The organism is Aeromonas dhakensis (assembly GCF_002285935.1).
GTDB lineage: Bacteria > Pseudomonadota > Gammaproteobacteria > Enterobacterales > Aeromonadaceae > Aeromonas > Aeromonas dhakensis.
In genome coordinates this window covers 1671930-1902615 of record NZ_CP023141.1, presented here as the reverse complement: position 1 = coordinate 1902615, position 230686 = coordinate 1671930, and the positions used below count along the sequence as shown (strand labels likewise).

Sequence of the window (230686 nt, the reverse complement as noted above, 5' to 3'; positions counted from 1 at the left end):
CCACCAGCTCGGAGACCCGCAGCCCGGTGGCGTAGAGCAGCTCGAGCATCGCCTTGTCGCGCAGCTCCAGCGGGTCGTCCACCAGCGGCGCTTGCAGCAGCGCCTCCACCTCGGCTTCGCTGAGATCCGATGGCAGCTTCTTGGGCAGTTTGGGCCCCTCCAGCAGCACGGTGGGATCGTCGCTGCGCAGCTTCTCGCGGTTGAGATACTGGTAGAAGCGGCGCAGGGCCGACAGGAAGCGGGCCGTGCTGCTGGCCGCGAACTGGTGGTCCACCCGCCAGGCGAGGTAGTGCTGGATGTCGTCCAGCCCCGCCAGCAGCAGGGAGCCCCCCTGCTCGTCGAGCCAGAGGGAGAATTTTTCCAGATCGGTGCGATAGGAGCTGACCGTGTTGTCGGAGAGGCCCCGCTCCAGCCAGAGGGCGTCGAGAAACGGCTCGATCAGGGGATGGGATTCAGCTTTGCTCATGGTACGCCGCGCTCAGGGAAACAGGCCCCCATTGTAACGTGTCGACCCACCCGGCCCGCAAGGCAGGCTTGTCCGTGGCCCGGCAAGAAGTGAAGCGCGCCGGGCAATCTGCTAGACTGGCGCCCACCCTGGGCGCCGCTGTGCCGGTCACGCCCCTTGCCTACTGCGATCAAGAGAAGAGCGATGAAGATTGGTTTGTTTTACGGCTCTACCACCTGCTACACCGAGATGGCCGCCGAGAAGATCCGCACCCTCATTGGCCCGGAGCTGGTCGATCTCCACAACATCAAGGACGTGCCCCTCATCCGCATGCAGGAGTACGACATCTTGATCCTGGGCATCTCCACCTGGGACTTCGGCGAACTGCAGGAGGACTGGGAATCCCGCTGGGAAGACATTGCCGACCTGCATCTGGAGGGGCGCATCATCGCCCTGTTTGGCCTCGGCGATCAGCTGGGCTATGGCGAATGGTTCCAGGATGCCCTCGGCATGCTGCACGATCAGCTGGTGCCCAAGGGGGTCAAGCTGGTGGGCTACTGGCCCAACGAGGGGTACGAGTTCGACGCCTCCAAGGCGCTCATCGACGATGGTCGTCACTTCGTCGGCCTGGCCCTCGACGACGCCAATCAGTACGACCAGACCGAATCGCGCATCGAGCAGTGGGTCGACCAGATTTTGAGCGAGATCCACGAACTGCTGTGACGCCGGGTTTTCTGACAGCAGTGGCGATGGCCCCCTGCCATCGCCCGCTTCCCACACGGCATGTCGAAAAAGGCCTTGTGACAGACCCCTTGAACAGACGTCAGCTGCGACGCTTCCCCGCCTGCCGCCCCAGGTTTCGGACCACCGGGCGCATAAATCACACCGATTTTCTCAATCGGTATCATCGCATGACGCTATAGCGACTTTTTTATGCTGGTCTGCAACAATGGAAGCGACACCCCATAACAATCACAGCCGGGTGTCGGAAGCAAACGGACAGACCAGAAAAGGACATTCTATGACCCCATTCTCCCTGTTGGCCCCCGCCATCGCCCGCGACGTGCTCGATCACGCGCTGGCGCTGGGTGCCGACTTCGCCGAGCTGTTTGTGGAGCGCAAGCGCCGCAGCCAGCTCAGCCTGCTCTCAAGCCAGATAGAAAATATCAGCGGTGGCCTCGATTTCGGCATCGGCGTGCGCCTGTGCTACGGCCACAAGGTGCTCTACGGCTACACCAACCTGGCCGATCGCAACGAGCTCTTGCGCATCGTCACCCTGCTGGCGGCCAAGGACAGGCGTGACCCCGTGGTCACCGCCACCGCCTTCGATTTCACCCGCCTGAACGATCGCAACCCGATCGCCCTGCCCCTGTCGGCCGACAAGCTGCTGGAGCAGAAGATCGCCTACCTGCACGCCATGGATGCCGCGGCCCGCGCCGAGAGCGACAAGGTGAGCCAGTTTGCCGGCAACGTGCTGGGCTGGGAGCAGGAGGTGGAGATCTTCAACAGCGAAGGGGTGCAGGTGAGCGATCGCCGCCACTACAACCGCATCATGGCCCAGACCATCGCCGCCCTTGGCAGCGAGCAGAGCGTCGGTTACGAAGCCCCCGGCGCCATGATGGGCTGGGAGCACGCCGCCAGTATCGATCCCCGCGAGCTGGCCCTCACCGCCACCCGCCAGGCGCTGGTGAAGCTGGGGGCCGCCCCCTGCCCGAGCGGCAAGCTGCCGGTCATCATGGAAAGCGGCTTTGGCGGCGTCATCTTCCACGAGGCGTGCGGCCACCTGCTGGAAACCACCTCGGTGGCCAAGAAGGCCTCGGTGTTCCACGACAAGATGGGCCAGCTCATCGCCAATCCGGCGGTCAGCGCGGTGGACGAAGGCTTGCAGGGCAACGCCTGGGGCTCCATCAACGTCGATGACGAGGGGATGGCGACCCAGCACACCCAGCTCATCAAGGATGGCGTGCTCACCGGCTTCCTGGTGGACCGAATGGGGGCCCTTCGCACCGGCTACGCCCGTACCGGCTCCGGACGCCGCGAATCCTACAAGTTCGCGCCGGCCTCGCGCATGCGCAACACCTACATAGAGCCGGGCAATCACAGTCTGGACGAGATGCTGGCGACGGTGGAGCACGGCATCTATGCCAAGCGGATGGGGGGAGGCTCGGTGCAACCCGGCACCGGCGAGTTCAACTTCAACGTGCAGGAGGCCTACCTCATCGAGCACGGCAAGATCACCCGGCCCCTCAAGTCGGCCACCCTGATCGGCACAGGCCCGCAGGTATTGAAGGAGATCTCCATGGTGGGGCGCGATCTCGCCCTCTCCGCCGGCATGTGCGGCTCGGTCTCCGGATCCATTCCCGCCTCGGTCGGCCAGCCGCCACTCAAGGTCGACAACATCCTGGTCGGAGGGAACGCCTGATGAGCCAACTCGACATGAACCAACTGCTGACCCGCCTGCTGGAGCAGGTCGCCGATCTCGGTGCCGAGGCGGACATCATCGCCAACCAGGACAAGGCCTTCTCCCTCAAGGCCGACAAGGGCGAGCTCAGCGAATACAAGGTCACCAGCAGCCAGCAGATCGGCATTCGGCTGATAAAAGAGGGCCGGGTCGGCATCGCCTATTCGGAGTCTCTCGACGAGTCGGCGCTGGCCGCCATGGTGCAGGATGCGCTCGATGCCAGCCGCTTCGCCAAGGTGGACCCGGATCAGACCATCGCCGTGCAGCAGAGCCGGCTCACCACCGACTGCGCCGAGATCAATCAGCCCGACACCACCCCAGTGGAGGAGAAGATTGCCCTGGCCCTGCGCCTCGAATCGGAGATGCTGGCGCTGCCGGACGTGACCGGCGCCCCCTACAACAGCTTCTTCGAGGGAGAGGGTCGGCTGTGGCTCGCCAACAGCCAAGGCAGCCTCTGCCAGCATCAGGCGTTCAGCGTCGGCTGCTACAGCTCCGCCCTCATCGAGCGCGACGGCCGTCAGTCCATGTTCTCCCAGGGGCAGTATGAGCGCCGCTTCGATGCGCTGGACAGCCAGACCCTCATCCAGCAGATCCACGCCGTGGCCGACGGCCTGCTGGCGGGGGACGCGGTGCCGAGCGGCCACTACAGCGCCATCTTCGACACCAATGCCCTGGCCAGCCTGTTCGGCTGCTTCCAGGCAGCGCTGTCAGGCAAGTGGGCCCAGCAGGGGATCAACCCCTGGCGGGGCAAGCTGGGCCAGTCGGTGGCTTCCCGCTGGCTCACCCTGGAGAGCCGGGCCTATATGCCGGGCGGCATGCACATCAAGGCCTTCGATGGCGAGGGGGCCCCCACCCGGGATCTGCTGCTGATCGGCGAAGGGGAGCTCAAGACCCTGCTGCACAACAGCGCCACCGCCCGCCACTTCGATGTGGCCAGCAACGGCTCGGCGGCCCGCAGTGCCCGCAGTGCGCTGGATGTCAGCCCGCGCCACCTGGTGTTCGGGCTCGGCCCCCACAGCGAGGCCGAGGCGCAAGCCGGCGAGTATCTGGAGCTGGTCAAGCTGGACGGCCTGCACTCCGGCGCCGATGCGGTGAGCGGCGACTTCTCGTTCGGCGCCTCCGGCTTCCTGTGCCGGGACGGCGTGCGGGTGGCCCCGGTACGCGGCATCACGGTGGCGGGCAACTTCTACCGCCTGCTGGGTGAGCTGGAAGCGGTCGGCAACCTGCTGCACCACGACGATGGCAAGAGCTTCTACGCGCCGCTTATCCGCTTCGGCGGGCTGAGCATCGCCGGCAAGTAACTGTATATCGAGGGAAAAAACCTCCAGTTCCCCACCCGAAAGCGGCGCCTGATGGCGCCGCTTTTTTAGCTATGGCGCCCCTCATGGGCCGCTCCTAACCTCTAAGAAGCTGTATACGACCTGCCGCGAGAGGCCGTCAGCAAGGAACAGAGCCGCCGGTCGCATCGGCCGGCACATGCAGGAGATCACCAAGATGGACAATACCCTGGTCTGGGCCGACATTCCGACACGGGATCTGGATCGCGCCATGGCCTTCTACTCGGCCCTGCTCGACGTGCCGGTCACGCCGATACAAGAGGAGATCCGCTTCGCCATGCTGCGCCACGACGGCAACAACGCGGCGGCCTGTCTCGGTCCCATGGACAAGTACCACCAGCCGGGGCACTCGGGCCCCCTCATCTACCTCGCCCTGGGCGATCGCCTGCAGGAGGCCGAGCAGCTGGTGCCCAGCATCGGCGGACGAGTGCTCGAGCCCCTGCACAGCATCGGCAGCGGCCATGGCTCCCGGGTCATCATCGAAGATACCGAGGGCAACTGGCTGGCCCTCTATGCCCCGCCGGCCGGCTGACGACGGCTGCACCCAGAAACAACAACGGCGACCTGATGGTCGCCGTTGTGCATGAACCAGTCTCTCGGGTCATCAGACCTGCGGGTTGAGACGGGTCGGCATGCCGGTACGCTGTTCCAGCACCTGCTTGACCACGTTGGAGTCGCTCTCCGCGTGGGCGATGAAACGGGTGGTAGCCGGGGTCATGGGCAGCGGCACGGAGGCGGTGGAGTTGAACTCCGCCTCGGTGCGCGACAGCGGCTCGTGTACTTCCATGTAGCGGCTGCCATCCGGCTCGACCGTGGTCTTGACCGGCTGGTTGACGAACTGGACGCGAGTACCGACCGGCACGTGGTCGAACAGATACTTGATGTCGTCGGCACGCAGGCGCACACAGCCGCTGCTCACCCGCAGGCCGATGCCGAAGGTGGCGTTGGTGCCGTGGATGGCGTACAGGTTGCCGATGTAGAGCGCATGCAGGCCCATGGGGTTGTCCGGGCCGGCCGGCCAGACCGCAGGCAGGGTCTTGCCCTGAGCGGCATAGCGGCGACGGATGTTCTCGGTCGGGGTCCAGGTCGGGTTGGCACGCTTGCGCTCAACCTTGGTGATCCAGTTCTCCGGGGTGTTGACCCCCAGCTGGCCGATGCCGATGGGCAGCACCTGCACCACGTTCTTGCCTTTCGGGTAGTAGTAGAGGCGCATCTCGGCTACGTTGATGACGATCCCTTCGCGGGGAGCGTTGGGCAGGATCAGCTGATGGGGAATGATCAGCTTGCTGCCAGCCTTGGGCAGGTAGGGGTCGACGCCCGGGTTGGCTTCCATAATGTTGGTCAGACCCAGCTGGAAGTCGGAGGCGATCTGCTCCAGCGGACGGTTGTCCGCGGGCACCACGTATTCCTGGTTCTCGCCGATCAGGCGGCTGTTGGCGGCGGGCAGCTGGTATTCAACGGCGGCAGCCTGCTGGCCGGCCAGTGCCAGCGTACATAAAAGAGCCGAAGCGGCAATGCGAAGGGGATTCATAAAATTCCTGTGTGGTTTCCTGTACCAAGTTGGCCGAAGGCCGTGTCATCCTCGGTTGCGCCGGGGCGCAAAGGTGGCGTCCGCGGTCGATTACCGAGCGCGCATTCTTTCCTGAGTCGGCCAAAATTTCAACGTCGAAAACGCTCTTTTTTGCATGAAAAAGCGCATCCGGCGCCACTGGCGCAGCCTGCTGTCATGATGGCCACGCTAGCAGCCACAAACTGAGCAGAAGCTGAACAAAAAGGGAGGCCGCCTGGCCTCCCCTTCATCACGGTATCAAGGTCGTCCGCCGAGCAGATCCGCCACGCTCGCGGCGATGGCGGCGCGGCCATCGAGCGCCGCCATCTCCTCGGCCAGCAGCCGCGCCCGGGCGCGGTAGCGCGGCTCGCCAACCACCTTGCGTACCGCCGTGGCCACCATGGCCGCCGTCGGCTCGTTGCAGTGCAGATTGATGCCGGCCCCGCTCCAGGCCACCCGGGTCGCCACCTCCGCCTTGTCCTCTCCGGTGCCCGCCACCACCAGCGGCACCCCGTGGGCCAGCGCGGACTGCACCGAGCCGTAGCCGCCATTGGTCACCAGGGCGGCGGCGCGAGGCAGCGCCAGCTCGAACGGCACGTGGTCGGTGACGATGGCATTGGCCGGGATGGCATCGCCCAGCAGCGCCGGATCCCGCCCGCCGGTGGTCAGCAGCAGTTGCAGCTCGTCGCCGGCCAGCCCCTGCATGGCCGGCAGCAGCAACTGCCCCAGATCCACGTTGGCCAGGGTGCCCTGGCTGACGATGACCAGCGGCCGCTCATCGAGCCTCTCCCACCAGGACGGCGGTGTCAGCTCAAGCCGGGGTGGCAGCAGCGGGCCGACATAACGGATCACCCCCTCCAGCTCCGCCCGCTCGTATTCAAAGCCGGCGCAGGAGAGCTGCAAAAAGGCATCGGGCGCCGTCACCATCACGTCGGTGAAGGGGGCCGTCAACGGCGGCGCCCCCGCCTCGGCCAGGGCGGCATCAAAGCGCTGTTGCACCTCCCTTTGCAGTTGCCGGGTCGGCTCATCGAGCCAGGGCAGCTCGCCAAGGGAGCGGCGCAGCTCGGGGGGAATGCGCGGGCCGTAGAAGATGGCGTCCGGACTCGAGAAAGAGACAGGGTTCACCCCCAGCATCAGGATCGGCACCGGCCGGCCATGGGGCTGCTGCAGCAAGGGCAGCACGCCGTAGAAGCCGTTCTCCACCAGCAGCAGATCCACCCCCTCCGCCGCGATCAGCGCCCGCAGCTGCCTGTCGTGCTGCGCCATGGGGGCGGCGAAGAAACGCTTGAGCGCCAGCGCCATCTGGGCGGTACCGCTCAGGCTGGCCCGCTCGGGAAAGTGCCGCTCCAGCGCCCGGTAGTCAAAGTCCACCTCGGGGGCGAAGGGCACGAACTCGGCGCCGGTGTCACGGATGTGCCGCTCGAACAGGGCGCCGCACAGCATCAGCACTCTATGCCCCTGCACCACCAGCAGGCGAGCCGCCGCCAGCATGGGATTGACGTGGCCCGGGGTGGCGGTGGCCGCCAGCAACAGGGTCGCCATCACGCCGCCCCTTGCGGCGCCAGCGCCGGGTTGAGGCAGACCGGGCTGGCCTGGATGTGGACCCGCTGGATGTGGCGCGCGGAGCGGGCGGTGAACCCCTCGCGGCCGTGCAGCAGACCGAGGTTGTCGGCGATCACCACGTCTCCCCCTTGCCACTGGTGGGCATAGAAGTAGCGCGGGTCATAGAGCCGCTCGTGCAGATCCTGCAGAAAAGCGGCCTGCTCGGCCGGCGCCACCCCCTCGATGTCGAGGGCATGCTGGTTGAGAAAACGCACTCCCTCGCGCGGCGGCTCGTTGTAGCGCAGCACCGTCTCGCCGCTCACCGGGTGGGGCACCAGCAGCGGCGAGCTCACCTGGCCGCCGTAGTGCACCACCTGCTTGATGCGATAGGTGATGTGCACCCGCTCCCAGCGGGCCAGCCGCTCGCCGTCCAGCTCGCTGAGCAATTGGCGGGTATTGATGAAGGTGGTGCGCCCCCCTTCGTCCGCCGCCGGCGCGTGCACGCAATGAAACAGCTGGAACTCGGGCAGGGTCGGCTTGTACATGCCGTCCCAGTGCAGCGGCACATAGCTGGAGTCGAAGATGTGGTCGGTGGCGTTCTCGTGCTCTTTCACGTCCAGCACGGCGCCGAAGGGCCACATCATGATCTCGCCCCACTCCTCGCCGTAGCGGGTCAGCCGCTCGGGATCGGTGAAGCCAGACTCGAACCCGCGCAGGATCAGCACGCCGTGGCGGCGGGCCAGCTCGCGCAGCGCCTCGATAGCCAGGCTCTGCACCGGCTGGGCGTTGCGGGCCGGTTCAATCAGCAGGCCGAACGGGGCCTGTGGCAGGATGCGGCAACGCTCGCCGCCGAGGGTAACGATGGATGCAGTCATGGGAAACTCCTCAGGCGGCGGCCTGCTTGCCGTTGATCAGGTAGTGGCTCGGACGGCCGTGGATATGGACCAGCTCATGCTCCATCGCCAGCACGTCGCGCCGCTTCATCAACACGAACTGACCATCCAGGTTGGCCGCCACCCCGTGCCAGGGGGTGAGCCAGTCATCCCGGGTCGGCAGCATGTGGATGCCCATCTTCAGGCTGTGGCTCGCCTGGGGGTGGATGGAGAGACGGATCGCCTCGGGGAAGCGCTCCGCCAGCAGGTTGCCCCAGGCGCGGCTGCGCTGGATCACCGCATGGGTGCGCACCTTGGCATCCCGCTGCAGCGCCGTGTTGGAGAGCGGGGTGTCCGGCAGCTGGCTGTCTTCATAGAGGAAGCGGGTCATGGCACGATAGAGGCGAATGCCCTCCTCGGTGCTTCTCACCTCCTGGGCAATCAGCTCCAGCGGCTCGGCGTAGCGCTCCACCAGCTGTTCGCGCAGGGTGTCGAAGTCGCGGCTGGCGCAAAACTCGGCCATACCCGCCACCATGCCCAGGTGGAAGACACCGAGATGGGTCGCCCCCAGCTCCAGGATCAGCTGCTCGATATGGGCCTGATAGGCATCGATGGCCGGATCGGGCACCCGGATGAGGTCACCGAACACGTGGCCATCCGAGCAGATGAGGATCCGCATGCCGGGCGCATAGTGCAGCTGGATGCGCTGGCAGAGGTGGTTGAGAAAACTGAGGGAGAGCCGCTCCGCCATGTCCGGCAGAGAGCCCAGCACCTTGTTAGGATTGGGCGACTTGGTGGGAAAGGCGGGCAACACGCAGAGGATGGTCTCGCCCCGCTCGATGAAGTCTTGCAGACGGGGGATCTGGATGGCGGCCACCTCTGCCTCCTCCTGCTGCCGATCCAGGATGGGATCGGGGAAGCGGCGGCGATAGGGCAACAGCTCTGCAAATATATTCTGGGCAATTTGATGGGAAGATAAACCACTCATTATTCCGGCTCCTTTGGCAGGATTAAAATCAATAAAGATGACTCTTTATCAATGCGTCCAGTCTCTGTTGTTATTATTTGCGTATCCGTTTGCTACCCAAACGAATCGAGAGGGGACAGTAGCCGAGATAAAGTCAGGCTATCAATTCGCCATTGATGTAAACAGCTTCAACTCTGCGCTAATAATCTTTACCGCATAAGCAATTCACATTTATCTATATGAATAAAAACAAAATAATGAATATTTAAGCGGTTACCAAAAACCCTTTTCCCAAAAAGTTCCCCAGCCATTATTTTATTTGGTCACAAGTTGACTCAGCCATTATTTAGCAGAGCTTAATAGTGATAGCGGCTCAACGGAATAATAGTGACTATTTCGCCGAAAATATCGCAAACAATTATTTATTCACATAATAAGCCGATGCGCCATGGCCGGGTTCAGAGATGGCGCAGACACAAAAAACCGGGTTGCCCCGGTTCTTTGCATCTCGTCCCAGCGACGCTGCCTATGGTCGACCGAATCTCCTCAGGCCGGCACCGGCTCCGCCGCCAGATAGTCGAGGGCCGCCTGCCAGCCCATCCGGTAACCCTGCTCCAGCCGCGCCCGGTCGGTGGTCATGCGGCCGACCCGAAAGTTCGCCGGCGGCACTATGACCCGGATGCGGCAATCGGCCGGTGGCTGGCGGATGAAGTCGATGGCATCGTTGTAGCTTTGATGGCGCGACAGGCTGGCGCGAGCCAGCGCCGGCGTCTCGCGCAGCAGGTAGCGATGCAGGGCGGGCAGGCGCGGCGCCCGCTTGCGATAGCCCAGCGGGCGGGAGAGCACCACTGTGATGTCGCGCGCCCCCTGCTCATAGGCGTGGCGCACCGGAATGGAGTCGGCCACCCCGCCGTCCGTCATGGCCTCCCCGTCGATGCGCACGAAATCCCGGTAGACCAGCGGCACCGAGCAGGAGGCCTTGATCTGCTGCTCCAGCTCGGCGGCATTGGCCTTGAGGTAGGCGGCCTGGCCGTCCGCTACCCGGGTGGTCACCACGGTCAGCGGCACCGGGTTGGCGGCAAAGCGCGCCAGATCGAGCCGGCACTCGCGAATGGTAATGGCCCACAGCCAGTCGAGATCGAGCCAGTGGCCGCCGCGCACGAACTTGGCCAGGTTGATGAACTCGGGGCGGCAGGAGTAGTCGGTGATGACGTTGTGGTTGCGCCCCTGCTGACCGGCCAGAAAGGCCGCCAGATTGACCGCCCCGGCCGACACCCCGATGCAGTGATCGAACGCCGTGCGCCCCTTGGCCAGAAACGCATCCAGCACCCCGGCGGCAAAAATGCCGCGCATGGCGCCCCCCTCGACCACCAGGGCCGTTTGTCGCCGACTCATCCCGCCTCCCCGTTTTGCTCTGTGAATGGTCTCACACTTTGGCCCATTCAGAGCCCGGCTGTCGACCGGGATCCCTATAATGGGCCCGCCTTCGCTCCCCATGAGCAAAGTATAACTTATTGATGCTACGGAATATTACAATGAAAAATATCAGCAAGTCCCTACTCGCGGCTGCCATTTCCCTCGGATTGATGGCAGGCTGTAACAGCCATAATGACTCCGAGACCCCGACCCCCATGGTTCGCTTCGCTACCTTCAACCTCTCCTTCGATCGCACCGCCGCCGGCATGCTCGCCGGTGAACTGGCCCTCAGCCGCACCGAGCAGGACGCCCTGCTGGCCCGCCTCGCCGACGGCACCTTGAGCGGCGCCGAGAAGACCAAGGCCCTCGACGTGCAGCAGATCCGCAACATCGCCGAGATAGTGCAGCGCACCCGCCCCGACGTCTTCCTGCTCAACGAATTCGACAATGACGGCAAGGGCAGCGACACCACGGACCTCAAGGCCTTCAACGACAACTACCTGGCCCACGCCCAGCACGACGAGGTGAAGGCCATCAGCTACCCGGTGCTGCAGAACTTCGCCACCAACACCGGCCTGATGAGCGGCCATGACCTCAACCTGGACGGCAAGGTCAACAACGGGCCGGACGACGCCTGGGGCTTTGGCAACTATCACGGCCAGTACGCCTTCGCCGTGATGTCCCAATACCCCATCGATACCAAACAGATCCGCACCTTCCAGAAATTCAAGTGGAAGGACATGCCGGGCGAAACGAACCCCGTCATCGACGACTGCAACAATGCCAAGGCGCCGATCCCGGCCAGCCGCCAGTGCGGCGATGCCTGGTATGACGACGCCGCCTGGCAGGCCTTCCCGCTCTCGTCCAAGAACCACGCCGACGTGCCGGTGCGCATCAAGCGCGGCAACAAGGAGGAGGTGATCCACTTCCTCATCTCCCACCCCACTCCGCCCATCTTCGGCAACGCGGCGCGCCACAACGTCAAGCACAACCGGGCCGAAGTCGCCTTCTGGCAGGACTACGTGGAGACCGCCAGCTACATGGTGGATGACGCCGGCAAAGCCGGTGGCCTGCCCGCGGGTGCCAAGTTCGTCATCGCCGGCGATCTCAACGCCGATCCCCAGATTGGTGATGGCGACCTGACCGCCATTCAGGATCTGCACAACCATGTGCTGGTCAATCAGGCCGTCACCAACGGCGCCCTGATCCCGGTCAGCCAGGGCGGCCCCGAGTGCCTCGCCAGCCAGCCGGATCAGTGCAAGCGCAACAACAACCGCCCCACCCCGGAGCGCATCACCAGCAGCAGCGGCCTGCAGCTCGACCACGTGCTGCCCTCCGCCAACCTGAACGCGGTCGCCTCCGGCGTGTTCTGGCCGGCCAGCTTCGAGCCGGGCTACCACCTGGTGTATGACGCCAAGCTCGGCATCGCCAAGGGAGTCAGCTCGGATCACCGTCTGGTGTGGGTCGACTTCAAACTCGACTGATCACGCCAGACAGACCAAGGGGGCCTGCGGGCCCCCTTGTGCTTTTGTGGCCGCCGACGAAATTCAAAGAGACCCCTGACCCCTGGATCTCCTCTGCTCTACAGCCTCATCGCGTCCATATGCCACCCGCTCGGCACCATGACCCCAGTCGCAGGCCCATCAGTGCCTGGCCTCTATTTGGTCAAAAAACGGTCTCATCAGGGTACATGGCGAGTCGATCACAGAACCCGGCGCCGGATCGGGCTAGAATGGGGGCTTCCGTCAGCCGGCCGGGGCCGGTGACCTCTTCGCGCTTTCACTTATCGAGGACACGCTTCATGGAACTGCTTCTTCTCAGCAACGGCAAAGCCACCGAATGCCCGGGTCTGCTCGGCTGGGCCCGGGATCGGGTGCAAACCCTGCTCGCCCGCAAACAGGTCAAGCGCATCCTGCTGATCCCCTACGCGGTGATCCGCAGCGACTGGGATGCCCGTGCCCTGGAGCTCAGCGAGAGCCTGGGAGTGGAGGCCATCAGCATCCACCAGTTCGACGATCCGGTGGACGCCATCCAGCAGGCGGAGGCCATCTTCATCAGCGGCGGCAACACCTGGCGCCTCAACCAGCTGCTGCACGAAAACGGCCTGGTGGTGCCCATCCAGCGCGCCGTGCGCGAGCGGGGCGTGCCCTATGTGGGCTGGAGCGCCGGTTGCAACGTGGCGACCCCGAGCATTCGCACCACCAATGACATGCCGGTCTGCAGCGCCGCCGTACTACCGGCACTGGGGCTGTTCCCGCTGCAGATCAACCCCCACTACCTGGACGCCAGCATCAGCGGCCACATGGGGGAGACCCGCGACGAGCGCCTGGCCGAGTTCTGCGCCATTAACCCGAGCGAACACGTGGTGGCCCTGCGCGAGGCGAGCCTGCTGCAGGTAAGTGGCGAGCAGATCGAGTACTGGAGCGCCCGCGGCGAAGGCTTCAAGATCTTCAAGCACGCCGAGACCACCCAGGAGTTCAGCACGGCGGCGCCGCTGGCCGAGCTGACGCCGTTTCGCCTGCGCGGCTGATTGGCACTGACCGGCGGATAATTCGACAGGGGCGCAGGATGTCGCCCCTTTTTCGCAATGAAGGGAGAACGAGATGAAGAGCAGGAGTGAACACGACAGCTTCGGCGAGATAGCCGTACCGGCCGACCGGCTGTGGGGAGCCCAGACCCAGCGCTCCCTGCAGCACTTCGATATCTCCGGCGAGCGCCAGCCGATGGCGCTGATCCACGCGCTGGCCCGCATCAAGTCGGCCTGTGCCAGGGTCAACCACGCCAAGGGGCTGCTGCCCGCCCGCACGGCGCAGGCCATCATGAGCGCCGCCGACGAGATCCTGTGCGGCCAGCATGATGAGGAGTTCCCGCTGCGGGTATGGCAGACCGGCTCCGGCACCCAGACCAACATGAACCTCAACGAGGTGCTGGCCAACCGGGCCAGCGAGCTGCTCGGCGGCCCCCGCGGCGAGGGGCGGCTGGTGCACCCCAACGACGAAGTGAACAAGAGCCAGTCCAGCAACGACGTCTTCCCGAGCGCCATGAACCTGGCCGCCGTCACCACCCTCACCCGGCAACTGCTGCCCGCCCTGGCCACCCTGAGCGCCACCCTGGCCGGCAAGGCGGCTGCCTTCGACGACATCGTCAAGATAGGCCGCACCCATCTGCAGGATGCCACCCCGCTCACCCTGGGGCAGGAGTTCTCTGGCTGGGTGGCCCAGCTCGAGCAGGGGGAGCGCCATATCCGGGCCGCCCTGCCCCATTTGTGCGAGCTGGCGCTGGGGGGTACCGCCGTCGGCACCGGCCTCAACACCCCGCCCGGCTTCGCCGAGGCGGTGGCCGCCACCCTGGCCGAGCAGACCGGCCTGCCGCTGGTGAGCGCCCCCAACAAGTTCGAGGCGCTGGCCGCCAGCGACGCCCTGGTCCATGGTCACGGCGCCCTCAAGACCCTCGCTGCGTCCCTCATGAAAATCGCCAACGACGTGCGCTGGCTGGCGAGCGGTCCCCGCAGCGGGCTCGGGGAGCTCATCATCCCGGAGAACGAGCCCGGCTCCTCCATCATGCCCGGCAAGGTCAACCCGACCCAGTGCGAGGCGCTCACCATGCTGTGCGCCCAGGTGATGGGCAACGACGTGGCCATCAACATCGGCGGCGCCAGCGGCAACTTCGAGCTCAACGTGTTCAGGCCGATGATCGCCCACAACTTCCTGCAGAGCGTGCGGCTGCTGGCGGACGGCATGCAGAGCTTCCACGATCACTGCGCGGTCGGCATCAGCCCGAACCGGCCCCGCATCGACGAGTTGCTGGCCCGCTCCCTGATGCTGGTGACGGCCCTCAACCCCCATATCGGCTATGACAAGGCGGCAGAGATCGCCAAGCGGGCCCACCATGAGGGGCTCAGCCTGCGGGAGGCGGCCATCGCCTGCGGTCACCTCACGGCGCAGCAGTTCGATGCCTGGGTGGTGCCGGCCGACATGGTGGGTCGGCACGGCAGCTGAAGCACCCTGGCGGAAGAGACGAGATAAAAAAGAAGCCGGACTGCGCCGGCTTCTTTTTATCGACAAATCAGGATTTGGTAAGCTTGCTGAGCGCGTCCAGCTCGCGCTGGGCGGCCAGCAATTTGGTCTGGGCCTCTTCCAGCTTGGCCTGCTTCATGGCGATCTTGTCGGGCTTGCCCGTCACCCGGGCGTTCTGCAGCTCGACCAACCGCTCGTTGACCTGCTCCTTGAGCTCGGCCACCCGCTGCTGCTGCTCCTTGAACAGGCCCGCATCGGTGCAATGGGTCTCGATATTGCGCAGGGCCCGCTCCAGCCCGGCCACCTGGTCCCCGTTGTCGTGCGCCTTGGCAATGGCCAGCTGCTCCTTGACGGCCTGCTGGCGCGCCTTGCAACCGACAGCCTCGCTGCCGTAGGCCTGACCGGCCAACAGCAGCATGCTCATTCCGATAACCTTCCACATAACGACCTCGTTCCCCTGTCATGTTTGATGGCCGCCTATCAGACCGTACTCGGCCGGCCGGGTCAAGGCGCGGGCAAACCGCTACGACAGAGTTTGTGCGACGTCACGCCAATGGTGGGCTGCTGGGTCTACAATGGCGACTTTCATGAAGGAGTCTGTTATGAATCAAGAGATTGTCATCATCGCCAACGGCGCCCCCTATGGCAGCGAATCCCTGTTCAATGCCCTGCGCCTGGCCATCGCCCTGGGCGAACAGGGCGGTACCAGCCTGAAACTGTTTCTGATGTCCGACGCGGTCAGCGCCGCCCTGGCGGGCCAGGCCCCGGCCGAGGGCTACAACCTGCGCCAGATGCTGGAGATCCTGCTGGCCCAGGGGGTCACCATCCGCCTTTGCAAGACCTGTACCGATGCCCGCGGCATCACGGCACTGCCGCTGATCGAGGGGATCGAGATCGGCACCCTGCCGCTGCTGGCCCAATGGACTCTGGCCGCCCACAAGGTGCTCACCTTCTAGCACAAGGCAAAAATGGGCGCAGAGTTGATCTGTCACAACACTGCGCCATTTGAAAACCTGCTCCCGGCTGTTAATGTCTACACTGTCAATTACATAACAATGTGTGCGCCTTCATTTTTGCTCGGGAAACTGTCATGAACCCAACCGAACAGACGCTGCTGGAACAGATGCGGATCACAGAGTTCGAAATCGCCCATCGCAAGGAGCTGCTGCTGCTGGACGAGCAGGATTTCCTCCTGCTCGCCAGCTATCGTCCCAAGATCGAGCCCCACATCGACGCCCTGGTCGACAAGTTCTACACCCTGCAGACCGGGATCACCGAGATTGCCCTGCTGATCGGCGACGCCGACACCCTGACCCGGCTGCGGGCGGCCCAGCGCCGCTACATTCTCGACCTGTTCAGCGGCCTGTATGACCTGGAGTACGTCAACAACCGGCTGCGCATCGGGCTGGTGCACAAGCGGATCGGGGTGGAACCCAAGCTCTACCTGGCCGCCATCAACACCCTGAAAGGGCTGCTCATCGAGGATATCTTCACCCAGATCCCCAGCGAGCAGGAGCGGGTCACCATGCTCACCGCCCTCGACAAGCTGTTCCTGTTCGACATCACCCTGGTGTTTGAGACCTATATCCGCAGCCTGGTGTCGGAAATAGAGTCCTCCAAGGAGAAATCCGAGCTTTACGCCAAGGCGCTGGAGGAGAAGGTACGCGAACGCACCCAACAGCTGGAGGAGATGAGCCGGACCGATGCCCTCACCGGCCTGCTCAGCGTGCGCCATCTGCAGGAGAACCTCACCCGCACCCTGCGCACCTGCCAGCGTCGCTCCGAGCCTGTGGTCATCGCCTACCTCGACATCAATGACTTCAAGCAGATCAACGACACCCAGGGCCATCAGCGGGGGGACGAGATCCTGCGCATCGTCGGCGACTGCATTCGCCAGGTGTCGCGGGTGGAAGATAGCTGCTTCCGCTACGGCGGGGACGAATTCTGCCTGATCCTGCCCAACTGCAACGAGGATCAGGCCAGGGACGTCTTCCTGCCCCGTCTCAACAAGACACTGGCCGAACGGACCGGTGACGTGACCCTCAGCATAGGGCTGGTGCAGACCGGGCCGGTGCAGTTCGACGAGGGCAACAGCCTGATCCGGCTGGCGGACGAGCGCATGTATGCCGCCAAGAAGGCGATGAAACAGGTCGCCCAGAAAGGTACTCACTGACCCGGGTTGGCCCGGGCCAGCTCGGGCCGCGGCATGCGGGCGCCCCACTCATAGAGCAGGAAGGTCAGCAGGCAGAGCAGCGCCATCAACGCATAGAGCAGCTGCCCGTTCCACTGGGCAAGGATCCAGCCTCCCAGCAGGGCGCCGATGGCGCCACCCAGCCCGGCCAGCGCGCCGGCCCCGAAGTAGCTCCCCTTCAGATGCGGGGGCGACATCTGATCGATCAGCACGTTGAGCAGCGGGAACAGTATGGTCTCCCCCACGCTCAATATCAGCACGGCTCCGATCCAGTGCGACCACTGCTGCGGATCCCCCAGCGCAAACAGCACCTGAGCCCCCAGAAACAGGGTGATGCCGACCTGCAGGCGCACCTTGCCCGGCCAGCGGGCCAGCAGATGCAGCAGGGGAAACTGCAACAGCACCACGGTCAGGGCATTGGTGGCCACCAGGATGGCGATGAGGCTCGCCACCTCCGGGGTCCCGGCCCGGGTCAGGTACTGCACCAGCGGTGAGTGGAACTGGGAATAGACCAGGTTCATCAGCAGGTTGGCCAGCACCAGCAGCAAGAAGCCCCGATCCCGCCACAGCACCTTGATGGCCACCCGCAAGCCCAGCTCGTTGCCACGGGTCACCGCAACCCTGCTTTGCGTAAATCCCCAGAGGAAGGCAGCCCCCAGCAGCAGATAGCTGCCGCTGAGCAGCAGGAAGGTCTGCTGCTGGGCATTGATGCCCAGGGTCACCCCCAGCAAGGGGCCGAGGGCCGCCCCCAGGTTGAGCAGAAAGTAACGCAGGTGCAGCGCCAGCTCGCGGGCCTTGGCCGAAGCCAGGCTGTCGGCCATCAACGCCTTGCCGGGCGCATCGATGAGACCGGAGGAGAGGCCGCTGCCGAGCACCCCGAGTCCGAGCCAGAACACAGAGTGGGAAAAGCCGAGCAGACCGTAGCAGAGCACGGAGACCAGGCAGCCCGCCAGCAGGATGTTGCGCCGCCCCAGCTTGTCGGAGAGCCAGCCGCCATAGAAGCTGACCAGAGTGGAGATGGCGGCGGTCGCCCCCAGCATGGCGCCGATGGCGGTCGCCGAGAGACCATACTCCCGATAGAGCAAGATGGAGAGAAACGGCCAGACCATGTAATAGCTGGTGCGCACCATGAAGGTGCCCAGGATCACGGTCCAGACCAGGGGAGGAAACTGCCTGAGGAGGGCCCACGACATCACACTGCTCCTTGTTGCCCGTCGCGCGAGAAGCCTTTCGTTATAACAAGGGGCCTCAAGAGAGACAACATCAGGCCACAAATATAAAAAAAGCCGACCCTGAGGTCGGCTTTTTCACGGCTCGGCGACTTATTCGGCAGCCGGCTCTTCGACGGCAACGGCAGCCGGAGCGGCGGCAGCTTCGGTCGGGGCGTTCGCTTCCTTGATGGAGAGACGTACGCGGCCCTGACGGTCCACTTCCAGTACCTTCACCTTCACCACGTCACCGATCTTCAGGTAGTCGGCCACGTTCTGCACGCGAGCATCGGTGATCTGGGAGATGTGTACCAGACCGTCCTTGCCCGGCAGGATGTTGACGAAGGCGCCGAAGTCGGCCAGACGGACGACCTTGCCTTCGTAGATGCGGTTCACTTCGATCTCGGCGGTGATGGCCTCGATGCGGCGGATCGCTTCCTTGGCGGCGTCACCGTCAACGGCGGCGATGCGGACGGTACCGTCATCATCCAGCTCGATGTTGGTGCCGGTCTCTTCGGTCAGGGCGCGGATCACGGAACCACCCTTGCCGATGACGTCCTTGATCTTCTCCGGGTTGATCTTGATGGTGTGGATGCGCGGGGCGAAATCGGAGATCTCGGCACGCGGAGCCTGGATGGCTTCGTCCATCACTTTCAGGATGTGCAGGCGAGCACCACGAGCTTGCTTCAGGGCAATCTCCATGATCTCTTTGGTGATGCCTTCGATCTTGATGTCCATCTGCAGGGCGGTCACACCTTCGGTGGTACCGGCAACCTTGAAGTCCATGTCGCCCAGGTGATCTTCGTCACCCAGGATGTCGGACAGCACGACGAAACCTTCTTCTTCCTTCACCAGACCCATGGCGATACCGGCAACGGAGGCCTTGATCGGCACACCGGCGTCCATCAGCGCCAGGGAGGAACCACAGACGGAGGCCATGGAGGAGGAGCCGTTGGATTCGGTGATTTCAGAGACCACGCGTACCACGTACGGGAACTCGTCGGCGCTCGGCATCACGGCAGCAACGCCGCGCTTGGCCAGACGACCGTGACCGATTTCACGGCGCTTCGGGCTACCCATCATGCCGGTCTCACCGACGCAGTATGGCGGGAAGTTGTAGTGCAGCATAAAGCGATCGGCGCGGTTGCCGGTCAGCTCGTCGATGTTCTGGGCGTCACGCTCGGTACCCAGGGTCGCAACGACCATGGCCTGGGTTTCACCGCGGGTGAACAGGGCGGAGCCGTGGGCACGGGGCAGTACGCCGGTGGCGACGGACAGGGCGCGGATCATTTCCGGATCGCGACCATCGATACGCGGCTCGCCACGAACGACGCGACCACGGACGATGCGGCTTTCCAGGCTGTGGAACTCTTCGCCGATCTTCTTGGCATCTTCTTCCACGCCGGAAGCGATGACTTGTTCAACCACGCGAGCCTTGATGGCACCGATGGTTTCGTAACGCACGGCCTTCTCGGTGATGCGGTAGGCTTCACCCAGCTCGGCAGTCGCCAGCTCGGCAACCTTGGCTTTCAGCGCTTCGTTGACGGCAGGCGCAGTCCAGTTCCACGGCTTGGTGCCGACGTCGGCAGCGAATTCGTTGATGGCGTTGATAACGGCCTGCATCTGCTCGTGACCAAAGACCACGGCACCCAGCATCACCTCTTCGGAGAGGATGGCCGCTTCGGATTCCACCATCAGCACGGCGTTGGCGGTACCGGCAACCACCAGATCCAGATCGCTCTGGGGCAGTTCGGTGGTAGTCGGGTTCAGCACGTACTGACCGTTCATGTAACCCACGCGGGCTGCACCGATCGGGCCGCCGAACGGGATACCGGAGATGGCCAGCGCCGCGGAGGCACCGATCATGGCAACGATGTCGGGAGAGACGGCCGGGTTCACGGACATGACGGTGGCAACCACCTGAACCTCATTGAGGAAGCCTTCCGGGAACAGCGGACGAATAGGACGGTCGATCAGACGGGAGATCAGGGTCTCGCCTTCGCTCGGGCGACCTTCACGACGGAAGAAACCACCCGGGATACGACCAGCAGCATAGGTACGCTCCTGGTAGTTGACGGTCAGCGGGAAGAAATCACGGCCGTGATCGGCCTCTTTCTTGCCAACGACGGTCACAAATACGCAGGTATCGTCCATGCTGACCATGACGGCCGCAGTGGCTTGACGGGCCATCACACCGGTTTCCAGAGTGACGGTGTGTTGACCGTACTGGAATGACTTTACAATAGGATTCACGTGAATTTCCTTTTTACAATTTGGCGCTTTAAATTCGCGTGCAAGTATACTTGATTCGATGCAAAAGGTAAGCAGTGACACAAATTCTGTGAGGGCGGCAACAGCCTGACGCGCAATAAAAAAGGGGAACCCGGAGGTTCCCCTTTTTCGCGAAATCTGATGGTCGATTAACGACGCAGACCCAGCTTGGCGATCAGAGCAGCGTAACGCTGAACGTCTTTACGCTTCAGGTAGTCCAGCAGCTTACGACGCTGGGAAACCATGCGCAGCAGACCGCGACGACCGTGGTGATCCTTGGAGTGCTCCTTGAAGTGACCTTGCAGATGGTTGATCTGGGCAGTCAGCAGGGCAACTTGCACTTCGGGGGAGCCAGTGTCGTTGGCGCAACGAGCGTTGTCAGCAACGATTTGAGCTTTGATCTCAGCATTTAGAGACATGGTAATACTCCAGTAGAGTGTTTAAAGGTTCACAGCCAATCTCTAATTCAGCCGTGAAATGAGGGCGGTATCATAATCGTCCCCGCCCCTTTTCGCAACGATAAAGACGCGCAACGGGCAAGCAACCTGATACCGCCGGAGGATCACTCCTCGTCGTGGTAGCGCACCAGACGCTTGGGCGCCACGCGTCCCTCGTCGTCGATCTCGCCAACCCCGATGAATTCGCGCTCCGGGCCGACCGTCATGCGGACCTGGCCGCTCTGCGGGCTGCCTGCCACCTGCACGGCCTGGCCCTGGTTCACATAGGCGGCCACGGCAGCCAGCATGTTCACCTCGGGCAGGGAAGCCACCGCGGTATCCATCGGCAGCAGCAGGGGATCCAGCTGCTCGCGCGGCGGAATGCTCTCGGCCTTGGCCTGCTCGAAGATGCACTCGAGCTGCTCCAGGGTCAGCATCCGCTCATAGGGGTAGCTGGCCACCTGGGTGCGGCGCAGCTGGGTGACGTGGGCGCCACAGCCCAGCACTTCCCCCAGATCGTCCACCAGGGAGCGAATGTAGGTACCCTTGCTGCAGTGCACCTCAAGTCGCACCTCATCTCCTTCAAAGCTCAGCAGTTTGAGCTCGAAGACGGTGATGGGACGGGCTTCCCGCTCGATCTCGATGCCTTCGCGGGCATATTCGTAGAGCGGGCGGCCGTTGTGCTTGAGGGCCGAATACATGGACGGCACCTGCATGATGGGGCCGCGGAACTGGTCCAGCACCTCGATCAGGGTACCCACGGCCACGTTCACCGGACGGGTGGAGACCACCTCGCCATCGGAGTCGCTGGTGTTGGTGCGCTCGCCCAGCTTGGCGGTCACCTCATAGCGCTTGTCCGCCTCCAGCAGATACTGGGAGAACTTGGTGGCCTCGCCGAGGCAGATCGGCAGCATGCCGGTTGCCAGCGGGTCCAGAGCACCGGTGTGACCGGCCTTGGCGGCGTTGTAAATCCGTTTGACCTTCTGCAACACATCGTTGGAGGTCAGGCCGGTCGGCTTGTCCAGCAGCAGGATACCGTGTACGTCACGGCCCTTGAAACGACGTCTACGAGACATCTCAGGCTTTATCCTCAGTAGTGTCATCCGGCGCGGCTTCGTCTTCTTCACGACCGGATTCGGCCATGCGACGCTTGTCTTCGCGGATGGTGTTGGTCACCAGGTTGGAGAGGCGCATCCCCTCAACCAGGGTCTGATCATAGAAGAAGCGCAACTCGGGCACCACGCGCAGGCGCATGGCGCTGCCCAGCAGGCTGCGGATGTAGCCGGCGGCTTCGGTCAGCGCCTTGAGCCCTTCCTTGATGCGCTCGGCATCATTTTCCAGCTGCAAGAAGGTGACATACACCTTGGCGTAATTGAGGTCACGGGACACTTCCACATCGGAAACGGTCACCATGCCGATGCGCGGGTCTTTTACCTCGCGCTGCAGAATGAGCGCGATTTCGCGCTGGATCTGCTGTCCGACCCGACGGGTCCGGCTAAATTCTCTGGCCATATTCTATCCTGCGATAAAAGGGGGCCGCGGCCCCCTATTTAATCTGACTCTTGGCTTACAGAGTCCGTTGGATTTCAACGGTCTCGTAAACTTCGATCTGGTCGCCTTCGCGTACGTCGTTGTAGTTCTTGACCGCGATACCACACTCGTAGCCGTTCTTGACTTCGTTGACGTCATCCTTGAAGCGACGCAGGGATTCCAGCTCGCCTTCATAGATAACCACGTTGTCGCGCAGAACGCGAATACGGTTGGAACGCTTGACCACACCTTCGGTAACCATACAGCCGGCAACGGCGCCGAACTTCGGCGACTTGAAGACGCTGCGCACTTCGGCCAGACCGATGATTTCCTGACGGTACTCGGGGGCCAGCATGCCGCTCATGGCCTGCTTCACTTCGTCGATCAGGTCATAGATGACGGAGTAGTAACGCAGATCCAGGCTCTCGGCATCGATGACCTTGCGAGCAGAAGCATCGGCACGGACGTTGAAGCCCACCAGGATGGCGCTGGACGCGGCCGCCAGAGTGGCGTCGGTCTCGGTGATACCACCCACGCCGGAACCGACGATCTTCACCTTCACTTCGTCGGTGGAGAGCTTGACCAGCGCATCGCAGATCGCTTCCACGGAACCCTGTACGTCGGCCTTGATCACCACGTTCACTTCGGACACTTCGCCTTCGGTCATGTTGGCGAACATGTTCTCCAGCTTGGCCTTCTGCTGGCGAGCCAGCTTGACTTCGCGGAACTTGCCCTGACGATAGAGCGCCACTTCACGGGCCTTCTTCTCGTCACGCACGACGGTGGCTTCGTCACCGGCAGAGGGAACGCCGGACAGGCCGAGGATTTCCACCGGCAGGGACGGACCCGCTTCCTTGATCTCACGACCCAGTTCGTCACGCATTGCACGGACACGGCCGTATTCGAGACCGCACAGTACGATGTCGCCCTGACGCAGGGTGCCTTCCTGTACCAGCACGGTGGCAACCGGACCACGGCCCTTGTCGAGGAAGGACTCGATCACGACGCCGTTGGCCATGCCGTCAACCACGGCTTTCAGCTCCAGTACTTCAGCCTGGATCAGAATGGCTTCCAGCAGGTCGTCGATGCCTTCACCAGACTTGGCGGAGACGTGCACGAACTGGCAGTCACCACCCCAGTCTTCGGACATGACGTTGTAGCGGGCCAGCTCGGTCTTGACGCGATCCGGATCCGCTTCCGGCTTGTCGATCTTGTTGACCGCAACAACCAGCGGCACACCGGCAGCCTTGGCGTGCTGGATGGCTTCGATGGTCTGCGGCATCACGCCGTCGTCTGCTGCAACGACCAGCACCACGATGTCGGTTGCCTTGGCACCACGAGCACGCATGGAGGTAAACGCCGCGTGACCCGGGGTATCCAGGAAGGTGATCATGCCGCTATCGGTCTGTACGTGGTACGCACCGATGTGCTGGGTAATGCCACCGGCTTCACCGGCAGCCACCTTGGCTTTACGGATGTAGTCCAGCAGCGAGGTCTTACCGTGGTCAACGTGACCCATGATGGTCACGACCGGCGCGCGCGGCTTGGCTTCGGAGGTTTCGTCACGATCGGACAGCACCGCCTCTTCCAGCTCGTTCTCACGACGCAGCACCACCTTGTGACCCATCTCCTCGGCGACCAGCTGAGCGGTCTCCTGGTCGATCACCTGGTTGATGGTGGCCATGGCACCCATCTTCATCATCACCTTGATGACTTCAACACCCTTGACGGCCATCTTGTTGGCGAGCTCAGCCACAGTGATGGTCTCGCCGATGATGACGTCACGGTTGACGGCGGCAGCCGGCTTGTTGAAGCCGTGCTTCATCGCATTCGGGGTAGCCACCTTGCCACGCTTGCCTTTACGGGCGCGCGGGTCACGGGAGTTGCGGTCGTTGCGATCGTCGTCGCGGCGACCGGCCTTCTTCGGCCCCTTGGCAGCAGCAGCGGTGCGGCGGCTGGTCTCTTCCTTGCGATCCAGTTCATCTTCAGCAGCCTGGGCGTGCTTGGAGGTGGTCACATGGTAATCGCTGCTCTCTTTGGCACGAGCGGCTTCTTCTTCAGCCCAGCGGGCTGCGTTCTGTTCCGCCATGACGCGAGCCTCTTCGGCTTTCTTGGCGGCGAGTTCTTCAGCCTTTTGCAAAGCTGTTTGTTCCTGTTGGCGCTTCAGTTCTTCTGCTTCGCGCTTGGCCATCTTTTCTGCCTCTTGCTGAGCTGTGCTACTGGCTGCTTTGGCGGGCTGTTGAGCCTGTCGAGCCTTTTGTTGTGCCTCGATCCGCGCCTTTTCCTCAGCTTCACGACGAGCCTGCTCAGCCTCACGGCGAGCCTTCTCTTCAGCATCGAGACGAGCCTTCTCTTCGGCTTCGCGACGAGCTTTTTCTTCTGCTTCCAAACGCGCTTTTTCCTCGGCTTCCGCCTGACGCTGTTCATCTTCCAGCGCCGAGCGTCTTACATAGGTGCGAGACTTGCGCACTTCTACCTGCACTTCCTTGTTCTTGCCGCCAGTCCCCTGAACACTGATGGTGCTCTTGGTCTTGCGTTGCAAGGTCATGCGGGCAGGTGCGGCGACCTCGTCACCTCCATGCTGTTTCTTCAGGTGAGTCAGCAGAGTCTGTTTCTCAGACTCGCTGACCATGTCGTCGGCCTTGCTCTTGCTGATACCGGCATCGACAAACTGCTGGAGAAGACGATCAACCGGTGTGTCGATGTCAGTGGCAAGTTGTTTGACTGATACTTCTGCCATTCATTTTCCTCCGTTTGATCTTAACTAGACTGCTCTTCTCCGAACCAACAGATATTGCGAGCAGCCATAATCAGCTCACCGGCCTTCTCGGCGGTCAGCCCTTCGATATCAGCAAGGTCATCGATGCCTTGCTCTGCCAAATCTTCCAGGGTACCGATGCCGCGAGCGGCCAGGGCGTACGCCATTTCACGGCCGAGGCCGTTCAGATTGAGCAGTTCTTCGGAAGGTTCAACACCTTCAAAGGATTCTTCTTTGGCCAGCGCCTTGGTGGTCAGGGCGTCTTTGGCACGCTTGCGCAGCTCTTCGACCATGTCTTCATCCAGACCGTCGATGGCCAGCAGCTCGTTGACCGGTACGAAGGCGATCTCTTCCAGGGTGGAGAAGCCCTCTTCCATCAGCAGGCCGGCGAAATCGTCATCGATGTCGAGAGTGCTGGTGAACAGGTTCATGATGCGGTCGTTTTCGGCCTGGTGCTTGGCACGCATGTCCTCGACGGTCATCACGTTCAGTTCCCAACCGGTCAGCTGGGAGGCCAGACGCACGTTCTGACCGTTGCGGCCGATGGCCTGAGCCAGGTTGGCGGCTTCCACGGCGATGTCCATGGTGTGGTTGTCTTCATCGACGATGATGGAGGCCACATCGGCCGGCGCCATGGCGTTGATCACGTACTGGGCCGGGTTGTCATCGTACAGCACAATGTCGGCGCGCTCGCCGCTCAGCTCGGCGGAGACCGCCTGAACACGGGCACCGCGCATGCCGATACAGGCACCGATCGGGTCGATGCGGCGATCGTTGGTCTTCACCGCGATCTTGGCGCGGGAACCCGGATCACGGGCGGCGCCCATGATTTCGATCATCTCTTCGCCGATTTCCGGCACTTCGATGCGGAACAGCTCTTTCAGGAAGTCCGGGCTGGAGCGGCTGACGAACAGCTGGGAACCACGGGCTTCCGGACGCACAGCGTAGAGCAGACCGCGGATGCGGTCGCCCGGACGGAAGGTCTCGCGCGGCAGCATGTCGTCGCGGAAGATCACGGCCTCGGCGTTGCTGCCCAGATCCAAGATCACGTTGTCGCGGTTGCTCTTCTTGACCACGCCACTGATGATGGTGCCTTCTTTGTCCTTGAACTGGTCAACGACTTGTGAACGCTCGGCTTCGCGCACTTTCTGCACGATGACCTGCTTGGCGGTCTGGGTGGTGATGCGGTCGAAGGTGACGGAGTCGATCTGATCTTCAACATATTCACCGATCTGGATGTCCGGCTGCTCGATCTGCGCCGCTTCCAGGGTGATCTCGGCGTAGGGGTTTTCCATGGCGGCCTGATCCGCGATGACGACCCAGCGGCGATAGGTGTCGTAGTCGCCGGTCTTGCGATCGATCTCTACCCGAACTTCGATCTCGCCTTCATATTTTTTCTTGGTCGCCGTCGCCAGTGCGGTTTCCAGAGCCTGGAAAATCTTCTCGCGGGGAACCGCCTTCTCGTTGGACACTGCGTCAACGACCAGCAAAATCTCTTTATTCATATCCGATAGCCTCGTTAACCAAAGTTCGGCACTATGTTCGCTTTTTGGATATTGGTGAAAGCCAACACTTCGTCCTTACCATCTACCGTCAGAGTGATCATGTCGCCCTGCACGGCTTTGATTACGCCTTTGAACTTGCGGCGGTTGTTTGTTGCCATCCGAAGCGAAACCGCCGCCTCTTGGCCAACGTATTTTTCGAACTGGGCAACCTTGAACAGGGGACGATCCAGACCCGGGGAGGACACCTCGAGGTAATACTCCTCGGTGATGGGATCCTCGACGTCCATGATGGCGCCAACCTGATGGCTGACTTCTGCACAGTTCTCGACGCTCACGCCATGCTCGCCGTCGATGTAGACGCGCAAGGTGGAGTGTTTACCCGCACGGATAAACTCGATACCCCACAGTTCAAAACCCAAGGCAACGACAGGAGCCTCGAGCAGATCGGTCAAACGTTGTTCCAACGTAGCCAAAGTCACCCTCCGAAAAACAAAAAAAGGGCATAAAGCCCAGATAGAAATAGATTCAGAGTAAATTGCACATAACAAAAAGCCCCGATGTCAAATCGGGGCTTGGCGCTTTACCCTGATTGTCGCCTCGCAGCGACCGCCTTCCTGAGCGTAGGAAATGCGTGAAATTTGGTTGCGGGGGCCGGATTTGAACCGACGACCTTCGGGTTATGAGCCCGACGAGCTACCATGCTGCTCCACCCCGCGTCCGAAATCGTGCGAGATTATAGCCACTTCACTCTCGTCACACAAGACTGACTGGCTATAACACACCTGGTCACCCAGGCTTACTGCTTAATTGGTGCCGTGGGCGGGACTCGAACCCGCACACCCTAGAGCACTACCCCCTCAAGATAGCGTGTCTACCAATTCCACCACCACGGCAAAACTCTTACTCGGGAACGTCAGTGTCTTTCTTTACTGGCGCTTTGCTCTGCTCAACCTGTTGGGTCTGTTGCAGATTTTCCCATTCACTACCCTGTTTGACCTTGTTGCTGGACATAGAGCCAAGCACCAGGCTAATCAAAAAGAACAGAGTAGCCAAAATCGCTGTTGTGCGGGTCAGGAAACTGCCTGAACCACCGGAGCCGAATACGGTATTCGATGCCCCTGCGCCGAAGGAGGCGCCCATGTCAGCCCCTTTACCTTGCTGAATCATCACCAGACCAATCAGAGCCAGTGATACCAGCAGATAAACGACCAAAAGAATCTCGTACATTTAACTTGCACCCTTTGCCGCTTCAACAATTCCTAAAAACGTCTGGTCATCGAGACTTGCTCCACCAATCAGGCCGCCGTCAACGTCGGGCTGGGCAAACAACTCTCTCGCATTGGCCGGTGTCACGCTCCCACCATAGATGATTCTGACTTTCTCACCTATGACCGGAGTATCCTCCGCCAAGCGACCACGTATAAAGGAATGAACCTCTTGTGCCTGCTCGGGTGTGGCGCATTTACCTGTACCTACAGCCCAAATCGGCTCGTAGGCGATGATAGCATTATCGAAAGCCATCGCGCCATTTTTCTCTATGACGATATCCAGCTCTTCGGCAATCACCTCGAAGGTTCTTCTTGCCTGCCTTGCCGCACCCGACTCGCCCAAACAGAGGATTGGAACAAGTCCTGCCGACCTGGCTGCCGCAAACTTCTCTGCGACGATAAAACTGGTCTCACCAAAGAGACGCCTGCGCTCGGAGTGCCCTACCAATACGTAGCGACACCCTGCCTCGACCAGCATCCGACACGAGACTTCACCCGTGTAAGCGCCCTGTCTGTGCTGGCTCACATTCTGAGCCCCCAACTTCATCATCCTCTGCTCACCGAGCAGAGCGGCCGTGAAGTCGAGATGCACATGGGATGGACACAAGACCACGTCTACCTGCTCACCAATACCTTTCAGGCATTGACCGGCAAACTGCTCTAACTGCGACCTACTACCGTGTAACTTCCAGTTGGCTGCTACAAACGGCTTGCGATGTCCCATCGGCAACTCCCTTGCGAAAGCGGGGCTGATAATATCCAGAGGATTGTCAGCTGACAAGCGCTATTTTTAAATTTTTGAATCGTTTGAACAAGATACAACCAGGGCGGCTAAAAAGCCGCCCCATTTGTTCATTAAAACGCCGATTCAACCTGTTGTGCAATGCGTTGTGCCATATCGCGCACCTGTTGCTCGTGCTCCCCCTCCACCATCACGCGGATCAGGGGTTCAGTGCCGGACTTGCGCAGCAGCACACGGCCACGACCGGCCAGCTCCTGTTCCACCCTGGCCACTTCCTGCTGTACGGCGTCAGCCGCCAGCGGATCCTTGCCTTCGGCAAAGCGCACGTTGACCAGCACCTGCGGGAACTTGTTCATGCCGGAGCGCAGCTTGGCCAGCGGCATCTCCGCGGTACAGATGGCGGTCAGCACCTGCAGAGCGGCGACGATGCCATCCCCGGTGGTGGTCTGATCCAGGCAGATGATGTGACCGGAGTTCTCGCCACCGATGCGCCAGCCTTTCTCGTTCATCATCTCCAGCACATAGCGGTCACCCACTTTGGCGCGGGCGAACGGAATGCCCAGGGTCTGCAACGCCAGCTCCAGCCCCATGTTGGCCATCAGGGTGCCGACAACGCCACCCTTGAGGCGACCGTTACGCAGAGCATCGCGGGCGATGATGTAGAGGATCTCGTCACCGTCGATGATATAGCCGGTGTGATCCACCATCACCAGGCGATCGCCATCGCCATCGAAGGCAACGCCGAGATCAGCCTTGCACTCCAGCACCTTGGCGGCCAGTGCCTCCGGGGCGGTCGAACCGACACCATCATTGATGTTGAGACCATCCGGGCTGCAGCCGATGGCGATCACCTCGGCCCCCAGCTCGCGGAAAACGGAAGGCGCGATGTGATAGGTGGCACCATGGCCGCAATCCACCACCATCTTCAGCCCTTCCAGACTCAGGTTGGAGGGGAAGGTGCTCTTGCAGAATTCGATGTAACGACCGGCGGCATCGTCGATGCGCAGCGCCTTGCCAAGCTCGGCGGACTCCACGCACTTCAGTTCGTGATCCAGCTCGGCTTCGATGGCCAGCTCGACCTCGTCAGGCAGCTTGGTGCCATCAGCGGAGAAAAACTTGATGCCGTTGTCGTAATAGGGGTTGTGGGAAGCACTGATGACGATGCCTGCCTCGGCACGGAAGGTGCGGGTCAGGTAGGCAACGGCCGGGGTGGGCATGGGGCCCATCAGAATGGCCTTGAGACCGGCGGCGGAAAGACCCGCTTCCAGCGCCGACTCCAGCATGTAGCCGGAGATGCGGGTATCCTTGCCGATCAGCACCTTGCGGGTACCCTTCTTGGAGAGCACCTTGCCCGCGGCCCAGCCCAGTTTCATTACGAAATCGGGAGTGATCGGGTATTCACCCACCTTGCCGCGTACACCGTCGGTGCCAAAATACTTTCTTGCCATTGTCTGTTCTCGTTTTTTTATTTGGATATGAAATCTTGTCCCGTCATGACCATCCAGCCGGTGCGCAGAGCATCCATGGTCGCTCGCACGTCGTGCACCCGGATGATCCGGGCACCACGCTGCATCCCGACAAGGGCACAGGCCAGGCTGCCGGCCAGCCGTTCATCAACCGGGCGACCGAGCAGGTTGCCTATCATAGACTTTCGCGACATCCCGACCAAGAGCGGAAGCTGGTAATCGAGCAATGACTCCTGCTGTGCCAGCAGCTGATAGTTGTGCGCAAGGGTCTTGCCAAAACCGTAGCCAGGGTCCAGCAGCAGCTGTTCACGAGCGATGCCGGCCGTCAAACAGGCGGCGATCCGCTCGTCAAAGAAGGCTCTCACCTCCCCCAACAGATCATCGTAATGGGGCTCGGCCTGCATGGTTCTCGGTTGCCCCTGCATGTGCATCAGACACACGGGGACGTCGGCAGCGGCCGCCGCAGCCAGCGCCCCAGGTTCGAGCAGGGCTCGTACATCGTTGATAAGATGGGCCCCCGCCGCGCAGCCCTCCCGCATGACCGTTGCCTTGGATGTGTCGAGGGAGATCATCACGTCGAGCTCACGCACCATGTGCTCCACCACGGGAAGGACCCTGTCCAGCTCTTCCTGCTCGCTCACGTCGGGCGCGCCGGGACGGGTCGACTCGCCACCGATGTCGATGAGGGTTGCCCCTTCCGCCACCATCTGGCGCGCATGGGTCATCGCACGCTCCAGCTGGTTGAAATGGCCGCCGTCGGAGAAGGAGTCCGGCGTCACGTTGAGGATCCCCATGACGTGGGGACGTTCGAGGGAGAGGCTGAGCCCCTTGCTGATTAGCTGCATCTTCACTTCCATGGACATAAAGAAAAACCCCGGGGCCAGCCCGGGGTTTGTATCATCACGACTTATTTGGCAGGCAGGTCGTTGGCCTTGTCGATATCGACATCGGCAACCTGTTCCGCCTCGGTCACGGTCGGCTTGGGCTCGGGTGCCACAGTCGCACCACCCTGCGGGGTATCGCCGTGCTCGTCATGCCAGTTGCTGGGAGCACGCACTTCGCGACGAGCCATCAGATCATCGATCTGCTTGGCATCGATGGTTTCGTACTTCATCAGCGCATCTTTCATGCTGTGCAGCACGTCCATGTTATCCAGCAGGATCTGCTTGGCACGGTTGTAGTTGCGGTCGATCACCTGCTTGACCTCGGCATCGATAATGCGGGCGGTGTCATCGGACATGTGCTTGGCCTTGGCCATGCTGCGGCCGAGGAACACCTCACCATCTTCTTCCGCGTAGAGCATGGGGCCGAGACGCTCAGACATGCCCCACTGGGTCACCATCTTGCGGGCGATGTCGGTGGCACGCTCGATGTCGTTGGATGCACCGGTCGATACCTTCTCGGCACCGTAGATCAGCTCTTCCGCCAGACGGCCACCGTACAGGCTGGAGATCATGGACTCCAGATGCTGCTTGGAGTGGCTCCAGCGATCCTGCTCCGGCAGGTACATGGTCACACCCAGCGCACGGCCGCGCGGAATGATGGAGACCTTGTAGACAGGGTCATGATCCGGTACCACACGACCAATGATGGCGTGACCCGCTTCATGATAAGCCGTCATCTCCTTCTCGGACTCTTTCATCACCATGGAGCGACGTTCTGCGCCCATCATGATCTTGTCCTTCGCCTTCTCGAACTCGGCCATGGACACCACACGGCGGCTCTCGCGCGCAGAGAACAGAGCGGCTTCGTTGACCAGGTTGGCCAGATCGGCACCGGAGAAACCAGGAGTACCGCGGGCAATCAGCGCCGGGTTGACGTCATCCGCCAGCGGCACCTTGCGCATATGCACCTTGAGGATCTGCTCGCGGCCACGCACATCCGGCAGACCGACCACGACCTGACGGTCGAAACGGCCCGGACGCAGCAGTGCCGGATCCAGTACGTCAGGACGGTTGGTAGCGGCGATGACGATGATGCCTTCATTGCCCTCAAAGCCGTCCATCTCGACCAGCATCTGGTTCAGGGTCTGCTCACGCTCGTCATGACCACCGCCCAGACCGGCGCCACGCTGGCGACCGACGGCGTCGATCTCATCGATGAAGATGATGCAGGGGGAGGATTTCTTGGCCTGCTCGAACATGTCGCGTACCCGGGAGGCACCCACACCCACGAACATCTCGACGAAATCGGAACCCGAAATGGTGAAGAAAGGCACCTTGGCCTCACCCGCAATGGCCTTGGCCAGCAGGGTCTTACCGGTACCGGGAGGACCTACCAGCAGTACGCCGGTCGGGATCTTGCCGCCCAGTTTCTGGAATTTGCTCGGGTCGCGCAGATAGTCGACCAGCTCCTTGACCTCTTCCTTGGCCTCATCGCAACCGGCTACGTCGGCGAAAGTGGTCTTGATCTGATCTTCACTCATCAGGCGAGCCTTGCTCTTGCCAAACGACATGGCACCTTTGCCACCGCCGCCCTGCATCTGACGCATGAAGAAGACCCAGACACCGATCAGCAACAGCATCGGGAACCAGGAGATAAAGATAGAGGTGATCAGAGACGGCTCTTCCGGCTTCTCGCCCATTACTTTGACATTGTGATTGAGCATGTCGTTGAGCAGCTGGGGATCCGGCGCCGGGATGATGGTGGTGAAGCGTTCACCGGTGCGCTTGACGCCATTAATGACCTTGCCATCCATCCGTACTTCACGGATCTGCTCTTGGGTCACTTCTTTAACGAAGCTGGAATAGTCCAGCTGGCGACTGGTGGTATCGCTGGGGCTGAAGCTATTGAACACCGACATCAACACGACGGCGATGACCAGCCACAGGATTAGGTTTTTCGCCATGTCACTCAAATCAGTAACCTCGCAGACTGACAGTTAACGATGAAGGTTAGGGTACTACAGTTTAAAACCGGTAGCCACAATGTAGACTTCTCGTGAACGGGCACGAGACGAGTCTGGTTTACGAATCTTGACAGCAGAGAAAAGCTTACGGATTTCATTGAGATAGATGTCAAACCCCTCCCCCTGGAATACCTTGACCACGAAACTGCCGTTGGAACGCAGGACCTGATTGCACATGTCCAGCGCCAGTTCGACCAGATACATGGAACGGGCCTGATCCACCTGCTGGGTACCGCTCATGTTGGGTGCCATGTCGGACATGACGACGTCAACCTTGTCCGGACCGACCCGTTCAAGCAGTGCACCCAGTACAGTTTCCTCCCGAAAGTCTCCCTGCAGGAAATCGACACCGGCGATGGAATCCATCGGCAGAATATCGCAGGCGATCACCCGGCCCTTGTCACCGACCTGATCGATGGCAAACTGGGACCATCCACCGGGGGCCGCCCCCAGGTCCACCACCGTCATGCCGGGCTTGAGCAGTTTGTCCTTGCCCTGGATTTCGTCGATCTTGAACACGGCACGGGAACGCAGCCCCAACTTCTGGGCTTTCTTGACGTATTGATCGTCAAAATGCTCTTTTAACCAGCGGGTTGAACTGGGGGAATGTTTTTTCTGGGTCATGATTGTCGACTTTAAAAAACCACAAGGGTTATTAGTATTAAGGGCTAAGTGGGGGTAGAATACGCCCCTTTCAACCCTGACTTATGAAGAAATTGCCATGATTCTCAACAATAAACAGAAACAGTACCTCAAGGGCCTTGCCCACAGTCTGAAGCCGGTCGTCCTGCTGGGACAACACGGTCTGACCGAAGGTGTGCTGGCCGAGATCGATCTGGCGCTCAACCACCACGAGCTGATCAAGGTTAAGGTTGCGTCTGAAGATCGTGAGATGAAACAGCTGGTTATGGATGCCATCGTCCGTGAAACCGGCGCGGTGAAAGTACAGAGCATCGGCCACGTGCTGACCATCTACCGTCAGGCCAACGAGCCGAAAATCCAACTGCCCCGCAAGTAACAGGAAAGAGCATCGCTCTTTCCTCTCATTTTCTCTCTTCCCAAGTCGCTTGCCAAAGTAGTCGCCAGGCCCTTAACCTGCGATGAATACTCGTGGAAACCCGCTATGGATCACCATCAGATTCTCACCGAAGATGAACTGGCCATGCTACGGGACTTGGGAAACGATCAGGAGACGGCCGCCGGACAACCCCTGAGCGGTTATCTCGCCACTCCCCTGCTTGGCCTGTTGCAACGCGCCGACCAGCTGGTGCTGGAAGCCCGCTTCGCCGGACACCAGCTCCGTTTCCCACTGCGTTTTACTCAGGGCGATGACGGCTTCGTCGAACCACGCATCGCCGCCCCCGTCATCAAGGAGCTGGGTTACCCTCATCCGCGCACCTGGCGGCTGGATGAACAGGCCCGCTTCCAGATGGGAGAAGAGGACTACCTGGTGCACAGCCTGTCGCTGGACGGGCTGCTGGTGGAAGGCTTGCCGGCCGAGCTGGCCATGGATACCACGCTGGCAGGCACCCTGCTGATCGAAGGTCTCCCTCCTCTGCCCCTCAGCGCAGAGCCGGTCAGGCGGATCCACCGTCGCAACGGCATACAGGGCTGGGCACTGCACTTCCAGATGGCCAGAGAGGATCTTGAACAACTGCGCGGATGGATGTTTCAGCGCCATCAGGACGCCTTCACCCAGGCTTATCAGCCCCGCTGAATACAAACAGGGGAGCCGGGCTCCCCTGTTGCTGGCTGGTCGCTACCTCAGAGGTAGGCGACTTCCAAGATCTCGTACTCCACGTCGCCGGACGGCGTCTTGACGATGGCGACATCGTCCACTTCCTTGCCGATCAGGGCGCGGGCAATGGGCGAATTCACGGAGATCATGTTCTGCTTGATGTCCGCCTCATCGTCACCCACGATGCGGTAGACCACCTCTTCTTCCGTCTCGCTCTTGAGCAGCGTCACGGTCGCCCCGAAGATGATGCGACCATTGTTGGTCATCTTGGTGACGTCGATCACCTGAGCGTTGGAGAGCTTGCTCTCAATTTCCTGGATACGGCCTTCACAGAAGCCTTGCTGCTCGCGGGCAGCATGATATTCGGCGTTTTCTTTCAGATCACCATGTTCACGGGCATCTGCAATCGCTTCGATAATCTGCGGACGAAGCTCGGTCTTGAGATATTCGAGCTCTTCACGCAGCTTTTCAGCGCCGCGAACAGTCATCGGAGTATGATTCATAGTCGAAACCTGGGTTGCTTGAAAAGAGAAGCTGCGGCTATCAGAGAGAGCCGCAGCTGTCGGTTCGGATGAGGCATCTTAATATGAAGCCGGCACAAAATCCATGTCGGTCCCTGCGAGGCAGATCGCGCTTTGACATCACAATTGTCTGTGACTATTTCTGCTCCTGGGCGCTGATCGGCGCAGATACGGTCGGCTTGCCCTGCATGATGGAGATCTCCACCCGCCGGTTCATGCGCCGGTTTTCCGGTGTCGTGTTGGGCACCAGCGGCTGAGTATCCGCCATGCCCTGCACCACCAGCCGGCTGCCATCAAAACCGGGCACCTTGATCATCTGATGAGCCACCGCCACCGCCCGCTGGGAGGAGAGTTCCCAGTTGGACTGGAACAGCTCATCCTCAGTGGCCACGTTGTCGGTATGACCGGAGATGGTGATCTCGCCCGGTACATCCTTGAGCAAGGCGGCAACTTTGCGCACCACAGGCCAGAACTGGGGCTGCAGGAAGGCGGAGCCCGCCGGGAAGGCGGCTTTCTCGCGGATCCGGATGATGATCTGCTGGCCCAGCGCCTCAATCTCGATCGCCCCATCCTGGATCTGCGCCTTCATCTGATCCGCCAGCGCCTTGGCCAGCGCATTGGACTGCTCCTGCTGCTGTTTCTGCGCCTCCTGCTGGGTATCGCCCCCCACCAGCTTGTCTTCGCTCTTGTCATGACCGCCAGCCTTGTCGGCATCACCGGGCTGGAATTCCAGCTCGGTCTGGGTCATGTCGATAGTCTGCTGCATGATGGTATCGATGGGTGTTGGTTCCGGGCGACCCGGTCTGAACTCCTGGGCAATGACAGAGGTTCCCTTGGGGATGTCCTTCACCTCGAGGATGTTCTGCACCCCGAACGCCTTCTCCATGGAGCCGGCAATCTGCTTGAACTTCTGCACATCCATCTCGGCAAACGAGAGCAGCAGCACGAAGAAGCACATCAAGAGCGACATCAGATCGGCGAAAGTCCCCATGTAACCGGGCAGCCCGGGGGGCGGACATTTGCAATCAGACATACAGCCCCCTATTCATCGCCATTGTTGCGTTTCGACTGGTTGAGGTAGTTCTGCAACATGGACTGGATCACCCGCGGGTTCTGGCCATCCTGGATGCCCATGATGGCGTCCAGCACCAGGCAGCGACTCAGCTTCTCCTCACCGCTGCGCAGCTCCAGCTTGTCGGCGATGGGGATGGCAAGCATGTTGGCCTCGATGGCGCCGTACAGAGTGGTGAGCAAGGCTACCGCCATGGCCGGGCCGATGGATTTGGGATCGCTCATGTTGGCCAGCATGGCCACCAGCCCGACCAGGGTACCTATCATCCCCATGGCCGGCCCCAGATCCCCCAGCGAGCGAAACACCTTGATGGCGATGACATGGCGCTCGGCGGTGAGCTCTATGTCTTTTTCCATCACGGCACGGATGACGTCGGCGTCGTGACCGTCCACCAGCATGTCGATGCCCTTTTTCATGAAGGGGTTGGGCACCTCGGCCGCTTCCAGCGCCAGAAAACCGCCCTTGCGGGCCGCATCGGCCAGCTCGACCGCCTTGACGATCAGATCGTCGAGCTTGTCTCCCTTGTACATGAATGCCTTGCCGGCCACCTTGAACGCCATCAGGAACTGGCCGATGTTGAACTTCATCATGGCGATAAAGATGGAGCCTAACACCGTGATGCAGATTGAAGGAACGTCAATGTACATCCCCACAGGGCCACCCAGCAGCATGCCATAGATGACCACCCCAAATCCCAGCACTATGCCAATCAGACTACCTAGATCCACATCCCTACTCCTGTCAGCTGAAATTTGTTGTATCTGTAGTTTGTTGAATTTTCTGCTATTGGCTCACCAGCGGCAAGGGCCGCTACCATTTTCCCCTTTGGAAGATGGCTTATTATCGGCCACTTTTCCGAGAGTTTAAGCCGATGGCATTTTTCTGCCTCCCCCCTGCCCGCCGTCGATGTTAAGATAAGCCGTTTTTTTCAATCCCCGAGGATGGACATGGCCAGTAAAAAAATCGACCGCCTGAGTTTTGATGCCACTCTGGAAGAGCTGGAAACCATAGTTCATCAACTGGAACAGGGCTCCCTGCCGCTGGAAGAGGCCCTCAAGCAGTTCGAACAGGGCATTCACCTGGTGCGTGCCGGCCAGCAGAAGCTGGAGCAGGCCGAGCAGAAGATCCAGATCCTGCTGACTCAGGCCGATGGCAGCGAGCACGCAGTTCCCTTCCGGCCAGAGCAAGGAGAGGAGTGAGTGACGCTGGACGATTTTTCCCGCCTGCACCGGCAACGTATTGACGACTGTCTCTCTGCACAACTTGAATCCTTGCCGCCCATGGCCCCCCGCCTGCGCGATGCCATGCGCTATGGTCTGCTGCTGGGCGGCAAACGGGTGCGCCCCTTTCTGGTCTACGCCGTCGGCGAGATGCTGGGCGTCAAGAGCGAGCTGCTGGACGGCCCCGCCGCCGCGGTGGAGTGCATCCACGCCTACTCCCTGCTGCACGACGATCTGCCCGCCATGGATGACGACGATCTGCGTCGCGGTCAGCCGACGGTGCACAAGGCATTTGATGAAGGCACCGCCATTTTGGCCGGTGACGCCCTGCAGACCCTGGCCTTCGCCATTCTGGCTGATCACCCGATGCCGGATTCGCTTTTGGGCAACCGGGTGCGGATGCTGAGCCGGCTGGCCCGCGCCTCCGGCTATCTCGGCATGTGCGGTGGCCAGGCGCTGGATCTGCAGGCGGAGGGGCGCCAGATCACCCTGGCCGAACTGGAACAGGTACACCGCCACAAGACCGGGGCCCTCATCGAGTGCGCCGTGGCGCTCGGTGCCCTGTGCAAGGCCGATGTGGATGAAACTACCCTGAGCGCGCTGCAAACCTATGCCGCCGCCATCGGTCTCGCCTTCCAGGTACAGGATGACATCCTCGACATCACGGGTGACACCGCCACCCTCGGCAAGCGACAAGGTTCCGATCTGGCGCTGGAAAAGAGTACCTATCCGGCACTGCTTGGGCTCGACAATGCCCGTGAGCTGGCTCGCGAACTGCATGGTAAAGCCTTAACAGCCTTGCAATCTTTGCCCTACAATACCGACATTCTGGAAGCGTTTGCCGATTACATCATCGAGCGAACCCACTAAACGCTGGATAACAGTAACAATATGAGCGTTGATATAAGCAATTTCCCCAACCTGGCCCTCGCGGATACGCCGGTCGAGTTGCGATCCCTGCCCTTCGAGCGACTGCCTGTGCTGTGCAACGAACTGCGTGAATATCTGCTGCGTTCGGTGAGTCGCTCCAGTGGCCATCTTGCCTCCGGGCTCGGCACCGTCGAACTGACGGTGGCGCTGCACTACGTCTACAACACCCCGTTCGATCGACTGGTGTGGGACGTGGGCCACCAGGCTTATCCCCACAAGATCCTCACTGGTCGCCGTGACCGGATGCAGAGCATCCGCCAGAAAGACGGTCTGCACCCCTTCCCTTGGCGCGGCGAGAGCGAATATGACGTGCTCTCCGTCGGTCACTCCAGCACCTCCATCGGTGCGGCGCTCGGCATGGCCGTGGCGGCCGAGAGCGAAGGGCTGGGGCGCAAGGTGGTGGCCGTGATCGGCGATGGCGCCATCACCGCCGGTATGGCGTTCGAGGCACTCAATCACGCCGGCGATGTCCACAAGGACATGCTGGTGGTGCTCAACGACAACGAGATGTCCATCTCCGAAAATGTCGGGGCACTGAACAACCACCTGGCCCGCATCATGTCCGGCAAGCTCTACACCACCATCCGTGAGGGTGGCAAGAAGGTGCTGGCCGGCCTGCCGCCAGTCAAGGAGCTGGCCAAGCGGGCCGAGGAACACCTCAAGGGAATGGTGGTGCCTGGCACCCTGTTCGAGGAGTTCGGCTTCAACTACATCGGCCCCATCGACGGCCACGACATCAACGCCCTGGTCGAGACCCTGCGCAACATGCGCAACCTCAAGGGGCCGCAGCTGCTGCACGTCAAGACCAAGAAGGGCAAGGGCTACGAGCCCGCCGAGAAGGACCCCATCGGTTATCACGGCGTGCCCAAGTTCAATCCGGACGAGTGCACCCTACCCAAGGCGAGTGGCGGCAAGCCGAGCTTCTCCGCCATCTTCGGCCAGTGGCTGTGCGACATGGCGGCCAAGGATGAGCGGCTGGTCGGCATCACCCCGGCCATGCGCGAAGGCTCCGGCCTGGTGAAGTTCAGCCAGCAGTATCCGGATCGCTACTTCGACGTGGCCATCGCCGAGCAGCACGCGGTCACCTTCGCCGCCGGTCTCGCCATCGCCGACCAGAAGCCGGTGGTCGCCATCTACTCGAGCTTCCTGCAGCGGGCCTACGACCAGCTGATCCACGATGTGGCGCTGCAAGAGCTGCCGGTGCTGTTCGCCATCGACCGGGCCGGTCTGGTGGGGGCCGACGGCCCGACTCATCAGGGGGCGTTCGACATCAGCTTCCTGCGCACCGTGCCCAACATGGTGATCATGACCCCGTCCGACGAGAACGAATGCCGTCAGATGCTCTACACCGGCTACCAGTGCAACGGGCCGGCGGCGGTACGCTACCCCCGCGGCAGCGGCACCGGCGTCCAGGTGGAGAGCGAGATGCAGGCGCTGGCGCTCGGCAAGGGGCGGATTGTGCGTCAGGGCAAAGGCACCGCCATCCTGGCGTTCGGCACCCTGTTGCAACAGGCCAAAGCGGCCGCCGAGGCGCTCGATGCCACCCTGGTGGACATGCGTTTCGTCAAGCCGATGGACGAGGCGCTGGTGCTCTCCCTGGCCGCGACCCACGATCACTTCGTGACCCTCGAGGACAACGCCATCATGGGCGGCGCGGGCTCTGCGGTGAACGAGCTGCTGATGCGCAGCAAACAGTGCAAGCCGGTGCTCAACCTCGGCCTGCCGGATCGCTTCGTGGAGCAGGGTACCCAGGAGGAGATCTACGCTCTGCTGGGGCTCGATGGCGCCGGCATCCAGCGCAGCATCGAGCAGTGGCTGCAGGCTTGATCCCTCAGCACACACAGCAAAAGGGCGCCGTTATGGCGCCCTTTTCGTTTGTCTGTCTCGTTTGTTTATCTGTGACCATCAGCCCTTGTAGAGCTTGGGATTGAACACATCCCGCAGCCAGTCACCCAACAGGTTGATGACCAGCACCAGCACCACCAGGCAGATGCCCGGGAAGGCGGTGATCCACCAGGAGCCGGAGAAGATGTAGTTGAAGCCCACGCTGATGAGCGAGCCCAGCGATGGCTGATCCACCGGCATCCCCAACCCCAGGAAGGAGAGGGCCGCCTCGCTCATGATGGCGTTGGCCACCTGCACCGTGGAGATGACCAGGATCGGCGACAGGCAGTTGGGCAGAATGTGGCGGAACATGATGCGCGGGGCACGAAAACCCATCACCTTGGCCGCTTCCACATACTCCTTCTTCTTCTCCGCCAGCACCGAGGCGCGCACGGTACGGGCGTACTGCGGCCACTCGGCGATGCCGATGATCACCACCAGCATCAGAATGGCGAACTTGGAGTAGAACTCGGAACCAAACGTCGCCTGGAAGATGGCGGAGATGATGATCGCCACCATCATGGTGGAGAACGACAGCTGCACGTCGGCAAAGCGCATCAACAGGCTGTCGATGCGGCCACCGAAGTAGCCGGCCAGCAGGCCGATGACGATGCCGAGCACCAGCTGCAGCCCCACCGCGAACAGACCTATGGTGAGCGAGATGCGGGCGCCATAGAGGATGGTGCTCCAGATGTCGCGACCCTGGTTGTCGGTGCCGAGCCAGAAGCGCTCCTCGCCCCCTGCCAGCCAGGAGGGCGGCAGTTCGGCATCCATCAGATCGAAGCTGGTCTGGTCATAGACGTTGTACGGGGCGAGCCAGGGCGCCAGCATGGCGGCCAGCACGAATACCACGAACACCGCAAAGCTGAACATGGCTACCTTGTCCCGCAGGAAGTAGTAGACGATGTCGGAATTTTTAAATCGGGCCCAACGGCTTGGGCTTGCAGTTACAGCATTAGTCATGCGCTTACCCCTTGGCAGTCAGGTTAACGGTTGGGTTGATCAACCCGTAGAGCAGGTCGACCAGAGTATTGGTCACCACGAAGATCAAGCCCACGAAGATGACGTAGGCGGTGATCAACGGGGTATCGACCCGGTGGATCGCCTCGAGGAAGAGGAAGCCGGTCCCCGGCCACTGGAACACGCTCTCGGTCAGTATGGTGTAGGCCACCATGGTGCCGATCTGTACCCCGCCCACCGTGATGACCGGCAGCATGGTGTTCTTCAGGGCGTGCTGGTAATAGACCTTGTTGTTGTCCAGCCCCTTGGCGCGGGCGAACTTGACGTACTCGGAGGAGAGCTGCTCCAGCATCTCGGAGCGCACCAGCCGGATGAACAGCGGCAGCATGATGGAGGAGAGTGCCACACAGGGCAGGATCAGATGCTTGATGCCGTCCCAGGTGAAGAAACCAGACTCCCAGCCCAGCAGGTTGTAGGTCTCGCCGCGGCCGTAGGCCGGCAGCCAGCCCAACTGGATGGAGAAGAGGTACATCAGCATGATGGCGGTCAGGAACACCGGGATCGAGATACCGATGCTGCTCCCCGCCATGATGATCTTGGTCGGTATGCTGTGCGGGCGGATCGCCGAGTAGACCCCAAGCGGAATGGAGACCACCACGATGATCAGCGCAGCGCCAAACACCAGCTCAAGAGTAGCCACCAGCTTGTCGAGGATAACCTCGAGAGCGGGTCGCTTGAAGAAGTAGGAAGTGCCCAGATCCCCGTGTACCGCGTTCTTCAAGAAGCGGCTGTATTTGACGAGGAAAGGATCGTTGAGGCCCATCTTCTCGCGCAATTCGTGGCGCTGGGCTTCGGAGACGGATTGTCCCACCAGCTCGCGCAGCGGATCCCCCAGGTTGTCCTGGATGGAGAAGGCGACCAGGCTGATGACGAACATCACTATCACGGCCTGATAGAACCGTTTCAGCAGGAATGTAAACATGCTTGTCCTTCTACGTGGCCTGTGTCATGGCACAGGCTTCTGTTAGCAGGCGGGGTGGCCGGCTGACCACCCCGCCCCGTCCTTCCTTGCGACTTGCGCTTACTTGCCGACCACCAGGTCACCCAGGTAAGGGAAGTTCATTACGTTGACCACCGGCTTGATGTCGGCGTTCTTCTTGGCGCCGTAGGCCAGATCTTCCCAGTGCAGCGGCACGTAGGCGGCGTCGTCGATCAGCATGGCTTCGACCTTCTTCAGCATCTCGGCGCGCTTGGCCGGGTCGGTCTCGGCATTGGCCTGCTCGACCAGCTTGTCAGCCTCGGCGTTGGCATAGCCGGCACAGTTGTACTGGCCCATGCCGGTCTTGGCATCCTTGGTGAAGGTCAGGAACTCGAAGAAGTTCGCGGTATCTTCGGTGTCGGAGTGCCAGCCGATCAGCTGCATGTCCGCGGCGCACTTGTCAAACTCCGGCCAGTACTGGGCCACCGGCATGGTCTTCAGATCCACCTTGATGTTGATCTTGGCCAGCATGGCGGAGACGGCCTGGGCAATCTTGACGTCGTTGACATAGCGGGCAGCCGGGGAGATGAAGCTCATCTTGAAGCCCTTCTCGTAGCCGGCTTCCTTCATCAGCTCCTTGGCCTTGGCCAGGTCATACTGGGGCTTGAGCGCCTCGTTGTGACCGGCATAGCCTTTCGGGCTCAGCTGGCCGGCGGGGGTGCCAAAGCCCTTGTTGATCTTCTCGACGATACCCACCTGGTTGATGGCGTAGTTGATCGCCTGACGCACGCGCTTGTCTTTCAGCGCCGGGTTGGTGTTCTGGTTCAGCTCGATGATGATGGCGCGGGTACCGGACAGGGTCACCAGCTGGGTGTCCTTGCCGTTCTTCACGCGCTCCAGATCGTTCGGCGCAACCGGGTAGATCATGTCCACGTCGCCACCCAGCAGGGCCGCCACGCGGGTGGCGTCTTCCTTGATGGGCACCACGGTCAGGTTGTCAACGTTGCCCTTGGAGGCCTTGTCCCAGTAGTTGGCGTTGCGCACGTACTCCAGCTTCACGCCCTGCTCGCGGAACTTGACGCTGAACGGGCCGGTACCGGAGACGTGGGTGGAGGCGTAGGAGTCGCCGTTCTTGACGATCTCGCCCTTGTCCTTGCCCGCCTCTGTCTTGCCGGTATAGAACTTGGAGTCCATCGGGAAGATGTAGGTCACGGTCTGCAGCACCAGCGGGAATGGCTTGGCGGTGACGAGATCCACTGTGTACTCATCGACCTTCTTCACTTCGGCGATGGGGTCGAAGATGGCCTTGAAGTCGACGGAGGACTTCAGACGGTTGACGGTCCACACCACGTCGTCGGCGGTGAAGTCGTTGCCAGAGTGGAACTTGACGCCCTTGCGCAGGAAGAAGCGGACGGTCTTGTCGTCGATACGCTCATACTTCTCGGCCAGGCGCGGCTCGAACTGCAGGTCCTGGGTGTAACGCATCAGGGGGTCGAACACCAGGTGGGACATCTCCAGGGTCTGACCGGAGAGCTGCTCCTGCGGGTCCAGCGAGGTGGCGTCAGAGGCGACACCGACCTTGATGTCGACAGCGGAGACGTTAAAGGCGAAACCAGCGGCAAACAGCGCCAGTGCAATCTTGGACAATCCTTTTTTCATTGTTTTCTCCATGCTTTTGGCTTTTTTATTGACATAGATACCGGCGAGCCGGTGCTTTCCTAGCTTGCGATTTCCAGCCCCTCGCGGGACATTCCCTTGAACTCCGGCATGAGGGAGATCAGCTTGCGGCTGTACTCATGCTCGGCATTGGTAAACAGTTTCTCGGTCTCGGCCACCTCCACCAGGTGACCGTGCTGCATCACCCCGATGCGATCGCACATCTGGCGGATGACCGGCAGATCGTGGCTGATGAACAGCATGGTGAGGCCAAGCTCCTGCTGCAGATCCTTGAGCAGGTTCAGGATCTGGGCCTGGACCGACACATCCAGCGCCGAGGTGGGCTCGTCGCAGATGAGGAAACGGGGCCGGGTCGCCAGGGCCCGGGCGATGGAGATGCGCTGACGCTGACCGCCGGAGAACTCATGGGGATACTTGACCCCGACGCCGCGGCCGAGGCCAACGTGATCCAGCAGATCCCCCACTATGCCGGCGATCTGGCTCTCGCTGCTCGCCAGCTTGTGGAAGCGGATCGGCTCGGCAATGATGTCGCGCACCTTCATGCGCGGGTTCATCGACGAATAAGGGTTCTGGAACACCATCTGCATCTGGCGACGCAATGGGCGACGCTCATGCTCACCCTTGAGGGCGGTCAAGTCGATCCCCTCGAAGAAGATCTTGCCGGTATCGGGCGGATAGAGGCCGGTGATGGCGCGGGCGATGGTCGACTTGCCGGAGCCAGACTCCCCCACCAGGCCGAAGGTCTCACCTTCGAAGATCTCGAAGCTGATGTTGTTGCAGGCCCGTACATACTGGCGACGGCTCGGGAAGAAGGAATCCTTGGTGACGAACTTCAGATCCACGTTTTCCACCCGCAGCAGCGCCCCTTCATAGGCGCGTTCGTCCTGGCTCTGGCCCAGCCAGTGGGTCTTGAGATCGATGCTGGTATCCGCCGCGCCGGCATCCTCGATATAGGAGACCAGCGGGAAGCGCACCAGCTTCACATCCGAGCGGGGCACCGCGGAGATGAGGCTGCGGGTATAAGGGTGGTTGGGGCGACCCAGCACCTGTTCCGTGGTGCCGAACTCCACCAGATCGCCGCGATACATGACCGCCACCTTGTCGGTGACGTTGGAGACCACGCCCATGTCGTGGGTCACCAGCATGCAGCCCACCTGCCGCTCCTTGCAGAGGGTGCGGATGAGCTGGAGGATCTGATCCTGGATGGAGACGTCCAGCGCCGTGGTCGGCTCGTCGGCGATGATGAGCTCGGGATCGCCGGAGAGGGCGATGGCAATCACCACCCGCTGGCGCATACCGCCGGAGAACTGGTGCGGATACTGCTTGATGCGCAGCTCCGGGCTCGGGATCCCGACCGCCTTCATCAGCTCGAGTGCCTTGGCAAAGGCAGCCTCACGGGACAGGTCGGTGTTGGCCAGGATGGTTTCAACCAGCTGATGTTCGACGGTGAACAGCGGGTTGAGGGAGGTCATGGGGTCCTGAAAGATGAAACCGATGCGCGAGCCGCGAATGGCCCGCATCTCGTTCTGGCTCTTGCCGGAGATGAGCTCGCCATTGAGGTAGATATCGCCACGGGCGATGCGACCCGGCGGGCTCAGGAGATCGATGACGGCGTTGCCGATGGTAGACTTGCCGGCGCCGGATTCACCCACGACACCGACTATCTCCCCTTTTTCGATGGAGAAAGAGAGATCCTTCACTGCGGCCAGTACCCCGTAGCGGGAGGGATACTCGATCCGCAAGTTTTTCACTTCGAGCAAGGACATGGTTACCTCTGCGGGGGACATCCGTCCCAAATAATTCGTCCGTAAATCGGCCGCAGATGCCGGTCGTGCCTTGGCGTGATCGTGAGTGTTTGATATGACGACTAAACGCTCAATCCATGAGACAACGAAACCAGCGATCCGGGCGGGTTTTTTGCATTTTTTTGGAATAACCCGCGAGTAACTTAGACGGTTTGACGGCGAGTGTAAATGATCGGGTTATACAATTTCGCAATACTTTGCTCAGTTAGCAGCCAGCTCAGCAGTCATAAATGATGACTACAATCACATATCCAGACTTTATGACCACATAAATGACGATCTAGTGCTTTTACTTTCAACAAGGGTGTAACAGGCGGGAATATTCACTATTGACACAATAGTCTCAAGCCTCGAATGAGTAGTGAATATTTATGTGAAATGATTTTTTAACGGCAGCATATGCCGATGAATGAAAACTAAACAGAGATAAATAGGGGGATGCCAGCGCTGCATTCCCCCTCGTAATCCCCGTCACCCCAGCCAGTATGCCAGCAATTGCATACAAAACAGGGCGAACAGGGCGGCGATGAGATCGTCGAGCATGATGCCGAAGCCACCGTGGATGCGGCGATCAAACCAGGAGATGGGCCAGGGCTTGAGCACGTCGAACAGGCGAAACAGCACGAAGCCGGCCAGCACCCACTCCCAGCCGTCCGGCGCCGCTATCATGGTGATGCCAAAGCCGATTACCTCGTCCCAGACGATGGCGCCGTGATCCGGCATGCCGATGGCATCGGTGGCGCTCTGACAGATGCGGATGCCCGCCACGAAACCCACCACCAGCAGGGCAATAAACCAGGCTGTCGGCAAGCCGCTCACCAGCAGGTAGAGCGGGATGGCGGCCAGCGTCCCCATGGTGCCGGGCGCCTTGGGCGAGAGGCCGGAGCCAAACCCCACCGCCAGGAAGTGAAGCGGGTTCCTGAGGTTCAGCCGCTTCAGCTCGGGCTTTATCATGAACCAGCTCATGCGAAGTGATCCCACCCTTTCAGCGTCAGCTCGACCGGTTGCTCACCGTGCAGATAGTCGATGCCGGGCTCACCGGCCAGGATCCGGCCGATGCGGGTGAACTTGACGCCGCAGTTGGCCAGCGCCGTGTCCAGCGCGCCGCGATGCTCCTCCGGTACGGTGAAACAGAGCTCGTAGTCATCGCCACCGGCCAGCGCCAGCTGCCAGGCATCCTGCTCGCTCACCGCATCCTGCAGCACGGGTGAGAGCGGCAGCAGACCGAGATCGATCTGGGCCCGCACGCCGGACGCCTTGAGAACGTGGCCGAGATCCGAGGCCAGGCCGTCGGAGAGATCCAGCGCGCTGCTGGCCAGTCCGCGCAGGGCCTGACCGGCCAGAATGCGGGGATGGGGGTGATCGAGGCGCGGCAGCACGGCCGCCAGCTGGTTCTCGTTGAGGGTGCGCTTGGCCAGCAGGTGGGAGAGCGCCAGCGCGGCATCCCCCAGGGTGCCGGTCACATAGACACCGTCGCCGGCCTTGGCACCGCTGCGCAGCAGGGCACGGCCGGCCGGCACCGAGCCCTTGACCGATACCGTGATGGAGAGCGGGCCGCGGGTCATGTCCCCGCCCACCAGTGCCACGTTGTAGTATTCGGCAAGCTCGAGGAAGCCTTCCGCAAAACCGGCTACCCAGGCTTCGTTGACGGTGGGCAGGGTCAGCGCCAGCGATACCCAGCGCGGCTCGGCGCCCATGGCGGCCAGATCGGAGAGATTGACCGCCAGCGCCTTGTAGCCGAGGTCTACCGGATCCATGTCGGGAAAGAAGTGTACGCCGCTCACCAGGGTATCCGTGCTCACCGCCAGCTGGGTGTCGGGGGGCAGGGTCAGCAGGGCGCAGTCGTCCCCAGGGCCCATCACCACGTCCTTGCGGGCGTGGGGGACCTTGAAGTACTTATCAATCAGCTCAAATTCACCCATACAGTAAAAAGCCAGCGATTAAGCTGGCTCCTCTATTAGATGCTGTTGCGGCTCTTGCTGCGAGACCGTGTTCAAGGCTGGTCGCTGCCGGGCTCTTCATGTATTTCCATACACGTCGGCCAGGCGCTGCGCTTCACCTTGCTGACGACGGCTCGCGACAGAGCATCGATCAGCATGGAATGCTGATGAACGCAGGGATCAGCGCTTGTCCAGCGACTTGATCACCTTGTCCAGTACACCGTTGACAAACTTGTGGCTGTCATCGGCAGCAAAGGCTTTGGCCAGCTCGATCGCTTCGTTGATCACCACGCGCGGCGGCACATCATCACGACGGGTCAGCTCATAGGTCGCCAGACGCAGGATCGCCTTGTCCACCATGTCCACTTCTTCCAGCGGACGGGAGAGGAAAGGTGCGAAGACCTTGTCCAGCTCATTGCAGTGGAGGGCTACCCCGAACAGCAGATCGCGGAAGTAGTTCAGATCCACACCCTTGGTGTCCTGATCGATCTTGAACTGCTCTTCGATGTCGCCCACGTTGGCCTTGGTCATCTGCCACTGGTAGATGGCCTGGGTGGCGCAATGGCGGGCCTTGCGGCGCTCAGACGGTTTCAATGCATTTCTCCTCGTTACACGTCCAGTTCTTTCAGGACGTTGATCATTTCGAGCGCTGCCAGTGCAGCCTCTGCACCCTTGTTACCCGCCTTGGTACCTGCACGCTCGATGGCTTGTTCAATGTTTTCAGTGGTCAGTACGCCGAAGGCAACCGGAATTTCATATTCCATCATTACCTGGGCCATGCCCTTGCTGTTCTCGTTGGCGACCAGATCGAAGTGGTAGGTGCCGCCACGAATGACGGTGCCGACTGCCACGATGGCGTCATACTTGCCGCTCTTGGCCAGTTTCTTGATGACCAGCGGCATTTCAACCGCGCCCGGCACTTTCACCAGGGTCAGGTTGCTGTCCTGTACCTGGCCTTGACGCTTCAGTACGTCCAGTGCACCACTCACCAGGCTGTCGTTGATGAAACTGTTGAAACGAGCAACGACAATCGCAACGCGCGCTTCAGGAGCGGCGATATTTCCTTCGATAACCTTCATTGGAAATCCTGTATCTGTGAAAGCAAAAGGGCCGGAGTCAAAAGTGCGCACATTCTAGCACAACAGACCCACGACAAAAAACCATGGCCGCAACGGGCGGCCATGAGGATGATTTCAGCCGTATGCGGCGCTTACTCGCCGACATACTCCACCACTTCCAGGCCGAAGCCGCCGAGGGCGTGATACTTCTTCGGCGAGCTCAGCAGGCGCATCTTGCCCACACCCAGCGCCTTGAGGATCTGGGAGCCGACGCCGACCCGGCGCGAGGTGCCCTGCCACTTGGCTCCTTCCGGCGCCAGCCCCTTGTCGGCGGCCTCGAAGCCCTTGACCCTGGCCAGCAGCTCGGCACCGTGGGCTTCCGCCCCCAGGATCACCAGCACCCCGCCCTCGTCGGCGATGCGGGCCATGGATTTGGGCAGCGGCCAGCTGCGGGCGGCGTGGCGGTCGGTCTGCAGCAGATCGCTCAGCACGTCGTGCAGATGGACCCGCACCAGGGTCGGCTGCTCGGCACTCACCTCGCCTTTCTTGAGGGCGAAGTGCACCTGGTTGTCGATGGTGTCGCGGAAGGTGATGAGGTCAAACTCGCCATATTCGGTGGGCAACTTGCACTCGGCCACCTTCTCGACTGTGGTCTCATGCTGGTTGCGGTATTCGATGAGATCCGCAATGGTGCCAAGCTTGATGCCGTGCTGCTCGGCGAAGATCTCCAGATCCGGTCGGCGCGCCATGGTGCCATCTTCGTTGAGGATCTCGACGATGACGGAAGCGGCCTCGTAACCGGCCAGCCGGGCCAGGTCACAACCTGCCTCGGTGTGGCCGGCGCGAGTCAGCACGCCACCATCCTGCGCCATCAGCGGGAAGATGTGGCCGGGCTGCACCAGATCAGAAGCCTTGGCATCGGGCGCCACCGCCGCCTGCACGGTGACGGCGCGATCGGCGGCGGAGATGCCGGTGGTCACCCCTTCGGCCGCTTCGATGGTCACGGTGAAGGCGGTGGAGAACTGGGCGTTGTTGCGGTCGACCATCAGCGGCAGCGCCAGCTGCTTGCAACGATCCCGGGTCAGGGTCAGACAGATGAGCCCCCGGCCGTAACGGGCCATGAAGTTGATATCTTCCGGGCGGACACAGGAGGCGGCCATGATGAGGTCCCCTTCGTTCTCCCTGTCTTCGTCATCCATCAGGATCACCATCTTGCCAGCCTTGATATCGGCAATGATTTCCTGGGTCGTGCTCAGCGCCATGGGCTACTCCATCAACATGCTTCGGGGATTGAGCCAGTCGGCTCGACGTGATACTGCCTATTGTGCTCTAGATGGGGCACGCGGGGCCCCATTTCAATCGGAGCGGGATCACAGAAAAGCGTTTTTCCCGCCGAGGATCCATCACAGGAAACCGGAGCGGGCCAGCTTCTCCAGGGTCAGGGTGGAGGCACTGCTCTCCTGGCGCTGACCCGTCATCAGCCGCTCCAGATAGCGGGCTATCTGATCCACCTCGAGATTGACGCTCCTGCCCGGCTTCCAGCCGGCTATGGTGGTCTCCTGGGCGGTGTGGGGCACGATTGTCAGCCGGAACAGATCCCCCTGCACGGCGTTGACGGTGAGGCTGATGCCGTCCACCGCGATGGATCCCTTCTCGGCGATGTAGCGGGAGAGCTCCGTCGGCGCCTTGATCCAGTACTCGATGGCACGACCGCTGCTGGAGACGCTCTTGACCTCCCCCACCCCGTCCACGTGGCCGGAGACCAGGTGACCGCCGAGGCGGGAGGTGGGCATCAGCGCCTTCTCGAGGTTGACCCGATCGCCCACCTTGGCGGCAGAAAAACCGGTGCGAGAGAGGGTTTCCAGCGACACGTCGGCGGTATAACGCTTGTCGCCCAGGGCGATCACGGTAAGACAGACGCCGTTGGTGGCGATGGAGTCGCCGAGCTTGACGTCGCTGAAATCCAGGGTGGGCGCGTGCACGGTGAGGGCCATGTCTTCGCCCTGGCGACGCAGCTCGGCCAGGGTTCCCACCGCTTCGATAATTCCGGTAAACATGCAGATCACCTTGCTGATGACGGGGGCGACAATGCCCCCTTTAACATTGATAAATCAGGCTATTTTGGCGGTAATACGAATATCCTGGCCAACCATGCGCACATCCTTGATGTTGAGCTTGGGGGCCTGGAACAGCCGGGTCAGCACCGGCAGGTGGAACAGGCCGCGCCCCTCATCCCCCATCAGTTTGGGCGCCTGATAGAGCACCAGATCGTCCACCAACCCCTTGTCCAGCAGGGCGCCGCACAGACGTGGCCCCGCCTCCACCAGTACCGAGTTGACGTTCTGTTTAGCCAGCAGCATGAACAGGCTGACCAGATCCAGCTTGCCATCCAGCAGCGGCACCTCCAGCTGCTGCACCCAGGCGGGCCAGTCGCCGTCCGCCTTGTGGCGGGCCAGCAGCACCGGGCTCTTGCTCTGGAACAGGGGCAGATCCGGGGTCAGCCGGCTCTGCGAGTCGACGATGACCCGCAGCGGCTGGCGCAGGGTCTCTTTGGGATAGACGGCCTTGACCGAGGGGGGCAGCTCGTCCCAGCGCACGGTGAGGGAGGCGTTGTCCGCCAGCACGGTTTCGGCGCTGGAGAGCACCGCATCGTGGCGAGCCCGCAGTCGCTGCACGTCGCGGCGCGCCTCCGGGGAGGTGATCCACTGGCTCTCGCCGCTCGCCATGGCGGTGCGACCATCCAGGCTGGCACCGAGCTTGACCGTCACCTGCGGGAAGGCGGTGCGCATCCGCTTGAAAAAGCCCGGGTTGAGCGCCTCGGCCTCGGCAGCCAGCAGACCGAAATCGGTCTTGATGCCCGCCTCGGAGAGCATGCGCAGGCCGCGCCCCCCTACCTGAGGGTTGGGGTCTACCATGGCGGCCACCACCCGGCTCACACCGGCCTTGATCAGCGCCTCGGCGCAGGGCGGGGTGCGACCGTGGTGGGAACAGGGCTCCAGGGTCACGTAGGCGGTGGCGCCGCGGGCCTCTTCACCGGCCGCGTGCAGGGCATAGACCTCGGCATGGGGCTGACCGGCCCGTTGGTGCCAGCCCTCTCCTACCACCACGCCGCCTTTCACCAGCACAGCACCGACACAGGGGTTGGGCGCCGTGGTGTAACGGCCGCGGCGGGCCAGTTCGAGGGCCCGGCTCATCCATTGGTAATCGTCTTGACTAAACATCTGGGCTCCTCTGACAGCACATCCAGGCTTACGCAATATCGTAGGTTCGATTAGCGCAGCGTAATCGAACGCGGCAACCTGGTTTGGAAGAAAGACTCACTTCTCCAGCTTGGCGATTTCTTCACCGAATTCACGTATGTCTTCAAAGCTGCGATAGACGGAGGCAAAGCGGATATAGGCCACCTTGTCGAGCCCCTTGAGCTCGTCCATCACCAGGTTGCCCACCAGCTCGGAGGCCACTTCGCGCTCGCCGGTGGCCCGCAGGCGGGATTTGATGTGGTTGACCGCCTTCTCGATGGCCTCCATGCTCACCGGCCGCTTCTCCAGTGCCCGCAGGATGCCGGCACGCAGCTTGTCTTCGTTGAAAGGCTCGCGCGAGCCGTTGGACTTGATGACGCGGGGCATGACCAGCTCGGCCATCTCGAAGGTCGTGAAGCGCTCGTGGCAGAGCAGGCATTCGCGACGGCGGCGTACCTGATGGCCTTCGGCCACCAGACGGGAATCGATCACCTTGGTATCTACCGCACTACAGAAAGGGCAATGCATCGGACCTCCGGCGTTGACGGAAAAGGGCGCCGACCACCGGGGCCGGCTCTAGGCCGGCCAGTGTAGCACGGCCATCCGGAACCGGTAAAAGCCCGTGAAAACAAGGGAAGTGACAGATGCCATCAGCAACCACGAAGTGCATCAATGGCGACATCAGGCAGCCAGAGCACAGTATTGGTGTCGCTCTCTATCAGCTCGACGATGGCTTCTCTCGGACCTTTTCTCCATGCATCCGTGGCATAGAATGCCGCCTGTGAACGGGTCAGATCGTCAAGATCAGCGTAAGCCCGCATCAAAAAATAGACGTCCGGATCGTGCAAGGAAGGGCCATGATTCACCACATCCATTCCCCACTCGCGGTGCAGCGGTAAACTCTGCTCTGCAACCAACCTATGAAACTCTGCCCGGCTACCGGCCTTGAGCCGGTAGTTCCGGATCTCCAGCACTCTCTTCATTGAACTATCTCCTGCCATCTGTTTCTTGAACATCACAGCTGTTTTAGGCACCCATCCCAGTCATCCATTCGACCGGGCTCAATCATCATAAGGCAGGGTATCCGGGTCACAATCCTGATAGTCGGGCGCCGGATCCACGGCAAAGCGACGCGCCTCGATATGGCTGTGGCCCAGCATCAATGCCTTGCCCACCCGGTGCATGCCGTCCATCACCCGGCCGGCGCTGTCCAGCAGGATGGGATAGGCGAGATCGGCCGCCATCATGAGCTGGCAGTGCTCCACCACGCTGCGCACCGTGGGGCTGACGACGCCATGGCCGTACCAGTGCTGCTGGTCGAGCTCGGCAATCTCGTTCAGTGCCACCGCCTGCACCGGCAGATCGCGGCTCAGCCACACCAGCCGGCGCACGTCCCAGGCCAGCAGCCCCTGTTCGCTGGCGCGAAAGTGGTACTGGGCGCGGATCGCCTGCCTGAGCGCTGCCGACGCCAAGTCCCGCTCAGCGTTGCCCCCGCCCCCTGTGCCCTGCAACTGCTCTTTGCTGTGCTGACTCATGGCCCCTCTCATGTTGCCAAACGCCACAAAAAACAATGCCACCCGAGGGTGGCATTGCCGTTCAACCTGAAAGCGGGTCGATTATGCGTAAACCGGGAAACGGCGGCAGATGTCCAGCACCTTCTCGCGGGTGTTGGCCAGCACTTCATCGTTGTCGTGGTTGTCCAGCACATCGCAGATCCAGTGGGTCAGCTGGATGGACTCGGCTTCCTTGAAGCCGCGGCGGGTGATGGCCGGGGTGCCGATGCGCACACCGGAGGTGACGAACGGGGAGCGCGGGTCGTTGGGCACGGAGTTCTTGTTAACTGTGATGTTGGCTTTACCCAGCGCTGCGTCAGCATCCTTACCGGTCAGCTCACGGCCGATCAGATCAACCAGCATCAGGTGGTTGTCGGTGCCGCCGGAGACGATCTTGTAGCCGCGCTCGATGAAGGTGGCAGCCATCGCCTTGGCGTTTTTGACGACCTGGGCCTGATAGGTCTTGAACTCGGGCTCCAGCGCCTCTTTGAAGGCAACGGCCTTGCCGGCGATGACGTGCATCAGCGGACCACCCTGACCACCCGGGAAGACGGCGGAGTTGAGCTTCTTGTAGAGCTCCTCGTCATCAGCGGCGGAGAGGATCAGACCACCGCGCGGACCGGCCAGGGTCTTGTGGGTGGTGGAGGTGACCACGTGAGCGTGGGGCACCGGGTTCGGGTAGACACCGGCGGCGATGAGGCCAGCCACGTGGGCCATGTCGACGAACAGCCAAGCACCGATCTTGTCGGCGATTTCGCGCATGCGAGCCCAGTCGACAACGCCGGAGTAGGCGGAGAAGCCGCCGATCATCATCTTCGGCTTGTGCTCAACGGCCAGACGTTCCATCTCGTCGTAGTCGATCTTGCCGGACTCGTCGATGCCGTAGGGAATGATGTTGTACAGCTTGCCGGAGAAGTTGACCGGGGAGCCGTGGGTCAGGTGACCGCCGTGAGCCAGGTTCATACCCAGCACGGTGTCGCCCGGTTGCAGCAGGGCCATGTAGACGGCGCTGTTGGCCTGGGAGCCGGAGTGCGGCTGCACGTTGGCGTAGGTGGCACCGAACAGCTCTTTGGCGCGCTCGATAGCCAGGGTTTCAACCACATCCACATACTCGCAACCACCGTAGTAGCGCTTGGAGGGGTAACCTTCGGCGTACTTGTTGGTCAACTGGGAGCCCTGGGCTTCCATGACGCGGGGGCTGGTGTAGTTCTCGGACGCAATCAGCTCGATATGCTCTTCCTGACGACGGGTCTCGTCTGTGATGGCCTGCCACAGCTGGGGATCATAGCCGGCAATGGTCATGTCACGTTTCAACATCCGTTTCTCTCCTGAAAATCGTTTGCGCGATAGGTGAAGTGGGCAGGCGCATTGTAACGTGAGCTGGATCAAAGAGACAGTCCAACCACCCAAAAATTTGTTTAAAAAATGTAAAATGCGTCGCAAATTTCACACCGACCAGGCGGGCTGCGACCCGCCGGCGAGCCCACGCCAGCCTAGCCAATCCCCCCTTCATCCGCCACCGATACACTCGGCCAAGAGCCGGAGCATGGCTCATCCGCCGGCAAAAACCAGAGCCAGATCATGGATATAGCATTTACTAACAGATAACATCTTTAACAGGCACAGCAGTTGCCCGGTGCGCAGGCCGGCAACGGAAGGGCCCCTCACCGCATCCGGTCAACTGCTGCTCGCGTCACCCTCTTGTCTTGTCACACCGCAGACTCACGGGAGTAAGCCATGCTGGATAACTTGATGCTGTTTCTGATTATTTCGGTATTCGCGCTGTTCTACTGGATCTACTACACCGGCAGTCGCAAGAGCCCTTTCACCACCCAGTGGGATCAACTGCCCACCCGCGAGCAGTATCTGGCGGCCCACCCGGACGCCATCGATGGCGACATCCTCTTCTGCATTCACTGCGGCCATCATCAGCAGCTGGATGTGGGCCTGGTGCACCAGGCCGACTTCCGCCGCCAGCACCTCTGCGCCCAGTGCAGGCAGCCGCTCTACCGCGAAGAACAATGACCTTCCTGCGCGGACGTGAACCACGCCTCCTTGCCGCTAATCCGGCAGATGCTTCGTCTGCCACGCCCGCAAACCGGCCAGCGCCTGCTCAAACGGCCCGGCCAGCGCCCCCCCATCCAGCTGCCCCTGCTCCACGGCGGCGCACTGCGCCGCGAAATCATCCAGCCCGAGCGCCAGGGCGCTGCCCTTGAGCCTGTGGGCCAGCGCGCGCTGCGCTTCCCCTTCGCTGTGCGCCAGCTCGACCACCAAGGGCACCCCCTGCTCGGCAAACAGGGCGATGAGCTGGCGGATGCGCTGACTGCCGAGCAGGGTCAGATCCGCCTCCAGCACCCGGTTGGCGGTCCCGGTACCAGCGAGCGGCTCGCCCGCCGCCAGGGGAGGCGCCTCCTCCCCCGCAGACAAACGGTCGATGGCCGCGGCCAGCGCCGCCAGCCGCACCGGCTTGCCGACGAAATCGGCAAACCCCGCCGCCAGACAGGCGCGCACATCCTCCGGGTACATCTGGGCCGAGATGGCGATGGCGGGCAGGCCGCAGCCATGCTCCTCCTCGCTGATGGCCACCAGATCCTCGCGCAGCGTCATGCCATCCATGTCCGGCAGGTTGATGTCGAGCAGGGCCAGCTCGAAGGGGCGCTCGGTCACCCGCGCCAGCGCGCTGCGCCCATCCTCGGCCAGGGTGACCCTGTGGCCGAGGCGCGTCAGCATGCCCTCGGCCACCAGCCGGTTGATCTCGTTGTCCTCCACCAGCAGGATCTCCCGCGGCTGGCCGAGGCGCACCGGCTGGGCGCTGACCGGCAGCTGGGCCGCCGAACGCTGCAGCGGCAGGCTGAAGCTGAACTCACAGCCCTGCCCCGGCTCGCTGGAGAGCGTGAGCTCTCCCCCCATGGCGGCCACCAGCCGGCGGCTGATGGCAAGCCCCAGCCCCGTGCCCCCCTGATGGCCCATGTCCCGCTTGCGCTGGCGGAAGGCCTCGAACACAGCCTCCTGCTCCCCGGCCGGAATGCCGGGGCCGGTGTCTTTCACCACGAAGCGGATGCAGGGCTCGGCGCAGGGACCCGCGCAGGCAAACGGGGCCACCACCAGGGTGATGTGCCCCTCGCCGGTAAACTTGACTGCATTGCCCAAGAGGTTCGCCAGCACCTGGCGCAGCTTGCCCAGATCCCCCTCCACCACGGGGGGAAGTGAGGGGGCATACTCCAGCGCCAGCGTCACCCCTTTCGCGTCGGCCCTCGGCCCGAACAGGGCGATCAGCTCCTCGGCCAGCGGGCGCAGGGAGAAGGGCTCGCGGCGCGCCTCCACGTGGCCAGCCTCGATCTTGGAGTAGTCGAGAATGTCGTTGAGGATCTCCAGCAGGGATTCGCCGCTCTGCTCGATGGCGGCCAGGTAGCGCTGCTGGGTCTCGCTGAGGTGGGTGTCCTCCAGCAGGGTGAGGCCGCCGAGGATGCCGTTCATGGGGGTGCGAATCTCGTGGCTCATGGTGGCGAGGAACACCGACTTGGCCCGGTTGGCCTGCTCCGCCTCGGCGCGAGCCAGCCGCTGCTTCTCCACCTCCTCGTTGAGGCGCGCATTGGCGTGGCTGAGCTGCTCCGTGCGCTCCTCGACCCGCGACTCCAGCTCCCGCTGGTAGCGGCCAAGTTCGATGGCGTTGTCACGAAACACCTGCAGCGCCCGCGCCAGCTCCGCCAGCTCGTCGCGCCCGACCTCCCCAACCGGCGTCAGCGGCGCCAGATCCCCCTTCGCCAGCCGGCTCATCCCGGCGACCGTTCGCTGCAGCGGCCAGACGATGCGACCATAGACCATGCGCCACATCAACAGGATGAGCAGCACCAGGGTGAGCAGGCCGATCACCATCAGGGCCTGCTCCAGCAGCTTGAGCCGCTGGCTCAATGCCTGCTGGCTCTCTCCCAAGGAGTCGCGGGCCTGACTGACCAGGGTGCCGACCTGGCGGTTGAGACTCCCCATCAGGGCGTCGTTGGCGGCGGCCAGCACCCGCAGCGCCTCCCCCTTGCCGAGCCAGTCGCTGCGCAGTTGCACCAGCCGATCGCTCTGCTCCAGCACAGTCAGCGCCTGCTCCACCGCCTGGCGGCGGGCCGGATCGGTCACCGCTCCCGCTCGCAGCCGCAGGATGGCCAGCTCACCGCGCACCTCCTGCAGCAGGGTTTGCAGCCCCTCCTGCCGGTCGCTACGCCAGATCTCCTCGATGCGCTGCTGCTGCATCAGGGTGCGATGGCGCAGCTCCGTCATCTGCTCCAGCCAGTCGAGATCCTGTTCCAGCAGCCTATCGATCGCCCGATCTGCAGACCGCCCCTGCAGTGAATAGAGAGAGCCGAGCCCCGCCACCATCACGGTTTCGGCGTTCTCCATCTGGCTGCGGGCCAGCTCCGCCACCTGACCGGCGGCCGTCACCAGGCGGGAGCGCAAGGCGCTACCGTCGGCCATCAGCGTCAGCCGCTCCCCCACCAGCCAGCCCTGCTGGCCCAGGTTGCCGATGATGGTCTGGCTGAGGCGATGCAGCTCATCTGGGGTCTGCTTGCCGCCACCATGACCCAACTGCTCCAGCACCTGTTGCATCTGCTGCCCCTGCAGGGTGAGCAGCCGCCCCTGATGCACCCGCTCCCCCTCGCTGGTGGCGGAGGCCAGCAGGTGAGATGAGCTCTGGATCTCGCCGCCGAGCCGCGCCAGGGTGCGGGCCAGCTCCTGATCCGCCAGGGTCTGCTGCACCCCCTGCTCCAGCTGGCGCAGGTGGCTGAGCCCGAACCAGCCCAGCAGGGAGGCCCCCAGGGTCAACAGCGCCATCAGGGAGAAGGCCAGCAGCAGCTTGCCACCCAGGCCGGAAAAGATTCTCACGCGAAGCCCCTTGGTTGTGGTCGACTTTGACCGGATAATATGGCCCCACACTTTAACAAAACCCCCGGCCATGCGAAGCGTCTGTCTCTCCCTGTTGCTCCTGCTGCTCCCGGCCTGCGCCCTCGCCTTCGAGGTAGATCACTGGCCGGACGGCGCCTTCGGCGGCAAGCCGGCCCGTCTGAACTGGCAGGGGCCTGCCCCCGTCACGCGCCCCCTGACCCTGTGCGCCCTCTACCCCCACCTGCGCGACGCCTACTGGCTGTCGGTCAATCAGGGCATGGTGGAGGAGGCCAAGCGGCTTCGCGTGAAGCTGCGCATCCACGAGGCGGGCGGTTACGGCGCCCTTGCCGAACAGCGCCGCCAGTTGCAGCAGTGCGTGAGCGAGGGGAGCGACGCCATCCTGCTCGGAGCGGTGAGCTACGATGGGCTCGGCGAGGCGATCGGCGCCAGCCCGCTGCCGGTGTTCGGCCTGGTCAACGATCTGCCCGCCGGACTGGTCAAGGCCAAGGTGGGGGTCTCCTGGTATCAGATGGGCTGGCAGATGGGCCACTGGCTGGCAATGCGCCACCCTGCCGGCAGCCCGCAGGTGACGGTGGCGCTCTTTCCCGGCCCGCAGGCGAGTGGCGGCAACAACTTCGTCGAGCCCGGCTTTGCCGCAGCCATCCAGGGCAGCGCCATCAGACTGGTGACCACGGCGCGCGGTGACAACAGCCGCGAGATCCAGCGCACCCTGGTGCAGCAGACCCTGGCCCGCCACCCCGACCTCGACTATCTGGTGGGGGGCGCCATCGCCGCCGAGGTGGCGGTCAACGAGCTGGCCCAGCGCCAACTCACAAAACCCCAAGTGTTGAGCACCTACTTCAGCCACGGGGTGCAGCGCGGCCTGCGCCGGGGCAAGGTCCTGGCCGCCAACAGCGATCAGATGCGCCAGCAGGGGCGCCTTGCAGTGGCCCAGGCGGTCTGCCTGTTGCAAAGTCCCGAGGCCGGCGAGCAGCAGTGCCCGCGGGTGATGGGCCCCCCCATCCTGACCCTGGAGGCCCCCCTGGCCAATCCCGCCAACTCTCTGTCCGATGGCACCTTTCGCCCCGTCTACCGGGTCGGCTTCGACGCCAGCGGCAACTAACCCAGCACTCAAGGAGAAGAGATGAACACATTGCATGCGAGCTGCCTGTGCGGCGCCGTGGCCCTGACCCTGCCGGATCAGTTCGACTACATGGGCAACTGCCATTGCAGCGAGTGCCGCAAGTTTTCCGGGGCGGACTACGCCTCCGTCGGCGGGCTGGATGGTGACAAGGTAACCATCGCGAAGGGGAGCGAGGCCATCGGCCGCTACCATAAATCGGACGAGACCAGCCTCGCCTTCTGCCGCCACTGCGGCTCCAGCCTGTTCAGCCAGAAGCGCAGCACGGGCAAGATCAATCTGCGGCTGGGGATACTGGACGAGGCGCCGAGCCAGAAGCCCGCGTTTCACATCTTCGTCGGCTCCAAGGCGCCCTGGCACCAGATAGGGGACGACTGCCCGCAGTTTGACACCCGGCCATCGGCCTGAGTGCCTCGCAAAGCTGAGGATCAGGCGGCCAGCTCGCCGGCAAACAGGTAGCCTTCCCCGTGAACTGTGACAAACAGCTGGGGATCCCGGGGATCCTGCTCCATCTTGCCTCGCAGCCGGCGGATCAGTACGTCTATGGTGCGATCGCTCGGGCCATCGCCGCGGTGGCTGGTGAGGGCCAGGATCCGCTCCCGACTCAGCACCCGCCCGGCGTTGGCGATAAAGGCCACCAGCACCTCGTACTCCGCCTTGGTCAGGCGCACCGGCACCCCGTCCTTGCTGAGTTGGCGACGGGGAATATCGAAGCGCCAGGGACCAAAGCGCACCGCATCGTCGGCCGGGGCCGGCTCGCACGGCTGGGCTGCGGCCAACGAGATGCGCCATAGCAGGTTCTTGACCCGCACCAGCAACTCCCTGAGCTCAAACGGCTTGGTGACATAGTCATCGGCCCCCATCTCAAGGCCGACGATCCTGTCCACCGCATCGCTGCGACCGGTCACCAGGATGATCCCCACTGTGCTGCGGGCGCGCAGTTCACGAGTCAGCAGCAAGCCATCCTCCCCCGGCAGGTTGATGTCCAGCATCACCAGGGCCACCTCCTGCTCTGCCAGCACGGCCCGCATCTCCTGGCCGTTTTCGACCGCGGTCACCCGATAGCCTTCCCGTTCGAAATAGCCAGTCAGCTTCTCGCGGGTGACGGCATCGTCTTCAACAACCAGAATGTGGTGGCTCATGGGCAAGGTCCGCGGCGTTCAACAAGGGAGGGTTATTCTATTCATATTTTGTCATAAATACCCCTATTTCATTAATTTCCGACGGCAGCCCTGTTCACAACGCCTCCCTATCATGGCCTCCATCAAAAAAGTGATGTGAGAGACCATTATGAAAAAACTGTGGCATTTCCTGCGCACACCCAGCCGTCGCTGGTCGGTGCTGGCGCTGGTTCTGGCCGGCGTCGGGGTCACCCTGGCCGGCAGCGTCGGCTTGCACTACGGCTTCGAGAAGACCAGTACCCTCGAGTTCTGTATCTCCTGCCATACCATGAAGGACACCGTGTATCCCGAGTACAAGGAGTCCATTCACTTCAAGAACGCCTCCGGCGTCCAGGCCGTCTGTACCGACTGCCACCAGCCGAAGGACTTCGTCGGCAAGGTGGCCCGCAAGATGGAGGCGGCCAACGACCTCTATCAGCAGTACATCGGTCACAGCATCGACACCCAGGAGAAGTTTGAAGACCGGCGTCTGCACCTGGCCGAGAAGGTCTGGGCGCGCATGAGCAGCCAGAACTCCAAGACCTGCAAGTCCTGCCACAGCTACGACAACATGGACCACGCCAAGCAGTCTCCTGCCGCCGCCAAGGCGATGACCGAGGCCGCCGCGAAGAACATGAACTGCATCGAGTGCCACAAGGGCATCGCTCACGAACTGCCGAACATGGCGGGCGGCTTCCGTGCCACCTACGCCACCCTGGCAAGCGAAGCCCAGCAGGCACCGGCCGCCGAGACCCTCTACACCCTGGGTGAGAAGGATCTCTACGAAAGCGAAGAGAGCACCGATCCGGTCGGCAAGCTGCTGCCCGCCTCCCGCATCGAAGTCGTGGCCCGCAGCGGCGATCGCCTCAAGGTGACCATCGAAGGCTGGCGCGAAACCGAAGGCAAGGGCCGCGTGCTGAGCGAGTACATGGGCAAGCGAGTCTTCGTAGCCACCATCCGTGACGAGCTCAAGGCCAACGAGAAGATCCTGAAACAGGAAACCGACAGCGCTACCCATATCAAGTGGGAACAGGTGCAGGTGCAGGCCTGGGTCGATGGCAAGGGCCTCGAATCCTCCCTCAAACCGATCTGGGATTACGCCGGCGAGATGTACAAGTCCACCTGCAACTCCTGCCACGCGGCGCCGGATCCGGCTCACTTCACCGCCAACGGCTGGATCTCGGGTCTCAAGGCCATGTCCGCCTACTACCGCCTGAGCAAGGAAGAGGAGCGCACCCTGCTCAAGTACCTGCAAAACCATGCCGCCGATACCGGTGGTCAGGGCAGCCACTAATTCCGGATTCGAAAGAGGAATAACAAGATGATCAATATTTCCCGTCGTGGTTTTCTGGGTGGCTTGCTGGCCAGCGGTGCCAGCGCCCTGATCGGCCCCTCCCTGCTCGGTCGCGCCGTGATGGCCGCCGAGTCCGGCGAAAAACTGGTGCAGTCCGGCTCCCACTGGGGCGCCTTCCGCGCCCGTGTGGTCAACGGCCGCTGGGTCGAGACCCTGCCGTTCGAGCATGACAAGCATCCGACCGAGATGCTCAAGGCCCTGAGTGAAGTGGTCTACAACCCCTCCCGCATCCGCTACCCCATGGTGCGTCTGGACTGGCTGCGCAAGGGCCACCAGTCCGACACCAGCGAGCGCGGCCAGAACCGCTTCGTGCGGGTGACCTGGTCCCAGGCGCTGGACTTCTTCTATCACGAGCTGGAACGGGTGCAGAAGACCTATGGCCCGAGCGCCCTCTACGCCGGTCACTCAGGCTGGCAGTCGGTCGGCAAGCTGCACTCCGCCGGCGCCATGCTGGGCCGCGCCATGAACCTGCACGGTACCTATCTGGCCAAGGCCGGTGACTACTCCACCGGTGCCGCCCAGGTGATCCTGCCCCACGTGGCGGGCGCCATGGAGGTGTACGAGCAGCAGACTTCCTGGCCCCTGGTGCTGGAGCACAGCAAGACCATCGTCATCTGGGGTTCTGATCCCATCAAGAACCTGCAGGTGGGCTGGCTGGTGCCGGATCACAGCGTCTACGAATACTGGGCACAGCTGAAAGAGAAAGTGGCCAAGGGCGAGATCAAGGTCATCAGCGTCGACCCGGTCAAGTCCAAGACCCAGAAGTACCTCAATTGCGATCAGGTGACCCTGAACCCGCAAACCGACGTCCCACTGATGCTGGGTATCGCCCATACCCTTTACAGCGAGAAGCGTCACGACGAGGCCTTCCTCAAGAACTACACCACCGGCTTTGACAAGTTCCTGCCCTATCTGCTGGGCACCAAGGATGGTCAGGTGAAAGATGCCGAGTGGGCCTCCGCCATCTGTGGCGTGCCTGCCGAGACCATTCGCGAGCTGGCGCGCACCATGGCCAGCGGTCGCACCCAGCTCATCGGCGGCTGGTGCGTGCAGCGCATGCACCACGGCGAACAGTACGCCTGGATGCTGGTGGTACTGGCCTCCATGCTGGGCCAAATTGGCCTGCCGGGCGGCGGCTACGGTTTTGGCTGGCACTACAACGGCGCCGGTACCATCACCAGCACGGGCCCCATCATGTCCGGCTTCAGCTCGGTCATTCCCGGGGTCAAGCCGCTGCACGACGGCGACTGGAAGGGCTACTCCAAGTTCATCCCGGTGGCCCGTTTCGTCGACTGCATCCTGAACCCGGGCAAGACCATCGCCTTCAACGGTCAAACCATCACCTACCCGGAGATGAAAATGGCGGTGTTCTGCGGCAACAACCCGTTCCACCACCAGCAGGATCGCAACAAAATGATCGCCGCCTGGCGCAAGCTGGAAACCGTGGTGAGCGTGGATCACCAGTGGACCGCCAGCTGCCGCTTCGCCGATATCGTGCTGCCGGCCACCACCACCTACGAGCGGGATGACATCGAGCAGTGGGGTTCCCACTCCAACGCCGGCATCTTGGCCATGCACAAGGTGGTCGAGCCGCTGTTCGAGGCGCGCGACGACTACGACATCTTCGCTGATCTCTGCCGTCGCTTCGATCGCGAGGCCGAGTTCACCGGTGGCAAGAGCAAGCTGGAGTGGATCCAGAGCATCTATGACGACGCCCGCCTGCAGGGCCGCGGCATCGGTATCCGCCTGCCCCGCTTCAGCCAGTTCTGGCACGGTGAAGGCTTCGTCAGCTTCCCGGCGGGCCAGCCCTGGGTGCGGCACGAGTCGTTCCGCAAGGAGCCGGATCTGGAGCCGCTGGGCACCCCGTCCGGCCTCATCGAGATCTACTCCAAGACCATCGCCGACTACGGCTACGCAGATTGCCCGGGCCACCCGGTCTGGATCGAGCCTTACGAGCGCTCCCACGGCGGGCCGGGCAGCCAGCAGTTCCCGCTGCACCTGCAATCCTGTCACCCGGACAAGCGGCTGCACAGCCAGCTCTGCTCCTCCGATACCTACCGTGCCACCTACACGGTGCAGGGGCGCGAGCCTGTCTACATGAACCCGCAGGACGCCAGGGCGCGCGGGCTCAAGGACGGGGATCTGGTGCGGGTCTTCAACGGCCGCGGTCAGGTGCTGGCCGGTCTGGTGGTGAGCGATGACTACGCCCCCGGCGTGGTGCGCATCCAGGAAGGTGCCTGGTACGGCCCGCAGGAGGGCGGCAAGGTGGGGACCTTGTGTACCTATGGCGATCCCAACGTGCTGACCGCGGACATCGGCTCCTCCAGCCTGGCGCAGGCCACCACGGCCCACACCGCGCTGGTGGAGATCGAGAAGTTCCACGGGCAGGCGCCGGCCGTCACCGCCTTCGGGGCACCGGAATCCGCCAAGGGCATCGATCCCATGTTCCCGGCACTGTGACCCGAGGGGACGAAAGTCACCCCTTGAGTTTCCTTTATTTTTAAAGTCGTTAGAATCGGGAGCCTCTATGGCTCCCGATTGTCATCCACGGAGGATAAATGCAGGAATTCATGGCTACCAGCGAACGCCGGGCCGAGCTTTACTGGTGGTTCTCCACCCTGTTCGCTGCCGAGCTCAGTGATGCACAGATCGCTGAATACGACACCTATGACGTGCGCAGCTTCTTGAAGAGCCTCTCCACTCTCGACCCCATGCGCGAGGCCGTGGCCGAACTGAACGAGGCCATCGCCCGCCTGCTGGTGCGCCAGGATCGCCAGCTGGAGCTCGCCGCCGACTTCGCCGGTCTGTTCCTGGTGGATCCCAAGCAGGGTGCCCTGCCTTACGAATCGCTCTATCGCGGCGAGGGCAAGCTGCTGATGCAGGCCCCCATGAGCGAGATGCAGGCCCGCCTCGAACGCCTCGGCATCAACGTCAGCGATAAATACAAGGAGCCTGCCGATCACCTGGCCATCGAGCTGGATCTGATGGGCAACCTCATCATCCGCGCCGCCGAGGCGACCACCGCCGCCCAGCGTGAAAGCTGGCTCGGCGAGCAGGAGTCCCTGCTGCACGGCCACCTGCTCGGCTGGTTCGACAAATTCGAGAGCGCCTGCCGCGCCGCCGACCAGTTCGGCTTCTACGGCGCCAGTGCCCGGCTGCTAGGGGTATTCCTCAAGATGGATGCCAACTACCTGAGCCTGGTCAAACCGGCGCAAGCCGCCGACTAAGCCGATGAAGACAGCCCTGCTTCTCATTGCATGCTGGCTGCTGGCCCTGATCCCGCAGGATCAGGGCATTACTCCCCTCGTCACCCTGCTGTTCAATCCGGACCGGGAACTCTACAGCACCGCCCAGCTCACCGGCTTCGCCGGCATACTGCTGACCCTCTACCTCGCCAACCTCGGCGTCGAGGTGGTGCTGCGCCGCCGCTTCCAGATAGCGGGCATGCTGGCCCTGCTGGCCGCCTGGATCGACTTCATTCACAGCAGTGGCAGCGAGGCCCACTGGCTGCTGCTCTACGTCATGGCGCTGCCGTTTCACGTGGTCGGCTGGCTGGTGCTGGTGCGCGGCATCCAGGCGTTTGGCCGCCAGAAAGGCTGAAAAAGCGCCAAAACTATTACAAATCATGACAGCCCGATCCCCCCGGTTGCCCTTGTGGCAAGGTCAGCGGGGTAATTGCGGGTAACATTCGCTTACATTCAGCTCCCGTTCAGTTTCACGACAACCGCTATAGTGCCGCTCCTTTTCCGACCGATACAGGAGCATCAGCATGCCTCCACAGGATGCGCGCATCACAGGCCTCGATCTGCTGCGAGGGCTCGTCATCTTCATGGCCGTCTTCGAGCACTACACCGGCTACCTCAACTACTGGTACATCGACTTCTTCAATCGGGAGCACGCCCTGTGGGACAGCTTCTACCTCTCCCACAAGGCGATGGCCGGTCAGCTGCTGCCCATGGATCATCTGACGGCCCAGGTGTCGGCCTGGCTCATCCCCTGGGTCAGCCAGATCTACCTGGCGCTGGCCGCCTTCAACCTCAGTCGCCGTGATCAGGCCAGCTTCAGACCGCAGCTGGGCGGCAAGCTGGTGCTGTTCGCCAGCATCATACTGGTGCTCTATGTGGAAGGACTGGTCATCGCCCCCAACTTCGGCGAGGCGATCTCTTTCTATCCGGTGATGCTGTGGATGTGCCTGCTGGCGCTCTTCTCGCTGGTCTACGCCTGGTTCGGCATCCGCGGCATGCTGCTGCTGACCCTGCTCAGCCTGCTGCTGGATCAGCTCGGCGTGCAGGATCTGCTCGGTCACCTCGACGGCTGGATGAAGCTGCACGTGCACCCCGACTACGAGCTGGATGCCCGCCTCGACCTCTTCATGGCCAGCGGCTGCTTCGGCTTCCTCTACGGCTGGTGCTGGCATCAGCGACCCCAATGGCGGGACCGCCTCAACACGCTGGTGCTGACGCTCTCGCTGGTGGCACTGGCCTGCTATCTCATGTTCGGCGAAACCAGCACGGTCGAGCTCAGCGACATCTACGCCAACGAGCACGAGCTGGCGATGGACATGATCGGGCGTGCCGGCATCTGGGGCATGGAGTTTCTGGTGATCGGGGCCGTGCTCTGGCTGCATCAGCGCAACATTCGCCTCTGCTGGCGCCCCCTCAACTGGATCGGCATGTACTCGCTGACCGTCTTCATCTTCCACAAGAGCATCTTCGTGCACCTGTGGGGCCCGCTCCTGCTGTGGTGGACCGCCCGCCAGGGCACCATCCTGCCCAACAATTTCGGCCTCATCATGGCGCTCAGCGCCACCAGCGTGCTGCTCATCTACGCCTTCCAGCGCTCCGGCATCATCTGCCACCTGATGGGCATGCATCAGGATCGGGACTGGGTACGGCTCTATGGCAACAAATAAGCACTGGCTGGTGCTGCTGCTCCTGGCGCTGCCGGTCTGCGCCAAGGAGCTGGCCATCGGCGGTCAGTGGCAGCTGGACAGCAAGCAGGCGGGCAGCGGCAGCAGCGACAGCACCCAGTTCTGGGTCGGCTACGAGCGGGAGACCCTGGTCGGCCTCATCTTCGCCGACGGCCAGAGCGCCGGGGTGGCGCTGCCGCTCTACGACAAGAGCTTTATCGCCCTCGGCGTCAGCCCGATGGAGGTGATCGACCGCACCCGCTTCAGCGCGCTCTGGCGCCTGGGCTGGCAACTGGATGACGATCACCAGCTGACCCTGGGCCAGCTCTATGACGTCAGCGGGCGCTATGGCCAGCTCTGGTACATGGAGCACAGCCTGCCGCTGCCCGCCGGGCTCTCCCTCAATCTCTGGCTGACCCGCGGCAGTCAGGCCCACATGGCCGCCTATGGGGCGAACGAAGGCTTGCGGGACTGGGGGCTCACGCTGGAGCGCAGCTGGTGCTGGCAGCAGTGGCGACTGGGCACCGAGCTCGGCGCCAAGCAGTGGCTCATCAAGGAGCATGACTGGCAACCTGTGATCAACCTCACCCTGAGCTACCACTTCGGAAAATAACCAAATTGGTGGCAAATGAGCCCCCACCTCTTCCCTCCAGCAGGCTTCATGCCATACTGACAACACCTCAAATGACAAAACAGTCAATTTCGGAGTCCCGTGATGGGGAAAGAGCTTTTCGACGCCATGCCCGATCCGCCGCAGGCGGGGCAGTTGAGCGTGAACGAGCTGCAGCAGCTGTTCGAACTGGCCCCGTTTGGCATAGGCATCTTCGATCGCCACTTTCGCTGCCGCAGCGTCAACCAGACCCTGGCCGACCTCAACGGCCTCTCCCGGGAGGAGCACTATGGCCACACCCTGCGGGAAATCGTCCCGGCCCTGGCCCCCGTGCTGGAGCCCCTGTTCCAGCAGATCATCAGCAGCGGCGTCCCCCGGGTCGAGCTGAACCTGAGTGGCCATACCGCGGCCCACCAGGGTCGGCAGCGCCACTGGCAGGCGATCTACAGCCCCATGCTCGACGAACAGGGCGTGCCCGACGGCATTCTCACCATTGTGCGCGACGTGACCGAACAGGTCGAGTCGCAGCGGCGGCTGCAACTGGCCATGAATGCCGGCCGGATCGGGGTATGGGAGTGGCACGTCAAGGAGGACAGACTGCAGTTTGACGGCCGGGTCGAGCAGCTGCTCGGCACCGCCGCCAGCGAGTTTCAGGGGGGAATGGAGCAGTTCATCAAGCGCTTCGATCCCCTCTCTGGCGAGCAGCTCAGGGCGGCGCTCAAGGGCACGGCCCCCATTCATCTCACCCTAGGTTACCTGGGGCCCGATCAGCAGCGAGGCTGGGTCGACATCCATGCCGATCACGTGGCGGCCAGCGAACATCTGGGGCGACGTATCGCCGGGGTGATCCACGACGCAACCGATCGCTGCACCCAGGAAGACAAGCTGCGCCAGGCCAACGTGGTGTTCGAAACCGCTGCCGAAGGCATCATCATCATGGATGGCCAGCGCCAGATCATCTCGGTCAACCCGGCCTTCTGCAGCATGACCCAGTACGAGGAGGAGGAGGTCGTCGGCAAGTCACCAGAAGCCATCATGCACCCGCGCCGCCACACCGACATCGACTACCCCTGGCACACCCTGCTGCCTGGCAGCCACGCCTGGCATGGCGAGATGATGTGCCTGCGCAAGGATGGCGGCTACTTCACCTCCTGGCAGCATGTCAGCGCCGTCCACGACAGCCGCCACAACACCACCAACTATGTCATCGCCTTCTCCGACATCAGCGCCATTCGCAAGGCCGAGGCACAGCTCAACCACCTCGCCTATCACGATCCCCTGACCGAGCTCGGCAACCGCAACCTGCTGCAGGAGCGGCTTGAGCTGGAGATCAAGACAGCCCACCTCAACCGGCAGCAGCTCGCCTTGCTGTTCATCGATCTGGACGGCTTCAAACTGATCAACGACACCCTGGGCCACCGGGCCGGGGACGAGCTGCTCAAGCTGCTGGCCGAGCGCATTCGCCGACTGCTTCACCACAACGACGTGGCGGCCAGGCTGGGGGGCGACGAGTTTCTGGTGCTGATCCCCTACTTCGAGCAGCCGGAGGAGCTGGCCAGGCTCGCCGAGCATCTGCTGGCCCGCCTGCGCGAGCCGGTCGAGCTGGATCACGAGCGGGTGGCCGTCTCCGCCAGCATCGGCATCGCCCTCTATCCGGAACACGCCACCACCCCGGACACCCTGGTCAGTGCCGCCGACAGCGCCATGTACGAGGCGAAGAACCAGGGCCGCAACGGTTACCTCTTCTATACGCCGGACATGACGGAACAGACCCGGGAGCGACTGAGCATGGAGCAGGGGCTGTTCCAGGCCATCGAGCAGCAGCAGCTCTGCATCCTCTATCAACCCATGACGGATCTGGCCAGCAACCAGCTGAGCGGGCTGGAAGCCCTGCTGCGCTGGCAACACCCCAGCGAGGGCATGATAGGGCCGACCCGCTTCATTCCGGTGGCCGAGGAGTGCGGCCTTATCGAGCAGATCGGGGAGTGGGTGATGCGTACCGCCTGTCAGCAGGGGCAAGCCTGGCTGGCCGCAGGGCTGGCGGTGCCCAGACTGTCGGTCAATGTGTCGGTACGGGAGATGCGCTCGGCAGGTTACGTGGAGCGGGTCGCCGCCATCCTGGCCGAGACCGGTTTTCCGCCGCAGCGGCTGGAGATAGAGGTCACCGAGAGCATCATCCAGCGGGTCGACCAGAGTCTGCAGCTGTTCAAGCGGCTGAAGGAGCTGGGGGTGCAGATCGCCATCGACGATTTTGGCACCGGCTTCTCATCCCTGAGCCTGCTGAAAAGCCTGCCCATCGATCGGATCAAGATAGACAAGACCTTCGTGCAGGCGCTGCCCGATGACAAGCACAGCCGGGAGCTGTGCCGCACCATCGTCAACCTGGCCGACAGCCTGGGCATGATGGTGACCGCCGAAGGGATAGAGACCCAGGCCCAGCGCCAGTTTCTGCAATCCCTCCACTGTCAGGAGGGGCAGGGCTATCTGTTCAGCCATCCGCTGGCCGAGCCCCATCTGGCGGCGCAGCTGGCATCGGGCAGGAATCACTGGTGCTGACCCCGCGCCAGGGGGGTGACAGCCACTGCCGGCTCAATCGTTGAAGGTCAGCCTGGCGTCCCACCCTTCGTCCTGCTGCCGGCGTGACTCTTCCAGCAAGGAGTCCTGCGGATAGGAGGACTTTTTCTCCCCGAGGGTGACGGACACCGGCGGCTTGCGCGCCAGCCATGCCTCGCTCAGCTGGCCGCTGATGTGATCCCGCAGTGAGGGTGAATCGGGCTGTGTCGGTGTCAGTTCAAGACCGTTGGCATGGGAGGCGGCCAATGCGGCCTCATCGGTGGCCTTCGGGGCCTCGAACTGCCAGAGGGAGGAGCAAAGAAGCAGGGTCAACACGGGGGCTGTCTCCATCGATAAAAGCGACGTTTTACCCAATCGGCGATGAATTGTCATCGACGCGACTGTAAGCGGATGTTGCCATCTATCCAAAAGTCTAATTGCCCTCCCCCGCCAAAGGTATAAGTTGTTATCCAATCATTACAAAAATGTATTAAAAGGAGTGACACATGAGCGAGAGCAAGGTCTACCCGGTCAAAGCCCACATCAGCCAGGGCGCCCTGCTGGACAAGGCAGGCTATGAGGCCATGTACCAGGCCTCGGTGCAGAACCCGGATGCCTTCTGGGGCGAGCAGGGCAAGATCCTCGACTGGATGAAGCCCTATACCCGGGTCAAGAACACCTCCTACGATCCGGGCCACGTCTCCATCAAGTGGTATGAAGACGGCCTGCTCAACGTCTCTGCCAACTGCCTGGATCGCCATCTGAGCGAGCGCGGCGACAAGGTCGCCATCATCTGGGAAGGGGACAACCCGGCCGAGGATCGCAAGCTCACCTATCGCGAGCTGCACACCGAGGTGTGCAAGTTTGCCAACGTCTTGAAGGCACAAGGGGTGCATCGCGGCGACGTGGTCTGCCTCTACATGCCCATGGTGCCGGAAGCGGCCATCGCCATGCTGGCCTGTACCCGCATCGGCGCCGTGCACAGCATCGTCTTCGGCGGTTTCTCGCCAGAAGCCCTGGCCGGCCGCATCATCGACTCCGGCTCCACCATCGTCGTCACCGCCGATGAGGGGCTGCGCGGTGGCCGCCCGGTGCCGCTCAAGAAGAACGTGGATGAAGCGCTCACCAACCCGGAGACCAAGGTCAGCAAGGTGATCGTGCTCAAACGTACCGGCGGCAACATCGCCTGGCACAACCACCGCGACCTGTGGTGGCATGAGGCAACGGCTGCCGTCAGCAGCGACTGCCCGCCGGAGGCGATGGGGGCCGAAGACCCGCTCTTCATCCTCTACACCTCCGGCTCCACCGGCAAGCCCAAAGGGGTGCTGCACACCACCGGCGGCTATCTGGTCTATGCCACGCTCACCTTCAAGTACATCTTCGACTACCACGAGGAGGACATCTACTGGTGTACCGCCGACGTGGGCTGGGTCACCGGCCACTCCTACCTGGTCTACGGGCCACTCGCCAACGGCGCCACCACCATCATGTTCGAAGGGGTGCCCAACTACCCGGCGACCAACCGCATGAGCCAGGTGGTGGACAAGCACCAGGTCACCATCCTCTACACCGCCCCCACCGCCATCCGCGCGCTGATGGCCAAGGGCAACGAGGCCGTTGAGGGTACCTCCCGTTCGAGCCTGCGCATCATGGGCTCGGTGGGCGAGCCCATCAACCCGGAAGCCTGGGAGTGGTACTACCGCACCATAGGCGACGAGCGCTGCCCCATCGTCGACACCTGGTGGCAGACCGAGACCGGCGGCATCCTCATCAGCCCGCTGCCCGGCGTCACCGATCTCAAGCCAGGCTCGGCCACCCGCCCCTTCTTCGGCGTGCAGCCGGCGCTGGTGGACAACATGGGCGAGCCGCTGGAGGGGGCCACCGAGGGCAACCTGGTGATCACCGACTCCTGGCCGGGCCAGATGCGCACCGTATTCGGCGATCACGAGCGCTTCGAGCAGACCTACTTCTCCACCTTCCCCGGCCGCTACTTCACCGGCGACGGTGCCCGTCGCGACGAGGATGGCTACTACTGGATCACCGGCCGGGTGGATGATGTACTGAACGTCTCCGGCCACCGCATGGGTACCGCCGAGATCGAATCCGCGCTGGTGGCTCATCCCAAGATCGCCGAAGCGGCTGTGGTGGGGGTACCGCACGAGATCAAGGGCCAGGGCATCTATGCCTATGTCACCCTGATCGCCGGCGAAGAGCCGAGCCGGGAGCTGCACAAGGAGGTGAAGGAGTGGGTCCGCAAGGAGATCGGCGCCATCGCCACCCCTGACGTGATCCACTGGGCCGAGGGGCTGCCCAAGACCCGTTCCGGCAAGATCATGCGGCGCATTCTGCGCAAGATCGCCACCGGCGAGACCGACAGCCTGGGGGATATCTCCACCCTGGCGGATCCGGGCGTAGTGGACAAACTCATTCGCGAGAAGTCCGAAGCCGCCTGATCCCGTCTGCCTTTTGCCTCCAAAGCCGGCCCTGTGCCGGCTTTGTCATTCCTGCTAGTGAGTGTTTTGACAGTCGACCAGACAGAGCAAAAAACAGACAGATGTAGAGATTAGACCAGTAAAATGCTGCTAATTTTCACGAAATCAATATAATTGCGAAATCTGTGTGCCAGTGCACACCGATTTGAGCAGAAAATGGCTAGATTTCTGGTAGTCCACAAGATAGCTGACAGATAGCAGCATTATCATCGAGGATGTACTCAATATGTCGCAAAAACACCGAATTCTCCTGCTCAACGGGCCGAACCTGAACCTGCTGGGCAAACGGGAACCGGGCATCTACGGCAGCAAGACGCTCGATGAGATCGTCGCCGATCTGACGCTAAGTGCCGGCGAACTCGGGGTCACACTGGAACACCTGCAATCCAACGCCGAACATGAGCTGGTCGGCCGCATCCACCAGGCCATGGGTCAGGTGGACTTCATCATCATCAATCCGGCCGCCTTCACCCACACCAGCGTCGCCATCCGCGATGCGCTGCTGGGTGTGGCCATCCCCTTTATCGAGGTTCACCTGTCCAACGTCCACGCCAGGGAACCCTTCCGTCATCACTCCTATCTGTCTGATGTCGCCAAGGGGGTCATTTGTGGGCTGGGGGCCGATGGCTACCAATTCGCTTTAACCGCGGCCGTGCACCAGTTGCGCGCGGCTTGATAATCACTGATCAGATAAAGAAGAAAGAGAATGCTAATGGATATCCGCAAAATCAAGAAGCTGATTGAACTGGTTGAAGAGTCCGGCATCGCCGAACTGGAGATCTCCGAAGGTGAAGAGTCCGTTCGCATCAGCCGCAACTTCTCCGGTCAGGTGACCGCTGCTCCGCAGATGATCATGCCGCAGGTTGCTGCTCCGGTAGCCGCTCCTGTCGCCGCCGCCCCGGCCGCCGCAGCACCGGCTGCCGACGCCACCCCGGCCGGTCACCTGATGCGCTCCCCCATGGTCGGTTCCTTCTACCGCTCTTCCAGCCCGGAAGCCAAGCCGTTCGTGGAAGTGGGCCAGCACGTCAATGTCGGCGATACCCTGTGCATCGTCGAAGCCATGAAAATGATGAACCAAATCGAATCCGACAAGGCCGGCGTGATCAAAGCGATCCTGGTTGAAAATGGTCAGGCCGTCGAATTCGACGAGCCGCTGTTCATCATCGAATAAGGGAAATCGCCACCCATGTTGGACAAAGTAGTCATCGCCAACCGCGGTGAAATTGCCCTGCGGATCCTGCGCGCCTGCAAAGAGCTCGGGATCAAGACAGTGGCCGTTCACTCCACCGCCGACCGGGAGCTCAAGCATGTGCTGCTGGCCGACGAAACCATCTGTATCGGCAAGCCGGCCAGTACCGACTCCTACCTCAACGTGCCGGCGATCATCGCCGCCGCCGAGGTGACCGGTGCCGTTGCCATTCACCCCGGCTACGGCTTCCTCTCCGAGAACGCCGACTTTGCCGAAGTGGTCGAGAAATCCGGCTTCGTCTTCATCGGCCCGCGCGCCGAGACCATTCGCCTGATGGGTGACAAGGTCTCCGCCATCGAGGCGATGAAGAAGGCGGGCGTACCCTGCGTACCGGGCTCCGACGGTCCGGTTGACAGCGATGCCAAGCACAACGCCGCCATTGCCAAGCGCATCGGCTACCCGGTGATCATCAAGGCCGCCGGTGGCGGTGGTGGTCGCGGCATGCGCGTGGTGCGCAGCGAAGCCGAGCTGGCTGCCGCCATCGCGCTGACCAAGTCCGAAGCAGGCCAGTTCTTCAAGAACGACATGGTCTACATGGAGAAGTACCTGGAGAACCCGCGCCACATCGAGATCCAGGTGCTGGCAGACGGCCAGGGCAACGCCCTCTATCTGGGCGAGCGCGACTGCTCCATGCAGCGTCGCCACCAGAAGGTGGTCGAAGAGGCGCCGGCGCCGGGCATCACCGCCGAGATGCGCAAGTTCATCGGTGAACGCTGCGTGCGCGCCTGTATCGAGATCGGCTACCGCGGTGCGGGTACTTTCGAGTTCCTGTACGAGAACGGCGAGTTCTATTTCATCGAGATGAACACCCGTATCCAGGTAGAGCACCCGGTTACCGAGATGGTCACCGGCGTCGACCTCATCAAGGAGCAGCTGCGCATCGCCGCCGGCCAGCCCCTGTCGATCACCCAGCAGGACATCCGCATCCGTGGCCACGCCATCGAGTGCCGGATCAACGCCGAAGACCCGGCCACCTTCATGCCGTCTCCGGGCCTGATCCAGCGCTTCCACGCGCCGGGCGGTCTGGGCGTGCGTTGGGACTCCCACATCTACGCCGGCTACAAGGTGCCGCCCTACTACGACTCCATGATCGGCAAGCTGATCTGTTACGGTGAAAACCGCGACGTCGCCATTGCCCGCATGCGTCAGGCGCTGGACGAGCTGGTGGTGGAAGGGATCAAGACCAACGTCTCTCTGCAAAAAGAGATCATGAAGGACGAAAACTTCCAGCACGGTGGTACCAATATCCACTACCTGCACAAGAAGCTGGGTCTGTAAGACTCGCGTCCGCAGATCTTCTGCTGAAAAAGGGCCATGGCGACATGGCCCTTTTTTGTTATCCTTGCGCCCCTCGAAATTGTCGGAGGCCAAGGTGAACCGTTTTGCGCTCGCTCGTCGGGAAGCAGCACTCTGCCTGCTGCTGACCCTGCTCTACTTCCTTGCCTGGTATGGCACGGCCTATTTCATCCCCGAAGAGATCGAATTCTGGGATATGCCGCTCTGGTTCCTGCTCAGCTGCATTCTGATGCCGCTGCTGTTCATCGTGCTGTGCGGCCTGATGGTGGATCGCCTGTTCGTGGATATCCCCCTCGACTCCCAGCCCCTCGATGACAAGGAGCCTCCCCATGAATCTTGAGCTGCTGCTGCCGCTGTGCATCTATCTGGTGCTGGTGCTGGGGGTCGGTTTCTGGGCCAGCCGCCACCGGGTGGGCGGTGACTTCGTGCAGGAGTACTTCATCGGCAACCGCAGCATGGGCGGCCTGGTGCTGGCCATGACCCTGGTGGCCACTTACACCTCGGCCTCCTCCTTCATCGGCGGGCCGGGTGCCGCCTACAAGATTGGCCTCGGCTGGGTGCTGCTGGCGATGATCCAGCTGCCCACCGTCTGGCTCACCCTGGGGGTGCTTGGCAAGAAGTTCGCCATCATCGCCCGCCGGGTCAATGCGGTGACCATCAACGACATGCTGTGGGCCCGCTACCAGAGCAGGGCCGTGGTGGTGCTGGGCTCGGTCACCATCATCCTCGCCTTCATCGCCACCATGGTGGTGCAGTTCATCGGCGGCGCCCGCCTGCTGGAGACCGCCACCGGCCTCTCTTATCAGCAGGGGCTGTTCCTGTTTGCCGGCTGCGTGCTGCTCTACACGGTGATCGGCGGCTTTCGCGCCGTGGTGATGACCGATGCGCTGCAGGGGATCATCATGCTGATCGGCACCGGCGCCCTGCTGGCGGGGATCCTGATCGCGGGGGATGGTTTGCCCAACCTCATCCACCAGCTCAAGGCGATCGATCCCAAGCTGGTGAGCCCGCAGGGGGCCGGCGACATGCTGACCCAGCCCTTCATGCTGAGCTTCTGGGTACTGGTCTGCGTCGGGGTGGTGGGGCTGCCCCACTCGGCCCTGCGCTGCTTTGGCTATCGCGACAGCAAGGCGCTGCATCGCGGCATCCTGATCGGCACCGTCGTCAGCGCCTTCCTGATGTTCGGCATGCACCTGGCCGGGGCGCTGGGCCGCGCCATCCTGCCCGGCATGGACAGCCCGGACAAGATCATGCCCTCCCTGATGATGGAGGTGCTGCCCCCCTGGCTGGCCGGGGTCTTCCTGGCGGCCCCCATGGCGGCCATCATGTCCACCATCGACTCCCAGCTGATCCAGGCCTCCGCCACGCTGGTGAAGGATCTCTACCTCAACTACCTGAGCCCGGAGAAAGCCGGCCAGGAGAAGCTGGAGGTACGGGTGCCGCGCCTCTCTCTGCTCTGCACCCTGATCCTGGGCACTCTGGTGCTGCTGGCGGCGCTGCAGCCCCCCGAGATGATCATCTGGCTCAACCTGCTCGCCTTTGGCGGACTGCAGGCGGTGTTCCTCTGGCCGCTGGTGCTCGGCCTCTACTGGTCACGGGCCAACGGCCCGGGAGCCCTGGCCAGCATGGTGTGCGGCATCCTCTGCTACGCCGTCCTGAGCCAGTGGGGGATCAAGCTGGCCGGCCTGCACGCCATAGTGCCGAGCCTGGCGCTGGGGCTGATCGCCTTCGTGCTGGTCAGCCTGCTCACCCCGGCTCCGAGCCAGAGCGTGCGGCGGCTCTTCGAACCTTGTTCAGCAATGGATTAATAAAGGGTTCCGAAACTATCCCAAAATGGGTGCTTTAAGGGTAAACTGTGCGCCATGTCACAAAACAGTGCACCCTTATGCCCGTCCAGAACGCCAGACAGATCCTGACCCAAGCCCTGCAGCGACTCGGTTACGCCCTGTTGCTGCCGGTCTCCATCCTGCCGCTGGCGGCCCTGCTCTATCGGCTCGGCCAGCCGGACGTGCTGGATCTGGCGGTACTCTCCCTCACCGGTCGCGCCCTGTTCAGCCAGATGCCGCTCATCTATGCGGTGGCCATCGCCTTCGGACTGAGCCGCCAGGGCGAGGGGAGCCAGGCGCTGGCCGGGGCGGTCAACTTCCTGCTGCTGAGCTCGGCGCTCGGCACCCTGGCCCCCGGCCTGCACAGCGACATGATCTGCGGCCTGCTGGCGGGATTGACCACCGCCATCGTCTACCCCTGGCTCAAGCGCCACCCCATGCCCCACTGGCTGCGGCTGGTCAACGGCGATTTCACCAGCCTGCTCGCCTCGGCGCTGGCCTGCCTGCTGCTGGCCTTCCCCCTCGCGCTGCTCTGGCCGCTGCTGGAGCAGGGCATCACCCTGCTCGCCTCCGAACTGCTCACCACCCCGTTCGGCGCCTTCTGCTACGGCGTGCTGAACCGGCTGCTGATCCCGCTCGGTCTGCACCAGGTGCTGGGCAGCCTCATCGGGCTGGGGGAGAGCAACCTGCAGGCGCTGGCCAGCGCCCAGCCGCTGCACGAAGGCTATGTGGCCGGGCTCTACCCCATCATCATGTTCGGCCTGCCTGGCGCCTGTTTCGCCATCTGGCTGCACCGCCAGCGCATGCAGCGGTTGCCGCAAGGGGGGCTGCTGCTCACCCTGGCGCTCACCTCGGCGCTGGTGGGGATCACCGAACCCATCGAGTTCCTGTTCGCCTTCACCGCCCCCTGGCTGTTTCTGGCCCACGCCCTGCTGACCGGATTGTCGCTCGCCACCTGCAGTGCGCTCGGCATCAAGGTGGGCAGTTACTTCTCCGCCGGCCTGCTGGATCTGGTGCTGAGCTACCACGCCGGCGAGCACAGCTTCTGGCTCATTCCGGTCGGCATCCTGTTCTTCGTCGCCTACACCTTGCTGTTCTACCAGCTGCTGGAGCGCACGCCCCTCAGCCTGCCGAGCAAGCCCATCGCCCCGGAACACCCACGGCTGGCGAGCGTCGCCCCCTCCGATCCCCAGATGCTGGCGATCCAGTACCTCAAGGTGCTGGGGGGCATGGACAACCTGCAGGCGATGAGCGTCTGCCTGACCCGCCTCAGCCTGCGGGTACGCGACATCTCGCTGGTGGATCAATCCCGCCTGCTGGGGCTGGGCTGCCTCTCCTGGATCCAGCTCAACGACCATCAGCTGGTGCTGGTGCTGGGCCCCAACGCCAGCCTCATTGAAGGGCAGATCCGCATGCTGGCGGAGCGCCAGTCGGTGCCACTCGGCCTCAAGCCCAATCAGGAGTCCGCCGGCCAGAGCGGCTGGTAGCCTCAGGCAAACGGCAACCGCTCGGCCACAAAGTCCATCAGGCTGCGCAGGGCGGGCGCCAGGTGTTCCCGGCTCGGGTAGATGAGATAGAAGGGGTTGGGCGGCACGGCGAGCTCGGGCAACACCTTCTGCAAGCGGCCACTAGCCAGATCCCCTTCGCAGACGTGATGGGGCAGCAGGGCAATTCCCCCCTCGTTGATGGCCAGCTCCCGCAGCGCCAGCAGGCTGTTGCTGATGCAGGCCCCCTGCGGCCGCCAGCCCCCCTCCTGCAGCGGCCACACCGGCAACGACGTGTGCACCAGGCAGGCGTATCGACCCAGCTCGCTCAGCTGTTGCGGCATGCCGTGGGCCGCCAGATAGGCGGGGGCCGCCACCAAGTACCGCGGCACCTGACCGATGCGCCGGCAGATGAGGCTGGAGTCTTTCAGCGGCGCCGCCCGTAGCGCCAGATCGTAACCCTCCCCCACCAGATCGAGCTGCTCATCACAGAGGGTCAGCTCCAGCACCACCTCGGGATAGAGGGCCCGAAACTCGGCCAGGATCCGGCCGAGCAGCAGGGTGCCAGTGGCCTCCGGCGCGGTGATCCGCACCCGGCCGGCCGGGGCCGCGCGCAGCCGCGCCATCGCCAGATTGGCGCTGCGGGCCAGCGCCAGCAGCGCCCGGCACTGCTCCACATAGACCTCTCCCTGCGGGGTCAGGCTCAGCCGGCGGGTGGTGCGCTGCAACAGGCGCACCCCGAGCTGGGATTCGAGCCGCGAGATCTTCTGGCTGACCGAGGATTTGGGCATGCCAAGCAGCTCGGCCGCGCCGGTAAAACTGCCCTGCTCCACCACGGTGGCGAACAGCCCCATCAGCTCCAGTTCGACATTGTTCATATATTCAAACAGTCTTTACCAATTACCCATCTTAATCTGAATAATCAACCAGACTAGAGTGGCTGGCAATCCCCATCCAACCGATTTGAAAGGAACTGCCATGAAAGCCATCGCCCTGACCCACTATCTGCCGAGCGATCATCCCGACTGCTTCATCGAGGCCAATCTGGCCGACCCGACACCGGGCCCGCGCGACCTGCTGGTGCGGGTCAACGCCACCTCCATCAACCCGGTCGACACCAAGGTGCGCGCCCCCAAGGCCAAGATCGAGAGCAGCCCGCGGGTGCTGGGCTGGGACGCCGTGGGCGAGGTGATCGCCGTCGGCCCTGAGGTGACCCTGTTCAAGGCGGGCGACCGGGTCTGGTATGCCGGCGACATCAGCCGCCCCGGCAGCAACAGCGCCCTGCAACTGGTGGATGAGCGCATCGCCGCCCTCGCCCCAGCCAGCCTGAGCGACCTGGAAGCGGCCGCCCTGCCGCTCACCGCCATCACCGCCTGGGAGACCCTGTTCGAGCGCATGAGCCTCAGCCGCGAGAGCCGCGGACGGCTGCTCATCATCGGCGGTGCCGGCGGGGTCGGCTCCATCGCCATCCAGCTGGCCCGCCAGCTCACCGGCATGGAGGTGATCGCCACCGCCTCCCGCCCCGAAACCCGGGCCTGGTGTCTGCAGATGGGGGCCCATCAGGTGGTGAGCCATCACCAGTTGCAGGAGGAGCTCACCGCCCTCGGCATCAACCAGGTGGACGCCATCTTCTGCACCAATGCCACCGAGCAGCACTGGGATGCCATGGCCAGCCTCATCAGCCCGTTCGGCCATATCTGCACCATCGCCGAGTCGAGCGAGCCCTGGGATCTCTCCCTGCTCAAGAGCAAGAGCGTCACCTTCAGCCAGGAGTTCATGTTTACCCGCTCCCTGTTCCAGACCCCGGACATGATTGAGCAGCACAACCTGTTGGGGCTGGTCGCCGCCCTGGTGGATCAGGGCGTGGTCAAGAGCACCCTCAGCAAGGTGGTACCCGAGCTGACCCCGACGACCCTGGCGCAAGCCCATGCCGAGGTGGAAGCCGGCCGCATGGTGGGCAAGCTGGTGATCGACATGAGCCGGTTCGGCAACTAATCCCTTATGGGTAAAAACTGCACCATCATGGGGTGAACTCACCAGTGACAAGCCCCATCACTGCACAGCACATATCAGGCAACAGACAGTCACCACGCAGCTTCACCATAAAAAAGCCAAAAAAAGGGGCCATCCCGCCGGGATGGCCCTAAATACCTGAACGTTGGGGTAACAATCACACACATATCCTTATGCAGGACCTCTGAACCTTTGCAGCTAGTGTGCCAATCCCGCCCCCCTCCCCGCTTGCTTGCCACATTGTGCCCTGCCACCTGGGTCTGCAGCCCCCGGCCAACCAGCAGGCAAAAAAAAGCCACCCGAAGGTGGCTGAAAAAGATGACGGAACTTTCCTAGAGCAAAGCATTCAGCGGGAACAGGTTGCTTCCCGTCACCCAATGAGGAATACATGAACCGTGCCAACTCGGCAAAGTCTGCCTCCTCCACCACACTGCATGGGCAAACCACGACAGCACACGCCCATGATGATAGAATCCCGCAGTTTCACATTTATGAAGAGTCGACGCCATGCCCTGGATACAAATTCGAATCAACGCCACTGCCAAGACCGCAGACAAGGTGAGCAATATGCTGCTGGGGCGTGGTGCCCAGGCGGTGACCTTTATGGATGCCAAGGATGTGCCCGTCTATGAACCCATGCCCGGTGAAACCCCGCTCTGGGGCGAGACCGAAGTAATGGGGCTGTTCGACGCCGAAACCGATCCGGCCCCCACCATCGCCTTCTTCCAGCAGATCTTCGGCGAAGACGTGGGCTACAAGGTGGAGCAGCTGGAAGACAAGGACTGGGTGCGCGAGTGGATGGATCACTTCCACCCCATGCAGTTCGGTGAGCGGCTGTGGATCTGCCCGAGCTGGCGCGACGTGCCAAACCCCGATGCGGTCAACGTCATGCTGGACCCGGGTCTGGCCTTCGGTACCGGTACCCACCCCACCACGGCGCTCTGCCTGCAGTGGCTGGACGGGCTGGATCTGGCCGGTAAAACCGTGGTCGACTTTGGTTGCGGCTCCGGCATCCTCGGCATCGCCGCCCTGAAACTGGGCGCCGCCCGGGTCATCGGCATCGACATCGATCCGCAGGCCATCCAGGCCAGCCGTGACAACGCGATGCGCAATGGCGTCGCCGATCAGATCGAACTCTACCTGCCGGCGGATCAGCCGCAAGATGTCGAAGCGGACGTGGTGGTCGCCAACATCCTGGCCGGCCCGCTGCGCGAGCTGGCGCCGCTTATCGCCGGCCACGGCAAGGCGGGCAGCCTGATGGCTCTCTCCGGTGTACTGGAAAGCCAGGCGCCAGAGCTGGAGACCATCTACGGCCAGTGGTTCGAGATGGACCCGACCGCCGTCAAGGAAGAGTGGTGCCGCCTCTCCGGCCGTAAACTCGGCTGATAAGCAACAAGCCACGGCGGCTGCCAACCCATCGGCCGCAAGCTCGGCTGATAAGCAACAAGCCACGGCGGCTGCCAACCCATCGGCCGTAAACTCGGCTGATAAGCAACAAGCCACGGCGGCTGCCAGCCCATCAGCTACAAACTCGGCTAAGCGGCACTTGCCAAACTATCAACGGGGCTCCCACACGGGAGCCTCGTCTATTTTCGGCCCGCCGGCGGCAGCTGCATCTTCGCTGATTCCACCACCCAGCGCCATCCATGCTCATTTGACCACACAGCTCACCTCGTTTCCGGTAGGATAGGCCGCCAGTCCCCCCTGCGACACGGAGTGCTTATGCGGATTGCCATACTGGACGACTATCAGGATCAGGTGCGTCATCTGCCCTGTTTTACCCGCCTGGCGGGCCACGACGTCACCATTCTCACCCGAAGCGAACCTGACCCCGAGCGCCTTGCCGCCAAGCTGGCAGGGGTGGAGGCGCTGGTGCTCATCCGCGAGCGCACCCGCATCGACGAAGCCTTGCTGCGCAGGCTCCCCTCCCTTCGCCTCATCAGCCAGACCGGCAAGATCAGCCAGCATATCGACCCCATCCTGTGTCAGCGCCACGGGGTGGCCGTCGCCGAAGGCATCGGCAGCCCGGTGGCGCCCGCCGAGCTCTGCTGGGCCCTCATCATGGCGGCCTCCCGCCACCTCCCGGTCTATTGCCATGCCCTCGCCCAGGGGCAGTGGCAGCAGTCCGGCACACTGGGGCTGGGGCGTACCTTGCAGGGGCTGACGCTCGGCATCTGGGGCTACGGCAAGATTGGCAAACTGGTGGCCGGTTACGGCCGGGCCTTCGGCATGTCGGTGCTGATCTGGGGCAGCGAGGGCTCCCGCCGGCAGGCCGAGCAGGATGGCCATGCCAGCGCCTGTGACAAAGAGAGCTTCTTTCGCGAGGCCGACGTCCTCTCTTTGCATCTGCGCCTGAACGAGGCCACCCGTGGCTGCGTGACCCGCGCCGATCTTGCGCGGATGAAAGCGGACTCCCTGCTGGTCAACGTCAGTCGGGCGGAGCTTGTCGAGCCCGGCGCCCTTTATGCCGAACTCGCCGCCAACCCGACCCGACGGGCAGCCCTCGACGTGTTCGACGCAGAGCCCGCCACGGTGCAGAGCGAGCCTTTGCTGCGCCTGCCCAATGTGCTGGCTACGCCTCATCTCGGCTATGTGGAGCGCAACAGCTACCAACTCTACTTTCAGGCCGCCTTTGACAACCTGATTGCCTTTGCCGAGGGCAGGCCGACCAATCTGGTGCTGCCCGTAGCGGGCCGCTGATCACGGTTATCCGGCGACCGGGCCGCTAGCATGTATAACCCAGGCGCCACAAAGACAAGCCACAGGAGCCCCCATGACCGAGTACGACAAGATGATCGCCAGCCAGCCTTACAACTGCATGGCACCGGAACTGGATCTGTTGCGCCGGGAGACGGCCCGCCTGTACCGCCGCTTCAATCGCAGCGACGAGGAGGATGAACAGCTGGCGCTGCTGCAGCAGATCGTCGGCGAGCTGGCCCAGGGCGCCTTTATCTGCCCGCCCCTCTACTGCACCTATGGCCGCCACATTCACCTAGGCGAGCGCAGCTACATCAACATGGGAGCCACCCTGCTGGACAACGCCCCCATTCGCATCGGCGCCGAGGTGATGATAGGGCCGAACGTGCAGATCTACACCGCCGCCCACGCGCTGGACACCGATGAGCGGACTCAAGGGGTGGAGACCGCGCTGCCGGTCACCATCGAGGACAGGGTCTGGATCGGTGGCGGCGCCATTCTGCTGCCCGGCGTCACCATAGGGCGGGAGGCCATCGTGGGCGCCGGAGCCGTGGTCACCAAAGATGTGCCGGCCGGTGCCCGGGTGGCCGGCAACCCGGCCCGCGTGCTGCCCGCCAAAGGCAAGACGCCGGTAAGCTAGCGGCGCGCGCCGGGCGCTACGGAATTAAGGGGATCGGCGCCTGAAAAGCGCGGATAAAAATGAAGCCCAATGTCATCAAGACCATGCTGGCCTGTAAAAAGGCGACCTTTCCGGTCCTAGGAGGTTGAGGGTACCGGTACCTAAAAAACGCCCAAACAAATGAAGCCCAATGTCATCAAGACCATGATGGTCTGTAAAAAGGTGACCTTTCCGGTCCTAGGAGGTTGAGGGTACCGGTACCTAAAAAGCGCCCAAAAAAATGAAGCCCAATGTCATCAAGACCATGATGGTCTGTAAAAAGGTGACCTTTCCGGTCCTAGGAGGTTGAGGGTACCGGTACCTAAAAAGCGCCCAAAAAAATGAAGCCCAATGTCATCAAGACGTTGGGCTGTAAAAAGGTGCTACGGAATTGCGACTCTCATCGCAGAAAATTAGAAGGGGTCACCTTCTAAACTGGCACAGGAATATTAACGAGGCGCAAACGTTTTACATAGCGTAATAAACCAGGATTGAGAACGGCATCTCACTATTTAAAAAATTCCCTGCCAGCGACGGCCTGCCTCTTGGCAATTTTTCATTTATCAGTACAGCCTGTCGCCAGAAACAAAAAAGCCATGACAAGTCAGGGCTTTATCGACAGTTCATCAGACTAGAAGCGACGAACGAACTCGCTCACCGGCAGCTCGCGCAGCTTGCGGGCCTCCAGCATGGGGGTGCCGAGGTAGAGGAAGCCCACCAGCTGATCGTCTGTGCCAAGGCCAAGGCCGGCCTGGATCTGCTCGTCAAAGATAAACCAGCCGGAGCGCCAGATGCCGTTGAAGCCCTGGGCCTGGGCCGCCATCTGCATCGCCATCAGGGCGCAGCCGGCGGAGAGCTCCTGTTCCAGTCGCGGTACCTTGGGGTGCTCCTGATGGCGGGTCGCCACCGCGATCACCAGGGGTGCGCGCAGCGGAGCTTCCCGGCACTTCTTGATGCTCTCTTCATCCTCACCTCGGCTGCGGGCGGCTTCCGCCAAAAGGGTGCCCAACCGCTCGCGCCCCTCCCCTTCGAACAGGATGAACTGCCAGGGGGTCAGGGTGCCGTGATCCGGCACCCGCAGTCCGGCCTTGAGGATATTGTCGAGCACCTCGCCGGCGGGAGCCGGCTCGGCCAGACGGCCACAGGAGTGGCGGTTGAGCAATAACGTCAGTGCATCCATCAAAATCTCCTTCATTGAGAAAAGGTCGGGCCTAGGCTCAGAATGACCTGGAAAGATTGAGCCTCCATTCCCAGACATTCAGCCCCCCCTGACCCAGGCTGAGATAACCGGTACTGGCCGTGACCGTGGTGTCTCCACCCAGCAGAGTGCGCAGCCCGACCCGCATAGTGCCGCTCAACGGCTGGGTGCGGGCCATGTCCAGATTGCCCGTCAGGATATAGCCATCGTTAGGTCTCTCAAAGCCATAATCGAGACCCAGTTCCCCATAAGGCATCACCGGCACACCATCGCGGGTATGATAGAGCCGGCTCAGCTCCAGCGTCCCCGTCAGGTTGCCCTGGTTGTAACTGTCGCTCCCCCGTTCCAGCTGCAGGGGCAGGCCACGGTAATCCCCTTGCAACCGATAGCCGTCACTGCGGCCATGACTGTAACTGATCGCTAGTCGGGGACGGAGGGTGAACGCGTCCCACTCGAACTGGGCCGAGCCCCCCAGGTTGCCGCTCACGGACGTCGAACCGTAGTCACCGCTGAGAAACAACAAGCCTTGCTCGTTGTCCATCCAGCCATACATCAGGGTCGCATCCAGCATCCAGCGTTCCGACAATTGATAAGTGAAGTAGGGGCCCAGATTGTAGCCCCCTGCAGCCAGCCTCATCCCCCCTTCGAAGGCACTTGCCTTGCTGTCGAGTCGGGAGACGGCAAATCCCAGCGACATAGCCTGATCGAGACGAGTCTCTGCCCCCAAGGTAAACACATTGGTACTGCCGGACAGATCGCTCCCTTCCCGGTGATCCACTATGTCGTAGTAGACCTCGTCCCCCCACAAGGCCCAGCGTCTGGGCTGTGGCTGCCCCACCACAACCACAGCCTCCCGGGAAGAGGGACAATCCGGATATCGATCGCGCAGAGTAGGCGGCAGCTGTGCTCGCTCGTCTGCCATGACGCACAATCTGGTTTCATTCCAAGCGCGCTCGCTCGCCAGCTCTCCGGCCGGATGCGTTACCATCGGGAGCACAGGTGTGGGCAGCAGACCTGTGGGCGGCTGTAAAACTCCGGGTCGAGTCGGCATCACTCCCTGCGGCGGCAGAGTGCCAACCGGCGGTGTTACGCCGCCGGGCAGGGTCGGCATCATCCCCTGTGGCGGTAAAGTGCCCACCGGCGGTGTTACGCCGCCGGGCCGGGTCGGCATCATCCCCTGCGGCGGCAGAGTGCCAACCGGCGGTGTTACGCCGCCGGGCAGGGTCGGCATCATCCCCTGTGGCGGTAAAGTGCCCACCGGCGGTGTTACGCCGCCGGGCCGGGTCGGCATCATCCCCTGCGGCGGCAAAGTGCCCATCGGCGGTGTTACGCCGCCGGGCCGGGTAGGCATCATCCCCTGTGGCGGTAAAGTGCCCACCGGCGGTGTTACGCCGCCGGGCCGGGTCGGCATCATTCCCTGCGGCGGCAAAGTGCCCACCGGCGGTGTTACGCCACCGGGCCGGGTCGGCATCATCCCCTGTGGCGGTAAAGTGCCCACCGGCGGTGTTACGCCGCCGGGCAGGGTCGGCATCATTCCCTGCGGCGGCAAAGTGCCCATCGGTGGTGTTACACCGCCGGGCCGAGTCGGCATCATCCCCTGCGGCGGCAAAGTGCCCACCGGCGGTGTTACGCCGCCGGGCCGGGTCGGCATCATCCCTTGTGGCGGCAGAGTACCTATCGGCGGTGTTACACCGCTCTCGGGAGGCAAAACAGCGATAGGAGGGAGCGGCCTGGTCGGCAGAGTGGGCGGAGTGAAATTACCGGGAAAGGTGAAATGTCCATTTTGCTGGTTATCCGTATCGAGCAGGACTCGTTTACCTGATGTCGTATCCAGATAGGCATATAGCTTGTGGGTACCGCCGTTTTGTACCTCGGGTGACAGGGTCAGATGTAGGCCTCTGCGGTCCTGACTCCAGTTGTCATAGACTTGCCCCTGCTTGGCCGACTCCACCTCAAACTGGCCGGATGACACGGCTGAGAGCCAGACCGAATGCAGTTGATCGCTGGTCCAGCCAAGAAAGATCAATCTGCCGGCAGGATCCGCCAACGCCGGTGAGCAATACAGCATCACCGCCAATGCGACTGAGCCAACACGAGGAGCAGGGTTGCAGACTGGGTTTATGGGTGTTGCCGGGCACATGGTAATGTCCTTATTGCCTTGTCCGGGAGAGGGGATTGGCCGACACGTTCAGGCCAATGGTGGCACCAAGGGGGCATATCTGGCTTGCTGAGCCTGCCCCCGTCTGGCGGTACATCCCTCATGACGCCAGACAGGTATTTGTTGACCCTATGTTAATTTCAGTCAAGCCACAAGCGCCGGCTCTGCCAGAGCAAGGAGATTTCCTATGCAAAGAGGGGCTTGTCGCCCCTCTCGCTTTCCCGTGCCTGAACCTCTTCTAGATGAGGGCCGCCAGCTCGGCCCCCTGGCGGATGGCGCGCTTGGCATCCAGCTCAGCGGCCACGTCGGCCCCACCGATGATGTGCACCGGCTTGCCCGCCGCCTGCAGACCGGCCTGCAGCTCCTTGAGCGGCTCCTGGCCGGCGCAGATGATCACCTGATCCACCGGCAGGCACTGCTGCTGGTCGCCCACCCGGATGTGAAGCCCCTCGTCGTCGATGCGCAGATACTGCACGCCGGAGAGCATCTCCACCTTGCGGTTCTTCAAGACGGTGCGGTGGATCCAGCCGGTGGTCTTGCCCAGGCCGTCGCCCACCTTGCTCTCCTTGCGCTGGAGCAGCCAGATCTGGCGCTCGGGGGCGTCGATCACCGGGGCCGTCAGACCGCCGCGCTCGCCGAGCTGCTTGTCGATGCCCCACTCCTTAAGCCAGTGATCCCGGCTCTGGCCCCCATCCGCCCGTTTTTCCACCAGATATTCGGCCACGTCAAAGCCGATGCCGCCGGCGCCGATCACCGCCACCTTCTCGCCCACCGGCTTGTGATCCCGCAAGACATCGAGGTAACTCATCACCTTGGGATGCTCTATACCCGGAATGTTGGGGGTGCGCGGGCGGATGCCGGTGGCGAGGATCACCTCGTCAAAACCGCCGCCGAGCAAGCTCTCGGCGCTCTGGCGCTGGCCCAGATAGAGCTCGACGCCGCACTTCTCCAGCCGCTTGGCAAAGTAGCGCAGGGTTTCGTGAAACTCCTCCTTGCCCGGGATCTGCTTGGCGAAGTTGAACTGGCCGCCGATCTCGCTGGCCTGATCGAACAGGCTCACCTGATGGCCACGCTCGGCGGCGTAGCAGGCAAACGCCAGCCCGGCCGGACCGGCCCCCACCACCGCCAGCTTCTTGGGCTGGGGCACCCGGCCGAAGTTGAGCTCGGTCTCGAAACAGGCGCGCGGATTGACCAGGCAGGAGGCACGCTTCTGCTTGAAGATGTGGTCGAGGCAGGCCTGGTTGCAGGCGATGCAGGTGTTGATCTCGTCCGCCCTGTCTTCAGCCGCCTTGATGACGAATTCAGGGTCGGCCAGGAAGGGGCGCGCCATGGAGACCATATCCGCCTCGCCGCCCGCCAGAATGCGCTCGGCCACCTCTGGGGTGTTGATGCGGTTGGTGGTAATAAGCGGCACCTTGAGGTGTTTTTTCAGCTCGGCGGTCACCCAACTGAAGGCGCCGCGCGGCACGCTGGTGGCGATGGTGGGAATGCGCGCCTCGTGCCAGCCGATGCCAGTGTTGATGAGAGTGACCCCCACCTGCTCCAGCGCCTTGCCGAGCGCAATCACCTCTTCCAGGGTCGAGCCCTGCTCTACCAGATCCAGCATGGAGAGGCGGAAGATGATGATGAAATCCGGCCCGACCCGCTCGCGGATGGCGCGGACGATCTCTACCGGGAAGCGCATGCGGTTTTCACTGCTGCCACCCCAGCCGTCGGTGCGCTTGTTGGTACGCTCGCAGATGAACTGGTTGATGAGATAGCCTTCCGAGCCCATCACCTCGACTCCGTCGTAGCCCGCGCTCCTGGCCAGTTGCGCGGTGGCGGCGAAGTCGCGGATGGTGCCGCGGATCTGCCGCTCGCTCATGGCGCGCGGCTTGAACGGCGAGATTGGGGCCTTGAGGGCGCTCGGCGCCAGGCTGAATGGATGATAGGCGTAGCGGCCGGCATGGAGGATCTGCAGCGCTATCTTGCCCCCCTCCTGATGCACCGCACTGGTCACCTTCTTGTGCTTGGCCACCTGCCAGGGAAAGCTCAGCTGGGAGCCGTGGGGCACCAGTCGGCCACGCAGGTTGGGGGCGATGCCGCCGGTCACGATGAGGCCGACCCCGCCCCGGGCCCGCTCGCCATAGAAGGCGGCCAGCTTGTCAAAGCCCCCCTTCTCCTCTTCGAGGCCGGTGTGCATGGATCCCATCAACACGCGGTTGCGCAGCTGGGTAAAGCCCAGATCGAGGGGGGTCAGCAGGGTCGGGTAACGGCTCATCATGAACTCCTTGTCGGGGCCGGGCTGGATGGCACCACGCCCATCCCCCGCCGTCCGGACTCAGGCCTGGAACAAGGCGGCAGCATGGGTGGGCGGCTCACAGGGCCTCCAGTTAATTTTTTGTTATCAAACCGAGGCTAGAGTAAAGAATCAAAAATGCTTTTTCAAACAAATGTTTGGACAATTTTTCGGCGAACAGACGTGTTCCGAACTCACCGGCTCCGATCCTCTCCAAGCGGAAATGGCATTTCACCGGCCAACTGGTTAATAATGGCGCTTCCCTACCCATTAACAGGGCGATAACGCGACTATGTCTATTTTCAAAGGTCTGGGTTGGCTGTTTCGCAGCCTGTGGCGCCTGCTCAATTTCACCCGGCTGATGCTGGTCAATCTGCTGTTTCTCGTCGTGGTCTTGATCATCGTTTTCAGCGTCAGCCAGAAAGAGGCCCCCAGCGCCCCCATCGAAGGGGCCCTCACCCTCAATCTCTCCGGCGTACTGGTGGAACAGCGCTCGCAGACCGATCCCACGGTGCAGTTGCTGCGCCAGGTGGACAACAGCGACGAACTGCCCAGCGAGATCGTTCTCTCCGATCTGCTGTGGGCCATCAAGAACGCCAAGGATGACGATCGCATCAAGGCGCTGGTGATCAAGCCCCAGGGGCTGCAGGGCACCAGCTTCTCCAAACTGCAGGAGGTGGCGAGCGCCATCGATGCATTCAAAGAGAGCGGCAAGCCGGTCATCGCCATGGCAGACTTCTACACCCAGGGCCAGTACCTGCTGGCTGCCCACGCCGATCACGTGCTGCTCAACCAGAGCGGCGCCGTGGTGATCGAGGGACTCGGCGTCTACCAGACCTACTACAAGTCGGCGCTGGAGAAGCTCAACATCACCCCGCACGTGTTCAAGGTCGGCACCTATAAATCCTTCGTCGAGCCCTATACCCGCGACGAGATGTCCCCCGAGAGCAAGGAGGCGAACCAGCGCTGGCTGGATCAGCTGTGGCAATCCTATGTGACCGATGTGGCCGAGCAGCGTGAAATCGAACCGGACGCCGTGGCGCCGGGCAAGGATCGCTTCCTCGAGCTGCTGCGCAAGGCCGGCGGCAACGCGGCCAACTACGCCCTCGACAACGGTCTGGTCGACCAGCTGGCGACCCGCGACGAGATGACCCAGGCGGTGATCAAGGAAGTGGGCGAGAGCGATGACCACGGCTGGAAGGGGGTTGGCCTGAAAGAATACCTGGCCGCCATTCCGAACCAGTATCCCCAGAGCGGCAAGGATGAAGTGGGCCTCATCGTCGCCAGCGGCGCCATCATGGATGGTGTCCAGCCCGCCGGCACCATCGGCGGTGACAGCCTCTCCGATCTGCTGGCCGATGCCCGCCGTGACGACAAGGTGAAGGCCGTGGTGCTGCGGGTCGACAGCCCCGGCGGCAGCGCCTTCGCCGCCGAGCAGATCCGCGCCGAGCTGCTGGCCCTCAAGCAGGCCGGCAAGCCGGTGGTGATCTCCATGGGCAGCTACGCCGCCTCCGGCGGCTACTGGATCTCCGCCGATGCAGACAAGATCTTCGCCTCCCCCACCACCCTCACCGGCTCCATCGGGGTGTTCGGTATGTTCGCCACCATCGACAAGGCGCTCTCCCAGTACGGGGTGCACACCGACGGCGTCGGCACCACCGACTATGTCGGCGTCGGCCTCACCCGCGCCCTGCCGGAACACGTCGGACAGGCGATCCAGCTGAACGTGGAGGATACCTACCAGCGCTTCGTCGGTCTGGTGAGCAAGGGCCGCGGCCTGAGCCCGGAAGAGACCGAGAAAGCGGCAGAGGGCCGGGTCTGGACCGGTCAGGATGCCAAGGCGCTGGGCCTGGTGGACGAGTTTGGCGATCAGGAGGCGGCCATCAAGGCGGCAGCCGAGCTGGCCAACCTCAAGGAGTGGCAGGTCGCCCCCATCGAGCAGGAAGAGTCGGCCAAAGACAAGTTCCTGCGCCAGCTGTTCGACAGCAGCGCCCAGGTGCTGGCTTCGCACCTGCAGAGCTGGCTGCCGGCCGGCCTTGGCAAGGCGCTGGTGGAGGTGAACCGCAGCCTGGACCCGCTGACCCGCTTCAACGATCCGCAGGGCACCTACGCCCTCTGCCCGGTCTGCACGCCCTGATCGGCAACCAACGCAAAAAAACCGCCAATCGGCGGTTTTTTTATGGTGCAGTGAAAGTGCTCAGCCCAGTAGGCCGGCACCGTGCCAGTGCTGCAGTTCGGCCAGTACCCGGGTCTCCCGCGCCGTCCACTGGGGGCAGGAGCCCGCCAGCTGGGTCTTGTTGGTCTGCAGCGCCTCGGCCAGCTCGAACCAGCCCGGCGTGAAGCCGAGCCTGATCTCGTAGGGCTGGGGCCGCGGCTCGCTCCAGTTCTCTCCCACCTGACAGAGGTAGTAGAAGGAGCGGATGCAGTAGGCGTCGTAGTCGGCCTCGCGGGCCGGACGGTACTCCCGCGTCTGCCCGAGCAGGGCGCCGACCGCCACCAGCTCGGCGCCACACTCTTCGCGCAGCTCGCGGGCCAGAGCGGTACGGTGGCACTCGCCGTGCTCGATACCGCCACCGGGAAACATGAGATCGCCGTTGACACTGGAGTGCACCAGCAGCAGCTGGTCGCCACGCAGCACGACGGCCCGGACGGTGACCCGCTCCAGCTGGCGGCCATCCGTATTGACCCGGCCGTGGGTGAGCCGGATGTCGAAGGGGTGAGGCCAGTCACTGGCCAGAGGTTCAATGTGGTTCATCAGGATTCAGGGACGATAGGTTCCGCTTTTCAGCTGTTCGACCAGGATGGCGGCCTGGCTGTCCAGCCCCTCCTGCTGTTGTTTGCTCAGGGAGTGGTAGAGGCTGAAACGGCTGGCCGACACCTCGGCGGCGTTCTGGAACGACTCGCTCACCTTGCCCCACAGATAGGCCTGCCCGTACTCCTTCTGGCCCATGTAGAGGGTGCTGAGGGAGGTAAGGATGCGGCCGTTCACCTGATCCCCTTCCCGGTAGAGAGAGAGGGCGTGCTGCATCAGCGCGATGGCCTTTTGCGGCTCGCGCTTGGCATAGATGCCCCCGAGCGCCAGTTGCAGTTCGGGCTCCTCGAGCGCGGGCTGCCCCTCCAGCGCCAGAAACTGCTGGCGGGCCAGCTCGTTGGTGTTGTTGGTCCAGTGCCAGAGCAGCAGATAGGGATCCTTGGCGTTGCGGGTAGCAGCATCGAGCTGGGCCAGCTGGTCACCAGCCGCCAGCATCCCCTCCACCCGCGGGCTCTTCTGCTCGCGGGCCCGCTTGTACTCGATGTTGGTGGAGCGCTCGGCACACTTGAGATAGCGCTCCAGGCTGCGCATCAACTCGTACTGATGCCGCTCAGTCTGCTCCGCCTGCAGGTAGTAGCGAGCCCGGATGATGTCGCTGCGCTCGTAACGACACCAGCCGTCGTCCACCAGATCCTGACAGAGGGCCGGATAGTTGGCACAGATGTTGTGGATCCTGTCATCGTCACAGGCGGTGAGCACCAGGCCGCAACAGAGGCCGAACAGCAGGGTTCTAGCTGGAAAAGGGGTCATGGTTCACATCTTGTTGGTAACAATTGCAGCCCGCTATAGCCACCCTTGGCTAGCAAACGAATTACATATCCATTACAATGCGCGCGCCGTATAAGACCGCGACTGCAGAATAATATAACGAAATATACACCCCTACACTGATCTGCATTCGACGAATTTCTATTTGCCCCAACAACGTGAAATAAAGGATCTGGTTAATGACCCACGAGCACTATCTGCAGGCGTGGCAGGAGAGCCAGGAGCTCGCCGAAGCCATGCAACCCCTGATCGGTCGTCTCTACCGTCAGCAAGGGATCGAGATCACCATCTTCGGCCGCCCGCTGCAAAACGCCTCCACCATCGATATCCTCAAGGCCCACCGGGTCGTTCGCCGCCACCAGGGAGCCCCCCTCCCGATCCAACAGAGCTTTCCCCTGCTGCAAGCCATCCTGGCCCTGAACCCGACCGCCGCCGAGATCGATCTGGGCAAGCTGGCCGTGGGTTACTGGCAGGATCACCAGGATGAAGCCGGCATCGACGACTACCTGCGTGCCAAGCTGGCACCGGCTCTGGGTCGCGGCGTACCGGCTCCGACCGACGTGGTGTTGTACGGCTTCGGCCGCATCGGCCGTCTGCTGGCCCGGTTGCTGATCGAGCGCACCGGCGCCGCCAACTCCCTGCGGCTACGTGCCATCGTGGTGCGTGGCGGCCGCGACGGGGATCTGGAGAAGCGTGCCAGCCTGCTGCGCCGTGACTCGGTACACGGCCCCTTCAACGGCTCCATCGAAGTGGATGTGGAACGCAGCGCCATCATTGCCAATGGCACCTTCATCCAGGTGATTTACGCCAACAACCCGGCCGACATCGACTACACCGCCTACGGCATTCACGATGCGCTGATCGTCGACAACACCGGTGTCTGGCGTGACGAGGCGGGTCTGTCCGAGCACCTCAAGGCGCGCGGCGCCGCCCGGGTGCTGCTGACCGCTCCCGGCAAGGGGGAGATGAAAAACGTGGTGTTCGGGGTCAACCACGAGGTGATCACGTCTGACGATCGCATCATCTCCGCCGCCTCCTGCACCACCAACGCCATCACTCCTGTGCTCAAGGTGATGCAGGACAAGTACGGCATCCGCCACGGCCATGTGGAGACGGTGCACTCCTACACCAACGACCAGAACCTGATCGACAACTATCACAAGGGCGAGCGCCGCGGTCGCAGCGCGGCCCTCAACATGGTGATGACCAGCACCGGCGCCGCCAAGGCGGTGGCCAAGGCGCTGCCCGAACTCAAGGGCAAGCTGACCGGCAACGCCATCCGGGTGCCTACACCCAACGTGTCGCTGGCCATCATCAACCTGTCGCTGGAACAGACCACCGATCGGGAGAGCCTCAACGCCTATCTGCAGCAGATGGCGCTGAGCTCGGCCCTGCATCGCCAGATCGACTTCAGCGCCAGCACCGAGCTGGTCTCCTCCGACATGGTGGGCTCCCGCTTTGCGGGCATTGTCGACTCCCAGGCAACCATCGCCGAGGGGGATCACTGCGTGCTCTACGTATGGTATGACAACGAGTTCGGGTACAGTTGTCAGGTAGTGCGGGTGATGGAGCAGATGGCTGGCGCAGTTCGCCAGGATCTGCCGGTCTGATCCCGATTCGTCATGGCTCAATGTGCAAGGAGAAGGCCGGATGTCGTTTCAACAAGGTGAGTTTTTGCAAGCAATCAGGCAGATGCCCGCAGAGGTGTACGAGCGCCTCAAGACCGCGGTCGAGCTCGGCAAGTGGCCCGATGGCAAACCGCTCACCGACGAGCAGAAGGCCACGTCGCTGCAGGCCGTGATGGCCTGGCAGGCGATGCACCTCGACAACCCCGAGCACATGAACATCGGCCGTGACGGCGAGATCGTGATGAAGAGCAAGAGCGAGCTCAAGCGTCAGTATCGCGACGAGGAAGAGATAGTGCGGGTCGAGCTCAACCACTGAGTCTGACCCGTCAGGCCGCCCGCGGTGGCCACAGCAGAGAGGGGAGCCATGATGGCTCCCCTCTTTTTCCCCTCTCCCCCCATGGTAGGGAGGTCAGAAGCTGTTCACAACCTGTCGCGAGAAGACGTCAACAAGGTGAAGAGCAGCGCAGGAACCGGAGTGTATACGCATACATGAGGATTCCGAGCAGCACATGAGCCTTGATCACGGCTTCGCAGTACGCAGTAAGGTCGTGGACAGTTTCTCAGGGGGTCAGCTCACCACGCAGGGACTGCTGCATCAGCTCGCGGATGCGCGGCGCCGGCAGATCCTGGCTCAGCAGGAAGTGCAGCTTGGTCAGCGCCGCCTCGGCGGTCATGTCAAAGCCCGAGATGACCCCGGCCCGCGACAGGGCGTTGCCGGTGGCATAGCCCCCCATGTTGACCTTGCCGTGCAGACACTGGCTCAGGTTGACGATGATGACGCCACGGGCCGATGCCTCGGAGAGCAGCGCCAGCATGGCCGGATTCTGCGGCGCATTGCCCACCCCGAACGAGAGCAGGATCAGCGCCCGTACCGGCTGTTGCAGGATGTTGGCGATCACCTCGGCCGAGATGCCGGGATAGAGGGTCACCACGCCGATGGGCTGGGGGGTGATGTCGTGCAGCACCAGCGGCCGCTCGGACGGCACGCCCAGCTCGCCCGCTTCCAGCGAGATGGCGATGCCGGCGTTGAGCAGCGGCGGGTAGTTCGGCGAATCGAAGGCGTGGAAGCCGTCGGCGTGCACCTTCTTGCTGCGGTTGCCGCGATAGAGCTGATTGTTGAAGAACAGCGTCACCTCGTGGATCGGGTAGTTGGCCGCGATGTAGAGGGCGTTGAGCAGGTTCTGCTGACCGTCGGAGCGCAGCTCGGCCAGCGGGATCTGGGAGCCGGTGATGATCACCGGCTTGTGCAGATCTTCGAGCATGAAGGAAAGTGCCGAGGCGGTGAACGACATGGTGTCGGTGCCGTGCAGGATCACGAAACCGTCGTATTTCTCGTAGTTGTCACGAATGTCCTCGGCGATGCGCTGCCAGTCCGCCGGCGTCATGTCGGAAGAGTCGATGAGGGGCGCATATTCGTGAATATGGTAATCCGGCATCTCGGGACGATGGAACTCGGGCATCCGCGCCAGACAGTCTTCCATGAAGCCCGCCATCGGCACATAGCCGTGGTCGGAACGCTGCATCCCTATGGTGCCGCCTGTGTAGGCGATATAGATGGACTTCTTCACACCCTCTCCTCTTTGATGGGCACAACAGCCGCGAATCGTGGCTCAAACGGGACGAAACGGTGGCATCGACTGCCTGCCGCATTCGCCATGGGCCGAAAGCCCGCACATGATAGCGCGCCAGGCCGCCGGCTCACATCCCACCAGTGCCGTCCGCGGGCCAAAAACCGCCGAATTATAGGGACTAGCGCCCCAAATGACAGCCAGGAAATAGCCCTCACCCCGGCTTGCACCGCGACCAACCCGATAGTGTTAAATTTCACAACAAACACAATGGGCGACCATTTATCTGACAAATGTGGATATAAGTGGTGTTTTTTGCTACTATCCGCTAGATTTTTCATAAATCTCATCTGGATGCCTGATCAATTCAGGCCCGCACCGGTCCCATTCTTACGTGGGGCGGGGGCATGTCGCCCCTTCTTTGTTGGCACCTGAGCCACACTGTTTTTATCCCGGCTGAATCTGTGAGTCTGCATCAACGAAAGACACAGCCAATCAACATGGGAGTACTGAATGCTACAACTTGATTCCTACGCCACCCTGGTCGCAGCCACCCTGGTGTTGCTGCTCGGTCGTCTGCTGGTGACCCGAGTCGGGCTGCTGCGCACCTTCAACATCCCCAAACCGGTTGCCGGCGGCCTGGTGGTCGCCCTGGTGCTGCTGCTGCTGCGCGCCACCCTGCAGATGGAGCTGCAGTTCGATACCAGCCTGCAAACCCCGCTGATGCTGGCGTTCTTCGCCTCCATCGGTCTCTCCGCCGATCTCGCCAGCCTCAAGCGCGGCGGCAAGGCGGTGCTCACCTTCCTGCTGGTGGTCACCGGCCTGCTGCTGGTGCAGAACAGCCTGGGGGTGGGCCTGGCGACCCTGCTCGGTCTGGATCCCCACATGGGGCTGCTGGCCGGCTCCATCACCCTCTCCGGCGGCCACGGCACCGGGGCGGCCTGGGGCGCCACCTTCACCGAGAAGTACGGGGTGCAATCCGCCGCCGAGCTCGCCATCGCCTGTGCCACCTTCGGCCTGGTGCTGGGGGGCCTGATCGGTGGTCCGGTGGCCCGCTATCTGGTGAAGAAGGTGCAGGTGCCCGGCGAGGAGCACAACCGGGACGACGCGCCGCAAGGCTTCGAGATGCCAGACATGGAGCGCCCGCTCACCACCTTCAGCCTGATCGAGACCCTGGCGCTGATCGCCATCAGCCTGAAGGGGGGCGAGATGCTCTCCGCCTACCTCAAGGGCGGCGCCTTCGAGCTGCCGGTGTTCGTCTGCGTGCTGTTCGTCGGCGTGCTGCTGCGCAACGTGCTGACCCTGCTCAACTGGCACGAGGTGAGCGACCGCGAAGTCTCCCTGCTCGGCAACGTCAGTCTGTCGCTGTTCCTGGCGATGGCGCTGATGAGCCTGCGACTGTGGGATCTGGCCAACCTGGCGCTGCCCATCTTCATCCTGCTGGCGGCCCAGACCGTGGCCATGGCGCTCTACGCCATCTTCGTCACCTTCCGGGTAATGGGCCGCAACTATGATGCGGCCGTACTGGCAGCGGGCCACTGCGGCTTTGGTCTGGGGGCCACCCCCACCGCCATCGCCAACATGCAGGCCATCACCCAGCGCTTCGGTCCCTCCCACCTGGCGTTTCTGGTGGTGCCCATGGTGGGCGCCTTCTTCATCGACATCATCAACGCCATGGTGATCAAGCTGTTCCTGGCACTGCCCTTCCTGTAATTCCTTTCCCGTCAGACGTATATGAACAGAGCCCCCCCCCTGGTGGGCTCTGCCATTTCTGCTGGCCAGCTTCTCTGCACCACTTCCTTCATGGATAGCCGTGGCGAGATCCATAAACAAAAAGCCCCGCACTCGGCAGAGTGCGGGGCTTGGTCATGGCGGCCGTACTCGCCGCGTTCAGGCACTTACAGGATAAAGGTCGAGACCTGCTTGTTCAGGTCGGTGGCCCGCCCCTTGAGACTCTCGGCCTGATCCAGATCGCGCATGGCAGCGGCGGTGATCTCGTCACTCACATCCTTGATGGCGGTGGTGTTCTGGGTGATCTCGCCGGTCACCTGGGTCTGCTCCTCGGCGGCCGTGGCGATCTGGCCCGCCATGTCGGAGATGAGGCTGACTGCCTGGGTGATCTCTTCGAGCGCAGCGGCAGCGGCATCGGCATCTTTCACGCTGTTGTCCGCCAGCCCCTGACTGGTCTGCATCAGGCTTACCGCGCGGGCCGTGGTCTGCTGCAGGGTCTCGATGGTGGACTGGATCTCCTGGGTGGAGTCCTGGGTACGGCGCGACAGCACCCGCACCTCGTCCGCCACCACCGCGAAACCGCGACCCTGTTCACCGGCACGGGCCGCTTCGATGGCCGCGTTCAGCGCCAGCAGGTTGGTCTGCTCGGCGATGCCCTGAATGGTGGAGAGGATGCCGGAGATGGCCTGGGCGTGGCGGCTCAGCTCGCCGATCACCTCGGTCGCCTGCCCCACTTCCTCGGCCAGACCGTTGATGGACTGACGGGTCTGGTTCACCAGCATCTTGCCCTGTTCACTGCTCTGGGCGGACTGCTGGGCCGCGGCGGCGGTGTTCTCGGCGTTGCCGGCGATCTCCATGGTGGCGCTCGCCATCTCGGTAACCGCGGTGGCGACCATGGTCACCTCCTGCTGCTGGCGCTGCAGCTCGTCCACGGCGGCCTGGTTGGTCACCAGACTGCGCTCGGCATCGGCGTTCAGCTCGTTGGCCAGCTGGCGGATGTTGCCGATCAGCTGGTGCTGGCTGCCGACGAAGCGGTTGAAGCTGTTGGCCAGCTGCCCCACCTCGTCGTTGGTGTCGATCTTGATGCGCTGGGTCAGATCGCCGTTACCGTCGGCGATGCGGGCCAGCGCCTGGGAGACCTTGCCGAGCGGGCCGAGCAGCAGGCTGACCAGCCAGGAGATGGCGAGGATGCTGCCCACCAGCACCAGCAGGGCCAGGCCAAGCTGGGTCATCAGCAAAGAGGAGAGCGGCGCCTCCAGGGTCTCCTTGTCCAGCACCAGCACCAGCTCCCAGTCGGTGTCTGGGATATCCACCGCCCACAGCAGCTTGTCGCGCCCTTCGCCGTCGAAGTAGGCCGGCACCAGGCTGTTGCTGGTCTTGCTCTGCTCGATCAGGGCATTGGTCAGATCGTTGTCGATCTCGGTGGCCGGTTTCATCGCCTTGGCCGCGTCCTTGTAGGCGATGACGGTGCCGTCCTTGTGCATCATGATGGCAAAACCGTCGGCCGGCAGCTTCATCTTGGTGACGTCTTCCACCAGGGAGGCGATGGAGAGGTCGCCACCGACCACGCCGCCCTGCGCCGGCTGGGCCAGGGTCACCACCATGATGTTGTAGGCTACGTCAAGGTAAGGCTTGGTGACGATCATGCCACCCTTGCCCATCGCCTCCTGATACCAGCCGCGGGAGCGGGGATCGTAACCGTCACGATTGATGGAGGGATCGGAGTCGTTCATCTTGCCGCTGCTCTCGCCAAAGTAGGTGAGCTGGAAGCGGCCGGAGACTTGCGCCTGTTGCAGGGCGTTGAGGGGTTCGGCACCGGCCTTGTTGCCGAGCGCCTGAATGACGTCGCGACGGGCCGCGAGCCAGTCACTGACGCTGGCGGCCTGCTGGTTGCCGAGGCGTTGCACCTGTTCCTGACTGCCTTGCAGCAACAGGGACTTCTGGCTGGTGTAGCTCTGCCAGGAGAGCAGCAGGATCACCAGCGAGAGGGCGATGACCACTGACAACAGTATCTTCTGCTTGAGTGATAGATTTTTCATCATGCGTTCTTCTTATGGAGGTCAGGAACAGGATTTCCCAAAAAGTGCACAGCACTGCGTAGTTATTAACGACCCGTCGGCACAAAACTGAACCGGAAAATGGGGCGGTGGGCGATATTTTCCACCGAGTTGGGGAAAACTGCACCAGAAATTGACTACCGGGCACGCACAAGGACAGCCGACCCTGTTTATTCCTTCCACAATTGGCTAGAATATCCCGTTTTTAAATCACATCGACCCCGAGAGTTTTCACGATGTTTGAAGTCAATCCTGTATTAAACAAGCTTAAGGAGCTGTCTGAGAGGACCGAGCTGCTTAGGGGGTACCTTTGACTATGACGCCAAGAAAGAGCGTCTAGAAGAGGTCAACGCCGAGCTGGAACAGCCGGACGTCTGGAATGAACCCGAGCGCGCACAGGCGCTGGGCAAAGAGCGCGTCGCGCTGGAAAACGTGGTCGGCACCATCGACACCCTGACCCAGGGTGCTGACGACGTGGCCATGCTGGTCGAGCTGGCCGTGGAAGGTGAAGACGAAGACACCTTCAACGAAGCCGTGGCCGAAGCCGACGTGCTGGAGTCCAAGCTGGTGGATCTCGAGTTCCGCCGCATGTTCTCCGGTCAGCACGATCCCTCCGACTGCTACATCGACATCCAGTCCGGCTCCGGTGGTACCGAGGCCCAGGACTGGGCCAACATGGTGCTGCGCATGTACCTGCGCTGGGGCGATGCCCACGGCTACAAGCCGGAGCTCATCGAATGCTCCGAAGGCGACGTGGCCGGCATCAAGTCCGCCACCATCAAGTTCACCGGTGAGTACGCCTTCGGCTGGCTGCGCACCGAGACCGGCGTACACCGTCTGGTTCGCAAATCGCCGTTCGATTCCGGCGGTCGTCGCCACACCTCGTTCTGCTCCGTGTTCGTCTACCCCGAGATCGACGATGACATCGACATCGAGATCAACCCGGCCGACCTGCGCATCGACGTCTACCGTGCCTCCGGCGCCGGTGGTCAGCACGTCAACCGGACCGAATCCGCGGTACGTATTACCCACATTCCTACTGGGGTCGTGGTACAGTGCCAGAACGATCGTTCCCAGCACAAAAACAAAGATCAGTGTATGAAGCAGCTGAAGGCCAAGCTCTACGAGCTGGAAATTCAGAAGCAGAATGCCGAGAAGCAAGCCCTCGAAGAGACCAAGTCCGACATCGGCTGGGGCAGCCAGATCCGTTCCTATGTGCTGGATGATGCGCGCATCAAGGATCTACGTACCGGCGTCGAAACCCGCAATACCCAGGCGGTACTCGACGGCGATCTGGACAAGTTTATCGAAGCTAGCCTGAAGTCAGGCCTGTAAAAAAACAGAACAGCAGGAATCACCATGTCTGAACAAACCACCACTCCGGAAGTCGACCAAACTCTCGAACTGAACAACGAGATGCAGGAGCGTCGTTCCAAGCTGGCCGCCTTGCGCGCCCAGGGCAACCCCTTCCCCAACGACTTCCGTCGTGACCACCTCTCCGGCGATCTGCACGCCGAGTTTGGCGACAAGAGCGCCGACGAGCTGGCCGCACTGGGTAAACGGGTGAAGATTGCCGGTCGCATCATGACCCGCCGGATCATGGGCAAGGCGTCTTTCGCCACCCTGCAGGACATGGCAGGCAAGATCCAGGTCTACGTCACCCGTGACGACCTGCCGGAAGGCTTCTACAACGAGCAGTTCAAGAAGTGGGATCTGGGCGATATCGTGGGTGTCGAAGGTACCCTGTTCCGCACCAACACAGGCGAACTCTCCGTTCACGTCTCCGACATTCGCCTGCTGACCAAGGCCCTGCGCCCGCTGCCCGAGAAGCACAAAGGTCTGACCGACCAGGAAGCCCGCTGCCGTCAGCGTTACCTGGATCTGATCGCCAACGAAGAGTCCCGCAAGACCTTCGTGACCCGTACCAAGGTCGTGGCCGGTATCCGCAAGTTCCTGAATGACAAGCGCTTCATGGAAGTGGAAACCCCCATGATGCAGGTCATCCCGGGTGGCGCTTCTGCCCGTCCGTTCATCACCCACCACAATGCGCTGGACATCGACATGTACCTGCGTATCGCTCCGGAACTCTATCTGAAGCGTCTGGTGGTCGGTGGCTTCGAGCGTGTCTATGAGATCAACCGCAACTTCCGTAACGAAGGTATCTCCGTTCGCCATAACCCCGAGTTCACCATGCTCGAGTTCTATATGGCCTACGCCGACTACATCGATCTGATGGATCTTACCGAAGAGATGCTGCGCACCCTGGCGCAGGACATCCTGGGCGACACCAAGATCCGTTACGCCAAAGAGGGCGAAGAGGGCCTGACCATCGATTTCGGTCAGCCGTTCCAGCGCCTCTCCATGGTTGACTCCATCCTGAAGTACAACCCGGATGTGACCCGCGACGATCTGGCGACCCTGGAGAAGGCCACCGCCGTCGCCAAGCGCCTGCACATCGAGCTGATGAAGAGCTGGGAACTGGGCCACGTGATCACCGCGATCTTCGAAGAGACCGTGGAGCACATGCTGCTGCAGCCGACCTTCATCACCGAGTACCCAGCCGCCGTTTCTCCGCTGGCCCGTCGCAACGACCAGAACCCGGACGTCACCGACCGCTTCGAATTCTTCATCGGCGGCCGCGAGCTGGCCAACGGCTTCTCCGAGCTGAACGATGCGGAAGATCAGGCCGAGCGCTTCCAGGCTCAGGTTGACCAGAAAGCCGCTGGCGATGACGAAGCCATGTTCTACGACGCCGACTTCGTGACCGCGCTGGAACACGGTCTGCCGCCGACTGCCGGTCAGGGCATCGGTATCGACCGTCTGGTGATGCTGTTCACCAACAGCCACACCATCCGCGACGTCATCCTGTTCCCGGCTCTGCGTCCACAAAAGTAAGAGCCGAAGAAACAGGGCCGCAGCAGCGCAGCTGCCGTCCATGACAATCAAAACGCCCCGCAACCGCGGGGCGTTTTTTTATGGTGGGCACAAACCGGTGACGAACCTTCAAGACGCCACCAGCTTGCCGTTCATCAGGCCACTGGCAACTGCCACGCCCCCTGCCACAAGGTGACGGCCTCACCGGCCATCAGCACCCTATTCCCCTGTAGTTCTAGCCGCAGCTCACCACCTCTGGCCGAGATCTGGCGGGCCCGCAGGTGCTGCTTGCCGAGCCGCTCGGCCCAGAAGGGCATCAGGGCGCAGTGGTTGGAGCCGGTCACCGGATCCTCGTCTACCCCGACCCAGGGGGCGAAGTAGCGAGAGACGAAGTCATGGTCCGGGTCGCGCGAGGGTGCCGTCACCATCAGGCCGCGACCGGGCAGCGTGCGCAGGGCCTGAAAATCTGGGCTGAGCGAGCGGACCTCCTCCTCGCAGGCCAGCTCCAGCAAGAACTTGGCGCCAGCCGCCAGGGTTTGCAGCGGCTGGCAACCGACCGCCGCCGCATAGGCCGGATCCAGCTCGAGCGGCGCCGGGGCAATGCGCGGGAAATCGAGCCAGATCCACGCCCCTTCGCGCCGGGCCAGCAGCTCGCCGCTGCGGGTCTCGAAGCCAATGACCTCATCCTCAGCCACCGCCCCCGTCTGCCACAACACATGGGCGGCCGCCAGGGTGCCGTGACCGCAGAGATCCACTTCCAGCTCGGGGGTGAACCAGCGCAGCTGGTAGCGGGCCCGGCCCAAAGGCACCAGAAAGGCGGTCTCCGACTGGTTGAACTCGGCCGCCATGGCCAGCAGGGTGGCATCCGGCTGACTCGGCCCCAGCGCCACCACCGCCGGGTTGCCGCCAAAGGGGTGCTGGCTGAAGGCATTGACATGAAACAAGCTGATGATCGACATTCACGCTTCCTGTGTGGCTAATACGGGCTCATTCATCGCCCTTTATACCATGAGAACCCTGTCGACCTGCGTCGCCTTGCAACTCTCTCCATCGCCTTTTTAATGCAGTAATAGAATAAAAAAGACATTTTTATTCTTTGTTGTTATCCATCACACCCCTTAACCTGACCAAAAATCAGACCATGGAAGACGTGTGTGATGCAATTGAAGGACTCCCTGACCAACCTGACTCCCCTCTCTGACGAGCAGCAGCGACAACTGAGCCAGGCGCTATCGACCCTCAATACCCAGCAACTGGCCTGGGTGAGCGGTTATCTCTACGGTCTCTCCCAGGCGGGCAGCCAGCCTGCCGTGACCGGGGCAGCAGCCGCCACCCCCAGCGGCAGCCTGACCATTCTCTACGGCTCCCAGACCGGCAACGCCAAGGGCGTGGCCAGCGCCATCAAGGCGCAGGCCGAAGCCCGTGGCCTGCCGGTGACCCTCACCTCCATGGCGGACTACAAACCCAAGCAGCTCAAGAAAGAGACCCACCTGCTGGTGGTAGTAAGCACTTACGGGGAGGGTGAACCACCGGAGAGCGCGGTCGATCTGTACGAGCAGCTCAAGAAGGGCAAGGTCGGCAAGCTGGAAGGGCTCAAGTTCGCCGTACTGGGGCTGGGTGACAGCTCCTATGAATTTTTCTGCCAGACCGGCAAGGACTTTGACAGCCTGCTGACCAAGGCCGGCGCCGATCGGGTGCATGAACTCGCCAGCCTGGACGTGGATTATCAGGATGCCGCCAAGGCGTGGGGTGAACAGGCGCTCAATGCCATCGCCGCCACCCTCTCTGCCGGCCCTGCCGGCAGCAGCGTGGCCAGCGCGGTCCAACAGGCGGTCGGCCACAGCCAGTACAGCAAGGAGAACCCCTTCCCGGCCAGGCTCTCGGTCAACCAGAAGATCACCGGCCGCGACTCGACCAAGGATATCCGCCACATCGAGATCAGCCTGGAAGAGTCAGGCATCCGCTACCAGCCGGGGGATGCGCTGGGCATCTGGTTTGACAACGATGCCGACCTGGTCGGTGAGGTCTTGGCGCTGGCTCATCTTTCCGGCGACGAGGCCACCGCCCGCGGCAGCCTGCGCGAGGTGCTCAGCCGCGAGCTGGAGCTGACCCGCTTGCACGGCGGCTTTATCACCGGCTTGGCAGAGATCTCGGACAACGCAGCGCTCAAGGATCTGGCCGGTGACAAGGCCCAGGTCAACGCGCTGGTGGCCAGCGCCCAGGTAGTGGATGTGCTCAAGCGCTTCCCGACCGCGCTCACAGCCGAACAGCTGCTGGGCCTGCTGCGCCCGCTCACTCCGCGCCTCTACTCCATCGCCTCCAGCCAGAGCGAGGTGGAGGAAGAGGTGCACCTGACCGTCGGCGTCGTGCGCTACCCGCAGGAAGACGGCACAGTGCGCAGCGGCGCCGCCTCCTCCTATCTGGCGGACCGTCTGCCGGAAGATGCCGAGGTGCGGGTATTCGTGGAGCACAACGACAACTTCCGCCTGCCTGCTAACCCCGATACCCCCGTCATCATGGTGGGCCCGGGCACCGGCATCGCCCCCTTCCGGGCCTTCTTGCAGGAGCGGGAAGCGCAAGGGGCCGACGGCAAGAACTGGCTCTTCTTCGGCAACCCCCACTTTACCCAGGATTTCCTCTATCAGGTGGAGTGGCAGCGTTATGTGAAGTCGGGCCTGCTGTCGAAGATCTCCCTGGCCTTCAGCCGGGATCAGGCCAACAAGATTTATGTGCAGGATCGCCTGCGCGAGGCGGGGCTCGAGCTCTACCAGTGGCTGGAAGCAGGCGCTCACTTCTATGTGTGCGGCGACGCCAATCATATGGCCAAAGATGTGCAGGAAGCCCTGCTGGATGTGATTGCCGAACATGGCCACAAGAGCCGTGAGGAAGCAGAAGAATATCTGAGCGAATTGCGTCGTGCCAAACGTTATCAAAGGGATGTCTATTGATGAGCAAACAAGTTATTCCAGGACCGGTGGAAGGACCGCTGGCCGACAACGAACGTCTGAAACGCGAGAGCAACTTTCTGCGCGGCACCATAGAGCAGGATCTCAAGGACCCGCTCACTGGCGGCTTCAACGGCGACAACTTCCAGCTGATCCGCTTTCACGGCATGTATCAGCAGGATGACCGCGACATTCGCCCCGAGCGCGCCGCCCAGAAGCTGGAGCCGCTGCACAACGTCATGCTGCGCGCCCGCCTGCCCGGCGGCATCATCACCCCGGCCCAGTGGCTGGTGATCGACCAGTTCGCCGAGGAACACAGCCTGTACGGCAGTATCCGCCTGACCACCCGCCAGACCTTCCAGTTCCACGGGGTACTGAAGCGCGACATCAAGCTGATGCACCAGACCCTCAACAGCACCGGCATCGATTCCATCGCCACCGCCGGCGACGTGAACCGCAACGTGCTCTGCACCAGCAACCCGGTGGAGTCCGAGCTGCACCAGGAGGCCTACGAGTGGGCCAAGAAGATCTCCGAGCACCTGCTGCCCAAGACCCGCGCCTACGTGGAGATCTGGCTGGACGGCGAGAAGCTGGGGGGTGACGAAGAGCCGATCCTGGGTTCCAACTACCTGCCGCGCAAGTTCAAGACGACCGTGGTGATCCCGCCCCACAACGACGTGGACATCCACGCCAACGATCTGAACTTCGTGGCCATCGCCGAAGGTGGCAAGCTGGTGGGTTTCAACGTGCTGGTGGGCGGCGGTCTCGCCATGACTCACGGTGACACCACCACTTATCCGCGCAAGGCGAGCGACTTCGGTTTCGTGCCGCTCTCCCACGTGCTGGAGGTGGCGGCCGCCGTGGTCAGTACCCAGCGCGACTGGGGCAACCGGGTCAACCGCAAGAACGCCAAGACTAAGTACACCCTCGAGCGGGTGGGGGTCGAGGCCTTCAAGGCCGAGGTGGAGAACCGTGCCGGTATCCAGTTCGGGCCGGTTCGCCCCTACGAGTTCACCAGCCGCGGCGATCGCTTCGGCTGGGTGGAGGGGATCGACGGCAAGCACCACCTGACCCTGTTCATCGAGAACGGCCGCCTGCTGGACTTCCCGGGCAAGCCCCTCAAGAGCGGCATGCTGGAGATCGCCAAGGTGCATCAGGGGGATTTTCGCCTGACCGCCAACCAGAACCTCATCATCGCCGGCGTCCCGGCCGGCGAGAAGGCCCGCATCGAAGCGCTGGCGCGCCAGTACGGCCTGCTGGATGACGGCGTGAGCGAGCAGCGCAAGCAGTCCATGGCCTGCGTGGCCCTGCCCACCTGCCCGCTGGCGATGGCCGAGGCCGAGCGTATGCTGCCGGCCTTCGTCACCGACATCGAAGGCTTGCTGGCCAAACACGGTCTGGCGGATGACGCCATCATCTTCCGCGTCACCGGCTGCCCCAACGGCTGCGGCCGCGCCATGCTGGCGGAGGTGGGCCTGGTGGGCAAGGCGCCCGGTCGCTACAACCTGCACCTGGGTGGCAACCTGGAGGGGACCCGCATCCCGCGCCTGCACCTGGAGAACATCACGGAGCCGCAGATCCTGGCCGAGCTGGACGCCCTGATCGGCCGCTGGGCCAAGGATCGCAACCCAGGCGAGTGCTTCGGCGATTTTGTCATTCGCGCCGGGATCATAGCTCCGGTCATCGACTCCGCGAGGGACTTCTATGCAGCCTGAACAGACTGATACAGCCCGGCTGGCGCGCACCGCCGACGGCCGGCTCGACCTCGACGCCCTGCTGGCCTTGAGCCGGGAGGAGCAGGTCGAGGCGCTGGCTCCCCTCAACCGGGAGCTGGACGCCATGAGCGCCCCCGAGCGGGTGCGCTGGGCGCTGGCCAACCTGCCGGGAGAGCACGTGCTGTCGTCGAGTTTCGGCATCCAGGCGGCGCTCATGCTGCACCTGGTGAGCCGGGAGCGGGCCGACGTGCCCGTAGTGCTGACCGATACCGGTTATCTCTTCCCCGAGACCTACCGCTTCATCGACGAGCTGACCGAGCGTCTCGCCCTCAACCTCAAGATCTACCGGGCCGCGCTCACCCCGGCCTGGCAGGAGGCCCGCTTCGGCCTCTTGTGGGAACAGGGGGTGGAGGGGATCACCCGCTACAACCAGCTCAACAAGGTGGAGCCGATGGATCGCGCCCTGAGCGAGCTGGGCGCCCGCACCTGGTTCTCGGGTCTGCGCCGGGAGCAGTCGGGCAGCCGGGGCAAGCTGCCTGTGCTGGCCATCCAGCGCGGTCGCTTCAAGTTCCTGCCGGTGATCGACTGGAGCAACAAGGACGTCTTCTACTACTTCAAGGAGTTCGACCTCCCCTACCACCCCTTGTGGGAGCAGGGTTACCTGTCGGTGGGCGACGTGCACACCACCGCCAAGTGGGAGCCCGGCATGAGCGAGGAGCAGACCCGCTTCTTCGGCCTCAAGCGCGAGTGCGGCCTGCACGAGGAGAATGGCGAGAGCGACGGCTCCGGCATCTGAGCCAGACGTTATCCCGCATGGCTCCCATAAAAAACGCCCGGCAACTGCCGGGCGTTTTTCTTTGCGCAAAGAGCGAGCTACCGCCCCTCATTACCTGGCGGCGGCGCGCGCCTGGGTCAGCCAGTCGTTCACCAGCGCCTCGTGGCCCTTGAGCCAGGCATCGGCGTGACGCTCCACATCCGCCGGCTTGTTCTGCCCCTTGTTCATCAGGCCGTTCTGCACGTTGATGTCATTGAGTGGCAGCTTGACGATAGAAAAGAGCTTGGCGGCCGCCGGGTTGGCCTCGGCGAACAGCTTGTTGGCGACGATGTGCATGGTGTTGACCGGGAAGCCGTAGTTCTTGCCGTTCGGCAGCCGGGTCTTGGCCGCATCAGGGCCATCGGCGGGCACCTGCAGCCACACCACATCCCGGCCGGGCACCAGCTCGCTGCTGAGCCAGTAGGGGGTCCAGGTGTAGTAGAGCACCGGCTTGCCGCTCTTGAAGCGGGCCTGGGTATCGGCGATCAGCGCCGCATAGTTGCCCTGCTTGTGGGTGACGGTGGGGGTCAGCCCAAACTCGGCCAGATGGCGGTTGATCGCCTCTTCGCAGCCCCAGCCCGGGTTGCAACCGATGAGATCGGCCTTGCCGTCGCCATCGCCGTCAAACAGCGCCGCCAGCTTGGGATCCTTGAGCTGTCCCAGGTTGGTGATGCCATAGCGGGTCGCGGTCTGCTTGTCGATGAGATAACCCTGGGCGGCCCCGGCCACATAGGTCCCCTCACGGAAGAACACCTTGTCACCCCCCGCCTGCTCATATTTGTTGTTCTGCAGCGGTATCCAGTTGAAGGCCAGAAAAGTGCCATCCCCCTGCGCCACCGAGGCGTAGGCCACGTTGTAGTCCACCTCCTGGGCCGGCTGGACGTCATAGCCGAGGCGCGCCATCAGCTTGCTGACCAGCAGGGTCTGAAAGCTCTCCTCCGGCAAGGAGCTCTGCAGGGGCTGAACGCGCACGCCCTCCCCCGGCAGCTCGGTGCTGGCCATGGCGAACGGGCCGAGCAGTTGGGCGCTCAGCAGCAGGGAGCCCAGGGTCAGCGTCTTGGTGATCAGTCTCATGCATTTACTCCTTTGTAATCGATTGGCTTGTCGCGACCGAGCAGGCGCAGCAGCAGGGCGGCGGGGCCGCGCTGATACCAGCGTCCGGTCCGGTTGCGATCCGGCTGCCCCATCGCCTGGGTCAGGCGGTCGAGCACGATGGCCAGCAGCACTATGCCGAGGCCGCCGATGGAGGCGAGCCCCATGTCAAGCCGGCCGATGCCGCGCAGCACCATCTGGCCGAGGCCCCCTACCGCGATCATGGAGGCGATCACCACCATGGAGAGCGCCAGCATCAGGGTCTGGTTGACCCCGGCCATGATGGTGGGCATGGCGAGCGGCAGCTGTACCTTGAACAGCAGCTGGGAGGGGCTGGCACCGAACGAGTGGGCCGCCTCCACCAGATCGGAGGGCACCTGGCGGATCCCCAGCATGGTGAGCCGGATCATGGGCGGCAGCGCAAAGATGACGGTCACCACCACCCCGGGCACGTTGCCGATGCCGAACAGCATCACGATGGGGATGAGGTAGACGAACGCCGGGGTGGTCTGCATGGCATCCAGCAAGGGCCGGGTCCAGCGCGACAGTCGCTCGCTCCGCGCCAGCAGGATGCCGGCCGGCAACCCGAGCAAGACGCAGAAAAAGAGCGAGGTCAGTACCAGCGACAGGGTCACCATGGCATCGGACCAGGCGCCGATAAGCCCCACCATCACCAGCGAGACCAGGGTCCCCAGCGCCATGCGACCGTTCACCAGTTGCCAGGCGATCAGGGTCAGCAGGCCGATCATCAGGGTGGAGGGCACCGTCTGCAGCAGATGGGTCATGCCGTTCAGGGTCAGCTCCACCGGCGCGCGGATCAGCTGGAACAGCGGTCGCAGGTTCTCCACCAGCCAGCCGATGCCACCCTCGACCCAGCTGTCCAGCGGCACCAGCGCCTGCTGGAAGGGATCCAGCCAGTCGACGGCGGCTGTGGTATCCACCGTCTCGATCTGGTTCTGCCAGTCGGTGGCGGCGGTGGCGGTATCGCTCCAGGGATCGGCCACCTCGGTGGCACTGGAGGCCGTGGCGCCCCAGGGGTCGGCCGCCACCTCATCGGCCCGCAGGGAGGGGCTCGCCAGCAGCACCAGGGCCAACAGCCCGCTCAGCAAAAAATGGGAATTCATCAGCTTCATGCCGGGGTACTCCTGTCCAGGGTGTTCAGCAGGTTGGCCTTGGAGATGAGGCCCAGATAAGTGCCATCCTCCTCGACCACGGGCACCTGACAGGGGGCGGCCGCCACCTGACTGATCAGTTCGTTGAGGGCGGTGTCCGCCAGGATGGGCTGGATGTCCGCCAGCAGCGCCTGCTCCAGGCTGCCTTTGGCCCTTACCGCCTGACCGAGCGACTCCACCGAGACGACCCCGAGGAAGCGACGCCGGCGATCCACCACGTAACCGAACTCCCGCTCCTGCTCCTTGAGCTGGCGCAGAGCGTTGCCCGGCCCGTCGGTGGTGTGCTTCTTGATGAGCGGCATCTGCTTGCGGCTGGCCACGTCGCGGGCGCTGAATACATGGGCCAGATCCACCCCGCGAAAGAAGGCACGCACATAGTCGTTGGCGGGCTGGTTGAGGATCTCGTCCGGGGTGCCGACCTGCACCAGCTGGCCGTCCTGCATGATGGCGATGCGATCGCCGATGCGCATCGCCTCGTCCAGATCGTGAGAGATGAAGACGATGGTACGCTGCTGGCTGGCCTGCAGCTTGAGCAGCTCATCCTGCATCTCGGTGCGGATCAGCGGATCCAGCGCCGAAAAAGCCTCGTCCATCAGCAGGATGTCGGGGTCGTTGGCAAGGGCGCGGGCCAGGCCGACCCGCTGCTTCATGCCGCCGGAGAGCGCATCGGGGAAGGCATCGATCCACTGCCCCAACCCCACCTGCAGCAGCGCCTGGCGGGCACTCTGCTGGCGCTCGGCCAGTGGCACCCCGGCCAGCTCCAGCCCGAAGGCGGTGTTTTCCAGCACGCTCAGGTGCGGCATCAGGGCGAAGGACTGGAACACCATGCTGATCTTCTTGCGCCGCACCTGACGCAGCTCGCTGTCGGAGATGGCGGCGATGTCCTCGCCATCGATCAGCACCTGGCCGCGGGTCGGCTCGATCAGCCGGTTGAAGAGACGCACCAGGGTGGATTTGCCCGAGCCGGAGAGGCCCATCACCACGAAGATCTCCCCTTCGTCGATGGCCAGATTGACATCCTGGACCCCCAGGGTCTGCCCGGTTTTTTGCAGTATGCTGGCGCGGTCATGGCCTTTGGCCAGCAATTTGAACGCTTTTTCCGGCTGATCGCCGAAGATTTTGTAGAGTGATTTGACCTCGAGTTTGACTGTCATATTGTCCTTTTTTCTTGGCCGACGGGCTGCCTGGCAAACCGTCGAACGTGAGCCAATTACTTTCAACCCTAAGCAATTAACAACAAAAACAAAAGAACCATAAGAGTCTCAATAAAAGGATTAATTTTTAATTTATTGATTTTTAAAGACTATTTTAAGGCATAAAAATGCACTCAGGTGTAATGAAACCCTGTCATTCCAACCGAACAGATAAATATAATCCCATCAAAATCAACGATTGACAGGTATGTGACGCGAGAAAAGCAGAGCAATAATGGGAGGGAAAAAGGAGGGAACATGTCTCTCATTAGCGGGTCAACACATTTAGTTACAACACTAACCATAATGTTGTCATTCGCTGCCTCACTTCCACTGTGAAATAGAGGCCTGAGGTGTGCCGTGTCCACACTATGGCACATCGCTATATCTGGGCATTCAATCCCTGTCCCGGACAGCAAAAAGGCCCCTTGTGCAACACAAGGGGCCTTTCATCAACCGGGGCAATCCGCCAGCCGTCAGCGCCGCTGCCAGGTCTCGAAGCGGTAGGGGTAAGCATTACGTTCATCCGCAGGATGAGATTCTTCTTCCAGCAGTTCCCAGTCGGTATGATCCAACACAGGAAAATGGGCATCCCCATCAACTTCAAGTTCAATCTGAGTCAGATAGAGGCGTTCTGCCCTAGGTAGCAGCTGTTCGAAAAGATGCCCGCCGCCAATAACCATAAGTTCTTCCACTGAGTCTTCACGACCTAATAACTCTAATGCAGAACTAACAGAATCAATCACTTCTACACCATCAACCCGGTAATCCGGGTTGCGGCTGATCACCAGATTGCGGCGCCCGGGCAGCGGCCGCCCGATGGATTCAAAGGTCTTGCGACCCATCAACACCGGCTTACCGAGAGTGATCCGCTTGAAGTGGGCCAGATCCGCCGGCATATGCCATGGCATCTGGTTGTCCTTGCCGATCACGCGATCGTGGGCCACGGCGGCAATCATGGAAATCTTCACGGTATCAGCCTCTCACTTCACCATTCATATAATGGGGCGGTTACGATACACGACCAGGGACGGGATCGCTAGACCGAAACTCAAAGCCCCCACGATAAACAGCGCCTTGAGGCCGTTCTCCACCGCGCTCTGGATAAGCTCCATGGTTACCCCGGAGATATTGAGCTCCACCACGGCGATCATCGCCTTGAAGGCGTAGCTGCCCGGGATCATGGGGATGATGGAGGCGACGCTGAACACCGGGCGCGGCGCCAGCAGCCGGCGCGACCAGTAGACGCAGACAAAACCGACCGTGGTCGCCGCCGCCAGGGTGGCCCACTCGATGGGCATGCCCTGGTGAATGAGCAGGGTACGCAGGCTGTGAGCCAGTGCGCCGCCCATGGCGCAGTACTTCAACATCCGTGGCGGCACGTTGAACAGCATGGCAAAGCCCACTGCCGGAATGGCCGACCAGAAGGCATCCTTGGTCAGCAGCCAGAGCAGATCCATCATGGCTCCCTCCCCCAGCTTCCTGTCACCGAGATGGCAAGGATGATGCCGATATGGTTCCGTGCGCTGATGGATAGCCGGTTTGCCCCGAGCAACAGAGTCGATACAACGTCAAAGCTCTTCATACCTTCCACCCCCAGATACCGGTCACCGACATGGCGAGAATAATCCCTATCGCCGCGCTGATGGTGAGCAGGGTCGCCGTGCCCCAGCGGGCCAGCCCCATGTTGAAGTAACCCTTCACCATGTCGGAGACCGCATTGATGAGCGGAAAGCCCGGCACCAGCAGCAGTACGCTGGCCGCCATAGCGAGATAGGGCTGGGCTCCCCAGTTGAAGAAGGTCGCGCTGGAGGCGAGCAGGGTGGCGATAAAGCCGGTGGTGGCAAAATTGATGAGGGGGCTGTGGTGATGACGCGCCATCAGCTGGCGCGCCCGCATGGCGACCGAAGCCGAGAAGCAGGTCACCAGGAAGATGGGCCAGTCACCGCCAAACAGCAGACTGAAGGCACCGCAGGAGAGCCCCACCATGGGCACCACCAGCCAGGGGTGATAGTGAAACGGTACTATGGCCTCCAGGCGCTGACGCACTTCCCGCGCGCCGATCAGATCCTTCTCCGCCATGATGCAGATACGCTGGATCTCGCACACCACCTGCATGTTGATGCCGTGCTCGCGCACCCGTCGGGTGGTGGTGACGCAACTGCCCTGATAGAGGCTGGTGAGCACGATGGCGCTGGAGGAGATGGCCATCTCGACGCTCTCCAGCCCGAGCGCCATGCCGAGCCGGACCGTGGTCTGCTCTATGATGCGACTCTCGGCGCCGAACTGGGCCAGCATCTGGCCCACCTTGACGATGATCCGGGTGATCTCCGTCTGCTGTTCCCGCGACAGCACCCGCCTTGGTGTGATACTTCTCATAATCCCTTCGAGTCGTAGCAAATTAAAAAAGTGTCGCCATGTTAGCCTAACTATCGGCGCCGTTCATCTACACATATCACGCCAATAAACAAACTCAAATAAAATAAAAAGCGACACAAAAATACATCAAATAGATTACAAATCACGCCAAACTGTTCAACGCCAGTCAGATAGCCTCACCCGGAAACCACAACAATGGCGGGAATATATCAAAATGACTCACCCGGAATAATATTATTTTTTCTTGCGATAATAATCACTGAAATAGAGGATGTTGTTCTCTTTATATTCCGGTAGCGGTTCAACATAATCAGGATTATTGAGCTGAACCATTTCACAGCGCATGGAATAAAAGGAGTCGTGCATCATGGCGGCAATCCGGATGCAGCTGTCCATGTTGTTCTTGGCCAGCTGGCGCTGACAGTCGATGCGAAATTGCAGGCCGCGCAGGCGCATTTGCTGCTGCGGGCTGACCCTGTCTATCAGACCTTCTATCTCTTGCTGAAGCAACTCGTCAAGCCGCTCGGGCTCCGCTACCGCCAGCCGTTTCAAGGTATCAAAATCAGGCAACTCCATATGCCCTCCCGCGGCCAGCCGCTGCATGGTGATACTCAAACAACAACAATCGGTTCATATTTTCACCAATCGCTTCAGGTGTTATATAAGCCGAACCCCGCTGCGGTTCAATCCATGAGGCCGGCTTTCCCCTCCCGCTGCGCCAAAAGATGACGGCGCATGGAAACCCCGCCCCGGTTATTCGTTATGGATCAAGCGATTATTCCTGAATATCTGCGGCGGGTTTGTTTATACATTTTTGGCACGGCAATATGCCGATGTTATGTCTTATTGAAAGGAAGCGGCCAATATAGTTTGCCATTTGACGCTCGCCTTCGCGCCGCGATCTGGCTGGTTTAACATATCTTGCTGATTATGTTATTTTATTTGCCACTTATAGCGGCAACCAAGAGCAGACCATGAGCAAGGCAAGAATCGGTATCGTCACCGTCAGCGATCGCGCCAGTGCGGGCATCTACGAAGATCTCTCCGGCAAGGCTATCATCGACACCCTGAACGCCTATCTGACCTCGGAATGGGAACCCCTTTATGAGGTGATCCCCGACGAGCAGGAGCAGATCGAGGCAACCCTGATCCGGCTGGCGGACCAGGAGCAGTGCAGCCTCATCGTCACCACAGGTGGCACCGGGCCGGCCAAGCGGGACGTCACCCCGGAGGCGACCGAGGCGGTGTGCGATCGCATGATGCCGGGCTTTGGCGAGCTGATGCGGGCCGAATCCCTCAAGTTCGTGCCGACCGCCATCCTGTCGCGCCAGACCGCCGGTCTGCGCGGCAGCTCGCTCATCGTCAACCTGCCGGGCAAGCCCAAGTCCATCCGCGAATGTCTGGATGCGGTCTTCCCCGCCATCCCCTACTGCATCGATCTGATGGAAGGCCCCTATCTCGAGTGCGACGAGGCCGTCATCAAGCCGTTTCGCCCGAAGAAATAAAAGCTGGGCGGGGATTTGCCCCGCCCTTTGCTTATTTGCGGCCGTACACCTTGACCCCGGCCCGACTCCCTTCCGAATTGCCGTATACCTCGATCCGCTTGATGCAGAGCCGGCTGCCGAGGGCTTTCCACTCCGACTCCTGATCCTCTCTCAGATCCTTGCCGAAATAGAGGGTCTTGCTGCGATCATTGCCATAAAACACCTTGACCCGCTCCAGGGTTAATTCCCGCCCAGCCTTGACCATGATGGATTTGGTCGGCCGGCAGGCGAGCATGGGAATGATGGCGGGATGATCGCCGACCCCGAGCAGAATGGTCTTGCCCAGCCGAAATTCATCATCGGCCATGGCCGGGGCGGCCAGCGCCCACAACAAGGTGGATAACAGTACGCTCTGAATGACGCGCAGACGCTTGGCGGAAAAAGAAAAAGCAGATAACACAGACATGATGCCTCCCGAAAAAAACGGGGGGCATATTAATTCATCAAGGCTAAACCCAGCCTGTACCGGCGCCCTGCCAGGCAGGGCACCGACACTCAGGACCAGCGTTTGAAGATGAGGGAGGTGTTGATGCCGCCAAAGGCGAAGTTGTTGGACATCAGGTACTCCACCGCCAGCGTGCGACCGCTGCCCACCACGTGATCGAGCGGGGCACAGGCCGGGTCCGGCTCGGTCAGGTTGATGGTGGGGGCAAACCACCCCTCCTGCATCATCTCCAGCGCCAGCCAGGCCTCGATGGCACCGCAAGCCCCCAGGGTATGGCCGAAGTAGCTCTTGAGGGACGAGATGGGGGTGCGGTCGCCGAAGATGGCGGCGGTGGCGTGACTCTCGGCGATGTCGCCGCGCTCGGTGGCGGTGCCGTGGGCGCTGATATAGCCGATATCCTCAGGCTGGAGCCCGGCCTGGGCCAGCGCCATCTCCATGCAGAGCTGCATGGTCTCCTGCTGGGGCTGGGTCACGTGGGCGGCATCGCAGTTGGTGGCAAAGCCCACCAGCTCGGCGAGGATGGTGGCACCGCGCGCCTGCGCATGCTCCAGCTCCTCCAGCACCAGGGTGCCGGCCCCCTCGCCTATCACCAGTCCGTCCCGCTGTCGGTCAAACGGACGCGGCGCCAGCTCCGGGTTGTCGTTCATCTGGCTGGTGGCAAACAGGGTATCGAATACCACGGCCTCCGACGGGCAGAGCTCCTCCGCCCCGCCAGCCACCATCAGGGTCTGGTAGCCGTGCTTGATCGCCTCAAAGGCGTAGCCGATGCCCTGGCTGCCGGAGGTACAGGCGCTGGAGGTGGGAATGACCCGCCCGCGCAGGCCGAAGAACAGCCCGGTGTTGACCGCCGCCGTGTGCGGCATCATCTGCACATAGGTGGTGGCCGTGATGCTGGCGGTGCTCTTGTCGTTGAGCATGACCCCGAAGGCGCGGATGGGGTCCGTGCTGCCGGTGGAGGAGCCGTAGGCGATGCCGGTGCGCCCGTCGGTGAGCACCGGGTTGTCCAGCAATCCCGCCCGCGCCAGCGCCAGCTCGGTGGCGACGGTGGCCAGTGCCGAGACCCGCCCCATGGCGCGGGTCTTCTTGCGCGGATAGTGGGCCGGCAGCGTGAAGTCCGGAATGGGGGCCGCCAGCCGGGTGTTGAGGCCGTCGTAGATGGCCCACTCCGGCATGTTCACCACGGCATTGCGCCCCGCCTGCAGGCGGGCCCGCACGCTCGGCCAATCCTGCCCGAAGGCGGTCACCCCGGCCATGCCGGTGACTACGACTCGCTTCATACCATGCCTCCGTTGATGGAGATGACCTGGCGCGTGACATAGCCGGCGATGTCGGACATCAGGTAGGAGACCAGACCGGCCACCTCGTCGGCCTGCCCCATCCGCTTGAGCGGAATGATCTTCATCGCCTCCGCCTTCACCTCCTCGTCCACCATGCCGGTGTCGATGAGGCCGGGGGCCACGCAGTTGACCGTGATCTTGCGCTTGGCAAGCTCGAGGGCCAGCGCCTTGGTGGCTCCCATGATGCCCGCCTTGGCGGCGCTGTAGTTGACCTGGCCCCGGTTGCCCATCAGCCCGGACACCGAGGAGATGGTCACGATGCGCCCGCCCCGGCGCAGGCCGATCATCGGCATGATGCAGGGCTTGAGCAGGTTGTAGAAGCCGTCCAGGTTGGTGTGCAGCACCCCGTCCCACTCCTCGTCGGTGAGGGCGGGAAAGGCGCCGTCACGGATGATGCCGGCGTTGCAGACCACGCCGTAATAGGCGCCATGCTCGGCCATGTCGGCCTCCAGCCGCGCGCGGCAACCCTCGCGATCGGCGATGTCGAACTGGAGCAGACGCCCCTGCCCGCCGGCCGACTGCAGGCTGGCCAGGGTGGCTTCGGCGCCGGCCCGATCGCTGTGGTAGTGCACCACGATGGAAAAACCGTCGGCCGCCAGCTTGAGGGCGATGGCGCGGCCTATCCCCTTGCTGGCGCCCGTGACCAATACGCTAGAGATCATGAAGCTTCCTCAGGCTAACAAATCGGACAATTCGCCGGGGCTCGGCTGATAGGTGGAGAGCCGCGCCTGGGCGCACTCCTCCCCCGCCAGCAGGATCCGGCAATCAAAACTGGCCATGCCGCCGTCTTGCAACAGGCAGCACGCCTCTATGGTGAGCAGGCTGCCGGCCGCGAAGACGGGACGCAGGCAGCGATACTTGCGACTGCCGAGCAGCATGCCGATGCGCACCGGCTCGCCGCGCAGGCGCCCCTGCATGCCGGCCCAGGCGGCGATGGTCTGCGCCATCAGCTCGATGCCGACCCAGCCGGGCAGGTTGCCCTCCCCATCCAGCAGCAGGGCATGGCGGGCACCGATGCGGGTCTCGCAGAGCGCCTGCTGGGCATCCGCCGCGCAGAGCCGGTCCAGCAGCAGCATGGGGGCCTGGTGGGGCAGCAGGGTCTCGATGGCGGGCAGTGAACCTGGCTCATTCATGGTGAACGCTCCCAAACAGCAGGCTGACATTGTTGCCACCGAAGGCAAAGGAGTTGGAGAGCACCCGGGGCGCCGCCAATGGCACCTCGCCGCTCACCAGCCGGATGGGGGTCAGCGCCGGATCCGCTGTGGCCACCCGCTGGGACGGCAGTGGCAGAGCGCGCTCCAGCAACAGGCAGGCGAGCGCGGCCTCAATGGCCCCCGCCGCCCCCAGGGTGTGGCCGGTGAGCGGCTTGGTGGAGCTGCAGGGCACCTCGGCACCAAACAGCCGGTGCACCGCCTGGCTCTCCATGGCGTCGTTGAGGCGGGTAGCGGTGCCGTGCAGGTTGACGTACCCCACCTGCGCCGGCGTCAGGCCCGCCTGGGCCAGCGCCATGCGCATGGCCGCCTCGGCGCCGACACCCTCTGGATGGGGCGCAGAGATGTGCCAGGCATCGGAGGACTCCCCCGCTCCCAGCAGGGCCAGCGGCGCAGGCGCTCTGCTCAACAGAAACAGCGCCGCCCCCTCGCCGATGTTGATCCCCTGGCGCGCCTCATCAAAGGGCTGGCAGCGCGCACAGCTGAGGGACTCCAGGCTGTCAAAGCCGTTGAGGGTGAGCCCGCACAGACTGTCGGCACCGCCCACCAGCACGGCGTCTGCCAGTCCGGCCGCCAGCAGCCGCTGGCCGCTGATGAAGGCGCGCGCGCTGGAGGAGCAGGCGGTGGAAATCGTCCAGGCCGGCCCGGTCAGGCCGAGGTGGCGGGCCAGAAATTCCGACGGTGAGCCCAGCTCCTGCTGACGGTAGTCAAACTCGGGGGGCACGGCCTCCCCGCGCCGGGCGGCGGCCACCGCCTGCTCGGCCTCGCCGATCCCGGCGGTACTGGTGCCTAGCACCAGGCCGACACGGTCGCTGCCAAAGGTGGCCAGCGCCTCATCGAGGGCGGGCCGGATCTGGGCCAGCGCCGCCAGCAGCAACTGGTTGTTGCGCGAGGCGTAGGGGGCCAGCGCCGCCGGGATGGTTGGCAACTCCCCTTCCACCCGCCCCACCGGAGTCAGGCGGCCATCCAGCAGCGGCGCCCGGTGGCGATCCAGCGGGCTGATGCCCTCTCTCTGCCAGGCCAGCAGCGCCTCGGCGCTGGCATCACGCCCCGTCCCCAGCGCCGAGACGAGGCCATAGGCGGCGATATAACAGCTCATTGGCTCAGGGTCTCCAGTTGCAGGCGGTAGTTGAACACGTGTTGCTGCAGGCCGACCGGCTCGCGCACGCCGTCGGCGTCGCGGTAGCGGATCTCGGTCACCAAAGTGCCGTCGGGGGCGCGCAGTCGGCGCAGCGGCCCCTCGTCACGCAGCGTCCAGCCTGGCGGCAGTTGCGGTTGCCAGCTGGCCAGCGGCCAGTAGCAGAGCATCACGTCCGCCAGCACCTGGCTCACCGGTGGCATGCCGCTGGTGAGCAGCGGGCTGAGCTGGCGGGTCTCGATGCCCTGCTGGTCATAACGCACCAGAAACAGCCGTACCCCGCTCGGGGTCAACCCCACCAGGGTCAGCTGGTGGCCGTCCGCCTCCAGCACCGTCATCAGCTGGTGGTTGCTCCCCCCCACGCTGGCGGTCAGCAGTTGCTGGCGATAGAAGGGGGCGGCCAGCACGGGGGCCGGCAGCGTCATGACGGTCCCCTTGTCGAGATAGGCGGTGGGGGTCGGCTGGCTGCTGCAACCGGTCAGCAGCAGGACGACGAACACGAACAAGGCTTTCATGATGAGGTTGGCTCCCGGCCATGTGGCCCCGGCAACTGCGGTCGCACCGGGTCCAGTACCAGGGGCGAGAGCAGGAAGGCGGTAAAGATACCGCCGCTCAGCACCAGACCAAAGCCCGCGATGGCGGGGGTGTGACTCAGCGCTAGCAGACCGAAGGCCAGCTGGGTGGTGAGGTTGGCCAGCAGGATGGCGAGCAGGGTGGAACTCTGGCGCGCCACCCCGCTCCCGCTGTGGGCAAAGAAGAGGCCGTAGTCGATGCCGATTCCGAAGATGAGGCTGAGCGCCAGCACTCCGAACAGGGTGAGCGGCTGGTCGCAGGCGGCGAGCAGCGCCAGCCCCATGGCCAGCGCAATCAGGTTGACCAGCAGCACCCGGGCCGCTCGCGCCGCCCCCATCCGCCACCACAGCAGCAGGGCCACCAGCGCGATGGCCACCGACAGCAGCTCCGCCAGCTTGATGCGGTAGTGGGCGAACAGCTGGCTCCACTGGCTGCGCTGATCCTGCCAGTAGACCCCTGACTCGGCTGCCGCCAGCGCCGTCAGGGCTCCTTCGTCTGCCACCCCCACCAGCGGCACCCAGATGGCAACGCGGCCATCCGCCAGGGCGTGCCACAACAGGCGACTCCCCTCGCTGACCGGGCTGGCCAGCCAGGCGGCCGGGGTCAGCCAGTGGGGCTCGCGCACGGGCGGCTGCAGCGGCAGGCCGGCCGCCTTGAGCCGGCTCACCACCTCGGGCAACAGGGCCCGGATGGCGGCGGCATCCTCATGCTGGCGTGCCAGCGAGGGCAGCCAGCGGGCAAGCGAGACGAACGCCTGCAGCGCACCGCGCTGTTGCAGCTCGGCCAGCCGGCCATCAAGCCGCTCCAGCCGTTGCAGTGCCTGCTCGCCGTCCGCTCCCGTCACCAGCAAGCCCTGCATGCCCCCCTGCTGGCCGGTGAGGGCCTGGATCCGCTGCTCCTGCCCCTGCAGCGCCACCGGCAGAGGCTGCAGCCGGCGGATGTCGTCATCCACCTGCAACCGGCTGATGCCGAGGGCAGCCAGCAGCAGGCAGCAGAGCGGCAGACCGATGCGCAGCAGCGGGCGTTGCTGCCAGGCCAGCAGCCAGCCCTGCAACCAGCGCTGGCCCCGCAGCGGCCTTGTCGGCAGCGGGCCGGCCCAGCGCGGAAACAGGCAAAGCACCGTGATGAAGGCACTGAACAGCCCAGCCAGCGCGCACACCGCCAGTTGCTGCAAGCCGGGGAAGGGGGCGAACCAGAGCAGGCCATAGCCGATCAGGGTGGTCAGCACCGCGAGCGACAGGCTCGGCAGCAACTTGAGCCGGGTCTGATGCGGTGTCTCGTCGTCGCCGTGCAGCCGCCGCTCACACAGAAAGTGGATGGCGTAGTCGATGGCGATGCCGATGAGGCTGCTGCTGATCACCAGGGTGAAGACGTGGATCTCGCCAAACAGAATGAGCACTGCGCCGAGCCCCCACATCAGCCCTACGCCGATGGGCAGCAGGGAGAGCAGCAGTGCCCGGGTGGAGCGAAACACACCCCAGATGAGCAGGATGACCCCGACCATGGAGCCCAGCCCTATGGTGGAGATGTCCTGCTGGGCCAGCTGGCTGGCGTGCTGGCTGTAGAAGAGGGTGCCGCGGCGCAGCAGCTCGGCGCCGGGATAGGCCTCGGCGAGGCGCTGCTCGGCCCCGGCCAGTTCGCTCAGCAGCGCCTGGTTGCGCTGGATGTCGAAGGCGGAGAGATCCAGCTCGGCGCGCACCATGTACCAGTCGCGCCCCGCCTTGTCCCGGCTCACCAGCCAGCCCTCCTTGAGCTGCATGGGGCCGCGGGCCTCGGCCAGCACCCCGGCCCGGGTCAGCAACAGAGGGTCGCTCTGCCACTCGGCGCGGGAGACACCGCCGAAAGGGGAGTAGATCTGGCCGAGCACCCACTGGCTCCACCCCTCGGCCCCCCCGGCAAGCCGGGCCCGGCTTGCCGGATCCAGCCGCTGCCAGGCCAGCTCGTGCAGATAGCGCTGCCAGGCGGGGGCCAGCTCGGGCTGATACCCCTTGATGCGGGACAAGGCAGGCAGCTCGCCGAGCTGCTTTGCCCAGAAGGTGGCGGCCGCGCGCCCGTCCTGGCCGGCGGGCAGGCTCAGCAGCCAAACCAGCTGGCGATCGAGCTGCTGCAACAGACCCTGCTGCAGGGTCGGGTCCAGATCGCTGCGGGACTCGTGGGGCAGCAGATCCATCAGGCTGGTGTTGATGCGGCTGTGGGGCAGCTGCCAGGCAAGCACAGCCGCCAGCAGCAGGCAGAGCCCGATCCAGAGGGTCCCGAGCCGGCGCCAGGTGGTTTCAGCGTGCAGCAAGGTGAGCTCTCCTCGTCCCGGCGGGGACGGCGCGCTGGCGCAGCGGGATACTAGTGGACAGCAAAGCGGGCCTGCTCCTCAGGGGTCAATGGCAGGAGGCGCTCGCGCCAGCCACTGAAGCGAATGCGGGTGCTGTCACCCTGCTTGTCGGCGATAAGCAGCTGATCCAGCTGCCCCTGCCCGCTCAGGGTGAGGCTGGCGAACACCTTGTCGAGCGGCGCCAGGGTCGGCACCAGCACCAGCTGCCAGCCATCCTCCGTGCTGTGAAAGTCGATGCTGAAGTAACGGCTCAGGGTCGCTTCGTCCGAGCCGAACAGCGCCAGCAGCATCTGGCTGAACTCCAGCAGCTGGGGGTTGTCGATGACGGTGGCAGGCTGTCCCGCCATCTGCTGCACCATGCGCGTCGGCGTCAGGGTGAGGGTCAGCGGGAAGGGCTTCTGCTGCTGCCACCAGAGCCCCAGATCGCGCACCAGCAGCAGCTCGCCGGAGGCTTTGAGCGGCTGGCTCAGCCCCGCCACCTGCTTCTCCTGCTCGAAGCGGGCCTCCTTGGCCTGGCTCAGGGCGAGCAGCTGCTGCACCTCGGCCCGGCTCAGGGGCGCCGCCTGCAGCGGCCATGTCAGCAACAGGATCAGACCGGCCAGCAGCGGCCCCATCAGCCGGCTCACTGGCTCACCCCCAGCTTGTCCAGCAACACCTGGGGCGAGGCCAGGCACATCTCGCCGCTCGTCTTGCTCACCGCCACCTGGATGCTGTAGCCCTTGCTGGTGCGGGTGCCGCTCACGGCGTCGCTCAGCAGGTAGTCGATCTTCAAGCGGTTCTGGTACTCGGTCAGGGTGGCACGCACCCGCACCCGCTGGCCGAAGCGCAGCGGTGCCAGGTACTTCATCCGGGTGTCTATGATGGGCCAGAGGTAGCCGGAGGCCTCCATCTGCGGGTAGTTGTAATCGATGAGATCGAGCAGGGCACAGCGGGCCAGCTCGATGTAGCGAAAGTAGTGGCCATGCCAGGCGACCGCCATCATGTCCACGTCGTGGAACGGGATGGTCACTTCGACTTCGGTGCTGATCTGCCAGGGTTCTGGCTGCATGGTTTTTCTCACAAGTCGTCTCCCCGCCAGCGCGACACAGCCACCCAGTCCACGCCGTGGAACGGGATAGTCACTTCTATCTCGGTGCTGATCTGCCAGGGTTCAGGCGTAGTCTGGATACGGCTCATAGTGAAGAGTCCTGATAGAGGGGATAGTGGCGCTGGCGAATACGGGCGATCAGCGCCCTCAGCTCGTGCTCGAGTCCCCTGTCTTCCAGCAGCGGGGCAAACTCGGCCCGCACCTGCGTGACCATGCCGGCCAGCGCCGAGCCAAGCGGGCGGGTGAAGGGGGTGGGCCGGGCGAGGCGCAGCTCCACTCCCTGCACCGCCGCCAGCAGGCAGGCGGCCGCCACCTGCTCGGTCAGGGTCAGCACCCGCAGCGCATCGCGCGCCGCTATGGTGCCCATGCTCACCTTGTCCTGATTGTGGCACTCGGTAGAGCGGGAGAAGACGCTGGCGGGCATGGTCTGCTTGAGCGCCTCCGCAGTCCAGGCCGAGACGCCGATCTGCACCGCCTTGAAGCCGTGGTTGATCATCTGCCGTTCCTGCGGCGCGCCGGAGAGGTTGCTCGGCAGGCCGCCGTTGAACTTGCTGTCCACCAGCTGGGCCAGCTGGCGATCCAGCAGGTCGGCCAGGGTGGCGACGGCCGCCTTCATGCTGTCCATGGCCATGGCGATATGACCGCCGTAGAAGTGGCCGCCGTGCATCACGTGCTCCTCCTCCCCGTCGATCAGCGGGTTGTCGTTGGCGCTGTTGAGCTCGTTTTCGATGAGCTGGCGCCACCAGGGCAGGCTGTCGGCCACCACCCCGATGACGTGGGGGGCGCAGCGCAACGAGTATCTGTCCTGCAGCCGGTCGCTGTGGCGCGGCAACTCGCCGGCCACCAGGTCATCCCTCAGCCAGGCCGCAACGCCCTGCATGCCGGGGTGCGGCTTGGCGGCAAACAGCCGCTCGTCGAAGTGGAAGGCGTTGCCCCCCATGGCGACGCTCACCAGGGCGGTGATCCGGGTCGCCAGTTGCATCAGGTAGTCGGTGCGGGCATAGGCGAGGCAGGCCAGCGCCGTCATCACCGAGGTGCCGTTCATCAGCGCCAGCCCCTCTTTCGGCCGCAGGGTCAGGGGGGTCACCCCCAGCTCCCGATAGACCTCGGCGGCGGGGCGCAGCCGACCCTGCTGATGGAGCTCGCGCTCCCCCACCAGCACGGCGGCGACGTAGGAGAGCGGGGTGAGATCGCCGCTGGCGCCCACCGATCCCTCTTCCGGAATGCGCGGCACCAGATCCTGCTCCAGCAGCCAGCAGAGCCGCTCGAGCAGGGCCGGGCTGACCCCGGAGACCCCCTGCGTCAGGGAGCAGAGCCGGGTGGCGAGCACGGCGCGCGCGGCATCGAGCTCGAGATCCGCTCCCAGCCCGCAGCCGTGAAAGCGGGTCAGGTGCAGCGGCAGCTCGGGTACCAGATCGGTTGGCACCGGCCGGGTCACCGAATCGCCGTAGCCTGTGGTCACCCCGTAGATGACCCCCTCTTCGGCCAGCAGCCGGTCGAGGAAGTCGGCGCCCCGCTGGATACGGGCCATGAAGGCGGGATCCGGGTTCAATGCGGGGGTGGCACGGCGTTCCGCCAGGGCCACCACGTCTTCGATGGTCAGCGGCTTCGCGCCGAAGACAACCCTGCTCATCTCACTCTTGTTCATCGGTCAGCTGCCAGAAATCAAAAAAGTTGAACCAGTCCAGCGGGGCGTGCAGGCAGTGGTGCTGCAGGCGATCGGCATAGGCCTGTACCCGGGACGCGAGAATCTGTTGGCGCCCCTGCCGCGGCAGGGGCTGGCCGTCGGCAAAGGGCTCGAAATGCACCCGAAAGCGCCCCTGCTCCTTGAGGCCGAACATCAGGTAGACGGGGCAGCCCAGCACGCTGCTGAGCACGAAGGGCCCGAGCGGAAAGGGGGCCGGTGCGCCGAGGAAATCGGCCCAGATCACCCGCTTCTCCCGGGTCACCGAGGTGCGATCACCGACGATCACCACCCACTCTCCCTGCTCCAGCTTCTCCTTGAGCAGGATGGCGGTGTCGGCCCCCAGCTCCTGCACCTGGATGAGGTTGAGGTGCGAATCCGGGTTGATCTGCTTGAGCAGGGCGTTGAAGCGGGCCGCGTGGCGGGTGAACACCAGCGCATTGATGCGCAGCCCCTGCTTTCGACTGCCAAGGGCCCGGCACAGCTCGAGGTCCCCGAGGTGGGAGCCCAGCAGCAACACTCCCTTGCCACTGTTGATGGCGGCCTGGTAGTGCTCAGCCCCCACCAGTTCAACCTGCTGCTCCGTGATGTCGCCGCGCCAGCCCGCCAGCTTGTCGAGCGCCGCCTCGCCAAAGCGCAGGAAGTGGCGAAAGCTCGATCTCGGCTCGGCGGGCAGCGCAACGCCTTGCGCGCCGGCGAAGGCCTCGAGCCGGGCCAGATAGGCCCGGGATGCCTCCCGCTGAGCGCGGCCGGTCAGCCAGAAGTAGCCGATGACCGGATAGAGCAGCAGGGAGAAGCCGCGCCGCCCCAGCAGGCGGTAGCTGGCCAGCATGATCTGCATGCCGAGCAGCGAGCCCCGCTCCGGGGTACGCGACCAGTGGGTGCGCCGCTCGCGCCACAGCCGGGTCAGCTGGGCGCCGAGGCGAGCCGGCCAGCGGCAGAGGCGCAGCAGCAGATCCCACAGCAGGCGGCACACCAGCCGGGTGTGCATCCAGGAGATGTCTAGGTTGTCGCGAAAAAGCCGAAAGTGGGAGCGGCCGTCAACGGGATAGATGACCCGGGTCGGCACGAAGCGCATCGGCACCCCGGCCCAGTGCAGGCGCACCATCACCTCGGTGTCAAAATCCATCCGCCGGCCGAGGGCCACCCGCTCCAGCAGGGCGCAGGTGGACGCCAGCGGATAGACCCGAAAGCCGCACATGCTGTCCTTGATGGCGAACGACAGCGTCTCGATCCAGACCCAGACATGGGTGATGTAGCGGCCGTAGAGGCGCCCCTTGGGCACGGAATCGTCGTAGAGAGGGCGACCGGAGACGAGCGCCGCCGGGTGCTGGCGCGCCTCCGCCAGCAGGGCCGGCAGATCCGCCAGATCGTGCTGGCCGTCGGCATCCACCTGCAGGGCATGGCTGAACCCCAGCTCATGGGCGCGGCGCAGCCCCGTCATCACGGCGCCCCCCTTGCCCTGGTTGTGGGGATGGCGCAGCAGGCTGACCCAGGGGTGCTGGGCGGCCAGCGCATCCAGCGCGGCGGCGGCGACGGGCTCGCTGCCATCGTCGACCAGCAGGCAGGGCAGCTTGAATTCGGCCAGCCGCGCCAGCACGGCGGCCAGCGGGCCGGCGTGGTTGTAACAGGGAATCAGAATGCAAGGGTTCATGGAGTCAGCCGCACCCGTCCGCTGCTCGCCGGCTCATCCCCGAGCTGGTAGCTGAAGAGGAGCTGGCCCTTGTCCGCCTGCCACTGCAGGCTCAGGCTGCACTCGGCCCCGGGGCGCAGCGGGCGCTGGAACTTGAGCTGATCCACCCCGTGAAACGGCTGTGTCAGCTTGAGCCTGCTGGCGGCGTAGTGCATCACCCAGTGGAGCTGGGTCACCCCGGGCAGCAGAGGCGCGCCGGGAAAGTGCCCCGCAAACCAGGGCAGTGCGGGGTCGAGTCGCAACCGCAGGCGCACGCCATCGGCCAGCACCTCGCAACCCAGCTCGGTTGGCAGCGTGTCAGCGGACAGGCTCATCGAACAGCTCCTTGAGTTGTGGCCAGGGGCGCTTGCCCTGGGCGTTGACGGGCATCTGTGCGACCCGGCGCACGCTGCGCGGCAGGGCGACCGGCTCGAGCCAGGGGCGCAGCTGCTGGCGCAGGGCCAGCAGGAAGCGCCCCTGACCGAGCTCGTCCCAGCGGGCGGCCCCCAATTCGCTTAGCACCAGCACGGCACCGAGGATCTGGCGCTGACCCTGTTGCAGCGGCAGCACGGCGGCTGACTCCACCTCCGCCAGGGCCTGCAGGCGCGCCTCCACCTCGTCGAGGGAGATCCGCTTCTCCTCCAGCTTGACGATCCTGTCCTGGCGTCCCAGCAGTTCGAAACCCTCCTCGTGCAGGGCGATGCGATCGGCGCAGGCCAGCCAGTCATCCTCTTCCAGGAAGGGGGAGCGCAGCAGCAGCCCCTGATCCGGGCCGACCCGCACCTCGACCCCGGGCAGCGCCGTCCAGGAGGTCTGCTCCCGGTGGCGCTGACGCCAGCCAATGCCGCCGGTCTCGCTGCTGCCGAAGATCTCCACCGGCAGCTGGCCGAAGAGCGCCCGGGCTTGCCGGGCATCTTCCAGCTGCAGGGGACCGCCGGAGGAGACGATCAACCGGCAGCCGGTGGCGGGCATGGCTGGATCGAGCCGACTCAGAAACGCCGGCGACGCGATCAAACACCAGGGGGCGCCTTGCGCCGCCAGCTGCTCCGGGTAGTCGATGGTGCGGCGATCGAACGGGCGGCCGAGAGCCAGCGGCAGCAGGATGCGAAACAGCAGGCCGTAGATGTGCTGGTGGCTGACGCTGGCCAGCACCCGGGCATCGGCCAGCCGCTCGCCCCAGAGCGCCATCTGCACCCGCAACTCGGCCTCCAGCTGGGGCCAGGCCTTGGGGATCGCCTTGGGCTCGCCGGTGGAGCCGGAGCTGAACAGGGTGATATCCAGGCGCGCGGGCGCAAGATCACCGTGTGCGGCGTCCAGCCCCTCGTGCGCATCGGCCAGCGGCAGCCTGAGCTGAGGCACGGTGAGCGCCGCACCCGGCAGCTCGGCGTCGGTGAGCAGGCCGTCAAACTGGCTCTGCAGTTCCTGCAGGCCGGCCAGCCGCTGATGACCCGGCAGAATAGCCTGATAGCCGCCGAGGGCGCAGGCGAGCAACGCTTGCGTGAACAGCAGGCTGTCGTCGAAGCAGAGTGCCCAGCGCGCGCCTGGCCGGCCGGCGCCGTCGTGACGGGCCATGGCCCTGGCCAGTTGCAGGCTGGCGCGGCGCAGCTCGGTCAGGGTCACCTCCCCCTGCGGGCCGAAGGCCACCGGCTGGGCACCATCGCGCTGCCAGAGGATTTGCAGCAGGCTCATGGGGTCAGCCTCTTGAGCAGGCGGCGACGCACCAGATACTCAGCCCCCATCAGGCCGCCCATTAGTAGATAGCTGACGAGGCCGTTGTAGAGGCTCCAGAGCGCCAGCTCCCCGTGCCAGATGGTGAAGGCCGCCAGGGCGCCGTTGATGACGAAGAAGCCGCACCAGACCTGGGTCACCCGCCGGGTGTAGCCGATGGCTGCCGGCGGCAAAGCGGGATCCTGCAAGCGGGCCAGCCGCTCCACCAGGCTCATGGGGCGGGTCAGGCTCCAGCCAAACAGGCACAGCAGCGCCAGGCTCACCGCCAGCGGATAGTAGAGCAGCCAGTGCCGGGCGCTGAACAGAGCGGAGAGCAGGGTCAGCCCCAGCCCGATGCAGGCCAGCAGGCGCCCCAGCCAGAGCCACTCCGGCAACGGGCCGAGCCGGACTCGCCCCTTCAGCAGGCCGGGCAAGAGTCGCAGCGAGAAGATGAGCAGCAGGCCGAGCAACAGCGGGGTCTGACCGGCATGGGTCAGCCCCCAGTAAACCGCCAGCGGGTAGAGCAGCAGGGCACCACCGGCCAGCCAGGAGAGCCAGCGTATCATGGCAGGGCAGACACCGGCATCAGGCGTCGGCCAGCAGACGCTCGACCGCATCCACCACGTCGTTGACGCTGCGCACCGACTTGAACTCCTCCGGCTTGATCTTCTTGCCGGTCAGCTTCTGCAGGTGCACCACCAGATCGATGGCGTCTATGCTGTCGAGCTCGAGATCCTGATAGAGGCGGGCCTCGGGGGTGATGGCCTCTTCGTCGACTTCGAACAGTTCGACGAGGGCGGCCTTGATCTGGGCAAAGATATCGTCGCGGGTCATGGCTCAGGCCTCCCCTTTCGACTGGGCCTGCACCAGGGCCACCAGGGCCGCAACGGAGGCAAAGTGGCGACGGGTGTTCTCATCCTCGGCGGAGAGGACGATGCCGTAGCGACCCTTGATGGCAAGGCCCAGCTCCAGCGCATCGATGGAGTCCAGCCCCAGGCCGTCCCCAAACAGCGGGGCCTGGCTGTCGATGTCGTCAGGGGTGAGCCCCTCGAGGTTGAGGCTGTCGATGATGAGTTGTTTTATCTCTAGATGCAGGTCTTGCATAACTGTTCCATATGCTGTCATTGGGGCCCGGGTTGCAGGGCCCGGGTGAGAAACCGGGTCAACTGGCGAGCGGCCAGCGCACTGCTCTGGCCGGTGGCGACCACCTCGTCCGCCGCCACTTGCTGCAGGAATTCTATGGTGAAAGTCGGCTTATTTTCCGGGATCTTGAACCATTTGTCCTGCTTGGTGAGAAATCGGGTGCTGCAGTGGATCCGCACCAGTTGCAGCGGCACCTGGCTGCGCACCGCCAACTGGGCCGCGCCGCGCTGCAGCTTGATGGGTTCGCCCGGCGTGGTGCGGGTCCCTTCCGGAAAGATCAGCAGCAGACCGCCGGCCCGGATCCGCGCCATGCACAGGGCCAGCAGATCCTCCCCCGCCACGTTGGGCAGGTAGTCGGCCGCCCGCACCACGCCGCCGATGAAGGGGTTGCGCCAGAGGGACTGCTTGACGATGCAGTCGCACACCGGCATCTCGGCCGCCAGCATGACGTAGTCGAGCAGGCTGGGGTGATTGGCCACCACAAGGGCGCCACGCAAATCGGCGGGCATGCCGCTGACGCGGTAGTCGAGCACCCCCCAGCCGCGCAGCATGGCGAGAAACAGCCGGAAACTGTGGCGGATGGTGAGCTGGGCCAGAGTGCGTCGCCGCTCCCCGCGCAGACAAAGCGCCAGCAAGGGGAACCAGAAGAGGGTGAGCAGCAGGCCGCCCACCCCGAACAGGGCGAAGCCAAGGGCCGTGCCGATCAACCGCCAGGCCCGGTTCAGCAACGCTGCCATCTCCAGGCCTGACGGTCATCGCCGAGGATCAGGGTCGGCTCGCCTCGCAGCAGGGCGCGCCACAAGGCGAGGCTCTGGGGCAGCGGGCGGGTAGCGTCAACTGCGGGGCTAACTCCCTCGCAGCACCACTGCTCACCGGCCTCCAGCACCAGTCCCAGCGCATGGGGCGGCGCCTCCTCCCCCAGCCAGGGGCGATGAAATTCGGGTACCGGCCCCTCGAAGGCCACCAGCAGCACCCGGCGGGCGCCGGCCTGCAGGGCGCCGACCGCTTCGATGAGGCCTGCCATCAAGCTGTTCTCACCCGCGGCCAGCGAGCTCATGGGGATGGCGGCCTTGCCCTGGATGGAGCAGAGCCCGGCGGCGGTGTTGTGCACCGACATGGAGAAATCGGTGGGGGAGAGCGCCTGCCCGTCCGCCAGCGCCTGCAGCAGCGTCATGGAGCGGGCCAGCTCGCCGTGGCGGCTGACGAAGATGGCACTGTCTATCTGGTGGCGGGCCAGCAGGCTCAACCCCACCTGCACCGCCAGCCGTGAGCCCTGGCTCAGGCGGCGCGCCATCATCATGGGCAGCAAGGGAGTGGCGGGAAACGGCGGGTCGACGGGCCAGCGCCCCTGCTGCGCCCACGCCTGCCAGGCGGCCTCATCGGCCAGACCGGGTGACAGCGCCTGACTATCCAGCAGCGAGAAAGAGAGCATGTTGCAGGCGACCTGTCCTTAAAACCGTGGTGGGAGCGAAGAGCATAAAAGGCACTCACCCGACGGGCAGTGCCTGCGCCATGGTATTGAATGACGTCATCAGGTGAATACCGGGCGGATAATACCATTATTCATCAAAAATAATAGCCAGCCCGGATTATCCACCGCCTTGGTGATTGAAAATAAACAATTTGTGTTGTCTCATTGCCACGCTCAATTGATGAATATCCTTCTCAAGGAAAATATTATGAAACTCATTAATAAAATATCCCTGCTGCTGGCCTGTGCCCTGCTGGCCGCCTGCTCCACCAGCCAGCCCATCCGCAATATGGCGGCCAATCCGGTGCCATCCAACCTCACCGAGGAGCAGGTCGCCAACGCCATTATTACGGCGGGTATCAGCAAGAGCTGGGTAATGCGCCAGGAGCAGCCGGGACTAATTCGGGGCCAGGTCAATGTGCGTCAGCATCAGGCGGTGATCAATATTCCCTACAGCGCTCGCGATTATTCCATCAATTATGTGAGCAGCGTCAATCTGGACGACAAGGGCAAGGGCAGCATACATCGCAGTTATAACCGCTGGGTACTGGGTCTGAACCAGGCCATTCAGCTGGAACTCGCCCGCGCGCAGAGCCGCTGATCCGGCAGGAGCCCCCCGTGAATCACTATCAGACAGACCCCTACAACGCACTGGAAGCCATCAGCGAGGCCCAGAAAATCGCCTTCGGGCCCATGCTGTTTCAGGCCAGCTGGTGCCTGCGCGAAACCGGGGTGCTGGCCTATCTCGAGACCCGTGGCCAGCGGGGGGCACCACTGGCCGACATCGCCCAGGCATGCGAGCTGAGTGAATACGGCGCCAGCGTGCTGCTGGACATGGGGCTCGGCGGCGGGCTCTGCTACCTGGCCGAGGAGCACTATGTGCTGGGGCGGGTCGGCAAATACCTGCTGAACGACACCATGAGCCGGGTCAATCTCGACTTCACCCAGCACGTCTGCTACCAGCCCCTCGCCCACCTGCTCGACGCCATCCGCAACGGCACGCCGGCCGGCCTGCAGGAGTTCGGCCCCTGGCAGACCCTCTATCCGCACCTGAGCGAGCTGCCCGAGCCTGCCCGCCGCAGCTGGTTCGCGTTCGATCACTTCTACTCCGACTGGGCCTTCCAGCAGGCCCAGGACAAGGTGTTCGGTTACGAGCCGCGCCACCTCTACGACCTGGGTGGCAACACCGGCAAGTGGGCCATCGCCTGCGCCAAGCGGGATCCGGCGCTGCGAGTCACCATCCTGGACTTGCCCGAGCAGCTGGCACTGGCTCGCCGCAACATCGAGGAGGCGGGGCTGACGGAGCGGGTACAGGGTCACCCGGTGGATCTGCTGCAGCCAGGCACCCTGCCCGGCGAGGCGGACATCTGGTGGATGAGCCAGTTCCTCGACTGCTTCAGTCACGAGCAAATCGTCGCCATCCTGAACCGGATCCGGCTGGCCATGAAGCCGGACGCCCGGGTCTGCATCCTGGAGCTGTTCTGGGACCGCCAATCCTTCGAAGCCGCCAGTTTCAGTCTCAACGCCACCTCCCTCTACTTCACCTGTCTGGCCAACGGCAACAGCCGCTTCTACCACTCCAAGGAGCTGTACCAGTGCCTGCGCGAGGCCCACTTCCACGTGGAAGCCGAGCACGAGATCCCGGGCCCGGGCCACACCCTGCTGGTTGCCCGCCCCTTGCACACGAGGCCATAATGCCGCCATCGGCATAACGATGATGAAACGAGAAGGAGCACGGCATGAGGCGTGACTGCATGGCCCTGATGGCCCTCGGCCTGGTTCTGGGCAGCCTGCTCGGCGGCTGCGCCGACATCAAGGAGGCGGGCAGAACCGTGGGGCACACCACCCGCAACGTGACCCGCGAGATTGGCCACACCACCCGGGACGTGACCCGCGAGATAGGTCACGGCACCCGGGACACCGTCAAGAAGGTCGGTGATGAGCTGAGCAAATAGAAACAGGGGCCGACAGGCCCCTGTTTTCATCAGCGTCATGGGTGAACTCAGTTGCTCCACATGGCCATCAGCTGGGACTCCATGGCCTCTTCCTGCTCATCCGGCAGCTCGGCGAAGAAATCGAGCCCGGTCTGCTGCTCCACCTCATCCACCGTCACTATGTAATCCGCCAGCCGGCTGGCCGACACGTTCTCCTGCGGCAGGATGAAGGCGATCGCCTCCTGGTTGGCCACATCCATCACCACCCGGTAGTAGGCGTGGGGCACGGTCACACCGTTGCCGATGGAAGCATCGGAGTTGGTGAAGATGGGGCCGGTGATCACATAGACATCCTGATAGGCGATGGCCCACTGCCGGGTCTTCTCCTCCAGGATGCGCCAGGCTCCCTGGTTGAGCGCCGGCAGCTGCGGGGTCATGTTGGTCAGCAGGAAGCTCTGCTTCATGGTGGTGGCGGTGGAGCGCATGTCCGCCGCGGGCGCCTGGTGGCCACGGTCATAACCGGAGCCCTTGTAGTCGGCCAAAGTGGCGCGGAACTGCACCGGCACCTCCTTGTCCTCGGCAAAGGCATCCTTGCGTGGCACCTGACCCTGGGCGCTGGCGGCCGTCATCCGATAAGAGACCCAGTCAGAGACCTTGGTGTCGTAGTTGTAACCGGCGGCATAGCCGTCCCGGCACAGCAGTTGACTGGATTGGCTGGGTACCCCGAGCTTGACGTGATCCTTGCATTGGAAGCCCGCCGCCAGGCTCGGGAAGGTGGTGAGAGTGAATCCGATAGCCAGAACTAATTTATTGATATTATTCATTATTATGCCACTCCTTGTGTTAGGCGGAGTGATTTGACACCAGGTCGGATGAGTAAGGCAATCGAACGAAGTGTGAGCGTGTCGGAAATGTGAAGAGGGCTGCAAATCGATAAAATCGCCGTCGCCAGCTGGGGGATTGTCATCCCTTTGTCATTGTGTAGTGCAGTAACTTCGAGAGGCTTATCAGATAGATAGGAACAAAAAAGCGGAGCCGGCGGCTCCGCTGCAATCATCACGCCCGCTCAGCTCTTGACCTGAGGCCTGGGGGTATCGGGCTGGGAGGGCGGCAGGATCGGCAACACTATCTGCGGCTGCTCGCCGGTCAGGCTCTTGAGGTAGGCGGTCATGTCGTCCGCCTCCTGCTCGCTCAGGGTCTGGCCGAGCTGGATGTCCGCCATGATCTGCACCGCCTCCTTCAGATCCCACACGGAACCGTCGTGGAAGTAGGGGTAGGTCAGCTCGATGTTGCGCAGGGTCGGCACCTTGAACCAGCCGATGAACTGCTTCTCGCCGGTCACTCCACCGCGTCCCTGGGCCGGGTTGTCGGTCTTGAACGGCTTGACCAGCCCCATCTTCTGGTAGGAATTGCCGCCGATGGCCACCCCGTTGTGGCAGGCGGTGCAGCCCTTCTCCTTGAACAGCTGATAGCCCTTCAGCTGCTGCGCGGTCAGCGCCTTGGCATCCCCCTTCAGCCAGCGATCGAACGGCGCGTTGGGAGTGACCAGGGTCTCCTCGAAGGCAGCGATGGCATCGGTCACCTCGTCGATGCCGAAGTCCGCCTTGCCGTACACGGCGCTGAAGCGGGCCCGGTACTCGGGCAGGGTGTGCAGGGTCTCCACCGCCAGCTTGTGGCTGAAGGCCATCTCCAGCGGGTTCTCGATGGGGCCTGCCGCCTGCGCCTGCAGATCCTTGGCGCGCCCATCCCAGAACTGCACGAAGTTGAGGCTGGAGTTGAGCACGGTGGGCGAGTTGATCGGCCCCTCCTTCCACTTGTGGCCGAGGGAACTGACCTGGTTGTCCACTCCGCCGGTCGCCAGGTTGTGGCAGGAGTTGCAGGAGATGGCGTTGGATTTCGAGAGCCGCGGCTCGAAAAACAGCATCTTGCCCAACTCGACTTTTTCCGGTGCACTCACCTTGGCTGCTTCCACTGCCTGGATAGGCTCGTTCGCCCACCCCATCCCTGGCAGGCCCAGCGCCAGCAACAGACAATATTTATTCATTGTTTCTCTCTCCCTTGTGGCTGTGCATAACAGCAGCCTCAGCCTGCCCGGGAAAGCCTGTGCATTATTTGTTCAAGATCAAATGAGACCAACAAAAACCACATTAAAAACAATGAATTAGTTTATTACGGACGGAATAATGGCGGGGACTTGCGCGGCAAAAAAGAGCTGAATTCTGATGAATAAATTATGAACAAATTCATCCACAATGACAGCCAATTAATTAGATTGCTGTCATTGAATAAAGCGATTATTCAATATGCAGGCGTGACCGCCCATTATTTAGATTTATATTAAATACATCATAAATATCATCGGCGCTCACCCAGCCAATAATAACAATAGCGTCTGACCTTCTGTATCCCGCAATTCAGATGATGCCTTCCGTTATATCCTCGTCAATTCAGGAAACGGATGGCCGTGCTTTTCAATCAAGATAAGGATGCATGATGAAAGAGTCCCTGTTGGCCGCCACCCTGTTGCTCTGCCCCGCCGCCTTTGCCGCTACAGTGCACTGGGAATACAGCGGCGAGGCCGGCCCGGCAAAATGGGCCAGCCTGACCCCGGAATATGGCCAGTGCGCGGGCAGCAACCAGTCGCCGGTCAACCTCTCGGGTCTGGTCAAGGCCGAACTGGCCCCGCTGCAGTTTCACTACCTGGCGGGGGGCCGCAGCGTCACCAACAACGGCCACACGGTGCAGGTCGACTATGCCCCGGGCAGCAGCCTTGAACTCGACGGCATGCACTTCAAGCTCACGCAGTTCCACTTCCACGCCCCCAGCGAAAACCTCATCGAGGGCCACTCCTATCCGCTGGAGGGGCACTTGGTCCACGTCAATGATCAGGGGGAGCTGGCGGTGGTGGCGGTGATGTTCGAGCCGGGCAAGGCCAATGGGGCCCTGAGCCAGGTCTGGCAATCCTTGCCAGCCAAAGCGGGGGAGCATCACCAGCTCAAGGAGCCGGTCTCGGCAGAACCATTGCTGCCCGCCAAACGGGACTACTACCGCTTCAGCGGCTCGCTGACCACCCCGCCCTGCTCGGAAGGGGTGCGCTGGCTGGTGATGAAGCAGCCGGTGCAGGTGAGCCAGGCCCAGATCGATGCCTTCAAGGCGGCGATGCACCACCCCAACAACCGCCCCGTGCAGCCGCTGCACGGTCGGCTGGTGCTGCAATAACGCACCCGGCAACTCACAGAGCCAAAATGAAAAAAGAGGGCCAAGAGGCCCTCTTTTCCGTTTGCAGCAACTGATTACAGACTGGCGGCGATGCGGGCCCCCAGCGCGGCATTGTTCAGCACCAGCTGGATGTTGGCGGCCAGCGAGTTGCCGCCGGTCAGCTCGCACACCCGGGCCAGCAGGAAGGGGGTGGACGCCTTGCCCTTGACCCCCTGCTCGTCCGCCTCCCGCAGTGCCTGGGCAATGGCGGCGTCGATGTCAGCCTTGGGCATGGCAAACTGGGCCGGGATGGGGTTGGCCACCACGGCGCCACCGGCCAGCCCCAACTCCCACTTGAGGCGCAGCGCCTCGGCGATGGCCGCCGGGCTCTCGAGGCGGTAATCCACCTTGAAGCCGCTCTCACGGGTGTAGAAGGCGGGCAGCTCTTCGGTCTGGTAGCCGATCACCGGCACGCCCTGAGTCTCCAGGTACTCCAGGGTCAGGCCGATGTCGAGGATCGACTTGGCACCGGCGCAGACCACGGCCACCGGGGTCTGGGCAAATTCCTGCAGGTCGGCGGAGATGTCGAAGGTCTCCTGGGCGCCGCGGTGCACGCCGCCGATACCGCCGGTGGCGAACACCCGGATCCCGGCCATGGCGGCAATGATCATGGTGGAGGCAACCGTGGTGGCCCCCAGCCCCTTGTTGGCCAGCACGAAGGGGATGTCGCGGCGGCTGCACTTGGTGGCGGCGTGACCGGCCCGGCCCAGCGCCTCCAGCGCCCCCTCATCCAGACCCACCTTGAGGCGGCCATCGATGATGGCGATGGTGGCCGGCACGGCGCCGTTGTCCCGCACCACCTGCTCCACCTGGCGCGCCGTCTCCACATTCTGCGGATAGGGCATGCCGTGGGAGATGATGGTGGACTCCAGGGCCACCACAGGCTTGCCGGCAGCCAGGGCCTCGGCGACGACCGGTTGGATATCGAGGTAAGCGTTCAACATGGGTACTCCTCCAGCATGCGTTCAACGGCGGCCTTGGATAGGCCGGAAAATACGGTATCGGGACAATTGACGGTAAGGGCGGCGCAGCCGAGGGCGAACCGGGTAGTCTCGACGATGTCCTGCTCCTGCAACCAGGCGTGGGCCAGCCCTGCCATGAAGGCATCGCCGCCGCCGGTCACGTTGACGACCGGGCTGCCGAGCACGGACAGATGGCCCTGGCACTCCCCGTCGCTATAAAAGATCCCCTGATCGCCGAGGCTCAGGAACAGCCGCTGCACCCCGGCGCGGTGGAACCAGGCCGCCGCCATGGGCCAGGTGTCGGGCCCGGCGATGCGCAAGCCGCACAGCTGCTCCGCCTCGCTGCGATTGGGTTTGAGGGTGTGGATGCGGTGCAGCCAGGGGCGGATCTTCTCCACCTTGGCCACCGAGACGGTGTCGACGAAGATGGTGTGCTCACCCTGACGCTCGAACAACCAGTCGAGGGTGTGGGTGGCGAGGTTGGTGTCGAGCAGCCAGAGCCGGGCTGCCCCGAGAAATCCGCTCAGGGGGGCGAGCCGGGCCGGCGTGAGCTGGTCGATGATCCCCATGTCGTTGACGGCGCAGCTCATTTCGCCGCTGCCATCGTGCAGACTGAGGTAACAGGAGGTGGCCTGACCGTCCAGCACCAGCACCTGGCGCACGTCGACGCCGGCGCGCTGGCTCACCTCCAGCAGGTGGTGGCCGTACTGATCGTTGCCCACCGCGGTCAGCAGCCGGGTGTCGGTGCCAAGGCGCGCCAGGTTTTCGGCAATGTTGCGCCCCACCCCGCCGGCGGAGGTGCGCACCCGGCCCGGGTTGGAATCCCCGATGCGCAGATTGTCGTGGCTGCAGCCGCAGATATCCATGTTGGCACCGCCGATCACCACGGCGTAGGGCCCTTCCCGCAGCACATAGCCGCGCCCCTGCACATAGCCCTGACGCATCAGGCTGGAGATGTGGCTCGCCAACGCCGAACGGCTGATGCCGAGCCTGTCCGCCAGCTCCTGCTGGGCAATCATGGGATCCTGGCGCAGTAGGGCGAGGATCTCTTGCTCACGTTCCGTCATAGACAAACATCCAGTTACAAACGTTTGTCTATTATTTCCGAAAAACGTTTACCCGCCATCACCTCGTGCAAAAATTGTCGGCTTGCGCACAAAAACTCGACGATGGGAAGCAAGCGAATTTCGGCCTCTACCTGTCACTTTTTCTGCGTTTGCCGGCGGGCACGGCTTATAATGCGGCCGCCACAGAGGAGAGCAGGATGAAAGAGTCAGACCACCACCACGAGGTGCAGGTAAAACGAAGCGACGAGACGGCGTACTGCTGCATCGGGCTGGTCAACCCCAAGTCACCGGAGAACGTGGGAGCCGTGATGCGGGCCGCCGGCTGCTATGGGGCGGATGAGGTCTACTACACAGGGACCCGCTTCGAGCTGGCGCGCCGTTTCGTCACCGACACCAAGCAGATGGTGGAACAGATCCCCCTGCTCGGCGTCGACGATCTGATGGCCATGGTGCCGGCCGGCTGCACACCTGTGCTGGTGGATCTGATCGAGGGGGCGACCTCGCTGCCGGACTACGTCCACCCCGAGCGCGCCTTCTACATCTTCGGCCCCGAAGACGGCACCCTGGAGCCGGCCCGCTTCAAAGCGGTGAAAGAGGTGATCTACGTACCGACCCGGGGCTGCATGAATCTGGCGGCCTCGGTCAACGTGATCCTCTACGACCGGCTGGCCAAGCAGTTGAGGCGCTGATGATAAAGACGAGCAACAGGAGGTGATCTGCGTGGCCATACCCAAGGGCTGCATCAATCTGGCCGCCTCGGTCAACGTCATTCTCTATGACCCACTGGCCAAGCAGGTGCGCGGCAACTCGGCAAGCTGACAGAAAAGTTCCTGAACAGGTAACCAGCCCTCCCCGACGCGGGACATTTTAGTTGCCAGGCTTTAGCCGCTGCTCCTGCTCTTCGATAAAACCGCGGTAGTAGTCGTGCAACCGATAGCGTCGGTAGATTTCGGCCAGGGTGCCGTGCCGGACCAGGTTGACCATGCCCTGATCCCAGAGCTGCTGCAGAGTGCGCCCCTTCTCGGTGTCGGCAAAGATGGGGTAGGTCGGGATCCAGCGCAGGAAGGTACGATGCATGTTGGCAGGAATGGAGTCCTCCGAGTAGAGCACCCCGGCAGTCAGATAGTAACGGTAGCGCTCCTTGGCCAGCAGTTGCAGCGCCATGTCGTGGCTGTCTATCTCGTGCCAGCGCATGGAGACCGGGATGTACTTGTCAAAGGCCCAGCCTCGCAGCCACACCACCCCCTGCCCCTTGAGGCTCGACTCGCCCAGCCATTGGGGCTGCCATTTCTTGAGCATCAACACCGTCAGGTCATCGGCCGAGGCGGGATAACGGGGCTGCAGCACGCCGCTCACCTCATCCCGGTAAACCCCCATCGCCATGTCGCCCCCCTGCTGGGCGATCACCGCCAGCGCCCGCTTGTAGGGCACGATGCGGGGGATGACCTCGTAGCCGTTGGGCTGGTAGATGGCACGCACTATGTCCAGATAGATGCCACGTCCATCCCGCTGGCAAAAACCCGGCCAGTCATCGCAATAGACATTGAGGGGATCGGCCCGACCGGGCCAGCAGAGCAGCAGCAATACCCATGAAAGCAGCAAACGAACCATGTCTTGACTATTTCTCCGGAGGCGAACGCTGTCACCCATCGAGCCGGCCTATCTGGCAAGGGTGCACAGGCCATATCCCATGATATGAAGATCCGTCGGCAAAGCACCACTTTTTACCGGTTTTGCGAGCGAGTCGAGGGTTATTGCCGACCGAATGGGTATTATTGACAATGAGATTCATTAGTAACCCAACCATAGGGGAGCCTTCATATGCCATCCATCAAAACCCTGCTCTGCCCGGTCGATTTTTCCCAGATGTCGCAAGCCGTGCTCGACTATGCCGTATTCATGGCCCAGAGCCATCAGGCCGAACTCAAACTGGTTCACGTGGTGGACCAGCTGCACGGCTTCGACAGCTACAAGATCCTGCACATGACCGCCATCGAGATCACCCACGAGATGGAGCGTCAGGCCAAGAGCCAGATGAAGGAGCTGATCGCCAGCCTGCCCATTCCGGCCACCTTCGAGGTACGCTTCGGCCGCGCCGCCGACGAGATCGTCGTGCAGGCCAAAGAAGAGAAGGCCGATCTGGTGGTGATGGGCAGCCACGGCCGCTCCGGCATCAGCCACCTGCTGGTGGGCAGCGTCGCCGAATCCGTGGTCCGTCACGCCCCCTGCCCCGTGCTGGTGGTGCGCAAGTAATCCATCACCCAAAAAAGAAGGCCAGCATATGCTGGCCTTCTTTTTTGGCTCTAAGGCAGGCCTCAGCCGTGGGCGTAGATGACGCTGCCCCCCTTGATGATGTCGATGATGGCCCTGGATTGCTCCTTAGGCAGCGCCGGGCAACCCCAGCTGCGCCCCAGCTTGTCATATTTGAGCAGATGACGGGGGCTCGCATAGTCGGCGCCGTGCACCACGATGGCCCGCTTGCGGGCATTGCTGTTCTGGCCCGGGCTCAGGCCGTCGAGGCGCAGCGAATAGCCGTGCTTGCCCTGATAGGTTTCGGCGGTGCGATAGACCCCGAGCGAACTCTTCATGGAGTTGAACTGGTTGGAAAACTGGCGAGCGTCCCGCTCACCCGAATTGCGGCCATGGCTGACCCAGGTGTGATAGAGCAGCTTGTGGCGTTTCACGTCGATGACGAACAGACGGCGCTGGGTTGAGGGTTTGCTGTAGTCGATGATGGTGAGAATGGGTTTGCGCTTGTGGCGCACGCTCTGATAACTGTTGAGAGCCTTGCGAAACACCTGTTTGTCGAGCTTGCCGGCCAGCCCCAACTGGCGATAGAGATCCTGATCCCAGCTGGCGTGGCTGCTGCTGCTGAAACAGAGCGCCCCCAGCAACAGTGGCACGCTCAGCCACAGCGCTCCCCAGCGCTTTATCCAATCTGTCTGCTTCATCCTTGAATCTGCTCCCGTTTTTGTTGCTAGCAAAGTGTGCAAAATATCGCCACACCCTGCTGGATAGTTATATGCAAGCCCCTGATAGCCCGCAAGAAAAAAGCAAAAAAATGCCGACCAGGGTCGGCATTTTCACACAGGGCAAAAAGGGACTCAAGCGCGACTCAGATAATCCGCCAATCCCACCCATTTGTAGCTGGTGAGCTCGGTCAGCCCCATGGGGCCACGAGCGTGCAACATTTGGGTCGATACCGCCACCTCGGCGCCGAGACCAAACTGGCCGCCATCGGTGAAACGGGTGGAGGCGTTGACGTAGACAGCCGCCGAACCGGCGCCGTTGACGAAACGCTCGGCATTGGCCAGATCGTTGGTGAGGATGGCATCGGAGTGACCGGCATTGTGCTCGCGCATATGAGCCAGCGCCTCGTTCACGTCCGCCACCAGTTTGATCCCCAGGGTCAGCGAGAGCCACTCGGTATCGAAGTCTTCCGGGCCGGCGGCACGCAGGCTGTCGGCGCCCGCCAGCAGCGGCATGGCCTCCGGCGTGGCCACCAGGGCCACCTTGCGCTCGTTCATTAAGCCAACCAGTTGCGGCAACAAGGCCGGCGCCACCTTCTCGTGCACCAGCAGGGTGTCGAGGGCGTTGCAGGCGGAGGGGCGCTGTACCTTGGCGTTGTCGATGAGGGGCAAGGCCCGGGCCAGATCGGCGCTCTCGTCCACGAAAATGTGGCTGATGCCAAAACCGCCGATGATGACCGGAATCGAGCTGTTCTCCTTGCACATCTTGTGCAGGCCGGCGCCGCCGCGGGGGATAATCATGTCCACGTAACGGTCGAGGCGCAGCAGCTCGCCCACCAGGGCCCGGTCCGGGTTGTCGATGTATTGCACCGACGCCTCGGGCAGGCCGGAGGCCGCCAGCGCGCGCTGGATCACCCGCACCAGCTCCAGGTTGGAGTGGAAGGTCTCGCGGCCGCCGCGCAGTATGCTGGCGTTGCCGGTCTTGAGGCAGAGGCTGGCGATGTCGATGGTGACGTTGGGGCGCGCCTCGTAGATGACACCGATGACGCCGATGGGCACCCGGCGGCGGGAGAGACGCAGGCCGTTCTCCAGCACCCGGCTGTCGATCTCGCTGCCGACCGGATCATCCAGGGTGATCACCTTGCGCACGTCCGCCACGATACCGGACAGTCGGGCCGGATTGAGCAGCAGCCGATCTAGCATGGCCTCGGAGAGGCCCGCCTCGCGCCCGGCGGCGATGTCTTTCTCGTTGGCGGCCAGGATCTGGTGGCTGCGTGCCTCCAGCTCGTCGGCGATGGCGGCCAGCGCCCGGTTCTTCTGCGTCGTGCTGACGGTGGCCAGCTGATAGGCGGCTTCGCGGGCTGCCTGCCCCATTTTCTCCAGACTCATCTCTCTTCCCTTTGGTTCTTGCGGGGCCGCCTGATGGCGGCGCCTCTCTTATCCTGGTGTGCCGCAGCCCATGCTCTGCCGCGGCTGACGCCTCACAGCAGCACCATGTCGTCGCGGTGGATCGCAACGGCGCCGTAGCCGTAACCCAGCACCTGTTCGATGTTGTCCGAATGGACGCCGCGCAGTTTATCCAGCTCCAGATGATTGTAACGGCAGATGCCGCGCGCCAGCTCGGCCCCCTTGGGATCGAGAATGCGCACCACGTCGCCGCGCACGAAATCCCCCTTCACCGCCACTATGCCCTTGGGCAGCAGGCTGGAGCCCTTCTCCTGCATGGCAGCAACGGCCCCCTGATCCACCTGCACTTCGCCGTGAGGGGGTGGCCCTGCCAGGATCCAGCTCTTGCGTCCTTCCAGCGGAGAGGCCAGCGCCGGGAACAGGGTGCCGATGCGCTCGCCCCTGGCGAGACGCCCCACCACCTCCGGCATCTGACCGGTGGCGATCACCACGTTGACCCCGGCGCGGCGCGCCACGTCGGCCGCCTGCAGCTTGGTGGCCATGCCGCCGGTACCGAGCCCGCTGACGCTGTCACCCGCCAGCTTGCGCAGGGTGTCGTCGATGGTCTGTACCTCTTCGATGAGCTGGGCATCCGGATTGGTACGCGGATCGGCGGTGAAGAGCCCCTTCTGGTCGGTGAGCAGGATCAGCAGGTCCGCATCGGCCAGGATGGCGGCGCGAGCGGAGAGGTTGTCGTTGTCCCCCACCTTGATCTCGGCGGTGGCCACAGCGTCGTTCTCGTTGATGACCGGGATGATGCGGTGATCGAGCAGGGTGCGCAGGGTGTCGCGGGCATTGAGGTAGCGCTCCCTGTCCTCCAGATCGGCACGGGTCAGCAGCATCTGGCCGATGTGTAGCCCATAGAGGTTGAACAGATCCTGCCAGACCCGGATCAGCTGGGTCTGGCCCACCGCCGCCAACATCTGTTTGTTGGGCAGGGTTGGCGCCAACGGAGGGTGGCCCAGATGCTCACGGCCGGCGGCGATGGCCCCCGAGGTGACCATCACGACCCTGTGGCCGTGACGGTGCAAGGCTGCACACTGTCTGACCAGCTCGACCATGTGGGCACGATTGAGCTGGGAAGATCCCCCGGTGAGCACGCTGGTGCCCAGTTTGACGACTATGGTTCTGTTTTCCATGGGAGCAAAAAGGCTGAAATGTAAGGAATCCCTTTATACCCACGGCCCTGTTGCCCTGCAAGGCAATTAACGCCACGCGGCAGGCGGGAAATCGGGATGGCCGGCAGCGCGGCAAAGAAATGCCCCGCCAGCCGATGGGTGGCTGGCGGGGCGGCGGGTCATCAGGCGGCGGTGACGGTCAGCTCGTTGGTGACCTGCTCGGCGGGAGCGAGCTGGCAACCAAGCTGGTGCAGCTTGTCGCTGATGAGCTTGTAGAAGTGGTTGAGGGTGCGTTCGACTTCCACCTGATGCTTCTTGGGCAACGGCTTGTCGAGCCACTCCCCGTCCGCATTGTAGAAGCCGACCTGATAGTGGTAGCTGAAGCTGTGATCGTCTTGCTCCAGCACCAGCCACCAGCCCCAGAACTCCCGTTTGTCCGGTGCCGGCTTGGCACTGACACAGACGGAAAGGCAGTCGAAACGGTAACGCCCCTCTTCACACAGGTCCTCACGTAAATAGGGGCCAATCGCGGCAAACTGCCTCAGCAGTCGCTTGTAGGTCACTCTTTCTGACATGTTAACCTCCCTGTTGAACAAGCCACGTCACCCTGATGATGACGATAAATTTTAGCGCTATATCATGTACATAAGTGCTTCTTGAGCCAGTCGACCATCTCTTTCAACGCCTCGTCGTACACCTCCAGCAAGGGTTGTTTGTCGAACACCACCGCCTTGCCGTTGCGGCTGGCGGAGGCCAATGCCCGTACATCCTGCTCGGGACAAATGAAATCTCGCTTGTGTCCAATACTCAATATCGGCACGGATGTGCGAGTCCCCAGCAATCCTTGCGTCTTGAGTGAAAATACCTGGCACTTGGTACGCAGCGACTCCCACTCGGCCGCATCGGCGCCGAGGCGGTTGGCCAGCCCGTCCCGCATCATGCGCGGGCAGCGGGCGAACATCTCATGATTGGTAAACACCTGGTTGACGCCGGCGCCGATGCAGACCACGGTCCGCAGCTTGAACGGTTCGATGAAGGCGAGGCGCGCCGCCACATTGCCCGCCAGACGGAATCCCACCATGGCGATGCGCTGGTGATCGACCCAGGCCACTTCGGAGAGATGGTTCAAGACCGCCTGATGGAGCCGGCTGGTGTCCTGCACCAGCGGCCAGTGCTCGGCATAACCGATGCCCGGCATGTCCAGCGAGAGCATGCCGATGCCGTTGGGCTCCAGACACTTGAGATAGAGGTTGAGGAAGTCGACCTGCAGCGAGTCGATGCCGCCGCTGACGATGACCAGGGGTACCGGCTTGTCGGTGGTTGGCAGGTGCAGATAGCCCTGAATGTGCTTGCCGCGAAACGGCACCTGGAGCTCCTTGAGCGGCACCTTGAACAGGCGGCCCGCCTCGCGGTAGGCCATGTTGCCGAGCAACTGGGCCTGATCCGCCAGCTCGTCATTCTTCAGGTGGGGATAACTGGCAATGGAGTAGTAACGCACCGCCTTGAGCAGGCTTTTCAGGGCTGCGCCCCGCTCGCCCTGCGCCACCAGCTCGCGACCCCGGTTGAAGTAGCGGCCGGCCAGCTGGCTCCACTCATAGACCCAGTTGCCGGGCACATAACCCTTGATGGTGTCGAGGAAGCGCTCGTGGGTACGCTCGCCCTCGCCCATGGCGATGCGGGCCAGGGTCTGCTCCACCTCGACCGGATCCGCCCCCTGCCAGGCCCAGGTCGGCCGGCGCAGCAGACGATACCAGCGCGTTGACATGGAACCGTCGATGAAGCTCTCGTCCACATTGTGATCCTGCTCCTCCACCGGGCTGGAGTTGGAGACTTCGGAGGTCTCCAGCACCTTCTTGACCCGGGTAAAGAGCTGCTCGGTCAGGTTGAGGTCGTCGTTCAAGTCCAAAGCTGTTACTCATTTCTGTCATGCAATGGCTCCATCTTAACCACTTTTGCCGCCGGGCAGCCAGTTGCACCACAAAAAAACAGGGCCCCATACAGGGGCCCTTTGCAGCAGCTTTGCGGCTTACTCTTCGTCGCAGATGGGGGTGGCGAACTCCAGCGCCATGTCCCACGGCTGTTCGATCCAGGTGTCCTGCGGGATGGCCACTTCGAAATCATCCAGCAGCGGCTCGCCCATGGGCTTGGCGAAGATGGCGATGAATTTGGCCTTGGGGTAGAGCTCGCGGATCACCTTGGCAGTGGTGCCAGTGTCCACCAGATCTTCCACCACCAGCCAGCCTTCGCCGTCACCCGCGGTGCTGGCGGCTTTCACCACCACCAGATCGCGCTGGTTGTTGTGGTCGTAGCTGGAGATGCAGAGGGTTTCGACGTTGCGGATGCCAAGTTCACGGGCCATCAGCGCCGCCGGAACCAGGCCACCACGGCTGACCGCGATGATCCCTTTCCACTGGCTGACAGGCAGTTGACGACGGGCCAGACGGCGCGCTTCACGTTGCAGGTTGTCCCACGACACGTAGAATTTTTTTGGCATGCTATCGATCTCAAATGGTTATACAAAACAATTACTTAAAATCACATGCCGACTCCGTAGTGAATCGGCAGCAGATAATGTCGGCCGCCTGTCTACCAAATTCAGCTTGCACCGCGGCCGCCTCGGGAGAAGACCCTCGGCAGCGAAAACAGATGCAATGGAAGCAGGATGGGCAGAGCTGGCGGTCATGTCACAGAGGGGGCAGGACCGCAGACAGGCTGTTGGGCGGGCATGATACCATCGTTTGCGGATAAATTGACTGGCAAACGTATGCGAAATGCAGGAAAAAAATCGAAGCAAGTCCGGATGACTCCCTCTTTTTCCTCTCCCCGTTCCTCTCCCCGGCGGGGTTTGCCGCTCGGCAGATAAAAAAATAGCAGGGGGAGGATGGATTCCTCACTCACCTGCTTTTTTCGATACGCCTGTCGTCAGCCTGGCTGACGGCCCGCATCAACGGCGGTTGGCGTAGGGGTTCGGGTAGCTGAAGCCCTGGGTATAAAGAGACTGGGCGAACCAATAGGTTGAATTGCTGCCTGACATAATAAACTCCTGATTGCTTAACAAGTTACGTACCTTTATGCGGGTTCAAATCCTTGAACGGACACTCGGTTCCATGGAGGCGCACTTGCTTTGCTTCGGTTCCCTGGAGGCATTCATCGTCATCCTGACGGGTGGCGAACCACGGTCGTTAATTTACCAGTCGGCGCCATAAACTCAATATTTTTGTGATGCGAATCACAAAAAATCTTTTGTGCTGGCTCATTTTGCCCCCACCGGAGCAGTTCGCTGCCAATCCCCCGCTTGCCAGCACAAGCTGCCCGCAATTTGCGCTGATCGCTCACATTTTTGTGTGATTGACTGTATTATCGTTATCCTCTTCCTCGCCCCGCTGCCGGGGCTCTGTCATTTTCCGTGCTGGTAAGGAGTCCCGACGTGGCACAGCTTAGCTCTCTCTCTCCCAAACTGATTTGGCACTTCTTCGAACAGATCTGCTCCATCCCCCACCCCTCCAAGCACGAAGCCCAGCTGAGCGCCTGGATCATGCAGTGGGCCGAAGGGGAAGGGCTGGCGGTCAAGCAAGATGCCGTCGGCAACATCATCATCAAGAAACCGGCCACGCCGGGGATGGAAAACCGCAAGGCGGTAGTGCTGCAGGCCCACATCGACATGGTGCCCCAGGCCAACGCCGACACCCAGCACGACTTCACCAAGGATCCCATCGATGCCTACATCGACGGTGAATGGGTCACCGCCCGCGGCACCACCCTGGGTGCCGACAACGGCATGGGCATGGCCGGCTGCCTGGCTGTGCTGGCCGACAAAACCATCAAGCACGGTCCGCTGGAAGTGCTGCTGACCACCGACGAAGAGACCGGCATGACCGGCGCCTTCGGTCTGGAAGCGGGCTGGCTGGAGGGCGAGATCCTGCTCAACACCGACTCCGAAGAGGATGGCGAGGTCTACATGGGCTGCGCCGGCGGGGTGGATGCCAATATCCGCTTCCCGCTGGAGCAGGTTGCCGCCACTGAAGGCGAAGGTTTCGAGCTGCAGGTCAAGGGCCTGCGCGGCGGCCACTCCGGGGTCGACATCCATCGCGGCCGCGGCAACGCCAACAAGCTGCTGGTCCGTCTGCTCAAGGCCGCCGAGCCGCTGGGCCTGCGCCTGGCCGAGATCCACGGTGGCACCCTGCGCAACGCCATCCCGCGCGAGGCCCGTGCCAAGCTGCTGGTGCCCGCCGCCAGCGTCAACGAATTCAAGGCCCTGGTTGACCGTTATACCGGCATCTACCAGAGCGAGCTGGCTGCCACCGAAGCCAACCTGACCGTGCTGCTCACCGCCCAGGAGAAACCGGCCCAGCTGATGAGCGAGTCCCTGCAGGCCCGCCTGCTGGACTCCCTGATGGCCTGCCCGAACGGGGTGATCCGCATGAGCGATGCCATCCCGGGCGTGACCGAGACCTCCACCAACCTGGGCGTCATCAAGACCCAGGATGGCGAAGTGTACGTGCAGTGCCTGATCCGCTCCCTGATCGACTCCGGTCGAGAGAGCGTCGAGCAGATGACCCGCTCCCTGTTCAATCTGGCTGGCGCCAGCTGCGAGTTTACCGGCGCCTACCCTGGCTGGGCACCGAACGTGGACTCCCCGGTGATGGCGCTGGTACGGAGCAGCTACCAGACCCTGTTCGGCGAGATGCCGAACGTCATGGTGATCCACGCCGGCCTCGAGTGCGGTCTGTTCAAGAGCGCCTACCCGGAGTGGGATATGGTCTCCTTCGGCCCGACCATCCGCGGCGCCCACGCACCGGGCGAGAAGGTGCACATCCCGGCGGTCGAGCGCTTCTGGCAGCTGCTGGTCCACGTGCTGGAACAGATCCCGGCCAAATAAGCGTTTTTGTCACGCCTCAAGATGCCCCGCCCCGTGCGGGGTATTTTTTTGCATGCTCCCGCCAGCCCTTGGCGTGCTTCCCCTCGAAACCACCAGACAGCTCTGCTGCTCTGACATACCCCATCTCCCACTCACCCAGGCCTGTCAGCCTGGCTATCAGCACCGCAACCTGAGTGCCTGCTGAAACCGTCTCCATAAACAGCGCTGGATTTGAAAACCCTTTCCATGATTTATGTAAATTTACAACACAAAAAGTTGATCCAGCTCACAGAAGGCCATAGGATAAAAGCGTGACCTAGGTCACAGATAACAAGTCAACGACAGAGCGATGAGGTGAATATATGTTTGAGAATCTGGCAGTACTGTTCCACCTGAAGGGTGTAACCAGCAAGAAAGGCGTGGCAGAGAAAGATACCTATGCACCGTCAACCCGCAACTACTACTTCCGTTATGGCGCCTGATACCGCCTGCGGCCAATCTCGTGAAAGAGTTACCGGGCATTTAAGTAGTAAAATTACAAACAACAGCAATCCACACAGCAGCCATCCCCTCTCGGGGGCGCTGTCCTGCCCTGGCCAGATGTTCCACGGCCAAACCTGAACTCCAACCATGAAGATGGGGCCCACAGGCCCCATTTTTTATTTGCTCTCTCCCGTGCCATCTTGCTGCGATGCGGGCACCGGCATCATACCGCCTTTCCCAGGGGGATCGCCTCGGCCAGCGGCAACGGCGTGTGGCAGGCCACCTGGTGACCTGCCCCGTCGCACGACTGCAGACTCGGCGACTGGGTGCGGCACAGCTCGCCGGCATAGGGGCAGCGCTGGTGAAAGTGGCAGCCGCTCGGCGGCGAGATGGGAGATGGCACATCACCGGTCAGCAGGATACGCTGGCTGCGCCGACGCGGATCCGGCACCGGAATGGCCGAGATGAGCGCCTGAGTATAGGGGTGACGCGGCGCCAGATAGAGCGACTGGGCCTCGGCCAGTTCGACGATCCGACCCAGATACATCACCGCAATCCGATCCGAGATGTGCTTGACCACCGACAGGTCGTGGGCGATGAAGATGATGGCGAGGTTCATCTCCCGCTGCAGGGTGAGCAGCAGGTTGACGATCTGGGACTGCACCGACACATCCAGCGCCGACACAGCCTCGTCACAGACCAGCAGCTTGGGCTTGAGCGCGATGGCCCGGGCGATGCCGATGCGCTGGCGCTGGCCGCCAGAAAACTCGTGGGGATAGCGATCTACCGCGCTGCCAGGCAGCCCCACCTTCTCGAGCAGCTCCTGCACCCAGACCCGCCGCTGTTCGGCGTTGCCCTTGCCGTGGATGACGAAGGGCTCCTCCAGGATCTGCCCCACCGTGTGGCGGCTGTTGAGGGATTCTGCAGGATCCTGAAACACGATCTGCATCTCCTGGCGCAGGGAGCGCATCTCCTTGGGCGAGAGGTGGGTGATGTCACGCCCCTCGAAAGTGATGGTGCCGGCGGTCGGTTCGAACAGCTTGAGCAAGGTGCGTCCCAGGGTCGACTTGCCGCAGCCGGACTCGCCCACCAGCCCCAGCGTCTCCCCCTGCTTGAGATCGAAGCTGATGCCGTCCACCGCGTAGACGTGGTACTTCTTGCGCAACAAGCCGCCGCCCAGCTGGAAGTGCTGCTTCACGTCGCGCACCGATAAAAGCGTCTTCATACGGCTAGCTCCCTCCAGTGGTGGCAGGCCACCCCGTGCCGCTCGGCGAGCTGCTCGGTGGCCGGAATAGCCCTCACGCAGATCTCGGTGGCATGGGGACAACGGTTGGAGAAACGGCACCCGGCGGGCATCTCGTGCAGGGCGGGCACCTGGCCCTTGATGGTCTTGAGCAGGCTCTTGGGCTCATCCTCGAGCCGCGGGATCGAGCTCATCAGACCATGAGTATAGGGATGGCGCGGGTGGTCAAACAGCTCGAACACGTCGGCCTGCTCCACCGCCCGGCCCGCATACATCACCACCACCTCGTCACACAGCTCCGCCACCACCCCGAGATCGTGGGTGATGAAGATGATGGCCATGCCGGTCTGGGCCTGCAGCTCCTTCATCAGTTCCAGGATCTGGGCCTGGATGGTCACATCCAGCGCCGTGGTCGGCTCGTCACAGATGAGCAGCGCCGGCTCGCAGGCGAGCGCCATGGCGATCATCACCCGCTGGCGCATGCCGCCGGAGAGATTGTGGGGATAGACGGCAAAGCGCTGGGCGGGCTCGGGGATCCCCACCTTCTGCAGCATGGCGATGGCCGCCTCCCTGCGCTGGGCCTTGTTGTAGTCGGGACGGTGGAGGCGGAACACCTCCATCAGCTGATCGCCGACCGTCTGCACCGGGTTGAGTGCCGTCATCGGCTCCTGAAAGATCATCGAGATGCGGTTGCCGCGCACCTTGTACATCTGATCCGGTGACAGCGCGAGCAGATCCTCCCCCTGAAAACGGATGGAACCCGCCACCACCTGACCATGGGGCTTGGGCAGCAGCCCCATGATGGCGAGCGAGGTGACGCTCTTGCCGCAGCCGGACTCGCCGACCACCCCCAGGGTTTGGCCGGGGGCAACCTGGAAGCTGACCCCGTCGAGCACCTTGATCTTGCCGTCGTCGACGGCAAATTCCACCTCGAGATCGCGTACCTCAAGAATCGGGGCCTTGCTCTGGCCATCATCCACGCCGAGCTGCCTCCCATGATCCCGGGCGCCCGGGTGAGGAGCCTGTGTGTTGGGCATGACTACTGCTCCCTTCTGCGCCATATCAATGACGTGCATAAGTCTTGTCGAGCAGGTTGATGGGCGTCAGCGCCTCCCCTGCCTCCTTGGCTTTCAGGGTCTCTTCCTTCACCTTGGGATCGAGCCAGAGCAGGCCGCCACTGCTGTGGGGATAGCCGTCCATGGGCCAGTAGAGCAGATCCGGCGTGTTCTTGGTGGCGGGCACCTCGGGCAGCATCACGTAACGCCAGCTGCTGGCTCGCACGTAGTTGAGCTGCACTCCGGGCACGAAGATGGCCAAGTCATAGATGCGCTGCTGGATCTGGCGAGAGAGCTCGGCCCGCTTGGCCATGTCGAACTCGACGTTGTAGGCGTCTATCAGCGCGTCGAGCTGTTTGTCGGCCACGTTGAACAGGTTGTTGGTCTGCGGCTTGTTGGCGTTGGCGGAGTGGAACGACTCCCAATACTGCGGATAGAGACCGCCGCCGGCCCAGCCCATCCAGGCCGCTTCGTGTTTCTTCTCCAGCATCGCCTTGAAGCCGGTGGCGCCGTCCACCAGGTTGAGCTCCAGATCCAGGCCCGCCTTCTTGGCCTCTTCCTTGAGCACGGTCAACCGCTTGGAGTGCTCCTGGCTGGTGTAGGTGAGCGCCAGGGTCAGTCGCTCCCCCTTGTCGTTCTGCAGGATGCCGTCCGGCCCCGGTTTGCTGTAGCCCGCCTTGGCAAAGTAGTCGCGCGCCTTGCTGATGTCATAGGCTCGCTCCGGCAGCTGCATGTCGGTGAACTCGCCAAAACCCGAGCCGAAGGTGGTGGCTCTGTCGTAGTCGCCACGCAGCACCGTCTTGATCATCTTGTCGATGTTGAGGGCATGCTGAATGCCGAGCCGCACGTTGATGTCCGCCAGCTTGGGAGTGGCGATATTGAGATGCAGCCCCTGCCCGCCCTGCTTGGTGTCGGTCATGGCCATCACCTTCTGCACGTATCCCTGCTTGTACTCGGGGGTGACCGCTTTCTCATGCCACCAGTTGGGCAGGATCATCTCGAAGGTATCCAGCTCCCCTTTCAGGAAGTGACGGAAGGCGATGTTGTGATCGCGGATCACCTGCACCTTGATGGTGTCGAGGTTGAACCTGTGCTGGTTGTAGCGATAGTTCTGGGCCCACCACCCCTTCTGCTTGCTGAAGGTGATGGACTTGCCCTTCTTCACGTCGGTCATCACGTAAGGGCCTGTGGTGGGCACCACGGCCCAGTTGTACTGCTTCACCCAGTTGGGGGTGAGCTTGTAGTAGTGCTTGGGCTGAGGCCACAGCTCGGTGGTGTTGAGCAGATCCAGCTTGGCCTTGCGAGTACCCGCCTTGACCAGGATGGTGTGGTCGTCAATCTTCTCCACCGCCACCACCTCGGTGGTGTAGTAGTTGTTGAACCAGGGCCCCTTGATGTCCTTGGAGCGCATCATCTCGTAGCCGAAGGTGTAGTCATCGGCGACCACCGGCTTGCCATCGGACCACTTGGCCTGCGGATCCAGCTTGAAGTAGACGGTCTGGTTGTCCGGCGCGATGGCCCAGTGGGTCGCCAGCGCAGGGATGGGGTTGCCGGTATTGGGATGGAAGCTGATGAGCCTCAGCTGGTTGTCCATGATGAAGGAACGGAACGCGCCGTTGGAGTCCGGCCCCACGGTACGAAACGTCAGCGGAAAGCTGTCTACAAACATGGTGATGCTGCCGCCGGGCAGCGCCTTGGGCGAGGCGAACACGGGGTCGGTGTCGTTGGTTTCCCACTTGAGATCCGCAGGCAGGCTGGCCGCCCACACCCAGGTCCCGTTCACCAACAAGAATAGAGCACCTATCCATTTGATTTTATTGTTCATGTTTGACTTCCTGGTCATACCCCTACACTGGGGGTTTAGCAATTTAAGGGTGAGCGACCCGGCGCCTTGAGTGCGCCACAGGTCACTGATAACGGGTAAATTTGCGCGGGTCGAACGCCTCGCGGATCGCCTCGCCGATAAAGGAGACCATGATCAGCACCAGACTCACCGCCACCACCACAGAGCTCACGATCCAGATAGCATCCAGGTTGTTGATCCCCTGGGAGAGCAGCTCCCCCCAGCTCGGGGTGGGCGGGGCCAGACCAAAGCCCAGATAGTCCAGCGCCGTCAGGGTGGAGATGTTGCCCACCACGGCAAACGGCGCCAGGGTGACGATCATCATCAGGGTGTTGGGCAGAATGTGGTTGAAGATGATCCGCCCGGTGCCGGCCCCCTGGGCCCGCGCCGCCATCACGTAGTCCCGCGCCCGCTCCTTGTAAGTGAGGGTGCGCATGTACCAGGTGATGCCCATCCAGCCGAACAATACGTTGATGGCCACGAACAGACCGAAGTTGGGCTTGGCCAGCGACACCAGGATCATGATGACGTAGAGAAACGGCACCTGGGACCAGATCTCGATGAAGCGCTGCAGCACCAGGTCAAAGCGTCCGCCGAGAAAGCCCATCATGCAGCCGATGGTGACGCCGATGGCGTAGCTGGCCACCAGCGCGATGAAGGCAAAGCCGATGGCGATACGAAAGCCATAGACCAGCCGCGCCAGCACGTCGCGGCCGCTGGTGTCGGTGCCGAGCAGGTGGCGCTCGGCCAGGCTGGGCGCATAGGGTGGGTAGGAGTCCTGCTTGAAGTCCTGCTCATAGGGATTCCAGGGCACAGGTGGCAGCAGCACCCAGTTCCCCTTGCCCTCTGCGGAAAATTTGTCTTTGAGCTGGCGGTAATTGGTCTCGTACTCGTAATCGAGCCCGAACTGCTGACCCGGGATCACGTCGCCATAGGTGGGAAAATAGAGCTCCCCCTGATAGCTCACCATCAGTGCCCGGCTGTTGACCAAGAGCTCCGCCAGCAGGGAGAGCAGCACCAGGGTGGTGAAGATGATAAAGGAGTAGTAGCCGCGTTTTATCGATTTGAAACGCTTGAGTTTTTTCAGCGTTACCGGATTCAGGTTCATGTTCACTCTCCAAACCGCACGCGGGGATCGACAAGGGCGACACAGATGTCGGAGACAATGTTGCCCACCAGCATCAGCATGGAGGTGATGGCCAGAATGCCCATCACTGTGGGGTAATCCCGCTCCACGATGGCCTCGTAGCCAAGCAGGCCGATGCCGTCGATGTTGAAGATGGTCTCGATGAGGAAGGATCCGCCGAAGAAGACGGTGAGCACAGATCCCAGGTGGCTGGCGATGGGGATCAGGCTGTTGCGCATGGCGTGATCGGTCACCGCCTTGCGAAACGGCAGTCCCTTGGCCACGGCGGTGCGCACGTAATCCGCCGACAGATTCTCCATCAGGCTGTTTTTCATGGTCATGGTGAGGATGGCGAAATCCCCGATGGCGTAGGCGATGAGCGGCAGCAGTGCATGGGCGAAGAGGGTGCGGATCTGATCCCAGCTGTTCTCCATCCCGTCAAACTCGTCCCCCGGGAAGCCCCCCATGGGCAGCCACTCCAGATGAAACGCGAACACTGTGATGAGGAAGATACCCACCACGTAGGCGGGCAACGCATAGGCCATGTAGATGAGCATGGAGCTGACTGAATCGAAGCGGGTGTTGTGTCTGAGCGCCTTGGCCACCCCGAGCGGGATGGAGACGGCGTAGCTCAGCAGAAAGGTGGCCAGCCCGAAGAAGGCGGTCACCGGCAACCTCTCCTTGATAAGATCCCACACCGGCTCGTAATAGCGGGTCGACTCGCCGAGATCCAGCACCGCCAGCTTCTGCAGCCACTCCCAATAGGCGACCAGCATGGGTTTGTCGAGGCCGTAGAACGCCTTGAGCTCCTCGATCTGCTCGTCGGAGAGCGCCTGCGCCCCCTTGCTGCCGCTGGAGCGACCGGACTCATTCTGGGAAACCTGGGCCTGCAGCAACATGCGTTCGACCGGACCGCCCGGCACGAAACGGGTGATGGTGAAGACGAGCAGGGTGATACCGAGAAACGTCGGGATGATCAAAAGCATCCGACGTAGGAAATACGACAGCATGGTGGAACCTCGTCCTTGTTGTTCTTTTATGGCCAGTCACATCCGGTGACGGGCTCGTCCTTCCTGGCATTACTCACTGAATAGCTGATGATTGACAGACTATCCGCTCGGTCACTGTAAAAGCTCTGCAACAAAAATCAAGTAGAACTAGGGGTGCATTCTGGTCCCGGCTTGTGCAGTGGAATTTATCGTGAGTTTTTTCTGAAATTCGCAACTTCAAGATAAAAAACTACAAGATGAACAACTTAAATAACGTTTAACAATTCAACAAAACAAACAAAAACCAGCAAATAAATTAAATAAATCATTAAAAACAGCCACTTAAAATAAAACCAACAAAAGAACACCTTCTCTATATAGCTGCACATAAATAGGTGGCCAGCGCCCAGCCTGAACCTCAGCCGAACACACTACCAAAACAGACAATAATGCTAAAAACACCTAACTCAACAATATAAAACCCAGAAAGACACCACCCTTATCGATAAGTTCAAAATTAATCGATAAACTGGAATCAATTTACTTTAACAAAACCTTTACATAGGAAAACGTTACCAAATCAGAATAAATCTCTGCCAAATGCGAACAAATAAAACATAGTCATCTTATTACCCGCCACGCCCCCATCCGTACCGCCTCAATTGACGTCAACCGCCAAACCTTGATAAGCCTTACGCATCGCCCCAACGAGGGCGGTATGGAAGCAAACAAAAAAACAACCAGGAAGGATATAAGCGATGCTTAGGAAAAGCAGACTCTCTGCTGCCGTTGCGTTTGCCTTGGCGAGCGCGGCAGTAGTGGCCACCCCTGTCTTGGCCGAAGAAGGCCAAAACGTCGAAAAACTCCAGAAGATCAAGGTTACCGGCTCGCGCATCTCCCGTGTCGACGTGGAAGGCGCCACCCCGGTCGTCTCCGTCAGCAAGGCCAAGATCGAACAATCCGGTCAGCAGACCGTAGCCGACTACCTGAAGCAGGCTTCCTACAACTCCTTCGGTAGTATCTCCCCCTCCTCCGGCAGCTCAGCCCAATCCCAGGCCACCGTCAGCCTGCGCGGGCTTGGCTCAGAGCGCACCCTGGTGCTGCTCAACGGCAAGCGGGTCGCCGGTTCTCCTTCCATGGGTGGCAGCGCCATCAACCTCAACTCCATCCCCATGGCGGCGGTGGAGCGGGTAGAAGTGAACCTGGACGGCGGCTCGGCTCTGTACGGTTCCGATGCCATCGGCGGTGTCATCAACGTCATCCTGAAACAGGACTATGAAGGGCTGGAATTCCAGGGCCGTATCGGCTCTCCCACCGAAGAGGGTGGTGACGAGAAGAGCGGCTCCATCGTCAGCGGCATCACCGGGGAGAAGGGCGCCCTGATGATGGTGTACGAACACGACGTCAAGGACGAGATCTACTACAAGGATCGCGACTACCTGGCGTTGCAGGGCTCTTCTGCTCCCAGCCTGTATGGCCGCAACATCAAGGGCATCGATGCCGCCACCGGCAAGACGGTCACCCGTACCCTGGACGGCATCGACTGCGCCAATACCGGTCCCGGCTTCGTGCCGGTCGGTACCGCCTGCCGCTTCGACTTTGCCCAGGTCGCCGCCAAGACCGCTTCCCGTACCCGGGACACCGTTTATGTCAACGGCCGCTATCACATCAATGACAACGTCGACTTCGTACCCCAGCTGATCGGCTCGCGGGTCACCAGCTTCGGCCGCTTCGCCCCGGCCGCCGGTCCCTTCAGCATCGACGGCACCACCCCGGGCGGCGCCCAGCTGCTGGCCGACAACGGCTTCATTGGCGACAAGGCTACCGTCTACTATCGCTTCAGCAACGTCGGCCCCCGTGACAACGACGTCACCGACCTGACCGGCAGCATGAACCTGGGCTTCGAAGGCACACTGCCGACCGAGGCGGTGGGCGATGTGGAGTGGAATGCGGGCTACATGTACTCCAAGACCGACAACAAGAACCGCGGGACCGGCTATGTGCTGAATCCGGCGGTCCAGCAGGAGGTCGACAGCGGCAACTTCAAGAACGGCGAGTTCTCCAGTGCCGCCACCAACAGCCTCTCCTACGACACCAGCCGCACCTCCAAGATGGACTTCTTCCAGTGGTACGGTGGCCTGGGCTGGAGCATGGGCGAACTGCCGGCCGGCCCCATCGGCTGGTACCTGGGGGCCGAGTACAACGACTGGGTCTACTCCGACACCTATGACAGCCAGTCTGCGGCCGGCAACGTCATCGGCTCTTCCGGCAACTCGGGCGGTGGAGTGCGCGACGTCTTCGCTGCCTATATCGAGAGCCTGATCCCCATCACCGAGCAGATCGAGCTGAACCTGGCCGGTCGTTTCGACAAGTACAGCGACTTTGGCAGCGCCTTCTCGCCCAAGGCGAGCCTGCGCTATCAGCCGCTGGACAACCTGTTGTTCCGCACCTCCTGGTCGCAGTCCTTCCGCGCTCCGGGTCTGGATGACCTGTACGCGGCCGATGCCGACTCCGCCGACTTCGCCAAGGACTATGTCTCCTGCCAGAAGAACGGTGTGGCCAACTGCCCGGAAGAGCAGTACACCACGGTTCGCCAATCCAACAAGAACCTGAAGGAAGAGACGGCTGACACCTTCGGCATCGGTGCCGCCTACAGCCCGATCGACGACCTCAACCTCTCGCTGGACTACTACTACATCAAGATTGATGACGTGATCCAGCTGGCCACCACCCAGACCCAGTTCTATCAGGAGCTGAACACCGGCAGCAACCCGAACGTCATCCGCGATGCCAACGGCGATGTGGAGCAGGTTTACGCCGGCATGGTCAACCTGGGCCAGCTCAAGACCAGCGGTCTGGACTTCAAGGCTGACTACAAGTACGACTTCAACGTCGCGACCGTGCGCTACGACTTCGGCAGCACCTACATTCTGAAATACGAAGAGGGTCTGTTCGCCGGTGGTCCCATGGTCGACAAGAAGGGCTGGAACGCCAAGCCAGAACTGCGCTTCAACTCCGGTGTCGGGGTCAATGTGCCGCAGTGGTGGAACATGGATACCTACCTGAGTGCCAGCTATATCGACTCCCAGAGCCAGGACTATGTTGACGGTCGGACCGAGGGCCATATCGCCTCCCAGACCACCTGGAATCTGAACGTCGGTGTTGACACCCCCTGGAACGGCAAGCTGCAAGCCGGTGTGAAGAACATGTTCAACGTAGGCCCCTCGCTCTCCAGCGACGGCTTCACCTACGACGAAGATCTCTACGGCATCGACGGACGCATCGTCTACCTCGACTACACCCAGAAGTTCTAATCAACTGCCGTTGATATACCAACCTAAGCCGGCCCGGTCGGGCCGGCTTTGCCCAACGTCCAAGGAAGTTACGGAGATAGGGTAATCCTATGAAAACAAGGACAATTACAATGAAGAAAGCGCTCCTCGGCAGCCTGGTTTCTGCTGCCTTGCTGACCAGCTTCAATCTGAGTGCCGCCTCTGCCAGCCAGGCAGTGGACGCTCAAGCCGCCACCGACAATGCATCCAAAGTTTCCCAGCAGAAGATCGACAACTACGCCGACTCTGCCGAATCCGCCCTCGCCCAGTACAAGGCCGCTCTGCGCCAGGTCGACAGCCTGCGCACCTACAACGAGCAGGTGGGCAAGATGGTCGAATCCCAGAGCAGCGAACTGGCCTCCATGCAGCGCCAGATCGCCCAGATCGATCAGACCAGCACCGAAGTGGTGCCCTTGATGCTCAAGATGATCGACTCCCTCGATCAGTTCGTCTCGCTGGACCTGCCGTTCCAGAAGGTTGAGCGGGAGGACCGCGTGGCGGCCCTGACCGACCTGATGAACCGGGCCGATGTCACCATCTCCGAGAAGTACCGCAAGATCCTGGAGGCCTATCAGATCGAGGAGGGCTTCAGCCGCACCATCGAGTCCTACAAGGCCAGCCTGGACAAGGATGGTAGCGAGAAGACTTACGAGTTCCTGCGCGTCGGCCGCATTGCCCTGCTCTACCAGTCCCCTGACGGCCAGGAAACCGGCATGTGGAACAAGCAGACCCGCCAGTGGGAAGAGTTGCCCCAGGAGTATCGCAGTGCAGTGGAACAGGGCCTTCGCATCGCCAAGAAGCAGGCGCCTCCCGCCCTCATCAAGCTGCCGGTTCAAACTGCGGAGAAAGCATCATGAAAGGAATCAAACTTGCCATCGCCTCGCTGATCGCGGGCGCTACCCTGGTCACCCTGTCGGTGACCGCCGCCGAGAAACCGGTGGATCTGAACGCCCTGCTCAATCAGGTCAAGGCTGCCAGCACCACTGAATCCCAGCTCAACAAGGAGCGGGAAGCCCGCTTCCTGGCCGACAAGAACGAGCAGACCGCCCTGCTGGCCAAGGCCAAGGCCGACCTGGCTGCCGAGACCGCCAGAGGCGAGCAGCTCAAGGCCACTTTTGATGCCAATGACAAGCAGCTGACCGAGCTGACCGAGACCCTGCGCCAGCGTTCCGGCAACATGGGCGAGATGTTCGGCGTACTGCGCCAATTCGCCGGCGAGTTCAAGGGGATCTTCAACGCCTCCGCCCGTCGGGTCGAGCATCCGGAGCAGACCGCCCTGCTGACCCGCCTGGCCGAGAGCAAGGAGCTCCCCTCCAGCGATGACCTGACCGCTTTCTGGACCACCACCCTCAGCCGCATGGTCGACGGTGGCAAGGTGAGCCAGATCCCGGCCACCGTGGTCTATGGCGAAGGCAACCAAGCCGAGAAGACCGTCACCCAGATCGGCGAGTTCAACACCGTCTCCGAAGGCAAGTACCTGACCTTCGTGCCGGAGACCGGCAAGTTCGAACAGCTCTCCCGTCAGCCTGAAAACAATGTGCTGGAACCGGTCGCCAAGTTTGAACAGGGCGGCGGCAGCGTCGAACCCATTTTCATCGACCCGTCCCGCGGCGTGATCCTCTCCCTGCTGGTGCAGTCACCAACCCTCAAAGAGCGCATCGATCAGGGCGGCTCCGTGGGTTACGTGATCCTGGCACTGGGGGTCATCGGCACCCTGCTGGCGCTGTTCTGCGGTGCCCGTCTCTCCCTCATCGGCGGCTCCATGCGCAAGCAGCTGAAATCCGATCAGATCATCAAGGGCAACCCCATCGGCGAGATGCTGGGCGCCTACCAGGCGCACCGTGGCGACAACATCGAGGATCTGGAGTCCAAGCTCGACGAGATCATCCTGCGCAACGTGCCCAAGTTCGAGAAGGGCATCAGCATCATCAAGCTGATCGCCTCGGTGGCACCGCTGCTGGGTCTGCTGGGTACCGTGGTCGGCATGATCGCCACCTTCCAGGCCATCACCCTGTTCGGTACCGGCGATCCCAAGCTGATGGCGGGTGGTATCTCCGAAGCCCTGGTCACCACCATGCAGGGTCTGGTGGTCGCGGTGCCCATGCTGTTCCTCTACACCATCGTTCAGACCCAGAGCCGCCGTCTGATCCAGGTGCTGGAAGAGCAGAGCGCCGGCTTCGTCGCCCGTTATCAGGAACGTCTGCACGCCTCCAAAGCCGCAGCGTAAGGAGTCACCCATGTGGTTCTGGTTGATTGAAGAAGTCGAGTCGGTCCGCCGGTTTCTGGGATTGGGGGGCGACGTGCTGGTCGCCCTGTTCTTCCTGACCCTGATGATGTGGGCCCTGCTGCTGGAGCGCTGGTTCTACTTCATGGCGGTCTACCCGCAACAGGTGAAGCAGACCAAGGCCGCCTGGCTGGCCCGCAGCGATCACCTCTCCTGGTCCGCCAGGCAGATCCGCCGCGAGCTGGTCTCCCGGGTGGCCATGGCGGTGGACAAGGGGATGCCGGTCATCAAGGTGCTGATCGCCCTCTGCCCGCTGATGGGACTGCTTGGGACCGTGGTCGGCATGGTGCAGGTGTTCGACACCCTGGCCATCACCGGCACCGGCTCCCCCAGGGCGATGGCCTCGGGGATCTCCAAGGCGACGGTACCGACCATGGCGGGCATGATTGCCGCCCTTTCCGGTCTGTTTTTTGTCAGCCGGCTCGATCACAAGGCCAAGCTGGCCGTGCAGAAGCTGGAAGACAACCTGAAACACGGCTGATGCAGGATGCACTCCCCCGCCGGACCCGGTTCTGGCGGGGGCACAGAACAAGCAAGGAGTTTTTGCCATGAGAAAACGTCACAGCGACAGCAGTGCTGATGAGGCGGCCATCGATTTGACCCCCATGCTGGACATAGTGTTCATCATGCTGATCTTCTTCATCGTCACCACCTCGTTCGTCAAGGAGTCCGGCGTGGAGATCAACCGCCCGAGCGCCAGCACGGCCGAAACGGTGAAGAAGGGGAACATCATGGTCGCGGTCCGCGAGAACGGCCAGGTCTGGGTCGACAAGCGCATCGTCGAAGTGGGTGCCGTGCGTGCCAACATCGAGCGGCTGCGGGCGGAAAACCCGGAGAGCGCCGTGGTGATCCAGGCCGACAGCGAATCCCGTTCCGGTCTGGTGGTCCAGGTCATGGATCAGATCCGCATGGCCGGTGTCCAGAACATCTCCATCGCCGCCGACAAGAGCAGCTGATGCCGGAGCGAATGCCATGAGATACCTGATATCGTTAGCGGTCTCCTGCGTGGTGGTGTTCTTCCTGTTCCTGGGAATGAACAAGCTCATCACGCCGGATCACCGGGAGCTGACGGAGAAGGAGGACGTCACCATGACCGACTTCATTCGCCTCAAGCCTCAGGAGACCCTGCAAGAGAGACAACGTGAGCTGCCCAAACCGCCGCCTCCGAAACGCCCGCCGCCCCCTCCCGAGATGGAAGTGGCGAGCACGGATCGGCCGCAGATGGAGAGCTCGCCGATGGACATGCCCAAACTCGACATCCCGGTCAACATCGGCGGCGGCAACGCCCTCGGTGCCTACAGCACCGGTGGCGGTGGCGGCGGCATGGGTGGCAACAACGGCGCCATTCCACTGGCGACCTTCGAGCCCATGATGCCCCGCAAGGCGGCGCTGGCCGGCCTCGCCTCCGGCAAGGTGCTGGTGGAGTTCACCGTCACCGAACGCGGCACCGTCAGCAACGTGCGGATCGTCAAGGAAGAGCCACGCAGCTACGACCTCGGCAAGGCAGCGCGCCAGACCATCGCCAAATGGACGTTCAAACCGGCCATGGTGGATGGCAAGCCGCAGGCCAGTCGCATGCAGCAAGAGATCGAGTTTGCGACCAACTAAGGAAGGTGGCGATGAAAAAGTTACACACCCTGATCCTCGCCCCGGTCGCCATGGCGGTGCTGCTCAGCACCGCCGGTTGGGCCGCCGAGCAGCCCGCCCTCTCTGACCGCGCCTACCGCGCGGTCAACAAGGCGCAGGCACTGATCACCGAGAAGAAATACGGCGAGGCCAATGCCAAGCTGCAGGAGGCGCTGTCCGGCGCCGGCGAGCGGGTCTACGACAAGGGGGTCATTCTGCAGACCCTGGGCTTCGTGGCGGCACAACAGGAGAAGTACGGTCAGGCGACCAAGTACTTCGCCGATGCCATCGCCACTGGCGGGCTGCCCCAGCCGGTGGCCCAACAGGTGCGCTACAACCTGGCCCAGCTCTACATGGCGGAGGGGAACTTCAAGGCCTCCATCAGCACCATGAACCAGTGGTTCGCGAACCTCGGCAAGGACGAGAAACCGACCCCGCACGCCTACATCACGCTGGCCAACGCCCATGTGCAGCTCAAGCAGTATCGGGAAGCCATTCCGGCGGTGGACAACGCGATCAAGCTCTCCGCGGGCAAGGCGCCGGAGTCCTGGTACCTGCTGAAGATGGCGGCCCACTACGAGCTGAAGCAGTACAAGCCGGCCACCGAGGTGCTGACCGCACTGGTCGACCGCTACCCGGAGAAGAAGAAGTACTGGACCCAGCTCTCGGCCATGCACATGCAGGCGGGCAACGATGCCAAGGCCCTGGCGGCGCTGGAAGGCGCCTACAACCTCGGCATGCTGACCGAAGCCAGCGAGCTGCAGCGCCTCGCCAACTACCTGGCCTTCGCCGGCATTCCCCACCGCGCCGCCCGCGTGATGGAGAAGGCGATGAAGGAAGGGACCATCGAGAGCAACGCAGCCAACTACAAGACGCTGGCCAACTACTGGCACCAGGCCAAGGAGCTGGACCCGGCCATCGACACCCTGGCCAAGTCCTACAAGCTGGCCCCCAGTGCCGATCTGCAGCTGAAGATGGCGCGCATGATGATCCAGAGCAAGCGCTACCAGGATCTGGTGGCCTTCGCCGCCAAGCCTGCCGCCAACGCCAGCGGCGAGCAGCGGGCGGATCTGAAGTTCCTGACCGGGGTTGCCTATTTTGAGCAGCAAAAGCCGAAGGAGGCACTCTCCGCCTTCACCCAGGCTGCCCAGAACGGCAACGTCAGCGGCCGCGCCTCGCCCTGGATCAGCTTCTTGAAAGAGCAGCAGGGCGGCGCCGTCACCCAGTAACCAAACCGCGTGCCGACCGGGGCCATCTCTCGGCAAGGCACGCAACAACTCTCGGCAGTACGGGCTCCCGCCCTGCCGATCAACAACAAGGGGATTACCCCGCAGATTGCCTTGGTGGCAATTGGCCGCTCCCCGGAGCGGTCTTTTTTATGCCCCTGCCTTTATTACCCCGCCATAAAAAAATCCGGAGCCTGGGCTCCGGATTGGGTCATTGCCTTGCGAAAGAACAGGCCTGGCAGAGTGCCGGCCTGTCTCTCAAACGGTCATCAGTAACTGCACACCAGCTTCCAGCTGCCGTCGTCCGCTCTGAGCCCGCTGCTGGTACAGCAGCCTGGATAACTCAGTAGTTTCCAGCTGCTATCGCCCGCGCTGAGCTCGCTGCTGGTGCGGCAGCTTGGACAACTCAGTAGCTGCATACCAGTTTCCAGCTGCCGTCGCCCGCCTTGGGCTCACTGCTGGTCCACCAGTTGGCCTGCCAGACCGCCTTGTTGTTGGTCATACGATCACCACCGTTGGCGTGATCCCCCTGCGGCCAGGTCGGATAGGCCTTGTAGGCGGCCGGATTGACGTTCTGGCTGCTGCAGGTGGTACCGCCCGGGTTCTCACCGCCACCACTGCTGCCCAGCACGGCCTCCGGCAGGGTCGGGAACTCGGCCTTGAGACCCGCAGTCTGGGTGCCGCTGATGATGCGGATACCGCTCGGCACACCGGCGGCCGGCAGATAGTAGGTCATCGCCACTTCCACGTCGCTGCCCGGCGCCCACGCCTTCCAGGTCGGCAGCGTGAAGGCCGCCTTGTGGAAGTCCTTCTCGCCCGCGATGCCATCGGAGTTCTGGTTGCCGCCGCTCTCCACCACTTTCAGCCCCATCCCGCTCTGGTCGGTGATGGTGTCGGAGGTGGAGGTGGGCACCAGGAACTCGATGCGGGTACCGCCCGGAATGGTCTGGGTCGAGTTGTTGGTCAGTTTCAGGGTCGGGTTGATCGGGTAGTTGGAATCCCCCTCCTTGAAGCCGGAGAGGCTCACCGCGATGTCGAGCTGGGCGGTTGGCGCCGCCAGATCGTTCTGCCTGGTGTCGTACTTGGTCGCCTTGGCGAACTTGTCGTAGGCGAGCGTGGTCAGGGTATCCCCCATGCCGTACTCGTTCTTGGCCGGATCGAAGGCGTAGTCACCCGCCATCTCCCAGAACATGACCCCGCCCAGGCCCCGCTTGATGATGTAGTCGAGCTTGTGGCCCATGGACTCTTCATCTTCGGTGGAGAGGAACACCTTCTTCTCTTCGTTCCACAGCCAAGGCGCCTGCGCCTTGTCATCGTAGTAACGCACGTACTTGCCCTGCATCACGTGAGCCGGGTTGTTGGGATCCAGACCCCAGGCCTGACCGTAGCTCGGCATGGTGGTGATACCCAGGCTGGCGGCGTTCTCCAGGTTCTTGGCGTGCCACATGGGCACGGCACCGCCGCCGATCTCCTTGCCGTTCTTGTCGAGATCGTGCCAGATGTTGTCGATGCCGACCGCCCCGTTGCCGCACGGAATGGTGCTGCCACCGGTACCCGGCTGACAATCGCTCTGGCTCGGTAGGGCTGCCTTGCCACCCAGACCGTGGGTGCCACCGCTGACCCCTTGCCAGCCGCGGGTGTAGTAAGGCACGCCCACGTTGATCTTGCCGGCCGCCAGGGCGCCACGGAAGTAGTGGGCAGACCAGGCCGCGTTGAGGTAGCCGATGCCGCCAAACTGGCTCTGGGTATAGACGCCCCAGTGAGCGAGTTCGGCATCCGCCTTGTTGTCGAACAGGGCGGCGTTGTGACCGACGAAGTTGTTCCAGGCGCCATGGAAGTCGTAGGTCATCAGGTTGACGTAGTCGAGGTACTGGGTGACCTGGAAGTTCTCCATGCCGCGCAGCAGGTAGGCCGAGGCCGGCGAGGCGATGGTCAGCATGTACTTGCGACCATCCTCGCTGCCGGCGCTGTCGAGCTTGCTGCGCAGGGTCTGCATCAGCACCTTGTAGTTGGCAAACAGCTTGCCGCGGCACTGGTTGGAGAGCGGGAAGTCGTTGGGGTTGCCCGCATCCTTCATGGAGGTGGGATACTCGTAGTCCACGTCGACCCCGTCAAAGCCGTACTGGCGGATGAAGCTCACCGCCGAGTTGGCAAAGGCGTTGATGCCGTCGGTGTTGACCGAGCAGTCACCCTTGGTGGTGGCGGTATAGAAGCCGCGGGTATCGGCCCAGCCCCCCACCGAGATCAGGGTCTTCACGTCCGGATACTGCTTCTTGTACTTCGACAGCAGGTTGAAGTGGCCCTGGTAGGCGAACTCCGGATCCATCTCGGCACCCGGCACGCCGTCCCAAGTCATCTTGGTGGCCGAATCGTCCACCTTGATGGTGTGGCTCTGCTCGTCCACCGCCGCGAAGGCGTAGTTGATGTGGGTGATCTTGTCCCAGGGAATGTCGCTCACCAGATAGGAGGGCAAGCCGTTCTTGCCGGTACGCCAGGAGGTGAAGTAACCGATGACCCGGCGGGCGTGGTCATCCCCCATGCACTCGTAGCCATCCGGGCGGTAGATCTGACGAATATCGCAGGAGAGGTTGCCACCGGTGGGCGGCAGGGCTGCCTCTTCCACCTGCACGTTGACCTGGGCCGATTCGCCACTCAGGTTCTCCTTGTCGGTCGCCACCAGCTTGAGGCCGGCCAGCCCCTTGCTCTGGGGCGTCCAGTTCACCTGCCAGGGGGCGCTGGTGTCCTCCCCGACCTTCTTGCCATCGACGAACAACTCGACCTTGGCGACGTCGTCGTTGGCATCGGTGACGTTGCCGCTCACCGCCACGCTGCGACCCAGGGTCACCTTGGCGCCGGTGGCCGGGCTGCTGATGCTCACCTTGGGTGCCTCCGGCGCCACCACGGCGGCGACCTTGAAGCTGGAATCCGCTTCGCTCAGCACCTTGCCGTCTTTATCCAGCGCCCGCGCCTTGAGGGTGTGGGCGCCGACACCGGCGGCACGCCAGCTGCCGTTCCAGGGCGAGGCACTCGCCGTGGCGACCAGGGTGCCGTCGATGAGGTACTCGACCTTGACCAGCGCCGTCACCGGGCCGCTCAGGGTCACCGCCAGCGCCACACTGGCCCCTTCGTTGACACTGGCGCCGGCAGCCGGCGAGCTGACGGCCACGCCGAGCGCCGGGGGCGGCACCTCCCCGCCATAGAGTTTCCAGGCATCGGCCCAGACGACCCCGACACCGGGCTCATAGTGATAGGGCGAGGCCCCGCACCAGCCGGAGTAGGGAAATTCTTTGCACTCATAGAGATTGCCGACGTTGCTGACGATGTCGCCGGCCTTGTAGGCGGTACCGGCCTGATAGGCGGGATAAGCGGCCTGTGCCCAGGCGGGCATGGCAGCCAAAGCCACCAGCATGGCAAGCCTGCTGGGCCTTAGGGTCTGTTGCATATTGTTATCTTCCTTGTTTTGTCTTGGCATTGGTCTCCAAGGCAAAGCACAAGCGCAACCTGCGTGATGGGCGCAGACAACTGGCAATGGACCTGCCACAAACGTCACCCTCACCCTGGGAAGCCCCGCTATCTGGATCGCTCGATCTGAAGACCGGAGGCATTGCGTCCCGGCGTCTCGGCCGGTTTGCCCTTTACCTGGGTTCCGTGAGGAACAAGCCGAGTATAGGAATCAACCAGCCGAGTCTCAATCTTCATTCTCGAGGAAAAATATGTGGATGCCAGCGGGATCACATTTTCGCCAATCGGATGAAATAACAAAATTGTCATTAGTTTCATGCTGTTAGCCAAGTCAAAAAAACCGGTATTGCCCTCATTTGTATCCCCGTAATGTGCGTTGGCTCACTGGTACGACATGCCAGAAATGTGACAATGCGCGCCCTTGGCCGATGCGCCAAGGCTATGGAAACACTGGCAAAAAATAAAAAAGGAACAGATATGAAAGGAACACGTACCCTGCTGTCGCTGGCCGTGGGGATTGCGCTCGCCTCCCCGTCCGTCTATGCCGCCGGCTTCAGCTGCCCGGCCGACAGCGACCTCACCCCGATCCCGGTCATTCAGGGCAGCGGTGACAAGAGCCCGCTCATTCCCGCCGACAAGTTCGAAAGCCCCCAGAGCGTCATGGTCAAGGCGGTGGTCTCGGGTCTGGGCGAGAGCCTCAACAAGGGGTTCTACCTGCTGGATGTGCAGGGCGACGGCAACCCCCAGACCTCGGACGGCATCTTCGTCTATCTCAACGACAAAAACTTCGCCAGCAAGTACCCGGACATCAAGCCGGGCGCCGAAGTCTGCCTGGAGGCCAAGGTCGAGGAGTATTACGGCCATACCCAGCTCAAGCCACTGACTGACAGCGGCACCCCGCGCCTGCAGGTGATCGCCCAGGGCGCAGCCCCGGCCGCCATCCCGCTGCGGGTGCTGGAAAACGAGACCCTGGCCCGGGCGCTGGAGCGCCACGAAGGGATGCGGGTACGGCTCGATGCCGACAGCGCGCTCAAAATCAGCCGCAACTTCAGCTATGACTACGCCGCCCGACGCAACAACCTGGTGCTCTCCCACCAGGCGCCGCTGATGAAGCCGACCCAGCTGCACGACGCCGACAGCAAGGCCGCCAAGGCGCTGGCCAAGGCCAACGCCGGCAACCGGGTATTCCTCGAATCGGACTTCAAGGCCGCCGACGGCAAACTGCCCTGGCTGCCGGCCTGGGAGCCGGAACAGGGTTACCTGCGCATCGGCGATGCCCCAGTCAATCTGGATGCCATGGTGGGCTACAGCTACAACGAGTACCGGCTGATCGTGCCGCAGGATCAGGTGATTACCGCCGGCGATCTGCTGCGCACCAGCGACAACGACCGCCAGAGCGCCCCGGCCCGTGCCGACGGCACCGATCTGCGCGTCGGCAGCTTCAACGTGCTCAACTACTTCACCAGCCACTCCAGCGTGGGCGGTGCCCTCAACGTACTGTGCAAGGATCAGGCGGATGCGGACAGCGCCAAGGGCTGCAACCGTGGTGCCAAGAACCTGGAGGACTTCCAGAAGCAGCGCGCCAAGATAGTCAACGCCATCACCGAGATGGATGCCGACCTGCTCGGCCTGATGGAGATGGAGAACAACGGCTTTGACAGCCACTCCGCCATCAGCGACCTGGTACAGGCCCTCAACGCCCAGCAGAAAGAGGCGAGCAAGCAGTACGCCTTCGTCACCCTGCCCAAGGCGCTGCTGCAGGGCGAGCACTACTTCGGCGGCGACGCCATCATGGTGGCCATGATCTACCGGCCGGCCAAGCTGGCACCGCAAGGGGACGCCAACGTCATCACCCTGCCGGTGCAGAAATACCTGGATGCCAAAGGGGTCGAGAAACAGGCCTCCCAGCGTGACTCTCTGGTGCAGACCTTCACCGTCGAGGGCAGCAAGGATCCGCTGACCCTGGTGGTCAACCACCTCAAATCCAAGGGCTCAGGCTGCCTGGAGAACCTGGACGGCAAGGAGCCGGCCGATCTGCAGGGCAAGTGCACCGAGTTCCGGGTCAGCGCCGCCAAGGTGCTGGGCGAGGCGGTGAGCAAGCTGCCCGGCCAGGTGCTGCTGGTGGGCGACTTCAACTCCTACGCCCGGGAAGATGCGATCCGGGTGCTGACCGACTATGTGCCGACCGACGGCCAGCGCAAGATTGTCTCTGCCTCCCAGACCTTCCTCGGCGACCAGGTCTTTGAGCAGACCGGCAGCGAAGTGGCCAAGAGCTACGGCCTGGTGGACATGAACGTCAAGTTCAACAAGGAGAAGGCCATCTCCTACAGCTACGAGGCCGAGCTCGGCACCCTGGACTATGCCCTCGCCAACCCGGCGCTGGCCGGCAAGGTGATCGCCGTGGCCGACTGGCACATCAACTCGTTCGAGAGCAACCTGTTCGAGTACGGCCGGGACTTCACCGGCGACATGATCAAGTCGGACAACCCGTTCAGCGCCTCCGACCACGACCCCATCATCGTCGACCTCAAGCTGAAAGAGGAGAGCAACGGCGGTGGTGGTGCCATGGGCGCCCTGCTGCTGGCCCTGCTGCCGCTGGCCTGGCGTCGTCGCCACGGCTGATGACCCATCGCCATCAAATAAAAAGCCCGCAGCGATGCGGGCTTTTTATTGGCCGGCCGGCACAACGGGTGTGCCGAGCGCAAAACAAAAAGGCCACCGCAGTGCGGTGGCCTTTTCTACTTTCGTTACGAATGATGGTGGAGCTACGCGGGATCGAACCGCGGACCTCTTGCATGCCATGCAAGCGCTCTCCCAGCTGAGCTATAACCCCAAATTCGGTACTGAATGAATGGTTCTGGCGGCCAATCATCCTAAATAATGGTGGAGCTACGCGGGATCGAACCGCGGACCTCTTGCATGCCATGCAAGCGCTCTCCCAGCTGAGCTATAACCCCAAATTCGGTACTGAATGAATGGTTCTGGCGGCCAATCATCCTAAATAATGGTGGAGCTACGCGGGATCGAACCGCGGACCTCTTGCATGCCATGCAAGCGCTCTCCCAGCTGAGCTATAACCCCACAAAGGTCGGCCTGGGTGATACACACCGCACTGCCCTGGGCACTTCATTTCAATCAGGAACCTGGTGGAGCTACGCGGGATCGAACCGCGGACCTCTTGCATGCCATGCAAGCGCTCTCCCAGCTGAGCTATAACCCCTTGGATTCCAGATTGTTCGAGGAGAATTTGGTGGAGCTACGCGGGATCGAACCGCGGACCTCTTGCATGCCATGCAAGCGCTCTCCCAGCTGAGCTATAACCCCAACTCACCTCGGCGCTACCAAAGTTATCTCTGGCAACGGAGGCGCATGATAGGCACCGACCGCTTTGCTGTCAACCCAAAAATAACGGCGATTCGCGCGTTTAGTCAAAATTCAAGCAGTTAGCCGATTTAACCGGCAATGGTACAGCTATCTCGCTGTTTTATGTCACAAAACCTGCCCTTGACCAAAAACAAAGGGCCCCCGCACGGGAGCCCTTTTTCAAGCAATAATTGGCGCTTATTCCGCAGCCATGCGTGCTTCGATATACGCCAGGGCGCGATCGATGCGGGCGAGCACTCTCTCCTTGCCCACCAGCGCCATCACGGCGTCGATGGCGGGGGAGAGATTACCCCAGACCGGTGACGGCAAGCTTACTCGGCGGCCATGCGCGCTTCGATATACGCCAAAGCGCGGTCGATGCGGGCGAGTACGCGCTCCTTGCCCACCAGCGCCATCACGGCATCGATGGCGGGGGACTGACCCAGACCGGTGACGGCCACGCGCAGCGGCATCCCGACCTTGCCCATGCCCTGACCCAGCTCGGCGGCGGTCGCTTCAATCAGCTCGTGCAGCGCTTCGGTGGTCCAGGTTTCCAGGGCAGCCAGCTTGGTCTTGGCCAGGGTCAGCGGCTCGGCGGCAACGCCGCGCAGGTGCTTCTTGGCAGCCGCTTCGTCGATCGCCTCGTACTCTTCGAACAGGTAGCGGCTCTGGGCGGCCATCTCGACCAGGGTGTTGCAGCGCTCGGCCAGCAGGGTCACCACGTCGGCCAGGGCCGGGCCCTTGCTGGTGTCGATCTTCTGGTCGGCCATGTGCCAGGCCAGGTGCTTGGCCACATAGGCCGGATCCAGGCTGCGCATGTAGTGGTTGTTCAGCCACAGCAGCTTGTCGGTGTTGAAGGCGGAGGCAGACTTGGAGATGGCGTCCAGGCTGAACAGCTTGATCATCTCCTCCAGGCTGAAGATTTCCTGATCGCCGTGGGACCAGCCCAGACGCACCAGATAGTTCAGCAGCGCTTCCGGCAGGTAGCCGTCGTCGCGGTACTGCATCACGGAGACAGCACCGTGGCGCTTGGAGAGCTTGGCGCCGTCGTCACCCAGGATCATGGAGACGTGGGCAAACTCCGGCACCGGTGCGTTCAGCGCCTTGTAGATGTTGATCTGGCGCGGGGTGTTGTTGATGTGGTCTTCGCCACGCACCACGTGGGTGATCTCCATGTCCCAGTCATCGACCACCACGCAGAAGTTGTAGGTCGGCGCGCCGTCGGTACGGCGGATGATCAGATCGTCGAGCTCGGTGTTGGCGAACTCGATGCGGCCACGGACGTGGTCATCGAACACCACGGAGCCTTCGGTGGGGTTGCGGAAGCGGATGACGTGCGGCGCATCGGCCGGATGGTCGTGGGCGTGATCGCGGCACTTGCCGTCATAGCGGGGCTTCTCGCCGTTGGCCATCTGGCCTTCGCGCAGCGCTTCCAGCCGCTCCTTGGAGCAGTAGCACTTGTAGGCGCGGCCGTCTGCCAGCATCTCGTCGATCAGACCGTTGTAGCGATCGAAGCGCTTGGTCTGGTAGTAGGGGCCCTCATCCCAGTTCAGCTCCAGCCATTCCATGCCCTCAATGATGGCGTCGATGGCCTCCTGAGTGGAACGTTCCAGGTCGGTATCCTCGATACGCAGCACGAACTCACCGCCCTGGTTCTTTGCAAACAACCAGGAATAGAGTGCGGTACGGGCACCGCCGACATGCAAAAAGCCGGTCGGGCTGGGAGCAAAACGGGTTTTGACTTTCATCTTTAAGCCTTGTGTAGAGGGCCTTGGGCCAATTCGTTAAAAAAACCGTCGCATTTTAGCACCGACAATGACGGATGGGAAAACCATGGCGCAGCCACGAGCCAAAGTAGGGGGAACAGAGCACCGGTCCGCCCCCTTGCCACCTGATGTTTGAAGGGGATCGCAAAACAAAATCCCCGTTTCCTATTTGCTATGCAAAGTGTTGGAGAGCTGCCTCCTCCGGCCGATATTCAAATAACGCTCACCAACAAGGAAGAGACGATGCAGTTCCGTTCTATCCAGAATCGCATTCTGGTGATGGCCGGGATCGCCATGACCACCGCCCTGGTCATCCTGATCCTGCTCAACCAGTACTCGGGTCAACAGACCCAGAAGCTGACCATCAGCTCCAGCCGCGCCGCCCTGCAGCAGGAGGCCTGGCAGAAGGTCAGCGCCAACGCCCGTGCCGAGGCCGCCACCATCACCCAGCTGCTGCAAAAGGGGCTCTCCTATACCCAGCAGATGGCCAGCGCCCTCGCCCTGCAGCAGGAGGGCAAGCTGCCGCTGGATCGCCAGCAGGCCACCGACCTGCTCAAGGCCCAGCTCGCCCTCGAACCCCAGCTCTACGGTGCCTTCGCCGGCTTTGAACCCAACGGCTTCGACGGCCAGGATGCCAGCTTCGCCGGCCAGACGGCGCTGGGCAGCGACAGCAAGGGGCGCTTCGTCCCCTACTTCTATCGTGACAAGGATCAGATCGGCACCGACCTGCTGCTCTCCATCGAGAAGAGCGATCCGGATGAGTTTGGCAATCCGGCCAACGACTACTACGCCTGCCCGAAACGGGAGGGGCGCTCCTGCCTCATCGACCCCTTCAAGGTGGACATCAACGGCCAGCAGGTGCTGGTGAGCACCATCACCACCCCCATCATGGTGGGCGGCCAGTTCAAGGGGATAGCCGCCCTCGATCTGGCGGTGGACTCCATCAGCCGTCAGGCCCAGTCCCTCAACAGCAACATCTATGACGGCAAGGGCGAGACCCTGATCGTCAGCGCCGCCGGCGTCATCACCGGCACCAGCGGGGATGCCAGCCTGCTCGGCAGTCGCGCCGACAAGCTGCTCGGCAACGGCTGGCAGCAGTACCTCAAACCCGAGGTACAGCGCGAGGAGCTCGACGATGCGTTTCGCATCTCGGTACCCATCGCGGTGCCGGGCATGAGCCGCAACTGGGCCATCATCGTCACCCTGCCCTACAAGGTGGTGCTGGCCGGAGCCGATCAGCTGGAAGCCCAGCTGGGCGACATGAACCGGGCCGCCATGACCCAGCAACTGGTGGGTGCCGTCGTGGTGCTGGTGCTGGCGCTGGCCACCATGCTGGTCATTGCCCGCAGCATCACAGGCCCCATCCGCCAGATGGTGAGCCTGGTGGATGACATCGCCGATGGCGAGGGGGATCTCACCAAGCGGCTCAATACCCAGTCCCAGGATGAATTGGGGGATTTGGCCAAGGGCATCAACCGCTTCATCGACAAGCTGCAGGTGCTGCTGGGGGATGTGCTCAAGACCGCCAGCGAGGTGAACCGTCACGCCGGCGACACCGACCGCATCGCCGGCCAGACCGACAACAACCTGCAGCACCACCAGGCGGAGATGGAACAGATGCTGACCGCGGTGCAGGAGATGTCCTACGTCAGCCAGGAGGTGGCGACCCACGCCAACAACACCGCCGACTCCGCCAAACAGGCTCAGGGCGCGGCGGATCAGGGCAAGGTACGCTTCCAGCAGGTGATCCAGTCGATGCACAAGGTGGCCGCCGAAGCCGGCAAGGGCGCCGAGGTGGTGGAAGGGCTGGCTCACGACAGCGAGCAGATCACCAGCATCCTCACCGTCATTCAGGGCATTGCCGATCAGACCAACCTGCTGGCGCTCAACGCCGCCATCGAGGCGGCCCGGGCCGGCGAGCAGGGCCGCGGCTTTGCGGTGGTGGCCGACGAGGTGCGCAAGCTGGCGGGCAATACCCAGCAGGCGGTACAGAATACCCAGGAGCTGATCGAGAAGATCCGCCACAGCTCGGCCAACGCGGTCAACGCCATCAACCAGAGCCAGCAGCTGACCCATCAGGCGGTAGGGGAAGCAGATCTGGCGGAAGAGGCGCTCGGCAGCATCTATCAGGCCATCTCCACCATCAACGACATGACCTACCAGATCGCCTCCGCCGCCGAGGAGCAGAGCTCGGTCTCCGAGACCGTCTCCGGCAATCTGTCAAAAACCAACGCACTGGCCAACGACATCGCCCAGGATGCCACCGAGACGGCCAAAGCCAGCCAGGCATTGCGTCAGGCGGCCGAGCGTTTACAGCAATTGTTGGGACAATTTCGTCTCAGCTGATAATTTTCACGGTCAGGACTCTCCCCCTCGGGGGCGAGTCCGTTTACCATAGGCACGAATTTGCCTGATGGCAGGCAATGTAGTGAGAGGTAAATGCCGTGCCCACCCCGGACCGTCGCCCCCGTGGCCACAACAGACGAGCCCAGCAGCGTCGCCAAGACGAATCACAAGGATCCCTGCTCCATCGTATCAATGCCGCTACCCTGCCCCTGCGCCAACGCATCGGCCAGGGCATGAGCGGACTTGGCCAGCGCGGCCAGGAACCCAGGACTGGCAAGTTCAAACTGGCCAGCCCGCTGCCCCGCAAGCACACCATAGGGCTGCTGATCCTGATCCCGCTCTGGCTGCTGGTACTGGCCTGGGAACCCGCCCCGACCGAACCCAAGGCGGCGCCGTCCGGTTCTCTGACGGTACCCATCGCCGTGCCGGCCCAGGCCCTCACCGTGGGCAACGGCGCCAGTGGCAATGCCCCCGCCGCGGCCAAACCGGTGGAAGAGAAGGTCAACGGCACCTGGCTGCAACACGATGTGCAGGCCGGTGAAACCCTCTACTCCATCTTCCGCAAGTTCGAGCTGCCGGGCGCCGAGCTGAGCCGCCTCATTGCCATTGAAGGGCCTGATCGCCCGCTGACCCGCCTGCAGTCCGGTCGAGCCATCTTCATCCTGGTGGACGACACCCGCCGCATCCAGCGGGTCGAGATCCGCTCCTACGGTCAGGCCATCTATCGCTATGACCGACAGGGCGAAGGATTCGCCCTCAAGGAGTGATGAAACGGGAGGCCTGGCGCCTCCCGTTTTTTTGACCGGTTCCCGTGAAACAAGCCACTGACTTCACAATATTTTTAGCTTGCTCAAAAAATGAAAAGTGCCAAATTGACAAGGGATCGTGCTCACGTACAATCGTTTGTGCTTTAGACAGGGATTGCGCTACATGCTACTGGGACAAATTGACGTGGTCAGTCATGCTTCAACCCCTGCTTTCTAGGCAAATGCTGCCCAACCAGGCTTAGTTTCATTTTGTTATAGATAGGACTTACCACATGTCTGACATTCGCACCGGCCAAGTAAAATGGTTCAATGAGACCAAGGGTTTTGGCTTTATCGAGCAATCCCAAGGACCGGACGTTTTCGTTCACTTCTCCTCCATCCAGAGCGCCGGTTTCAAGACCCTGGCTGAAGGTCAAAAAGTACAGTTCACTGTGACCCAGGGCAAAAAAGGTCCTCAGGCTGAGAACGTTACCGTTATCTAAGCCAGCGCCAGTGAGCCGGTAGGAGGAGCCATCGCCCCTCCTATTTTTTTGCCTTGCCATTTCCCCTTCCCCACCACGATCATCAACCTGCCCGCAGCAGCAACAGCCCTTCCCGCCCTTGTGTACGACACGAGTACAGCAAACATGGATCTGATCTGGCTGAACGCCGGATACGACAAATCATCGCAGCGCGATGTAATGGGCAATTCAAATGGATGGTGAGGACTTCTTCCAAGAGAGATTGGAGCGGGAAACGAGACTCGAACTCGCAACCCCAGCCTTGGCAAGCGCGGATAATGCTTTACCAACAGGATGTGGCAGTGATTGTGCTGAGAAACTGGATTCGTGAACTTGGAGGGAAGAGATTGAATTTGAAGAGAGATTGGAGCGGGAAACGAGACTCGAACTCGCGACCCCAGCCTTGGCAAGCGCGGATCATGCTCTACCAACTGAATGTGGCAGCGATTGTATTGAGCAACTGGATTCGTGAACTTGGGGGAGAGAGATTGAATTTGAAGAGAGATTGGAGCGGGAAACGAGACTCGAACTCGCGACCCCGACCTTGGCAAGGTCGTGCTCTACCAACTGAGCTATTCCCGCAACAGGATGTCATTTGCAAGTGATTGGAGCGGGAAACGAGACTCGAACTCGCGACCCCGACCTTGGCAAGGTCGTGCTCTACCAACTGAGCTATTCCCGCAACGGAATGTCACTTACACATATCTACTAGAAACTGTTTGGAGCGGGAAACGAGACTCGAACTCGCGACCCCGACCTTGGCAAGGTCGTGCTCTACCAACTGAGCTATTCCCGCAACAGAATGTCATCTGCAAGTGATTGGAGCGGGAAACGAGACTCGAACTCGCGACCCCGACCTTGGCAAGGTCGTGCTCTACCAACTGAGCTATTCCCGCATCGGAATATCACTTACAAACTTTTGGAGCGGGAAACGAGACTCGAACTCGCGACCCCGACCTTGGCAAGGTCGTGCTCTACCAACTGAGCTATTCCCGCAACATTAGGTTGTCTTGAGGCTGGCTGATGATTGGAGCGGGAAACGAGACTCGAACTCGCGACCCCGACCTTGGCAAGGTCGTGCTCTACCAACTGAGCTATTCCCGCATCGGGCTGGTTTGCACCAGTGTCATCATCAGATTTTGGAGCGGGAAACGAGACTCGAACTCGCGACCCCGACCTTGGCAAGGTCGTGCTCTACCAACTGAGCTATTCCCGCAACTGCCTTAAAACAGGCCGTACAGCATTTGGTTGCTTGCGCTACTGTACGGGAGCCGAATTATAAGAGCAGTCATTCCAATTGCAAGGGCTTTTTTGTCTGGTTGCGCGCGTTCGCTCAAAAGCTGGTCGAACTGTCGATTTTAGCAACCAGAGCGGGGCAATCCCTTGCCTGGGCGTCAGATCTTGAAGACGTGGCTGCGGTAAAACTGCAGTTCGGCAATGGATTCGCGGATGTCGTCCAGCGCCTGGTGGGTACCGCTCTTCTTGAACTGATCCAGCAGCGCCGGCTGCCAGCGGCGTACCAGCTCCTTGATGGTGCTGACATCGACGTTGCGATAGTGGAAGAAGGCTTCCAGATCAGCCATGTGCTTGACCATGAAGCGGCGATCCTGGCCAATGCTGTTGCCGCACAGCGGGCTGGTGCGCTCCGGGACCCACAGGCGAATGAACTCGAGGGTCTCGGCGACGGCTTTCGCCTCGTCGTGCTGGCTCGCCTTGACCCGGGCCACCAGACCGCTCTTGGTGTGGGTGTTGACGTTCCAGTCGTCCATCTTGGCCAGCTCTTCGTCGCTCTGGTGAATGGCGATGACCGGCCCTTCGGCCAGCACGTTCAGGTCCTTGTCGGTGACGATGGTGGCAATCTCCAGTACCACGTTTTCTTCAGGGTCAAGGCCCGTCATCTCCATGTCGATCCATACCAGGTTCTGCGCGCTGACTGTCATGATTGCTCTCTCTATTGGGAGGAATGGCGGAATTTTGCCAATTTGCATGTATCATACTGGCTTTGAATCTGTTCATAAACTGGCGAATCGAGTGGCAAAGAAAGCAAAACTCAATCTGGGTCAACAAAGGCGCGTCCAGGCCAACCGCGAGCGTCGGCTGCAAAAAGAGCACACCACAGAGGTGGATGACACCCTGTTCGGGCCGGCCATCGAAGGGGTGGTGATCAGCCGTTTTGGTCAGCATGCAGACGTCGAGGCTAGCGATGGCACCATCCACCGCAGCAACCTGCGGCGTAGCAGCATCAGCAGCCTGGTGTGCGGCGACAAGGTGGTGTGGCGTCCCGGCCTCAATGCCGCGACCGCCGGCGTCATCGAAGCGGTGCACCCGCGTCACTCGGTGCTGACCAGGCCGGACTTCTACGACGGGGTCAAACCCATCGCCGCCAACATCGACCAGATCATCATCGTCTCGGCGGTGATGCCCGAGTTCTCCACCAACATCGTCGACCGCTATCTGGTGGCCGCCGAGGATGTGGAGATCCGCCCCCTGATCGTGCTGAACAAGGTCGACATGCTCGATGATGCCGCCCGCGCCCGCATCGAACGCCAGCTCGAAACCTACCGCAAGCTCAATTACGAGGTGCTGCTGGTGAGCTGCGAGAGCGGCGAAGGGCTCGATGAGCTGAAAGCCGCCCTGACCGACAAGATCAGCATCTTCGTCGGCCAGTCCGGGGTCGGCAAGTCGTCGCTCACCAACGCCCTGATGCCGGGGCTGGATGTGCTCACCGGCGAGATCTCCGAAAACTCGGGGCTCGGCCAGCACACCACCACCACGGCGCGGCTCTACCACTTCCCGAGCGGCGGCGATCTCATCGACTCCCCCGGGATCCGCGAGTTCGCCCTCTGGCATCTGGAAGCCGACCGTATCACCTGGTGCTTCGTCGAGTTCCGCGATTATCTGGGCGGTTGCAAGTTCCGCGACTGTACCCACAAAGACGATCCCGGCTGCGCCCTGCGCGCCGCGGTCGAAGCGGGCGCCATCAGCGCCGATCGCTTCCACAACTATCACCGCATCCTGGAAACCATGCAGGAAGCCCGTCACGGTCGCCAACAGGCACGCCTGTGACCCTGTTTAACCTACGTTGATGATGAACATGAGCATTACTGACAACCTGAAAATTGCCGGTCAATACTGTCTGCCCAAACACGCCCTCTCCCGCCTGGTGGGCAAGCTTGCCGCCGCCGAAGCGGGCAACCTCACCACCAGGGTGATCGAGGCCTTTATCAAGCAGTACCAGGTCGACATGAGCGAGGCGCTGCACGAGAGCCCTGCCCACTACAAGAGCTTCAACGAGTTCTTCACCCGCGAACTCAAGCCCGGTATTCGCCCCCTGGTGGAAGACGCCATGACCCTGGCCCTGCCGGTGGATGGCACCGTCAGCCAGCTCGGTCCGATCCAGCAGGGCCGCATCATCCAGGCCAAGGGCCACGACTACAGCGCCCGCGAGCTGCTGGGCGGTTATGAGGATCTGGTGGCGCCGTTCAAGGATGGCGACTTCGCCACCATCTACCTGGCACCCAAGGATTATCACCGCATCCACATGCCGCTGGACGGCGTGCTGGAGAGCATGGTGTTCGTGCCAGGGGATCTCTTCTCCGTCAACCCGCTCACCGCCGAGAACGTGCCCAACCTGTTTGCCCGCAACGAGCGGGTGGTGGCCACCTTCCGCACCCCGCACGGCCCCATGGCGCTGGTGCTGGTCGGTGCCACTATCGTCGCCAGCATCGAGACCATCTGGGCCGGCAACATAGCGCCGACCAAAGAGAAGAAGGTGGTGCGCTGGGACTACACAGGCGACGAGGCCATCACCCTGCAAAAAGGCGCCGAGATGGGGCTGTTCAAGCTGGGCAGTACCGTGGTCTGCCTGTTTGGTCCGGGCATGCTGGCCGGTTTCGAGCCCCATCTGGCCAACGGGGTCACCACCCGCATGGGTCAACCCTTTGCCAAGCTGGCGGAGCAGGCATGAGCAATCAACCCGCTTCCCAGAAGAACAACCCGCTGCACGGGCTGACGCTGGAAGCCATCGTCACCGCCCTGGTCGAACACTACGGCTGGGAAAAACTGGGGCAGGAGATCAATATCCGCTGCTTTACCCAGGATCCCAGCATCAAATCCAGCCTGAAATTCTTGCGAAAAACTCCCTGGGCACGGGAAAAGGTCGAGAGCCTCTATCTGTACGTCCAGCGCAAGCAGGCCAAAGCAAAGGAATAACGCCATGGCGTTCAAGATTACCTACACCTACGGCAAGAAAACCAAAGAGATCGGCTACGCCAACGACAAGTTCAACAGCATCTACGATGCCATTGCCGCTGCCGAGGGGATCAACCTGACCAGCTTCCACGCCATGGAGGAGCAGCTGGCCCAGGTATGCCGGCGCGACAAGAAGAGCGTGAAAGATTACCGGGAGAACTACTTCAAGGAGCTGGGCTTCTCCAACATCGTCATCGAGCGGGATGCCAAAGAGTAACCATGCGTACCTTGACCCTGATGGCCGCCTCCCTGCTGCTGGCGGCCTGCAGTACCCCGGAACAACACCTGGTCGGCAATGATCAGGATGTCCACGGCTGCCGTGCCAGCGCCGGCTATCAGTGGTCAGCCCTGACCAGGCAGTGTGTGCGGCTGTTCGAGCAGGGCATCAGGCTCAATCCGACCGATGCCGGCCAGACCGGCAGCGCCTTCGTGCTGTTCAACGCCGATCAGAGCCAGGCCGAGCTGACCCTGCCGAGCGGCGAGCAACACCTGCTCACCCGCCAAGGCGCAGAAGGCAACTGGTCGTGGCAAGGCAGCGGCTACACCCTCTTCCCTTGGAAGGGGTATGTGCTCAAAGCCGGCGAGCAGACGCTGTTTCACGGCGACGTCGCCCGCTAAGTCACCCGACTCTATCCAGCCCCCGGCTCTGCCGGGGGTTGTTTTTTTGCGGCTATCAACAGCGGCCCGCATCTCCCCTTCCACCAGGCCGGAAACAAAAAACCCCGTTGCAGGCAACGGGGTTTTTGCTGGCACTCGGCGCAACCTTAGTTGGCGAGGGTGGAGAACAGGCTCTGTTCCAGGCTGCCGCGAGAGACGCACACCGGGGTGATGGAAGGAGCCGGTACCCGCTCGCCGGAGGACTCGACGAAGTAGAGCTGGGTGTTGCCCTTGACGTTGACGGTGGCCACGCTGTTGTTGCCGCTCTGGGTGATGATCAGGTTGATCTGCAGGTTGGGGTTGCCCAGTGCGACCTTGGAGCCCATGGTACCGCAATCCAGCCACTCCAGACCGTCGGCCGAATTCTCGACGTTGGCGGTCATCAGGCCGGAGCCACGCTGGCTGTTTTCGATGTTAAGGCCATGATCGCCAAACCACTTCTCGGCGCGGGCCCACACCAGATCCACCGGGATCTGCATCTCCTGGGTGTTGTTGGTCGCCTTGGCTACCGGCGGGGTATAGCGGTACTGCTCGCCGCCATTGTTGTCGCTGGCACAACCGGCCATCAACAGGGCCAGTGCTACTCCCACTATCTTTTTCATGCTGCTTCTCTCATCCATATAATCCGGCCCTCGGCCGACCGGCGGCTATTATGGCGGCAGCGACACAGACTGTCAGCAGGGATCGGCAGAAATGAGTCAGCCTTAACCCAAGCTTTACAAAACCAGCCTGCTATCATAGATTTGCTCGAAATTTCCCCCGTGAGTGTCTGTGTGAACTCCTTGCTCACCCTGCCCCTGCTGCAGCAGATCATCGACCAGCTACCCATGAATATCTTCTGCCGGGATACGGATGGGCGCTACCTGTTTGCCAACCGTGCCTTCACGGAGCAGGCGGGGCTGCCGCTGCCGGCGGATCTCGTCGGCAAGACGGACGCCGACATGCCCTGGGGCGACATCTTTCGGGAAGAGGATCTGCGCCTGCTGGCGGAGGGCAAACCCCTGCTCTATCAGCAGTTGCACTGCAGCAACGGCGACGCCACCAGCTGGATGGAGATCCACAAGATCCCGCTCTACGACGAGCAGGGCAAGCCGGTGGCCCTGTTTGGCATGGTCAACGAGATAGATCAACGCAAGGAGCTGGAGCAGACCTTTCGCCAGCAACAGCTGCTGCAACGCCGCCTGCTGGACGCCATCCCGGATCCGATCCGGCTGGAAGACCACCAGGGGCTGCTGATCGACTGCAACCAAGCCTTTCTCGACTTCATGGGGATGGCAGCCAGCGAGGCCCTCGGCCAGCGGGTGGCCCACCGCCTCTCCACCGAACTGCCGATGGGACGGGGTGAATACTGCCTGGTGGATGCCAACGGCCAGGGCCGCCATCTGGAGGTGACCCGGGTCGAGGTGCCGGACGACGAGGGCAACTCCCTCGGCATCCTCACCCTGAGCCGCGACATCACCGGCCTGCGCACCACCCAGGCCCAGTTGCAGCAGGAGCAGCACTACGACAGCCTGACCGGCCTGCTCAAGCTCTCCCACTTTCTGCAGACCAGCCGTCACCTCGGCGCCCGCAAGGCGAACCTGGTGCTGGTCGACCTGCAACACTTTCGCGAGATCAACGATCGCTTCGGCATCCGGGTCGCCGACCGCCTGCTCAGCCAGGTGGCCCGTCGCCTGCAGCAGCTGGCCCCGCCCCAGTCGCTGGTGTGCCGGGTGGCCGCCGACGATTTCGCCATGCTGCTGCCCGAACTGAACGAGCCGCTGGCCAACTGGAGCAGCCGTCTGCAGGGGGCGTTGATGGTCCCCTATCAGGTGGAAGAGCACAGGATCCAGATCCCGGTGTTCCTCGGCATCGCCCACGGTAAGGCCAACGACGCCGAACGGCTGCTGAGCCACGCCGAGGCCGCCCTGGCCCAGGGCAAGCGTCAGCAGCAGCACTGCACCCTGTTCGACCCCGAACTCGATGCCAAGCTCAAGCGTCGCCAGCTCATCGCGGCCCAGTTGCCGCTTGCCATCAAGTCCGGCCAGCTGACCGCCGTCTACCAGCCCATTATCAGCACCCGCACCAGCCAGCTGCACGGGGCCGAGCTGCTCTGCCGCTGGCCCCATCCCGAGCTAGGCATGATCTCGCCTGACGAGTTCATCCCGCTGGCGGAAGAGCTGGGGCTCATCGGCCTGCTCGGCTGCCACATGCTGGAGCAGGGCTGCGCCCAGCTGGCCCGCTGGCAGGCCGATGCACCGGATCTGGTGCTCTCCATCAACCTGTCGCCGCTGCAATTTCGCGATCCCGAGCTCTGCCCGCAGATCTTCGCCTGCATCGAGCGTCACGGCCTCGCCCCCTGGCAGCTGGAGCTGGAGATCACCGAAGGGGTGCTGATGGAGAACGCCGACGAGATAGAGAGCAACCTGGCCTGCCTGATCGAGGCGGGCTTTCAGCTCGCCATCGACGACTTCGGCACCGGCTACTGCAGTCTGGCCTATCTGCCACGGCTGCAGGTAGCGACCCTCAAGCTCGACAAAAGCTTCACGCAGGAGCTGGTCACCAACCAGGCCACCACCGCCATCGTGCGCTCCGTCATCGGGCTGGGCCACGAGCTCGGCATCAAGATCACCGCCGAAGGGGTGGAGACGCAAGAGCAGCAGGCGTGGCTGGTACAGGCCGGCTGCGACCGGTTGCAGGGCTACCTGTTCAGCCGCCCGCTGCCCCCCGCCGAGTTTGCCCGCTGCTACCAGTTGCCACAGGCGTGATGCTCACAACAACAAGGCCACCCGAGGGTGGCCTTGTTGTTTTTGCAAAGCGTGCGTGAGCTGGCGCCTTACTCCTGGAAGTAGGTGCCCCAGCCGTCGTAGTCCACGCCGTATTTTTCGAGGATGGGCAGCATGGTGGCGATGTCCGCCACTATGGTCTCGATGTCCAGCTTGCACTCGACGGTGGCGTCGAAGCAGAAGATGGTGGCGCCGTCATCCAGCTCCATCTCTTCGGCATCGGTCACTTCGAAACCGGCCTTGAACAGGTCGACCGCCGCCTTCTCCAGCAGATCGAAATCCTGGCAGGCAAAGTGGTGCTCAATCTCGTACTCCAGATCCGGGTTGCTGCCATCGGCCAGCAACTCGTTGACGATGGCGGTGGTCTCTTCGCGCCACTCTTGCATATCAAGACTCATATTAACCCCAGATGCGACTGTGTTGTGATCAAATGCCAGCGCGGACGGTGCCATCTCGGCCATCTGCCGCCCCGCAGGCCCGGTTGCGGCAAAGCATACTCGCACAGCCCATCCGGCTCAATGCGGCAGACCAAGATAAGCCGTCGTCGGCAGCCACCCCAAATGGGGTGCCATCACAAAAGGTTAATAAAGGGTAATCTGCCGCCAAAACAGGATTGCTCCATATGGAGCTTTGCACGGATGTGTCAAAACCACGCGACAGCGCCAGCAAGCCGTTTGAAATCAGCAGGATCCACCAGCAGCGCGACGGTGACAAGGCCATCCACGGAGTGTATCAAGGGACGCGGGCAATCCATCGCCCGTACGGAAAGAGGAGCCAGTGAGGCTCCCTTTTTATCATGTGAAGGAGCACATAGATAATGCCTAAAAAAACAATAATGAGCCTGCTTGTCGGCTCAACCCTTATGATTGGAAACCACGCCATGGCCGCCCCGGTCCACGGTCCGTTCGATGCCCCCCTGGCCGATGAGGTGAAGGTGCTGGAGATGCTCAAGAAGAGCGGCCGCATCCCGACCCTGGCCTCCCCCGAGCAGGAGCAGGCGGCCCTCGCCAGCTACTATCGCGAGAAGTCGCGGGCCTATCAGGGCAACAGCGGTACCCTGGCGGTGAAAGAGGGCAAGGTGCGCGAGACCATCCTCAAGAAGATCCGCCTCAACGGCACCGCCCGTCCTGGCGATCGGGTGCCTACCCTGCTGCTCAAGTCCATCGAGCGGGAGCACTACCAGGGCAAGATGCGCAAGGACAAGATCCTCGCCATCCTGGTGGACTTCCCCGACTACCCGAAGAACAGCATCCGCCCCGAGCTCACCAAGATGTACTACCCGAATTACACCCCGGAGCACTACAACGACCTGCTGTTCTCGTCCAAGGGCTATGCCGGCCCGAACGGCGAGCAGTTCATCTCCATGCGCCAGTTCTACGAGCAGCAGTCCGGCAAGAGCTACAGCGTGCGCGGCCAGGTGGCGGGCTGGTATACCGCCAGCAAGAACGCCGCCTACTACGGTGCCAACGCCACCCCGAACACCATCCGGGAGCTGGTGAAAGAAGCGCTGATCCAGGTGGCGGGCGACCCCTCCATCGATCTGTCCGAGTTTGACCAGGAGGATCGCTACGATCTCAACGGCAACGGCAACCGGGACGAGCCGGACGGCCTCATCGACCACCTGATGATCTTCCACTCCAGCGTCGGCGAGGAGGCCGGTGGCGGCGATCTCGGCGAAGACGCCATCTGGGCGCACCGCTGGAACCTGGGTGCCCCCTACCCCATCCCGGGCACCAGCAGTCCGAGCCAGAACTTCGGTGGCAAGTTTGCCGCCTACGACTACACCATCCAGCCCATCGATGCGGCGGCCGGGGTCTGTGCCCACGAATATGGCCACGATCTGGGGCTGCCGGACGAGTACGACACCAAGTACACCGGCAAGGGCGAACCGGTGGCGACCTGGTCCATCATGTCCTCAGGCTCCTGGGCCGGGGTCATCGGCGGCACCGAGCCGACCGGGTTCTCCGCCTGGGCCAAGGAGTTCCTGCAGGCCTCCCTCGGCGGCAACTGGCTGCACGGCAGCAATGTGCAGCTCGCCGATCTCAGCCCGCGCGGCAACGTCTACATGCTGGATCAGGCCAACGACAAGGGGCGCAACGACGACGTGGTGCGCATCAACCTGCCGGCCAAGCAGATCCCGCTCAACCCGCCCTACGCCGGCCAGTACGAGTATCACGGCGGCAAGGGCAACAACCTCGACAACCGCATGAGCCTCAAGCTGGATCTGAGCGGCAAACAGAGCGCCAGCCTCAACTTCAAGGCCTGGTATCAGATTGAAGAGGGGTACGACTACGCCAGGGTGCTGGTCAACGGCCAGCCCATCGCGGGCAACCTGACCACCAGTGACGATCCCAACGGGGTCGGCTTCGGGATCGGCATCACCGGCAACTCCAACGGCTGGACCGATGCCGAGTTCGACCTCACCCCCTGGGCTGGTCAGCAGGTCACTCTGACCCTGCAATACCTGAGCGACGGCGGCGTGGCCGAGAACGGGCTGTTCGTGGACGAGCTGCAGATCCTCGCCGATGGCGACACCCTGCTGAGCGACGGTGCCGAGGGCAACACCCCCTTCACCCTCGCCGGCTTCGTGAAGAGCGACGGCAACGAGGCCAAGGATCACTACTACCTGGCCGAGTGGCGCAACCATGCGGGAGTGGACAAGGGGCTGGCCCACATCAACGTGGCCGACCAGCTGATGCGCTACGAGCCGGGTATGCTGCTCTGGTACGTGGACAACAGCCAGGTCAACAACTGGGTGGGTGTCCACCCGGGTGAGGGCTTCCTCGGGGTGGTGGATGCGGATCAGCGCACCCTCAAGTGGAGCGACGGCGCCGTAGCCGGTACCCGCTACCAGATCCACGACGCCACCTTCAGCCTGGGCTTCCAGCAGCCGCTCAACCTCAAGCACCCGAGCGGCTCCCTGCTGCGCGACTTCTGGATCACCCCGAACCGGGTGTTCAAGGATTCCCGCAGCTACCAGAGCAAGGAGATCCCGGATGCCGGTCGCCTGCTGCCCGAGTACGGGCTCAAGATCAGCGTCACCGGTCAGGCCCGTGACATGAGTACCGGGCGGATCATCGTCAGCCGCCACTGAGCGCGACAGCCATGACAAGGGGCCCCAGGGCCCCTTTTTTCATCTGCCGACCCGCCACCTGAGATGAAAACAGGCCAAACCGCCCAACAAACACCCTGATTGCTCACTTGTCGAGCGAACGATACGACTATCTGCGCCATGCGGTTGACACATCCGTTCAGAAAGGGTTTAATGCGCGCCGTTGCCCAGATAGCTCAGTCGGTAGAGCAGGGGATTGAAAATCCCCGTGTCGGCGGTTCGATTCCGTCTCTGGGCACCAAAATTCCTCCTTAGTTCAGTCGGTAGAACGGCGGACTGTTAATCCGTATGTCACTGGTTCAAGTCCAGTAGGAGGAGCCAAATTTGAAAAGCCCGCTCATCGAGCGGGCTTTTTTCATTTCGGTCAGCTGCCGTTGCAGGTTGCCAGCAGCAGGGTCGCGCCGCAGGTGGCACTGAACAGCAACAAGCCGGTCTGCAGCATCCCCTCCGGGTTCACCCGTTTCTCTTTTTTGCGCAATCGTCTCCACCCAGGCTTCATCGCGCCCACCTCATCCTGTTACGACCCCTGCCCCGTCGGCAGGCGAGCCATCTTTGTGCAGCCGGCCCGCCACCGTCAACTCCCTTGCCGACAATAAATTCATCACCCTGTGGCCCCCCGTTTTCACTTGACGACAATGTTAACAATTTGGAAAACCGGCGTGACCCGCCCCTGCGCCAGGGCTATGATGAGGCCGACGATTTTCCTACCCTCAGGGAGACCCCAGATGAGCAGCCCGTTGCGTTACGTGCTGGACGGCATCCATTGCGAGCCCCGCTTCTTCACCGTGCCCCTCGACCACCAGCGACCGGATGAGGAGGAGACCCTCACCCTGTTCGGCCGCACCCTCTGCCGCCAGGACAAGCTGCATGACGATCTGCCCTGGCTGCTGTTCCTGCAGGGCGGGCCCGGCTTTGGCGCCCCGCGCCCGACCGCCGCCAGCGGCTGGATCAAACGGGCTCTGCAGGAGTTTCGGGTGCTGCTGCTCGATCAGCGCGGCACCGGTCACTCCAGCCCCATCAGCGCCGAGGCGCTGGCCCAGCTCACTGGCCGTCAGCAGGCGGAGTACCTCGGCCATTTTCGCGCCGACAGCATAGTGCGCGACGCCGAGTACGTTCGCGAAGTGCTGAGCCCAGGTCGCCTCTGGAGCCTACTCGGCCAGAGCTTCGGCGGCTTTTGCAGCCTCACCTACCTCTCCCTGTTCCCAGGCAGCCTGCACGAGGTCTACCTCACCGGCGGGGTGGCCCCCATCGGTCGCAGCGCAGACGAGGTCTACCGCGCCACCTACCAGCGGGTGGCCGACAAGAACCGCGCCTTCTTCGCCCGCTTCCCCCATGCCCAGGCCATCGCCAACCGGCTGGCCAACCACCTGCACAGTCACGAGGTGCGCCTGCCCAACGGCCAGCGCCTGACGGTGGAGCAGTTGCAGCAGCAGGGGCTGGATCTGGGTGCCAGCGGCGCCTTCGAGGAGCTCTACTACCTGCTGGAGGACGCCTTCATCGGCGAGCGGCTCAACCCCGCCTTCCTCTATCAGCTGCAGGCGATGCAGCCGTTCAACACCAACCCGGTGTTCGCCATCCTGCACGAGTCCATCTATTGCGAAGGGAGCGCCAGCAACTGGGCGGCCGAGCGGGTCAGGGGCGAGTTCCCGGCCCTGGCCTGGGCACCGGGCAAGGATTTCGCCTTCACCGGCGAGATGATCTTCCCCTGGATGTTCGAGCAGTTCCGCGAGCTCATCCCGCTGAAGGAGGCCGCCCATCTGCTGGCCCAGAAGGCGGATTGGGGCCCCCTCTACGACCCGGCGCAGCTGGCCCGCAACACCGTGCCGGTGGCCTGCGCCGTCTATGCCGAGGACATGTACGTGGAGTTCGACTACAGCCGCGACACCCTCAAGGGGCTTGGCAACAGCCGCGCCTGGATCACCAACGAGTACGAGCACAACGGCCTGCGGGTCGATGGTGAGCAGATCCTGGACCGACTCATCCGCATGAATCGGGATCGCTGATCCCGCCGGGCTCGCGCCCGCAGCAAGACGACAATATCGAGGGCGGCCCATGAGCCGCCCCGCCCCCTGGAAGCAGCACAAAATAATAAGGACACCCATTGGATCATCCGGAAATATCGGCCGGCTGGCTGAGCCGCCTCTTCTATCACTGGACCGGCCCGTTGCAACGCAAGGGGCTTACCGAGCCCCAGGTCAACCTCGACGATCTCTATCCCCTGTTGCCGGAAGACAGGCGCGATGGCCGCGCCGACGCCTTCCTCGCGCTCACCGCCGCCCAGCCGGTGCGCCCCTGGCCCATCACCGCCTTTATCTGGCGCCAGTATCGCGGCCGCATCGGCCTGCTCACCCTGCTGCAGCTGCTTGGCATGCTGGCCACCCTGGCCAGCCCCTGGCTGCTCAACCACAGTATGACCCAGCTTGGCACCGGCGCTGACACCGGCCACAAGCTGTTGCTGGCCCTGGCCCTGTTCGCCTCCGTGCTCGCCTCCGGCATGCTGGCGGAGCACTCGCTGCAGCTGGCGCTCAAGATGCACGTGCCCATCCGCCGCCTGTTGGCCGAGTCCCTGCTCGCCAAGGTGATGAAGCTGGGCGGCAAGAGCTTCGACGACCGGGCCGGTGGCCGGGTGCAGAACCTCATCAACCGGGACGTGTGGGACATCACCTGGATTCTTGCGGACCCCGCCATGCCGCTCACCATGCTGCTGCAACTGCTCGGCACCATCGCCCTGCTGGTGTGGCAGGTGGGCAGCGCCGGCCTGGTCGGCTTCGCCGTGCTCACCCTGCTGCTGCTCATCTCTACCCGGGTGGTGCGACGCATGAATCAGCAGGAGCAGCAGCTCAAGCGTCAGCAGGACGAGCGCAACGGCATCCTGGCGGAGTACATCAAGAAGCTGCGGCTGGTGCGCCAGAACGGGCTCGGTGCCTTCTTCACCCGGGCCGCCGGCCACAAGCGCCAGCAGGAGCTGGGGGTGCTGGGGCGGGTGCTCAGGCTCGATGCCATCAACGAGAGCCTGATGTTGAGCACCCCGCTGCTGGTGACCCTGGCCACCTTCACCACCTATCTGGTGTCGGGCAGAGAACTCACCCTGCCCCAGGTGTTCACCACCATCGCCCTGTTCACCGTGCTGCGCATCCCCATGATGCGGCTGCCCTACCTCATCCGCACCCTGATCAACTTCAACACCGGCTTCAACCGGCTGTGCGAGTTTCTCAACGGCCCCGAGCAACACAGGGATCTCACCGACCCCAGCTTGCCGGTGGGCGGCCTGCGGCTCGACAACGTCACCGCCTTGCACCAGCAAAAAACCGTGCTGCAGGGAGCCAGCCTGTTTATCCAGCCGGGGGAACTGGTGGGGATCACCGGCGCCACCGGGGCGGGCAAGAGCTGCCTGCTGCACCTGGTCGCCGGCTTTGACGACGGCTTCGAGGGCAGCATCCGCCGCCACGGCCGGGTCGCCCATCTGGGCCACAAGCCCTGGCTGATGAACGACACCATCCGCAACAACATCCTGTTTGGCCAGCCCTGGCACGCCGAGCGCTATCGCTGGGTGCTGGGGGCCTGTGCGCTGGGCGCCGACCTCGAACTGCTCAGCCACGGCGATCAGACCCTGGTGGGCGAGCTCGGCACCCGCCTCTCCGGCGGCCAGCAGCAGCGAGTCGCCTTGGCCCGCGCCCTCTACGCCCGGGCCGACATCCTGCTGCTGGACAACCCCCTCTCGGCGCTCGACCCCATCGTCTCGGCCCAGGTGCTGGAGCGGGGGCTCGCCTTCAAGCCGGGGCCGACCCGGCTCCTTGTCAGCCACGACCCGGACGTGCTGGCTCACTGCGATCGGGTGATCCGCATCGAGCAGGGCGAACTGGTGGAGCTCGATGCCCACCAGCTGGCGGATCTTATCCAGCATCCCCAGCCCGTCCCGCCGGTGCCGCCCCAGGAGGCGGAGCAGTTCAATGAAGAGAAGGTGGTGGAGGGCAAGGTGGACTGGGGGCTGTTCGGTTTCATGTGGCAGCGCCTGGCCGCCCCCGGCGCCATCCTGCTCGCCCTGCTGCTCACCCTGGGTCAGGAGGGGCTGCGCATCGCCTCGGATCTCTGGCTCGGCGGCAAGGCCGGGGTGACCGAGGTGAGCGAGCTGCTCGGCATCTATGTGCTGCTTGGAGCGGGCTCCCTCACCTGCATCATGGTGGTGCGGGTCATCAACTACAAACTCGGCCTCAAGCTGGCCTGGACCCTGTTTGACGGCATGCTGGGGCGCATCAGCCGCGCCCCCATGGCCTTCTTCGACAAGGTGCCGCAGGGGCGCATCCTCAACCGCTTCGACCGGGATCTGGGGGAAGCCCAGGAGATCCTGCTGTCGATGCTGATGGGGCTGTTCGGCATGCTGGTGTCGGTGGCGCTGCAGGTGGTGGTGATCGGCGTCAACATGCCGCTGTTGTTGCTCATCGCCCCCCTGGTGGGCTGGGCCCTCTACGTGCTGCAGCGCCGCTACCGGGCGGTGCAGCTCAAGCTGCGGCGGCAGGCGTCGGTGCTGCGCTCGCCGCTCTACATCAGCATCAGCGAGACCATCCGTGGCGCCCCCGCCCTGCGCCTGGCCGGGGCCGAGCGCTTCGCGCTGGATCAGGTGCTGCTGCACTATGACAACAACCTGCGCAGCTGGTACACCACCACCTCCATCAACCGCTGGCTTGGCATGCACCAGACTCTGCTCTCCGCCGCCCTGGTGGGCGCCGTGGCGCTGATGGTGGCCTTTGGCAACAGCTCGCTGCTGGGGGCCGTGGCCATCACCTATGCCTTTACCGCTTCCGCCATGCTCAACTCCCTCATCCGCACCTTCGCCGAGGTGGAGCAGGTGATGAACGCGGTGGAACGGGTGCGTGAATACAGCGAAATAGAGAGCGAGCGCCAGGAGGGGGAGGCCCTCGCCACCGCTCACCCCAAGGTGCGCTTCGACAACCTGGGGCTGCGCTACCCCCAGGCCAGCCAGTGGGCGCTGCACAAGGTCAACTTCGAGCTGGCCCCCGGCGAGAAGGTGGGCGTGTGCGGCCGTACCGGCGCCGGCAAGAGCTCGCTGCTGGGGGTGCTGCAGGCCATGTATCCCGCCACCCAGGGGGAGATCTACTACGGCGAGCAGCCGCTCTCCCGGCTGGCGCCGGAAGCGGTGCGCGATCTCTACGACACCGTCTCCCAGATCCCGCTCACCTTCTTCGGTACCCTGCGGGCCAACCTGGCGCCCCTGACCGAGCATGACGACGCGGCACTGGAGCAGGCACTGGCCCGGGTGGGGCTGGCCGAGCGCTGCGCCGGCCGGCTGGACGAGGAGCTCGACAAACTGCAGCTCTCCGCTGGCGAGACCCAGTTGCTGGTGATCGCCCGCATCCTGCTGTCGCGCCGCCCGCTCATCGTGCTGGACGAGGCCACCTCGGACCTCGACCACGGCGGCATGCGCAAGATGGCGGAGCTGCTCTATCGCTACCGGCCGGAGGCCAGCTACCTGGTGATCGCTCACCATCTGGAGCCGCTGCTGTCGGTGGACAAGGTGGTGGTGATGGAGGCCGGCACCGTGGTAGAGCAGGGCTCGCCGGTCAGCCTGCTGGCCAACTCCCACTCCCGTTTCCATCAGCTGTTCGTGGGTCAGGTGAACCGCCAGGTGCCCCAGACGGCCTGAGCACCAAAAATGACAAGGGCTGCCCGCGGGCAGCCCTTGTTGCTTGAGCAGAGCCTCAACGCTCCATGATCTGGGTGACGTCATCCTTCTTGATCATCACCTCCCGCCCCTCGGTGTCGTAGTAGCGGTACATGCCGGTACTCTCATCCAGCTTGGGTTTGCTGTCGGTGGTGATCATCTTGCCATCCTTGGTGCTCATGATGTATTGCGAGCTGCACCCCGCCAGCGCCAGGGCACACACCAGGATCATCATCAGTTGCTTCATCGCCTGTTTCGCCTCCCGCTTCACCCTCACCACGAGGGTGGTGACTGAAGCCTAGCTCAACCAGATGAGCCCGTTTGCCGCCCTTGCCGCAACGGGATCAACATCAAGAATCAGCTACTTTCGCCCACCCGGTTTGCTACTGCCACCGCCTCCGGTACCGGACCCGCAGCCAAGCGCCAGCTTGTCTGCCGCCGCCTTCGCCTGTACCAGGCCGTAGCCGAAGCTGTTGTCGCGCCCCAGAGCCCCCAGATCCTGGGCGCTGCTGCGCAGGGTCTGGCGCAGTTGATCGTTGCTGCACTCCAGTCGCTGCGACCAGACCAGCGCCGCCACCCCGACCACGTGTGGCGTCGCCATCGAGGTGCCGCTGTAGTAGGCGTACCCGGTCGGCACTGTGGAGAGCACAGAGACACCGGGGGCGGCCAGCTCCACCTGATCGTTGCGCTGGGAGAAATAGGCCAGCTGCTTGTTGGCATCGATGGCGGCCACGCTCACCACGCTGCTGTAGGAGGCGGGATAGGACTTGCTGGTGTTGCCCGCATTGCCCGCCGCCGCCACGCTCAGCACGTTCTGGCTGTAGGCCTGGTTGAAGGCTCTCTCTTCGGTCTTGCTGGGTACGCTGCCCCCCAGGCTCATGTTGATGACCATGCGGGTGAAGCCGCGGCTGCTCATCCCCTGCTTGCAGGCATTGAGCGCCCCCACCAGGTTGGAGGAGTAGGCCCAGCCGTTGGCCCCGAACACCTTGACGATCTGCAGCGGCACACTCTGGTTTGGCAACACCCCGAGCACGCCCAGATCATTGCCCCCCACGGCGGCTATGGTGCCCGCCACATGGGTGCCATGGCTGTTCTCGTCGCTGTCCCAGTTGCCGGTACCGGCATCGTCATAACCCTGCACCTGGGGGCCGTGGGGCAAGTCCGGGTGGCCGCCGCTGTAGCCAGAATCTATGATGCACACCAGCACCTCGCCGGCGGCGGCATCGCTCAGTTGCGGCGCCTGCACCATGGGAATGCCGTAGGGCAGGGTCTCGGCGCTGACATAACGCTTGGCATCCGGCTCAACCCAGAGCACGTTGGGATTGTGCGCCAGCGCCGTGGCCGCCGCCGATGGCAACCAGAGTGCCAGGGCATTTTGCTCCTTCAGCGCCAGGGCCAGCTCGCCGCCCATCCCTCGGCTCTGGGCCAGTACGGCCGCCTCCGCCCCCGGCTTGAGCTGCACCAGATAACGCGACCGCTCGGCGGCCATCGCCCCCTGTCCCAGCACGCCCGCGACCAGCAGGCCTATCCATATCCGTTTCATCAGTCACTCCTCACGTCGATCTGATATCCCTTCGCAAAAAGTGTAGTGTCCCCTCGCCCGAGCTACGAATGCGGCAACAAAAAGGCCGGACATGGGTCCGGCCTGTTTTGTCATCGTCGTCGATTACTTGGCGGGCTTGCGATCGCCAGTCACGATGGGGTTCTTGGGATCGGCGCTCCACTCGTACCAGCCGCCGTCGTAGACGCTGATCCGCTTCCAGTCCATCAGCCAGGCGTAGAAGAACGCCTCTGAGGCGCGCCAGCCGGTCCCGCAGTAGAAGGCGGCCTGCTGAGTCGGCTCTATGTTCCACTCGTCCCACATGGCGAGGATCTCGCGGGCCGGCTTCATGGTGCCGTCCGGGTTGTGGAAGTCGCTCATGCTGTTGGCATCCACCCCGCCACGACCCCACTTGGCGCCCGGAATGTCGCCCTTCGGCTTGATGTAGCTGTAGCCGGAGGTGTTGCCTACGAACTCGTCCCAGGTGCGCACGCTGACCAGAGCGCCGTCGGGCTGCTTGAGCAGCGCCTTGGCCTGACTCAGGGTGGTGTAGTACTCGGGATGAGCCGGGATGGCGACGCCAAACTCCTTGGCCGGCTTGAAGGTGTTGGCCAGCCCGGTCTCGGTGCGCAGGTGCTGCACGAACCAGGCATCCAGGCCGCCGTCCAGCAGTCGCACGTCCTCGACGCCCGCATACATCATCAGGTGGGCCGCACGGGCCGCCGCCATGGTGTTGCGACCGTAGAGGATGACGGTGGTGTCGTGACGGATGCCGTTCTCCAGCAGCAGCTTCTTGAGCGCCTCGTCAGAGACCTTGTTCCACAGCGGCTCCTCTTCCAGCCGGTTGGTGTCGATGTAGCCGGCCCCCGGTATGTGGCTCAGCAGATAGGCCTTGGGTGAACCCCACGCCACCTCGAACAGCTTCCAGTCGCCCTTGGGCGCAGCCACCACCGGCTTGCCCTCCTGCAGGTCGGCCAACCAGCGCGGATGGACCAGCTGCTGCCAGCGGGCCAGATGCTCGCGCGGCGCACTTTTCCAGCCCTGCAGCTCGAACAGCTGCTTGATACCCTGCTGGCGCAGCAGGCGGGCCACTTCGGCCACCTCGCGCGGCGCGCCGTAGAGCGCCACCGGCCGGTCGGCCTGCAGCCCCTTGGTCGCCAGCGCGGCCGGCCACTCGGCATCGCTGTATTTCCAGTCGGCGGAGAGGTTCTCGGCACCGGCCACGTGGCCGCCCTGCTGCTCGCCCTCCATCGGCCAACCCTGGTAGAAGTAGCTGGCGCGGGTATCCAGAATGACCGCCGCCTTGGCCTTGGCGTCAGCCAGCGAGAGCGGTGGCAGCTCGGCTGCCAGGGTCGGCAGGGCATGCCAGAGCAACAAGGTCGCCAGGGTGGCCCGTAACAAGCTCATTATTCGTTTCATGGTGATCTCTCGATTCAGAGTGACAAGATTAAAAAATGGAACGGCCCAGACGCTCGGCCAGCAGTTCCAGCGCCGCCGTGCCCGCCAGCGAATTGCCCGCCTTGTTGAGCTCGGGCGACCAGACACAGACGCACAACTCCCCCGGGATGAGGGCGATGATGCCGCCACCGACCCCCGACTTGCCCGGCATGCCGACCCGATAGGCGAAATCCCCCGCCTCGTCATAGAGGCCGCAGGTGGCGAGCAGGGCGTTGACCTGCTTGGTGGTGCGGGCCGGCAGCAGCGGGGAGCTTTCTCCAAGCGGCACGCCGCGGTTGGCCAGATAGATGAAAGCCCGCGCCAGATCGACGCAACTCATGCGGATGGCACAGGCATTGAAGTAGCTCTGCAGCACCTTGTCCACTTCGTTCTCGAAGTTGCCATAGGCCTTCATCAGATAGGCGATGGCTGCATTGCGGGCAGAGTGCTGATATTCGGAGCGGGCCACTACCTGATCCGCCATGATGGCGGGGTTGCCCGAGAGGCGGCGGACCAGCTCCAGGGTGCGCTGACGCGGGGCGGTGAGGCGGGTCTCCAGCAGATCGCTCACCACCAGGGCACCGGCGTTGATGAAGGGGTTGCGGGGAATGCCCTGTTCGAACTCGAGCTGCACCAGGGAGTTGAAGGGCTGACCTGAGGGCTCCTTGCCGACCCGGGCCCAGATCTCCTCTTCCTGATAGAGGGTGAGCGCCAGGGTCAGGCTCAAGGCCTTGGAGATACTCTGGATGGAGAAGGGTTCAAGGGCGTCACCTGCGGTGAACAGCTCCCCTTCGACGGTACAGACGGCGATCCCGAGCCGATCGGCCGGCACCTGGGCCAGTGCGGGAATATAGTCGGCCACCTTGCCCTGTCCGAGCAGCGGGCGCACCTCATCCAGGATGCTGGCCAGTAATTCGGATGACAACACCATAAGCGATTCCATAACTAACGTGGAGATCCCATCACCACCGACAAAAATCCCGCCAGCGGCGGGACTTGTCTATCTGCTGTCGCAGGCTGTCGAACCGGGGCGCCTGCCACAGCCGGCCTGATATCAGGCGGGTTCGCCGTACCAGAGGTCGAACAGCTCGGAAACCACCACGGCTTCCATCCCCTTGCCTTCCAGCCAGGTTTTGACGGCGGCGCGGTCTTCTTCGCTGCACTTGCCCAGCTGCTGGGTGCAGATCATCCCTTCCCAAGCCAGGTGGCCAGAACCGGCGAAGGCCAGTTTGCGGGGTTCGATCACTTCATCGATCATCGCATCGACTACGGCATCGATGGTCTCTTCGGCAGTGCCGACCGGGAAGTTGAAACTGATGTCGAAGCCCATTTCCTGGAATTCATCGACGCGCAGTTTCTTGCGCAGGCGGCGGCTACGATTGGCCATGATAGCTCCTTCAGTTAGTTGACACGTTTGAAAATCAGATCCCACACCCCGTGACCGAGACGATGGCCACGTTGTTCGAATTTGGTCAGCGGACGCCAGTCCGGACGCGCCACCCAGTTACCGGTGGCGGAGGTGTTTTCGTACCCCTCAGCGGCGCTCATCACTTCCAGCATGTGCTCGGCGTAGTTCTCCCAGTCGGTGGCCATGTGGAACACGCCACCGATGGCCAGCTTCTGGCGAATGTCCTGGGCAAAGGCCGGCTGGACGATGCGGCGCTTGTGGTGGCGGCTCTTGTGCCAGGGGTCCGGGAAGAACAGCTGCAGGCAGGCGAGCGAGCCGTTCGGGATCATGTGCTCCAGCACCTCGACCGCGTCGTGGCAGATCACCTTCAGATTGGTAACCCCCGCCTCCTGGGCAGTGCCCAGGCAAGCACCGACACCCGGCGAGTGCACTTCGATGCCGACGAAGTTCTTCTCGGGGGCATTCTTGGCCATCTCCACCAGGGAGGCCCCCATGCCAAAACCGATCTCCAGCACCACCGGGGCCTCGCGGCCAAACAGGGCAACCAGATCGAGCGGCTCCGGTGCGAAATCGATGCCCATGACCGGCCACAGCTCCTCCAGAGCCTTCTCCTGCCCTTTGGTCAGGCGGCCTTCGCGACGGACAAAGCTGCGGATCTTGCGCATGAACTTGCCGTCTTCGTTAAATACATCTTGGGTCACAGGCATAATCAAATTGCTCGTTTATTGCATCGGTCTGGGTCACAGACGACATAAATGGATTGCTAGCTATCTCGTCGTGCTGGTCACAGACGACCGAGATGAATTGCTCGTTGTTTCATCGCTCCACCTCGCCGATGAACGCGAAATTGCTCGTCATTTCATCGCTTGGCGAAACAGGGTAGCGAATTATCCCAAGATAGGCCCAAGGCGCAAGTGTTTCACGCAACAAATCCCCCGACACAGACCAATTCCGCCACCGCGATTGACAAATGCCACCCCGTTCACAGAATCTGCCGGGGCTCGGGCGCATCCTGACCTGCGCAAATAAAACCATACACAACAAAGGATTGCAGTATGAAACACACAGCATTGGCGTTTGCCATCACAGCCCTGCTGGCCGGGTGCAACACCTCCAGCAACGATTCACAGGCCCCCTCCGCCGCCGAGCAGGCCTATGAGTACCTGGTGCAGCTGAGCTCCACCGCCGAGGGGATCGGCGCCAGACCCACCGGCAGCGAGGCCGAGACCCGTGCCGCCGCCTGGATCCAGGACCATCTGGCCGGCTGGGGCTACGAGGTGCAACGCCAGCCCTTCACCTACACCCAGAGCGGAACCAGCAAGGCCTCCCAGAACCTGGTCGCCGAGCTCAAGGGCAAGAGCGACAAGGTGATCCTGATCGGTGCCCACTATGACAGCACAGGCGACAAGCAGGGCTCCGAGGGAGCCACCGACAACGGTGCCGGGGTCGCTGCCCTCTTGGCGGTCGCCGAAGCGCTCAAGGGGCAGACCCTGCCCTACACGGTACGCTTCGCCTTCTTTGGTGCCGAGGAGAACGGCCTCAACGGCTCCAAGGCCTATGCCGCCAGCCTCGACAGCGCCGCAGTTGCCAAGCTGCTGGCCATGGTGAACTACGACACCATCGCCGGGGGCGACCTTGTCTACGTTCACTCGGCCCATTCCAACGTGGCCAAGTACAAGTGTGCCGACCCGAGCCGCTACAGCTTCGATCCCAAGGTACGGGATCGCCTGCTGACCATCTCCAAACAGACCGCCACCCCGTTTGCCATTCATCCCAGCTATGATGGCTACCCTGAGGGGGAGACCGGCGGCTGGTCCGATCATGCGCCGTTCGCCTGCCTCGGAGTGCCCATCGCCTACGTGGAGGCCACCAACTTCACCATCAACGGGGAAGATGGCTATGACGGCTACTCCCAGACCACCAATCCGGCGCTGTGGGACTGCTACGACGAGGCCACCAAGAGCGCCTGCGATCGGGGCAGCGAAACCCAGTGGGGCAAGATCTGGCATACCCAGTATGACCGCCTCGACAAGATGGCCGAGCTGTTCCCGGGCCGGGTGCAGCAGCAACTCGGTGCCAACACCGAGCTGATGCTCCGCTTCCTCAGGGAGCCGGGTCTGTAACCCTGCCATCTCGCCGCTGAACCGGGGCTTTTACGCCTCGCGGCCTTCCCCGGCCGATAAAATTCGGGCAGGTGCCAAACCTGCCCTTTTTTATCGATTTTTGTTACAGCCATTGCCTCATTTTTTAAATCTGATACAAACGGATAACTTGGCGGTCGAATGGAGCGACCGCTCACCACGCCAGAGAGAATCCTATGCAGCCCTTTTTTGCCCAGCGCTTCGAGAAGGTAGAACCTTCCTTCATCCGCGAGATCCTCAAAGTTGCCGCCAATCCGGAGATCATCTCCTTCGCCGGCGGCCTGCCCAATCCGCACCTGTTCCCGGTCAAGGCCATCGAGCAGGCCTGCCAGGACGTGCTGCGCGAGCAGGGCGCCGCGGCCCTGCAGTATGCGGCCACCGAGGGCTTCGCCCCGCTGCGCCAGTACATCGCCGACCGCTATCTGGCCCGCCACGGCATGCAGGTCAATCCGGACAACATCCTCATCACCAGCGGCTCCCAGCAGGCGCTGGATCTGCTGGGCAAGGTGCTGATCGACGAGGGACAAGACCTCATCATCGAGGAGCCGGGCTATCTTGGCGCCATCCAGGCCTTCTCCGTCTATCAACCTGCCTTCAAGCCCATCACCCTCGGTGAAGAAGGGCTGGATCTGGCGGCGCTGGATGCGCTGCTGGCGAGCGGCTCCAACGCCAAGCTGCTGTACGGCGTGCCCAACTTCCAGAACCCGAGCGGCGTCTCCTACAGCCGCGCCAATCGCGAGGCGCTGGCCGAGCGGCTGGTACGCCACGAGCTGCTGATGGTGGAAGACGACCCCTACGGCGAGCTGCGCTTCGAGGGCGAGCACCTGCCCCCCATCGCCAAGCTGGCGCCGAACAATACCGTGCTGCTCGGCTCCTTCTCCAAAACCGTCGTTCCGGCCTTCCGCCTCGGCTGGATGCTGGTGCCGGACTGGCTGCGCAAGAAGGTTACCATCGCCAAGCAGGCGACCGACCTGCACAGCAACGCCTTCAGCCAGCAAGTGCTGCACCGCTTCCTGATCGACAACTCGCTGGACGCCCACCTAGAGAAGATCAAGGAGGTCTATGGCCGCCAGCGCGCCGCCATGGAGGCCGCCCTGGCCCGTCACTGCCCGCCCGGCGTCAGCTATACCCGGCCGGAAGGGGGCATGTTCCTCTGGCTGACCCTGCCCGCCAGCGTCAGCGCCATGGCGCTGTTTGACGAGGCGATCAAGGAGAAGGTGGCCTTCGTACCGGGCGCCCCTTTCTATGTGCGCCCCGAGATCCAGAACACCCTGCGCCTGAGCTTCTCCTGCGTGGATGAAGCCACCATAGAGGAGGGGGTCAAGCGTCTGTGCCGCGCCCTCGCCCGCATGCTCTGACAGGCCTCGGGATGAAAAAAAACCAGCGACCAAGGTCGCTGGTTTTTTTATGGGTGGCGGGCTGGCTCAGGCCTTCGTCAGCAGGGCGGCAAACTCCTTCATCGGCATCGGCCGGCCAAAGAAATAACCCTGCAGGAAGGTCACCTGACGCGCCCGCAGATAGGCGGCCTGCACCTCGTTCTCCACCCCTTCGGCCACCAGTTGCAGACCGAGCCGGGTCGCCAGATCGATGACGTTCTCGACGATATGGCTGGAGAGGGCATCCGAGCCGATCATGCCGACGAAGCTCTGATCAATCTTGAGAAAGTCCACCTGGAACTGCTGCAGGTAGGTGAGGCTGGAGTGGCCGGTGCCGAAGTCGTCGATAGCGATGAAGACGCCCAGCTGATGCAGCTCGGCAAACAGCCGGTCGGTCGTCTCGTCCGCCACGATCAGCTCCCGCTCGGTCAGCTCCAGCACCAGCTTGACGGGGTTCTCCCGAAACGCATTGATGAACTGGCGACAATCCTCCACCAGGCTCAGATCCTTGCAGTGACTGGCGCTGATGTTGAAGCCGAAGTGGAACCCTCTGGGCAGGCTGTGCACTCGGCCTGCGAACTGTTCGCGCACCTGCTCCATCAGCAGGCGGGTCATGGGCACGATGAGGCCGCTGTCTTCGGCCAGCGGGATGAAGCGATCCGGCGAGATGAGGCCCTGACGCGGATGCTGCCAGCGCATCAGCACCTCGCAGCCGCTCCAGTGGGCGTCGTCACCGGTCACCACCGGCTGCAGGTAGGGGATGAACTCCCGCTGATCCAGCGCTCGTCGCAGCTCCTGGGAGGGTGAGGTCGAGCGGCCGGTCAGCCAGTAGACCAGACAGCCCACCACCAGCCCCAGCAGGGGATAGATGATGAGGCTGGCGCGGGAGTAGGTCCAAATATGGCTGCCGTACTCGCCATAGGAGAGCTCGGTGACGACCCGAAACGGGTACTTGCCGGAGACCTGCTCCAGCGAGCCCAGCACCACGGGCGGCACCTCGTCATGGATCTGGCCGTTGGCCAGCATGCTCTGCGCCCCGATCACCAGGGTCAGCGGCGAGTTGCGGCTGAGCATGTCGAGGATGTTGTGCAGATAGTAACCGTCGACTCCGACCAGCACGCTGTACTCCCCCACCGGCTGGCGATAGACCACCAGAGGCCGATCCGGGGTCACCGGGTTGCCCCGCATCAGATCCAGCTGGCCGTTGGCGTAGTCGGCCAGCTTGAAGGGACCATGATAGGAGCCATAAAGCGAGGTGCAGTAAACCACTTCCCCCCTGGCCAGGTTGACGGTGCGCACGTCCGGTATGGTGGCCACCTGATCCCGCAGCCCCTGCACCACCTCCTCGCAGGGGCGCCCGACGCTGCCTTCTACCATGGCGGCCGCCTGGTGAGCATGATCCAGGGTGCGCTCCAGCATGTTGCGAGCATGGAGCAGGCGCTCTTCGGCATCCTGTTTCATGCCGGCAAAGGTCTGCCAGGAGACGATCAACACGCCGAGCAGCAGGGGCAGCAGGCCGGTCAGCAGTGCCGCCCCCAGCCGGGTATAAAACTGGCGCAACCTCAAACGACGAAACGGCATAATCCCCTCGCTGCAACGGTGAAAAGGCGGACGAGTCTACTCCTATCCCCTTTCCTGACAAGCATCTTCTGATGCATTGGACAACAGGGCAAGGCGCCCCGTCAGGGCAGGCGGCATGACGGCTCACACCCTGGGTGAGCGCCGCCCACGTCTGCAGTGACGATTATAATCTTTGCAAAAACAGTTGCTTGTTCATCTTGCGCAGGCCCACTAGAGTAGAGCCAACAGCGTCAGGGAGTCTGGATATGAAAATATTGATCACGGGCGGGACGGGCTTTATCGGTCGCCGCCTGGTGGCCCACCTCAAGGTGGCGCACGAGGTGCTGGTGCTGACCCGCCAGGGCAGCCGCGCCTACGATCTGCTCGGCCACGACGTCAAGCTGATCGATACCCTGGACCGGCTCGACAACCTCAACGACGTGGATGGGGTCATCAACCTGGCGGGAGAGCCCATCGCCGCCGGCCGCTGGAGCGAGCGGCGCAAGCAGCAACTCTGCGACAGCCGCTGGCTGCTGACCGAGCAGCTGGTCGATCTCATCAAGCTCTCCGACACCCCGCCCAGGGTGCTGATCAACGCCTCCGCCATCGGCTGGTATGGCCGCCAGGGCGATGCGCCGCTGGACGAACAGTGCCAGACCCCTCACGACGAATTCACCCATCAGCTCTGTCAGCAGTGGGAAACCCTGGCCCGCGAGGCCCGCAGCAAGCATACCCGGGTCTGCATCGTGCGCATCGGGCTGGTGCTCGGCACCGACGGCGGCGCCCTGCCCAGAATGCTGCCTCCCTATCGCATCGGCCTCGGCGGCCCCATGGGCACGGGAAACCAGATCATGAGCTGGATCCACATTCAGGATCTGGTGCGCGCCATCCTGTTCCTGCTGGATCACGAGGAGTGCGACGGCCTCTTCAACGGCACGGCGCCGCAGCCGGTCAGCAACCGCGAGTTCAGCCAGACTCTAGCCGGCACCCTGCACCGGCCGCACCTCTTCTTCGTGCCAGCCCCCCTGTTGCAACTGCTGATGGGCGAGGCGGCCGATCTGCTGCTCACCGGCCAGAGGGTGCTGCCGACCCGTCTGCAGCAGGCCGGCTTCCACTTCACCTACCCGGAACTGCCCCAGGCCCTTGCCAATCTGCTCAGCACAGCCCGCTGACCGGGCTCTTCAGCCAACCGGATAACAATCAGCCCGGCCATTGGCCGGGCTGATTGTTGTTGTGCCTCGCGGCATCCGCGCAGGATCTGGTGCTCAGAGCAGGCCCTGCCCCAGTCCCCGCAGCCGATCGCTCAGGGTGCCCGCCAGCAGTTGGCGCTGCATGCCCTGTCCGGCCAGCGTCACCAGCACGGCCCCCAGCAACGGCAGACCCGCCCAGATAGCCCAGTGGAACTGCCACTGCCCCTCGAACCACCACCACTGCAGGCCGAAGGAGCATAGCTCGACCACCATGGCGGCGCACAGCCCCGCCAGCAGGCCGCTGGCAACCAGCTCCCAGCGCAGCATCTTCCTGAGCAGCTCGCTGCCGGCCCCCAGGGTGCGCATCAGCAGCAGCTCCCGGCGCCGGTGGGCCATGCTGGCTTGGGTCTGGGTCAGCAGCACCAGCAGCGCCGCCACCGTCACCAGCCCCAGCATCAGCCCCAGCGCCCGGCTCACCTGATCCGACACCGCCGTCAGCCGCACGATCAAATCGTCCACATCGATCAGGCTCACCGTGGGGTGCCGGCGGATCAGCTCCACTTCGGCCACCCGCCCCTGCTCCGGCAGACGATAGCTGCCGAGCCAGGTCTGGGAGAAGGGGGCCAGCACGTCCGGCGAGAAGATCATGTAGAAGTTGGGGCGCATGTTGTCCCACTTGATGGCCCGCAGGCTGGTCACCTTCGCCTTGAAGCTGCGCCCCTCGATGGTAAAGCCCAGGGTGTCGCCAAGAGCGATGTCGAGTCGCTTGGCCAGATCCTTGTCCACCGATACCTGGCCGGGGCCGTCCAGCCAGCGTCCTGCGGTCAGGGTGTTGTCCGGCGGCAGGGTGGCGGTGGTAGTGAAGTTGAGCTCGCGATTGACCCCCTCGCGGCCATCTTCATCCGTGTCGCGCACCACCTCGCTGGCGATGCTGACCAGCCGGCCACGGACCATGGGGTAGAAGTCCGAAGTCACGGCCCCCGCCTGGCGCAGATCGGCCAGGATCCCCTCCCGCTCCCCGTCCGCCACGTTGACCAGGAAGCGGTTGGGGGCATCAGCCGGCAGCCGGGCCGAAAACTCGCCGAGCAGGTCGACCCGCGCCGCCCAAAGCAGACCGAACAGCATGAGTGCCAGCGCAAAGCCCGCCAGCTGGAACAGACCACTGCCCCGCTCGCGGGAAAGGTGGCTGATGGCCAGCCGCAGCGCGTGAGGGCCCTGTACCCGGCACCCCAGTCGCAACAGCAGGGAGGCGATCACCGCCAGCAGCCCCATCAACAGACCCATGCCGCCGATCAGCCCCAACGCCAGGGTCGCGTCGGCGGTGAAGCCCCACACCAGCCCAAACAGGCCGAGCAGCGCCACCGGCAGCGCCAGCCAGGGCGGGATCCCCGCCTCCAGCTCGCGGCGCAGCACCCTCAGCGGCGGCACCCTGAGCAGGCGCAGGAAGGGCACGAAGGCCAGCAGCAGGGTGATGAAGAAGGCCACTGCCAGCCCCAGCGCAAAGGGGCGCCACGACGGCGGCGGCAGATCGGCCGGCAGCAGGTTGCCCAGCAGATGCAGGGTCAGCCACTGCATGGCGCTGCCCGCCACCAGACCGAGCAGGGCGCCCGCCAGGGTCAGCGACAGCAGCAGGGTGCCCATCAGTTGCCAGAGCGTGCGCCGCGACGCGCCGAGCGTCTTGAGCAGCGCCACCATGTTGGTCTGGCGCTCGGCGAAGTGACGGACCGCGATGCCCATGGCCAGCGCCCCCAGCAGTACCCCGGCCAGGGAGGCGAGCCGGAAGAAGCGCTCGGCATTGGCCAGCGAGCGGCCCACCTGGGAGCCCTGGTCATCCGGCTTGATCAGCTTCTGCCCCGCCTTGAGTCTGGGCTTGAGCCAGCGTTCATACTCGGCCACCTGCTCGCGGGTGCCCTTGAACAGGTAGCGCCACTGCTGGCGGCTGCCCGGCAGCAGGGCGCCGGTCGCCTCTACATCGGCGCTGTGGATCAACGCCCTCGGCGCCAGCAGGAAGGGACTGAAGCCCTGATCCGGCTCCTGACCCAGCACTCCCGCCACCTTGAGCACCGTATTGCCTACTTCCAGCTCATCCCCCGGCTTGGCCGCCAGCAGCTGCATCACCCGGGCGGAGAGCCAGATCTCGCCAGGCGCCGGTGCCCGTTGCGGGCTCAGCTCCAGCTTGCCGTAGAAGGGGAAATCCTCAGGCACGGCGCGGATGGAGGCCAGCTGCAGGGCATCCCCATGAAACAGCATGCTGTTGAAGCTGACCGTGGTCTGCACCGCCAGACCCGTTTTGACCGCCTGTTCGAGCCAGCCGGCCGGCGCCGGCGTGGCCGAGCGCAGCGCCCGGTCGGCACCGATAAAGTCTCGCCCCGAGGCTTTGAGCCCGGCATCCAGCCGATCCGCCACCAGGGCCACGCTCAGCACACAGGCCACGCTCAGCGCCAGCGCCAGCACGAACCAGCGCAGTTCGCCGTTGAATCCTTCGCGCCGCAACAGGCGCAATCCCAGTCGCCACTGATTCATCACAGCTCCCCGACTCTTGCTGCAGAGGCGTCTTCGGATGCTGGCGCAGCCGCCTCCAGTCGCCCTGCCGCCATCACCAGCTGCCGCTGGCAGCGCCTGGCCAGGTCGTGATCATGGGTCACCACCACGAGCGTGGTGCCGTGTTCGCGGTTGAGCTCGAACAGCAGTTCGATCACCCGCTCCCCGGTCTTGCTGTCGAGGTTGCCGGTAGGCTCGTCGGCCAGCAGCAGGCTGGGCTTCGTCATGAAGGCGCGGGCAATGGCGACCCGCTGCTGCTCGCCGCCGGAGAGACGCGGTGGCAGATGGTGCAGCCGTTCACTTAGGCCGACCGCCGCCAGCAACTCGCGGGCCCGCGGCTCGCAGCGGGTCTCGCCGCGCAGCTCGGCGGGCAGCATGACGTTCTCCAGCGCACTCAGGGTGGGCAACAGCAGGAAAGACTGGAAGATGAACCCCACCTGCTCGGCCCGCAGTCGGGCACGCCCCTCCTCGTCCAGCTTCAGCAGCGACTGGCCGAGGATCTCGATATCCCCCTGGCTCGGCAGATCGAGCCCGGCCAGCAGCCCCAGCAGAGTGGACTTGCCGGAGCCGGAGGCACCGACCAGCGCCACCGTTTCGCCGCTATTGACTTGCAGGTCGATCCCTTCAAGGATGGTGAGGCTTTCCTGGCCCAGGCGCACTGTCTTGCCCAGGCCCTTGACGTTGATAATGGGAGTTGAATTCATGACGCGTTTCCTGTTTGCCTTGTGCTGCCTGGTGTCATCGGTGCAGGCCCAGACCTTGCTGGTGCTGGGCGACAGCCTGAGTGCGGGTTATCAGATGCCGGCGGAGCAGAGCTGGCCTGCCCTGCTCAATCAGAAATGGCAGCAGCAGGGGGGTAAACATCAGCTTATCAATGCCAGCATCAGTGGTGAAACTACGCAAGGGGCGCTGGCCAGATTACCCGCCCTGCTCAAGGAACATCAACCGGACTGGGTGCTGATCGAACTGGGTGGCAACGATGGGCTACGCGGGTTCGCACCGGCCATCACCCGGGACAATCTCACCAAAATGGTGGAGCTGACCAAGGCGCAACAGGTAAAAACAGTGTTGACCCAGATCCAGCTGCCCCGCAACTACGGCGCCCGCTACCTGCGCCAGTTCGAGCAGATCTTCCCGGAACTGGCCAGCGCCAATCAGCTGCCGCTGATGCCCTTCTTCATGGATGATATTGCGCTGCGCCCTGAACTCATGATGAACGATGGCATCCACCCCACCGCCGCCGCTCAGCCGCAGATCCGCGACCGGGTGGCCAGCTTCATCGAGCCGCTGCTGACCCAATGAGTCTGCCATGGCGCCTCGTCCGCCATCCGGGTCTAACGGCCCAATAAAAAATCCCGCCTTGGCGGGATTTTTTATTGCTCCTGAATCAGCGCTCCAGGATCTGGCGCAGCCGCTCCTGAGCCACGCCAACCAGCAAGTCTGGCTGGAACTTGGAGATGAAGCGATCGCAGCCCACCTTCTTGACCATGGCCTCGTTGAAGTTGCCACTCAAAGAGGTGTTGAGGGTGATAAAGAGATCGGACATGCGGGCATCGCTGCGAATTTCGTGGGTCAGCCGGTAGCCGTCCATCTCCGGCATCTCAGCATCGGTGATCATCAGCAGGATCTCGTCGGTCACCTTCTTGCCCGCATCGCACCACCCCTTGAGCAGGTTGAGCGCCTGCAAACCATCCTGGCATTCGATCACCTCCAGTCCCAGCTGGCCGAGGGTCTCGCGCACCAGGTTGCGAGCCGTGCTGGAGTCGTCGACGATGAGCACCTTGCGGCCGTGCATTTCCGGCAGGATATCCCGATCCAGCACCTCTTCCGAGATGCGGATGTCGTAGGTGATGATCTCGGCCAGCACCTTCTCCACGTCGATGATCTCGACGATCTGGTCGACACCGTCCTCCGGAATGCGGGTGATGGCGGTCAGGTAGTTCGCCCGTCCGGCCGAGCGCGGTGGCGGCAGTATGTCCTTCCAGGTCATGTTGACGATGTTGGCCACCTGGCCGACCAGAAAGCCCTGAATGGTGCGGTTGTACTCGGTGATGATGAGGTTGGATTCGGCATCGATGGGCATGGGGCGCATGCCGATGGCGCTGCGCAGGTTGATCACCGGAATGGAGGTGCCACGGATGTTGGCCACCCCGCTGATGTTGTGGTGTGCACCGGGCATCTTGTTGAGGTGAGGCAGCTTGACCACTTCCCGTACTTTGAACACGTTGATCGCAAACAGCTGCTGGGATCCCAAACGGAACATCAACAGCTCCAGGCGGTTCTCCCCTACCAACTGGGTACGCTGATCCACCGAATCCAATATGCTCGCCATATAAAGCCCTTACGTCCGTTGCCCGAGTCTCGCCATAGTATAGAAGGGTCAGAATCCCAACACGACCCGTATTCTTATCCTATGTCGGCCAGATGATGGCTGAACTTGATTAAAAAAAGCGAGACCCCGCTCGCGCCCATGCTCTCTTCAAGCCTGTCAGTAATTATTCATCTCAAGACTTACTATTCCAGGTCAACTCGGAAAGGAAACAAGGGGTTCACCCAGTTCTATTGCATGCATAGTTCTGAAAGAGGTTTATACATTTTCAGCTAACTTTTTGTTACTCAGCCGCTTGATGCGCCGCATCGGGGATGATTAGGCCACTACAAACCCTGACGATGGTCAGCCTGTTGGCTTGCTGCTGCGAGAGGATCTGCCGGGTCGCTTTTTACGATAGAAACGCCGTAGTCATTCTTCAGTACATCGACAACTGCCTCAAAGAACTGGGCCTTCTGGCTCATCTGCGCCAGCTGCTGCTCGAGCTCCTTGATACGCTGTTCAGGCGTCAGGTTGTCGGGGTCAGGCATGGTGATACTCCTGCCGGCTAGCACAGAAGCCCCTTGGTTCTAATCCTTCCGACCATGTTTACGCAACCATACCAGAACGGTGGAGCGATCCTGAATGCCGTAATGCGACTGTGCCTGTTTGTAGGTGAGCTCGCCTTTTTCAATCTGTTCGACCAGCGCCAGTTTAAAAGTCAGCAAGTAATCGAGCTGTGTTCGTTTCACACCTTATCCCATCAGAAGCTCCATTTATTCGGGAAAGAAGGTGTAAACCATATTCAGGACGTGACACAGGTATAAAAAAAGCCCCCATCGACGAGATGGGGGCTTTTTCGTTAGGGTCAGACGCGAATATCGATTTTACTTCCCAGAGAAGCGTTGGCCGATGTCGGTGCAACCGGTGCTGATTGAGCCGCTGTTTGCAGCAGTTTCAATGCAGATTCACCTTCTTGGGTCTGCTGTTTCTTGGCCAGGCTGGCCGTCATCAATGCAGAACCAAATGACGCAGATGCAGAACTAGATATATCCATGGTGTACCTCCTGCCCTAAGACTATCGGCCATCTTAGGCCAGACATGAGCACTTTGGCTAAATTAAATACGCCTTGTCGGGCTGACGCCGCTCCAGCCACTCCTCTTCCATCTCCAGCAGGGTCTGATAGACCTTCTCCGCCTGCTCGGGACGGCTGAACAGATAACCCTGACCATAGAGATGGATGTCGGTCAAAGTGCGCAGCACGTCGAGCTGGGCCTGGGTTTCGATCCCTTCGCACACCAGACTCTTGCCCAACATGGAGCCCATACGGCAGATGTTGGCGACCAGCTCGGACGCTTCGATGGAGGTATCGATCCCCTGAATGAAGGAGCGATCGATCTTCACCTTGCTGACCGGCAGTTTCTGCAGATAACTGAGGGACGAGTAGCCCGTCCCGAAGTCATCCAGCGCCAGCTGTACCCCTTGCTGGTTGAGGTCCTGCATCAGTTGCAGGGAGTTTTTCACCTCGCGCATGGTGGTGTCTTCCGTCACTTCCAGCACCAAGCTGGCAGCCGGGATATGGTGGTCCATCAGCGCCTTGGCCACCAGCTTCAACAGGTTGCGCTGATACATGCCGGGAGAGATGTTCACGCACATCTGCAGATCCACCAGGCCCAGCTGCTGCCATTGATAGAGCTGCTCACAGGCGGTGTTCAGCACCCAGCTACCCAGCTTTTCGGCCAGCTGAAACTCTTCGGCGACCTGGATCACCTCGTTGGGCGGGATGAAACCAAGCTCAGGGTGACGCCAGCGCAGCAGGGCCTCGACCGCCTCGCAGCGGCCGCTTTCCAGGTTGACGATGGGTTGGTAGTAGAGCTCGAGCGCATTGTGCTCCAGCGCCATGATCATGTCGCTGGCCAGATGCTTGCGACGCGCCGTCTCATTGAGCAGCGAGCTGTCGTAGATGACGTACGGCACATGGGTCTTGCGGCTGTGGAACAGTGCCTGCTCGGCCCGGCTGAGCAGTTCCTGGGCCTGTTTGCTGTCCATCGGGAAGAAGGCGATGCCGATGCCCACCTCCAGCCGGAATGGATAGTTGTCGATGATGATGTCCTGCTTGAGCGCGTGCAGCAGACGGGCTACCAGCTCCCTCACCTGACGCAGATCACTGCTCTCGCGCTGGATCATGGCGAACTGGTCACCGCCAAGCCTGGCCACCCACTCACCGTTTTCACACAGGCCGCGCATCCGTTTCGCCAGCTCCTGCAACAGGAAGTCACCGGTGTTGTAACCGAACTTGCTGTTGATGTCGCGAAAGTCATTGATGTCCACCAGCACCAGACCAAACGGCGTCTCCTTGCTGGCGTAGGATTCCATCTTCTCAAGCAGGGCCAGACGATTGGAGAGCCCGGTCAGGGGATCTATCCGTGCCACTCTGAAATGGCGGCGCGCCTCGCGGATCAGCAGACCGCTCAGCAGCATCACCGACAACACCAGCCCGGATACCATGAACAGCAGGGCATTGCGCAACTGGCCGAAGCGCTTGTCATTGCCCGAATAGACGTTGATGTTCTTCTGCATCACGGAGGCGAGGGAATAGGAGAGTGGTTCCTGCAGAGGCGACAGCCGCATCATGATCTGCTGATAATCCGGCGTTCCCGACTTCAGGTTGGTGATGTTGGGCTCCATCTCGCGGATATTGCTTTCGATCAACTGCACAAGCCGCAGAGTCTTCTGCTTGTCCTTCATGCTCTGACGCAGCTGGCCGCTGAGCAGGATGGGGGTGCGGCTCCAGAGGATGTCGTAGCGCAACATCAGGGTATCGTGATCGATACCGCCATAATGGTAAATCTCGACGGAGTTGAGGAAGCGCCCCAACTCCAGTTGCAACTGCATCAGGGCCCAGGAGACGTCATAGGTATACTTCTCCATCACCCGGGTCGCATTCTGTATTTGTGCGAGGCAATACAGAGTGCTCCCGGTGAACAGCAGGATGGATAGATAAAGAACGATGAGTAAAGGCCACGCCTTGGTCTTTGCTTTCACTCGTGCTCCCAGAAGCCACTACATCAATGCTGAATATCAATGGCATTCAATTGCCAAATCATCATGTCGGTAAACTCCGAGCGTTTCAGCTCGGGATATTGATCCAGCGGTAGGATAAACCAAAGCGGTCCCTTATTCCGTACCCGCATGGTGACCCCATCATCTTGCCAGGCCAGAATCGGGTCGTATTGCTTGACCTTATCCCAGTTGAGCCTGATCTGAAAACTGTTCAATGCGGTCAAGGTGATCGCCTTGCCATCCGCGCCGACGGCGGCCAGCAGATCGGCCAGCTTGGGGCCCACATATTTGTGCGGCTTGTCGACCCAGGGGTTGGCGGTCACGATCTCGTGCTGCGGCAAGGCTTTAAGCATCGCCAGATCGAAGGAGACCACCCCTTCGGTCGCTTCCGCCGGTTGTACATTGCCGGTCACCTTCAGGATGACGGGACCTTGCGGCGTTTCCAGCGCCATTGCCGGCATGGCCAGAGAAAACAGTAATGAAATCAAACCCAGTACACGCATGTTCACCTCGGATAAAGTCACTGACAATAGACTCAGTCTAGTCGCCATAAAAAAAACGGCCCGCAAAAGCGAGCCGTTTGGTAACCCGGGCTGAATTACATCATGCCCATGCCACCCATGCCGCCCATGTCAGGCATGGCAGGGGTATCTTTCTTCGGCAGCTCGGAGACCATGCACTCGGTGGTGATCATCAGACCGGCAACGGAAGAGGCAAACTGCAGGGCAGAACGGGTCACCTTGGTCGGATCCAGGATGCCCATGGCCAGCATGTCGCCGTACTGTTCGGTGTAGGCGTTGTAGCCATAGTTGCCTTCGCCGTTCTTCACCGCGTTGGCGATGACGGAGGCCTCTTCACCGGCGTTGATGACGATTTGACGCAGCGGAGCTTCCATGGCGCGCAGAGCAACCTTGATACCCACGTTCTGGTCTTCGTTGTCACCACGCAGACCGGTCAGTTTGGCGGCAACGCGCACCAGCGCCACACCACCACCGGCAACCACGCCTTCTTCCACCGCAGCGCGAGTCGCGTGCAGGGCATCGTCGACGCGTGCTTTCTTCTCTTTCATCTCGACTTCAGTGGCTGCACCCACCTTGATCACCGCAACGCCGCCAGCCAGTTTGGCTACGCGCTCTTGCAGCTTCTCACGGTCGTAATCGGAAGAGGTCTCTTCGATCTGCTGACGGATCTGGGCTACACGGCTCTCGATCAGGCCTGCGTCACCCACGCCATCGATGATGGTAGTGTTCTCTTTGGTGATGACGATGCGCTTGGCACGGCCCAGGTCTTCCAGGGTCGCTTTTTCCAGCTCCATGCCCACTTCTTCGGAGATCACGGTACCGCCAGTCAGGATGGCGATATCCTGCAGCATGGCCTTGCGACGGTCACCGAAGCCCGGCGCCTTGACCGCAGCCACTTTCACGATGCCACGCATGGTGTTGACCACCAGAGTCGCCAGCGCTTCACCTTCAACGTCTTCGGCGACGATGATCAGCGGCTTGCCAGCCTTGGCCACGCCTTCCAGCACCGGCAGCATTTCGCGGATGTTGGAGATTTTCTTGTCGACCAGCAGGATGAAGGGGTCGTCCAGCTCGACGGCACCGGTTTCCGGCTTGTTGACGAAGTACGGGGAGAGGTAGCCACGGTCGAACTGCATACCTTCAACCACAGCCAGCTCGTCTTCCAGACCCTGACCGTCTTCTACAGTGATGACGCCGTCACGGCCCACTTTGTCCATTGCTTCGGCAATCAGCTTGCCGACTTTCTCGTCGGAGTTGGCGGAGATGGTGCCTACCTGAGCGATGGCGTTGTTGTCGGCGCAGGGCTGAGACAGCGCTTGCAGCTCGGCAACGGCGGCTACCACGGCCTTGTCGATACCGCGCTTCAGATCCATCGGGTTCATGCCGGCGGCAACGGCCTTCAGGCCTTCGTTGACGATGGCCTGGGCCAGTACGGTCGCGGTGGTGGTACCATCACCGGCGGCGTCGTTGGCCTTGGAAGCAACTTCCTTGACCATCTGGGCGCCCATGTTCTGGAACTTGTCTTCCAGTTCGATTTCGCGAGCGACGGAGACGCCATCCTTGGTGATGGTCGGAGCGCCGAAAGATTTGTCCAGCACCACGTTGCGGCCTTTCGGGCCCAGGGTCACCTTGACGGCATCGGCCAGGATGTTGACGCCTTCCAGCATCTTGATGCGGGCTTCGTTGCCAAACTTGACTTCTTTAGCTGCCATTTTGTTCAGTCCTTCAATCAATTCTTGGGGGAAAGGGGTGGATTACTCTTCGACAATCGCCAGGATGTCGGTTTCAGACAGGATCAGCACGTCCTGACCATCCAACTTCTCGGTCTTCACACCGTAGCCTTCGTTGAAGATCACCTTGTCACCAACCTTGACGGCGAGGGCTTTGACGTCGCCATTATCCAGAATTCGGCCAGTCCCCACGGCAAGAACTTCACCACGGGTGGACTTCTGGGCCGCCGTACCAGTCAAGACAATGCCGCCAGCGGATTTGGCTTCAGCTTCGATGCGCTTGATGATGACGCGGTCGTGCAGTGGACGAATTTTCATCGATAACTCTCCCAAAATGAGTCTCTGTGTTGCTTTGAGGAATGGCCATTCCTGGCCAAATTAGATATGTCTCCGATGTGGGGTACGTTTGTTAACCCTTCAAGGGCAAATACAAAAAAAATATTTTCACGTACTATGAAGGTCTTTGATGGATCGCCCGAGTCCCGGTCAGGAAACCGGTTTGTGCTGCCAGCAGCCAGAACTCCGCCAGATGTACAGAGACCAGCCCGTGACCCGACCCAATCCCCTGCTGACAGCCCCCATGACGTCCGTACTGCTGCGCATGACGGGTCCCATGATCCTCGGCATCGTCGCCATACTCGCCTTCAACCTGGTCGATACCTTCTTCATCGGCATGCTGGGCACCCAGGCGTTGGCCGCCATCAGCTTCACCTTTCCGGTCACCTTCGTGGTCACCTCGCTGGCCATGGGGCTGGGGGCCGGCCTCTCCGCCGTGATGGGGCATGCCCTCGGCCAGGGCAAGCATGAAGAGGCCGCCCGCATCACCACCGACAACCTGTTCCTGGCGGTGCTGCTGGTCACCCTCATCGCCGTGGCGGGGGCGCTCACCATACACCCGCTGTTCAGGCTGCTCGGCGCCAGCGATGCGCTGATCGCCCTCATCTACGACTACATGCTGATCTGGTATCTGACCGTCCCCATGCTGGTGCTGCCCATGGTGGGCAATGCCGCCATCCGGGCCACCGGCGATACCAAGACCCCGAGCCTGGTGATGACGGTGGCTGGGCTGGTCAACGGCGTGCTGGATCCCCTGCTCATCTTCGGCATAGGCCCCTTTCCCGAGTGGGGGATCCGCGGCGCCGCCATCGCCACCTCCCTCTCCTGGCTGATGGCCATGCTGGTCAGCCTCTATATATTGCGCCACCGCGAGGGCCTGCTGCGCTGGCGCCTCTCCCCGCGCCCGCAGTTGCTGGCCCACTGGCGCGCCCTGCTGCACGTGGCCGTGCCCGCCTCCTTCACCAACATGCTCAACCCGCTGGCCAATGCGGTGCTGATGACCATCTTCGCCGGACTGGGCACCGAAGTGGTGGCCGCCTACGGCGCCGCCTCGAGAGTCGAGGCCCTGCTGCTCATCGTGATGATGGCGCTCTCCTCGGTGCTGGCTCCCTTCATCTCGCAGAACTGTGGCGCCGGCAACCCGGCCCGCGCCAAGGCGGCGCTGCAGCTCTGCATGCGCTTCGCCCTGCTGTTCCAGCTGGCGGTCTATGCGCTGACCTGGCTGCTGGCCCCCTTCATCGCCGATCTGTTCAGCGATCACCCGCAGGTGGTGCGCCTCATCGTGCTCTATCTGCACCTGGTGCCCATCGGTTATGGCTTTCAGGGCATGGTGATGCTGCTGGCATCCGCCTTGAATGGCGTGAGGGCATCCAGCATCTCTTTTCTGTTCAACGGCTTGCGATTGTTTGTCTTCTTGCTGCCAGGAGCCTGGCTGGGGGCAAAACTGGGGGGAGAACAGGGGATCTATCTGGGGATCCTGCTGGCGAACCTGGCGGCGGGCACTCTGGCCTGGTGGTATGCCCGCCACCGCTTCGAGCAGTTGTGCCATCAGGGCAAGCCCTGATGGCCCGGGATTGAGCGCAGCGCTTACTCCTTGCGCTCGAACTCCCCTTCGATGGTGGTACCGGCGCGCGGGGATTGACCCGGCTGGTCACTGCCAGGCACCTCGTCGAACGGCTGCTGACGGCCCTGAAAACCGCCCATCTGCATTCTGAACTGGTTGCTGCCGATCAGCTTGTCGGCCAGCTTGTTGCGCAGCCAGGGTTGCAGCAGCAGGATGCCGAAGAAATCGGTCACGAAGCCCGGAATGATCAGCAGCAAACCGGCCAGCGCCAGCATCATGCCCCCCATCACCTCACGTCCCGGCATCTCCCCCTGCTGCATCTTCTGCTGCGCGTTGAACAGGGTCTTGATCCCTTCGCTGCGCACCAGAGAGGAGCCCAGCACCGCCGTCAGAATGAGCAGGCCGACGGTCGGCAAGGCGCCGATCACGGAGCCCACCTCGATCATCACGGTGAGCTCGAGCACCACCAGACCGACCAACAATAGAAACAACTTGCCCATAACAACCTCAGTGCGGGTGAATGTGAATGAACCGCCGGCGAGACCAGACAGCCGTCGATGCCGCTGCCAACCCGCCATGATATCGGTTCCTGTTGATTAAAATGGGGGGCAGCGCGCACTTTTCAAGTGCGGAGGGTGACGCAGCGCCGGATCCGCAGAAAAACCGGCTTGCCGGACTGTGATTGAAGTCATTGTTCTGTCAAAGTTAATCGGTCGATTGCAATATCTGTTTAATGACCACAAGTTATTTGAGGTTGTCTCAAATTTAGTGATCCAGGTCTAATATCAGATACCTCAATTGGGGTAATATCGACGCCAGTAATGAAGGAGGCAAAAAAGGCCTCCAACCGCCCCACTCGATGTGTGGTGCTTCAGGATGAACCGTGCGTAAGGAACTCGCGACCACTCGGTGAGGATCGTTTCCATTTATCTGATTTCTGAGGCATTACAATGAGCGACATCAAGAACGTCCGCATTGAAGAAGACCTGCTGGGCACCAAAGAAGTTTCCAACGACATGTACTACGGCGTACACACCCTGCGCGCCGTCGAGAACTTCAAGATCAGCTCTCAGAAGATTTCTGACGTTCCGGAATTCGTCCGCGGCATGGTGCTGACCAAAAAAGCCGCCGCGCTGGCAAACGGCGAGCTGGGCACCATCCGTCCTGAAATTGCAGACAAGATCGTGGAAGCCTGCGACCTGATGCTGAACACCGGCAAATGCTTCGACCAGTTCCCGGTCGACGTTTACCAGGGCGGTGCCGGCACCTCCGTCAACATGAACACCAACGAAGTACTGGCCAACATCGCCCTCGAGCTGATGGGTCTGGAAAAAGGCCGCTACGACGTCATCAACCCCAATGACCACGTCAACAAGTGCCAGTCCACCAACGACGCCTACCCCACCGGTTTCCGCGTCGCCGTGGTGAACAGCACCGACACCACCCTGTTTGCCCTGGAAGCGCTGATCGCCGCCTTCGATGCCAAGGCTGCCGAGTTCAAGAACATCCTGAAGATGGGTCGTACCCAGCTGCAGGACGCGGTGCCGATGACCCTGGGTCAGGAGTTCCACGCCTTCGCCGTCACCCTGCGCGAAGAGATCAAGTCCATCAAGCGTTGCCAGGAGCTGCTGCTGGAAGTGAACCTGGGCGCCACCGCCATCGGTACCGGCCTCAACACCCCGCCCGAGTACTCCGCCCTGGCCATCAAGCGCCTGGCCGAGATCACCGGTCGCGCCTATGTGCCTGCTGAAGATCTGATCGAAGCGACCTCCGACTGCGGCGCCTACGTGATGCTGCACGGCGCCATCAAGCGCATGGCGATGAAGCTCTCCAAGATCTGTAACGACCTGCGTCTGCTCTCCTCCGGCCCGCGCACCGCACTCAAAGAGATCAACCTGCCGGAAATGCAGGCTGGCTCCTCCATCATGCCGGCCAAGGTCAACCCGGTTATCCCGGAAGTGGTCAACCAGTCCTGCTTCAAGGTCTTCGGCAACGACGTCACCATCACCTTCGCCGCCGAAGCCGGTCAGCTGCAGCTGAACGTCATGGAGCCGGTGATCGGTCAGGCGATGTTCGAATCCCTGAGCCTGATGGAAAAGGCCTGTATCTCCCTGCGCGAGAAGTGCGTGGAAGGCATCACCGCCAACCCTGAAATCTGCATGAACCACGTGCTGAACTCCATCGGTATCGTGACCTACCTGAACCCCTTCATCGGCCACCACGAGGGCGACATCGTCGGCAAGATCTGTGCACAGACCGGTAAGAACGTCCGTGAAGTCGTGCTGGAACGCGGCCTGCTGACCGCCGAACAGCTGGACGAAATCCTCTCCATCGAGAACCTGATGAACCCGCAATACAAAGCCAAGCGTTACACCCGCGAAGCCACCGTATAAGCGAGCAAATGGGCCGGGATCATCCCGGCCCATAGAGTCAGTTCCCGATAGGTCTTGCCCAGCCCCATCGGGAATTGGCTTTTCTGCCAAATAAAACCTAAAAAAACTGGAAAATGGAGTGTTCACTATGATTGGAATCGAGTTGCTCGTCGTGCTCGCCGCTATCTATCTGGGGGCCCGGATAGGCAGCATCGGCATCGGCTTTGCCGGTGGTTTGGGGGTACTGGTGCTGACCTGGGGCCTCGGGGTGCAGATCCCGAGCGATCAGCTGGTCACCTACATCCCCTGGGACGTGATCATGATCATCGCGTCCGTCATCTGCGCCATCGCCTGCATGCAGCTGGCCGGCGGGATGGACTACCTGGTGCACCTGGCCGAAAAAGCCCTGCGCAAGAACCCCAAATACATCACCTTCGCCGCCCCTGTGGTCACCTACCTGATGACCATGCTGGCCGGTACCGGTCACACCGCTTTCTCCACCCTGCCGGTGATCGCCGAAGTGGCCAAGGAGCAGGGCATCCGCCCGTCCCGTCCGCTCTCCATCGCGGTCGTCGCCTCCCAGATCGCCATCACCGCCTCGCCCATCTCCGCAGCCGTGGTCGCCTTCTCCGGCATGCTGGAGCCGTTCGGTGTTGACTACCTGACCCTGCTGGCCATCTGCATCCCCTCCACCTTCATCGCCTGCATCCTCGGTGCCTTCGTCGCCAACATGCTGGGCAAGCCGCTGGACCAGGACGAAGTCTACCTGGAGCGCAAGGCCAAGGGGCAGATCAAGCTGCGTGGTACCACCCAGCTCGAGATCAAACCCTACGCCAAGCTGTCGGTCTGGATCTTCATCGCCGCCATCGTGGCCGTGATGGCCTATGCCACCGCCATCTCCGGTAAAGTGGGCCTCATCACCAACCCGCCGATCCCCCGTGACGGCGCCATCATGGGCATCATGCTGGCCGCGGCCACCATCATGACTCTGGTGTGCAAACTGGACGTGACCCAGGTCACCAACATGCCCACCTTCAAGTCCGGTATGTCCGCCTGTATCTGCGTACTGGGTGTGGCCTGGCTCGGCAACGTCTTCGTGAAGGGCAACATGGATACCATCCAGCTGATCGCCGGCGACCTGCTGAACCAGTACTCCTGGCTGCTGGCCGTGGTGCTGTTCTTCGCCGCCATGCTGCTCTACTCACAAGGCGCCACCACCAAGGCCCTGATGCCGGCCGCCCTGGCACTGGGTGTCAGCCCGCTGACCGCCATCGCCTCCTTCGCCGCCGTGAGCGCCCTGTTCGTGCTGCCCACCTACCCGACCCTGCTGGCCGCAGTCGAGATGGACGACACCGGCTCTACCCGCATCGGCAAGGCCGTGTTCAACCACCCCTTCTTCGTACCGGGTGTGGCCACCATCGCCATCGCCGTAGCGCTCGGCTTCTTCTTCGGTGGCATGATGCTCTAAACAGCATTTAATTCCACAAATGTTCAAACGGCCCTCTCTGGGCCGTTTTTTATGCCTGCCTTTCTGGTCAAACCATTAATTAATCCTTGTCCGCTTCAGTTTCTATCAAGGTTCACAGGGCTACTCTGGGCTATCGGAACAGAAACCGATCAACAGGGCCGAGCACAGGTCCGACAGTGTTTACACCAGAGGAACGAACAATGAAAAAAACAGCATTGACCATGGCCATCTCCAGCCTGCTGCTGGCCGGTGGTGCGCAAGCCGCGACCGTTTACAACCAGAACGACACCAAGCTCGACATCGGTGGTCGCGCCCAGGGCATGTACTACGGCACTGATGACAACGGTTCTGAAGGCGACGCCAGCTACCTGCGTCTGCACATCGCCGGCGAAACCAAGATTGCTCCGGAAATGCAGGCCTTCGGCTTTGCCGAGTATAACCTGCCGACCTCCGGTTCCGACAATGACGAGCTGCGTTACGCCTACGCCGGCATCAAGCACGATCGCTTCGGTGCCTTCAGCTACGGTCGTCAGGACGGCCTGTTCACCAAAGCCGTGAACAACTACACCGACGTGCTGCCCGAGTGGGGCGGTGACGGCCTGGGCAAGGACACCGAAGTGTTCGGCACCGGTCGTACCAACGGCCTGGCTCAGTACATCTACACCTATCAGGGCCTGACCCTGGGTGCCCAGTTCACCGGCAACAACGATCCGCAGAACGCCGATCGCTCCAACCTGACTGGCACCAACAACACAACCTGGAATCCGAAGGGTTCCGCCGAAGGCTTCGCCGTGTCCGCCAACTATGACTTCGACATGGGCCTGAGCCTGGGTGCCGCCTACAACCAGGCCGGCAAGACCGACGAGCAGGCTGCCAACGCCTCCTTCGGTGGCGACAGCGACGCCAAACTGTACGGCGTGGGCGCCAAGTACGCCGTCGGCGACCTCTACCTGGCTGCCACCTACTCCCACGGTGAAGACCACATGTACGTCAGCACCTTCAACGGTTACGCCGAGAAGATGGATGGCTACGAAGCCGTGGCCCAGTATGCCTTCGGCAAGTTCAAGCCGTCCGTGGCCTACCTGCGCACCGACGTGAAAGACGATGCACGCGGCATCGATGATACCGCCACCGAATACGTCTCCATCGGTGCCTGGTACAACTTCACCGACAACTTCAACGCCTACGTTGACTACAAGATCAACCTGCTGGACAACGTCAACGGCACCCACACCAACTCGCTGGGCAAGAACACCGACGACGTGGTCGCCGTGGCCCTGCAGTACAACTTCTAAGTCTTCCTGTAGCCTACTGTATTTTTTACCGGCCGCTTGCGGCCGGTTTTTTTATGCCCGTTCAGACATTGACCCGCGCCAGACTCGACTCGCGATGAAAGCAGTTGGCCAGCAGCAGCAAGGTGGTCACGCCCACTGTGCCCAGCACCAGCCAGGGCAACCAGGGCTGCCCCTGAGCCATGGCGTAGTCATGCAGGGCGCCGCCCCCCACGTAACCCGTCATGCCTCCCAGCGCCAGCCCTAGCCGGCTGAAGCCCATGTAGCTGCCGCGCGCCCCCGGCTGCGCCAGCTTGGTCATCAGGGTCTCCCGCGCCGGCTCGGCGATGACGATCCCCAGATAGAAGCAGGCCAGCAGCATGAACACAGCTGGCAGGGTGTTGGCAAAGGCCACCAGCCCGATGCCTGTGGTCATCAGCAGTACCCCGGCCATCAGCCGGCTCTCCAGCTTGAAGCGCCGCTCGCCATAGCGTGCCAGCGGATAGAGCAGCGCCAGCGAGATGGCGGTCTCCAGGGTATACATCCAGCCCACCGCCGTGGTACTGCCCGCCATCTGTTTGACCAGGATGGGAAAGATCAGCATCACCTGCACCCAGAGCGCATAGTAGCCGCTCAGGATCAGCACCAGCCGGCAGAATGCCTTGTCGGCCAGCACCTGGCCAAGACCGGCCCGGATCGGGGTTGGCCGCACCGAGAGCTTGTAGGCGGGCAGGATCAGCAGGTTGCACAGGGCGGCGCAGGCGAACAGGCCGGCCCCCAGCAGACAGACGTATTCGAAATCGAAGTTGAGCAGCCAGCTGCCGAGCAGGGCCCCCACCACGGCGCCGGCGCTCTCCAGCATCATCAGCAACGAGATGTAGCGACCCCGCTCCCGCGGCCGGGTGAACTTGATCACCAGCGCCGCCCGGGGCGGGTCAAACAGGCAGCCGCCGAGCCCCGAGATGATGCAGGAGAGGATCAGCTCAAGGCCGCTCTGGGCATAGGCCAGGCTGGCAAAACCCGCCGCCCGCAGCAGCATGCCCCCCACGATGAGCGGGCGCGCCCCGAACTTGTCCGCCAGCGAGCCCCCCAGAATGCCCAGCCCCTGCTGGGTCAGCTGACGCAACCCCAGCGCCAGGCCGACCACCCCGGCCGCCCAGCCGAGCTGATCCACGAAGCGCAGGCTGATCATGGGCATCACCACGAAGAACCCCAGGATCACCAAGAGGGAATCCAACGCCAAAAACCACCGCCCCAACCGCCTCGCCCGATCCACCATGACTACCCGTCCCCTGCTGCTCTGATGACATTCATATCGATTACTGCTCGTCGCCCGAATGACGCCGTCACCAAACGGACTCAAGGTGCTGCAAGCCCCTGAGCCGGTGTGACAATATGCCAAAGCACAACGATTGATACTGCTATTCTGGAAGGACGCCAGATATAGTGGTAGCCGACAACTGGCTATATTTCATATTGGATTATCTTATGGCTATGACCCTCGACGATCTGCAGTTGCTGCTGGATGTGGTCAATCGCGGCAGTTTCAGCAAGGCGGCGGCCGTGCGCGGCTGGTCGCAACCCATGGTGAGCCAGCGGATCGCTGTGCTGGAGCAGGATCTGGGCCAGCCCCTGTTTCGCCGCCACCGGCGCGGCGCCACCCCCACCCCGGCCTGCGAGCAGTTTCTGCCCGCGGCGAGCGCGGCCCTCAGCGCATTGGAAGGGGGCCGGCTGGCCATGCAGGGGGCACCGGCCCTGCCGCGCATCCGGCTCGCCTGCCTGCCCTCCCTGACGACAGTGGTGTTCGGCCCCCTGCTGCTGGCACTGGTCGACGAGACCTTCGAGATCCGCTGCAACACGGATCACTCCGGCATCATCATGCAGGAGCTGCTGACCGGCGAGACCGACGTCGGCTTCATCCTCAAGTGTCCGGCCATCGCCGGCATCCAGCTCGAGCTGCTCTACCGCTCCCCCATCATAGCGGTGGCCTGCGCCACCCATCCGCTGGCCGGGCGGCAGGGCCTGACCCTGCAGGACATCGCCAATGAACGGCTGGCGCCCCAGCAGTGGGGTACCGGCTGCGACGAGCTGATCCTGCAGCTGCGCCTGCTGCGCCAGGTGGCGAGCCCGCTGCACGCCATCCAGCCCGCCAGCGCGGCGCGGGAGCTGGCGCTGGAACACGGCTTCATCACCCTGATGCCGGCGCTCGCCATCGCCCGGGATCTGGAATTTGGCCGGCTGGTGCAGCTGGACGTGGTGGATCTGCCGCCGGATCACTGGGACGTGATGATGGCCTGGCGCAGCGGCAAGCGCCCCAACCCCGCCAAGGAACGGGTACTGGAGGCAGCCCGCACCCTGGCCGCCCGCTGGGCGGGCAAACCCGCATAAAAAAAGCGCCGGACAAGTCCGGCGCTTCACTGTTGTCAACGGCCACTGATGATCAGTAGCTGGCCTTGAGGGTCACCCCGGAGAAGGCGCTGAAGGCGCTCAGCTGCACGTTCCAGGTCCCCGCCTTGGGCGAGTTCAGGGTGCAGGTCTCGGCGTTGCCGCTCTTGTAGGGGCGGCAGTCATAGCTGCTGCTGGTCGGCACGCTGCCGAACTTCACATAGAGGTCCGCATCGCCGGTACCGCCGCTGCTGGCGATCACCAGCTGGCTCTTGCCGGCCGGCACGTCGATGGTGAAGTTCAGCTTGCCACCCTTGGCGGCGGAGAGACCGGTCACCGGTACCCCGTTTTGCAGCACGCTGCCAGTGGGCGGAGTGGTGCCACCACAGGTGGCATTGACCCCGACCGTGGTAAAGGCGGCCGCCACGTCGGTCACGCTGTAACCGAGATCGGTCGCCGCCTTGGTCACGCCGCAGGCGCCCTGATCGAAGGTGGTATTGGCGCCCCAGTAGAGACGGTTGGCCAGCACGAACACTTCGAAGGCCTTGCGGGTATTCCAGCCGCTGGTGTTGGCCAGCAGGTAGAAGGCGCGGTTGTAGACACCCGAGCTGTGGTGCACGTCAATGCCGTCATAGTAGTCGCTGGCGTGGCCGATGGAGCGGCCATCCCGGGTCGGATCCTCGAAGTAGCGCAGGGAGCCGTTGCCCTTGAAGATCTGGGCGCCCACCAGCCAGTCGTTGCTGCCCTTCATGTAGTTCTCGGCCGCTTCCCCCGCCATGTCGGAGAAGGCCTCGTTGATACCGCCCGACTGACCGGAGTAAACCAGCCCCGAGTTCTGCTCGGTAAAGCCGTGGCTCACCTCGTGGGCTGCCACGTCCAAGCTCACCAGCGGATAGAAGGTGGTGGCACCGTCACCGAAGGTCATCTGGCTGCCGTCCCAGAAGGCGTTCTCGTAGTTGCGGCTGTAGTGCACCCGCATCTTCAGCTTGAAGGTCAGCGGCGCCGTGTTGTACCAGTTGCGGTACATGTCGAACACCACGTTGCCGAAGTAGTGGGCATCGTTGAGGGGCGAGTAGGCACCGTTGATCTCCTTGACCGTGTTCTCCGGGCAGGTGAACTGGTGGATGGTGCCGCCTGTGGTGGCGTGATTCATGTTGAGGGTGTCGACGTTGGCACTGGTCATGCGGCAGTTGTCGTCCACCTGCAGCGGGCCGAAGTCGGAGCCGTAGAAATATTTGCCGGTCTTGATGTTGCCGCCCGGGCCGGTGGCATCCTTGTGGTTGATCCCTTCCCAGCGCTTGAGCTCGTTGCCGGTCTGGGCATCGATCATCACGAAGGGACGGCTCGGCTCTTCGCTCGCCGCCAGCCAGGAGACCAGATAGACCAGCTTGGCCTGACCCGCGTCATCCTGCATCACGAACAGCTTGACCCGCTCGTTGCTGCCCTTGGCCCCGGCCCGCGCCTTGCTGGCGGCATCGGCCGGCGACAGGGCCGCGGTCGGGCTGGCCAGATCGGCATCGATCTGGCGCAGGATCTGACCGGAGACCTGGCTGATCTGGCCACCGAGGGACTGCTCGGCCACCAGCACCTGACCCCAGACCGGGATACCGTGCCAGGTCTGCTCATAGCGCACCCGCTGCTGGCCGTTGGGCAGCTTGACTGCCCGCACCTGGCGGAACTCGCCATCCCCGGCCAGCGCGCTGACGCCGGCGGCACCGCTCGGTGCTCCCTGAATGCCGGCAACCTGATGTACGTCAACCTGTTCTGCAGCCAAGGCTGCGCTTCCCCAGCAGGCCAATACCACGGCCAAATAGACTTTGTTCATCCGTCTTTTCCTTAAGTCGATGAAGATTACACACCGGGTCCGTTGCCCAGCGCTCCTACACTAGTTGGCGCGATCGGAATTGCTGCCTGTCATATGTGACAGCCCAGCATGAATCGATAGCAGAATCTGCTGTTGCCTGTTTTTGGTAGCGTAAAGAGCCGAAAAAATGGCGAATAACACCAGGAAAGGCCGAACAATGACAAGGCGCCCCAATGACGGTCGGAGCCGCCCCTCCATATGGGGATAGCGCAGCCTTGATAACGGCTGAAAGTCCTTGGCTAACAAGGGGTTGATTGGCTACATTGGCGGTTCGACGGCCCATTGCGGGCCCCTGCGGCAACGGGAGGTGCGGATGTTTTCATGGCAACTGGATGACGAGCTGGCGCTGCTGTTCCTGCAGCCCGACATGGCCAGCGAACTCTTTGCCCTCTGTCGGGAGAATCGCGACTACCTGACCCAGTGGCTGCCCTGGCCCCCCTACATTCAGCAACCCGCCGACAGCGCCACCTTCATCCGCCACGCCATCGAGAAGTTTGCCCGCGGCGAGGGGCTGACCACCGCCATCGAGTATCAGGGGGAGGTGGTCGGCGTCATCGGTTACAACCAGATCGACAAGGCACTGGCCAAGGTCAGCATCGGCTACTGGCTGGCCGAGCGCTGGCAGGGCAACGGCATCATCACCCGCGCCTGCCAGGCCCTGATCCATCACGCCTTCGAGGAGATGGGGATGGAGAAGGTGGAGATCAGCGCCGCCATCGACAACGAGCCCAGCCGGGCCGTCTGCGAGCGCCTCGGCATGCAGCAGGAGGGGATCACCCGCCGTGCCGAGCGGCTGGCCGACAGAGTCGTGGATCACGTTCACTACAGTCTGCTGCGCGACGAGTGGCTTGGGCAGAGGGATCACTGATGGCACTGCCACACCTGTGCACGCCCCGCAGCCGGCTCACCGTACTGCCCCCCGAGCGGGCCGATCTGATGCTGGATTTCTATCTGCGCAACCGCGCTCACCTCACCCCCTGGGAGCCCAGCCGGGACGAGAGCTTCTATACCCTGAGCCACTGGCACGGCCGACTGCGCGACAGCTACGGCCAGTTCTTCAACGGCAGCGGGGTGCACCTGGTGGCGCTCGAGCCGAATGGCGAGCAGGTGATCGCCACCTGCAACTTCACCAACATCCTGATGGGTGCCTTCAAGGCCTGCCACCTGGGCTACGCCATCGATCAGGCCCACCAGGGACAGGGGCTGATGCAGGAAATCGTCGGGGCCGGCATCGACTATCTGTTTCGGGAGCACGGCCTGCACCGCATCATGGCCAGCTACATGCCGGCCAATCAGCGCAGCGGCGCCCTGCTCGAGCGGCTCGGCTTCGAGCGGGAGGGGTACGCCAAAGACTACCTGATGATCAACGGCCGCTGGGAGGATCACATCCTCACCTCCCGCCTCAATCCGGCGTGCTAGCCGGCGAGTGTCCAGCCCAAGGCGGGGAGCTGGCCCGAGCGGACATAAAAAACGGGCCCGAAGTCACCTTCGGGCCCGTTCTTCAGATGAGGTGCAGGCTTAGTTGGCCTTGGCATCGCTCACTGCGGCTTCTGCCTTGGTGGCTACGTCAGCGGCAGCCTTCTCAACGGTTGCAGTCGCTTCGGAAGCAGCCTTCTCTACGGTAGAGGTGGCTTCGCTAGCGGCTTTCTCAACAGTTGCAGCAACGTCGGCGGCCGGAGTAGCGGCCGGTGCGGCGGCTTCTTCTTTCTGACCACAAGCGGTCAACATCAGACCCAGGATACCGGCTACCAGTACTTTGTTCATGTGCATACCCTCAGAAAAATATGGAGAGATGGTCGGTACAACCATCACAGTGCGTCCTTTCACCCGGCGAAAAAACCATATGCCGGGAGCCAAGAGGCGCGCGAAATATATCCCCATACGCGCCCAATGAAAACGAGTATCACAATGATATTTTCTCGTTGGTTGGATGAAAAGAACTACTACAGCGACAAACATTAATACAAAACACTGTAAACGGCGCAGTTTTGTACAATAAAACGCCGCAGGCCCCGTGATGGCTGGCAATAAACGGTTATTGCATGGTGCCGGCCATCACGCACATAGACCGCCTCAGTCAGACAGGATCTGACAAGCCAGCCGCTTACCCTCGCGAGCGCTGTCGCGGGCCAGGTCCAGCAGCGCCATCACCGCCAGCGCCTCGCCGGCCGGCACCGGGTTGTCGCCTTCCCCACGGATGGCGGCACAGACGCCGCGATAGTAGGCGCCGTAATCCCCCGCCTCGCCGGCCACGCTCTGCTGCTGCAGCTGACCATCGCGGATCCGGCTGAGCTGGCCGGGTTCGTTGTCCACCCCCCAGTCTGCCGCCGGCGGCCGCTTGCCGAGCTTGAGCTGCTCCTCCTGCACATCCATGCCGAACTTGATGAAGGAGCCCTCGCTGCCGTGGATGACGAAACGCGGCATGGTGGCCGACACCAGGCAGCTGCCGTGCAGCACGACCCGCATCTCGCCATAGCCGAGCACCACGTGGAAGTAGTCATCCGCCAGCGCGCCGGGGCGCTGCTGGGCCAGATCCGCCTGCAGCCAGTCCGGCTGACCGAACAGCTGCAGCGACTGATCGAGGATATGGGGGCCGAGATCAAACCAGAGGCCGGAGCCCGGGCCACCCGCCTCGCGCCAGCGCTGACGCACCTCGGGACGATAGCGATCAAAGTGGGACTCGAACTGGGCAACCTGACCGAGCACCCCCTCCGCCAGCAGGCGGCGTACGGTGAGAAAGTCCCCGTCCCAGCGCCGGTTGTGGAAGATGCTGAGCAGTCGCTGCTGCTTCTGCGCCAGCTCGACCAGCGCCTGCGCCTCGGCCAGGTCCAGGGCGAACGGCTTGTCGATCACCACGTGCTTGCCGGCCAGCAGCGCCTCGCGGGCGATGGGGGCATGGGTGTCGTTGGGGGTGGCGATCACCACCAGATCGACCGAGGGGTCTGCCAGCACCTCGGCCAGCGAACCGACCCGGCAGCCGGGCAGATCGCTCTGCACCCTGGCGGCATCCCGGCTCACCACCCAGCCGAGGGAGAGCCCGGGCGTGCTGGTCAGAAACGGGGCGTGAAAGGTTTGGCCTGCAAAGCCGTAGCCCACCAAGGCGGCATTGATTGTGTGGCTCATCCGGTTTTCTCCACGGGTAGCTATGTCATGAGATGCAGGCGAACCTTTGGCCTGCCAAAAGAAAAGGGGGCCCAAGGCCCCCTGAGTGTGCCCATCAGAGCACAGGATTTATTGCAAACACAAGCGCCGGCCCTGGCGGGTCATCAGCACCAGCAGCGGGGGCAGCAACAGCCACATGTGCAGCGCCAGCTGGTTCAGCGGGTCGTGCATCAGCGCGCCGATGAAGCCCACCAGCGCACCGGAGCCGCTCATCTGGAACAGGCCGAGCAGGGCGGCGGCGGTACCGGCGCAGTGACCGAACGGTGCCAGCGCCATGCCGGCGGCAGAGCCCAGGATCATGGCAAAGCCGATGCTGGAGAGGAACACCGGGCCCATCATGGCCAGCGGATGCGCGATGTGCATCGACAGGCTCAGGGAGATGGCGGAGAGCAGCAGCACCAGCAGACCGATGCGCAGGGTGCGTCTTGGCCCCACTCTGGCGATGAAACGGGGTGCCAGGAAGCAGGCCAGGATGTTGAGCGCCGCGTTGGCCGCAAACCAGTAGCTGAAGCCGCTCATGTCCAGCCCCAGCCTCACCATCAGTTGCACCGGCGCCGCGGTGACATAGGCCAGGATCACCGCCATCGCCAGCATGCACAGCGTCGCGTTGAACAGGAAGCTCGGGGAGCGCAGCACCGGGCTGTAGCGCGACCAGCTGATGAGCGGGCCGCCGCTGCGGGTCTCTTCCGGACGGGTCTCCGGCATCCGCCACAGCAGCCAGCTGCCGACGATGACCGCATAACCGGCCATAAACCAGAAGTTGGCCGACCAGCCCGCCTTGGCGGTGAGCCAGCCACCGAGCAAGGGGGCCAGCGCCGGAATGAAACAGATGGCACCGTTCAGGTAGGAGATCATCTGACCGCTCTTCTTGGGGCCGTAGCTGTCACGTACCACCGAGAAGGCGGCCACCGAGGTGGCACAGGCGCCGAGGCCCTGCAGCACCCGCGCCAGCATCAGCTCGCCGAGGCTGGCGGCAAAGCCGGCACCCAGGGCGCTCAGACCGTAGAGCAGCACGCCGCCGAGGGCGATGGGCTTGCGGCCGTAGCGATCGGCCAGCGGCCCCACCAACAGTTGCCCCAGTCCCATGCTGAACAGGAACCAGGTAATGGTGCCCTGCATCAGGGTTACCTCGGCGCCTAGCTGCTCGGCCATCTGCGGAATGGCGGGCAGGTAGATGTCGATGGCCAGCGGACTGAACAGCACCAGGAGTACAAGCAGAAGAATCAATGGCATCAGTCACCTCGTGGCATGGGGGAAATGGATTGGGGCGCGAGTCTACTGACTCACAGTAATGAATTGAAATGGTATTTAATCACTTCTGTTATTCCATTCAGGAAACATTCATTTTATCCACATCTTGCCATGACCCCGGTGAGGGTGATCCAGGGCAATTGGCGCTTTTCCTGGGCGCCAGCCCCGCATAGAATGCGCAGATTATTTTTGCGGAGGTGCTCGATGAACAAGCTTGTCCTGGCAACAGGGAACCAGAAAAAGGTGAAGGAATTGGCCGCCATGCTGGCCGATATGAAGATCCAGGTGATCCCACAGAGCGAGTTTGCGGTCTCCGATGCCGACGAGACCGGCACCACCTTCGTCGAGAATGCCATCATCAAGGCCCGCCACGCCGCCCGCGTCACCGGCCTGCCGGCCGTGGCCGACGACTCCGGCCTGGAAGTGGATCTGCTGCACGGCCGCCCCGGCGTCTACTCCGCCCGTTTTGCCGGCGCCGGTGCCAGCGACAAGGAGAACATCGACAAGCTGCTGGCCGAGCTGAAAGGCGCCCCGGATTACCTGAAAAGCGCCCGCTTCTGGTGCGTGCTGGTCTACATGCGCCACGCCGACGATCCCACCCCCATCATCTGCCAGGCGAGCTGGGAGGGGATGATCATCGACGAGCCGCGCGGTCAGCACGGCTTTGGTTATGACCCTGTGTTCTTCGTCCCCGATCACGACTGCACCTCGGCCCAGATGCCGGCCGAGCTCAAGAACCAGCTTAGCCATCGCGGCCAAGCCCTGGCCAAGCTGAAGGCGGCCCTGGCGGCGGTCAACTAAAGCGCTGCCTCCCGCCGCGTTGTCATCTACAATGGGGGCCGTCGGCCCCCGTTTCGTTCGCGGCGCCCGGCCCGTTGTCATCGGCAACCAGGGCCACCCGACCCCTTTTGATTTTTGAATACTGGAAACCCCATGCTGCAACTGCCGCCCCTCTCCCTCTATATCCACGTGCCCTGGTGTGTCCAGAAGTGCCCCTATTGCGACTTCAACTCCCACGCCCAGAAGGGGGAGCTGCCCCACCTCGAGTACGTGGCGGCCCTGCTGGAGGATCTGGAGCAAGACCTGCACTGGGCCCAGGGGCGTCCCCTCTCCTCCATCTTTATCGGCGGTGGTACCCCGAGTCTTCTGAGCGTGGAGGCCATGCAGACGCTGCTGGACGGGGTGCGCGCACGCATCGCACTCACTGCGG

General features: G+C 62.6%; 205 protein-coding genes, 16 tRNA genes, 2 pseudogenes and 1 riboswitch (2 of these 224 only partly in view). Of the genes and pseudogenes, 88 read left to right on the top strand and 135 right to left on the bottom strand.

What is annotated here, in order from left to right; translation table 11 throughout:
- Positions 1–466, bottom strand: the 5' portion of a protein-coding gene (gene xerD / locus CK627_RS09340) for a site-specific tyrosine recombinase XerD (protein WP_017780681.1). 434 nt of this gene lie to the left of the window's left edge; the window shows 466 of its 900 coding nt (coding positions 1–466); it begins with the start codon at positions 464–466; its stop codon lies off the left edge, out of view.
- Between the two features lie 183 nt (positions 467–649).
- Here xerD and fldB point away from each other — a divergent pair, with 183 nt between their 5' ends.
- From fldB to CK627_RS09320, 4 genes are all read left to right on the top strand, one after another.
- Positions 650–1168 (top strand): flavodoxin FldB, encoded by a 519-nt coding sequence (fldB, locus tag CK627_RS09335; RefSeq protein WP_005298196.1) that lies wholly within the window; start codon positions 650–652, stop codon positions 1166–1168.
- Positions 1169–1466: 298 nt separating this feature from the next.
- Positions 1467–2867, top strand: a complete 1401-nt coding sequence (locus CK627_RS09330) for a TldD/PmbA family protein (RefSeq protein WP_042049671.1) — start codon at positions 1467–1469, stop codon at positions 2865–2867.
- Complete coding sequence (locus CK627_RS09325) at positions 2867–4207, top strand: TldD/PmbA family protein (RefSeq protein ID WP_095592179.1); 1341 nt, start codon at positions 2867–2869, stop codon at positions 4205–4207. The genes CK627_RS09330 and CK627_RS09325 overlap by 1 nt, the downstream gene beginning before the upstream one ends.
- Positions 4208–4382: 175 nt before the next feature.
- On the top strand, positions 4383–4775 hold the full coding sequence (locus tag CK627_RS09320; RefSeq protein WP_043170234.1) for a VOC family protein: 393 nt from the start codon (positions 4383–4385) through the stop codon (positions 4773–4775).
- Between the two features lie 72 nt (positions 4776–4847).
- On the opposite strand, the gene CK627_RS09315 is transcribed toward CK627_RS09320, so the two are convergent.
- The 5 genes from CK627_RS09315 to CK627_RS09295 form a co-directional block, all read right to left on the bottom strand.
- On the bottom strand, positions 4848–5774 hold the full coding sequence (locus CK627_RS09315) for a L,D-transpeptidase family protein (RefSeq protein WP_005298188.1): 927 nt from the start codon (positions 5772–5774) through the stop codon (positions 4848–4850).
- Between the two features lie 276 nt (positions 5775–6050).
- Positions 6051–7334: a glycosyltransferase gene (locus tag CK627_RS09310; RefSeq protein WP_095592178.1), complete on the bottom strand. Its 1284-nt coding sequence runs from the start codon at positions 7332–7334 to the stop codon at positions 6051–6053.
- Positions 7334–8209: a TauD/TfdA dioxygenase family protein gene (locus tag CK627_RS09305; RefSeq protein WP_095592177.1), complete on the bottom strand. Its 876-nt coding sequence runs from the start codon at positions 8207–8209 to the stop codon at positions 7334–7336. The genes CK627_RS09310 and CK627_RS09305 overlap by 1 nt, the downstream gene beginning before the upstream one ends.
- 10 nt (positions 8210–8219) lie before the next feature.
- Positions 8220–9194, bottom strand: a complete 975-nt coding sequence (locus tag CK627_RS09300; protein WP_095592176.1) for an L-tyrosine/L-tryptophan isonitrile synthase family protein — start codon at positions 9192–9194, stop codon at positions 8220–8222.
- 525 nt (positions 9195–9719) lie between these two features.
- Positions 9720–10568: a patatin-like phospholipase family protein gene (locus CK627_RS09295; protein WP_024941211.1), complete on the bottom strand. Its 849-nt coding sequence runs from the start codon at positions 10566–10568 to the stop codon at positions 9720–9722.
- 140 nt (positions 10569–10708) lie between these two features.
- Between CK627_RS09295 and CK627_RS09290 the strand changes: the two genes are divergently transcribed.
- The 3 genes from CK627_RS09290 to fumC all read left to right on the top strand — a co-directional run bounded on the left by CK627_RS09290 (position 10709) and on the right by fumC (position 14587).
- On the top strand, positions 10709–12073 hold the full coding sequence (locus CK627_RS09290) for an endonuclease/exonuclease/phosphatase family protein (RefSeq protein ID WP_167385310.1): 1365 nt from the start codon (positions 10709–10711) through the stop codon (positions 12071–12073).
- 317 nt (positions 12074–12390) lie between these two features.
- On the top strand, positions 12391–13119 hold the full coding sequence (pepE, locus tag CK627_RS09285; protein WP_095592174.1) for a dipeptidase PepE: 729 nt from the start codon (positions 12391–12393) through the stop codon (positions 13117–13119).
- A 73-nt stretch (positions 13120–13192) separates the two neighbouring features.
- On the top strand, positions 13193–14587 hold the full coding sequence (fumC, locus tag CK627_RS09280; RefSeq protein ID WP_095592173.1) for a class II fumarate hydratase: 1395 nt from the start codon (positions 13193–13195) through the stop codon (positions 14585–14587).
- Between the two features lie 67 nt (positions 14588–14654).
- On the opposite strand, the gene CK627_RS09275 is transcribed toward fumC, so the two are convergent.
- Entirely contained in the window at positions 14655–15029 is a 375-nt protein-coding gene (locus CK627_RS09275; protein ID WP_095592172.1) for a DUF1090 domain-containing protein, read from the bottom strand.
- Between the two features lie 178 nt (positions 15030–15207).
- Between CK627_RS09275 and CK627_RS09270 the strand changes: the two genes are divergently transcribed.
- The gene (locus CK627_RS09270) at positions 15208–15561 is read left to right on the top strand and encodes a DsrE/DsrF/TusD sulfur relay family protein (protein WP_005298170.1); all 354 of its coding nucleotides are present in this window, start codon (positions 15208–15210) and stop codon (positions 15559–15561) included.
- 134 nt (positions 15562–15695) lie between these two features.
- Positions 15696–16778, top strand: a complete 1083-nt coding sequence (locus CK627_RS09265; protein ID WP_010633118.1) for a protoglobin domain-containing protein — start codon at positions 15696–15698, stop codon at positions 16776–16778.
- On the opposite strand, the gene CK627_RS09260 is transcribed toward CK627_RS09265, so the two are convergent.
- The 16 genes from CK627_RS09260 to rlmE all read right to left on the bottom strand — a co-directional run bounded on the left by CK627_RS09260 (position 16772) and on the right by rlmE (position 33513).
- Entirely contained in the window at positions 16772–17989 is a 1218-nt protein-coding gene (locus CK627_RS09260) for an MFS transporter (protein ID WP_095592171.1), read from the bottom strand. The two genes, CK627_RS09265 and CK627_RS09260, sit on opposite strands and share 7 nt — an antisense overlap.
- A 129-nt stretch (positions 17990–18118) precedes the next feature.
- The gene (gene pnp, locus CK627_RS09255; protein WP_005298164.1) at positions 18119–20257 is read right to left on the bottom strand and encodes a polyribonucleotide nucleotidyltransferase; all 2139 of its coding nucleotides are present in this window, start codon (positions 20255–20257) and stop codon (positions 18119–18121) included.
- A 167-nt stretch (positions 20258–20424) separates the two neighbouring features.
- On the bottom strand, positions 20425–20694 hold the full coding sequence (gene rpsO / locus CK627_RS09250; protein WP_005298162.1) for a 30S ribosomal protein S15: 270 nt from the start codon (positions 20692–20694) through the stop codon (positions 20425–20427).
- 143 nt (positions 20695–20837) lie between these two features.
- Positions 20838–21788, bottom strand: coding sequence for a tRNA pseudouridine(55) synthase TruB (gene truB, locus CK627_RS09245; protein ID WP_010633116.1), 951 nt, complete (start codon positions 21786–21788; stop codon positions 20838–20840).
- A gap of 1 nt (position 21789) precedes the next feature.
- Entirely contained in the window at positions 21790–22224 is a 435-nt protein-coding gene (gene rbfA, locus CK627_RS09240) for a 30S ribosome-binding factor RbfA (protein WP_005298154.1), read from the bottom strand.
- 55 nt (positions 22225–22279) lie between these two features.
- Positions 22280–24982 (bottom strand): translation initiation factor IF-2, encoded by a 2703-nt coding sequence (gene infB / locus CK627_RS09235; RefSeq protein ID WP_005298153.1) that lies wholly within the window; start codon positions 24980–24982, stop codon positions 22280–22282.
- A 20-nt stretch (positions 24983–25002) separates the two neighbouring features.
- Complete coding sequence (nusA, locus tag CK627_RS09230; RefSeq protein ID WP_005298150.1) at positions 25003–26505, bottom strand: transcription termination factor NusA; 1503 nt, start codon at positions 26503–26505, stop codon at positions 25003–25005.
- A 14-nt stretch (positions 26506–26519) separates the two neighbouring features.
- Positions 26520–26978, bottom strand: a complete 459-nt coding sequence (gene rimP, locus CK627_RS09225) for a ribosome maturation factor RimP (RefSeq protein ID WP_005298148.1) — start codon at positions 26976–26978, stop codon at positions 26520–26522.
- A gap of 166 nt (positions 26979–27144) precedes the next feature.
- A tRNA-Met gene (locus CK627_RS09220) sits at positions 27145–27221 on the bottom strand.
- Positions 27222–27313: 92 nt separating this feature from the next.
- Positions 27314–27398, bottom strand: a tRNA-Leu gene (locus CK627_RS09215).
- 7 nt (positions 27399–27405) lie between these two features.
- Positions 27406–27732 (bottom strand): preprotein translocase subunit SecG, encoded by a 327-nt coding sequence (gene secG, locus CK627_RS09210; protein WP_010633113.1) that lies wholly within the window; start codon positions 27730–27732, stop codon positions 27406–27408.
- Positions 27733–28497: a triose-phosphate isomerase gene (tpiA, locus tag CK627_RS09205; RefSeq protein ID WP_095592170.1), complete on the bottom strand. Its 765-nt coding sequence runs from the start codon at positions 28495–28497 to the stop codon at positions 27733–27735.
- 131 nt (positions 28498–28628) lie between these two features.
- Positions 28629–29963, bottom strand: a complete 1335-nt coding sequence (glmM, locus tag CK627_RS09200) for a phosphoglucosamine mutase (protein WP_005298142.1) — start codon at positions 29961–29963, stop codon at positions 28629–28631.
- A gap of 17 nt (positions 29964–29980) precedes the next feature.
- A complete protein-coding gene (gene folP / locus CK627_RS09195; RefSeq protein WP_043170258.1) occupies positions 29981–30826 on the bottom strand; it encodes a dihydropteroate synthase in 846 nt (281 codons plus the stop codon).
- 62 nt (positions 30827–30888) lie between these two features.
- Positions 30889–32838: an ATP-dependent zinc metalloprotease FtsH gene (gene ftsH, locus CK627_RS09190; RefSeq protein ID WP_095592169.1), complete on the bottom strand. Its 1950-nt coding sequence runs from the start codon at positions 32836–32838 to the stop codon at positions 30889–30891.
- A 45-nt stretch (positions 32839–32883) separates the two neighbouring features.
- Positions 32884–33513 carry a 23S rRNA (uridine(2552)-2'-O)-methyltransferase RlmE gene (rlmE, locus tag CK627_RS09185; protein ID WP_005298136.1) on the bottom strand — a complete coding sequence of 210 codons (630 nt, stop codon included), beginning with the start codon at positions 33511–33513 and terminating at the stop codon, positions 32884–32886.
- Positions 33514–33610: 97 nt separating this feature from the next.
- Between rlmE and yhbY the strand changes: the two genes are divergently transcribed.
- Positions 33611–33907, top strand: coding sequence for a ribosome assembly RNA-binding protein YhbY (gene yhbY / locus CK627_RS09180; RefSeq protein ID WP_005298134.1), 297 nt, complete (start codon positions 33611–33613; stop codon positions 33905–33907).
- A gap of 105 nt (positions 33908–34012) precedes the next feature.
- Positions 34013–34606 (top strand): PilZ domain-containing protein, encoded by a 594-nt coding sequence (locus CK627_RS09175; protein WP_095592168.1) that lies wholly within the window; start codon positions 34013–34015, stop codon positions 34604–34606.
- A gap of 47 nt (positions 34607–34653) precedes the next feature.
- Here CK627_RS09175 and greA read toward each other — a convergent pair whose 3' ends face one another.
- The 3 genes from greA to pomA form a co-directional block, all read right to left on the bottom strand.
- Positions 34654–35130, bottom strand: a complete 477-nt coding sequence (gene greA / locus CK627_RS09170) for a transcription elongation factor GreA (RefSeq protein WP_005298120.1) — start codon at positions 35128–35130, stop codon at positions 34654–34656.
- A 154-nt stretch (positions 35131–35284) separates the two neighbouring features.
- Positions 35285–36181 carry a flagellar motor protein MotB gene (locus CK627_RS09165; RefSeq protein WP_005298118.1) on the bottom strand — a complete coding sequence of 299 codons (897 nt, stop codon included), beginning with the start codon at positions 36179–36181 and terminating at the stop codon, positions 35285–35287.
- 8 nt (positions 36182–36189) lie between these two features.
- On the bottom strand, positions 36190–36948 hold the full coding sequence (gene pomA / locus CK627_RS09160; RefSeq protein WP_005298116.1) for a flagellar motor protein PomA: 759 nt from the start codon (positions 36946–36948) through the stop codon (positions 36190–36192).
- A 219-nt stretch (positions 36949–37167) separates the two neighbouring features.
- Here pomA and xseB point away from each other — a divergent pair, with 219 nt between their 5' ends.
- The 3 genes from xseB to dxs are packed head-to-tail and all read left to right on the top strand — an operon-like array spanning position 37168 to position 40197.
- Positions 37168–37419 carry an exodeoxyribonuclease VII small subunit gene (xseB, locus tag CK627_RS09155; protein ID WP_095592167.1) on the top strand — a complete coding sequence of 84 codons (252 nt, stop codon included), beginning with the start codon at positions 37168–37170 and terminating at the stop codon, positions 37417–37419.
- On the top strand, positions 37420–38310 hold the full coding sequence (gene ispA, locus CK627_RS09150) for a (2E,6E)-farnesyl diphosphate synthase (protein ID WP_042006897.1): 891 nt from the start codon (positions 37420–37422) through the stop codon (positions 38308–38310).
- Between the two features lie 21 nt (positions 38311–38331).
- Positions 38332–40197 carry a 1-deoxy-D-xylulose-5-phosphate synthase gene (gene dxs, locus CK627_RS09145; protein ID WP_095592166.1) on the top strand — a complete coding sequence of 622 codons (1866 nt, stop codon included), beginning with the start codon at positions 38332–38334 and terminating at the stop codon, positions 40195–40197.
- 78 nt (positions 40198–40275) lie between these two features.
- Here dxs and CK627_RS09140 read toward each other — a convergent pair whose 3' ends face one another.
- From CK627_RS09140 to glyA, 15 genes are all read right to left on the bottom strand, one after another.
- A complete protein-coding gene (locus CK627_RS09140) occupies positions 40276–41217 on the bottom strand; it encodes an ABC transporter permease (RefSeq protein ID WP_005298107.1) in 942 nt (313 codons plus the stop codon).
- A 4-nt stretch (positions 41218–41221) separates the two neighbouring features.
- A complete protein-coding gene (locus tag CK627_RS09135; protein WP_010633104.1) occupies positions 41222–42196 on the bottom strand; it encodes an ABC transporter permease in 975 nt (324 codons plus the stop codon).
- A 99-nt stretch (positions 42197–42295) separates the two neighbouring features.
- Positions 42296–43852, bottom strand: a complete 1557-nt coding sequence (locus tag CK627_RS09130; RefSeq protein WP_005298104.1) for an ABC transporter substrate-binding protein — start codon at positions 43850–43852, stop codon at positions 42296–42298.
- Between the two features lie 59 nt (positions 43853–43911).
- The gene (locus tag CK627_RS09125; protein ID WP_095592165.1) at positions 43912–45636 is read right to left on the bottom strand and encodes a dipeptide ABC transporter ATP-binding protein; all 1725 of its coding nucleotides are present in this window, start codon (positions 45634–45636) and stop codon (positions 43912–43914) included.
- A gap of 510 nt (positions 45637–46146) precedes the next feature.
- Positions 46147–46641: a phosphatidylglycerophosphatase A family protein gene (locus CK627_RS09120; RefSeq protein WP_017765161.1), complete on the bottom strand. Its 495-nt coding sequence runs from the start codon at positions 46639–46641 to the stop codon at positions 46147–46149.
- A complete protein-coding gene (gene thiL, locus CK627_RS09115; protein ID WP_010633101.1) occupies positions 46638–47597 on the bottom strand; it encodes a thiamine-phosphate kinase in 960 nt (319 codons plus the stop codon). The genes CK627_RS09120 and thiL overlap by 4 nt, the downstream gene beginning before the upstream one ends.
- Before the next feature lie 198 nt (positions 47598–47795).
- Positions 47796–48209, bottom strand: coding sequence for a transcription antitermination factor NusB (nusB, locus tag CK627_RS09110; RefSeq protein WP_005298096.1), 414 nt, complete (start codon positions 48207–48209; stop codon positions 47796–47798).
- 14 nt (positions 48210–48223) lie between these two features.
- Complete coding sequence (gene ribH / locus CK627_RS09105) at positions 48224–48694, bottom strand: 6,7-dimethyl-8-ribityllumazine synthase (protein WP_010633100.1); 471 nt, start codon at positions 48692–48694, stop codon at positions 48224–48226.
- 131 nt (positions 48695–48825) lie between these two features.
- Positions 48826–49935 (bottom strand): bifunctional 3,4-dihydroxy-2-butanone-4-phosphate synthase/GTP cyclohydrolase II, encoded by a 1110-nt coding sequence (ribBA, locus tag CK627_RS09100; protein ID WP_005298092.1) that lies wholly within the window; start codon positions 49933–49935, stop codon positions 48826–48828.
- Positions 49936–50076: 141 nt separating this feature from the next.
- Complete coding sequence (locus CK627_RS09095) at positions 50077–50730, bottom strand: riboflavin synthase (protein ID WP_017783741.1); 654 nt, start codon at positions 50728–50730, stop codon at positions 50077–50079.
- Positions 50731–50784: 54 nt separating this feature from the next.
- Complete coding sequence (gene ribD / locus CK627_RS09090; RefSeq protein ID WP_095592164.1) at positions 50785–51894, bottom strand: bifunctional diaminohydroxyphosphoribosylaminopyrimidine deaminase/5-amino-6-(5-phosphoribosylamino)uracil reductase RibD; 1110 nt, start codon at positions 51892–51894, stop codon at positions 50785–50787.
- A 96-nt stretch (positions 51895–51990) separates the two neighbouring features.
- Complete coding sequence (nrdR, locus tag CK627_RS09085; protein WP_005298086.1) at positions 51991–52440, bottom strand: transcriptional regulator NrdR; 450 nt, start codon at positions 52438–52440, stop codon at positions 51991–51993.
- A gap of 122 nt (positions 52441–52562) precedes the next feature.
- Positions 52563–52895, bottom strand: coding sequence for an NIPSNAP family protein (locus CK627_RS09080; protein ID WP_095592163.1), 333 nt, complete (start codon positions 52893–52895; stop codon positions 52563–52565).
- A 78-nt stretch (positions 52896–52973) separates the two neighbouring features.
- Positions 52974–53447, bottom strand: coding sequence for a hypothetical protein (locus CK627_RS09075; protein WP_095592162.1), 474 nt, complete (start codon positions 53445–53447; stop codon positions 52974–52976).
- 81 nt (positions 53448–53528) lie between these two features.
- The gene (glyA, locus tag CK627_RS09070; protein ID WP_017783745.1) at positions 53529–54782 is read right to left on the bottom strand and encodes a serine hydroxymethyltransferase; all 1254 of its coding nucleotides are present in this window, start codon (positions 54780–54782) and stop codon (positions 53529–53531) included.
- Positions 54783–55202: 420 nt separating this feature from the next.
- Here glyA and CK627_RS09065 point away from each other — a divergent pair, with 420 nt between their 5' ends.
- Positions 55203–55490 carry a hypothetical protein gene (locus CK627_RS09065; protein WP_017765166.1) on the top strand — a complete coding sequence of 96 codons (288 nt, stop codon included), beginning with the start codon at positions 55203–55205 and terminating at the stop codon, positions 55488–55490.
- Between the two features lie 36 nt (positions 55491–55526).
- Here CK627_RS09065 and torS read toward each other — a convergent pair whose 3' ends face one another.
- Complete coding sequence (gene torS, locus CK627_RS09060) at positions 55527–58337, bottom strand: TMAO reductase system sensor histidine kinase/response regulator TorS (protein WP_095592161.1); 2811 nt, start codon at positions 58335–58337, stop codon at positions 55527–55529.
- A 70-nt stretch (positions 58338–58407) separates the two neighbouring features.
- Between torS and torT the strand changes: the two genes are divergently transcribed.
- Together torT and CK627_RS09050 are read left to right on the top strand one after the other, a co-directional pair.
- Positions 58408–59460 (top strand): TMAO reductase system periplasmic protein TorT, encoded by a 1053-nt coding sequence (torT, locus tag CK627_RS09055; RefSeq protein WP_095592160.1) that lies wholly within the window; start codon positions 58408–58410, stop codon positions 59458–59460.
- 21 nt (positions 59461–59481) lie between these two features.
- Entirely contained in the window at positions 59482–59886 is a 405-nt protein-coding gene (locus CK627_RS09050; RefSeq protein ID WP_095592159.1) for a GFA family protein, read from the top strand.
- A gap of 20 nt (positions 59887–59906) precedes the next feature.
- Here the strand turns inward: CK627_RS09050 and torR are convergent, their stop codons facing one another.
- Entirely contained in the window at positions 59907–60620 is a 714-nt protein-coding gene (gene torR, locus CK627_RS09045) for a two-component system response regulator TorR (RefSeq protein ID WP_095592158.1), read from the bottom strand.
- A gap of 148 nt (positions 60621–60768) precedes the next feature.
- Here torR and torC point away from each other — a divergent pair, with 148 nt between their 5' ends.
- The 7 genes from torC to CK627_RS09010 all read left to right on the top strand — a co-directional run bounded on the left by torC (position 60769) and on the right by CK627_RS09010 (position 70067).
- Positions 60769–61932, top strand: coding sequence for a pentaheme c-type cytochrome TorC (torC, locus tag CK627_RS09040; RefSeq protein WP_095592157.1), 1164 nt, complete (start codon positions 60769–60771; stop codon positions 61930–61932).
- 27 nt (positions 61933–61959) lie between these two features.
- Positions 61960–64452 carry a trimethylamine-N-oxide reductase TorA gene (gene torA, locus CK627_RS09035; protein WP_095592156.1) on the top strand — a complete coding sequence of 831 codons (2493 nt, stop codon included), beginning with the start codon at positions 61960–61962 and terminating at the stop codon, positions 64450–64452.
- 98 nt (positions 64453–64550) lie between these two features.
- Complete coding sequence (gene torD / locus CK627_RS09030; protein ID WP_095592155.1) at positions 64551–65219, top strand: molecular chaperone TorD; 669 nt, start codon at positions 64551–64553, stop codon at positions 65217–65219.
- A 4-nt stretch (positions 65220–65223) separates the two neighbouring features.
- Positions 65224–65592: a hypothetical protein gene (locus CK627_RS09025; protein WP_095592154.1), complete on the top strand. Its 369-nt coding sequence runs from the start codon at positions 65224–65226 to the stop codon at positions 65590–65592.
- A 169-nt stretch (positions 65593–65761) separates the two neighbouring features.
- A complete protein-coding gene (locus CK627_RS09020) occupies positions 65762–66904 on the top strand; it encodes a hypothetical protein (RefSeq protein ID WP_017779922.1) in 1143 nt (380 codons plus the stop codon).
- Entirely contained in the window at positions 66891–67514 is a 624-nt protein-coding gene (locus CK627_RS09015) for a hypothetical protein (protein WP_095592153.1), read from the top strand. The genes CK627_RS09020 and CK627_RS09015 overlap by 14 nt, the downstream gene beginning before the upstream one ends.
- 102 nt (positions 67515–67616) lie before the next feature.
- Complete coding sequence (locus CK627_RS09010) at positions 67617–70067, top strand: sensor domain-containing protein (protein ID WP_095592152.1); 2451 nt, start codon at positions 67617–67619, stop codon at positions 70065–70067.
- Between the two features lie 33 nt (positions 70068–70100).
- Here CK627_RS09010 and CK627_RS09005 read toward each other — a convergent pair whose 3' ends face one another.
- Complete coding sequence (locus CK627_RS09005; protein ID WP_017765178.1) at positions 70101–70400, bottom strand: hypothetical protein; 300 nt, start codon at positions 70398–70400, stop codon at positions 70101–70103.
- A gap of 170 nt (positions 70401–70570) precedes the next feature.
- Here CK627_RS09005 and acs point away from each other — a divergent pair, with 170 nt between their 5' ends.
- The 7 genes from acs to CK627_RS08970 all read left to right on the top strand — a co-directional run bounded on the left by acs (position 70571) and on the right by CK627_RS08970 (position 78414).
- Positions 70571–72517, top strand: a complete 1947-nt coding sequence (gene acs, locus CK627_RS09000) for an acetate--CoA ligase (protein ID WP_005298042.1) — start codon at positions 70571–70573, stop codon at positions 72515–72517.
- 265 nt (positions 72518–72782) lie between these two features.
- Entirely contained in the window at positions 72783–73232 is a 450-nt protein-coding gene (aroQ, locus tag CK627_RS08995) for a type II 3-dehydroquinate dehydratase (RefSeq protein WP_005298040.1), read from the top strand.
- 36 nt (positions 73233–73268) lie between these two features.
- Positions 73269–73727, top strand: a complete 459-nt coding sequence (gene accB / locus CK627_RS08990) for an acetyl-CoA carboxylase biotin carboxyl carrier protein (protein ID WP_005298038.1) — start codon at positions 73269–73271, stop codon at positions 73725–73727.
- Positions 73728–73742: 15 nt separating this feature from the next.
- On the top strand, positions 73743–75083 hold the full coding sequence (gene accC / locus CK627_RS08985) for an acetyl-CoA carboxylase biotin carboxylase subunit (protein ID WP_005298029.1): 1341 nt from the start codon (positions 73743–73745) through the stop codon (positions 75081–75083).
- A 79-nt stretch (positions 75084–75162) separates the two neighbouring features.
- Positions 75163–75441: a DUF997 family protein gene (locus tag CK627_RS08980; protein WP_010633080.1), complete on the top strand. Its 279-nt coding sequence runs from the start codon at positions 75163–75165 to the stop codon at positions 75439–75441.
- Positions 75431–76909: a sodium/pantothenate symporter gene (gene panF / locus CK627_RS08975; RefSeq protein WP_095592151.1), complete on the top strand. Its 1479-nt coding sequence runs from the start codon at positions 75431–75433 to the stop codon at positions 76907–76909. The genes CK627_RS08980 and panF overlap by 11 nt, the downstream gene beginning before the upstream one ends.
- A 77-nt stretch (positions 76910–76986) precedes the next feature.
- Complete coding sequence (locus CK627_RS08970; RefSeq protein WP_095592150.1) at positions 76987–78414, top strand: PTS transporter subunit EIIC; 1428 nt, start codon at positions 76987–76989, stop codon at positions 78412–78414.
- A gap of 2 nt (positions 78415–78416) precedes the next feature.
- Here the strand turns inward: CK627_RS08970 and CK627_RS08965 are convergent, their stop codons facing one another.
- Positions 78417–79289, bottom strand: a complete 873-nt coding sequence (locus CK627_RS08965; protein ID WP_054545430.1) for a LysR family transcriptional regulator — start codon at positions 79287–79289, stop codon at positions 78417–78419.
- A gap of 100 nt (positions 79290–79389) precedes the next feature.
- Here CK627_RS08965 and CK627_RS08960 point away from each other — a divergent pair, with 100 nt between their 5' ends.
- From CK627_RS08960 to CK627_RS08945, 4 genes are all read left to right on the top strand, one after another.
- Positions 79390–80406: a zinc-binding alcohol dehydrogenase family protein gene (locus CK627_RS08960; RefSeq protein ID WP_095592149.1), complete on the top strand. Its 1017-nt coding sequence runs from the start codon at positions 79390–79392 to the stop codon at positions 80404–80406.
- Positions 80407–80931: 525 nt separating this feature from the next.
- The gene (gene prmA / locus CK627_RS08955) at positions 80932–81810 is read left to right on the top strand and encodes a 50S ribosomal protein L11 methyltransferase (RefSeq protein WP_005298012.1); all 879 of its coding nucleotides are present in this window, start codon (positions 80932–80934) and stop codon (positions 81808–81810) included.
- Between the two features lie 336 nt (positions 81811–82146).
- On the top strand, positions 82147–83124 hold the full coding sequence (locus tag CK627_RS08950) for a D-2-hydroxyacid dehydrogenase family protein (protein WP_095592148.1): 978 nt from the start codon (positions 82147–82149) through the stop codon (positions 83122–83124).
- A gap of 73 nt (positions 83125–83197) precedes the next feature.
- Entirely contained in the window at positions 83198–83761 is a 564-nt protein-coding gene (locus CK627_RS08945; protein ID WP_095592147.1) for a sugar O-acetyltransferase, read from the top strand.
- 649 nt (positions 83762–84410) lie between these two features.
- Here the strand turns inward: CK627_RS08945 and CK627_RS08940 are convergent.
- The 3 genes from CK627_RS08940 to CK627_RS08930 all read right to left on the bottom strand — a co-directional run bounded on the left by CK627_RS08940 (position 84411) and on the right by CK627_RS08930 (position 89395).
- Positions 84411–84959: an NAD(P)H nitroreductase gene (locus CK627_RS08940; RefSeq protein ID WP_095592146.1), complete on the bottom strand. Its 549-nt coding sequence runs from the start codon at positions 84957–84959 to the stop codon at positions 84411–84413.
- A 37-nt stretch (positions 84960–84996) separates the two neighbouring features.
- Positions 84997–86535 (bottom strand): autotransporter outer membrane beta-barrel domain-containing protein, encoded by a 1539-nt coding sequence (locus CK627_RS23025; protein ID WP_254425356.1) that lies wholly within the window; start codon positions 86533–86535, stop codon positions 84997–84999.
- Positions 86536–87373: 838 nt separating this feature from the next.
- On the bottom strand, positions 87374–89395 hold the full coding sequence (locus CK627_RS08930; protein WP_095592145.1) for an NADPH-dependent 2,4-dienoyl-CoA reductase: 2022 nt from the start codon (positions 89393–89395) through the stop codon (positions 87374–87376).
- 310 nt (positions 89396–89705) lie between these two features.
- Here CK627_RS08930 and sppA point away from each other — a divergent pair, with 310 nt between their 5' ends.
- Positions 89706–91550 (top strand): signal peptide peptidase SppA, encoded by a 1845-nt coding sequence (gene sppA / locus CK627_RS08925; RefSeq protein WP_065016754.1) that lies wholly within the window; start codon positions 89706–89708, stop codon positions 91548–91550.
- 60 nt (positions 91551–91610) lie between these two features.
- On the opposite strand, the gene CK627_RS08920 is transcribed toward sppA, so the two are convergent.
- Entirely contained in the window at positions 91611–92168 is a 558-nt protein-coding gene (locus tag CK627_RS08920) for an NUDIX domain-containing protein (RefSeq protein ID WP_017780303.1), read from the bottom strand.
- A gap of 6 nt (positions 92169–92174) precedes the next feature.
- Complete coding sequence (locus CK627_RS08915; protein ID WP_005297998.1) at positions 92175–92975, bottom strand: DUF2989 domain-containing protein; 801 nt, start codon at positions 92973–92975, stop codon at positions 92175–92177.
- 197 nt (positions 92976–93172) lie between these two features.
- Between CK627_RS08915 and CK627_RS08910 the strand changes: the two genes are divergently transcribed.
- Entirely contained in the window at positions 93173–94603 is a 1431-nt protein-coding gene (locus tag CK627_RS08910; protein ID WP_010633069.1) for a glyceraldehyde-3-phosphate dehydrogenase, read from the top strand.
- Positions 94604–94643: 40 nt separating this feature from the next.
- Entirely contained in the window at positions 94644–94937 is a 294-nt protein-coding gene (locus CK627_RS08905) for a YeaC family protein (RefSeq protein ID WP_095592144.1), read from the top strand.
- A gap of 244 nt (positions 94938–95181) precedes the next feature.
- Here the strand turns inward: CK627_RS08905 and ansA are convergent, their stop codons facing one another.
- Positions 95182–96189: an asparaginase gene (gene ansA, locus CK627_RS08900; RefSeq protein ID WP_005297986.1), complete on the bottom strand. Its 1008-nt coding sequence runs from the start codon at positions 96187–96189 to the stop codon at positions 95182–95184.
- 513 nt (positions 96190–96702) lie between these two features.
- Between ansA and gltS the strand changes: the two genes are divergently transcribed.
- A complete protein-coding gene (gene gltS / locus CK627_RS08895; RefSeq protein ID WP_017780300.1) occupies positions 96703–97902 on the top strand; it encodes a sodium/glutamate symporter in 1200 nt (399 codons plus the stop codon).
- Positions 97903–98087: 185 nt separating this feature from the next.
- Here gltS and CK627_RS08890 read toward each other — a convergent pair whose 3' ends face one another.
- Complete coding sequence (locus CK627_RS08890; RefSeq protein ID WP_017780299.1) at positions 98088–99959, bottom strand: methyl-accepting chemotaxis protein; 1872 nt, start codon at positions 99957–99959, stop codon at positions 98088–98090.
- A gap of 254 nt (positions 99960–100213) precedes the next feature.
- Between CK627_RS08890 and prfB the strand changes: the two genes are divergently transcribed.
- A protein-coding gene (gene prfB / locus CK627_RS08885) for a peptide chain release factor 2 (RefSeq protein ID WP_099358782.1) occupies positions 100214–101312 on the top strand; the annotation gives its coding sequence in 2 pieces (ribosomal slippage) (positions 100214–100288 and positions 100290–101312; 1098 coding nt in all).
- A gap of 24 nt (positions 101313–101336) precedes the next feature.
- On the top strand, positions 101337–102872 hold the full coding sequence (gene lysS / locus CK627_RS08880; RefSeq protein ID WP_005297982.1) for a lysine--tRNA ligase: 1536 nt from the start codon (positions 101337–101339) through the stop codon (positions 102870–102872).
- A 134-nt stretch (positions 102873–103006) separates the two neighbouring features.
- On the opposite strand, the gene CK627_RS08875 is transcribed toward lysS, so the two are convergent.
- Positions 103007–103810 carry a PhzF family phenazine biosynthesis protein gene (locus tag CK627_RS08875; protein WP_095592143.1) on the bottom strand — a complete coding sequence of 268 codons (804 nt, stop codon included), beginning with the start codon at positions 103808–103810 and terminating at the stop codon, positions 103007–103009.
- A 198-nt stretch (positions 103811–104008) separates the two neighbouring features.
- On the opposite strand from CK627_RS08875, the gene CK627_RS08870 reads away from it, so the two are divergent.
- Genes CK627_RS08870 through CK627_RS08860 form a run of 3 tightly spaced genes read left to right on the top strand, consistent with a single transcriptional unit; the run spans position 104009 to position 108307 of the window.
- Positions 104009–105799, top strand: a complete 1791-nt coding sequence (locus CK627_RS08870) for an assimilatory sulfite reductase (NADPH) flavoprotein subunit (RefSeq protein ID WP_167385417.1) — start codon at positions 104009–104011, stop codon at positions 105797–105799.
- Complete coding sequence (gene cysI / locus CK627_RS08865; RefSeq protein ID WP_095592141.1) at positions 105799–107511, top strand: assimilatory sulfite reductase (NADPH) hemoprotein subunit; 1713 nt, start codon at positions 105799–105801, stop codon at positions 107509–107511. The genes CK627_RS08870 and cysI overlap by 1 nt, the downstream gene beginning before the upstream one ends.
- Positions 107501–108307 (top strand): phosphoadenylyl-sulfate reductase, encoded by an 807-nt coding sequence (locus tag CK627_RS08860; RefSeq protein ID WP_095592140.1) that lies wholly within the window; start codon positions 107501–107503, stop codon positions 108305–108307. The genes cysI and CK627_RS08860 overlap by 11 nt, the downstream gene beginning before the upstream one ends.
- A 90-nt stretch (positions 108308–108397) precedes the next feature.
- Here the strand turns inward: CK627_RS08860 and proX are convergent, their stop codons facing one another.
- From proX to CK627_RS08825, 7 genes are all read right to left on the bottom strand, one after another.
- Entirely contained in the window at positions 108398–109399 is a 1002-nt protein-coding gene (gene proX / locus CK627_RS08855; protein WP_095592139.1) for a glycine betaine/L-proline ABC transporter substrate-binding protein ProX, read from the bottom strand.
- Positions 109396–110550, bottom strand: a complete 1155-nt coding sequence (gene proW / locus CK627_RS08850; protein WP_095592138.1) for a glycine betaine/L-proline ABC transporter permease ProW — start codon at positions 110548–110550, stop codon at positions 109396–109398. Before proW ends, proX begins: the two co-directional genes overlap by 4 nt.
- A complete protein-coding gene (gene proV, locus CK627_RS08845; protein ID WP_095592137.1) occupies positions 110547–111743 on the bottom strand; it encodes a glycine betaine/L-proline ABC transporter ATP-binding protein ProV in 1197 nt (398 codons plus the stop codon). Before proV ends, proW begins: the two co-directional genes overlap by 4 nt.
- 515 nt (positions 111744–112258) lie before the next feature.
- On the bottom strand, positions 112259–112753 hold the full coding sequence (gene folA, locus CK627_RS08840) for a type 3 dihydrofolate reductase (RefSeq protein WP_017784135.1): 495 nt from the start codon (positions 112751–112753) through the stop codon (positions 112259–112261).
- A 24-nt stretch (positions 112754–112777) separates the two neighbouring features.
- Complete coding sequence (locus CK627_RS08835; RefSeq protein WP_017784136.1) at positions 112778–113245, bottom strand: threonine/serine exporter family protein; 468 nt, start codon at positions 113243–113245, stop codon at positions 112778–112780.
- A gap of 118 nt (positions 113246–113363) precedes the next feature.
- Positions 113364–114161 carry a threonine/serine exporter family protein gene (locus CK627_RS08830; protein ID WP_005297956.1) on the bottom strand — a complete coding sequence of 266 codons (798 nt, stop codon included), beginning with the start codon at positions 114159–114161 and terminating at the stop codon, positions 113364–113366.
- A gap of 234 nt (positions 114162–114395) precedes the next feature.
- Positions 114396–114737: a DUF3135 domain-containing protein gene (locus CK627_RS08825; RefSeq protein ID WP_005297955.1), complete on the bottom strand. Its 342-nt coding sequence runs from the start codon at positions 114735–114737 to the stop codon at positions 114396–114398.
- Positions 114738–115135: 398 nt separating this feature from the next.
- On the opposite strand from CK627_RS08825, the gene mog reads away from it, so the two are divergent.
- Positions 115136–115666, top strand: coding sequence for a molybdopterin adenylyltransferase (mog, locus tag CK627_RS08820; protein ID WP_010633055.1), 531 nt, complete (start codon positions 115136–115138; stop codon positions 115664–115666).
- 31 nt (positions 115667–115697) lie between these two features.
- Here mog and CK627_RS08815 read toward each other — a convergent pair whose 3' ends face one another.
- The 18 genes from CK627_RS08815 to CK627_RS08730 all read right to left on the bottom strand — a co-directional run bounded on the left by CK627_RS08815 (position 115698) and on the right by CK627_RS08730 (position 131460).
- Complete coding sequence (locus CK627_RS08815; RefSeq protein ID WP_095592136.1) at positions 115698–116111, bottom strand: DUF2541 family protein; 414 nt, start codon at positions 116109–116111, stop codon at positions 115698–115700.
- Between the two features lie 89 nt (positions 116112–116200).
- A complete protein-coding gene (locus tag CK627_RS08810) occupies positions 116201–117427 on the bottom strand; it encodes a beta-ketoacyl-ACP synthase (protein ID WP_095592135.1) in 1227 nt (408 codons plus the stop codon).
- The gene (locus CK627_RS08805; protein ID WP_095592134.1) at positions 117424–118149 is read right to left on the bottom strand and encodes a 3-ketoacyl-ACP reductase FabG2; all 726 of its coding nucleotides are present in this window, start codon (positions 118147–118149) and stop codon (positions 117424–117426) included. The genes CK627_RS08810 and CK627_RS08805 overlap by 4 nt, the downstream gene beginning before the upstream one ends.
- Positions 118150–118158: 9 nt before the next feature.
- A complete protein-coding gene (locus CK627_RS08800) occupies positions 118159–118620 on the bottom strand; it encodes a hotdog family protein (RefSeq protein ID WP_095592133.1) in 462 nt (153 codons plus the stop codon).
- Positions 118613–119797, bottom strand: coding sequence for a beta-ketoacyl-[acyl-carrier-protein] synthase family protein (locus CK627_RS08795; protein ID WP_095592132.1), 1185 nt, complete (start codon positions 119795–119797; stop codon positions 118613–118615). The genes CK627_RS08800 and CK627_RS08795 overlap by 8 nt, the downstream gene beginning before the upstream one ends.
- The gene (locus tag CK627_RS08790; protein ID WP_095592131.1) at positions 119794–120351 is read right to left on the bottom strand and encodes a DUF3261 domain-containing protein; all 558 of its coding nucleotides are present in this window, start codon (positions 120349–120351) and stop codon (positions 119794–119796) included. Before CK627_RS08790 ends, CK627_RS08795 begins: the two co-directional genes overlap by 4 nt.
- Positions 120348–122696, bottom strand: a complete 2349-nt coding sequence (locus CK627_RS08785) for an MMPL family transporter (RefSeq protein WP_095592130.1) — start codon at positions 122694–122696, stop codon at positions 120348–120350. The genes CK627_RS08790 and CK627_RS08785 overlap by 4 nt, the downstream gene beginning before the upstream one ends.
- 50 nt (positions 122697–122746) lie before the next feature.
- Positions 122747–123361 carry an outer membrane lipoprotein carrier protein LolA gene (locus CK627_RS08780; RefSeq protein WP_095592129.1) on the bottom strand — a complete coding sequence of 205 codons (615 nt, stop codon included), beginning with the start codon at positions 123359–123361 and terminating at the stop codon, positions 122747–122749.
- Positions 123358–123783: an acyl-CoA thioesterase gene (locus CK627_RS08775; protein ID WP_095592128.1), complete on the bottom strand. Its 426-nt coding sequence runs from the start codon at positions 123781–123783 to the stop codon at positions 123358–123360. The genes CK627_RS08780 and CK627_RS08775 overlap by 4 nt, the downstream gene beginning before the upstream one ends.
- A 124-nt stretch (positions 123784–123907) precedes the next feature.
- Positions 123908–125470, bottom strand: a complete 1563-nt coding sequence (locus CK627_RS08770; RefSeq protein WP_095592127.1) for an HAL/PAL/TAL family ammonia-lyase — start codon at positions 125468–125470, stop codon at positions 123908–123910.
- Positions 125457–127160: a glycosyltransferase family 2 protein gene (locus CK627_RS08765; protein WP_095592126.1), complete on the bottom strand. Its 1704-nt coding sequence runs from the start codon at positions 127158–127160 to the stop codon at positions 125457–125459. The genes CK627_RS08770 and CK627_RS08765 overlap by 14 nt, the downstream gene beginning before the upstream one ends.
- Positions 127157–127513, bottom strand: a complete 357-nt coding sequence (locus CK627_RS08760) for an ApeI family dehydratase (RefSeq protein ID WP_095592125.1) — start codon at positions 127511–127513, stop codon at positions 127157–127159. Before CK627_RS08760 ends, CK627_RS08765 begins: the two co-directional genes overlap by 4 nt.
- Entirely contained in the window at positions 127497–128867 is a 1371-nt protein-coding gene (locus CK627_RS08755) for an AMP-binding protein (protein ID WP_095592124.1), read from the bottom strand. The genes CK627_RS08760 and CK627_RS08755 overlap by 17 nt, the downstream gene beginning before the upstream one ends.
- The gene (locus CK627_RS08750) at positions 128864–129451 is read right to left on the bottom strand and encodes a COG4648 family protein (RefSeq protein ID WP_174704175.1); all 588 of its coding nucleotides are present in this window, start codon (positions 129449–129451) and stop codon (positions 128864–128866) included. The genes CK627_RS08755 and CK627_RS08750 overlap by 4 nt, the downstream gene beginning before the upstream one ends.
- A gap of 19 nt (positions 129452–129470) precedes the next feature.
- The gene (locus CK627_RS08745; protein WP_011707160.1) at positions 129471–129719 is read right to left on the bottom strand and encodes an acyl carrier protein; all 249 of its coding nucleotides are present in this window, start codon (positions 129717–129719) and stop codon (positions 129471–129473) included.
- Between the two features lie 3 nt (positions 129720–129722).
- A complete protein-coding gene (locus tag CK627_RS08740) occupies positions 129723–129989 on the bottom strand; it encodes a phosphopantetheine-binding protein (RefSeq protein WP_005297932.1) in 267 nt (88 codons plus the stop codon).
- A 17-nt stretch (positions 129990–130006) separates the two neighbouring features.
- Positions 130007–130765, bottom strand: coding sequence for a lysophospholipid acyltransferase family protein (locus tag CK627_RS08735; RefSeq protein ID WP_095592122.1), 759 nt, complete (start codon positions 130763–130765; stop codon positions 130007–130009).
- Complete coding sequence (locus tag CK627_RS08730) at positions 130750–131460, bottom strand: beta-ketoacyl synthase chain length factor (RefSeq protein WP_095592121.1); 711 nt, start codon at positions 131458–131460, stop codon at positions 130750–130752. The genes CK627_RS08735 and CK627_RS08730 overlap by 16 nt, the downstream gene beginning before the upstream one ends.
- 247 nt (positions 131461–131707) lie before the next feature.
- On the opposite strand from CK627_RS08730, the gene CK627_RS08725 reads away from it, so the two are divergent.
- From CK627_RS08725 to CK627_RS08715, 3 genes are read left to right on the top strand one after another with little or no spacing between them, the layout of a single operon-like run.
- Positions 131708–132100 (top strand): hypothetical protein, encoded by a 393-nt coding sequence (locus CK627_RS08725; RefSeq protein ID WP_019839469.1) that lies wholly within the window; start codon positions 131708–131710, stop codon positions 132098–132100.
- Positions 132101–132117: 17 nt separating this feature from the next.
- Positions 132118–133194: a methyltransferase gene (locus tag CK627_RS08720; protein WP_095592120.1), complete on the top strand. Its 1077-nt coding sequence runs from the start codon at positions 132118–132120 to the stop codon at positions 133192–133194.
- Between the two features lie 44 nt (positions 133195–133238).
- A complete protein-coding gene (locus tag CK627_RS08715) occupies positions 133239–133454 on the top strand; it encodes a hypothetical protein (RefSeq protein ID WP_005297921.1) in 216 nt (71 codons plus the stop codon).
- A gap of 47 nt (positions 133455–133501) precedes the next feature.
- Here the strand turns inward: CK627_RS08715 and CK627_RS08710 are convergent, their stop codons facing one another.
- Positions 133502–134257 carry a DNA/RNA non-specific endonuclease gene (locus CK627_RS08710; RefSeq protein WP_005297919.1) on the bottom strand — a complete coding sequence of 252 codons (756 nt, stop codon included), beginning with the start codon at positions 134255–134257 and terminating at the stop codon, positions 133502–133504.
- Between the two features lie 242 nt (positions 134258–134499).
- On the bottom strand, positions 134500–135477 hold the full coding sequence (locus CK627_RS08705; RefSeq protein ID WP_024941447.1) for a cytochrome-c peroxidase: 978 nt from the start codon (positions 135475–135477) through the stop codon (positions 134500–134502).
- A 449-nt stretch (positions 135478–135926) separates the two neighbouring features.
- Between CK627_RS08705 and CK627_RS08700 the strand changes: the two genes are divergently transcribed.
- A complete protein-coding gene (locus tag CK627_RS08700; protein WP_095592119.1) occupies positions 135927–136652 on the top strand; it encodes a carbonic anhydrase in 726 nt (241 codons plus the stop codon).
- Positions 136653–136726: 74 nt separating this feature from the next.
- Here CK627_RS08700 and CK627_RS08695 read toward each other — a convergent pair whose 3' ends face one another.
- Positions 136727–137635: a pseudouridine-5'-phosphate glycosidase gene (locus CK627_RS08695; protein WP_005297912.1), complete on the bottom strand. Its 909-nt coding sequence runs from the start codon at positions 137633–137635 to the stop codon at positions 136727–136729.
- Positions 137629–138720: a PfkB family carbohydrate kinase gene (locus CK627_RS08690; protein ID WP_024941444.1), complete on the bottom strand. Its 1092-nt coding sequence runs from the start codon at positions 138718–138720 to the stop codon at positions 137629–137631. Before CK627_RS08690 ends, CK627_RS08695 begins: the two co-directional genes overlap by 7 nt.
- Before the next feature lie 197 nt (positions 138721–138917).
- Here CK627_RS08690 and CK627_RS08685 point away from each other — a divergent pair, with 197 nt between their 5' ends.
- Positions 138918–139409, top strand: a complete 492-nt coding sequence (locus tag CK627_RS08685; RefSeq protein WP_025201230.1) for an RNA methyltransferase — start codon at positions 138918–138920, stop codon at positions 139407–139409.
- Positions 139410–139440: 31 nt separating this feature from the next.
- Positions 139441–139539: an RNA methyltransferase gene (locus CK627_RS08680; RefSeq protein WP_236672655.1), complete on the top strand. Its 99-nt coding sequence runs from the start codon at positions 139441–139443 to the stop codon at positions 139537–139539.
- Between the two features lie 48 nt (positions 139540–139587).
- On the opposite strand, the gene CK627_RS08675 is transcribed toward CK627_RS08680, so the two are convergent.
- A complete protein-coding gene (locus CK627_RS08675; protein ID WP_017781043.1) occupies positions 139588–140331 on the bottom strand; it encodes a transporter substrate-binding domain-containing protein in 744 nt (247 codons plus the stop codon).
- 210 nt (positions 140332–140541) lie between these two features.
- Here CK627_RS08675 and CK627_RS08670 point away from each other — a divergent pair, with 210 nt between their 5' ends.
- The gene (locus tag CK627_RS08670; protein WP_005297901.1) at positions 140542–140973 is read left to right on the top strand and encodes a universal stress protein; all 432 of its coding nucleotides are present in this window, start codon (positions 140542–140544) and stop codon (positions 140971–140973) included.
- Between the two features lie 62 nt (positions 140974–141035).
- On the opposite strand, the gene CK627_RS08665 is transcribed toward CK627_RS08670, so the two are convergent.
- From CK627_RS08665 to gpt, 6 genes and pseudogenes are all read right to left on the bottom strand, one after another.
- Positions 141036–141671, bottom strand: coding sequence for a murein L,D-transpeptidase catalytic domain family protein (locus CK627_RS08665; RefSeq protein WP_005297899.1), 636 nt, complete (start codon positions 141669–141671; stop codon positions 141036–141038).
- A 153-nt stretch (positions 141672–141824) separates the two neighbouring features.
- Positions 141825–143090 (bottom strand): annotated as a pseudogene (locus tag CK627_RS08660) (glutamate-5-semialdehyde dehydrogenase); the annotation flags it as partial.
- A gap of 80 nt (positions 143091–143170) precedes the next feature.
- Complete coding sequence (gene proB / locus CK627_RS08655; protein WP_005297894.1) at positions 143171–144274, bottom strand: glutamate 5-kinase; 1104 nt, start codon at positions 144272–144274, stop codon at positions 143171–143173.
- Between the two features lie 161 nt (positions 144275–144435).
- Positions 144436–144828 (bottom strand): sigma factor-binding protein Crl, encoded by a 393-nt coding sequence (crl, locus tag CK627_RS08650; protein ID WP_005297893.1) that lies wholly within the window; start codon positions 144826–144828, stop codon positions 144436–144438.
- Between the two features lie 62 nt (positions 144829–144890).
- Positions 144891–146159 carry an esterase FrsA gene (gene frsA, locus CK627_RS08645; RefSeq protein ID WP_005297890.1) on the bottom strand — a complete coding sequence of 423 codons (1269 nt, stop codon included), beginning with the start codon at positions 146157–146159 and terminating at the stop codon, positions 144891–144893.
- A gap of 120 nt (positions 146160–146279) precedes the next feature.
- Positions 146280–146747 carry a xanthine phosphoribosyltransferase gene (gpt, locus tag CK627_RS08640; RefSeq protein ID WP_005297888.1) on the bottom strand — a complete coding sequence of 156 codons (468 nt, stop codon included), beginning with the start codon at positions 146745–146747 and terminating at the stop codon, positions 146280–146282.
- A 933-nt stretch (positions 146748–147680) separates the two neighbouring features.
- Here gpt and CK627_RS08630 point away from each other — a divergent pair.
- A complete protein-coding gene (locus tag CK627_RS08630) occupies positions 147681–149132 on the top strand; it encodes an aminoacyl-histidine dipeptidase (protein ID WP_095592116.1) in 1452 nt (483 codons plus the stop codon).
- A gap of 685 nt (positions 149133–149817) precedes the next feature.
- On the opposite strand, the gene CK627_RS08615 is transcribed toward CK627_RS08630, so the two are convergent.
- The 5 genes from CK627_RS08615 to CK627_RS08595 all read right to left on the bottom strand — a co-directional run bounded on the left by CK627_RS08615 (position 149818) and on the right by CK627_RS08595 (position 155871).
- The gene (locus tag CK627_RS08615; RefSeq protein ID WP_017781039.1) at positions 149818–150819 is read right to left on the bottom strand and encodes an ABC transporter ATP-binding protein; all 1002 of its coding nucleotides are present in this window, start codon (positions 150817–150819) and stop codon (positions 149818–149820) included.
- Positions 150816–151874: an ABC transporter ATP-binding protein gene (locus CK627_RS08610; RefSeq protein WP_042007445.1), complete on the bottom strand. Its 1059-nt coding sequence runs from the start codon at positions 151872–151874 to the stop codon at positions 150816–150818. Before CK627_RS08610 ends, CK627_RS08615 begins: the two co-directional genes overlap by 4 nt.
- 25 nt (positions 151875–151899) lie before the next feature.
- A complete protein-coding gene (locus tag CK627_RS08605) occupies positions 151900–153717 on the bottom strand; it encodes an extracellular solute-binding protein (RefSeq protein WP_095592114.1) in 1818 nt (605 codons plus the stop codon).
- Positions 153718–153799: 82 nt separating this feature from the next.
- The gene (locus CK627_RS08600) at positions 153800–154843 is read right to left on the bottom strand and encodes an ABC transporter permease (protein ID WP_167385309.1); all 1044 of its coding nucleotides are present in this window, start codon (positions 154841–154843) and stop codon (positions 153800–153802) included.
- A 2-nt stretch (positions 154844–154845) separates the two neighbouring features.
- Entirely contained in the window at positions 154846–155871 is a 1026-nt protein-coding gene (locus tag CK627_RS08595; protein ID WP_005297859.1) for an ABC transporter permease subunit, read from the bottom strand.
- 737 nt (positions 155872–156608) lie between these two features.
- Between CK627_RS08595 and CK627_RS08590 the strand changes: the two genes are divergently transcribed.
- The 7 genes from CK627_RS08590 (at position 156609) to CK627_RS08560 (ending at position 164321) form a co-directional block, all read left to right on the top strand.
- Positions 156609–159164: a TonB-dependent receptor gene (locus CK627_RS08590; RefSeq protein ID WP_005297845.1), complete on the top strand. Its 2556-nt coding sequence runs from the start codon at positions 156609–156611 to the stop codon at positions 159162–159164.
- 110 nt (positions 159165–159274) lie between these two features.
- Complete coding sequence (locus CK627_RS08585) at positions 159275–160039, top strand: DUF3450 domain-containing protein (protein ID WP_005297842.1); 765 nt, start codon at positions 159275–159277, stop codon at positions 160037–160039.
- Positions 160036–161409 carry a MotA/TolQ/ExbB proton channel family protein gene (locus CK627_RS08580; protein WP_095592113.1) on the top strand — a complete coding sequence of 458 codons (1374 nt, stop codon included), beginning with the start codon at positions 160036–160038 and terminating at the stop codon, positions 161407–161409. Before CK627_RS08585 ends, CK627_RS08580 begins: the two co-directional genes overlap by 4 nt.
- A gap of 10 nt (positions 161410–161419) precedes the next feature.
- Complete coding sequence (locus CK627_RS08575; protein ID WP_005297834.1) at positions 161420–161947, top strand: MotA/TolQ/ExbB proton channel family protein; 528 nt, start codon at positions 161420–161422, stop codon at positions 161945–161947.
- Between the two features lie 67 nt (positions 161948–162014).
- Positions 162015–162422: an ExbD/TolR family protein gene (locus tag CK627_RS08570; RefSeq protein ID WP_005297833.1), complete on the top strand. Its 408-nt coding sequence runs from the start codon at positions 162015–162017 to the stop codon at positions 162420–162422.
- Positions 162423–162438: 16 nt separating this feature from the next.
- A complete protein-coding gene (locus CK627_RS08565) occupies positions 162439–163074 on the top strand; it encodes an energy transducer TonB (RefSeq protein WP_005297832.1) in 636 nt (211 codons plus the stop codon).
- Positions 163075–163085: 11 nt separating this feature from the next.
- On the top strand, positions 163086–164321 hold the full coding sequence (locus CK627_RS08560) for a tetratricopeptide repeat protein (RefSeq protein WP_010633016.1): 1236 nt from the start codon (positions 163086–163088) through the stop codon (positions 164319–164321).
- A gap of 403 nt (positions 164322–164724) precedes the next feature.
- On the opposite strand, the gene CK627_RS08555 is transcribed toward CK627_RS08560, so the two are convergent.
- Positions 164725–167760: a glycosyl hydrolase family 18 protein gene (locus tag CK627_RS08555; RefSeq protein ID WP_437339684.1), complete on the bottom strand. Its 3036-nt coding sequence runs from the start codon at positions 167758–167760 to the stop codon at positions 164725–164727.
- A 115-nt stretch (positions 167761–167875) separates the two neighbouring features.
- Positions 167876–167961: riboswitch (cyclic di-GMP riboswitch) on the bottom strand.
- Positions 167962–168257: 296 nt separating this feature from the next.
- Between CK627_RS08555 and CK627_RS08550 the strand changes: the two genes are divergently transcribed.
- On the top strand, positions 168258–170402 hold the full coding sequence (locus tag CK627_RS08550) for an ExeM/NucH family extracellular endonuclease (RefSeq protein WP_095592111.1): 2145 nt from the start codon (positions 168258–168260) through the stop codon (positions 170400–170402).
- A gap of 135 nt (positions 170403–170537) precedes the next feature.
- Here the strand turns inward: CK627_RS08550 and CK627_RS08545 are convergent.
- The 7 genes from CK627_RS08545 to gltX form a co-directional block, all read right to left on the bottom strand.
- Positions 170538–170613, bottom strand: a tRNA-Ala gene (locus tag CK627_RS08545).
- A 48-nt stretch (positions 170614–170661) separates the two neighbouring features.
- Positions 170662–170737: transfer RNA gene (locus CK627_RS08540), tRNA-Ala, on the bottom strand.
- 48 nt (positions 170738–170785) lie between these two features.
- Positions 170786–170861: transfer RNA gene (locus CK627_RS08535), tRNA-Ala, on the bottom strand.
- Positions 170862–170924: 63 nt separating this feature from the next.
- Positions 170925–171000 (bottom strand) — tRNA-Ala (locus tag CK627_RS08530).
- 28 nt (positions 171001–171028) lie between these two features.
- A tRNA-Ala gene (locus tag CK627_RS08525) sits at positions 171029–171104 on the bottom strand.
- A 237-nt stretch (positions 171105–171341) separates the two neighbouring features.
- The gene (locus CK627_RS23020) at positions 171342–171473 is read right to left on the bottom strand and encodes a glutamyl-tRNA synthetase (protein WP_223302521.1); all 132 of its coding nucleotides are present in this window, start codon (positions 171471–171473) and stop codon (positions 171342–171344) included.
- A 2-nt stretch (positions 171474–171475) separates the two neighbouring features.
- On the bottom strand, positions 171476–172891 hold the full coding sequence (gltX, locus tag CK627_RS08515) for a glutamate--tRNA ligase (protein ID WP_095592110.1): 1416 nt from the start codon (positions 172889–172891) through the stop codon (positions 171476–171478).
- A 261-nt stretch (positions 172892–173152) separates the two neighbouring features.
- On the opposite strand from gltX, the gene CK627_RS08510 reads away from it, so the two are divergent.
- From CK627_RS08510 to CK627_RS08500, 3 genes are all read left to right on the top strand, one after another.
- Entirely contained in the window at positions 173153–175255 is a 2103-nt protein-coding gene (locus tag CK627_RS08510) for a methyl-accepting chemotaxis protein (protein WP_167385308.1), read from the top strand.
- A 98-nt stretch (positions 175256–175353) separates the two neighbouring features.
- Positions 175354–176022, top strand: coding sequence for a LysM-like peptidoglycan-binding domain-containing protein (locus CK627_RS08505; protein WP_005297821.1), 669 nt, complete (start codon positions 175354–175356; stop codon positions 176020–176022).
- A gap of 272 nt (positions 176023–176294) precedes the next feature.
- Positions 176295–176504, top strand: coding sequence for a cold-shock protein (locus CK627_RS08500; RefSeq protein WP_005297820.1), 210 nt, complete (start codon positions 176295–176297; stop codon positions 176502–176504).
- A gap of 524 nt (positions 176505–177028) precedes the next feature.
- Here CK627_RS08500 and CK627_RS08495 read toward each other — a convergent pair.
- The 8 genes from CK627_RS08495 to orn form a co-directional block, all read right to left on the bottom strand.
- Positions 177029–177104 (bottom strand) — tRNA-Gly (locus CK627_RS08495).
- A 24-nt stretch (positions 177105–177128) separates the two neighbouring features.
- Positions 177129–177204: transfer RNA gene (locus tag CK627_RS08490), tRNA-Gly, on the bottom strand.
- 38 nt (positions 177205–177242) lie between these two features.
- Positions 177243–177318 (bottom strand) — tRNA-Gly (locus CK627_RS08485).
- Between the two features lie 24 nt (positions 177319–177342).
- A tRNA-Gly gene (locus CK627_RS08480) sits at positions 177343–177418 on the bottom strand.
- Positions 177419–177442: 24 nt separating this feature from the next.
- A tRNA-Gly gene (locus tag CK627_RS08475) sits at positions 177443–177518 on the bottom strand.
- Between the two features lie 32 nt (positions 177519–177550).
- Positions 177551–177626: transfer RNA gene (locus CK627_RS08470), tRNA-Gly, on the bottom strand.
- Between the two features lie 36 nt (positions 177627–177662).
- A tRNA-Gly gene (locus CK627_RS08465) sits at positions 177663–177738 on the bottom strand.
- Positions 177739–177916: 178 nt separating this feature from the next.
- Positions 177917–178462 carry an oligoribonuclease gene (orn, locus tag CK627_RS08460; protein ID WP_017779425.1) on the bottom strand — a complete coding sequence of 182 codons (546 nt, stop codon included), beginning with the start codon at positions 178460–178462 and terminating at the stop codon, positions 177917–177919.
- 91 nt (positions 178463–178553) lie between these two features.
- Here orn and rsgA point away from each other — a divergent pair, with 91 nt between their 5' ends.
- From rsgA to CK627_RS08435, 5 genes are read left to right on the top strand one after another with little or no spacing between them, the layout of a single operon-like run.
- Positions 178554–179588: a small ribosomal subunit biogenesis GTPase RsgA gene (gene rsgA, locus CK627_RS08455; protein WP_041202860.1), complete on the top strand. Its 1035-nt coding sequence runs from the start codon at positions 178554–178556 to the stop codon at positions 179586–179588.
- A gap of 28 nt (positions 179589–179616) precedes the next feature.
- On the top strand, positions 179617–180489 hold the full coding sequence (gene asd / locus CK627_RS08450) for an archaetidylserine decarboxylase (RefSeq protein WP_017763974.1): 873 nt from the start codon (positions 179617–179619) through the stop codon (positions 180487–180489).
- Complete coding sequence (locus CK627_RS08445) at positions 180486–180734, top strand: VF530 family protein (protein WP_095592107.1); 249 nt, start codon at positions 180486–180488, stop codon at positions 180732–180734. The genes asd and CK627_RS08445 overlap by 4 nt, the downstream gene beginning before the upstream one ends.
- Positions 180735–180738: 4 nt before the next feature.
- Complete coding sequence (locus tag CK627_RS08440; protein WP_005297812.1) at positions 180739–180990, top strand: DUF2960 domain-containing protein; 252 nt, start codon at positions 180739–180741, stop codon at positions 180988–180990.
- A 2-nt stretch (positions 180991–180992) separates the two neighbouring features.
- Positions 180993–181391, top strand: coding sequence for a hypothetical protein (locus CK627_RS08435; RefSeq protein WP_010633005.1), 399 nt, complete (start codon positions 180993–180995; stop codon positions 181389–181391).
- Between the two features lie 146 nt (positions 181392–181537).
- Here CK627_RS08435 and CK627_RS08430 read toward each other — a convergent pair whose 3' ends face one another.
- A complete protein-coding gene (locus tag CK627_RS08430; RefSeq protein WP_010633004.1) occupies positions 181538–182032 on the bottom strand; it encodes a hypothetical protein in 495 nt (164 codons plus the stop codon).
- 171 nt (positions 182033–182203) lie between these two features.
- Here CK627_RS08430 and CK627_RS08425 point away from each other — a divergent pair, with 171 nt between their 5' ends.
- Positions 182204–184177 (top strand): putative bifunctional diguanylate cyclase/phosphodiesterase, encoded by a 1974-nt coding sequence (locus tag CK627_RS08425; RefSeq protein ID WP_095592106.1) that lies wholly within the window; start codon positions 182204–182206, stop codon positions 184175–184177.
- Between the two features lie 68 nt (positions 184178–184245).
- Here the strand turns inward: CK627_RS08425 and rraB are convergent, their stop codons facing one another.
- A complete protein-coding gene (gene rraB, locus CK627_RS08420; protein WP_080628938.1) occupies positions 184246–184593 on the bottom strand; it encodes a ribonuclease E inhibitor RraB in 348 nt (115 codons plus the stop codon).
- Between the two features lie 482 nt (positions 184594–185075).
- Between rraB and CK627_RS08415 the strand changes: the two genes are divergently transcribed.
- The 3 genes from CK627_RS08415 (at position 185076) to CK627_RS08405 (ending at position 187628) form a co-directional block, all read left to right on the top strand.
- Complete coding sequence (locus CK627_RS08415) at positions 185076–187289, top strand: immune inhibitor A domain-containing protein (protein ID WP_254425355.1); 2214 nt, start codon at positions 185076–185078, stop codon at positions 187287–187289.
- 183 nt (positions 187290–187472) lie between these two features.
- Positions 187473–187548, top strand: a tRNA-Phe gene (locus CK627_RS08410).
- A gap of 4 nt (positions 187549–187552) precedes the next feature.
- Positions 187553–187628 (top strand) — tRNA-Asn (locus tag CK627_RS08405).
- Between the two features lie 43 nt (positions 187629–187671).
- On the opposite strand, the gene CK627_RS23150 is transcribed toward CK627_RS08405, so the two are convergent.
- On the bottom strand, positions 187672–187806 hold the full coding sequence (locus CK627_RS23150; protein WP_080631843.1) for a hypothetical protein: 135 nt from the start codon (positions 187804–187806) through the stop codon (positions 187672–187674).
- Between the two features lie 226 nt (positions 187807–188032).
- On the opposite strand from CK627_RS23150, the gene CK627_RS08395 reads away from it, so the two are divergent.
- Together CK627_RS08395 and CK627_RS08390 are read left to right on the top strand one after the other, a co-directional pair.
- Positions 188033–189310, top strand: a complete 1278-nt coding sequence (locus CK627_RS08395) for an alpha/beta hydrolase (RefSeq protein ID WP_095592104.1) — start codon at positions 188033–188035, stop codon at positions 189308–189310.
- Between the two features lie 98 nt (positions 189311–189408).
- Positions 189409–192969, top strand: coding sequence for an ATP-binding cassette domain-containing protein (locus CK627_RS08390; RefSeq protein ID WP_095592103.1), 3561 nt, complete (start codon positions 189409–189411; stop codon positions 192967–192969).
- A 55-nt stretch (positions 192970–193024) separates the two neighbouring features.
- On the opposite strand, the gene CK627_RS08385 is transcribed toward CK627_RS08390, so the two are convergent.
- From CK627_RS08385 to trmB, 6 genes are all read right to left on the bottom strand, one after another.
- Positions 193025–193234 carry a YgdI/YgdR family lipoprotein gene (locus CK627_RS08385; protein WP_010632998.1) on the bottom strand — a complete coding sequence of 70 codons (210 nt, stop codon included), beginning with the start codon at positions 193232–193234 and terminating at the stop codon, positions 193025–193027.
- Between the two features lie 114 nt (positions 193235–193348).
- A complete protein-coding gene (locus CK627_RS08380; protein ID WP_017763965.1) occupies positions 193349–194530 on the bottom strand; it encodes a S8 family peptidase in 1182 nt (393 codons plus the stop codon).
- 123 nt (positions 194531–194653) lie between these two features.
- A complete protein-coding gene (locus CK627_RS08375; protein WP_095592102.1) occupies positions 194654–195946 on the bottom strand; it encodes a sulfurtransferase in 1293 nt (430 codons plus the stop codon).
- A gap of 28 nt (positions 195947–195974) precedes the next feature.
- Complete coding sequence (glsB, locus tag CK627_RS08370) at positions 195975–196895, bottom strand: glutaminase B (RefSeq protein ID WP_019839442.1); 921 nt, start codon at positions 196893–196895, stop codon at positions 195975–195977.
- A gap of 123 nt (positions 196896–197018) precedes the next feature.
- Positions 197019–197351, bottom strand: a complete 333-nt coding sequence (locus tag CK627_RS08365; protein ID WP_005297793.1) for a YggL family protein — start codon at positions 197349–197351, stop codon at positions 197019–197021.
- A gap of 14 nt (positions 197352–197365) precedes the next feature.
- Entirely contained in the window at positions 197366–198079 is a 714-nt protein-coding gene (gene trmB / locus CK627_RS08360; protein ID WP_095592101.1) for a tRNA (guanosine(46)-N7)-methyltransferase TrmB, read from the bottom strand.
- Between the two features lie 348 nt (positions 198080–198427).
- Between trmB and CK627_RS08355 the strand changes: the two genes are divergently transcribed.
- Positions 198428–199495: a M28 family metallopeptidase gene (locus tag CK627_RS08355; protein ID WP_095592100.1), complete on the top strand. Its 1068-nt coding sequence runs from the start codon at positions 198428–198430 to the stop codon at positions 199493–199495.
- Between the two features lie 194 nt (positions 199496–199689).
- Positions 199690–200871, top strand: coding sequence for an aminotransferase-like domain-containing protein (locus tag CK627_RS08350; protein WP_005297787.1), 1182 nt, complete (start codon positions 199690–199692; stop codon positions 200869–200871).
- Positions 200872–200937: 66 nt separating this feature from the next.
- Here the strand turns inward: CK627_RS08350 and CK627_RS08345 are convergent, their stop codons facing one another.
- Entirely contained in the window at positions 200938–202470 is a 1533-nt protein-coding gene (locus CK627_RS08345) for an EAL domain-containing protein (protein WP_095592099.1), read from the bottom strand.
- Between the two features lie 245 nt (positions 202471–202715).
- On the opposite strand from CK627_RS08345, the gene CK627_RS08340 reads away from it, so the two are divergent.
- Positions 202716–203621: a TIGR01777 family oxidoreductase gene (locus CK627_RS08340; protein ID WP_095592098.1), complete on the top strand. Its 906-nt coding sequence runs from the start codon at positions 202716–202718 to the stop codon at positions 203619–203621.
- A gap of 93 nt (positions 203622–203714) precedes the next feature.
- On the opposite strand, the gene CK627_RS08335 is transcribed toward CK627_RS08340, so the two are convergent.
- Together CK627_RS08335 and CK627_RS08330 are read right to left on the bottom strand one after the other, a co-directional pair.
- On the bottom strand, positions 203715–206162 hold the full coding sequence (locus CK627_RS08335) for an ABC transporter permease (RefSeq protein WP_095592097.1): 2448 nt from the start codon (positions 206160–206162) through the stop codon (positions 203715–203717).
- On the bottom strand, positions 206162–206884 hold the full coding sequence (locus CK627_RS08330) for an ABC transporter ATP-binding protein (protein ID WP_043170380.1): 723 nt from the start codon (positions 206882–206884) through the stop codon (positions 206162–206164). The genes CK627_RS08335 and CK627_RS08330 overlap by 1 nt, the downstream gene beginning before the upstream one ends.
- On the opposite strand from CK627_RS08330, the gene CK627_RS08325 reads away from it, so the two are divergent.
- The gene (locus CK627_RS08325) at positions 206883–207482 is read left to right on the top strand and encodes an arylesterase (protein ID WP_094697761.1); all 600 of its coding nucleotides are present in this window, start codon (positions 206883–206885) and stop codon (positions 207480–207482) included. The two genes, CK627_RS08330 and CK627_RS08325, sit on opposite strands and share 2 nt — an antisense overlap.
- An 85-nt stretch (positions 207483–207567) precedes the next feature.
- Here the strand turns inward: CK627_RS08325 and CK627_RS08320 are convergent, their stop codons facing one another.
- The 7 genes and pseudogenes from CK627_RS08320 to CK627_RS08290 all read right to left on the bottom strand — a co-directional run bounded on the left by CK627_RS08320 (position 207568) and on the right by CK627_RS08290 (position 214121).
- On the bottom strand, positions 207568–208512 hold the full coding sequence (locus CK627_RS08320) for a chemotaxis protein CheV (protein ID WP_005297781.1): 945 nt from the start codon (positions 208510–208512) through the stop codon (positions 207568–207570).
- Positions 208513–208828: 316 nt separating this feature from the next.
- Positions 208829–209240 (bottom strand): annotated as a pseudogene (locus CK627_RS08315) (IS3 family transposase); the annotation flags it as partial.
- A gap of 116 nt (positions 209241–209356) precedes the next feature.
- Positions 209357–209545 (bottom strand): hypothetical protein, encoded by a 189-nt coding sequence (locus CK627_RS08310; RefSeq protein WP_080628999.1) that lies wholly within the window; start codon positions 209543–209545, stop codon positions 209357–209359.
- A gap of 57 nt (positions 209546–209602) precedes the next feature.
- Complete coding sequence (locus tag CK627_RS08305) at positions 209603–211534, bottom strand: putative bifunctional diguanylate cyclase/phosphodiesterase (RefSeq protein WP_017785684.1); 1932 nt, start codon at positions 211532–211534, stop codon at positions 209603–209605.
- Between the two features lie 23 nt (positions 211535–211557).
- On the bottom strand, positions 211558–212055 hold the full coding sequence (locus CK627_RS08300; RefSeq protein ID WP_005309520.1) for a putative pterin-binding protein: 498 nt from the start codon (positions 212053–212055) through the stop codon (positions 211558–211560).
- Between the two features lie 95 nt (positions 212056–212150).
- Positions 212151–213785, bottom strand: coding sequence for a chaperonin GroEL (gene groL, locus CK627_RS08295; RefSeq protein ID WP_005309517.1), 1635 nt, complete (start codon positions 213783–213785; stop codon positions 212151–212153).
- A 42-nt stretch (positions 213786–213827) separates the two neighbouring features.
- Complete coding sequence (locus tag CK627_RS08290) at positions 213828–214121, bottom strand: co-chaperone GroES (protein WP_005309514.1); 294 nt, start codon at positions 214119–214121, stop codon at positions 213828–213830.
- A gap of 181 nt (positions 214122–214302) precedes the next feature.
- On the opposite strand from CK627_RS08290, the gene CK627_RS08285 reads away from it, so the two are divergent.
- Complete coding sequence (locus tag CK627_RS08285; RefSeq protein ID WP_019839813.1) at positions 214303–215703, top strand: MATE family efflux transporter; 1401 nt, start codon at positions 214303–214305, stop codon at positions 215701–215703.
- A gap of 23 nt (positions 215704–215726) precedes the next feature.
- Here CK627_RS08285 and CK627_RS08280 read toward each other — a convergent pair whose 3' ends face one another.
- Positions 215727–216203, bottom strand: coding sequence for an FxsA family protein (locus CK627_RS08280; RefSeq protein WP_019839814.1), 477 nt, complete (start codon positions 216201–216203; stop codon positions 215727–215729).
- A 450-nt stretch (positions 216204–216653) separates the two neighbouring features.
- Between CK627_RS08280 and aspA the strand changes: the two genes are divergently transcribed.
- The 3 genes from aspA (at position 216654) to CK627_RS08265 (ending at position 220838) form a co-directional block, all read left to right on the top strand.
- On the top strand, positions 216654–218096 hold the full coding sequence (gene aspA, locus CK627_RS08275; protein WP_005309505.1) for an aspartate ammonia-lyase: 1443 nt from the start codon (positions 216654–216656) through the stop codon (positions 218094–218096).
- A gap of 127 nt (positions 218097–218223) precedes the next feature.
- On the top strand, positions 218224–219543 hold the full coding sequence (locus CK627_RS08270) for an anaerobic C4-dicarboxylate transporter (RefSeq protein ID WP_005309503.1): 1320 nt from the start codon (positions 218224–218226) through the stop codon (positions 219541–219543).
- Positions 219544–219743: 200 nt separating this feature from the next.
- Positions 219744–220838, top strand: a complete 1095-nt coding sequence (locus CK627_RS08265) for a porin (protein ID WP_095592096.1) — start codon at positions 219744–219746, stop codon at positions 220836–220838.
- A gap of 61 nt (positions 220839–220899) precedes the next feature.
- Here the strand turns inward: CK627_RS08265 and mdtH are convergent, their stop codons facing one another.
- Positions 220900–222093 carry a multidrug efflux MFS transporter MdtH gene (mdtH, locus tag CK627_RS08260; RefSeq protein ID WP_095592095.1) on the bottom strand — a complete coding sequence of 398 codons (1194 nt, stop codon included), beginning with the start codon at positions 222091–222093 and terminating at the stop codon, positions 220900–220902.
- Positions 222094–222302: 209 nt separating this feature from the next.
- Between mdtH and CK627_RS08255 the strand changes: the two genes are divergently transcribed.
- The gene (locus CK627_RS08255; protein ID WP_017764724.1) at positions 222303–223202 is read left to right on the top strand and encodes a LysR family transcriptional regulator; all 900 of its coding nucleotides are present in this window, start codon (positions 222303–222305) and stop codon (positions 223200–223202) included.
- Between the two features lie 52 nt (positions 223203–223254).
- Here CK627_RS08255 and CK627_RS08250 read toward each other — a convergent pair whose 3' ends face one another.
- Positions 223255–225024, bottom strand: a complete 1770-nt coding sequence (locus tag CK627_RS08250; RefSeq protein WP_005309492.1) for a M4 family metallopeptidase — start codon at positions 225022–225024, stop codon at positions 223255–223257.
- A 352-nt stretch (positions 225025–225376) separates the two neighbouring features.
- Here CK627_RS08250 and CK627_RS08245 point away from each other — a divergent pair, with 352 nt between their 5' ends.
- Together CK627_RS08245 and rimJ are read left to right on the top strand one after the other, a co-directional pair.
- Complete coding sequence (locus tag CK627_RS08245; protein ID WP_017764725.1) at positions 225377–225931, top strand: GNAT family N-acetyltransferase; 555 nt, start codon at positions 225377–225379, stop codon at positions 225929–225931.
- On the top strand, positions 225931–226482 hold the full coding sequence (gene rimJ / locus CK627_RS08240; protein WP_095592094.1) for a ribosomal protein S5-alanine N-acetyltransferase: 552 nt from the start codon (positions 225931–225933) through the stop codon (positions 226480–226482). The genes CK627_RS08245 and rimJ overlap by 1 nt, the downstream gene beginning before the upstream one ends.
- 99 nt (positions 226483–226581) lie before the next feature.
- On the opposite strand, the gene CK627_RS08235 is transcribed toward rimJ, so the two are convergent.
- From CK627_RS08235 to CK627_RS08225, 3 genes are all read right to left on the bottom strand, one after another.
- Positions 226582–226827: a hypothetical protein gene (locus CK627_RS08235; protein WP_005309486.1), complete on the bottom strand. Its 246-nt coding sequence runs from the start codon at positions 226825–226827 to the stop codon at positions 226582–226584.
- Between the two features lie 309 nt (positions 226828–227136).
- Positions 227137–228186, bottom strand: a complete 1050-nt coding sequence (locus CK627_RS08230) for an oxidoreductase (protein WP_095592093.1) — start codon at positions 228184–228186, stop codon at positions 227137–227139.
- Between the two features lie 108 nt (positions 228187–228294).
- A complete protein-coding gene (locus CK627_RS08225; RefSeq protein WP_017764728.1) occupies positions 228295–229458 on the bottom strand; it encodes a multidrug effflux MFS transporter in 1164 nt (387 codons plus the stop codon).
- Positions 229459–229680: 222 nt separating this feature from the next.
- Between CK627_RS08225 and rdgB the strand changes: the two genes are divergently transcribed.
- Together rdgB and hemW are read left to right on the top strand one after the other, a co-directional pair.
- A complete protein-coding gene (gene rdgB, locus CK627_RS08220) occupies positions 229681–230277 on the top strand; it encodes an RdgB/HAM1 family non-canonical purine NTP pyrophosphatase (protein ID WP_010675605.1) in 597 nt (198 codons plus the stop codon).
- Between the two features lie 132 nt (positions 230278–230409).
- Positions 230410–230686 carry the 5' end (the start) of a radical SAM family heme chaperone HemW gene (gene hemW, locus CK627_RS08215; RefSeq protein WP_095592092.1) on the top strand. The gene runs 869 nt beyond the window's last position, so the window shows 277 of its 1146 coding nt (coding positions 1–277); it begins with the start codon at positions 230410–230412; its stop codon lies beyond the right edge, outside the window.

Coding starts and splice junctions, on each gene's coding strand:
- fldB (WP_005298196.1), top strand. CDS start 650: ATGAAGATTGGTTTGTTTTACGGCTCTACCACCTGCTACACCGAGATG.
- CK627_RS09330 (WP_042049671.1), top strand. CDS start 1,467: ATGACCCCATTCTCCCTGTTGGCCCCCGCCATCGCCCGCGACGTGCTC.
- CK627_RS09325 (WP_095592179.1), top strand. CDS start 2,867: ATGAGCCAACTCGACATGAACCAACTGCTGACCCGCCTGCTGGAGCAG.
- CK627_RS09320 (WP_043170234.1), top strand. CDS start 4,383: ATGCAGGAGATCACCAAGATGGACAATACCCTGGTCTGGGCCGACATT.
- CK627_RS09315 (WP_005298188.1), bottom strand. CDS start 5,774: ATGAATCCCCTTCGCATTGCCGCTTCGGCTCTTTTATGTACGCTGGCA.
- CK627_RS09310 (WP_095592178.1), bottom strand. CDS start 7,334: ATGGCGACCCTGTTGCTGGCGGCCACCGCCACCCCGGGCCACGTCAAT.
- CK627_RS09305 (WP_095592177.1), bottom strand. CDS start 8,209: ATGACTGCATCCATCGTTACCCTCGGCGGCGAGCGTTGCCGCATCCTG.
- CK627_RS09300 (WP_095592176.1), bottom strand. CDS start 9,194: ATGAGTGGTTTATCTTCCCATCAAATTGCCCAGAATATATTTGCAGAG.
- CK627_RS09295 (WP_024941211.1), bottom strand. CDS start 10,568: ATGAGTCGGCGACAAACGGCCCTGGTGGTCGAGGGGGGCGCCATGCGC.
- CK627_RS09290 (WP_167385310.1), top strand. CDS start 10,709: ATGAAAAATATCAGCAAGTCCCTACTCGCGGCTGCCATTTCCCTCGGA.
- pepE (WP_095592174.1), top strand. CDS start 12,391: ATGGAACTGCTTCTTCTCAGCAACGGCAAAGCCACCGAATGCCCGGGT.
- fumC (WP_095592173.1), top strand. CDS start 13,193: ATGAAGAGCAGGAGTGAACACGACAGCTTCGGCGAGATAGCCGTACCG.
- CK627_RS09275 (WP_095592172.1), bottom strand. CDS start 15,029: ATGAGCATGCTGCTGTTGGCCGGTCAGGCCTACGGCAGCGAGGCTGTC.
- CK627_RS09270 (WP_005298170.1), top strand. CDS start 15,208: ATGAATCAAGAGATTGTCATCATCGCCAACGGCGCCCCCTATGGCAGC.
- CK627_RS09265 (WP_010633118.1), top strand. CDS start 15,696: ATGAACCCAACCGAACAGACGCTGCTGGAACAGATGCGGATCACAGAG.
- CK627_RS09260 (WP_095592171.1), bottom strand. CDS start 17,989: ATGTCGTGGGCCCTCCTCAGGCAGTTTCCTCCCCTGGTCTGGACCGTG.
- rpsO (WP_005298162.1), bottom strand. CDS start 20,694: ATGTCTCTAAATGCTGAGATCAAAGCTCAAATCGTTGCTGACAACGCT.
- truB (WP_010633116.1), bottom strand. CDS start 21,788: ATGTCTCGTAGACGTCGTTTCAAGGGCCGTGACGTACACGGTATCCTG.
- rbfA (WP_005298154.1), bottom strand. CDS start 22,224: ATGGCCAGAGAATTTAGCCGGACCCGTCGGGTCGGACAGCAGATCCAG.
- infB (WP_005298153.1), bottom strand. CDS start 24,982: ATGGCAGAAGTATCAGTCAAACAACTTGCCACTGACATCGACACACCG.
- nusA (WP_005298150.1), bottom strand. CDS start 26,505: ATGAATAAAGAGATTTTGCTGGTCGTTGACGCAGTGTCCAACGAGAAG.
- secG (WP_010633113.1), bottom strand. CDS start 27,732: ATGTACGAGATTCTTTTGGTCGTTTATCTGCTGGTATCACTGGCTCTG.
- tpiA (WP_095592170.1), bottom strand. CDS start 28,497: ATGGGACATCGCAAGCCGTTTGTAGCAGCCAACTGGAAGTTACACGGT.
- glmM (WP_005298142.1), bottom strand. CDS start 29,963: ATGGCAAGAAAGTATTTTGGCACCGACGGTGTACGCGGCAAGGTGGGT.
- folP (WP_043170258.1), bottom strand. CDS start 30,826: ATGCAGCTAATCAGCAAGGGGCTCAGCCTCTCCCTCGAACGTCCCCAC.
- rlmE (WP_005298136.1), bottom strand. CDS start 33,513: ATGACCCAGAAAAAACATTCCCCCAGTTCAACCCGCTGGTTAAAAGAG.
- yhbY (WP_005298134.1), top strand. CDS start 33,611: ATGATTCTCAACAATAAACAGAAACAGTACCTCAAGGGCCTTGCCCAC.
- CK627_RS09175 (WP_095592168.1), top strand. CDS start 34,013: ATGGATCACCATCAGATTCTCACCGAAGATGAACTGGCCATGCTACGG.
- greA (WP_005298120.1), bottom strand. CDS start 35,130: ATGAATCATACTCCGATGACTGTTCGCGGCGCTGAAAAGCTGCGTGAA.
- CK627_RS09165 (WP_005298118.1), bottom strand. CDS start 36,181: ATGTCTGATTGCAAATGTCCGCCCCCCGGGCTGCCCGGTTACATGGGG.
- xseB (WP_095592167.1), top strand. CDS start 37,168: ATGGCCAGTAAAAAAATCGACCGCCTGAGTTTTGATGCCACTCTGGAA.
- dxs (WP_095592166.1), top strand. CDS start 38,332: ATGAGCGTTGATATAAGCAATTTCCCCAACCTGGCCCTCGCGGATACG.
- CK627_RS09140 (WP_005298107.1), bottom strand. CDS start 41,217: ATGACTAATGCTGTAACTGCAAGCCCAAGCCGTTGGGCCCGATTTAAA.
- CK627_RS09135 (WP_010633104.1), bottom strand. CDS start 42,196: ATGTTTACATTCCTGCTGAAACGGTTCTATCAGGCCGTGATAGTGATG.
- CK627_RS09130 (WP_005298104.1), bottom strand. CDS start 43,852: ATGAAAAAAGGATTGTCCAAGATTGCACTGGCGCTGTTTGCCGCTGGT.
- CK627_RS09125 (WP_095592165.1), bottom strand. CDS start 45,636: ATGTCCTTGCTCGAAGTGAAAAACTTGCGGATCGAGTATCCCTCCCGC.
- CK627_RS09120 (WP_017765161.1), bottom strand. CDS start 46,641: ATGAGCTGGTTCATGATAAAGCCCGAGCTGAAGCGGCTGAACCTCAGG.
- thiL (WP_010633101.1), bottom strand. CDS start 47,597: ATGGGTGAATTTGAGCTGATTGATAAGTACTTCAAGGTCCCCCACGCC.
- ribH (WP_010633100.1), bottom strand. CDS start 48,694: ATGAAGGTTATCGAAGGAAATATCGCCGCTCCTGAAGCGCGCGTTGCG.
- ribBA (WP_005298092.1), bottom strand. CDS start 49,935: ATGGCGCTGAGCACGACCCAGGAAATCATTGCCGATATCAAGGCTGGC.
- CK627_RS09095 (WP_017783741.1), bottom strand. CDS start 50,730: ATGTTTACCGGAATTATCGAAGCGGTGGGAACCCTGGCCGAGCTGCGT.
- ribD (WP_095592164.1), bottom strand. CDS start 51,894: ATGTTTAGTCAAGACGATTACCAATGGATGAGCCGGGCCCTCGAACTG.
- nrdR (WP_005298086.1), bottom strand. CDS start 52,440: ATGCATTGCCCTTTCTGTAGTGCGGTAGATACCAAGGTGATCGATTCC.
- CK627_RS09080 (WP_095592163.1), bottom strand. CDS start 52,895: ATGAAGAGAGTGCTGGAGATCCGGAACTACCGGCTCAAGGCCGGTAGC.
- CK627_RS09075 (WP_095592162.1), bottom strand. CDS start 53,447: ATGAGTCAGCACAGCAAAGAGCAGTTGCAGGGCACAGGGGGCGGGGGC.
- glyA (WP_017783745.1), bottom strand. CDS start 54,782: ATGTTGAAACGTGACATGACCATTGCCGGCTATGATCCCCAGCTGTGG.
- CK627_RS09065 (WP_017765166.1), top strand. CDS start 55,203: ATGCTGGATAACTTGATGCTGTTTCTGATTATTTCGGTATTCGCGCTG.
- torT (WP_095592160.1), top strand. CDS start 58,408: ATGCGAAGCGTCTGTCTCTCCCTGTTGCTCCTGCTGCTCCCGGCCTGC.
- CK627_RS09050 (WP_095592159.1), top strand. CDS start 59,482: ATGAACACATTGCATGCGAGCTGCCTGTGCGGCGCCGTGGCCCTGACC.
- torR (WP_095592158.1), bottom strand. CDS start 60,620: ATGAGCCACCACATTCTGGTTGTTGAAGACGATGCCGTCACCCGCGAG.
- torC (WP_095592157.1), top strand. CDS start 60,769: ATGAAAAAACTGTGGCATTTCCTGCGCACACCCAGCCGTCGCTGGTCG.
- torA (WP_095592156.1), top strand. CDS start 61,960: ATGATCAATATTTCCCGTCGTGGTTTTCTGGGTGGCTTGCTGGCCAGC.
- torD (WP_095592155.1), top strand. CDS start 64,551: ATGCAGGAATTCATGGCTACCAGCGAACGCCGGGCCGAGCTTTACTGG.
- CK627_RS09025 (WP_095592154.1), top strand. CDS start 65,224: ATGAAGACAGCCCTGCTTCTCATTGCATGCTGGCTGCTGGCCCTGATC.
- CK627_RS09020 (WP_017779922.1), top strand. CDS start 65,762: ATGCCTCCACAGGATGCGCGCATCACAGGCCTCGATCTGCTGCGAGGG.
- CK627_RS09015 (WP_095592153.1), top strand. CDS start 66,891: ATGGCAACAAATAAGCACTGGCTGGTGCTGCTGCTCCTGGCGCTGCCG.
- CK627_RS09010 (WP_095592152.1), top strand. CDS start 67,617: ATGGGGAAAGAGCTTTTCGACGCCATGCCCGATCCGCCGCAGGCGGGG.
- acs (WP_005298042.1), top strand. CDS start 70,571: ATGAGCGAGAGCAAGGTCTACCCGGTCAAAGCCCACATCAGCCAGGGC.
- aroQ (WP_005298040.1), top strand. CDS start 72,783: ATGTCGCAAAAACACCGAATTCTCCTGCTCAACGGGCCGAACCTGAAC.
- accB (WP_005298038.1), top strand. CDS start 73,269: ATGGATATCCGCAAAATCAAGAAGCTGATTGAACTGGTTGAAGAGTCC.
- accC (WP_005298029.1), top strand. CDS start 73,743: ATGTTGGACAAAGTAGTCATCGCCAACCGCGGTGAAATTGCCCTGCGG.
- panF (WP_095592151.1), top strand. CDS start 75,431: ATGAATCTTGAGCTGCTGCTGCCGCTGTGCATCTATCTGGTGCTGGTG.
- CK627_RS08970 (WP_095592150.1), top strand. CDS start 76,987: ATGCCCGTCCAGAACGCCAGACAGATCCTGACCCAAGCCCTGCAGCGA.
- CK627_RS08965 (WP_054545430.1), bottom strand. CDS start 79,289: ATGAACAATGTCGAACTGGAGCTGATGGGGCTGTTCGCCACCGTGGTG.
- CK627_RS08960 (WP_095592149.1), top strand. CDS start 79,390: ATGAAAGCCATCGCCCTGACCCACTATCTGCCGAGCGATCATCCCGAC.
- prmA (WP_005298012.1), top strand. CDS start 80,932: ATGCCCTGGATACAAATTCGAATCAACGCCACTGCCAAGACCGCAGAC.
- CK627_RS08950 (WP_095592148.1), top strand. CDS start 82,147: ATGCGGATTGCCATACTGGACGACTATCAGGATCAGGTGCGTCATCTG.
- CK627_RS08945 (WP_095592147.1), top strand. CDS start 83,198: ATGACCGAGTACGACAAGATGATCGCCAGCCAGCCTTACAACTGCATG.
- CK627_RS08940 (WP_095592146.1), bottom strand. CDS start 84,959: ATGGATGCACTGACGTTATTGCTCAACCGCCACTCCTGTGGCCGTCTG.
- CK627_RS23025 (WP_254425356.1), bottom strand. CDS start 86,535: ATGGGCACTTTGCCGCCGCAGGGAATGATGCCGACCCTGCCCGGCGGC.
- CK627_RS08930 (WP_095592145.1), bottom strand. CDS start 89,395: ATGAGCCGTTACCCGACCCTGCTGACCCCCCTCGATCTGGGCTTTACC.
- sppA (WP_065016754.1), top strand. CDS start 89,706: ATGTCTATTTTCAAAGGTCTGGGTTGGCTGTTTCGCAGCCTGTGGCGC.
- CK627_RS08920 (WP_017780303.1), bottom strand. CDS start 92,168: ATGAACCACATTGAACCTCTGGCCAGTGACTGGCCTCACCCCTTCGAC.
- CK627_RS08915 (WP_005297998.1), bottom strand. CDS start 92,975: ATGACCCCTTTTCCAGCTAGAACCCTGCTGTTCGGCCTCTGTTGCGGC.
- CK627_RS08910 (WP_010633069.1), top strand. CDS start 93,173: ATGACCCACGAGCACTATCTGCAGGCGTGGCAGGAGAGCCAGGAGCTC.
- CK627_RS08905 (WP_095592144.1), top strand. CDS start 94,644: ATGTCGTTTCAACAAGGTGAGTTTTTGCAAGCAATCAGGCAGATGCCC.
- gltS (WP_017780300.1), top strand. CDS start 96,703: ATGCTACAACTTGATTCCTACGCCACCCTGGTCGCAGCCACCCTGGTG.
- CK627_RS08890 (WP_017780299.1), bottom strand. CDS start 99,959: ATGAAAAATCTATCACTCAAGCAGAAGATACTGTTGTCAGTGGTCATC.
- lysS (WP_005297982.1), top strand. CDS start 101,337: ATGTCTGAACAAACCACCACTCCGGAAGTCGACCAAACTCTCGAACTG.
- CK627_RS08875 (WP_095592143.1), bottom strand. CDS start 103,810: ATGTCGATCATCAGCTTGTTTCATGTCAATGCCTTCAGCCAGCACCCC.
- CK627_RS08870 (WP_167385417.1), top strand. CDS start 104,009: ATGCAATTGAAGGACTCCCTGACCAACCTGACTCCCCTCTCTGACGAG.
- cysI (WP_095592141.1), top strand. CDS start 105,799: ATGAGCAAACAAGTTATTCCAGGACCGGTGGAAGGACCGCTGGCCGAC.
- CK627_RS08860 (WP_095592140.1), top strand. CDS start 107,501: ATGCAGCCTGAACAGACTGATACAGCCCGGCTGGCGCGCACCGCCGAC.
- proX (WP_095592139.1), bottom strand. CDS start 109,399: ATGAGACTGATCACCAAGACGCTGACCCTGGGCTCCCTGCTGCTGAGC.
- proW (WP_095592138.1), bottom strand. CDS start 110,550: ATGAAGCTGATGAATTCCCATTTTTTGCTGAGCGGGCTGTTGGCCCTG.
- proV (WP_095592137.1), bottom strand. CDS start 111,743: ATGACAGTCAAACTCGAGGTCAAATCACTCTACAAAATCTTCGGCGAT.
- CK627_RS08835 (WP_017784136.1), bottom strand. CDS start 113,245: ATGATGGATCTGCTCTGGCTGCTGACCAAGGATGCCTTCTGGTCGGCC.
- CK627_RS08830 (WP_005297956.1), bottom strand. CDS start 114,161: ATGAGAAGTATCACACCAAGGCGGGTGCTGTCGCGGGAACAGCAGACG.
- CK627_RS08825 (WP_005297955.1), bottom strand. CDS start 114,737: ATGGAGTTGCCTGATTTTGATACCTTGAAACGGCTGGCGGTAGCGGAG.
- mog (WP_010633055.1), top strand. CDS start 115,136: ATGAGCAAGGCAAGAATCGGTATCGTCACCGTCAGCGATCGCGCCAGT.
- CK627_RS08815 (WP_095592136.1), bottom strand. CDS start 116,111: ATGTCTGTGTTATCTGCTTTTTCTTTTTCCGCCAAGCGTCTGCGCGTC.
- CK627_RS08810 (WP_095592135.1), bottom strand. CDS start 117,427: ATGAAGCGAGTCGTAGTCACCGGCATGGCCGGGGTGACCGCCTTCGGG.
- CK627_RS08805 (WP_095592134.1), bottom strand. CDS start 118,149: ATGATCTCTAGCGTATTGGTCACGGGCGCCAGCAAGGGGATAGGCCGC.
- CK627_RS08800 (WP_095592133.1), bottom strand. CDS start 118,620: ATGAATGAGCCAGGTTCACTGCCCGCCATCGAGACCCTGCTGCCCCAC.
- CK627_RS08795 (WP_095592132.1), bottom strand. CDS start 119,797: ATGAGCTGTTATATCGCCGCCTATGGCCTCGTCTCGGCGCTGGGGACG.
- CK627_RS08790 (WP_095592131.1), bottom strand. CDS start 120,351: ATGAAAGCCTTGTTCGTGTTCGTCGTCCTGCTGCTGACCGGTTGCAGC.
- CK627_RS08775 (WP_095592128.1), bottom strand. CDS start 123,783: ATGCAGCCAGAACCCTGGCAGATCAGCACCGAAGTCGAAGTGACCATC.
- CK627_RS08770 (WP_095592127.1), bottom strand. CDS start 125,470: ATGAACAAGAGTGAGATGAGCAGGGTTGTCTTCGGCGCGAAGCCGCTG.
- CK627_RS08765 (WP_095592126.1), bottom strand. CDS start 127,160: ATGAACCCTTGCATTCTGATTCCCTGTTACAACCACGCCGGCCCGCTG.
- CK627_RS08760 (WP_095592125.1), bottom strand. CDS start 127,513: ATGAGCCTGTCCGCTGACACGCTGCCAACCGAGCTGGGTTGCGAGGTG.
- CK627_RS08755 (WP_095592124.1), bottom strand. CDS start 128,867: ATGAGCCTGCTGCAAATCCTCTGGCAGCGCGATGGTGCCCAGCCGGTG.
- CK627_RS08750 (WP_174704175.1), bottom strand. CDS start 129,451: ATGATACGCTGGCTCTCCTGGCTGGCCGGTGGTGCCCTGCTGCTCTAC.
- CK627_RS08745 (WP_011707160.1), bottom strand. CDS start 129,719: ATGACCCGCGACGATATCTTTGCCCAGATCAAGGCCGCCCTCGTCGAA.
- CK627_RS08740 (WP_005297932.1), bottom strand. CDS start 129,989: ATGCAAGACCTGCATCTAGAGATAAAACAACTCATCATCGACAGCCTC.
- CK627_RS08735 (WP_095592122.1), bottom strand. CDS start 130,765: ATGGCAGCGTTGCTGAACCGGGCCTGGCGGTTGATCGGCACGGCCCTT.
- CK627_RS08730 (WP_095592121.1), bottom strand. CDS start 131,460: ATGCTCTCTTTCTCGCTGCTGGATAGTCAGGCGCTGTCACCCGGTCTG.
- CK627_RS08725 (WP_019839469.1), top strand. CDS start 131,708: ATGAAACTCATTAATAAAATATCCCTGCTGCTGGCCTGTGCCCTGCTG.
- CK627_RS08715 (WP_005297921.1), top strand. CDS start 133,239: ATGAGGCGTGACTGCATGGCCCTGATGGCCCTCGGCCTGGTTCTGGGC.
- CK627_RS08710 (WP_005297919.1), bottom strand. CDS start 134,257: ATGAATAATATCAATAAATTAGTTCTGGCTATCGGATTCACTCTCACC.
- CK627_RS08705 (WP_024941447.1), bottom strand. CDS start 135,477: ATGAATAAATATTGTCTGTTGCTGGCGCTGGGCCTGCCAGGGATGGGG.
- CK627_RS08700 (WP_095592119.1), top strand. CDS start 135,927: ATGAAAGAGTCCCTGTTGGCCGCCACCCTGTTGCTCTGCCCCGCCGCC.
- CK627_RS08695 (WP_005297912.1), bottom strand. CDS start 137,635: ATGTTGAACGCTTACCTCGATATCCAACCGGTCGTCGCCGAGGCCCTG.
- CK627_RS08690 (WP_024941444.1), bottom strand. CDS start 138,720: ATGACGGAACGTGAGCAAGAGATCCTCGCCCTACTGCGCCAGGATCCC.
- CK627_RS08685 (WP_025201230.1), top strand. CDS start 138,918: ATGAAAGAGTCAGACCACCACCACGAGGTGCAGGTAAAACGAAGCGAC.
- CK627_RS08675 (WP_017781043.1), bottom strand. CDS start 140,331: ATGGTTCGTTTGCTGCTTTCATGGGTATTGCTGCTGCTCTGCTGGCCC.
- CK627_RS08670 (WP_005297901.1), top strand. CDS start 140,542: ATGCCATCCATCAAAACCCTGCTCTGCCCGGTCGATTTTTCCCAGATG.
- CK627_RS08665 (WP_005297899.1), bottom strand. CDS start 141,671: ATGAAGCAGACAGATTGGATAAAGCGCTGGGGAGCGCTGTGGCTGAGC.
- proB (WP_005297894.1), bottom strand. CDS start 144,274: ATGGAAAACAGAACCATAGTCGTCAAACTGGGCACCAGCGTGCTCACC.
- crl (WP_005297893.1), bottom strand. CDS start 144,828: ATGTCAGAAAGAGTGACCTACAAGCGACTGCTGAGGCAGTTTGCCGCG.
- gpt (WP_005297888.1), bottom strand. CDS start 146,747: ATGCCAAAAAAATTCTACGTGTCGTGGGACAACCTGCAACGTGAAGCG.
- CK627_RS08615 (WP_017781039.1), bottom strand. CDS start 150,819: ATGAAGACGCTTTTATCGGTGCGCGACGTGAAGCAGCACTTCCAGCTG.
- CK627_RS08610 (WP_042007445.1), bottom strand. CDS start 151,874: ATGCCCAACACACAGGCTCCTCACCCGGGCGCCCGGGATCATGGGAGG.
- CK627_RS08605 (WP_095592114.1), bottom strand. CDS start 153,717: ATGAACAATAAAATCAAATGGATAGGTGCTCTATTCTTGTTGGTGAAC.
- CK627_RS08600 (WP_167385309.1), bottom strand. CDS start 154,843: ATGAACCTGAATCCGGTAACGCTGAAAAAACTCAAGCGTTTCAAATCG.
- CK627_RS08595 (WP_005297859.1), bottom strand. CDS start 155,871: ATGCTGTCGTATTTCCTACGTCGGATGCTTTTGATCATCCCGACGTTT.
- CK627_RS08590 (WP_005297845.1), top strand. CDS start 156,609: ATGCTTAGGAAAAGCAGACTCTCTGCTGCCGTTGCGTTTGCCTTGGCG.
- CK627_RS08585 (WP_005297842.1), top strand. CDS start 159,275: ATGAAGAAAGCGCTCCTCGGCAGCCTGGTTTCTGCTGCCTTGCTGACC.
- CK627_RS08580 (WP_095592113.1), top strand. CDS start 160,036: ATGAAAGGAATCAAACTTGCCATCGCCTCGCTGATCGCGGGCGCTACC.
- CK627_RS08575 (WP_005297834.1), top strand. CDS start 161,420: ATGTGGTTCTGGTTGATTGAAGAAGTCGAGTCGGTCCGCCGGTTTCTG.
- CK627_RS08570 (WP_005297833.1), top strand. CDS start 162,015: ATGAGAAAACGTCACAGCGACAGCAGTGCTGATGAGGCGGCCATCGAT.
- CK627_RS08565 (WP_005297832.1), top strand. CDS start 162,439: ATGAGATACCTGATATCGTTAGCGGTCTCCTGCGTGGTGGTGTTCTTC.
- CK627_RS08560 (WP_010633016.1), top strand. CDS start 163,086: ATGAAAAAGTTACACACCCTGATCCTCGCCCCGGTCGCCATGGCGGTG.
- CK627_RS08555 (WP_437339684.1), bottom strand. CDS start 167,760: ATGCAACAGACCCTAAGGCCCAGCAGGCTTGCCATGCTGGTGGCTTTG.
- CK627_RS08550 (WP_095592111.1), top strand. CDS start 168,258: ATGAAAGGAACACGTACCCTGCTGTCGCTGGCCGTGGGGATTGCGCTC.
- gltX (WP_095592110.1), bottom strand. CDS start 172,891: ATGAAAGTCAAAACCCGTTTTGCTCCCAGCCCGACCGGCTTTTTGCAT.
- CK627_RS08510 (WP_167385308.1), top strand. CDS start 173,153: ATGCAGTTCCGTTCTATCCAGAATCGCATTCTGGTGATGGCCGGGATC.
- CK627_RS08500 (WP_005297820.1), top strand. CDS start 176,295: ATGTCTGACATTCGCACCGGCCAAGTAAAATGGTTCAATGAGACCAAG.
- orn (WP_017779425.1), bottom strand. CDS start 178,462: ATGACAGTCAGCGCGCAGAACCTGGTATGGATCGACATGGAGATGACG.
- asd (WP_017763974.1), top strand. CDS start 179,617: ATGAGCATTACTGACAACCTGAAAATTGCCGGTCAATACTGTCTGCCC.
- CK627_RS08445 (WP_095592107.1), top strand. CDS start 180,486: ATGAGCAATCAACCCGCTTCCCAGAAGAACAACCCGCTGCACGGGCTG.
- CK627_RS08440 (WP_005297812.1), top strand. CDS start 180,739: ATGGCGTTCAAGATTACCTACACCTACGGCAAGAAAACCAAAGAGATC.
- CK627_RS08435 (WP_010633005.1), top strand. CDS start 180,993: ATGCGTACCTTGACCCTGATGGCCGCCTCCCTGCTGCTGGCGGCCTGC.
- CK627_RS08430 (WP_010633004.1), bottom strand. CDS start 182,032: ATGAAAAAGATAGTGGGAGTAGCACTGGCCCTGTTGATGGCCGGTTGT.
- rraB (WP_080628938.1), bottom strand. CDS start 184,593: ATGAGTCTTGATATGCAAGAGTGGCGCGAAGAGACCACCGCCATCGTC.
- CK627_RS08415 (WP_254425355.1), top strand. CDS start 185,076: ATGGCCGCCCCGGTCCACGGTCCGTTCGATGCCCCCCTGGCCGATGAG.
- CK627_RS23150 (WP_080631843.1), bottom strand. CDS start 187,806: ATGAAGCCTGGGTGGAGACGATTGCGCAAAAAAGAGAAACGGGTGAAC.
- CK627_RS08395 (WP_095592104.1), top strand. CDS start 188,033: ATGAGCAGCCCGTTGCGTTACGTGCTGGACGGCATCCATTGCGAGCCC.
- CK627_RS08385 (WP_010632998.1), bottom strand. CDS start 193,234: ATGAAGCAACTGATGATGATCCTGGTGTGTGCCCTGGCGCTGGCGGGG.
- CK627_RS08380 (WP_017763965.1), bottom strand. CDS start 194,530: ATGAAACGGATATGGATAGGCCTGCTGGTCGCGGGCGTGCTGGGACAG.
- CK627_RS08375 (WP_095592102.1), bottom strand. CDS start 195,946: ATGAAACGAATAATGAGCTTGTTACGGGCCACCCTGGCGACCTTGTTG.
- glsB (WP_019839442.1), bottom strand. CDS start 196,895: ATGGTGTTGTCATCCGAATTACTGGCCAGCATCCTGGATGAGGTGCGC.
- CK627_RS08365 (WP_005297793.1), bottom strand. CDS start 197,351: ATGGCCAATCGTAGCCGCCGCCTGCGCAAGAAACTGCGCGTCGATGAA.
- trmB (WP_095592101.1), bottom strand. CDS start 198,079: ATGCCTGTGACCCAAGATGTATTTAACGAAGACGGCAAGTTCATGCGC.
- CK627_RS08355 (WP_095592100.1), top strand. CDS start 198,428: ATGAAACACACAGCATTGGCGTTTGCCATCACAGCCCTGCTGGCCGGG.
- CK627_RS08350 (WP_005297787.1), top strand. CDS start 199,690: ATGCAGCCCTTTTTTGCCCAGCGCTTCGAGAAGGTAGAACCTTCCTTC.
- CK627_RS08345 (WP_095592099.1), bottom strand. CDS start 202,470: ATGCCGTTTCGTCGTTTGAGGTTGCGCCAGTTTTATACCCGGCTGGGG.
- CK627_RS08340 (WP_095592098.1), top strand. CDS start 202,716: ATGAAAATATTGATCACGGGCGGGACGGGCTTTATCGGTCGCCGCCTG.
- CK627_RS08335 (WP_095592097.1), bottom strand. CDS start 206,162: ATGAATCAGTGGCGACTGGGATTGCGCCTGTTGCGGCGCGAAGGATTC.
- CK627_RS08325 (WP_094697761.1), top strand. CDS start 206,883: ATGACGCGTTTCCTGTTTGCCTTGTGCTGCCTGGTGTCATCGGTGCAG.
- CK627_RS08330 (WP_043170380.1), bottom strand. CDS start 206,884: ATGAATTCAACTCCCATTATCAACGTCAAGGGCCTGGGCAAGACAGTG.
- CK627_RS08320 (WP_005297781.1), bottom strand. CDS start 208,512: ATGGCGAGCATATTGGATTCGGTGGATCAGCGTACCCAGTTGGTAGGG.
- CK627_RS08310 (WP_080628999.1), bottom strand. CDS start 209,545: ATGGATATATCTAGTTCTGCATCTGCGTCATTTGGTTCTGCATTGATG.
- CK627_RS08300 (WP_005309520.1), bottom strand. CDS start 212,055: ATGCGTGTACTGGGTTTGATTTCATTACTGTTTTCTCTGGCCATGCCG.
- groL (WP_005309517.1), bottom strand. CDS start 213,785: ATGGCAGCTAAAGAAGTCAAGTTTGGCAACGAAGCCCGCATCAAGATG.
- CK627_RS08290 (WP_005309514.1), bottom strand. CDS start 214,121: ATGAAAATTCGTCCACTGCACGACCGCGTCATCATCAAGCGCATCGAA.
- CK627_RS08280 (WP_019839814.1), bottom strand. CDS start 216,203: ATGGGCAAGTTGTTTCTATTGTTGGTCGGTCTGGTGGTGCTCGAGCTC.
- aspA (WP_005309505.1), top strand. CDS start 216,654: ATGAGCGACATCAAGAACGTCCGCATTGAAGAAGACCTGCTGGGCACC.
- CK627_RS08270 (WP_005309503.1), top strand. CDS start 218,224: ATGATTGGAATCGAGTTGCTCGTCGTGCTCGCCGCTATCTATCTGGGG.
- CK627_RS08265 (WP_095592096.1), top strand. CDS start 219,744: ATGAAAAAAACAGCATTGACCATGGCCATCTCCAGCCTGCTGCTGGCC.
- mdtH (WP_095592095.1), bottom strand. CDS start 222,093: ATGGTGGATCGGGCGAGGCGGTTGGGGCGGTGGTTTTTGGCGTTGGAT.
- CK627_RS08255 (WP_017764724.1), top strand. CDS start 222,303: ATGGCTATGACCCTCGACGATCTGCAGTTGCTGCTGGATGTGGTCAAT.
- CK627_RS08250 (WP_005309492.1), bottom strand. CDS start 225,024: ATGAACAAAGTCTATTTGGCCGTGGTATTGGCCTGCTGGGGAAGCGCA.
- CK627_RS08245 (WP_017764725.1), top strand. CDS start 225,377: ATGTTTTCATGGCAACTGGATGACGAGCTGGCGCTGCTGTTCCTGCAG.
- rimJ (WP_095592094.1), top strand. CDS start 225,931: ATGGCACTGCCACACCTGTGCACGCCCCGCAGCCGGCTCACCGTACTG.
- CK627_RS08235 (WP_005309486.1), bottom strand. CDS start 226,827: ATGAACAAAGTACTGGTAGCCGGTATCCTGGGTCTGATGTTGACCGCT.
- CK627_RS08230 (WP_095592093.1), bottom strand. CDS start 228,186: ATGAGCCACACAATCAATGCCGCCTTGGTGGGCTACGGCTTTGCAGGC.
- CK627_RS08225 (WP_017764728.1), bottom strand. CDS start 229,458: ATGCCATTGATTCTTCTGCTTGTACTCCTGGTGCTGTTCAGTCCGCTG.
- rdgB (WP_010675605.1), top strand. CDS start 229,681: ATGAACAAGCTTGTCCTGGCAACAGGGAACCAGAAAAAGGTGAAGGAA.